Origin of the sequence: Niastella sp. OAS944, from assembly GCA_024809215.1 — a bacterium.
Taxonomy (GTDB): Bacteria; Bacteroidota; Bacteroidia; order Chitinophagales; family Chitinophagaceae; genus Niastella.
In genome coordinates this window covers 57,672-288,357 of the sequence record JANUBW010000013.1, presented here as the reverse complement: position 1 = coordinate 288,357, position 230,686 = coordinate 57,672, and the positions used below count along the sequence as shown (strand labels likewise).

The 230,686-nt window shown below is 41.9% G+C and carries 214 protein-coding genes and 12 tRNA genes (1 of these 226 running past the window's edge); 125 read left to right on the top strand and 101 right to left on the bottom strand.

The genetic code is table 11. The features are described 5' to 3' along the window. The first annotated feature begins 182 nt into the window (after window positions 1-182). Window positions 183-623, top strand: coding sequence for a hypothetical protein (locus tag GGD38_RS35295; protein WP_375297735.1), 441 nt, complete (start codon window positions 183-185; stop codon window positions 621-623). Window positions 624-760: 137 nt separating this feature from the next. Here GGD38_RS35295 and asnB read toward each other — a convergent pair whose 3' ends face one another. The 4 genes from asnB to GGD38_RS35275 form a co-directional block, all read right to left on the bottom strand. Continuing rightward, window positions 761-2,602: an asparagine synthase (glutamine-hydrolyzing) gene (asnB, locus tag GGD38_RS35290; RefSeq protein WP_375297736.1), complete on the bottom strand. Its 1,842-nt coding sequence runs from the start codon at window positions 2,600-2,602 to the stop codon at window positions 761-763. 75 nt (window positions 2,603-2,677) lie between these two features. After that, window positions 2,678-3,316 (bottom strand): DUF2911 domain-containing protein, encoded by a 639-nt coding sequence (locus GGD38_RS35285; RefSeq protein ID WP_375297737.1) that lies wholly within the window; start codon window positions 3,314-3,316, stop codon window positions 2,678-2,680. A 4-nt stretch (window positions 3,317-3,320) separates the two neighbouring features. Then, window positions 3,321-3,890, bottom strand: a complete 570-nt coding sequence (locus tag GGD38_RS35280; RefSeq protein ID WP_375297738.1) for a DUF2911 domain-containing protein — start codon at window positions 3,888-3,890, stop codon at window positions 3,321-3,323. Between the two features lie 192 nt (window positions 3,891-4,082). Further along, the gene (locus GGD38_RS35275) at window positions 4,083-4,658 is read right to left on the bottom strand and encodes an ACP phosphodiesterase (RefSeq protein ID WP_375297739.1); all 576 of its coding nucleotides are present in this window, start codon (window positions 4,656-4,658) and stop codon (window positions 4,083-4,085) included. Between the two features lie 614 nt (window positions 4,659-5,272). Between GGD38_RS35275 and GGD38_RS35270 the strand changes: the two genes are divergently transcribed. Further along, the gene (locus tag GGD38_RS35270) at window positions 5,273-5,719 is read left to right on the top strand and encodes a hypothetical protein (protein WP_375297740.1); all 447 of its coding nucleotides are present in this window, start codon (window positions 5,273-5,275) and stop codon (window positions 5,717-5,719) included. Between the two features lie 368 nt (window positions 5,720-6,087). Then, window positions 6,088-7,062 carry a deoxyhypusine synthase family protein gene (locus GGD38_RS35265; RefSeq protein WP_375297741.1) on the top strand — a complete coding sequence of 325 codons (975 nt, stop codon included), beginning with the start codon at window positions 6,088-6,090 and terminating at the stop codon, window positions 7,060-7,062. A 59-nt stretch (window positions 7,063-7,121) separates the two neighbouring features. On the opposite strand, the gene GGD38_RS35260 is transcribed toward GGD38_RS35265, so the two are convergent. The 7 genes from GGD38_RS35260 to GGD38_RS35230 all read right to left on the bottom strand — a co-directional run bounded on the left by GGD38_RS35260 (window position 7,122) and on the right by GGD38_RS35230 (window position 14,448). After that, a complete protein-coding gene (locus tag GGD38_RS35260) occupies window positions 7,122-7,532 on the bottom strand; it encodes a hypothetical protein (RefSeq protein ID WP_375297742.1) in 411 nt (136 codons plus the stop codon). Window positions 7,533-8,335: 803 nt separating this feature from the next. After that, entirely contained in the window at window positions 8,336-8,782 is a 447-nt protein-coding gene (gene rpiB, locus GGD38_RS35255; RefSeq protein ID WP_375297743.1) for a ribose 5-phosphate isomerase B, read from the bottom strand. 32 nt (window positions 8,783-8,814) lie between these two features. Next, entirely contained in the window at window positions 8,815-9,669 is an 855-nt protein-coding gene (gene tatC / locus GGD38_RS35250) for a twin-arginine translocase subunit TatC (protein WP_375297744.1), read from the bottom strand. 296 nt (window positions 9,670-9,965) lie between these two features. Then, window positions 9,966-11,243, bottom strand: a complete 1,278-nt coding sequence (locus GGD38_RS35245; protein WP_375297745.1) for a hemolysin family protein — start codon at window positions 11,241-11,243, stop codon at window positions 9,966-9,968. A gap of 153 nt (window positions 11,244-11,396) precedes the next feature. Next, window positions 11,397-11,975, bottom strand: a complete 579-nt coding sequence (gene gmk, locus GGD38_RS35240; RefSeq protein ID WP_375297746.1) for a guanylate kinase — start codon at window positions 11,973-11,975, stop codon at window positions 11,397-11,399. Window positions 11,976-12,114: 139 nt separating this feature from the next. Further along, window positions 12,115-13,416, bottom strand: a complete 1,302-nt coding sequence (murA, locus tag GGD38_RS35235; protein ID WP_375303956.1) for a UDP-N-acetylglucosamine 1-carboxyvinyltransferase — start codon at window positions 13,414-13,416, stop codon at window positions 12,115-12,117. Window positions 13,417-13,701: 285 nt separating this feature from the next. Then, window positions 13,702-14,448, bottom strand: a complete 747-nt coding sequence (locus tag GGD38_RS35230) for a DUF4290 domain-containing protein (RefSeq protein WP_375297749.1) — start codon at window positions 14,446-14,448, stop codon at window positions 13,702-13,704. Window positions 14,449-15,055: 607 nt separating this feature from the next. Here GGD38_RS35230 and gldC point away from each other — a divergent pair. The 16 genes from gldC (at window position 15,056) to yidD (ending at window position 29,028) form a co-directional block, all read left to right on the top strand. Continuing rightward, window positions 15,056-15,403: a gliding motility protein GldC gene (gldC, locus tag GGD38_RS35225; RefSeq protein WP_375297750.1), complete on the top strand. Its 348-nt coding sequence runs from the start codon at window positions 15,056-15,058 to the stop codon at window positions 15,401-15,403. 18 nt (window positions 15,404-15,421) lie between these two features. Next, entirely contained in the window at window positions 15,422-15,874 is a 453-nt protein-coding gene (locus GGD38_RS35220; RefSeq protein WP_375297751.1) for a GatB/YqeY domain-containing protein, read from the top strand. Between the two features lie 210 nt (window positions 15,875-16,084). Beyond that, a complete protein-coding gene (locus tag GGD38_RS35215) occupies window positions 16,085-16,639 on the top strand; it encodes a CvpA family protein (RefSeq protein WP_375297752.1) in 555 nt (184 codons plus the stop codon). Window positions 16,640-16,775: 136 nt separating this feature from the next. Next, window positions 16,776-17,552 carry an alpha/beta fold hydrolase gene (locus GGD38_RS35210; RefSeq protein WP_375297753.1) on the top strand — a complete coding sequence of 259 codons (777 nt, stop codon included), beginning with the start codon at window positions 16,776-16,778 and terminating at the stop codon, window positions 17,550-17,552. 157 nt (window positions 17,553-17,709) lie between these two features. Beyond that, window positions 17,710-18,369 carry a CBS domain-containing protein gene (locus tag GGD38_RS35205; protein WP_375297754.1) on the top strand — a complete coding sequence of 220 codons (660 nt, stop codon included), beginning with the start codon at window positions 17,710-17,712 and terminating at the stop codon, window positions 18,367-18,369. A 150-nt stretch (window positions 18,370-18,519) separates the two neighbouring features. Then, the gene (locus GGD38_RS35200) at window positions 18,520-19,881 is read left to right on the top strand and encodes a POTRA domain-containing protein (RefSeq protein ID WP_375297755.1); all 1,362 of its coding nucleotides are present in this window, start codon (window positions 18,520-18,522) and stop codon (window positions 19,879-19,881) included. Window positions 19,882-19,909: 28 nt separating this feature from the next. After that, the gene (locus GGD38_RS35195; protein WP_375297756.1) at window positions 19,910-20,788 is read left to right on the top strand and encodes an NAD kinase; all 879 of its coding nucleotides are present in this window, start codon (window positions 19,910-19,912) and stop codon (window positions 20,786-20,788) included. A 59-nt stretch (window positions 20,789-20,847) separates the two neighbouring features. Continuing rightward, window positions 20,848-21,705, top strand: coding sequence for a DUF6089 family protein (locus tag GGD38_RS35190; RefSeq protein WP_375297757.1), 858 nt, complete (start codon window positions 20,848-20,850; stop codon window positions 21,703-21,705). Between the two features lie 240 nt (window positions 21,706-21,945). Beyond that, window positions 21,946-22,707, top strand: a complete 762-nt coding sequence (locus tag GGD38_RS35185; RefSeq protein WP_375297758.1) for an isoprenyl transferase — start codon at window positions 21,946-21,948, stop codon at window positions 22,705-22,707. Window positions 22,708-22,812: 105 nt separating this feature from the next. Next, window positions 22,813-25,542 (top strand): outer membrane protein assembly factor, encoded by a 2,730-nt coding sequence (locus GGD38_RS35180; protein WP_375297759.1) that lies wholly within the window; start codon window positions 22,813-22,815, stop codon window positions 25,540-25,542. A gap of 125 nt (window positions 25,543-25,667) precedes the next feature. Then, window positions 25,668-26,177 (top strand): OmpH family outer membrane protein, encoded by a 510-nt coding sequence (locus GGD38_RS35175; protein WP_375297760.1) that lies wholly within the window; start codon window positions 25,668-25,670, stop codon window positions 26,175-26,177. Window positions 26,178-26,297: 120 nt separating this feature from the next. Continuing rightward, on the top strand, window positions 26,298-26,864 hold the full coding sequence (locus tag GGD38_RS35170; protein WP_375297761.1) for an OmpH family outer membrane protein: 567 nt from the start codon (window positions 26,298-26,300) through the stop codon (window positions 26,862-26,864). A gap of 279 nt (window positions 26,865-27,143) precedes the next feature. Further along, entirely contained in the window at window positions 27,144-27,992 is an 849-nt protein-coding gene (murI, locus tag GGD38_RS35165) for a glutamate racemase (protein ID WP_375303955.1), read from the top strand. Window positions 27,993-28,155: 163 nt separating this feature from the next. Then, window positions 28,156-28,311, top strand: a complete 156-nt coding sequence (gene rpmH / locus GGD38_RS35160) for a 50S ribosomal protein L34 (RefSeq protein WP_081160029.1) — start codon at window positions 28,156-28,158, stop codon at window positions 28,309-28,311. 89 nt (window positions 28,312-28,400) lie between these two features. Beyond that, complete coding sequence (locus GGD38_RS35155; RefSeq protein WP_375297764.1) at window positions 28,401-28,793, top strand: ribonuclease P protein component; 393 nt, start codon at window positions 28,401-28,403, stop codon at window positions 28,791-28,793. A gap of 4 nt (window positions 28,794-28,797) precedes the next feature. Further along, window positions 28,798-29,028 carry a membrane protein insertion efficiency factor YidD gene (gene yidD, locus GGD38_RS35150; RefSeq protein WP_375297765.1) on the top strand — a complete coding sequence of 77 codons (231 nt, stop codon included), beginning with the start codon at window positions 28,798-28,800 and terminating at the stop codon, window positions 29,026-29,028. A gap of 87 nt (window positions 29,029-29,115) precedes the next feature. On the opposite strand, the gene GGD38_RS35145 is transcribed toward yidD, so the two are convergent. Next, on the bottom strand, window positions 29,116-29,712 hold the full coding sequence (locus GGD38_RS35145; RefSeq protein ID WP_375297766.1) for a hypothetical protein: 597 nt from the start codon (window positions 29,710-29,712) through the stop codon (window positions 29,116-29,118). Window positions 29,713-29,782: 70 nt separating this feature from the next. Beyond that, window positions 29,783-30,391, bottom strand: coding sequence for a superoxide dismutase (locus GGD38_RS35140; protein ID WP_375297767.1), 609 nt, complete (start codon window positions 30,389-30,391; stop codon window positions 29,783-29,785). Window positions 30,392-30,582: 191 nt separating this feature from the next. Between GGD38_RS35140 and GGD38_RS35135 the strand changes: the two genes are divergently transcribed. Further along, window positions 30,583-31,314: a DUF1080 domain-containing protein gene (locus GGD38_RS35135; protein WP_375297768.1), complete on the top strand. Its 732-nt coding sequence runs from the start codon at window positions 30,583-30,585 to the stop codon at window positions 31,312-31,314. A 136-nt stretch (window positions 31,315-31,450) separates the two neighbouring features. Here GGD38_RS35135 and GGD38_RS35130 read toward each other — a convergent pair whose 3' ends face one another. Further along, complete coding sequence (locus tag GGD38_RS35130; RefSeq protein WP_375297769.1) at window positions 31,451-31,888, bottom strand: nucleoside deaminase; 438 nt, start codon at window positions 31,886-31,888, stop codon at window positions 31,451-31,453. Between the two features lie 171 nt (window positions 31,889-32,059). On the opposite strand from GGD38_RS35130, the gene GGD38_RS35125 reads away from it, so the two are divergent. The 4 genes from GGD38_RS35125 to GGD38_RS35110 all read left to right on the top strand — a co-directional run bounded on the left by GGD38_RS35125 (window position 32,060) and on the right by GGD38_RS35110 (window position 36,156). Then, a complete protein-coding gene (locus tag GGD38_RS35125) occupies window positions 32,060-33,397 on the top strand; it encodes a GntP family permease (protein WP_375297770.1) in 1,338 nt (445 codons plus the stop codon). 248 nt (window positions 33,398-33,645) lie between these two features. After that, on the top strand, window positions 33,646-33,963 hold the full coding sequence (locus GGD38_RS35120; RefSeq protein WP_375297771.1) for a hypothetical protein: 318 nt from the start codon (window positions 33,646-33,648) through the stop codon (window positions 33,961-33,963). A 183-nt stretch (window positions 33,964-34,146) separates the two neighbouring features. Then, window positions 34,147-35,529 carry an aldehyde dehydrogenase gene (locus tag GGD38_RS35115; protein ID WP_375297772.1) on the top strand — a complete coding sequence of 461 codons (1,383 nt, stop codon included), beginning with the start codon at window positions 34,147-34,149 and terminating at the stop codon, window positions 35,527-35,529. A 36-nt stretch (window positions 35,530-35,565) separates the two neighbouring features. Continuing rightward, complete coding sequence (locus GGD38_RS35110) at window positions 35,566-36,156, top strand: glutathione peroxidase (protein ID WP_375297773.1); 591 nt, start codon at window positions 35,566-35,568, stop codon at window positions 36,154-36,156. Between the two features lie 3 nt (window positions 36,157-36,159). Here the strand turns inward: GGD38_RS35110 and GGD38_RS35105 are convergent, their stop codons facing one another. The 3 genes from GGD38_RS35105 to dusB all read right to left on the bottom strand — a co-directional run bounded on the left by GGD38_RS35105 (window position 36,160) and on the right by dusB (window position 38,675). Beyond that, window positions 36,160-36,537, bottom strand: coding sequence for a DUF4870 domain-containing protein (locus tag GGD38_RS35105; protein WP_375297774.1), 378 nt, complete (start codon window positions 36,535-36,537; stop codon window positions 36,160-36,162). A gap of 89 nt (window positions 36,538-36,626) precedes the next feature. Beyond that, on the bottom strand, window positions 36,627-37,571 hold the full coding sequence (locus GGD38_RS35100; protein ID WP_375297775.1) for a M28 family peptidase: 945 nt from the start codon (window positions 37,569-37,571) through the stop codon (window positions 36,627-36,629). Between the two features lie 63 nt (window positions 37,572-37,634). Continuing rightward, window positions 37,635-38,675 carry a tRNA dihydrouridine synthase DusB gene (dusB, locus tag GGD38_RS35095; RefSeq protein ID WP_375297776.1) on the bottom strand — a complete coding sequence of 347 codons (1,041 nt, stop codon included), beginning with the start codon at window positions 38,673-38,675 and terminating at the stop codon, window positions 37,635-37,637. Between the two features lie 228 nt (window positions 38,676-38,903). Here dusB and GGD38_RS35090 point away from each other — a divergent pair, with 228 nt between their 5' ends. Genes GGD38_RS35090 through GGD38_RS35075 form a run of 4 tightly spaced genes read left to right on the top strand, consistent with a single transcriptional unit; the run spans window position 38,904 to window position 41,985 of the window. Next, the gene (locus GGD38_RS35090; RefSeq protein WP_375297777.1) at window positions 38,904-39,725 is read left to right on the top strand and encodes a type II CAAX prenyl endopeptidase Rce1 family protein; all 822 of its coding nucleotides are present in this window, start codon (window positions 38,904-38,906) and stop codon (window positions 39,723-39,725) included. A gap of 19 nt (window positions 39,726-39,744) precedes the next feature. Next, window positions 39,745-40,641: a phosphatidate cytidylyltransferase gene (locus GGD38_RS35085; RefSeq protein ID WP_375297778.1), complete on the top strand. Its 897-nt coding sequence runs from the start codon at window positions 39,745-39,747 to the stop codon at window positions 40,639-40,641. Next, a complete protein-coding gene (locus GGD38_RS35080; RefSeq protein ID WP_375297779.1) occupies window positions 40,638-41,273 on the top strand; it encodes a M949_RS01915 family surface polysaccharide biosynthesis protein in 636 nt (211 codons plus the stop codon). The genes GGD38_RS35085 and GGD38_RS35080 overlap by 4 nt, the downstream gene beginning before the upstream one ends. Before the next feature lie 52 nt (window positions 41,274-41,325). Beyond that, a complete protein-coding gene (locus GGD38_RS35075; protein ID WP_375297780.1) occupies window positions 41,326-41,985 on the top strand; it encodes a phosphatidylserine decarboxylase family protein in 660 nt (219 codons plus the stop codon). 57 nt (window positions 41,986-42,042) lie between these two features. Here the strand turns inward: GGD38_RS35075 and GGD38_RS35070 are convergent, their stop codons facing one another. Next, window positions 42,043-42,738, bottom strand: coding sequence for a YjjG family noncanonical pyrimidine nucleotidase (locus GGD38_RS35070; protein WP_375297781.1), 696 nt, complete (start codon window positions 42,736-42,738; stop codon window positions 42,043-42,045). 104 nt (window positions 42,739-42,842) lie between these two features. On the opposite strand from GGD38_RS35070, the gene GGD38_RS35065 reads away from it, so the two are divergent. Together GGD38_RS35065 and GGD38_RS35060 are read left to right on the top strand one after the other, a co-directional pair. Then, on the top strand, window positions 42,843-43,544 hold the full coding sequence (locus tag GGD38_RS35065) for an SDR family oxidoreductase (protein ID WP_375297782.1): 702 nt from the start codon (window positions 42,843-42,845) through the stop codon (window positions 43,542-43,544). A 187-nt stretch (window positions 43,545-43,731) separates the two neighbouring features. Next, window positions 43,732-45,477, top strand: a complete 1,746-nt coding sequence (locus GGD38_RS35060) for a BatD family protein (RefSeq protein ID WP_375297783.1) — start codon at window positions 43,732-43,734, stop codon at window positions 45,475-45,477. 66 nt (window positions 45,478-45,543) lie between these two features. On the opposite strand, the gene GGD38_RS35055 is transcribed toward GGD38_RS35060, so the two are convergent. The 5 genes from GGD38_RS35055 to GGD38_RS35035 all read right to left on the bottom strand — a co-directional run bounded on the left by GGD38_RS35055 (window position 45,544) and on the right by GGD38_RS35035 (window position 49,390). Then, on the bottom strand, window positions 45,544-46,245 hold the full coding sequence (locus GGD38_RS35055) for a response regulator transcription factor (protein WP_375303954.1): 702 nt from the start codon (window positions 46,243-46,245) through the stop codon (window positions 45,544-45,546). Continuing rightward, on the bottom strand, window positions 46,235-47,227 hold the full coding sequence (locus GGD38_RS35050) for a sensor histidine kinase (protein ID WP_375297786.1): 993 nt from the start codon (window positions 47,225-47,227) through the stop codon (window positions 46,235-46,237). The genes GGD38_RS35055 and GGD38_RS35050 overlap by 11 nt, the downstream gene beginning before the upstream one ends. An 8-nt stretch (window positions 47,228-47,235) precedes the next feature. Next, the gene (locus GGD38_RS35045; protein ID WP_375297787.1) at window positions 47,236-47,730 is read right to left on the bottom strand and encodes a gliding motility lipoprotein GldH; all 495 of its coding nucleotides are present in this window, start codon (window positions 47,728-47,730) and stop codon (window positions 47,236-47,238) included. A 94-nt stretch (window positions 47,731-47,824) separates the two neighbouring features. Continuing rightward, the gene (locus tag GGD38_RS35040) at window positions 47,825-48,700 is read right to left on the bottom strand and encodes a YicC/YloC family endoribonuclease (protein WP_375297788.1); all 876 of its coding nucleotides are present in this window, start codon (window positions 48,698-48,700) and stop codon (window positions 47,825-47,827) included. A 105-nt stretch (window positions 48,701-48,805) separates the two neighbouring features. After that, window positions 48,806-49,390, bottom strand: a complete 585-nt coding sequence (locus GGD38_RS35035) for a pseudouridine synthase (protein WP_375297789.1) — start codon at window positions 49,388-49,390, stop codon at window positions 48,806-48,808. 645 nt (window positions 49,391-50,035) lie between these two features. Between GGD38_RS35035 and GGD38_RS35030 the strand changes: the two genes are divergently transcribed. Further along, entirely contained in the window at window positions 50,036-50,983 is a 948-nt protein-coding gene (locus GGD38_RS35030) for a UDP-3-O-(3-hydroxymyristoyl)glucosamine N-acyltransferase (protein ID WP_375297790.1), read from the top strand. Window positions 50,984-51,087: 104 nt separating this feature from the next. Here GGD38_RS35030 and GGD38_RS35025 read toward each other — a convergent pair whose 3' ends face one another. From GGD38_RS35025 to GGD38_RS35000, 6 genes are all read right to left on the bottom strand, one after another. Beyond that, window positions 51,088-51,831 carry a LytR/AlgR family response regulator transcription factor gene (locus GGD38_RS35025; RefSeq protein ID WP_375297791.1) on the bottom strand — a complete coding sequence of 248 codons (744 nt, stop codon included), beginning with the start codon at window positions 51,829-51,831 and terminating at the stop codon, window positions 51,088-51,090. Then, the gene (locus GGD38_RS35020) at window positions 51,828-54,728 is read right to left on the bottom strand and encodes a two-component regulator propeller domain-containing protein (protein ID WP_375297792.1); all 2,901 of its coding nucleotides are present in this window, start codon (window positions 54,726-54,728) and stop codon (window positions 51,828-51,830) included. The genes GGD38_RS35025 and GGD38_RS35020 overlap by 4 nt, the downstream gene beginning before the upstream one ends. Window positions 54,729-54,914: 186 nt before the next feature. Then, the gene (locus GGD38_RS35015; protein ID WP_375297793.1) at window positions 54,915-56,000 is read right to left on the bottom strand and encodes a carboxypeptidase-like regulatory domain-containing protein; all 1,086 of its coding nucleotides are present in this window, start codon (window positions 55,998-56,000) and stop codon (window positions 54,915-54,917) included. 222 nt (window positions 56,001-56,222) lie between these two features. Continuing rightward, the gene (locus tag GGD38_RS35010) at window positions 56,223-57,221 is read right to left on the bottom strand and encodes an SDR family NAD(P)-dependent oxidoreductase (protein ID WP_375297794.1); all 999 of its coding nucleotides are present in this window, start codon (window positions 57,219-57,221) and stop codon (window positions 56,223-56,225) included. Window positions 57,222-57,339: 118 nt separating this feature from the next. After that, on the bottom strand, window positions 57,340-58,182 hold the full coding sequence (locus tag GGD38_RS35005) for a 3-hydroxyacyl-CoA dehydrogenase family protein (protein WP_375297795.1): 843 nt from the start codon (window positions 58,180-58,182) through the stop codon (window positions 57,340-57,342). Between the two features lie 86 nt (window positions 58,183-58,268). Next, on the bottom strand, window positions 58,269-59,300 hold the full coding sequence (locus GGD38_RS35000; protein ID WP_375297796.1) for a phenylalanine--tRNA ligase subunit alpha: 1,032 nt from the start codon (window positions 59,298-59,300) through the stop codon (window positions 58,269-58,271). 142 nt (window positions 59,301-59,442) lie between these two features. Between GGD38_RS35000 and GGD38_RS34995 the strand changes: the two genes are divergently transcribed. The 4 genes from GGD38_RS34995 (at window position 59,443) to GGD38_RS34980 (ending at window position 64,511) form a co-directional block, all read left to right on the top strand. Further along, a complete protein-coding gene (locus tag GGD38_RS34995) occupies window positions 59,443-60,582 on the top strand; it encodes an arginase family protein (protein WP_375297797.1) in 1,140 nt (379 codons plus the stop codon). Between the two features lie 82 nt (window positions 60,583-60,664). Continuing rightward, on the top strand, window positions 60,665-62,074 hold the full coding sequence (gene dacB, locus GGD38_RS34990; protein WP_375297798.1) for a D-alanyl-D-alanine carboxypeptidase/D-alanyl-D-alanine-endopeptidase: 1,410 nt from the start codon (window positions 60,665-60,667) through the stop codon (window positions 62,072-62,074). Between the two features lie 155 nt (window positions 62,075-62,229). Further along, complete coding sequence (locus GGD38_RS34985; RefSeq protein WP_375297799.1) at window positions 62,230-62,772, top strand: RNA polymerase sigma factor; 543 nt, start codon at window positions 62,230-62,232, stop codon at window positions 62,770-62,772. 2 nt (window positions 62,773-62,774) lie between these two features. Then, a complete protein-coding gene (locus GGD38_RS34980; protein WP_375303953.1) occupies window positions 62,775-64,511 on the top strand; it encodes a hypothetical protein in 1,737 nt (578 codons plus the stop codon). On the opposite strand, the gene mutL is transcribed toward GGD38_RS34980, so the two are convergent. Then, window positions 64,497-66,470, bottom strand: a complete 1,974-nt coding sequence (mutL, locus tag GGD38_RS34975; RefSeq protein ID WP_375297801.1) for a DNA mismatch repair endonuclease MutL — start codon at window positions 66,468-66,470, stop codon at window positions 64,497-64,499. The two genes, GGD38_RS34980 and mutL, sit on opposite strands and share 15 nt — an antisense overlap. Before the next feature lie 272 nt (window positions 66,471-66,742). Here mutL and GGD38_RS34970 point away from each other — a divergent pair, with 272 nt between their 5' ends. After that, a complete protein-coding gene (locus GGD38_RS34970) occupies window positions 66,743-69,679 on the top strand; it encodes a glycoside hydrolase family 3 N-terminal domain-containing protein (RefSeq protein WP_375297802.1) in 2,937 nt (978 codons plus the stop codon). Window positions 69,680-69,911: 232 nt separating this feature from the next. Continuing rightward, the gene (locus tag GGD38_RS34965; protein WP_375297803.1) at window positions 69,912-70,418 is read left to right on the top strand and encodes a DinB family protein; all 507 of its coding nucleotides are present in this window, start codon (window positions 69,912-69,914) and stop codon (window positions 70,416-70,418) included. Here GGD38_RS34965 and GGD38_RS34960 read toward each other — a convergent pair whose 3' ends face one another. Beyond that, window positions 70,419-71,276: a polysaccharide deacetylase family protein gene (locus GGD38_RS34960; RefSeq protein ID WP_375297804.1), complete on the bottom strand. Its 858-nt coding sequence runs from the start codon at window positions 71,274-71,276 to the stop codon at window positions 70,419-70,421. A 367-nt stretch (window positions 71,277-71,643) separates the two neighbouring features. Here GGD38_RS34960 and GGD38_RS34955 point away from each other — a divergent pair, with 367 nt between their 5' ends. Next, entirely contained in the window at window positions 71,644-73,500 is a 1,857-nt protein-coding gene (locus tag GGD38_RS34955; protein WP_375297805.1) for a 2-oxoacid:acceptor oxidoreductase subunit alpha, read from the top strand. Between the two features lie 88 nt (window positions 73,501-73,588). Here GGD38_RS34955 and GGD38_RS34950 read toward each other — a convergent pair whose 3' ends face one another. The 18 genes from GGD38_RS34950 to GGD38_RS34865 all read right to left on the bottom strand — a co-directional run bounded on the left by GGD38_RS34950 (window position 73,589) and on the right by GGD38_RS34865 (window position 92,049). After that, the gene (locus GGD38_RS34950) at window positions 73,589-73,954 is read right to left on the bottom strand and encodes a hypothetical protein (RefSeq protein WP_375297806.1); all 366 of its coding nucleotides are present in this window, start codon (window positions 73,952-73,954) and stop codon (window positions 73,589-73,591) included. Between the two features lie 328 nt (window positions 73,955-74,282). Continuing rightward, the gene (locus GGD38_RS34945; protein ID WP_375297807.1) at window positions 74,283-74,891 is read right to left on the bottom strand and encodes a hypothetical protein; all 609 of its coding nucleotides are present in this window, start codon (window positions 74,889-74,891) and stop codon (window positions 74,283-74,285) included. A gap of 94 nt (window positions 74,892-74,985) precedes the next feature. After that, entirely contained in the window at window positions 74,986-76,092 is a 1,107-nt protein-coding gene (locus GGD38_RS34940) for an adenylate/guanylate cyclase domain-containing protein (RefSeq protein WP_375297808.1), read from the bottom strand. Between the two features lie 3 nt (window positions 76,093-76,095). Next, the gene (locus GGD38_RS34935; RefSeq protein WP_375297809.1) at window positions 76,096-77,343 is read right to left on the bottom strand and encodes a Pycsar system effector family protein; all 1,248 of its coding nucleotides are present in this window, start codon (window positions 77,341-77,343) and stop codon (window positions 76,096-76,098) included. 9 nt (window positions 77,344-77,352) lie between these two features. After that, on the bottom strand, window positions 77,353-81,015 hold the full coding sequence (locus tag GGD38_RS34930; protein WP_375297810.1) for a BamA/TamA family outer membrane protein: 3,663 nt from the start codon (window positions 81,013-81,015) through the stop codon (window positions 77,353-77,355). Further along, the gene (locus tag GGD38_RS34925) at window positions 81,012-81,869 is read right to left on the bottom strand and encodes a hypothetical protein (protein WP_375297811.1); all 858 of its coding nucleotides are present in this window, start codon (window positions 81,867-81,869) and stop codon (window positions 81,012-81,014) included. Before GGD38_RS34925 ends, GGD38_RS34930 begins: the two co-directional genes overlap by 4 nt. Before the next feature lie 315 nt (window positions 81,870-82,184). Next, window positions 82,185-82,391 carry a hypothetical protein gene (locus tag GGD38_RS34920; RefSeq protein WP_375303952.1) on the bottom strand — a complete coding sequence of 69 codons (207 nt, stop codon included), beginning with the start codon at window positions 82,389-82,391 and terminating at the stop codon, window positions 82,185-82,187. A 157-nt stretch (window positions 82,392-82,548) separates the two neighbouring features. After that, window positions 82,549-83,202 carry an endonuclease III gene (gene nth, locus GGD38_RS34915; protein ID WP_375297813.1) on the bottom strand — a complete coding sequence of 218 codons (654 nt, stop codon included), beginning with the start codon at window positions 83,200-83,202 and terminating at the stop codon, window positions 82,549-82,551. Between the two features lie 94 nt (window positions 83,203-83,296). After that, the gene (locus GGD38_RS34910; protein WP_375297814.1) at window positions 83,297-83,533 is read right to left on the bottom strand and encodes a hypothetical protein; all 237 of its coding nucleotides are present in this window, start codon (window positions 83,531-83,533) and stop codon (window positions 83,297-83,299) included. A gap of 183 nt (window positions 83,534-83,716) precedes the next feature. Beyond that, window positions 83,717-84,013 (bottom strand): septum formation initiator family protein, encoded by a 297-nt coding sequence (locus GGD38_RS34905; protein WP_375297815.1) that lies wholly within the window; start codon window positions 84,011-84,013, stop codon window positions 83,717-83,719. 176 nt (window positions 84,014-84,189) lie between these two features. Then, on the bottom strand, window positions 84,190-85,479 hold the full coding sequence (gene eno / locus GGD38_RS34900; protein ID WP_375297816.1) for a phosphopyruvate hydratase: 1,290 nt from the start codon (window positions 85,477-85,479) through the stop codon (window positions 84,190-84,192). A gap of 90 nt (window positions 85,480-85,569) precedes the next feature. Continuing rightward, window positions 85,570-85,977 (bottom strand): DUF4259 domain-containing protein, encoded by a 408-nt coding sequence (locus tag GGD38_RS34895; protein ID WP_375297817.1) that lies wholly within the window; start codon window positions 85,975-85,977, stop codon window positions 85,570-85,572. Window positions 85,978-86,101: 124 nt separating this feature from the next. Continuing rightward, window positions 86,102-87,025 carry a gliding motility-associated ABC transporter ATP-binding subunit GldA gene (gene gldA, locus GGD38_RS34890; RefSeq protein WP_375297818.1) on the bottom strand — a complete coding sequence of 308 codons (924 nt, stop codon included), beginning with the start codon at window positions 87,023-87,025 and terminating at the stop codon, window positions 86,102-86,104. A 103-nt stretch (window positions 87,026-87,128) separates the two neighbouring features. Then, window positions 87,129-87,764, bottom strand: coding sequence for a carbonic anhydrase (locus GGD38_RS34885; RefSeq protein WP_375297819.1), 636 nt, complete (start codon window positions 87,762-87,764; stop codon window positions 87,129-87,131). A gap of 103 nt (window positions 87,765-87,867) precedes the next feature. Further along, on the bottom strand, window positions 87,868-89,487 hold the full coding sequence (locus GGD38_RS34880; protein ID WP_375297820.1) for a SulP family inorganic anion transporter: 1,620 nt from the start codon (window positions 89,485-89,487) through the stop codon (window positions 87,868-87,870). 202 nt (window positions 89,488-89,689) lie between these two features. Beyond that, entirely contained in the window at window positions 89,690-90,070 is a 381-nt protein-coding gene (locus GGD38_RS34875; protein WP_375297821.1) for a hypothetical protein, read from the bottom strand. Between the two features lie 176 nt (window positions 90,071-90,246). Continuing rightward, on the bottom strand, window positions 90,247-90,486 hold the full coding sequence (locus GGD38_RS34870; RefSeq protein ID WP_375297822.1) for a DUF6814 family protein: 240 nt from the start codon (window positions 90,484-90,486) through the stop codon (window positions 90,247-90,249). Window positions 90,487-90,507: 21 nt separating this feature from the next. Then, the gene (locus GGD38_RS34865) at window positions 90,508-92,049 is read right to left on the bottom strand and encodes an MFS transporter (protein ID WP_375297823.1); all 1,542 of its coding nucleotides are present in this window, start codon (window positions 92,047-92,049) and stop codon (window positions 90,508-90,510) included. A gap of 352 nt (window positions 92,050-92,401) precedes the next feature. Between GGD38_RS34865 and acs the strand changes: the two genes are divergently transcribed. Further along, the gene (acs, locus tag GGD38_RS34860) at window positions 92,402-94,315 is read left to right on the top strand and encodes an acetate--CoA ligase (protein ID WP_375297824.1); all 1,914 of its coding nucleotides are present in this window, start codon (window positions 92,402-92,404) and stop codon (window positions 94,313-94,315) included. 192 nt (window positions 94,316-94,507) lie between these two features. Beyond that, window positions 94,508-96,562, top strand: a complete 2,055-nt coding sequence (locus GGD38_RS34855; protein ID WP_375297825.1) for a RagB/SusD family nutrient uptake outer membrane protein — start codon at window positions 94,508-94,510, stop codon at window positions 96,560-96,562. Window positions 96,563-97,003: 441 nt separating this feature from the next. Here the strand turns inward: GGD38_RS34855 and GGD38_RS34850 are convergent, their stop codons facing one another. The 5 genes from GGD38_RS34850 to GGD38_RS34830 all read right to left on the bottom strand — a co-directional run bounded on the left by GGD38_RS34850 (window position 97,004) and on the right by GGD38_RS34830 (window position 100,623). Then, window positions 97,004-97,561: a murein L,D-transpeptidase family protein gene (locus GGD38_RS34850; protein WP_375297826.1), complete on the bottom strand. Its 558-nt coding sequence runs from the start codon at window positions 97,559-97,561 to the stop codon at window positions 97,004-97,006. Window positions 97,562-97,828: 267 nt separating this feature from the next. Beyond that, on the bottom strand, window positions 97,829-98,641 hold the full coding sequence (locus GGD38_RS34845; protein WP_375297827.1) for an outer membrane beta-barrel protein: 813 nt from the start codon (window positions 98,639-98,641) through the stop codon (window positions 97,829-97,831). A 28-nt stretch (window positions 98,642-98,669) separates the two neighbouring features. After that, window positions 98,670-99,800, bottom strand: coding sequence for a hypothetical protein (locus GGD38_RS34840; protein ID WP_375297828.1), 1,131 nt, complete (start codon window positions 99,798-99,800; stop codon window positions 98,670-98,672). Next, window positions 99,790-100,275 carry an RNA polymerase sigma factor gene (locus tag GGD38_RS34835; protein ID WP_375297829.1) on the bottom strand — a complete coding sequence of 162 codons (486 nt, stop codon included), beginning with the start codon at window positions 100,273-100,275 and terminating at the stop codon, window positions 99,790-99,792. Before GGD38_RS34835 ends, GGD38_RS34840 begins: the two co-directional genes overlap by 11 nt. Before the next feature lie 135 nt (window positions 100,276-100,410). Then, a complete protein-coding gene (locus GGD38_RS34830) occupies window positions 100,411-100,623 on the bottom strand; it encodes a hypothetical protein (protein ID WP_375297830.1) in 213 nt (70 codons plus the stop codon). Window positions 100,624-100,920: 297 nt separating this feature from the next. Here GGD38_RS34830 and kbl point away from each other — a divergent pair, with 297 nt between their 5' ends. Further along, complete coding sequence (gene kbl / locus GGD38_RS34825) at window positions 100,921-102,123, top strand: glycine C-acetyltransferase (protein ID WP_375297831.1); 1,203 nt, start codon at window positions 100,921-100,923, stop codon at window positions 102,121-102,123. A gap of 77 nt (window positions 102,124-102,200) precedes the next feature. On the opposite strand, the gene GGD38_RS34820 is transcribed toward kbl, so the two are convergent. Then, the gene (locus tag GGD38_RS34820; protein ID WP_375297832.1) at window positions 102,201-102,581 is read right to left on the bottom strand and encodes a RidA family protein; all 381 of its coding nucleotides are present in this window, start codon (window positions 102,579-102,581) and stop codon (window positions 102,201-102,203) included. 44 nt (window positions 102,582-102,625) lie between these two features. On the opposite strand from GGD38_RS34820, the gene GGD38_RS34815 reads away from it, so the two are divergent. From GGD38_RS34815 to GGD38_RS34800, 4 genes are all read left to right on the top strand, one after another. Then, window positions 102,626-103,252, top strand: a complete 627-nt coding sequence (locus GGD38_RS34815; protein WP_375297833.1) for a 3-hydroxyacyl-CoA dehydrogenase family protein — start codon at window positions 102,626-102,628, stop codon at window positions 103,250-103,252. 140 nt (window positions 103,253-103,392) lie between these two features. Continuing rightward, window positions 103,393-104,085: a tRNA (adenosine(37)-N6)-threonylcarbamoyltransferase complex dimerization subunit type 1 TsaB gene (gene tsaB, locus GGD38_RS34810; protein WP_375297834.1), complete on the top strand. Its 693-nt coding sequence runs from the start codon at window positions 103,393-103,395 to the stop codon at window positions 104,083-104,085. A 105-nt stretch (window positions 104,086-104,190) separates the two neighbouring features. Continuing rightward, complete coding sequence (locus GGD38_RS34805) at window positions 104,191-104,538, top strand: ArsR/SmtB family transcription factor (RefSeq protein ID WP_375297835.1); 348 nt, start codon at window positions 104,191-104,193, stop codon at window positions 104,536-104,538. Between the two features lie 100 nt (window positions 104,539-104,638). Continuing rightward, the gene (locus GGD38_RS34800; protein WP_375297836.1) at window positions 104,639-106,045 is read left to right on the top strand and encodes a rhodanese-like domain-containing protein; all 1,407 of its coding nucleotides are present in this window, start codon (window positions 104,639-104,641) and stop codon (window positions 106,043-106,045) included. 99 nt (window positions 106,046-106,144) lie between these two features. Here the strand turns inward: GGD38_RS34800 and GGD38_RS34795 are convergent, their stop codons facing one another. The 3 genes from GGD38_RS34795 to GGD38_RS34785 all read right to left on the bottom strand — a co-directional run bounded on the left by GGD38_RS34795 (window position 106,145) and on the right by GGD38_RS34785 (window position 109,799). After that, window positions 106,145-106,819 (bottom strand): response regulator, encoded by a 675-nt coding sequence (locus tag GGD38_RS34795; protein WP_375297837.1) that lies wholly within the window; start codon window positions 106,817-106,819, stop codon window positions 106,145-106,147. Between the two features lie 486 nt (window positions 106,820-107,305). Further along, on the bottom strand, window positions 107,306-108,190 hold the full coding sequence (locus GGD38_RS34790; RefSeq protein WP_375297838.1) for a lysophospholipid acyltransferase family protein: 885 nt from the start codon (window positions 108,188-108,190) through the stop codon (window positions 107,306-107,308). A gap of 157 nt (window positions 108,191-108,347) precedes the next feature. After that, window positions 108,348-109,799, bottom strand: a complete 1,452-nt coding sequence (locus tag GGD38_RS34785) for a phosphotransferase (RefSeq protein ID WP_375297839.1) — start codon at window positions 109,797-109,799, stop codon at window positions 108,348-108,350. A gap of 368 nt (window positions 109,800-110,167) precedes the next feature. Between GGD38_RS34785 and GGD38_RS34780 the strand changes: the two genes are divergently transcribed. After that, entirely contained in the window at window positions 110,168-110,740 is a 573-nt protein-coding gene (locus tag GGD38_RS34780) for a Crp/Fnr family transcriptional regulator (protein ID WP_375297840.1), read from the top strand. A gap of 65 nt (window positions 110,741-110,805) precedes the next feature. Then, window positions 110,806-111,216, top strand: a complete 411-nt coding sequence (locus GGD38_RS34775) for a VOC family protein (protein WP_375297841.1) — start codon at window positions 110,806-110,808, stop codon at window positions 111,214-111,216. A gap of 5 nt (window positions 111,217-111,221) precedes the next feature. On the opposite strand, the gene GGD38_RS34770 is transcribed toward GGD38_RS34775, so the two are convergent. From GGD38_RS34770 to GGD38_RS34745, 6 genes are all read right to left on the bottom strand, one after another. Further along, window positions 111,222-113,672, bottom strand: a complete 2,451-nt coding sequence (locus GGD38_RS34770; RefSeq protein ID WP_375297842.1) for a beta-propeller fold lactonase family protein — start codon at window positions 113,670-113,672, stop codon at window positions 111,222-111,224. Window positions 113,673-113,746: 74 nt separating this feature from the next. Further along, window positions 113,747-114,484, bottom strand: a complete 738-nt coding sequence (locus GGD38_RS34765; RefSeq protein WP_375297843.1) for an NDP-sugar synthase — start codon at window positions 114,482-114,484, stop codon at window positions 113,747-113,749. Further along, entirely contained in the window at window positions 114,471-115,316 is an 846-nt protein-coding gene (locus GGD38_RS34760) for a hypothetical protein (protein ID WP_375297844.1), read from the bottom strand. The genes GGD38_RS34765 and GGD38_RS34760 overlap by 14 nt, the downstream gene beginning before the upstream one ends. Before the next feature lie 19 nt (window positions 115,317-115,335). Beyond that, on the bottom strand, window positions 115,336-116,943 hold the full coding sequence (nadB, locus tag GGD38_RS34755) for an L-aspartate oxidase (protein WP_375297845.1): 1,608 nt from the start codon (window positions 116,941-116,943) through the stop codon (window positions 115,336-115,338). A 68-nt stretch (window positions 116,944-117,011) separates the two neighbouring features. Beyond that, a complete protein-coding gene (locus tag GGD38_RS34750) occupies window positions 117,012-117,794 on the bottom strand; it encodes a hypothetical protein (protein WP_375297846.1) in 783 nt (260 codons plus the stop codon). Window positions 117,795-117,818: 24 nt separating this feature from the next. Beyond that, window positions 117,819-118,784, bottom strand: a complete 966-nt coding sequence (locus tag GGD38_RS34745; protein WP_375297847.1) for an aldose 1-epimerase — start codon at window positions 118,782-118,784, stop codon at window positions 117,819-117,821. A 58-nt stretch (window positions 118,785-118,842) separates the two neighbouring features. Between GGD38_RS34745 and galK the strand changes: the two genes are divergently transcribed. Beyond that, window positions 118,843-119,988, top strand: a complete 1,146-nt coding sequence (gene galK / locus GGD38_RS34740) for a galactokinase (protein WP_375297848.1) — start codon at window positions 118,843-118,845, stop codon at window positions 119,986-119,988. A gap of 62 nt (window positions 119,989-120,050) precedes the next feature. Here the strand turns inward: galK and GGD38_RS34735 are convergent, their stop codons facing one another. From GGD38_RS34735 to GGD38_RS34645, 19 genes are all read right to left on the bottom strand, one after another. Continuing rightward, the gene (locus GGD38_RS34735; RefSeq protein WP_375297849.1) at window positions 120,051-120,551 is read right to left on the bottom strand and encodes a hypothetical protein; all 501 of its coding nucleotides are present in this window, start codon (window positions 120,549-120,551) and stop codon (window positions 120,051-120,053) included. Window positions 120,552-120,689: 138 nt separating this feature from the next. Further along, window positions 120,690-121,178 carry a DinB family protein gene (locus GGD38_RS34730; RefSeq protein ID WP_375297850.1) on the bottom strand — a complete coding sequence of 163 codons (489 nt, stop codon included), beginning with the start codon at window positions 121,176-121,178 and terminating at the stop codon, window positions 120,690-120,692. A gap of 126 nt (window positions 121,179-121,304) precedes the next feature. Next, the gene (locus GGD38_RS34725) at window positions 121,305-122,258 is read right to left on the bottom strand and encodes a helix-turn-helix transcriptional regulator (RefSeq protein ID WP_375297851.1); all 954 of its coding nucleotides are present in this window, start codon (window positions 122,256-122,258) and stop codon (window positions 121,305-121,307) included. A gap of 6 nt (window positions 122,259-122,264) precedes the next feature. Continuing rightward, a complete protein-coding gene (gene ispG / locus GGD38_RS34720; protein ID WP_375297852.1) occupies window positions 122,265-124,265 on the bottom strand; it encodes a (E)-4-hydroxy-3-methylbut-2-enyl-diphosphate synthase in 2,001 nt (666 codons plus the stop codon). Between the two features lie 367 nt (window positions 124,266-124,632). Then, a complete protein-coding gene (locus GGD38_RS34715) occupies window positions 124,633-125,262 on the bottom strand; it encodes a tetratricopeptide repeat protein (RefSeq protein ID WP_375297853.1) in 630 nt (209 codons plus the stop codon). Next, entirely contained in the window at window positions 125,259-126,260 is a 1,002-nt protein-coding gene (locus GGD38_RS34710; RefSeq protein WP_375297854.1) for a VWA domain-containing protein, read from the bottom strand. The genes GGD38_RS34715 and GGD38_RS34710 overlap by 4 nt, the downstream gene beginning before the upstream one ends. Before the next feature lie 278 nt (window positions 126,261-126,538). Further along, window positions 126,539-127,363 carry a penicillin-binding transpeptidase domain-containing protein gene (locus GGD38_RS34705; RefSeq protein WP_375297855.1) on the bottom strand — a complete coding sequence of 275 codons (825 nt, stop codon included), beginning with the start codon at window positions 127,361-127,363 and terminating at the stop codon, window positions 126,539-126,541. A 45-nt stretch (window positions 127,364-127,408) separates the two neighbouring features. Next, window positions 127,409-128,989 carry an alpha,alpha-trehalase TreF gene (gene treF, locus GGD38_RS34700; RefSeq protein WP_375297856.1) on the bottom strand — a complete coding sequence of 527 codons (1,581 nt, stop codon included), beginning with the start codon at window positions 128,987-128,989 and terminating at the stop codon, window positions 127,409-127,411. A gap of 235 nt (window positions 128,990-129,224) precedes the next feature. Beyond that, window positions 129,225-130,781, bottom strand: coding sequence for a phosphatase PAP2 family protein (locus tag GGD38_RS34695; protein WP_375297857.1), 1,557 nt, complete (start codon window positions 130,779-130,781; stop codon window positions 129,225-129,227). A 4-nt stretch (window positions 130,782-130,785) separates the two neighbouring features. Beyond that, on the bottom strand, window positions 130,786-131,742 hold the full coding sequence (locus GGD38_RS34690) for a hypothetical protein (protein ID WP_375297858.1): 957 nt from the start codon (window positions 131,740-131,742) through the stop codon (window positions 130,786-130,788). An 18-nt stretch (window positions 131,743-131,760) separates the two neighbouring features. Further along, a complete protein-coding gene (locus GGD38_RS34685) occupies window positions 131,761-132,852 on the bottom strand; it encodes a hypothetical protein (RefSeq protein WP_375297859.1) in 1,092 nt (363 codons plus the stop codon). Window positions 132,853-132,884: 32 nt separating this feature from the next. Further along, on the bottom strand, window positions 132,885-134,216 hold the full coding sequence (locus tag GGD38_RS34680) for a vanadium-dependent haloperoxidase (RefSeq protein ID WP_375297860.1): 1,332 nt from the start codon (window positions 134,214-134,216) through the stop codon (window positions 132,885-132,887). Window positions 134,217-134,291: 75 nt separating this feature from the next. Then, window positions 134,292-134,843 carry a hypothetical protein gene (locus GGD38_RS34675; RefSeq protein ID WP_375297861.1) on the bottom strand — a complete coding sequence of 184 codons (552 nt, stop codon included), beginning with the start codon at window positions 134,841-134,843 and terminating at the stop codon, window positions 134,292-134,294. Between the two features lie 653 nt (window positions 134,844-135,496). Further along, window positions 135,497-136,267: an SDR family NAD(P)-dependent oxidoreductase gene (locus GGD38_RS34670; protein ID WP_375297862.1), complete on the bottom strand. Its 771-nt coding sequence runs from the start codon at window positions 136,265-136,267 to the stop codon at window positions 135,497-135,499. A gap of 83 nt (window positions 136,268-136,350) precedes the next feature. Beyond that, entirely contained in the window at window positions 136,351-137,589 is a 1,239-nt protein-coding gene (fucP, locus tag GGD38_RS34665; RefSeq protein WP_375297863.1) for an L-fucose:H+ symporter permease, read from the bottom strand. Window positions 137,590-137,674: 85 nt separating this feature from the next. Beyond that, window positions 137,675-138,457, bottom strand: coding sequence for an SDR family oxidoreductase (locus GGD38_RS34660; protein WP_375297864.1), 783 nt, complete (start codon window positions 138,455-138,457; stop codon window positions 137,675-137,677). A gap of 5 nt (window positions 138,458-138,462) precedes the next feature. Next, window positions 138,463-139,356, bottom strand: coding sequence for an amidohydrolase family protein (locus GGD38_RS34655; RefSeq protein ID WP_375297865.1), 894 nt, complete (start codon window positions 139,354-139,356; stop codon window positions 138,463-138,465). Between the two features lie 17 nt (window positions 139,357-139,373). Continuing rightward, window positions 139,374-139,706, bottom strand: a complete 333-nt coding sequence (locus GGD38_RS34650) for an L-rhamnose mutarotase (RefSeq protein WP_375297866.1) — start codon at window positions 139,704-139,706, stop codon at window positions 139,374-139,376. A gap of 75 nt (window positions 139,707-139,781) precedes the next feature. Continuing rightward, window positions 139,782-140,639 carry a fumarylacetoacetate hydrolase family protein gene (locus GGD38_RS34645; RefSeq protein WP_375297867.1) on the bottom strand — a complete coding sequence of 286 codons (858 nt, stop codon included), beginning with the start codon at window positions 140,637-140,639 and terminating at the stop codon, window positions 139,782-139,784. 185 nt (window positions 140,640-140,824) lie between these two features. Between GGD38_RS34645 and GGD38_RS34640 the strand changes: the two genes are divergently transcribed. From GGD38_RS34640 to GGD38_RS34620, 5 genes are all read left to right on the top strand, one after another. Continuing rightward, window positions 140,825-144,685 (top strand): methylmalonyl-CoA mutase family protein, encoded by a 3,861-nt coding sequence (locus GGD38_RS34640; protein WP_375297868.1) that lies wholly within the window; start codon window positions 140,825-140,827, stop codon window positions 144,683-144,685. Between the two features lie 218 nt (window positions 144,686-144,903). Next, on the top strand, window positions 144,904-146,235 hold the full coding sequence (locus tag GGD38_RS34635; RefSeq protein WP_375297869.1) for a TolC family protein: 1,332 nt from the start codon (window positions 144,904-144,906) through the stop codon (window positions 146,233-146,235). 26 nt (window positions 146,236-146,261) lie between these two features. Next, the gene (locus GGD38_RS34630; RefSeq protein ID WP_375297870.1) at window positions 146,262-147,575 is read left to right on the top strand and encodes an efflux RND transporter periplasmic adaptor subunit; all 1,314 of its coding nucleotides are present in this window, start codon (window positions 146,262-146,264) and stop codon (window positions 147,573-147,575) included. 126 nt (window positions 147,576-147,701) lie between these two features. Further along, entirely contained in the window at window positions 147,702-148,451 is a 750-nt protein-coding gene (locus GGD38_RS34625; protein WP_375297871.1) for an ABC transporter ATP-binding protein, read from the top strand. A 10-nt stretch (window positions 148,452-148,461) separates the two neighbouring features. Beyond that, entirely contained in the window at window positions 148,462-149,688 is a 1,227-nt protein-coding gene (locus GGD38_RS34620) for an ABC transporter permease (RefSeq protein ID WP_375297872.1), read from the top strand. A gap of 10 nt (window positions 149,689-149,698) precedes the next feature. Here the strand turns inward: GGD38_RS34620 and GGD38_RS34615 are convergent, their stop codons facing one another. Further along, the gene (locus GGD38_RS34615; RefSeq protein WP_375297873.1) at window positions 149,699-150,487 is read right to left on the bottom strand and encodes a DNA-formamidopyrimidine glycosylase family protein; all 789 of its coding nucleotides are present in this window, start codon (window positions 150,485-150,487) and stop codon (window positions 149,699-149,701) included. A gap of 79 nt (window positions 150,488-150,566) precedes the next feature. Next, window positions 150,567-150,761 carry a hypothetical protein gene (locus GGD38_RS34610; protein WP_375297874.1) on the bottom strand — a complete coding sequence of 65 codons (195 nt, stop codon included), beginning with the start codon at window positions 150,759-150,761 and terminating at the stop codon, window positions 150,567-150,569. 88 nt (window positions 150,762-150,849) lie between these two features. On the opposite strand from GGD38_RS34610, the gene GGD38_RS34605 reads away from it, so the two are divergent. Beyond that, window positions 150,850-152,169, top strand: a complete 1,320-nt coding sequence (locus tag GGD38_RS34605; protein ID WP_375297875.1) for a DEAD/DEAH box helicase — start codon at window positions 150,850-150,852, stop codon at window positions 152,167-152,169. Between the two features lie 57 nt (window positions 152,170-152,226). Beyond that, the gene (locus GGD38_RS34600; protein ID WP_375297876.1) at window positions 152,227-153,339 is read left to right on the top strand and encodes an acyltransferase family protein; all 1,113 of its coding nucleotides are present in this window, start codon (window positions 152,227-152,229) and stop codon (window positions 153,337-153,339) included. Here the strand turns inward: GGD38_RS34600 and GGD38_RS34595 are convergent, their stop codons facing one another. Both GGD38_RS34595 and GGD38_RS34590 read right to left on the bottom strand, forming a co-directional pair. Then, the gene (locus GGD38_RS34595; protein WP_375297877.1) at window positions 153,340-154,557 is read right to left on the bottom strand and encodes a DUF763 domain-containing protein; all 1,218 of its coding nucleotides are present in this window, start codon (window positions 154,555-154,557) and stop codon (window positions 153,340-153,342) included. It abuts the gene before it with no gap. A 430-nt stretch (window positions 154,558-154,987) separates the two neighbouring features. After that, window positions 154,988-155,173, bottom strand: a complete 186-nt coding sequence (locus GGD38_RS34590) for a hypothetical protein (protein ID WP_375297878.1) — start codon at window positions 155,171-155,173, stop codon at window positions 154,988-154,990. A 357-nt stretch (window positions 155,174-155,530) separates the two neighbouring features. Here GGD38_RS34590 and GGD38_RS34585 point away from each other — a divergent pair, with 357 nt between their 5' ends. Both GGD38_RS34585 and GGD38_RS34580 read left to right on the top strand, forming a co-directional pair. Next, window positions 155,531-158,005: an outer membrane beta-barrel protein gene (locus GGD38_RS34585; RefSeq protein ID WP_375297879.1), complete on the top strand. Its 2,475-nt coding sequence runs from the start codon at window positions 155,531-155,533 to the stop codon at window positions 158,003-158,005. Window positions 158,006-158,110: 105 nt separating this feature from the next. Continuing rightward, a complete protein-coding gene (locus GGD38_RS34580) occupies window positions 158,111-158,941 on the top strand; it encodes an N-acetylmuramoyl-L-alanine amidase (RefSeq protein ID WP_375297880.1) in 831 nt (276 codons plus the stop codon). Here GGD38_RS34580 and GGD38_RS34575 read toward each other — a convergent pair whose 3' ends face one another. From GGD38_RS34575 to GGD38_RS34560, 4 genes are read right to left on the bottom strand one after another with little or no spacing between them, the layout of a single operon-like run. Continuing rightward, complete coding sequence (locus GGD38_RS34575) at window positions 158,942-160,489, bottom strand: sulfatase (protein WP_375297881.1); 1,548 nt, start codon at window positions 160,487-160,489, stop codon at window positions 158,942-158,944. 40 nt (window positions 160,490-160,529) lie between these two features. After that, entirely contained in the window at window positions 160,530-160,784 is a 255-nt protein-coding gene (locus tag GGD38_RS34570) for a hypothetical protein (RefSeq protein ID WP_375297882.1), read from the bottom strand. Next, on the bottom strand, window positions 160,771-161,160 hold the full coding sequence (locus tag GGD38_RS34565; protein WP_375297883.1) for a hypothetical protein: 390 nt from the start codon (window positions 161,158-161,160) through the stop codon (window positions 160,771-160,773). The genes GGD38_RS34570 and GGD38_RS34565 overlap by 14 nt, the downstream gene beginning before the upstream one ends. Window positions 161,161-161,172: 12 nt before the next feature. Then, window positions 161,173-161,754 (bottom strand): RNA polymerase sigma factor, encoded by a 582-nt coding sequence (locus GGD38_RS34560; RefSeq protein ID WP_375297884.1) that lies wholly within the window; start codon window positions 161,752-161,754, stop codon window positions 161,173-161,175. 81 nt (window positions 161,755-161,835) lie between these two features. Here GGD38_RS34560 and GGD38_RS34555 point away from each other — a divergent pair, with 81 nt between their 5' ends. Then, complete coding sequence (locus tag GGD38_RS34555; RefSeq protein WP_375297885.1) at window positions 161,836-162,768, top strand: DUF72 domain-containing protein; 933 nt, start codon at window positions 161,836-161,838, stop codon at window positions 162,766-162,768. Window positions 162,769-163,358: 590 nt separating this feature from the next. Here the strand turns inward: GGD38_RS34555 and GGD38_RS34550 are convergent. Together GGD38_RS34550 and GGD38_RS34545 are read right to left on the bottom strand one after the other, a co-directional pair. Beyond that, window positions 163,359-164,642 carry a Y-family DNA polymerase gene (locus GGD38_RS34550; RefSeq protein WP_375297886.1) on the bottom strand — a complete coding sequence of 428 codons (1,284 nt, stop codon included), beginning with the start codon at window positions 164,640-164,642 and terminating at the stop codon, window positions 163,359-163,361. Between the two features lie 368 nt (window positions 164,643-165,010). Further along, window positions 165,011-165,445: a LexA family protein gene (locus GGD38_RS34545; protein ID WP_375297887.1), complete on the bottom strand. Its 435-nt coding sequence runs from the start codon at window positions 165,443-165,445 to the stop codon at window positions 165,011-165,013. Window positions 165,446-165,518: 73 nt separating this feature from the next. On the opposite strand from GGD38_RS34545, the gene GGD38_RS34540 reads away from it, so the two are divergent. From GGD38_RS34540 to GGD38_RS34530, 3 genes are all read left to right on the top strand, one after another. Beyond that, window positions 165,519-166,133 carry a 2'-5' RNA ligase family protein gene (locus GGD38_RS34540; RefSeq protein WP_375297888.1) on the top strand — a complete coding sequence of 205 codons (615 nt, stop codon included), beginning with the start codon at window positions 165,519-165,521 and terminating at the stop codon, window positions 166,131-166,133. Window positions 166,134-166,163: 30 nt separating this feature from the next. Continuing rightward, window positions 166,164-166,775: a 2'-5' RNA ligase family protein gene (locus GGD38_RS34535; protein WP_375297889.1), complete on the top strand. Its 612-nt coding sequence runs from the start codon at window positions 166,164-166,166 to the stop codon at window positions 166,773-166,775. 116 nt (window positions 166,776-166,891) lie between these two features. Beyond that, window positions 166,892-168,001: a PA0069 family radical SAM protein gene (locus GGD38_RS34530; protein ID WP_375297890.1), complete on the top strand. Its 1,110-nt coding sequence runs from the start codon at window positions 166,892-166,894 to the stop codon at window positions 167,999-168,001. Here GGD38_RS34530 and GGD38_RS34525 read toward each other — a convergent pair. Next, window positions 167,990-168,274 (bottom strand): hypothetical protein, encoded by a 285-nt coding sequence (locus tag GGD38_RS34525; RefSeq protein WP_375297891.1) that lies wholly within the window; start codon window positions 168,272-168,274, stop codon window positions 167,990-167,992. The two genes, GGD38_RS34530 and GGD38_RS34525, sit on opposite strands and share 12 nt — an antisense overlap. Window positions 168,275-168,500: 226 nt before the next feature. Between GGD38_RS34525 and GGD38_RS34520 the strand changes: the two genes are divergently transcribed. From GGD38_RS34520 to GGD38_RS34405, 24 genes are all read left to right on the top strand, one after another. Beyond that, entirely contained in the window at window positions 168,501-169,016 is a 516-nt protein-coding gene (locus tag GGD38_RS34520) for a hypothetical protein (RefSeq protein WP_375297892.1), read from the top strand. A gap of 48 nt (window positions 169,017-169,064) precedes the next feature. Beyond that, on the top strand, window positions 169,065-169,733 hold the full coding sequence (locus tag GGD38_RS34515) for a hypothetical protein (protein ID WP_375297893.1): 669 nt from the start codon (window positions 169,065-169,067) through the stop codon (window positions 169,731-169,733). Then, window positions 169,694-170,440, top strand: a complete 747-nt coding sequence (locus GGD38_RS34510) for a sensor histidine kinase (protein WP_375297894.1) — start codon at window positions 169,694-169,696, stop codon at window positions 170,438-170,440. Before GGD38_RS34515 ends, GGD38_RS34510 begins: the two co-directional genes overlap by 40 nt. Window positions 170,441-170,458: 18 nt before the next feature. Then, window positions 170,459-171,130, top strand: coding sequence for a response regulator (locus GGD38_RS34505; RefSeq protein WP_375297895.1), 672 nt, complete (start codon window positions 170,459-170,461; stop codon window positions 171,128-171,130). A gap of 719 nt (window positions 171,131-171,849) precedes the next feature. Then, a complete protein-coding gene (locus GGD38_RS34500) occupies window positions 171,850-171,993 on the top strand; it encodes a hypothetical protein (RefSeq protein WP_375303951.1) in 144 nt (47 codons plus the stop codon). Window positions 171,994-172,077: 84 nt separating this feature from the next. Next, window positions 172,078-173,058 carry an RNA ligase (ATP) gene (locus GGD38_RS34495; RefSeq protein WP_375297897.1) on the top strand — a complete coding sequence of 327 codons (981 nt, stop codon included), beginning with the start codon at window positions 172,078-172,080 and terminating at the stop codon, window positions 173,056-173,058. A 92-nt stretch (window positions 173,059-173,150) separates the two neighbouring features. Next, window positions 173,151-173,223 (top strand) — tRNA-Pro (locus GGD38_RS34490). 11 nt (window positions 173,224-173,234) lie between these two features. Beyond that, window positions 173,235-173,306, top strand: a tRNA-Gly gene (locus GGD38_RS34485). 6 nt (window positions 173,307-173,312) lie between these two features. After that, a tRNA-Asp gene (locus GGD38_RS34480) sits at window positions 173,313-173,384 on the top strand. A gap of 7 nt (window positions 173,385-173,391) precedes the next feature. Then, a tRNA-Gln gene (locus GGD38_RS34475) sits at window positions 173,392-173,463 on the top strand. A 6-nt stretch (window positions 173,464-173,469) separates the two neighbouring features. After that, window positions 173,470-173,538 (top strand) — tRNA-His (locus GGD38_RS34470). A gap of 8 nt (window positions 173,539-173,546) precedes the next feature. Further along, window positions 173,547-173,617 (top strand) — tRNA-Arg (locus GGD38_RS34465). A 134-nt stretch (window positions 173,618-173,751) separates the two neighbouring features. Beyond that, window positions 173,752-173,826: transfer RNA gene (locus GGD38_RS34460), tRNA-Lys, on the top strand. Window positions 173,827-173,834: 8 nt separating this feature from the next. Next, window positions 173,835-173,907: transfer RNA gene (locus GGD38_RS34455), tRNA-Ile, on the top strand. Window positions 173,908-173,912: 5 nt separating this feature from the next. Beyond that, a tRNA-Arg gene (locus tag GGD38_RS34450) sits at window positions 173,913-173,986 on the top strand. A gap of 8 nt (window positions 173,987-173,994) precedes the next feature. After that, window positions 173,995-174,067, top strand: a tRNA-Ile gene (locus GGD38_RS34445). A 16-nt stretch (window positions 174,068-174,083) separates the two neighbouring features. After that, window positions 174,084-174,155 (top strand) — tRNA-Asn (locus tag GGD38_RS34440). An 8-nt stretch (window positions 174,156-174,163) separates the two neighbouring features. Further along, window positions 174,164-174,239 (top strand) — tRNA-Glu (locus GGD38_RS34435). 254 nt (window positions 174,240-174,493) lie between these two features. Continuing rightward, window positions 174,494-175,567, top strand: a complete 1,074-nt coding sequence (locus GGD38_RS34430) for an AAA family ATPase (protein WP_375297898.1) — start codon at window positions 174,494-174,496, stop codon at window positions 175,565-175,567. Window positions 175,568-175,589: 22 nt separating this feature from the next. After that, complete coding sequence (locus tag GGD38_RS34425) at window positions 175,590-176,072, top strand: ribonuclease H-like YkuK family protein (RefSeq protein WP_375297899.1); 483 nt, start codon at window positions 175,590-175,592, stop codon at window positions 176,070-176,072. Between the two features lie 155 nt (window positions 176,073-176,227). After that, on the top strand, window positions 176,228-176,974 hold the full coding sequence (locus tag GGD38_RS34420; RefSeq protein ID WP_375297900.1) for a hypothetical protein: 747 nt from the start codon (window positions 176,228-176,230) through the stop codon (window positions 176,972-176,974). Between the two features lie 602 nt (window positions 176,975-177,576). Continuing rightward, entirely contained in the window at window positions 177,577-178,677 is a 1,101-nt protein-coding gene (locus GGD38_RS34415; RefSeq protein WP_375297901.1) for a slipin family protein, read from the top strand. 121 nt (window positions 178,678-178,798) lie between these two features. Then, window positions 178,799-179,365, top strand: a complete 567-nt coding sequence (locus GGD38_RS34410) for a DinB family protein (protein ID WP_375297902.1) — start codon at window positions 178,799-178,801, stop codon at window positions 179,363-179,365. Window positions 179,366-179,379: 14 nt separating this feature from the next. After that, window positions 179,380-180,843 (top strand): RtcB family protein, encoded by a 1,464-nt coding sequence (locus GGD38_RS34405; RefSeq protein ID WP_375297903.1) that lies wholly within the window; start codon window positions 179,380-179,382, stop codon window positions 180,841-180,843. A 46-nt stretch (window positions 180,844-180,889) separates the two neighbouring features. Here GGD38_RS34405 and GGD38_RS34400 read toward each other — a convergent pair whose 3' ends face one another. After that, window positions 180,890-181,993: a metallophosphoesterase gene (locus GGD38_RS34400; protein WP_375297904.1), complete on the bottom strand. Its 1,104-nt coding sequence runs from the start codon at window positions 181,991-181,993 to the stop codon at window positions 180,890-180,892. A gap of 145 nt (window positions 181,994-182,138) precedes the next feature. On the opposite strand from GGD38_RS34400, the gene GGD38_RS34395 reads away from it, so the two are divergent. Then, complete coding sequence (locus GGD38_RS34395) at window positions 182,139-182,672, top strand: hypothetical protein (RefSeq protein ID WP_375297905.1); 534 nt, start codon at window positions 182,139-182,141, stop codon at window positions 182,670-182,672. A 12-nt stretch (window positions 182,673-182,684) separates the two neighbouring features. Here the strand turns inward: GGD38_RS34395 and GGD38_RS34390 are convergent, their stop codons facing one another. From GGD38_RS34390 to GGD38_RS34380, 3 genes are all read right to left on the bottom strand, one after another. Continuing rightward, a complete protein-coding gene (locus GGD38_RS34390) occupies window positions 182,685-183,566 on the bottom strand; it encodes a hypothetical protein (RefSeq protein WP_375297906.1) in 882 nt (293 codons plus the stop codon). After that, window positions 183,566-184,924: an MBOAT family O-acyltransferase gene (locus tag GGD38_RS34385; RefSeq protein ID WP_375297907.1), complete on the bottom strand. Its 1,359-nt coding sequence runs from the start codon at window positions 184,922-184,924 to the stop codon at window positions 183,566-183,568. Before GGD38_RS34385 ends, GGD38_RS34390 begins: the two co-directional genes overlap by 1 nt. Window positions 184,925-185,179: 255 nt before the next feature. Then, window positions 185,180-186,361, bottom strand: a complete 1,182-nt coding sequence (locus tag GGD38_RS34380; protein ID WP_375297908.1) for an acyltransferase family protein — start codon at window positions 186,359-186,361, stop codon at window positions 185,180-185,182. Between the two features lie 872 nt (window positions 186,362-187,233). Between GGD38_RS34380 and GGD38_RS34375 the strand changes: the two genes are divergently transcribed. The 38 genes from GGD38_RS34375 (at window position 187,234) to idi (ending at window position 226,117) form a co-directional block, all read left to right on the top strand. Next, window positions 187,234-187,743 carry a UpxY family transcription antiterminator gene (locus GGD38_RS34375; RefSeq protein WP_375297909.1) on the top strand — a complete coding sequence of 170 codons (510 nt, stop codon included), beginning with the start codon at window positions 187,234-187,236 and terminating at the stop codon, window positions 187,741-187,743. A gap of 24 nt (window positions 187,744-187,767) precedes the next feature. After that, a complete protein-coding gene (locus GGD38_RS34370; protein WP_375297910.1) occupies window positions 187,768-188,772 on the top strand; it encodes a Gfo/Idh/MocA family protein in 1,005 nt (334 codons plus the stop codon). A gap of 1 nt (window position 188,773) precedes the next feature. Next, entirely contained in the window at window positions 188,774-189,235 is a 462-nt protein-coding gene (locus GGD38_RS34365) for an acyltransferase (RefSeq protein WP_375297911.1), read from the top strand. A gap of 56 nt (window positions 189,236-189,291) precedes the next feature. Beyond that, entirely contained in the window at window positions 189,292-190,080 is a 789-nt protein-coding gene (locus tag GGD38_RS34360) for a polysaccharide biosynthesis/export family protein (protein ID WP_375297912.1), read from the top strand. A gap of 72 nt (window positions 190,081-190,152) precedes the next feature. Beyond that, complete coding sequence (locus GGD38_RS34355; RefSeq protein ID WP_375297913.1) at window positions 190,153-192,534, top strand: GumC family protein; 2,382 nt, start codon at window positions 190,153-190,155, stop codon at window positions 192,532-192,534. A gap of 27 nt (window positions 192,535-192,561) precedes the next feature. Next, complete coding sequence (locus tag GGD38_RS34350; RefSeq protein WP_375297914.1) at window positions 192,562-193,491, top strand: ABC transporter permease; 930 nt, start codon at window positions 192,562-192,564, stop codon at window positions 193,489-193,491. Window positions 193,492-193,503: 12 nt separating this feature from the next. After that, complete coding sequence (locus GGD38_RS34345; RefSeq protein WP_375297915.1) at window positions 193,504-194,808, top strand: polysaccharide ABC transporter ATP-binding protein; 1,305 nt, start codon at window positions 193,504-193,506, stop codon at window positions 194,806-194,808. Window positions 194,809-194,814: 6 nt separating this feature from the next. Continuing rightward, window positions 194,815-195,585: a glucose-1-phosphate cytidylyltransferase gene (rfbF, locus tag GGD38_RS34340; RefSeq protein ID WP_375297916.1), complete on the top strand. Its 771-nt coding sequence runs from the start codon at window positions 194,815-194,817 to the stop codon at window positions 195,583-195,585. A gap of 2 nt (window positions 195,586-195,587) precedes the next feature. Continuing rightward, a complete protein-coding gene (gene rfbG / locus GGD38_RS34335; RefSeq protein ID WP_375297917.1) occupies window positions 195,588-196,685 on the top strand; it encodes a CDP-glucose 4,6-dehydratase in 1,098 nt (365 codons plus the stop codon). A gap of 2 nt (window positions 196,686-196,687) precedes the next feature. After that, complete coding sequence (locus GGD38_RS34330) at window positions 196,688-197,734, top strand: NAD-dependent epimerase/dehydratase family protein (RefSeq protein ID WP_375297918.1); 1,047 nt, start codon at window positions 196,688-196,690, stop codon at window positions 197,732-197,734. Window positions 197,735-197,768: 34 nt separating this feature from the next. Continuing rightward, the gene (locus GGD38_RS34325) at window positions 197,769-199,487 is read left to right on the top strand and encodes a thiamine pyrophosphate-binding protein (protein ID WP_375297919.1); all 1,719 of its coding nucleotides are present in this window, start codon (window positions 197,769-197,771) and stop codon (window positions 199,485-199,487) included. Between the two features lie 37 nt (window positions 199,488-199,524). Next, complete coding sequence (rfbH, locus tag GGD38_RS34320) at window positions 199,525-200,832, top strand: lipopolysaccharide biosynthesis protein RfbH (protein ID WP_375297920.1); 1,308 nt, start codon at window positions 199,525-199,527, stop codon at window positions 200,830-200,832. Between the two features lie 27 nt (window positions 200,833-200,859). Beyond that, a complete protein-coding gene (locus tag GGD38_RS34315) occupies window positions 200,860-201,786 on the top strand; it encodes a glycosyltransferase family 2 protein (RefSeq protein WP_375297921.1) in 927 nt (308 codons plus the stop codon). Next, window positions 201,762-202,376, top strand: a complete 615-nt coding sequence (locus GGD38_RS34310) for an acyltransferase (RefSeq protein WP_375297922.1) — start codon at window positions 201,762-201,764, stop codon at window positions 202,374-202,376. The genes GGD38_RS34315 and GGD38_RS34310 overlap by 25 nt, the downstream gene beginning before the upstream one ends. Before the next feature lie 45 nt (window positions 202,377-202,421). Then, window positions 202,422-203,423: a hypothetical protein gene (locus GGD38_RS34305; protein WP_375297923.1), complete on the top strand. Its 1,002-nt coding sequence runs from the start codon at window positions 202,422-202,424 to the stop codon at window positions 203,421-203,423. Window positions 203,424-203,431: 8 nt separating this feature from the next. Then, complete coding sequence (locus tag GGD38_RS34300) at window positions 203,432-204,319, top strand: glycosyltransferase family 2 protein (protein ID WP_375297924.1); 888 nt, start codon at window positions 203,432-203,434, stop codon at window positions 204,317-204,319. 33 nt (window positions 204,320-204,352) lie between these two features. Beyond that, window positions 204,353-205,555, top strand: a complete 1,203-nt coding sequence (locus tag GGD38_RS34295) for a hypothetical protein (protein ID WP_375297925.1) — start codon at window positions 204,353-204,355, stop codon at window positions 205,553-205,555. A gap of 1 nt (window position 205,556) precedes the next feature. Next, window positions 205,557-206,318 carry a DUF268 domain-containing protein gene (locus tag GGD38_RS34290; protein WP_375297926.1) on the top strand — a complete coding sequence of 254 codons (762 nt, stop codon included), beginning with the start codon at window positions 205,557-205,559 and terminating at the stop codon, window positions 206,316-206,318. A 24-nt stretch (window positions 206,319-206,342) separates the two neighbouring features. Then, window positions 206,343-207,404 (top strand): NAD-dependent epimerase/dehydratase family protein, encoded by a 1,062-nt coding sequence (locus GGD38_RS34285; protein WP_375297927.1) that lies wholly within the window; start codon window positions 206,343-206,345, stop codon window positions 207,402-207,404. A 9-nt stretch (window positions 207,405-207,413) separates the two neighbouring features. Next, window positions 207,414-208,280: an alpha-1,2-fucosyltransferase gene (locus GGD38_RS34280; protein ID WP_375297928.1), complete on the top strand. Its 867-nt coding sequence runs from the start codon at window positions 207,414-207,416 to the stop codon at window positions 208,278-208,280. Window positions 208,281-208,282: 2 nt separating this feature from the next. Beyond that, complete coding sequence (locus GGD38_RS34275) at window positions 208,283-209,200, top strand: glycosyltransferase family A protein (protein ID WP_375297929.1); 918 nt, start codon at window positions 208,283-208,285, stop codon at window positions 209,198-209,200. Beyond that, window positions 209,201-210,052: a glycosyltransferase family 2 protein gene (locus tag GGD38_RS34270; protein ID WP_375297930.1), complete on the top strand. Its 852-nt coding sequence runs from the start codon at window positions 209,201-209,203 to the stop codon at window positions 210,050-210,052. A 91-nt stretch (window positions 210,053-210,143) separates the two neighbouring features. Continuing rightward, a complete protein-coding gene (locus tag GGD38_RS34265) occupies window positions 210,144-210,638 on the top strand; it encodes an acyltransferase (protein WP_375297931.1) in 495 nt (164 codons plus the stop codon). 20 nt (window positions 210,639-210,658) lie between these two features. Beyond that, a complete protein-coding gene (locus GGD38_RS34260; protein ID WP_375297932.1) occupies window positions 210,659-211,885 on the top strand; it encodes a glycosyltransferase in 1,227 nt (408 codons plus the stop codon). A gap of 11 nt (window positions 211,886-211,896) precedes the next feature. Further along, complete coding sequence (locus GGD38_RS34255) at window positions 211,897-213,531, top strand: hypothetical protein (RefSeq protein WP_375297933.1); 1,635 nt, start codon at window positions 211,897-211,899, stop codon at window positions 213,529-213,531. Between the two features lie 65 nt (window positions 213,532-213,596). Further along, window positions 213,597-214,385, top strand: coding sequence for an FkbM family methyltransferase (locus GGD38_RS34250; RefSeq protein ID WP_375297934.1), 789 nt, complete (start codon window positions 213,597-213,599; stop codon window positions 214,383-214,385). 31 nt (window positions 214,386-214,416) lie between these two features. Next, complete coding sequence (locus GGD38_RS34245; protein WP_375297935.1) at window positions 214,417-215,757, top strand: O-antigen polymerase; 1,341 nt, start codon at window positions 214,417-214,419, stop codon at window positions 215,755-215,757. A gap of 226 nt (window positions 215,758-215,983) precedes the next feature. Continuing rightward, complete coding sequence (locus GGD38_RS34240) at window positions 215,984-216,871, top strand: glycosyltransferase family 4 protein (RefSeq protein WP_375297936.1); 888 nt, start codon at window positions 215,984-215,986, stop codon at window positions 216,869-216,871. 27 nt (window positions 216,872-216,898) lie between these two features. Then, window positions 216,899-217,984, top strand: coding sequence for a glycosyltransferase family 4 protein (locus tag GGD38_RS34235; RefSeq protein WP_375297937.1), 1,086 nt, complete (start codon window positions 216,899-216,901; stop codon window positions 217,982-217,984). A gap of 59 nt (window positions 217,985-218,043) precedes the next feature. Next, window positions 218,044-219,129 carry a glycosyltransferase gene (locus GGD38_RS34230; protein WP_375297938.1) on the top strand — a complete coding sequence of 362 codons (1,086 nt, stop codon included), beginning with the start codon at window positions 218,044-218,046 and terminating at the stop codon, window positions 219,127-219,129. A 57-nt stretch (window positions 219,130-219,186) separates the two neighbouring features. After that, on the top strand, window positions 219,187-219,747 hold the full coding sequence (locus tag GGD38_RS34225) for a WcaF family extracellular polysaccharide biosynthesis acetyltransferase (RefSeq protein WP_375297939.1): 561 nt from the start codon (window positions 219,187-219,189) through the stop codon (window positions 219,745-219,747). Between the two features lies 1 nt (window position 219,748). Further along, on the top strand, window positions 219,749-220,510 hold the full coding sequence (locus GGD38_RS34220) for a glycosyltransferase family 2 protein (RefSeq protein ID WP_375297940.1): 762 nt from the start codon (window positions 219,749-219,751) through the stop codon (window positions 220,508-220,510). Further along, window positions 220,498-221,613, top strand: coding sequence for a GDP-mannose 4,6-dehydratase (gmd, locus tag GGD38_RS34215; RefSeq protein ID WP_375297941.1), 1,116 nt, complete (start codon window positions 220,498-220,500; stop codon window positions 221,611-221,613). Before GGD38_RS34220 ends, gmd begins: the two co-directional genes overlap by 13 nt. A gap of 95 nt (window positions 221,614-221,708) precedes the next feature. After that, window positions 221,709-222,647: a GDP-L-fucose synthase family protein gene (locus tag GGD38_RS34210; protein ID WP_375297942.1), complete on the top strand. Its 939-nt coding sequence runs from the start codon at window positions 221,709-221,711 to the stop codon at window positions 222,645-222,647. A 38-nt stretch (window positions 222,648-222,685) separates the two neighbouring features. Further along, window positions 222,686-223,429: a tyrosine-protein phosphatase gene (locus GGD38_RS34205; RefSeq protein ID WP_375297943.1), complete on the top strand. Its 744-nt coding sequence runs from the start codon at window positions 222,686-222,688 to the stop codon at window positions 223,427-223,429. A gap of 214 nt (window positions 223,430-223,643) precedes the next feature. Beyond that, window positions 223,644-224,522 (top strand): MerR family transcriptional regulator, encoded by an 879-nt coding sequence (locus tag GGD38_RS34200; RefSeq protein WP_375297944.1) that lies wholly within the window; start codon window positions 223,644-223,646, stop codon window positions 224,520-224,522. Window positions 224,523-224,837: 315 nt separating this feature from the next. Continuing rightward, the gene (locus GGD38_RS34195; protein WP_081199290.1) at window positions 224,838-225,338 is read left to right on the top strand and encodes an RNA polymerase sigma factor; all 501 of its coding nucleotides are present in this window, start codon (window positions 224,838-224,840) and stop codon (window positions 225,336-225,338) included. Window positions 225,339-225,559: 221 nt separating this feature from the next. Next, on the top strand, window positions 225,560-226,117 hold the full coding sequence (gene idi, locus GGD38_RS34190; protein ID WP_375297945.1) for an isopentenyl-diphosphate Delta-isomerase: 558 nt from the start codon (window positions 225,560-225,562) through the stop codon (window positions 226,115-226,117). Window positions 226,118-226,471: 354 nt separating this feature from the next. On the opposite strand, the gene GGD38_RS34185 is transcribed toward idi, so the two are convergent. Then, on the bottom strand, window positions 226,472-226,690 hold the full coding sequence (locus GGD38_RS34185) for a helix-turn-helix domain-containing protein (protein ID WP_375297946.1): 219 nt from the start codon (window positions 226,688-226,690) through the stop codon (window positions 226,472-226,474). A gap of 190 nt (window positions 226,691-226,880) precedes the next feature. On the opposite strand from GGD38_RS34185, the gene GGD38_RS34180 reads away from it, so the two are divergent. Continuing rightward, complete coding sequence (locus tag GGD38_RS34180) at window positions 226,881-227,159, top strand: hypothetical protein (protein WP_375297947.1); 279 nt, start codon at window positions 226,881-226,883, stop codon at window positions 227,157-227,159. A gap of 158 nt (window positions 227,160-227,317) precedes the next feature. Here GGD38_RS34180 and GGD38_RS34175 read toward each other — a convergent pair whose 3' ends face one another. Both GGD38_RS34175 and GGD38_RS34170 read right to left on the bottom strand, forming a co-directional pair. Further along, complete coding sequence (locus GGD38_RS34175) at window positions 227,318-229,714, bottom strand: hypothetical protein (protein ID WP_375303950.1); 2,397 nt, start codon at window positions 229,712-229,714, stop codon at window positions 227,318-227,320. Between the two features lie 9 nt (window positions 229,715-229,723). Further along, window positions 229,724-230,686 carry the 3' portion of a DUF4249 domain-containing protein gene (locus GGD38_RS34170; protein WP_375297950.1) on the bottom strand. 174 nt of this gene lie beyond the right edge of the window, so 963 of the gene's 1,137 nt are visible here — the last part of the coding sequence; the start codon falls outside the window, past its right edge — the gene reads right to left on this strand; its stop codon occupies window positions 229,724-229,726.

Genomic DNA, 230,686 nt, shown 5'->3' with positions numbered 1-230,686 from the left:
ACATTCTGCAAACCGTTACTGGCATTACCTTTTATGGAATCAATACTGATACTTATCATGGCGAAATGTGCGAAAATGTTCGTAGTTCTTGTCATGACGCCCCCGCCGGTACCAATTGTCTTGACTTCAGCTTCTATTCAATATACTTTTGGTTCATCATTCACGTATTTAAAAAGTCAGCCATGAAAAAAGTGATAGCCATCATGTTCGCAGCTCTGGTTACAGCAGGAGCTTATGCATTCGGTCCTTTCGATCCAAATGAAAAGGTGTTAAAGTCTTTCAATGAAACATTCAGCACTGCGCAGGACGTTAAATGGGAAGAATTTCCAAACTATTTTTCCGTTAGTTTTTTAAACGGGGGAGTAAGATCAAAAGTAAACTATGACAAGGAAGGTAATATGATGAGCGCCCTTCGTTATTATGCGCCTCAATTACTTCCGCTCAATATCCTGAACAAGATCACTAAAGAAAATCCCAAAAAGAAATTGTTCGGTGTTACTGAGATAACTTTCAATGGTACTATTGCCTACTATATTAAGTTAGAAGATAACACACACTGGTATACTTTGAAAGTAGATGTTGATGGCAACAGCCAGCAAACTGAGAAGTATAGGAAGGTATAAAGTTGACGAGTTAACAAGTTAACAAGGAATACAAACCTCGCGAGTCGGGTTTTATTGCCGATTGCCGATTCACGATTGCCGCTAGTGAGTTCAGTATAGTCGCGAGTCTTTTTACGATTGCCCTTTCACGTTTCACGTTAGCGCAATAACTGCCCTGCAACAAGGTAACGCCAGTCATAATTATCAGCCGCATGAGCATCTTGCGGCTGAATTTTTTTATGCAGGGCCTGCTTTTTTAACATGCCGTGTTTTACCAGTGCCCGTTTTGATTCATGAATGAATTCCTGTAGTTTTTGGTTGTTCATCCATTGTTGTTGGGGCGGTTCAAACCCAACTTTATCGGTTCGCCAGGCAAGGCCTTCGGGCAATTCGTTTTCCATACCTTTTCGTTGCAGCCATTTTGTATAACCATCCCTGATCTTATAATGGGCGGGAATGGAGAACAATAGCTTTACCAGTTCATGGTTCAGGAACGGCAATCGCACTTCTGTGCCATGCGCCATAGAATTCCTGTCGGCATAACGCAATAACTCTTCGAGCCCGTTTACAAAAGTGTTGTAGTAAAGAATATTGTTCAGTTCATCAAAGTGGGCTATGTCGTAATAAGATTTACCGTATTCATTTACAAACGAAGTATCGAGGTCGTGTACGCGAAGCTGTTGGCGGGCACGCTGGCGCCGCAGGTACCAGCTGGCATAGTTTGGAAATGCAGCAGCCAGTTTGTTCTTTAAACCCCAGGGTTCTCCAATGCCCAACTGACGGGCGCTTTGGAGCTCATGTTGCAGCATGCTTTTATTTTCTCTGAACAGTTGTTGCCAGTACCAGTGGTAATATTTATGATACCCGGCTAGTATTTCATCGGCGCCCTGGCCATCGAGCAATACGGGTACCCCTTCCTGCCGTGCTCTTTCATACACATAATACTGTGCTAATACGCTGGCCGATTGAAATGGCTCTTCCTGGTGATAACATATTTTTTCAAAGTCACGAATAACCTGATCGGCATTTGGTTGAACCGTATAATTTTCGGCAGCAAAATGGCCGGTCACTTTTTTTATCCAGGCCGACTCATCTTTTTTAAAGCCGGGAAAGATGGCTGAAAAGGTTTTATACCGGCGCGGCGCCATGGTTTGAATGCTGGCCAGTACACAGGAGCTATCGAGCCCACCGCTTAACGAAGTGCCTATGGCTACATCGCTGCGTAACCTGCGTTGTACCGATTGGTGAAACAGGTGATTGAATTGACTGGTAGCCTGCTGCGCCGTAATGGTTTCATCAACAAAATCAACATCTATGTTCCAGTATAATGAACGGGTTATATGTCGTTTGGGAAAGTGATAAAGTATAAATGAGCGGGCCGGCAGTTTACTTATGCTATTAAAAAAAGTTTCCTCGCCATTGGCCGGGTTTTGGGTATAGCCCAGTGTGAAGTAATTGAAAAACATTTTTTCGTTGAACTGTTTTTCAATTCCAATGGCCCATAAGGCTTTCATTTCGCTGGCAAATATAAATTGCTCGCCGTCGAAATAATAATAGAATGGTTTTTCGCCAAAGCGATCGCGGGCGGCAAACAGGGTTTGTTCCTGATCGTCCCAAATGGCAAAGGCGAACATACCATCGAAGTATTGAAGACAATCGGTTTTATAGCAATCATAAGCCGCCATTATTACCTCGGTATCTGATGTGCTGCTAAAAGCGTAGCCTTTTTGCTGTAGCGTTTCTTTTATTTCAAGGAAATTGTAGATCTCCCCATTGTGAATGATGGTGTACCGGTTAAGGTAGTGCATGGGTTGTGCGCCTGTGGGGCTAAGGTCAATTATGGCCAGGCGGCGGTGGCCGAAGCCGGCGGTGTGGTTTTTATTGATCCAGTGTGCTTCGCCATCGGGTCCGCGATGAGCCAGTACACCGGTCATTTTTTGTAGGTTATGAACGGATAATTGATCAGCGTTACTGGTTATAATGCCTGCTATACCACACATGATGACAAGATAAGGAAAAAAGCGAGTAGCTAGTAGTAAATGGCTATTTCCCACCAGCTACAAGCTACTTACCATTTACCATGTAATAGGCAAGCTGGCTTTCAGGCTATCCCATTCCATATTCAGTTGCATGCCTTTGTCGGCTTTTTCAAACTCCATGGTAAACAGCTCGTATGGGAAGCGTGTTTTAGCAACGGGAATGCTGAATTTATATTCATCTTTTGTAGAATCTATCTTGAGGCCCCATACATACAGATCGCTGTTGAGCACCACCGTCCAAACATCTGGTTGAGGAACGCAATAAACTACATAACGGCCTTTTTGTACTTTTTTGCCGGTGATGTTCACATCTTTAAAAAACTCAATTTCTGTGGCCTCATTGGCGCCCAGGCGCCATGCTGAACCATATTTTATAAGGTCGCCAAAAATTACACGGTTGTTCTTTTGTGGCCTGCTGTAAATAAGGCGGGCAATAAGCGGTTCAGAAACATTGCCAGCCATTTTCAGCTTGGGGTAATCAATTGGATAGTAGCACATATCCATAGGTGATTTATCAAGCCCTGGCTGTATATCTTTTTCAACAGGTTGGTTGGTAACTGTTGGATTGATAGTTACCGAATTACTGCCTGTGGAAGTATGATCGTCGCACGCTGATAAAAAAGCCAAAGTCAATACAATACAGCTAAACTTAATAAAGTGCCTGGTTTGGTACATGATCTTATTTTATAAAGGTGATCGGCAATGTGGCTTTTACATTGTCCCAGGCCATGATCATATTGGCGCCGGAATCGGTTTTATCGAAAAGCAAGGTAAAGGCCTCAATTGCGTCTTGTTGTTTTTCAAGCTTCAGTTCAGTGCGCAAAACGTCTTTTTTGTCGTCGTATTGAAACGCGCCCCAAATATCGGTTTCTCTGTTAAAGATCAGCGTCCATTTATCCTGATATGGAATGGCATACATACTGTAACGGCCTTTCTTCAACCGGGTATTATCAATTTTTGCATCTTTATACAGTTCAATTTCAGTGCATTCATTAGCACCTAATCGCCATACTTTTCCATATTCAATAAGATCGCCAAAAACACTGCGGCCATTTTTTTGGGGCCTGCTGTATAATACGCGGGCCAACAATGGATCGTTGGCTTTATTCTGGATCTTCAATATGGGGAAATTGGCCGGAAAATAGCTCATGTCCATGGGCGACTTATCCAGGGCCGGTGCTTTGAATTGTGCTTTTACGGTTGTACTTATTACGGTTATTCCCAGAAATAAAACCACCAACTGCTTCATTATCGTACTATTTAGTGTTAAGACGAGTTAATTCAGGCGATGCGTTGTAACATCTCCCGGCTTTGTAATTAATCGGCAAAAATAAAAGTTACACAGATTCCCTGCTAACTTCTTCTTCTCATTAAACGATCTGGAAATAAAAAATCCTTCGGTTAGGTTAATTTTTAAAGACATTTTAATTGCCCTTTACCCCTACATGCCTTGTAAAGTTTTGCGGGCATACTTATGCAGGGCCGGAAAGAAGTCGGCATAGTACTGTTGCAGCTTGTGGTAGTTTTCTTCGAATAACTTAAAGGCGGTTTGGCTTTCAGTTAAATAGGCCGCGCGGTGCACCACACCTTCAAAGCTTCGCTCGATGCCCGAACGGTTGCGGTAATTGTACAACCAGTCGTATTGTTTCATGTACGGGAACATGCGCCTGAATGGTTCGGGGAATACGTGCTGGTATTGATCGAGCGAGTTGTAAACTTCCTGGGAAAATGCCGATAAGGAATCGTCGGTGAACTGCTCCCAGTCGTTTGCCAAAAAATGATCGTACGAAACATCAATAAAGGCAGAACTGTATAAACGGTAATACGGTTTAAAAATATTTTTGGCTTCCCTGGTAGCGGGATGCTCATCGGTATAAGAATCGATGGCCCGGTGCAATAAAATTCCCTTACGCACATCATCAGGATACTGGTTGGCCTGTTTCCCTTTCACAAAATCGCTGAAAAGGTTGCCGGCCAGTATAGCAGGTTGATTAAAAGACAAATATGCGTGGGCCAAATAGTTCAATAGAATTTGATTTGTTGTAATGACAATATAACGTTTTACGCTGGCTTTAGGTAGAAAAAATGAAAAAAAGAATTAATAAAATTTTCATTTTAACCGCTTCTACTTTTCCATAACTATATTTTAACGATCGGTTAACCCTGTTTTATGAAATTTTTAAACAATCGGCTGTAAGGCTTAACCGGCGTGGGTTCTGCGTTATGCAATAACAATCGCGGCCGCCAATTGTTTAACGTGGCTTAACATTCAACTCCATTGATCATAATTTTCGTGATGCCAGTGTAACCTCTTTTACTTTTGTGTCATCTAATTGAAAAAGCGGCAAGGGCTGCATTCATAAATAAAAAGTATAGCCATGAATATTTTCTTTGTTTCACCTATTGTTTTGGGTTATCAATATGGGTGAATAATACCCAAACACAGTGGTAATGTAGTTTTCAAAAAAGAATTGTGTATTACCTGTAACAATTTTATCAAAGCAGCTACATATTAGTCATACCGCTTCAATCATTAATTTAAAAATAACAATCAAAAACGGGCAATGGTATCCATATAGCCAGGGTACATCAATATGCCCATATTAAATCAGAAAAGTTAAAAATAGCATCATGAAAAACAAGATCCTCATTGGCGCATTTATTTTTATAACTGGCATCAGTAGTGCCTTTGCCAATGACAACAGAGAAGAAGTGAACAGCAAGATCATCAGATCTTTTCAGAAAGAGTTCGCCGGCGCGCAAAACGCCCAATGGGTAACAACAAAAGACTTTGTGAAAGTTACCTTTACATTAAATGAACAGGTTGTATATGCGTATTATGACCAGAATGGCAGCCTGTTGGGGGTAACCCGTAATATCTTATCTGGTCAGCTACCTATTAATTTATTGACCGACTTTAAGAAGAATTACAGCAGTTACTGGATCACCGATCTGTTTGAAATGGCTGGTAATGGTGAGAATCTGTATTACCTCTCATTAGAAGACGGCGATCATAAGGTGGTGTTGAAATCGAATGGCACCAATGGCTGGGATGTATATAGAAAGGACAAAAAATAAACATATAATAAACGGTTTTTCTTATAGTTGGTTTTAGTTGGAAAGAAAGGGCTTCCCGATTCATCGGGGAGCCACTTTTTTTGTTACCGGGTGCCAGTTGCCAGGTGCCGGGGAAATGCAAAATACAAGTTACAGGTTACAAGTTTCAGGTTACAAGGGAATACAAATACAGGTTATAGTAAAAGTCATTTTGAATTTCGGCTAACCGAAGCTTTATATCGTTAATTTCGGAATTGAGCCCTGCAACCTGTACCCTGTAACCTGTAACTCTGTTCTTTTATGCAAAGTATGTACAGCAACCCTACTAGCCACTAGCCACTTCCTACTAGCCTTTTTCCCCTATCTTTGCCGCCACAAAAAAACAGATCATGAGCAAAGGACCCATTTCACAATTTATTCAACATCATTACCGGCACTTCAATGCAGCTGCCCTGGTAGATGCCGCTAAAGGGTACGAAACCCATTTACTGGAAGGTGGAAAAATGATGGTTACACTGGCAGGCGCCATGAGTACTGCCGAACTGGGTGTTTCTCTGGCCGAAATGATTCGCCAGGATAAAGTACATATCATTAGCTGCACTGGTGCTAACCTGGAAGAAGATGTTATGAACCTCGTAGCTCACGATCACTACAAACGCATTCCTAATTACCGCGATCTTACGCCACAACAGGAGTGGGAATTACTGGAGCAGGGTTTAAACCGTGTTACCGATACCTGTATACCCGAAGAAGAAGCATTCCGTAGCATTCAACATAACATAGTTAAACTGTGGAAAGACGCCGACGCCAAAGGCGAGCGCTACTTCCCGCACGAGTTCATCTATAAATTGTTATTGAGTAAGGTAATGGAAAGCAATTACCAAATTGATACCAAAGACAGCTGGATGATCGCTGCTGCCGAAAAGAACCTGCCTATTGTTGTAGGTGGTTGGGAAGACAGTACCCTGGGTAACATCTTCGCTTCTTATATTATCAAAAATGAAATGAAAGCTACCACTATGAAAAGTGGTATTGAATACATGGTTTGGCTGGCCGACTGGTACCGTCACAACAGTGGTGGTAAAGGCGTTGGCTTCTTCCAAATTGGCGGTGGTATTGCCGGTGATTTCCCAATTTGCGTGGTGCCTATGATGTACCAGGACCTTGAATGGCATGATGTGCCTTTCTGGAGCTACTTCTGCCAGGTTTCTGATTCAACCACCTCTTATGGTTCTTATTCAGGCGCTGTGCCCAATGAAAAGATCACCTGGGGTAAACTGGATATCAATACGCCCAAATACATTGTTGAAAGTGATGCCACCATTGTGGCGCCGCTCATTTTCGCGTGGGTATTGGGTTGGTAATAATAAATTATCGTTATAAAGAAAATGGCCCCTGGAACTCCGGGGGCCATTTTGTTTATTTATTTACTGGCGTCAGCGCTTTTCTCTTCTTTTCTTTCTTCAGGCTTTTTGTGGTCTTTCATGCGTTTATCATCGGGCTTACGTTTGTGATCTTCGGGTTTGCCTTTGTGATCTACGGGTTTCTCGCCTTTTTCACCTTTGGGTGGAGCAGGGCGTTCGCCTTTTTCGTCGTGTTTGTCGTCTTTTCTTTCTTTGCGGTCTTCTTTTTTATCGCCTTTTACATCTTCATTTTTCTCAAACTTGCCATCGCGTTTCTCGGGGTGCTCGGGACGTTTGCCGTCGTGTTTTTCTTTTCTCTCTTCTTTCTTTTCGGGAGTAGCGTCTTGAGCGCTGGCGGTTTGGGTAAAAGCAACAGCCAGGGTAAAAGCGGCACTCAAAAGGGTCGTCTTAATTAAACGGGAATTCTTCATAAAAAACGGATTATTTGTTTGTGGGATTATAAACGGCCGGTAAGTGATTTTCTTGTGTAACTATTTAATAGTTAGTGTGTTATGGCTTCTTTGAAAAGGGCCATTTTATCTTGTAAAAGCGGTAGTTGATCTATTGAATTAATGGGTTGATCTATTATATGGGTCTGAAATTTTTTTGTGACCAGTTAATTCAGTAAATCGGTGACTTGATGTTTCAAATGAATGATTTGATTTTTTGGACAACCGTTCAATCGGATTTAACGGCCATTTAGAGCAATTAAGCCATCATTCAATTCTTCAAATTGATCATTTTTAACTTTTGGCCGATCGTTCAATCTTTTGAATCGGCTATTTGATGCTTCAAATTGGTGATTTGATCTTTTAAAACCATAGTTCAATTGGATTTAACGACCATTTAAAGCATTAAAGCCATCACTCAATTCTTCAAATGGATGGGTTTGATCTTTTGAACGATCGTTCAATTGGATTTAACGACCATTTAAAGCATTAAAGCCATCATTCAATTCTTCAAATTGATGATTCTGATCTTTTGGCCGATCGTTCAATCTTATTGACCGATGATTTAATGTTTCAAATTGATCGATTCAATCTTTTAAGCCATCGTTCAATTGAATTAAATGACCATTTTGAGCAATTAAGCCATCATTCAATTTTTAAAATCGATGGGTTTAGTCTTTCAAACAACCATTTAATATTACAATACGAGGCCTTAAAAGCAAAAAGCCTGAAAGAAACTCTTTTGAAGTTGCTTTCAGGCTTTTTTATCGATGCTTTATTTCGTTTTAAACGCAGGCAATTTTATTAACCCTGGTCTGGTGGCGGCCGCCTTCGAACGGCGTTTCAATAAACAGCTCTACCATTTGTTTGGCCACATCCAAAGAAACAAAACGGGCAGGTATACCAATAATATTCGCATCATTATGCTGGCGGATGAGTTTGGCCACTTCGGGCTCAAAAGACAATCCGGCACGAATGCCCTGGTGTTTATTGGCTGTAATACAAACGCCATTGGCGCTTCCACAAAGTAGAATGCCAAATGCTACTTCGTCATTTTCAACTGCACTGGCAACTGGATGCGCATAATCGGGATAGTCTACCGATTTATTTTCATCAACCCCTTTATCTTCTACCTTATACCCTTTTTCGGTTAACCACTTTACAATTTCCACTTTATAATCGAACCCGGCATGATCGCTGCCGATGGCTATGGGTTTTGAAAGATCGAACATATGTGCTAACGTTATCTGTTTAAATATGATTATTAGTTCCAGTTATCATCTTCTTCCTGTTGTCTTTTATACACGCGTTTTGAAACAACAACACTTAACTCGTACAGGAATACCAGCGGCAAAAACACGATCATCTGGCTGGTCCAGTCGGGCGATGGTGTAATGATGGCTGCCACTATCAGGATCACCACATATGCGTATTTGCGATATAACGACAAAAAGCGCGGTGTTACAATGCCTATTTTGGTGAGCACGTATGAAAGTATGGGCAGTTCAAAGGCAATACCACAACCCAATACAATGTTGGTAAGGTTATCAATATAGTCGGCCAGTGATGGTTTGTATTCAAACAGTCCGGCTTTACCCAGGTTAAAATTGGCCAGAAAGTTAAAGGTGAAGGGGCCTAATACGAAATACCCGAAGGCTGCACCTAAAAAGAAGAAGATAGATACAAAGAATATGGCGTTGCGGCTATATTTCAGTTCCTTGGGCGATAAGGCGGGCTTTACGAATTTCCAGAACTCCCAAAAAACGTAGGGAAAGGCAGCAATCAAGCCACCTATAACGCCAATTTGAATGGCTACCATAAAGGGGCCGCTTACCGTAGTACCCAGTAATTTGTATCCGGGTGGAATGGGGGGCATACACAAGGCATCGCCAATATGCAGGGCATGGCTCAGGTTGCATAAACTGCGGTAAGAGACGAAGTCGTTACGTACAGGGCCCATAACTATATTGTCAAAAACCCAGTCGATATTTAAAAAAATGACCACTGCGCCCACTAAAATGGCGATCACTGAACGCATGATGTGCCATCTAAGTGCCTCCAAATGATCGACAAAGGTCATTTCGCTATCGTTACTCCTTCTTTCTAAAAAACTCGCCATAGGATCTCGTAAAGTCTTTATAATAGTAAAGCGCGGCAAATTTAAGGCTTAAAAGGCAGGGAGCAACTAAAAGGTTGTTAAGTGGATGAAAATGCAAAATCTCAAATTCCAAGCTCCAAATTCCAACAAAATTCCAAGCTCCAAATTCCAATCCAAAAAGTTACATTATGCCTTGGCGTTTATTTGACCTTGAAATTTGGAATTTGATATGTATTCTTTGGAAATTGTGATTTGAGATTTGGGATTTCCTTTTGGAACTTGCGATTTGGAATTTGGAATTTTTGAAAATTCTGCGGTTAACGCAGAATTTTCAAGCGCACCATTTCAATACGGGTGTCGCTTACGCTCATTATTTCAAATTCGTAATTACCAATAATGATACGCTCTTTTAACCGGGGAATGGTTTCGTGTTGGTGTATAATAAAACCCGACAGGGTCTCTGAATCGTTCTCGGGAAATTCGAGTTTGTATTTTTCTATAAGGTAATCGAGCTCGAGGCGGCCCGATAAAATGTATTCGTCTTCAGAGATCATTTTCTCCTCAAATTCCTCCACATCATACTCGTCTTTGATCTCGCCAAAGATCTCTTCCAGCAGGTCTTCCATGGTAACAATACCGGCGGTGCCGCCAAATTCATCAACCACCCAGGCAATGCTTTTACGCTCCTTGGTGAACTTATTAATGAGGTCGGTTGCGCTCATACTTTCGGGTATAGCCGGTATGGGCAGCAGGATCTCTTTGATATGCTCGGGTTGTTTAAACAGATCGAGCTGGTGAATATAACCAAGAATGGCGTCGATGTTACCGCCATACACGATCAGTTTGCTTAACCGGGTTGAAATAAATTTTTTACGGGCCTCCTCCACGGTGGTGTTCAGCTCAATGGCCTCAATTTCTTTACGGGGCACCAGGCACTCGCGCACCTTTATTTTAGGCAACGAAAGCGCATTCTCAAACAGTTCGGTGTTCATATCGGAACCCTCGCTGTTATACTCGCTGGTTTGCTGAAAAAAGTGATCGAGATCGCTGCGCGAAAAGGGTTCTTTACGCTTATCGATACGCATATCGAAGATCACATTCAGAATAAATATGGAAAGTTTTACAAAGGCGGCGGCTATCCAGTAAAATAACTGGTCGAAAAAGCCCAACAGGCCTACGCGGGCCGAAAAGGAAAGCAGGGAATCGCTTTTTGCCTTAAAAATGGCCCTTGGAATACATTCGCCCAAAAAAATGATGATCACCCAGGCTAACACTATTTCGGCAAGCAGGCGGAAAAACGTAATAAAAGAACGGGCCGAAAAGTCCATTGTCTTTTCCAGCTCATTCCAACACATGGAACCCAGCAAAACCACTACTGTTAGGAAAAAGCTGAATCCTACTACGTTGGTACCAATAAAGCGGGAGGGATTGTCGAACAGGTTTGATAATAAGATACCACTGCTGGCGCCCTGCTTCTTTTTCAATTCAATATTAAGCCGGTTGGCCGAGGTAAAAGCTACCTCAATGCCGGCAAAATAGGCGACCAACAAAAAGGCGATGCCAATGCATATGCCTATAATGGTAAGAAAACTCATAGTTCGACTACGAAAATATAAAAAAAGGCGGAAGTTACCAGTTTCCAGTTACCTGTTACCGGGGCTTTTGCTACGCCAGGTAACCGGAAACCGGTAACCGGCGCCTGAAACCTGGTAGCACCTGCCTTTACTTTTGGATAAATGTAACCTATATTATGAATTTAGGAATTCTGTAATTACTTCTTCGGCACGTTTACAGGCCTTATTGAGGTCGTCGTTAAGGATTATTTTATCAAAACGATGTTTGAAGGAGATCTCGTAGGAGGCTTTATTTACCCTCGTTTGAAGGCTTTCTTCGGTTTCGGTACCCCTTGAGCTTAAACGCCGTTTTAGTTCATCAACAGAAGGCGGTTCTACAAAGATCGATAGAACGGTACCGGAGTACTGGCCCTGCACGTGAATGGCCCCTTTTACATCAATATCCAACACGGGTACCTGGTTATTATCCCAAATGCGCTGTAGCTCCGATTTTAGGGTGCCGTACGATTTGCCTTCGTATACCATTTCCCATTCAACAAACTCGTTATGTTTTATCTTTTGATCAAAGTCTTCCTGAGAAAGAAAATAATAATCTTTTCCATCTACTTCATGTTTGCGGCGCGGGCGGGTAGCTGCCGATACCGAAAACGCCAGTTGCGGGAACTTTTTTAACAGGTAATGGGTAATAGATGTTTTGCCTGCACCCGATGGGGCGGTAATGATTATTATCTTGTTTTTGGGCTGAAAGGACATGTACGAGTTTGTGGTTTATGTTGGTTGCCGGTTACCAGTTACCTGTTACCGGGTGTTCAAATTTCGATCGGTCAGCAATTCATCGGGCTCTCCGAATTTTTTGGCCCGGAACCCGGGCCCCGGGAACCGGTAACTGCATTTAAACTCTCTTTATATCTGCACCAAGTGCCTGCAAACGTTTATCAATGTACTGGTAGCCCCGGTCTATTTGCTCAATGTTCTGAATAACGCTTTTACCATCGGCGCTCAATGCGGCTATCAATAACGATACCCCGGCCCTGATGTCGGGACTGCTCATTTGAATACCGCGCAGGTTCTGCCCACGGCCAAGACCAATAACAGCAGCGCGGTGAGGATCGCACAGAATGATCTGGGCGCCCATGTCAATAAGTTTATCAACAAAGAACAGGCGGCTTTCGAACATTTTTTGGTGAATAAGCACACTTCCTTTTGCCTGGGTAGCAACTACCAGTACGATGCTTAAAAGATCGGGCGTGAAACCGGGCCATGGATGATCGTAGATAGTAAGCACCCCACCATCGAGGAAGGTTTGAATTTCATATATATCCTGGGCAGGCACATGGATGTCATCACCTTTAAAATTCATTTGAATACCCAGTTGTTTAAACTTTTCGGGTATTATTCCCAGGTGCTCAATACCCGCATTTTTTATGGTGATATCGCTTTGCGTCATAGCCGCCAGCCCAATAAATGAGCCTATTTCTATCATATCGGGCAGCATGCGGTGCTCGGTTCCGCCCAATGCCTGTACGCCTTCGATATTAAGCAGGTTGCTGCCAATACCGGTTATTTTGGCGCCCATGCGGTTGAGCATTTTGCACAACTGCTGAATATAGGGTTCGCAGGCTGCGTTGTAAATGGTTGTAGTGCCTTCGGCCATTACTGCCGCCATAATAATATTGGCGGTACCGGTAACAGAAGGCTCATCGAGCATAAGGTAGGCACCTTTTAAATTAGGGGCCTGCAGTTCAAAAAAGCCGTCGCCACTGTAATTGAAAGAAGCGCCCAGTTTTTCGAAACCAATAATATGGGTATCCAGTCTGCGGCGGCCTATTTTATCGCCACCGGGTTTTGGAATATAAGCTTTTTTAAAGCGGGCAAGCATGGGGCCGGCCAGCATAACAGAGCCGCGCAGGCGACCGCTTTTTTGTTTATAGGCATCGCTGCGCAGGTAATCTACATTCACATCATCGGCCTGAAATATACAGGTATCACGTTGCGGGCGTTCGATCTTTACATTCAGTTCGCCAAGCAATTCAATAAGCAGGTTTACATCAAGAATGTCGGGAATATTGGTGATGGTTACTTTTTGGGGCGTAAGCAAAACGGCACTGATTATTTGCAATGCTTCATTCTTTGCGCCTTGTGGCACTATTTCACCTTTTAATTTTTTACCGCCGATGACTTCAAAAGAATTCATTGTTACTTTTTCCTGGTTTTTTGATATCCGATCAATGGTACGTTAAAATAAGGTGCAAATATAAAACCCCGGCAATAGGTTTTACTGCCGGGGTTTTATTTATTATTTATTATTCTGTTCTCGCGACTGTTGGCGAGCCGCCGAATTTCCGATTTCTGATTTTGCGATTGTGGGATTTTGCGATTTGTCAGTGGGCTAAACCTAAAACAAATCTCAAAATCTCTAAATCCCGAAATCTCAAAATTCTTACTTAAGATCCGGATTTCCCTCTTAGAAAGTACGCCCTTATTTATAGCGTTTCTTAAACTTCCCACCGCGATCATTGCGGTCGTTACGGTTATCGCGTCCACCGCCGTTATTACGATCATCGCGTCCGCGGCCCTGGAACTTTTGGCCGCCACCACCACGTTTATACCGGTTGTCGCCGTAGCCGCCACGGTCACGGTCGCGACTATCGCGGTCGCGGTTATCGCTTGGACGATGCTGGCGAACATATGGAGTATTGGTAAAGGTCAACTGACCGCTGGTAATATTGGTCAATTCGCCTTGAATAGCATCGTCGTGCACCGTTTCTTTATGCCAGTTATTATAAGCCAGCTTCATGTAATAAGCAATGGCGTTGGCAAAACCCTGGCGTTTTTCGGGCATATCTTCATTTAATGCCTTATTGATAACCAGCTCGAGGTTTTTACCCAGGTGCGAGAATTTGGGATAGCGTTTGGGATAGGGCAGTGGGCCTGGTCGTGATTTTAAAGTTTCCCGGGTAGGAATGGGGTAGGGTGATTCTACCGCCAGTTTAAAATCGGAGATCAGGAACAGGTGATCCCATAGTTTATGTCTGAAATCTTCAACATTCTTTAAGTGGGGGTTCAGGAATCCCATCAGCTCAATCACAGCGTAGGCATTACGTTGGCGGGTTTCCTGGTCTTCGAGTGTCAGCAAATACTCGATCATTTTCTGGATATGCCTTCCGTACTCACGCATCGCCAGGTGGTTCCTGGTCGTGTTATATTCCATTTTGTCTATGCTCATTCTATAAATATAAGGTTAACAAAAGTAACAAAGTAAGTTTATAAAAAGAAAAGGCCTTTTGCGGAGGCCTTTTCTGTAAAAGGATTGGTTTTTCCACAGGTAAATAATATATGACCGTACCGCCCAACAGTTTCGGGGTTGGGAAAGCAGGTGATTAATGGTTTAAAATATAAAATCAGGTCTTAAAAAATATGGTACATAGGTATGATAAGAGATTAAAAATGGTGCTCAACACAAACCTTTTCTAAATTTTATGGCTGCAAACAACACCTTAATGTGTGGATTTACCTTTAACAGAGGTTCGATTCGAAGGATACTGATTTGGAATTTGGGTAGGGTTCTTTTAATAAAACTGAGGAACTTTAAAGTGTAGGTCCCAAATTATCAAATAATCTTGTCTTTGCCAACGTGTTAGTACCCTATTTTTTGTACCGTATTTTATGCAAACCTTAAATTGTTAAAAAGATATATATATATGATAACATTTTTTCCCTGAAAGAGGTTTAATATACATTTACGGTGTTCTGCCAATAAACAGGCACAAAAACTATTAAAATCGGTGTACTTTTGCGGTTCCAAAATATAAAAAACTGATAATCAAAATAAAATGAGGCAATCGACTATTACAATTGATGTGACGCTTGACGAAAAAAACATTCCTGACCAAATATTGTGGAAGGCCACCGATAGCACGGCAGATGCCGGTCAAAAGGCAAGGGCCATGATGTTATCGTTTTGGGATGGGGCTGATAAATCGGCTTTGCGTATGGACCTGTGGACGAAAGAAATGATGGTAGATGAAATGGCCGATTTTTATTATCAAACCTTCATGACCATGGCCGATAGCTTTAGCCGGGCAACGCACCAGGCCGAGCTGGTTGATATGATGAAGAACTTTGCCAAGGATTTTTATGGTAAGTTTAGAGACATTCAAATGAAAGAAAATAAATTATAATACCAAAATAGCCGCGGTATGAGCTTAGAACAAAAGATCCAGGCTGAATTGAAAACAGCCATGTTAGCCAAGGACGAAAAAACGGTGCGTAGTTTGCGTGCCATAAAAGCAGCCATTATTCTGGCTAAAACTTCAGAAGGGGCGGGCGGTGAAATAAAAGAGGAGGATGAAATAAAGTTGTTGCAAAAGCTGGTTAAACAGCGAAAAGATTCGCTGGAGATCTTTACCCAGCAGAACCGCACCGATCTGGCATCGAAGGAACAGGAAGAAATTGAGGTGATCGAAAAATTCCTGCCTAAACAGATGAGTGCAGAGGAGCTGAAAGTAATTATTGCAAATATTATTGCAGAAACCGGTGCTTCATCACCTGCCGATATGGGTAAGGTAATGGGCGTGGCTACCAAACAATTAGCAGGTAAAGCTGATGGTAAAGCAATAAGTGCCCTGGTAAAGGAGTTACTGGCGAAGTAGGTTCGTTTGAAGGGGCTTGTTTCTGAAAGTGTAGCATTGGGGGCTTAAGATTTGAAGTAGGAAGTAGGATGTAAGAAGTAGGAGATATAACAATACGGAAGTAGGAAAAACAGAAAATTAGGCGCGAGGCTTTAAAATGGAGGCTCTTCGTACCTCGTACTTCTTACTTCGATTTCCTTGGAACCACCTCGTCACCCTTCAGAACTAAGTATGTTCATAGATATATTAGTTTTAATATTCCTTGTCATAGCCGTTATCAAAGGATTGCGGCGAGGCCTTATTGTTGCAGTATTCTCGTTTTTTGCGTTTATTGCAGGCATAGCGGCTGCCATGAAATTATCGGTTGTTGTAGCAGATTATTTAAAAGATAGCGTTAATATATCTGCCAGGTGGCTTCCATTCATTTCATTTGCAGTTGTTTTTATAGGCGTGGTATTGCTGGTGCGCTGGGTGGCCAGCATGCTTACAGCAACCGTGGAAATGACCATGATGGGGTGGGCCAACAAAATAGGAGGGATAATTTTATACACTATTTTGTATATGTTTACACTCAGTGTGGTGCTGTTCTTTGTGCAAAAGGTGAAGTTGATAAGCGATGAAACGGTTGCTAATTCCATAACCTGGCCAATTTTACAACCACTGGGCCCGTGGGTTATAGATGGTTTTGGCAAACTGATCCCGGTTTTCAAAAATATGTTCACTGAACTCAGTAACTTTTTTGATGGGTTGGCCACACAACAGATACCGCCCAGGGGTACGCCCTAATGCCGGTTCTGATGGGAAACCATAAAAAATCAGTAGCTTACATTAAAATTATTGGGGTGAAAACTGCAAGGATGTGTTATTTGCAGTAAAACGTTTATTTTAGCGATTAATTGACTGACTTGAACAGACATAGCTGATGAATTATACGATCAAACAAGTGGATAAATTCAAGTATATTGAAGAAGGTGAAGGCGAACCGCTGATACTCTTACACGGATTATTCGGCGCCCTCAGCAACTTTGGTGATTTGATCAATTACTTCAAGAACCACAACAAAGTAGTGGTTCCCATTCTCCCTTTGCTTGATATGGACCTGCTGCACACCTCGGTTGGAGGCCTGCAGAAATTTGTAAATAAGTTCATAGAATATAACGATTATCAAAACGTACACCTGCTCGGAAACTCATTAGGCGGTCATGTTGCTATTTTACATGTGCTGAAACAGCCCGAGCGTATAAAATCGCTTATTTTAACCGGAAGCTCCGGTTTATTTGAGAATGGTATGGGAGACACTTATCCTAAACGCGGCGATTACGATTATATAAAGAAGAAAACGGAGTTAACCTTTTACGATCCTAAAATTGCCACCAAAGAACTGGTTGACGAGGTGTATGAGATCGTAAATAACCGTTTGAAAGCCATAAAAATTATCGCGCTCGCAAAAAGCGCCATCCGAAATAATCTGGGCGAAGACATTAATCAAATCAAACAACCCACCTTATTAGTGTGGGGTAATAATGATTCTATTACTCCGCCCTTCGTTGGCCGCGAGTTTCACCGGTTGATCCCAAACAGCGAACTGCATTTTATTGATAAATGTGGTCATGCACCCATGATGGAAGTGCCTGACGAGTTCAACCGTATACTCCACAAATTTTTGACAAAATTAAATGAGCCTGCAGCGGTTGCCTAACTGCTGGCGTCATAATTGAATATAGTTGGTTAAGGTTACTGCCTAACAAAACATAAGGTAAATACCTATTAATTATTTTTATTGTTTTCGACGATAAAACAAACCAGTTACAGTTGTTTATCGTATATTACTTTTATAGTAGGTAAACTCTGATTCAGTGCTTAATAAAGAATTAATATCAGCTACGATTCCCACACTCAACCTGAGTGATACTGTTATTCAGGCACTGGACCTGATGTCGGAGTTCCATGTAATGCAATTACCTGTAGTAGCTGAAGACAAATATCTGGGTCTTGTATTCGAAGATGACCTGATGAACGCTGACGAACGAGCAACACTCCAATCTCTTGATACTCACTTTTCGAAAGTGGCCGTACACGCCAATACTCACTTTATAATGGCGGTACAAATGTTGATTGATTATAATCTTTCCCTGGTACCGGTTATTGACAAGGAAAATGAGTTTATTGGCGCCATAGCATCTATTGACCTGTTAAAAGAGCTGGGTAAAACCACAGGGGCCAGCGAACCAGGCGGGTTGATTGTGCTTGAAATGGAACAACGCAATTTCTCATTCTCTGAACTTAGCAAGCTGGTAGAAACGAACGACGCGCAGATAACGCAGTTAAATAGTTATTGGGATAATAACACCAGTTCCTTTTTTGTAGCAATAAAAATAAATAAATTCGAGATTTCCGATATTGTTGCTACATTTCAGCGGTATGAGTATAATGTGAAGTATTATTTTGGCGAAGAATCATATGAAAATGAACTGCGGAACAATTACGACCACTTGATGAACTATCTGAACATTTAGCACAACAGTTGAGGATCGGCCAGTTTTAATTTTTAAATTCTGTAAACACAAGCAACTGCTTGCCGGGGCATGTGAATGGGAAAGAAATTTTACTGTATAATAGCAAAATTGTTGTGTTGCGTGGCAATGGTATATGCACAACCTTCCCCTGTGGATTCTACTCAATCCACCAACATTGTTGCGTCTGCGAATACTAACAACGCTCCCACCCCTTTTGTTGTAGGAGAAATAATAATTGAAGGAAATAAACACACAAAACCCTACATTATTGAACGTGAGCTGCCTTTTAAACGCGGCGACTCTATCAATCTTCCCGAATTAGTTAAAGGTTTTGAGATCTCACGGCAGCAGTTGATGAATACTACCTTATTTAACGAGGTCATCATTTCCCTGAAATCGTTCCGTGGCTATATGGTAGACATTCTGATACAGGTTAAAGAAAGGTGGTATATTTTCCCCATTCCATACCTCAAACCTGTTGACCGTAACCTGAACGAATGGGCAAAACAGGGCTATAGTGTAGATCGCATCAACTATGGTTTTAAGTTTACTTATAATAATTTCACCGGCAGAAACGATAAGCTAAAACTATGGCTCATTACAGGCTATACCCAACAGCTACAGTTCCAGTACGACCAGCCGTATGCCAATAAATCACTTAAGCACGGTTATAAAATAGGTTTCACTTATTCGTTCAACCGCGAGATCAATTATGCCACCATCGACAATCAACAGGTTTTTGTTGATTCATTACAGAAAGGAATAAGACAGTGGTCGGGCCATATTGACTATACTTACCGTCCCGGTTTACGCACTACTCACCTCGTTTCACTATCATACTCCCACCTGTCGGTTGACCCACGTATAAACGAACTGAACCCGAAATACTACGGCGCTTATCGCAGCGAGGTTAGTTTTCCCGAGTTAACATACAACATCAGTTATGTAAACGTAGACTATAAACCCTTCCCGCTTACCGGCTGGCTGGCAGATGGTACCGTTTCAAAAAGAGGTTACAATCGTGAAATGAACCAATGGCAGGTGAGTGGCCGTGCAAGCAAGGGCTGGGCGCTGGGCAAAAAAACCTTTTATGGCCTGCAGGGTGTGGGCATGCTGCGCTTTCCGTTTAGCCAGCCCTATATAAATCAGCGGATGTTTGGGTATGGCGATATGTATTTGCGGGGGCTCGAAAAATATGTGATTGATGGCGCTGCCGGCTTTTTGGTACGCAATAGCTTCCGCCAGCAAATATTAAAGTTCAGTGTGCCTACCTATATAAAATCAAAATCGCACGACCGTATTCCATTCCGCATTTATGCCCGTTTATTTGGCGATGCCGGTTATTCCTATAATCAAAACTTTACCAATAATTCTCTTACAAACCGCGCTTTATACACAGGCGGTGTTGGTGTCGATATTGTGTCTTTCTACGACTTCGTGCTGCGGCTCGATTACAGCTTCAACCAATTAGGGCAAAAGGGACTATTTTTACACATCAAGAACGATTTTTAAACGACAGGTAAATTTTTAACCGCATAGTATGAAGGTAGCCATTTATAGCCGGGTTATTGATGAAGATCAGTATAACAAAGTGCAGCAGTTGCTCGATGAGCTCGACAAGGAGAATATTACACCGGTTATATACCAGCCCTTTTATGAAATGATTCAGAGCTCGGTTCGTTTTTCTGAGAAAACAACCGTTTTTTCTGATTCTAACGACCTCACAGAATCGATTGATTTTGCAATTAGCCTGGGAGGTGATGGTACCTTATTGGACACCGTTACTCTTGTGCGCGACAAAAACATACCGGTATTGGGCATCAATTTTGGAAGATTGGGTTTTTTGGCCAGCATAGGCAGTAAAGAATTGCACATTGCGGTACAATCCCTGGTCAAGCGCACAATACTAATAGACAAGCGATCGTTAATTCATTTGGATGCGAGCAAACCATTGTTCGGCGATGTACCATACGGATTAAATGAATTTGCTATTCATAAAACCGATACATCACCCATGATAAAAATTCATACGTACCTTAATGGTGAATTTTTAAATACATATTGGGCTGATGGAGTGATTGTAGCAACACCAACCGGTTCAACCGGTTATTCGTTAAGCTGTAATGGTCCCGTGGTTTTTCCAGAATCCTCCAGTTTCGTTATTACCCCCGTAGCCCCACATAATTTGAATGTTCGGCCTATTATAGTGCCCGATGATAATATAATATCCTTTGAAATAGAAGGCAGAACCGATCACTTCATATGTGCTCTTGACTCCAGGAAAGAACTCGTAGATAAAAAAGTGCAGTTGGCCGTACGCCGCGAATCCTTTACCCTAAGCCTCGTACGACTAAATGAAAACAACTTCCTGCAAACCCTGCGTAATAAATTATCATGGGGTTTGGATACCAGGAATTAACTTTTTAATACAAAGTAAAATTACCGGCAAATCCGGTTCTTAATGTTAAATTGCGAATTATGAAGAAATTGGTTGTAACAGCACTCCTGTTTAATTCCGTACTATGTGTGCAAAAGGTTACTGCCCAATATGAAAGTATTGTACAGCAAGGTGAGTTTGGCATATCGGCAGGGGCAGCACATTATTTTGGTGACCTGAATACAAGAGCAAAACTCAATAGGCCCAAGCCGGCCTTTGGTGTATTTTTTCGTAAACAATTCGGCAACTATACTGCATTGCGTATTGCCGCACATTATGCCCGCCTGGGATATTCCGACGTATACAATACCCAAAACGAATATCAACGCCGCCGCAACCTAAGCTTCAACTCAAATGTATTTGAGCTTACCCTGCAAGGCGATTTCAACTTTTATAAATTTGTTCCTTCCGATCCATATTACAACTGGACCCCATATGTTACACTGGGCGTAGGCGTTTTTAGTTACGATCCCTTTGCCTACCTGAATGGGAATAAATATTTTCTTCGGCCGTTAGGAACCGAAGGACAGGGAACAGCAGCCTATCCCGACCGGAAGCCCTACAACACCATGGCGCTGGTTGTTCCTATTGGCGTTGGGGTAAAATATGCTATCAACGACCGTATGAACCTGGGCTTTGAAGTAGTATACCGTTACACCGGTACCGATTACCTCGATGATGTTAGCAAAACCTATGTAGGTTCCGATAAATTTCCGCCGTTACCCGATGGATCTGCGTCGGCAGCCCAGCTGTTGCAAGACCGTTCCTACGAAACCGGCGACATTATAGGCATTGAGGGCCGCCAGCGCGGTTATTCAAAACAAAAAGACGCTTATGTGTTAGCAGAGGTTACTTTATCATTCAATCTTACTTCATATCGTTGTCCTTCGGCCAATTAACAATAGGCAACAGGCAATTGACAAGGGCTCGCTTTTAGCGGTTTTCCAATTAAAAGCTGGCCTCGCGATAACAGAATACAAAAGGCAAATTGAACACTCAATTTGCCTTTTGTATTTAACTCATTGAAGAACAGAGAAATAATTAAAGAAAACAACTACTGCCAAGGTTTTGTTATTGCCTATTGCTTATTGCCTATTGCCAATTGATTTCCGTACCTTTGTGCCCTTCAAAAAAAGGGTATGCAAAGCCTTCGGGATCAAATTGACCTTCAACGACTTCCTCGCCATATAGCAATTATTATGGACGGGAACGGCAGATGGGCGAAAGAAAAGGGGCAAGACCGCCTCTATGGCCATTTTCATGGCGTAGAAAGCGTGCGTAATATTGTAGAAGGTTGCGCTGAGTTGGGCGTTGAATACCTTACACTATATGCATTTTCTACCGAGAACTGGGACCGGCCTCAAATGGAGGTTACGGGCCTTATCGAGCTGCTGGTAGAAACCATTCGCAACGAAACCGAAACCCTCAATAAGAACAATATAAAACTGCATGTTATTGGTGACGTTAAAATGTTGCCCGAATATGCACAAAAAGCACTGAACGAATCGCTGCAGATAACCAGCCAGAATACAGGTTTGAACCTGGTAATGGCCTTAAGTTATAGCAGTCGATGGGAACTGGTACAGGCCGTACAGCACATTGCCGAAGATGTAAAAGCCGGGAAAATAGACCCTGCGGCCATTACCCAAAACACCCTGCAACAATACCTGGCTACCAGCAATTTCCCCGACCCCGAATTAATGATTCGGACCAGCGGCGAATACCGCATCAGTAACTTTTTATTATACCAACTAGCTTATGCAGAATTGTATTTCACCAATGTTCGTTGGCCCGATTTCCGGAAGGAGAACCTGTACGAAGCCATCCTGGATTTTCAAAGCCGTGAGAGAAGGTTTGGAAAAACGGGTGATCAAATTAAAAAGGAACATATAAACGGATAATTACGAACTGGTCATGAATTAATTATGATTCCGTCGATTAATGTCCTTTTTAACAAACCCTTTTAATAAATCCCCCTTAATTTGCTCCACTTTAAATTCCCCGGAATGCAGCGTTCGCGTACACTTAGTATTTTTTTACTGGTATTTGCATCTTTAACTGTCGGTTCACTCCGTGCTCAGGTCGTTACCGACACCGTTCCAACGTCTATTGATCCGGAATTAGAGAATATAGTTAACTCAAAAGTTCCCAAAGAATATTTTATTGGCGGAATTGTGGTTACCGGTACAAAACGGTACGATCAGCAGCTGCTTATATCAATTGCGGGTATTAATGTGGGCGATAAAGTGATGATACCGGGGGGCGATAACTTTAGCAAGGCCATTATTAATCTGTGGAACCAGCACCTTTTCTCTAACGTTCAGATATACTTTACCAAGCTCGAAGGCAATAAATTATTTATAGAGGTCCACGTTTCAGAAAGACCGGCCCTGTCGAAGTTCAATATTATTGGTGTAAAGAAGGCCGATCAGGATGAACTGAAAAATAAAGTATCACTGGTGCCCGGCCGCGTGGTAACTGAAAACACCAAACGCACAGCTGAAGAGGCCATTAAGAAATATTATACCGAAAAAGGTTTCCAAAGCGCCAGCATTCGTATTGAAGAAGTACAGGACCCCGCGCTACCCAACTCAATTGTACTGAACCTGTATGTTGAAAAAGGACATAAAGTACGTATTGATAACGTGAGCTTTTTTGGCAACGACCAGGTAACCGGGCTGAAATTGAAAAAGCAACTGAAGGGTACCAAGGAAATGACCAAAATGACCTTGTATGCCGATACTACTAAAGGTCCCTACGGTATAACCGATAAGATCTTATTTAAAGATTATTTGAGAGACGCCGGCTTTTTGTCGCTTACCAAAACCAAAGAATTCCTCGATCCATATTTTCGCTTTAAGTTATTCAGCTCAGCCAAATTCAATGAGAAGAAGTTTGAAGAAGACAGAGATAAAGTGCTTGAGTATTATAACTCACTGGGTTTCCGCGATGCCACCATTGTAGACATTCAAAAATATTATAACCAGAAAGGTAACCTGCGTATTGATATAAAAGTAGACGAAGGCCATCGCTATTATTTTGGTAATGTTACCTGGAAAGGAAATACAAAATTCCCCGATTCAGTGCTTGCCCAAATGCTGGGTATTACCAAAGGTGATATTTATAACCTGGAGATCCTGAATAAGAAACTGGGTAAACAAATGTCGCAGGAAGGTGGTGACATCAGCAGCTACTATATGGACGATGGATATCTCTTCTTCCGTATTGAGCCCGTTGAAACTGCCGTATATAATGATACGATCGATTTTGAGATCCGTATACAGGAGGGGCCCCAGGCTACCATTAAGAACGTTACTATTTCCGGTAACGAAAAAACCAAAGAGCACGTTATTCGCCGTGAGTTGCGAACGCTGCCCGGTGAAAAATTCAGCCGTCAGGACCTCATCCGTTCTCAGCGTGAAATTGCGCAGCTGAACTTCTTCAACCAGGAGAAGATCGGCATTAACCCTGTTCCCAACCCCGAAGATGGAACGGTAGATATTCATTATACCGTTGAAGAAAAATCTTCTGACCAGCTTGAGTTAAGCGCCGGTTGGGGTGGTGGTATCGGTTTAACCGGTACACTGGGTGTATCGTTCAACAACTTCTCTATTAAAAATATTCTCAACAAAAAGGCCTGGGACCCATTACCTACCGGTGACGGGCAAAAGCTGAGCATGCGCGTACAATCGAACGGCCGTGCATACCAGTCGTACAACTTCTCTTTCACCGAACCCTGGTTAGGTGGTAAGAAAAGAAATTCGCTTACGTTCAGCATGTATAAGAGCGTATTCCGTACCGGCGGTATTGATGCCAGCGGAAGATATTTCTTCAGCGATACCAACAGGCTGAAAAACTTCGGCGCCAGCATTTCATTGGGTAAACAATTGAAATGGCCCGATGACTTCTTTACCCTGGTATACTCATTGAGCTATACGCAGTACAAACTGCAGAACTATACCCTGTTCACACAGGATTTCAAAAATGGTACGTCAAACAACCTGAGCGTAAAAGTTGCGCTTAACCGTAACTCTGCAGGCCCCAACCCAATTTTCCCTGTAAGCGGCTCTAACTTTATGTTGAGCGGTCAGTTTACGCCACCGTATTCCTTATTTAAGCAGAACACTACCAATCAGGATGCATATAAATTACCTGAGTTCCATAAATGGCGGGTGAATGCCGAATGGTTCATTCCTATTGGCCGTCCGATGGGCGCCGACAGAAGCCGTCAGTTTGTACTGCGTGCTGCAGCCAAATATGGTTTTATGGGCCGTTACAACAACAAGCTCGATTACTCACCATTTGAGCGTTTTCAGGTGGGTGATGCCGGTTTGGCAAATGGTAGCTATATCTTAGGTTACGACATCATTGCGCATCGCGGTTACCCCGTGTATGAAAGCTCTGATCCTAAATACAATCCTGATCAGCAGAACGCACGTCAGTTCTTTACTATATTTAATAAGTATACAATGGAACTGCGTTATCCGTTCACTACTAACCCAAGCAGCACCATCTTTGGTATGGTGTGGTTTGAGGCTGCCAACGGCTGGTACGATTATAAATCGTATGACCCCTTCCGTTTGCGTAGAAGTGCTGGTGTGGGTATGCGTTTCTTCCTGCCAATGTTCGGTTTGCTTGGATTTGATTATGGCGTAGGCTTTGACCGGGTTACACAAGGCGGCAGATTACGTGATGCAACACGCTTTACATTTATGTTAGGTTACGAGCCTGAATAAACCAATAGGCAATGGGCGATAAGCAATGGGCAAAGAACATGTTAAAAATTGCCAATTGCATATTGCCAATTGCTAATTAAATATTACCATTGACCATTAAGGATACACTTTAAAAAATAAACACCATGAAAAAAGTATTTTTTATTGCCTGCCTGATGGTGCTAACCTTAGCCTCGCAGGCTCAACGTGTAGCTATAGTAGATACTAAATACATTTTGGATAAACTACCTGAGTATAAAGAAGCGCAAAAAAAGCTTGACCAGTTTAGTGAGCAATGGCAAAAAGAAGTAGATGGCAAGCAAAGCGCCCTCGATAAAATGTATAAAGATTTTGAGGCTGAGCAGGTAATGCTTACCCCGGAATTAAAGAAAAAACGGGAAGATGAGTTGTTTGTACGCGAGAAAGAAGTTCGCGATCTGCAGCGTAAACGCTTTGGTTTTGAAGGCGATCTGTTCAAAAAGCGGCAGGAACTTGTGAAACCCATACAGGATAAGGTATACAACGCAATTCAGAAGATGGCTGTAAACCGTATGCTGGATTTAATTTTGGATAAAAGTGAAGGAATTACTGTTATATTTGCCGACCCCAAACTGGACCGTAGCGAGGATATTTTAAAAGATCTGGGAGTTAAATAAAACATAAGACAAAAAGGGGAAACAACCAACTATAGGTTTTTTTCAACTTAAACTAAAAATAACCGTCCACCCGCAGGCAAAAGAAAACTGGCTAAGGGTGCTAAACAAAATCGAAATTAAATGAAAAAGTTTCTTTCCGTAACGTTGTTCGCCCTGGGTCTGGTAGCGGCTGGTGAAGTTAAGGCCCAATCAAAGATCGGATACATTAGCTCACAGGAATTAGTGAGCATTATGCCTGAAACCAGAAAGGCTGATTCTACTTTGCAAGACCTGCGTACTGTGCTTATTCAAAGCGCTACTGAAAAGCAAAATGCTTTTTATGCAGCCTTTGAAAAATTCAACAAAGACTCTGCTACTTATTCAGCTTCTGTGAAGTCTGTAAAGAAAAATGAGCTCACTAAAATGGGTCAGGAGTTAAGTGGTGAAGAAGAGCGCATTCAACAACAATTACAACAACGCCAACAGGAATTGCTGGCCCCTATCAATAAAAAAGCGTATGAAGCAGTACAATCAGTAGCTAAAGAAAATGGTTACGGATATGTATTCGAAAAAGAAGCGCTGCTGGTAGCTCCTCCCGGCGATGATATTCTGCCAATGGTTGCCAAAAAGCTGAATATTAAAGTGCCTGCACCCGGCGCAGCCCCCACAGCTCCCGGAGCAGCTCCTAAAACAGGCGCAAAACCATAATTAGACTAATAAGTTATCATATAGTGCCGCTTCGTTTTGGAGCGGCTTTTTTTATTTGGGGAAGGCTCGGCAATCGGCAATCGGCAATCGGCAATCGGCAATCGGCAATCGGCAATCGGCAATCGGCAATCGGCAATCGGCAATCGGCAATCGGCAATAAATTTCGGACGGCGCAAGATAGTATATCAGCCTTAACATTCGCGAACCCACTCACCACTCACCACTCACCATTGACCATTGACCATTCACCATTGACCCGGTAGGGTGTATATTTGCACCATGCAACCGATAGGAATTTTCGACTCAGGGTATGGTGGACTTACAGTAATGAAGGAGATTGTAAAAAAGCTTCCTCAGTATGACTATATGTATTTGGGCGATAATGCCCGGGCGCCGTATGGTAACCGTTCATTTGAAACAGTATACCGCTATACATTGCAATGTGTTGAATGGTTCTTTGAACAGGGTTGCCCGCTGGTGATACTGGCCTGTAATACTGCCTCGGCAAAAGCATTACGTACCATACAGCAGAACGATCTGGCAAGAATTGCGCCTGAGAACAGGGTATTGGGTGTTATACGACCTACCACCGAGATCATTGGCAACTTTACACGATCGCGCAACATAGGCATATTGGCCACCAATGGTACCGTACAATCAGGTTCTTACCTTATAGAGATTGAAAAATTTTTCCCCGATATAACGGTACATCAGGAAGCATGCCCCATGTGGGTGCCCATAGTTGAGAATAATGAGCACCAGCAACCTGGCGCCGACTATTTTGTAAAAAAACATGTAGACCATATTTTAAAAGCCGGAGCAGGCATTGATACCCTATTGCTGGCCTGTACGCATTACCCCCTGTTAAGAGATAAGATAAGGCAGTTTTTACCAGAAGGAATTACCCTGGTATCGCAGGGCGAAATAGTTGCCAACAGCCTGGCCGATTATTTGAACCGGCATAGTGAGCTGGAAAACCGCTGCAGTAAGAGCGGTGAGCGCATGTTTTATACCACCGACTCAACAGAAGACTTTGATAACCATGCAAGTATATTCTTTGGTGAGCCGGTACGCTCAAATCATATGAACCTTGATAATAGTATTCAATTAGCAGATCATATTTATTAAAACATTTTTGTTGCTCACGTTTCATACTTCAGTTTTCATTCTTTACCTTTGCGGTCCTTTCATCCGCTTATGGCGGGGCGGGCATGGTGGCTCGTCTGCAAAACTGGAACCTGATCCGCTTCTCCCGGATCATATTTCAAATTGTGTAAAAAAGAAATAAATTATGAAACGTACATTTCAACCGCACCGCCGTCGTCGTAAAACTGTTCACGGTTTCCGTAAGCGTATGCAAGATGCCAATGGTCGTAAAGTATTGGCCGCTCGTCGCAAAAAAGGACGTAAGAAACTGACTGTATCTGACGAAAGAAAATTAAAATAGTCTGTTAACCTCCCTTAACCGGGAAGGAGCAGTTTAAATACTTAATAGTCCCGTTTTGGCGGGACTATTTTTATTTTTGGCAAACCCTGATGGTGAAAAAGTTTACATTAAATAAAAATGAGCGGCTTAAGCGCCGAAAGATCATTGAGCAGTTGTTTAGTGAGGGCCGGGCTGTGAGCGCCTTTCCCATAAGGATACAATACAAGTTGGTTGATGAGTTGTTAACTGAGCCCCTGCAGGCAGGTTTTAGTGCAAGCAGCCGTAACTTTAAAAGGGCGGTTGACCGAAACCGCATAAAACGCCTTATGCGTGAAGCCTATCGCCTGCAAAAGGCGCCGCTGGAACAGGCTTTGCAAACAAAACAACGAAGGCTGGCGTTATTTTTAATTTACACAGGAAAGGAACTGCCTGAATTTGCCCTGGTAAAAGAAAAGATGGACGTGGTGTTGACGAAGCTGCTGCAAAACATAACCAATAGCTAGTGGAATGAAAATATTGCTGCGAATATTAAGTCTGCCCTTTATTGCCTTGATCAAGTTTTATCAATGGGTAATATCTCCTATACTGGGGCCTAAATGCCGGTTCACACCAACCTGTTCGCAATATTCCCTTGAAGCGTTCAAAAAGTATGGTGTATTTAAAGGGTTCTGGCTTACTGTAAAACGGTTAAGCCGTTGTCATCCCTGGGGCGGACATGGCTATGACCCACTCCCCTAATATCGAATATACCTTAAAAACGAAATGTCGAATATCGGTGTATTTCACTTCGACATTCGACATTCAATATTTGACATTCGATATTTCTTATTTCTTCATGCGCTCGATCAGTTCGTTCAGCGATTCCCTCTTTTGCTTGGCAGTAAAGAATTTATAGATCTCTGGTGCTTTACCGTCTTTATCAACAGATACTGAACCAGGAATATTGTTATAAGGATTGATCACCTGAGCATTTGAGTTAGAAGAAAGCTTTTTGATGGTTTTAGGAACGAGGAAATAGGTTTTCTTTTCGTCGCTCGCATTTTGACCATTAATAAGTTGTTGGGTACTATCAATAATATGCTCCAGTTGTTCAGTGCTGATAGAAGTAGCTCTGCCTTCACCGAAGTTTACCAAATTTCCGATAAGGGTATCGGCTTTCAGGTTCAGAACATATACACCGGCATCAGGTACTTCATAAACATGGTCGCCTTCGGGGCCTTTAACAGTAATGCCTTTATCTTTTTCAGAAAGAACGAGTTCAGCTTCGTTGTGTTGGGTTCCTGAGGTTTGGGTTACGGTTTTAGTAGCTTCATCAACCGTGATCTTACCGCTAGACATGATCTTTACTTTCTTTTGAACACCTGGAGAGCAGGCAGCGAAGCACATCACGGCAAACATTGTACTAAACAAGGTACATTTCATTGGGCTATAATTTGAAAGGTTAAAAAAAGAATCCCGGTAAAACCGGGATTAAATATAATAGGTAAGCTTCTTATTTCGCAGCTTTTGCAAAATTTTCAGCTACTTTATTCCAGTTGATAACATTCCAAATGTTCGTGAGGTATTCAGGGCGACGATTTTGGTATTTCAGGTAGTATGCGTGTTCCCAAACGTCTATACCTAAAATGGGGGTGCCTTTTACTTCAGCAACATCCATCAGGGGGTTATCCTGGTTAGGTGTAGAAGTGATTTGCAGGGTACCGTTGTTGATGATCAACCATGCCCAGCCGCTTCCGAAACGGGTAGCACCGGCAGCATTGAATTTTTCTTTGAAGCTATCAAAAGAACCAAAAACATCATTGATAGCATCGGCCAAAGCGCCTGTAGGCTGACCGCCAGCGTTGGGTGCCAACAGTTCCCAGAAGAAAGAGTGGTTCCAGTGACCACCGCCATTGTTACGAACGGCGGGGCTAATAGTGCCAGCTGCTTTTACCAGTTCTTCCAGCGATTTATTTTCATGGGGAGTACCCGCAATAGCTTTGTTCAGATTGTCAACATAAGCCTGGTGATGTTTTCCGTGATGAATCTGCATCGTCAGTGCGTCAATATGCGGTTCCAGTGCATCGTGTGCATAAGGAAGCGACGGTAGTGTAAATGCCATAACACTAAAATTTTAATTTTTGAAGATTTATGGTTGTAATCCCTTTCAAACGGTAACAAAAGTACAGGTCAATGGTTGATTAACCAATTCATTCTCTTTACGAAACGGAAAATTTTGGTGGTGGCTGTAATAATTTTTAAGTATTTTAGGTAGCTCTAGAGGTCTGCAAATCCTTACCAAATCAATCAAAAATGCTAAATATCATTAAAAGGAGAAACCTGATGCTGTTTTCTGCCACCATATTATCCACTGCTTTTCTGGGGTCTTCGCTACCCGAACAGGAAAAAACTAACGTTCTTACCACCCAGGAGCAAGAGGCTGGCTGGGTATTACTATTTAACGGTAAAAATACCGATGGCTGGCGGGGCTATAACAACAAAGCATTTGACAGCTGGACGGTAATTGACGGCCAGCTCTATTGTAAGGCCAATGATGTTAAACAGCGGGCCGATCTTATTACGGTTGATGAATACGATAATTTTGAATTGTCGATAGACTGGAAAGTAGATAAGGGCGCCAACAGCGGCATTATTTACCGTTCAAAGGAAACCAGTGGGCACAGCCACGAAACGGGTCCTGAATACCAGCTTATAGATGATGAAGGATATCCACAAAAATTAGAAGCCTGGCAAAAAAGCGGTTCAGATTATGCCATGTACCCTCCAAATGAAATAGCTGCCAAGCCAGCCGGAGAATACAATCACACCGTAATTCTGGTAAACGGAGCACATGTTGAACATTGGCTGAATGGCAAGAAAGTGGTTGAATATGAATTTTGGACGCCCGCCTGGCAGGAATTGAGGGAGAAAGGCAAATGGAAAAATGCCAAAGATTATGGCCTTGCCAAAAAAGGGCACATTGCGTTACAAGACCATGGCGGTGGCATTTGGTTTAAGAATATCAAACTGCGGAAGATTAATTAGCTAATTTGATAATTAGATAATGTGATAATTATTTCTGTGCAAATAATTTCATAAACTCCTTAATTCGAACTGAAGGCCGCGCAGGGGCATTATCACATTATCGCATTATCACATTATCACATTATCACATTCGCCATTAGCGTTTACTTCTGAAAAAGCTTTTCATCAGTTCGGCACACTCATCTTTCAAAATACCTTTTGTAACTTCTGTTTTGGGATGAAAGGGCCAATTAGGATCGGTAATATGTTTATGGCCGTTCTTCTCATCATCGGCGCCCCAAATGACCTTACCTATCTTGCTCCAGTAAAGCGCACCCGTACACATAAGACATGGTTCTACCGTAACATAAAGAGAACCTTCGGGTAGATATTTACTGCCCAGGTAATTGAATGCAGATGTAAGGGCGATGATCTCTGCATGCGCCGTGGGGTCGCTCAACCGTTCTACCTGGTTATGGCCCCGGGCAATGATGCGGTTATTCATCACAATAACCGCCCCAACAGGTACTTCCCCATCTTCATATGCTTTTTGAGCCTCTTTCAGGGCCTGTTGCATAAAGTATTCGTCGTTCATAACTCTTATTAATATTTCTTTTCTGATACCGTTCCTGCGCGTTAAGGTACATAATTGCCTTCAGATGTATAATGACGTTAGATGCCCGGGCTTTGGGAGTGTATATTTTGGCGCTTGGTAATAGGTACAGGTTTGTTATCTTAGTTCATCATCAATGCTAACGATTGACATATGACAGCTTCCTTTGCACAAGTCATGATTTTCTTAGCTTTGGGCATTGGCATTATTATTTTGCTTACTGCCGTTTTTCGTATTCATGCCTTCTTTGCCTTATTGATTGCCTGTTTTATTGTTGGGTTGGGTGTGCAAATGCCTGTAGCTACCATTATAAATGTTACTAAACAGGGCTTTGGCAACATTATGCAGTCACTGGGATTTATCATCGTATTAGGCACAACATTGGGTGTAATACTGGAACATACTGGCAGTACCCGGGTTATGGCTTCCTGGATATTAAAGCGAATAGGGGAGAAGCAGGCGCCGCTTGCTATGAGCATTACCGGCTTTATTGTTGGCCTGCCTATATTTTGCGATTCAGGATATATAGTGTTAAATGGGTTGAACAAATCATTAAGCAGGCGAACGGGTATTTCAATTGTCATTATGTCTACTTCACTTGCTACAGGATTGTATTCGGTGCATTGTTTAATTCCGCCACATCCCGGCGCTGCAGCGGCTGCCGGTACTATTGGCGTTGATTATGGCAAGTTAATTTTGTTAGGAATATTAGTAGCCATTCCAGCTATGCTTGTGGGGTATGCATGGGCACGTTATGCGGGAAAGAAATTTAAGATCAAAGACCCGGTAGCCCCGCATGTTGAAGAAATTACAAAAACGGCCCCATCAGTTCTTCTTTCTTTTCTTCCAGTGATCATACCCATTGTTTTAATAGGCGTAAAATCATTTCTTGCTATTGAAGCCGATAAAGCCATACCAGCCTGGATGCATCTTTTTATGGTCACCGGCGATCCGGTAATTGCACTGGCTATAGGTGCTATACTTGCATTATTAGCTGTACGATCATGGAAAAAAGGTGACATAGGCAAGCTGTTGCAGGAGGCTGCAGAAAAAGCTGGTGGCATATTGGTTATCATTGGCGCTGGTGGGGCTTTTGGCGCCATACTGGCTGCTACTAAAGTAGGTGAACATGTAAGCAGTGCTTTTAATTTACAAACATTGGGTATTTTTTTTCCTTTTCTATTAACTGCCGTGCTTAAAACAGCGCAGGGCTCATCAACTGTGGCTATAATAACTGCATCGTCAATTATATTACCGTTACTATCTTCGTTAGGTCTTGATAGTGAGATGGGAAGATTGCTGGCGGTATTATCGATGGGCGCTGGTTCTATGACTGTGTCGCATGCCAATGATGCTTATTTCTGGGTTATTGCAAAATTTTCTGGTCTCGAAATGCGGCCCATGTTACAGGTATACACTGTTGCAACGTTGCTGATGGGACTGGTAACGCTGTTGGTTGTTTATATACTTTCACTGTTCTATGTTTTATAAGTTAGCTTTTTTTAGAGGGGTTTAAATTTTTAAAAAATGCTAAAAAATTTGGGAAACCGAAAGGAATGAAATAACTTAGCATTCACACTCACACCTACATACAATCTACTAAACAAACATGGGCGCATCATTAAGGCAATATTAATTGCCCCTAAAGCAATATGCTTTAGTAAATGGTTATTGGTTTCAACTAAAAATAGGTTGAGGTTATAATGCTGTCAAAATATAAACCACATAAACCTTTTATTATGCGAACCTGTAATAATCACCCACTATGGTATAACCAACCATTACGCTTAACTGAAGAGCAAAGAAAAAATCCAATGTTAGTACTCTATGAATTTTTTGAGTGCTATCATCTAAACGATGTTCGTGATCTATTTTGGAAGTGGCTGGTAGAAGTATTATCAAGTCCCGGAAGTATTTCAGCTGAAGCGCTTGAACGCGGCAACAATATTTTCTTCTATGAAAAAATTGAATTGCTTATTGAGGCGTGCTTTTTAATAAGAAATCAGGCCCTTGAGCGTGCACAAAGTATTACACCGGTCATCCTGGCTACAGGGTAGCAGGGAAGCCACAATCCGTACTCAATAGTGCTGTGTAACACACAGCTAAAAATCAACATGAGTAATGAAAAGAACACATGCTTGTTGTGCGTTCTTATTTCATTGCTCATGTTTTGTGTTTTTGGGTAGCTTGAAATGTGTAACTTACCAATACAATCTTAATTCTCCGGAAATAGTATTTATATGAACCCTGAAGTAATGCAGCAAAAACTGCAACGATTGCGAGCTTTTTATGAAAGCGGCGCCACTCAAACACCGGCCTGGCGCAAACAACAGTTGCTGTTACTGAAAAATGCCATATTAAAGCATGAACAACAGTTATATGATGCATTGTATAGCGACCTGAAAAGAAGTGCTGAAGAGAGTTGGGTTACTGAACTGGGGGTAGCAATAGCCGAAATTAATGTGGCATTGCGCCATTTGCATTCGTGGATGAAACGGGAAAAGGTAAGAACCAACTTGGTAAATCTGCCATCTTCAAGTTTTATTATGCGTGAGCCATTAGGGGTTGTATTAATTATAAGCCCATGGAATTATCCCTTGCAATTATTATTTACTCCGCTAATAGGCGCTATTGCTGCCGGCAATTGTATAGTATTAAAACCTTCGGAACTGGCACCGGCTACAGCCAAATTAATGGGTGAAATAATAAAGGAAGTATTTTCAGATGAGTATATTCTCTATGTAGAAGGTGATGGCGCCCAGGCGGTGCCTGCTTTAATGAATGGATTCCGGTTCAATCATGTGTTTTATACAGGCAGTACAGCTGTTGGTAAAAGTATTTATCAAATGGCAGCCGCACAATTAGTGCCTGTTACTTTAGAGTTGGGGGGAAAAAGCCCGTGTGTGGTTGAGCGTGATGCCAATATTGAGGTGACCGCCCGCCGCATTGCGGTTACAAAGTTTTCAAATGCAGGGCAAATGTGCATAGCCCCCGATTATGTATTGGTACATACATCTAAAAAAAATGAACTTATAGCCGCTTTAAAAAAAGCCATTCATGCTTTTTATACAAATGATGCCGCTACCAGTTACAACTATGGAAAAATAATTAATGAAAGGCAGTTTAAACGGCTTACAGGTTATTTAAATCAGGGAGTTATTATACATGGCGGCCTTCATAAGGTTGAGGAATTATATATTGAACCTACCATTATTGAAAATGTGTTGCCAGATGCACCGCTGATGAAAGAAGAAATTTTTGGTCCTATTTTACCTGTAATTACTTTTAACACCCTGGAAGAAGCCAAAGCAATTATTCAAAACAATCCTGATCCTTTAGCGTTTTATATTTATACCTCCGATGCCGGCAGGGAAAGGGAATGGTTACAAACTATTCCGTTTGGTGGCGGATGTGTAAATAACTCAAGCTGGCATTTTACCAATCACCATTTACCTTTTGGCGGACGTGGTAACAGTGGAATAGGGAAGTATCATGGAAAATACAGTTTTGATTTGTTTAGCAATGCCAAGGCCGTAATGAAAACCCCCGCCTGGTTTGATCCGGCAATCAAATACCCGCCATTTAAAGGCCGGTTACGGTTATTTAAATGGATTATCAGATAAGATTGGTTAGATATTAGTAAAGTGTAATAATATTTTATGACAGGCCGACAAAGAATTTTAAAGATCGTTTATCCATTGTGGATCGCTTTTACCAGGCTATTAGGTAAAAACACAAAAATATTATCGAATGGTAAAAATACCAGGCCTGTACAATCGATATATGACCTTAGTGTTCCCCTGAACAATGGGAATGCATTACCCCTGCAAGCCTATAAAGGCAAGAAGGTATTACTTGTAAATACGGCCAGTGATTGCGGGTACACCAATCAGTATGATGATCTGCAAAAGCTGTATCAACAGTTTAACAATCAGTTGGAGATCATTGCATTTCCCGCCAATGATTTCAAGGAGCAGGAAAAAGGGAATGATAACGACATAGCCCGGTTTTGCAAAGTGAATTTTGGCGTTACATTCCCTTTGGCAAAGAAAAGCGTGGTTGTTAAATCAACTGATCAAAACAATGTTTTTAACTGGCTTACCCATAAAGCAAAGAACGGCTGGAATGAAAAGGCTCCATCGTGGAACTTTTCAAAATACCTGATCGATGAGCAAGGTACACTTACCCATTATTTTGATCCTTCTATTTCCCCTTTGAGTGATGAAGTAGTAAAGGCCGTTAAAAAATAATGGCTATTTAACAAATTTAATTGAGAATGGATACTTGTAAGGCTCACCGTTATTGGCCTTAATGCCCGCAACAACTGCAAGTACCAGTGCTACAAGGGTTATTATGCCAAGAAGGGAAAGTAATCCCAAGCCGCTGCCTAAAAACGTAAACGGACTACCCCATAAGAGTCCAATACCAAACGTAATTCCTGCAATAATTCCAAGAACAATTTGGGCAATAAAATAAAGGACCACAAAGGTTAATTGAAAGTTCAGTGCTTCCTTGCCGTGAGGATCTATTTCGGGTAATTCATTCTTCTTTATTTGCCATACAATCAGCGGCCCTATAACAATGCCAGGCCACCATAATAAACCGAGTAATGCAGATAAATGACAAAGCATTGACCAGGTGCGTACATTTTGATCGCGGGGAGTCATAATGATAATGGTTTGCGTTAAGATAAGAAAGATTGGCCAATGTTTAACCGCTTTTATTGCACAACCTCAAACCTGTCTAACTGCGAGGCAACAGCTGTTATCATGGTACAAACCTGGTAGTAAAAGCTTTTATTTACTTTATCGAAAGTATCGCCGGGCCGGTGATAGTCTGCATGGTCTTCAACCCCAAAATACAGGTATGGGATATTATTTTGATGAAAGGGAAAGTGGTCCGATTGGTTGGTCCAGTCGTGTATGCCGGGTTTTTCGCCATCGTGCCCATATAGTACATGTACCGGGGTGAAGTTACGTACACTGTCAACATACTTTTTTAAATAGGGGTAGTGGTAGATGCCTGTAGCATAAATTTCACTGCTATCGCTGCGGCTTACCATATCCATATTTACATTAACTGTAATAGCGTTTAATGGTATGGGAGAATTGGCTACAAAATATTTTGAACCTAACAACCCTTTTTCCTCGGCATCAAACGAAACAAAGAGGATGGAGTGTTTGGGTGGATTTTGTTTGAAGTAAGCGGCCATGGCCAGCAGGGCGGCTGTGCCTGAGGCATTATCATCTGTTCCGTAGTACGTTTGTCCATTGCGTATACCCAGGTGATCGTAATGGGCGGTAATGGCTATATAACTATTTTCATATTGAGAACCTTTGATAACACCAATTACATTAACACCCTGCACGGTATCATTTCCCATTGGGAAAGGCTGCAAATACGAATCGCCGGCTTTTTCAAGTTTAAGCGAATCGAAAATTTTTACAATATATTCCCGCGCCAGCCTGTTACCCGGTGTTGCGGTTTCCCTTCCTTCCATTATCCCTGATGATAAATAAGCCAGATGGGTGATAAGCGAAGTGCTATCAATATTGTTTAATATGTGTGTTTTTGCGGCCTTATTTTTTTTATTCTCCGTAGCGGGCGGGCATCCGGTAAGCAAAATAACCCCTGCGATAATTGCCAGTATTGCAATTATCGCCATGGTTATTTTTTTTGCACGGGACATGTGAATGTGCATCATATATGGAGAATTTAAAGAGCCTTTTTAACATGCGCAGGCTGGCAACTGATCATCCTGAAGGGGAATTACCTGCCTTTCCAGAACAACGTCTTTGAATTTTTCTTTTACCTCATTTAAAATTCCATCTACTTCAGCTAATGTTTTTACAGTTACCAGTTGCGTGCGATATTCTTTTACATGTGGTAATCCCTTCAGGTAATTGGAATAATGGCGGCGCATTTCGAGAATACCCAATATTTCACCTTTCCATTCAACTGATTTATGTGCATGGGTGCGGCAAACTTCAACCCGCTCATCGATGGTTGGCAGCGGAAGCATTTCGCCGGTTTGCATAAAATGTTTTATCTCTCTGAATATCCACGGGTAACCAATAGCTGCACGGCCAATCATAATACCATCTACACCAAACCTGTTCTTATATTCAAGGGCTTTTTGCGGCGTATCTATATCGCCATTTCCAAAGATTGGTATTTGAATGCGCGGATTATTTTTTACTGCTGCAATTAACGACCAGTCGGCTTCGCCCTTATACAATTGAGCGCGGGTACGGCCGTGAATGGTAAGGGCTTTAATACCTACATCCTGCAGGCGTTCGGCCACATCTTCAATGTTTTTGCTGTTGTCGTCCCAGCCAAGTCTTGTTTTAACAGTAACCGGTAAAGAAGTTGATTTTACTACAGCAGCAGTTAAGCGTACCATAGCGTCAACATCTTTTAAAACGGCAGCGCCGGCGCCTTTGCTCACCACTTTTTTTACGGGGCAGCCAAAATTGATATCGACCAGATCGGGTTGAACGGTATCTACAATTCTGGCGCTCATGGCCATAGCTTCTTCATCGCCGCCAAATATCTGAATACCAAAGGGGCGTTCAAATTCGTTAAAGTCGAGTTTTTGTTTGCTTTTGATAGCATCGCGAATGAGGCCTTCGCTGGAAATGAATTCGCTGTACATGAGATCGGCTCCGTTTTGTTTACAAACGAAACGGAAGGGCGGGTCGCTTACATCCTCCATAGGAGCCAGAAGCAGTGGGAAATCAGGGAGCAATATGTTAGCGATTTTTACCATTTTTCTTGAGTTATAGTTAAATGCGCTGTGCCCGACCTATGTACTTATAATTTGAAAGCAAATCACAACACCTTATCTTGCACCCTTACAAGGATTTGCGCGCGGCTGCAAATTTACACACTAATTCTTTGTTTATACCAGCCTATGAGAGGTCATTTACGTTTAGCATCGCCCTGGCGCCAATTAGGGGTGCTCTTTGGTTTTTTCTGCTTGACTTATGTTTTCATAATGTCCTTAACATTAATTGTTTATAGTGTAAGTGGCATCAATAGCGTTGATCTTAACAACCCTCGTGATATAGGTATTGCCAAAATTCTGCAGGCGCTTGCTTCAATTATTCTGTTCGTATTTCCTGTTTATATATTTGTCCGGTTCACTTTCACCGGTAATTATGGTTATTTTTTAGGTTTAAAAAAGGCTGAAAGATCGAATATGTATGTTTTGGGCATTGTTGGTATTTTACTTGCCATGCCTTTTGTTTTTTGGCTGGGCGATCTTAATTCACGTATTCCCCTGCCTAGTGAACTGGTAAAATTGGAAGAAACGTCATCGAAGCAAATGGCAGCTTTTCTGAAAGTGAACTCGCCACTTGATATCGTTATTAACGTGTTTATTATAGCCTTGTTACCAGCAGTTTGTGAAGAGCTTTTCTTTAGAAGCGGTTTACAAAGGATCATAATTCATATCTGCAGAATCCCCTGGGCCGGTATTGTAATGACCGCCATTATATTTTCAGCATTCCATATGCAGTTTGCCGGATTTTTACCCAGGATGTTTTTGGGCGTTGTATTGGGCGCTATGTACTGGTTTAGTGGTAGCATATACACAAGTATGATAGCGCATTTTGTAAATAATGCTGTGCAGGTGATAGCCGCTTCCTATGCCCCTAAGTATATTGATAAAAATCCCGAAACCCCGGTACTGGCTGCTATAGTAAGCGGCATTGTTGTTTGGGCCATTCTATGGTATTTTCAAAAACAATCTACAGTAACCTATTCCAAAGTGTATAATACTGATGAACTGAACACTACCAATCAGTTCATAGCCTAAAATATATTTGTTTTTGCTTATGGCGCTCAACGTAAAAACATTAAAAACCCGATCGCTTACAGCCGTGGTTTTTGTAGTGGTTATGCTTACAGGCCTGTTATGGAACCACTGGAGCTTTTTTATTTTATTCAGCATAATCCATTTCGGCTGCTGGTCCGAATATCAAAAACTGATAGGATTAATTGATCCTGATTATACTACTATTACGCCTTTTCACAAATATGGCGTGAAATTGGCAGGCTGGTGCATCATGCTTTTTTTTACCAGCGACAACATTAGTTTTTTCGGAATGCATTTGCATGAAATAGGCTGGTTTCTTGGGCTGTTGTTCTTTTTTATACTGCCTATAGTAGAGCTGTTGTTTGCAAAGGAAATAAAGCCAAAGAATATTGGTTACTCAGCGCTCGGGTTATTGTATATCTCTTTAGCCTGGGGGTTAATGATGAGCCTGCGAAGTACTTTTATTCCGCCTATAAAAGAAGATGTGTTGCTTTCTCCCGACAGCTGGGGGAAAGTGATCCCAATCGGACTTATTTGTTCCATCTGGATCAATGATACCATGGCTTACATAGTTGGCTCACTGATAGGTAAAACGCCATTTTCTAAAATTTCACCCAAAAAAACCTGGGAAGGAACAGTTGGGGGCGCAATACTTTGTGTTGCCGTGATTGCGTTATTAGGATACTTTACAGCACCCGCCAACGGGTATCATGTAATACATTGGATTGCTATTGCTGCTATTGCGGCCGTTGTGGGAACAGCTGGCGATTTGCTTGAAAGCAAGCTGAAGCGTGTTGCCAATGTGAAAGACAGTGGGCATATTATGCCCGGGCATGGTGGCTTTTTAGACCGGTTTGATTCATTACTGTTAGCTATCCCATTCGTTTGGTTATATATTCAACTGGCACTAAAATGAAATCTCAACTACTAATCATTATCCTGTTAACCACATTATTAAGTTGTACAGCGTCACCTAAAGAAACGCCGGTGCCTTTGCTTGATTTTAAGACCGACATGATCAGCAAAAAACTGTACAAAGGGCAGATAAAACAAGGCAAAAGATGGAACGATAATCGAGGTGAAAACATTGTTATACTTACCGCAACAGGTGTTTACTGGGCAAATGTGTTGGATGCAACCCGCGGCTCAAAGTTATTTGCTTACCATTTCATAAAAATGGCCGATAATACGTTTAAGGAAGTTGGAAAAATAAGCGAAGTGGTAGATGATTGCGCTTTTGATGTAAAGTGCGATTTTTTCAGCAATTCGCTCTCTGTCACCGATCTTGATAATGATGGTATTGCCGAAGTGGGTTTTGCCCTGGTTAAGGGATGCCGGCTGGAGCTGGCACCGGATGAAAAGAAACTGGTGTTTTATGAAGGCAAGGACTTTTATACAATAACAGGTACTACTACCGTAGCCAAAGGAGCGCAAACGCTGGGCGGCGAAAAAAAGGTAGAAAAGAAGTTTGAAAAGGCGCCTGAAGCCTTCCTTGAATTTGCCAATAAACAATGGAATAAATTCGGGGCTGCCAGGATCGCCAAATAAAGAAATGCTGTGATGCATACTATTTTGTAATTTTAACCCCTAAAATTTTTAAATGACCATTCATAAAGAAGGCTATAAGAGTATATTGATCAGCGCTATATTGTTTGCTGTTATTAACCTGGTATCTTTTAATCTCATTAGTGGCTACATGGCCTGGTTAACCTGGTTGATTTTTATAGCTACGCTGGTTTTGTTTTTATTCATTATTTCTTTCTTCCGAATTCCCCGCCGGCAGCTGACAGTAGGCAATGATCTAATTGTTTGTCCTGCCGATGGTAAAGTGGTTGTTATTGAAGAGGTATATGATGAGGAGTATTTTAAAGATAAAAGATTACAGGTTTCTGTGTTTATGAGCCCGGCCAACGTGCATGTGAACCGTAACCCGGTAACTGGTGAAGTGGTATATAACCATTATCATAAAGGAAAATTTCTGGTGGCCTGGCATCCTAAATCATCTACTGAAAATGAACGTCACACTGCGGTGATCCGTCATCCGAAAGGCGAGGTGCTGGTAAAACAAATTGCAGGCGCATTGGCCAAAAGAATTGTAAACTACCTGAGTGTTGGTCAGAAAGTGGAACAAACTGCCGAACTGGGTTTTATTAAATTCGGTAGCCGTGTAGATCTGTTGTTGCCGCTCGATACAAAGATCACGGTAAAGCTGAATGAAGTAGTTAAAGGTGGTGTAACCGTAATTGGTTCGTTGAAATAAAAAGTGTAGAGCAATATAGAAAGGTGAGCTGTTTTTTAAGCGGCTCACCTTTTTCTTTTAGAATATATTCTCCAGTTCTTTCAATGAGTAAACAGTATATGTTGGTTGTATAGTAGGGGCAATGTTCAGGTGGTTAACATATATCTGATCAATGCCGGCGTTAATGGCGCCCTTAATATCGGCATCGATATTATCGCCTATCATTATGCTTTCCGCAGGTAATGCTTTTGTTTTTTGAAAGGCATAATCAAAGATCTCCTTATTGGGCTTGGTATAACTACTACCCTCAGATGTGATCACTTCTTTAAAGTAGCTGTCGATACCCGCATATTTTAGCTTCATATGTTGTACCTGTTCAAAACCGTTAGTGATCAAATGCAGGCGGTATCCCTTATTGGTGAGGTAGGTTAAAATTTCAACAGTATGGGGAAATAAGGTTTTACGTGTAGGCAGCAGATCAAGAAAACGTTTTGCCATTTCATGGGCCAGCTTTTCATCCCCAATTTTAAAATCGAGCAGGGTAAGCACCATACGTTTCCAGCGCAGGTCATCTAATTTAATAAAGCCTTTTCTGAAGCGGTCCCACAATTTTTCGTTGTGTGCAAAATAGCTTTGGTGAAACATTTCAAAGCTGTGAACGCCCCTTGATTCCAGATTATAGGTATGAAATAAGTCGTTGAGTGTTTGGCGGCTATTGGTTTCAAAATCCCACAGTGTATGATCGAGGTCGAAAAAGATGTGCTGGTACTTCATTCCGCAAGTTACAAAAAACGCCTGTTACGCGGCGGTGCTCAAATGCTTTGTATACCAGTTAATAATGCTTTGCCCGCACTGGTTTTGTAATTAATTTAGCAATTATGAATGTTGTAATTACCGGCGCATCGAGAGGTTTGGGCAAGGCTATTGCCCACGTATTTGCACAGAATGGGCATAATCTTATTTTAACTTCCCGCAACGACGTGGCTTTGTACAATGCCATGCAGGAGTTTATGACCGCGTATCCCAATATATCGGTTAAAGCCAAGGCGTTTGATCTTTCAATAAAACAAGAAGCGCAGGCTTTTGGAAAATGGGTGCTTGATCTTCAGGTTTCCATTAATGTGCTGGTGAATAATGCGGGCTTGTTTGACCCTGGTAGTGTTTACAATGAACCTGATGGAAACCTGGAGCATATGATGGCGGTGAATTTGTTCAGCGCTTATCATGTTACCCGTGCGCTGATCAACCAAATGATAACACAGAAAAGTGGTCATATTTTTAACATGTGCTCCATTGCCTCGTTAAAGGCGTATTCCAATGGGGGCGCTTACAGTATAAGTAAATATGCGTTGGCTGGTTTTTCGACCAACCTGCGCGAAGAAATGAAACCCCATGGTATTAAAGTAACAGCTGTTTACCCCGGCGCAGCCTATACCGATTCGTGGGTTGGAAGTGGCGTTGACCCTAAACGTATTATGGAAGCCGAAGATATTTCCCGCATGGTTTATACTGCTGCTCAATTATCGCCCCAGGCCTGTGTTGAGGAAATTATTCTGAGACCCCAACTGGGCGATCTGTAATCAATTTGCAACAGGCCATTGCCGTTTATCGCTTTAACGCACCTTTAACGCTAACATATTTACCAGCCTAAACTGGCAAAATTTATATTTGTTACTGATGAAAGAATGCAAATAATTTAAATAGAAAAGCATCAGGAAAAATATACATATCATTTTTTTAGGGCTGTTCTTTTGCCTGTATACCGGGGTGTTAAGCGCGCAGGTAAAATTTTATACGCGGGTTAGCGAACCTTCTGTTTACACGCGGCAAACGTTCCAGGTGCAATATATTGTTGAAGGTGCCCGCAGTATCCGCCAGTTTACGATACCTCAATTTAAGGATTTTGAAGTGGTTGACGCTTTTGATTATCCATTGGACTTTGGCAATGGCGGCGGAAGCTATGCAAAAGTAGTAGTGCTGATAACTTCAAAAAAAGGGCGGTTTACCGTACCCGGCGCCACTGCTGTTCTCAATGGAAAATACATGCGTGCCAGTACGGCCAGTATTTCGGTAATGCCCGATGTGCAAGGGCTCTATAATATCGATCCTGATGATATTGATACCGAGGAAGAATCAGTATTACATCCCGGCGATGATATAACAGACAAAATAGCGAAGAATTTATTCCTGCGGGTTGAATCAAGTAAGAACACCTGTTATGTTGGTGAGCCTTTGATGGTAGTGTATAAAGCATATTCAAGATTAAATGCCGCTATGCAGGTTGCCAAAAGGCCTTCGCTGACTGGTTTTAGTGTTATGGAAATGGTAGATAACTATGGTGGAAAACCGGAAATTGAAAAGCTGAACGGGCGCCTGTATTATACCAACCTGGTAAGAAAAGTTCAGTTGTTTCCCTTACAGGAAGGAACATATACACTTGACCCCGCTGAAATAGAAAGCCTGATCCATTTTATAAAGACCGACAAGCCGGCTGGTAAAAAAGGGATGTTACCAGGACAAAGCAGTACGCCCATGTTCCCCACGGCTATCAATCATCGCACACTACTGCGTTCTCAACCATTGACCATTACGGTAAAGTCATTACCTGCAGCCAATCAGCCTGATGATTTTTCCGGTGCAGTTGGGCAGTTTAATGTGACAGTTAAAGTGCCAGCAACTCCAATACACAAGGGCGACCTGGTAAAAATACAGGTAATCATCAGCGGAAGTGGCAACCTGTCGTTGCTAACGCCGCCGCATGTAAAATGGCCAAAGGGTGTTGATACAGCAGAGCCTTCTGTAAAAGAAGACATCAATAAATATGTTTTCCCTTTAACTGGTTCAAAAACATTTGAATATTCGTTTGCGGCCCCTGATACGGGCGATTATAAAATTCCTGCCATTCATCTTTCTTATTACGACCCGGTAGATAAGAAGTATAAAAAGGCATCAAATGATTCCATCATCCTCCATGTATTACCGGGTGTTACAAAAAGTGATGCAGAAGCTGAGGCCATGAAAGCACAAAAAGCGCCTGGCATTCCTGCGCATTATTATTGGTTTGCCATTATAGTGTTGGCGATCATTGGCAGTATTGTATACCAGGTTATTTCATTGAAAAAGGGAAAAAAGAAAGAGATTGCTAAAGTACAGGCCGCTGCTCCTGTGCAGGTGAAGCCTTCGGCACAAGTAATGGCTACTCAGTTATTAACTAAGGCAAGACTGGCTATTCAATACCAACAGGCGCCCATTTTTTATCATGAAATAGAACAGGCCTTGTGGCAGGTAGTTGCCGATAACTGGAAGGTATTGCCTTCTAAAATGAACAGGCATCATATTACCCAATTGTTAGCCGAACAGCAGGTGCCTGCTTACATTATTCAAAGCTTTTCGGCCATACTCAATGAATGTGAATGGGCTTTATACACGCCGGGTCATTCTGTTAGTAATATGGAGGCAACGATAGAAAAAACTGAAGGTTTATTAAAAGAATTACTTGAGATAAAAGCTTAAGGGTTTGTTATCGATAATTACGTTCTCTTTTACTGCAGTTCCCTTCCTTACACTGTCGTCGCTCTTCTACTCGGTGTACTTATAGCCAACGCCGCGAACCGAATGAAAGTACCGGGGATTGCGACTGTCGTGTTCGAAATATTTGCGAAAGTTCAATATGAAATTGTCTATGGTACGTGTAGTTGGATAAACATTGTAGCCCCAAACCGTTTGCAGGATCTTTTCGCGCGGCACTACATCATTCTTATTTTCAAATAACAGCTTTAGCAACATTGCTTCTTTTTTACTAAGCTGAATGCGTTCTCCTTCTTTTGTTACCGCTTCCTGGGCATTAAAATCAATAGTATGGCCGCCAAACTGATAGGTATCGCCCACTGAATCCTTATCCTGCATTTTTTTATTCTTCTCAATCAGTTTCATAACCCGCAGCAATAGCTCTTCGAGGTTAAAGGGTTTGGTGAGGTAATCATCTGCCCCTTTTTTAAGTCCCAGTACCCGGTCGGAGCTTGTATTTTTTGCGCTGAGAATTAAAATGGGTACCTGGTTGTTTTGAACGCGGATGGTTTCGGTTATGCTAATGCCATCTACATCGGGCAGCATAACATCCAATATAATGAGGTCGAAGTATTCGCTTTGGATCTTTTGAAGGGCTTCGCTGCCGGTGAAGGAAGAGGTGATCTCATAGCCTTCCAGCTCAAGGTTCAATTTGAGTGCTTCGTGCAGGTTTTCTTCATCTTCAACAAGTAAAATAGATGGTTTATTGCTCATGGGCATGTTTTACGGTAAAACTTACCATAAAATTACTGCCTCTGGGTGTATTATCAGCCACCTTGATGTGCCCGTTGTGATCTTCTACAATCTTTTTACAAAGGTATAACCCTAAACCGGTGCCTTTGGCTGTACGGGTGGTTTCGTTACCTATGCGGTAGAACTTTTCAAAGATGCGTTTCTTTTCATCTTCGGGTATGCCGGGTCCCTCATCTATAACATGGAACTGAATGGTTTTTCCCTTTTGAAACAGTTTGAAGGAAATAAGGCCTTCTTTGGGGGCATATTTAATGGCGTTCTCAATAAGGTTGTTCACCAATATTTGTAACAGTAAAGGATCGCCGTTGATATCTATTTCAGGTTCTATTTCACATTGCCAGTGCCGCTCGGGGAAACGGTTCTTAAAATCGGTAATGGAGGTTTTTATCAGGTCCGAGAGGTCGAGTTCTTCTTTGGCTGTGCGGTAGCGGCCGCCTTCGAGTTGTGATGATACCAGAATATTGCTGGCCAGCGTATTCAGCCGGTTGGTTTCCTGCAGGGTTGCCTGCAACATCTTCTGCTTTTTTTCTTCAGAGAGGGAATACTTCAGTAGTGTTTCCAGATTCAGCTTGGCTATAGCGATAGGTGTTTTCAATTCATGTGTTATAGCCATCATGAAGTTTTCCTGCTGATGTTGTAAGCGTATTTGACGCCGTACAGCCTGATATACGAAAATGGATGCAATTAGAATTACTACGAGAAAAATAGCGCCTTCGCCAATGTTACGAAAGTCGTGCCGGCGTTTTTCATCGTTTATTTGAATGTATTTGGCCTGAAAAGAGGGGTCATCCATTTTCAGTTCGCTGATCTTATAGTTTGCCATCTGGTGATTTTGCCGTTGAAGGGCAATAAACCACCAAACCAGTGCTACTACTATGTAGCCCAGTAAAAGCCAATAGGTGATACTGGCAATCTGAAGCCGTTTTTTAGTAAATACATCCATTGTAAAACCTACATTACTTTTTCCAGGCGTATCCCAACGTTCATTACGTTAAGTAAAGGGTCTTCCCGCATAATATTCTCCAGTTTAAAGCGATAAGTGCCTGCGCTTAACCGTTCGGGAGAATGCGGCGGTGTAATGAGGATACGGTGTTCAAAGATGTCATCCATACCACTGCCCAGCCAGCCTTTGTTATCGGTTGCCAGTTGCAGGTTCAGCGGCTGATTTTGTACAACCCCGCCTGGTGATTCGGTATGAATGTTTAACCAGATGTTTTTATAGCGGTAGGCGTCTGTATGCCTGATAACAATGTAAATATTGAACCGGGCAGTTGTATCGGTAGGTGCTATGTTAAATGCAATCTCGGGCTTGTAGCTGCTTTTCCACACTTGTTTGGGAATGGTGGCATTCTTTTCAAAAACATCTATTGTACCACAGGAAGGTAAAGCCAGGTACGAAACAAAAAGCAGGATGAATGAAGTATAATGCAGGATACTTTTTTTCAAGCGAAATTTTTTACAAAGATAGGGATCAGGGTAAAAGAATCAAGACACAAGGCCCTGGGTTGCAAAACCGCTGATCCTTGTGTCTTGTGTAGCTTTATAATACGTTTAGAACCTGTTCTTTGGCTTTTTCCAGCTCATCCTTCATGAGTACCACACACTTCTGTATGGATGAATCGTAAGCTTTGGCGCCGGTTGTATTTATCTCGCGGCCAATTTCCTGTAATACAAACGACAGCTTCTTGCCTTTTCCTTCTTCTGGCTCGTTCAAAATGGTCTTAAAATATTCGCAATGCGTTTTTAACCTAACCTGTTCTTCGCTGAGGTCTATTTTTTCAATGTAGTATATAAGCTCCTGCTCGAGGCGGTTAGGATCGTAGTTTTCTTTACCCACATTTTCTTCCAACACCTTGGTTAACCCTTCCCTGATCTTTTGTTTGCGTAAAGGCTCAAGGGTAGCAATTATTTCCTGTTGTTTTTGAATGTTGCTTATACGTAACAACAGGTCAGCTTCCATTATTTTGCCTTCTTCGAGGCGGTGAGTGGTGAGGTTTTCCATGGCTGCTTCTATAACACTTTGAAACCTGGCCCATTCTTCGTCGGTTAAGGTTTCTCCGGTAGGTGTTATTACTTCAGGCAGCTTAATGATAGTGCTTAAGATATGTGAGGGATCGAGATTCAGTGACTTCGATAATTCAGCAATTGGTTGGTAATAGGCTTTTGCCAGATCGGTATTAATGCTTACCGGTTTGGCGGCACCGCTTTCTTTAAGGCTTATGGTACAATCAATGGTGCCTCTGCCCAGCTTTTTAGATAACAACGATCGTATATCAAATTCAAAAGGCTTTATAAAAGCCGGTATCTTCAACGATAGTTCAAATTGTTTTCCATTCAGTGATTTTATGTCAACCAGGAAGGTCTTATCTCCCACGGTTTGTTCACTTCTTCCAAAGCCGGTCATTGATTTCAACATAACGTACCTTTTTTTAGCAAGGTAATGAAATAAAGGCACAAGGCACAAGGTTCAGGGCACAAGACCTTAATTGGAGCTTGTACCTTGGGGCCTGAGGTTTGTGCCTTACCCGAATAATCGGGTATAGATGTCATTTTTATTCATTTCACGCATTTCACCAGGCAATAAACCATCTAAAGTGATGCTGCCAATTCGATGTCTGATCAAACGAAGGGTAGGGAAACCAGTTTGAGCTGTCATTTTTCGAACCTGCCGGTTCTTACCTTCTGTTAAGATCAATTTAACCCAGCTGGTAGGAATCTCTTTTCGAAATCGAACAGGTGGGTTTCGTTCAGGAACATCCGGTGTGTTGGCAAAACGCGTTGCTTTACATGGTTTGGTCCTGTATTTTGTACCGTTAATGGTTATTGAAACACCTCGTTGTAGTTCCTGAATTGCTTTTTCAGATATATCACCATCAACCTGTACCCAATATTCCCGTTCATGTGCAAAAGAAGGGTTCAACAAACGATGATTTAGTGAAGCATCATTGGTGAGAAGTAATAATCCTTCACTGTCATAATCTAACCGGCCAACAGGATACACATCAGAAGGCACATTAAAGAATGCTTTCAATGTTTGTTTTCCTTCTGAAGAAGTAAACTGTGATAGTACCTGATATGGTTTGTAGATGATAAAGTAGCGATGCATACAAAAGAAAATCTCCCGGTGAGCCGGGAGATTCATTATGTGGATGGGTTAGTAAGTACCGGGAAATAAATTTCCCTCCACAATATTAAAAATAATTTTTTCTATCTAAAAAAAATTTCTAATAAATTTTATTCACATTTTTTTTATGTAATGGGGAAAAGCGAAGCCTTAATTCATCGTTAAGTGCAATGTTGAACATGTTTTCATCTTCATTTCATCATTCAAACAGGTTTGTTATGTTTTATATCATCAGTTGAAACATGCACTGGCAGCGAGTTGTATGCAATGCTGTATGATGCATTGTAACATGTTGTGTTAATCAGTGCAAGTTAAGTGAACAATATACCTGTGCATGCATCACAGTAAGAAAATCCATTGAATGAGCTGGTAACGTTCATTTATTTTTTGGCAAAAAGTTCATTGAAAAGGTTAAATGATGCCTTTAATGGCATCTTTTGAAGACATAAGAGGTTAGTGAAGCTGTTATCATCATCACTTTTAAGTAATAACGGGTTGTTATCATAGAAAAATCACGATGCTTATCGATAAACATGGAGGTAATATATCAGAAAACATGAAACTGAACTCAATAATTACCTAATCTGTGTGATCATCGTGCGTTACTTTTGCGAAAACTCAACGGATATGAAATTTCCCGCTCCCGTTTCGATAAAATGGATTGCCAATTTGATAGGTGCTGAGCTTACTGGTAATACAGAAGGAATAGCCACCGGCATAAATGAGATACATAAAGTTGAACCTGGCGACCTCGTCTTTGTCGATCATCCCAAATATTACGACAAATGCCTGCAATCTGAAGCTACCTTCATTATCATAAATCAAAAAACTGATTGTCCTGAAGGAAAAGCATTGCTTATTGTTGATAAACCATTTGAAGCATACCAAACAATTGTAAAACACTTCCGTCCATTTCGCCCCGCCAACAAGCCAATTAGCGATACCGCAACTATAGGCGAAGGAACTTATATAGCGCCTAACGTTTATATAGGGCACGAGGTAACCATTGGCAAGAATTGTTTTATTGCGCCCAATGTTTCAATACTCGATTACTGTGTAATTGGGGATAATGTGATCATACAGGCCGGTACAGTAATCGGTTCCGATGCTTTTTATTACAATACCAAAAAGGATAGGGAAGTGTGGTACAAGAAAATGGAAAGTTGCGGCCGGGTTGTTATCGAAAACGATGTTGAAATTGGTGCCGGTTGTACCATCGATCGCGGCGTTTCGCACGATACCCGCATTGGCCGCGGTAGCAAACTCGATAATATGGTGCATATTGGTCACGATACCGTATTGGGTGCAAACTGTTTGCTGGCTGCGCAGGTAGGTATTGCAGGCGCTACAACCCTTGGTAACGGTGTTATATTATGGGGGCAGGTAGGTGTTTCAAAAACGCTCACCATTCACGATAACGTTGTTGTACTGGCGCAAAGTGGTGTGGGTGGTACACTGGAAGCCGGTAAAGTTTATTTTGGATCACCGGCTGAGGATGCTTCTATTAAAAAGAGAGAACTGGTGTGGATCAAAAGGATACCTGAGATCTGGGAACGCATTAAGTCTCTTAAATAGTAGATTTTCGAAAATAGCAATGCGAAATAAGATGTACGAGGTAAGAAGTAAGAATGGAAAATCGATCATTTCATACTTCTTACTTCCTACTTCAGCATTCAGTACTACTTGAACTTCGATAAAAACTCATCCTTCTTTCGCATAGAAACTTCAATGGTGGTGCCATCTTCCATTTCAATTGTGCCACCTCTTCCCCGGTTGTATTTTTTTATAAAGTAGTGGTTGATAATGTACGATTGATGTACCCGTGAAAAGGTTTCGAATGGTAAAATATCTTCAAATTCCTTTAATGTTCGCGACACCATTATTTTTTGCTGGTCCTGCATATAAACAAACGTATAGCTGCCTCTTGCTTCAAGCCAAACCAGTTCATTGATGTTTACAAAAACCAACCCATCGAGGGTAGGGAGCGCTACTTTTTGCAAAACAGGTTTGCTTACCGACAGATTGAACAACAATGTGTCGATCTTACTGGTAATATTTTTTGTTTTAATACGTTCGGCCGCTTTTTGCACTGCGTTTTGCAGTTCTTTTATATTAACCGGTTTTAATAAATAATCAAGGGCGGAATATTTAATGGCATTGATGGCATAATTATCGAAGGCCGTAACAAATATGATCTCGAAATTAACGGGCGAAAGGTTGTTGAGCAGTTCAAAAGCATTGCCAAATGGCATTTCAATATCAAGAAACACCAGGTCGGGCTGGGTGTTTAAAATAAGGGTCTGGCCTGTGCGTATGTTTTCAGCATCACCTACCAGCTCTATCAATGGGCAATACTTTACTAAAAGCTGTTTTAGCGTTTCTGTGTTGTTAGGCTCGTCGTCAATAATTATAGTGCGTATCATTTTTTCACAGGTTTTAAATTAATGGTATAGGGAAAACGTATAATAACTCTTGTACCGAGTGCCTGTTGATATTCATTGGACAAATCGTTTATTTCAATGGTTATGGGATCTATTAATTGACGGTTTAAAATATTTATTCTTTCGGCGGTCAGCGACATTCCTTTCGATTGGTATTCAACCCGCACCTGCGATCTATACTCTTTAGCTTTTTTTCTACCGATGCCATTATCCTGAATAATGCATATAAAACCCTCCTCCGTTTTTTGAAATTTTATATCAATGCGGCCGCCGCCGTTCTCTCTATATCGAATGCCATGGCGAATGCTATTCTCTATATATGGCTGTAAAATCATAGTTGGAATACTAACCATATCGCTATCAATTTCATCATCAACATCAACGCTATATTCAAAGGAATGGCCAAAGCGCATCATCTCCAGCTCCAGGTATCTTTTCAGGTACTTTATTTCGTTAGTAATAGATATCGTGCTCTTTTCGCTATTATCGAGCGTTTGCCTTATAAGATGGGCAAACTCTGAGAGGTACCAGTTTGTAGCTTCGAGGTCGTTTGTTATTATGAAATTTTGTATACTATTAAGGCAGTTGAATATAAAGTGCGGGTTCATTTGAGCCCGTAAGGCCATTTGTTCCAACTCATTCAGCTTTTGCTGTACCGATGCCCGTTCCTGTTCTTCTTTTCGTAGTATACTAAAGCGCCAGGCAACCAGTATCCAGGTTATAAGTATGGCTATTGCAATAATAAGCACCTGAAAAGGCAAAGTTTGCCAAAACGGGGCTTCAACCATAAAGAAGATCTTTACCGGGTTGCTGATAATGCCCTTTTTATTTACGGCTATTATTTCGAACTCATAATTGCCGGTTGGTATAGATGGATATTCCAGCATGTTTTGCCCGGTTGAATCCCATTCGTCGCTCAACCCCTTTAATCGGTAACGATAGGAGATGTTACCGCCCGATTTGAATGAGATGCCGGCATAGGAAATCTTTAAGCTGTTTTCCTTATAGTGAAACTGATAGCTTTCCTGTAAGGGTTGCGGTTTATTACCTACCGAAATATCGAGTATTCGCAAATTACATTTGGAATAATTGGTCACTTTGGCTTCGTCAAAAAAGGTAAGACCGGAAGGAGTGCCTACGTAAATGATATTGCCATCAACATATAAGGCATTGATGATGTTGGAAGGTAATCCGTCTGATGTGCTATAAGTGGTGACCGGGTATGGGGTTTGACTGATATTTATTTTATTCAACCCTTTATCGGTACCCACCCATAAGTGATTGTTATTTACAAACAGGGTTCTGCAGATATCGCTTGAAAGGCCTTTGTGGGTTGTTATGTGATCGATGACCTTGCCGCTGTTCATACAAATGATGCCCGCGCCATAGGTAGCTATCCAAAGAAGGCCGTTGGGCGAACGACAGAAATAGCTGATGCGTTGACGTAATGGCGGAAAAGAATCGCCCATAAAGCGGGTTCGTTTGTTTTTCGATACAATATACAAGCCGTTAACGGTGCCAATGTAATATTCATTATCATATTCACATACACTGGTGGTCCTATGAGGCCAGATAGTATCTTTTACTGCTAAACTTTGTGCATCTGCCAATATGGTCCTTCGGGCCATGCCAACCAGAAGCTGGCCATTCTTTAACTCATCTATTGATTTTACTGCATAGATCCAGGGATTGAATATCTTCCCGGCAGGTGTTCTTTTTATAAGCAGGCCATCTGAGCCCATTGCTAATGAGCCATCCTGTATTTTTTTTAAGCTGATCACCCTGTTTGTAGAGTTATAGTTGAGCGATTTCTCAAACTCTTTATTGCAGTTTAGGGTGTCTAATATCCTGCCGTTCCAAACATATACCCGCCCAAAGCCGGTACCGGCATAAATTTTATCATTTATTTTCTCGAGGGAGAAGATCTCGGAGGTAATGTTCTTTGCAAAATAAAAGGTTTTGAACTCCCTGGATGCCAGTTTGTATACGCCTTCGCCAAGGGTGGCAAACCAAATGTTCTTTTCTTTGTCTACCAGCGCATGGCTTATTTGTTTTCCCTTAAGGAACTGATCTTCATAACGGTCGAAAGTAGTGGTATCAACCATCCACGAACCATACCAGGTATTTGTGAATAATACTCTGTTGATGTCGGGGGTAAAATCTTCAGCAGTGATTTTTAATTTGTCTCTTATACTACGAAGGCCGGGAAAATTGTGAAGTTTTCCGCCAACGGTACTGCAGGTAACATGGGTCATGCTATTTATGGATACTATAAAACATGAATCCCCATAGTTTAACTGAAATCCCCTGCCAAGGGGACTTGGCCGGATGAAAAAATGATTTCCGTCAAATTGATTCCGGGATACTTTTGTTACGGTATCGGGGCCAATAATATGCAGTTCATTATCTGATTGGAAGCCTATGTAATGATCAGCGCTTTCGAAAATGGTGCTTATAATCGTGGAAACCTTTATTTTTTTTAGTAGTGGGTCGTTTTCCTGGTTATATATTTTCCCATTATAATAATAACAGATAGTATTCTTAAACGGAGCCATCCATATTCTTCCCTTTGAATCAGCAAAAAGTTTTAATATTTCGGTTTCCGGTAGTCCATCGGTGGTAGTAAAGTTTTTGAAATGGGCGCCATCGAACCGGCTGATGCCGGCCTCGGTAGCAAACCAAATAAACCCGTCTTTATCCTGGCACAGATCATATACTGTTGAGCCTGCCAAACCATCTTTTACATCGTAGTGAATATAGTTATACTCCTGGGCATGAGTTGTACTAACAGTTAGTAAACCGGTTACAATTAACAGTGAGCCGATAAAGCGGTTAAAGATCACAGCGGGTTTATCTGCTATGATGGCAAGGATCCCCATAAGCTAATGGTTAATTCCTGTGACCGGTGATTATTTTACCGGTTATTGGAATTACGTTCCAAGGTATAAAAAAAGGATTGAGCCGGATATTTTAAAATGCAAAGATTTTATTAATACGCGTTAGTTTATAAACAAAAAACCGGCAGAAACGTTGTCTCTGCCGGTCACATATTATGAAGATATCAACTATCGATACTCGTAATCGTATGGCAATTGTTCAGCAAGCTTTTTCCAGGCCCAATAACCGGTATTTATTACGTCGTATTGCTCGTAGAAATAGCCGTTCTTTTCTATTACAAAACCGCCATCAGCAACTTCAAGTACGGTGATCTGGAAGCGGGTAGTGGCCGGTAACTTATATTCATCGAGGAATTGTTTATCTGGTTTAACATTTCCATAGCTAACACGGTAACGGCCATTCCAGTTTACCTCTACCAGGCCACTGTCTAACAAATAGTCCTGCTCGTTATACAGGTCTTTGATAAATGTACCTTTTACGCTTTGTGAATCTTCGGCCAGCTTTTCGATAATAAATCCTTGCTGGGTTAAGCTGCTATCGTAAAACGAGCGCATAAAATGCAGGCGGGAGCCCAGGTAAGAATGCGCGCGGTTCTTTTTCCATTGCGCTTTTACTTCTTCGGTACTATCCATTTCCTGAAAAAGCGGTGAGCCTGTATATTGGGTGATATTGCTGCCGTAATCGTAACTGAAAGAATCAAGCTGGTACCTTATTTTATAACCTAATGCATAGTTCACAATAATGAGGTCTTCGCGTGCGGTGATCTTTAGCCGGTTCCTTTTTTTAGAATAGAAAAATTTTAGCGCTTCCGGGTTTTGAATAGCCACCTGGTTTGAGTAGCCGGTATTGCCAATAAAGTTCTGTGAAAAGAACTTTCCGTATTTATTCAGGCCATCGGGGTCTTCTGTGCTGGCTACTACGGCTACCTCCGACAGTGATTTGTCTTCTTTGGCCAGTTCAATAACCATGGTATCGGTTTTTGCCTGGCTATTACTAATACGCATCAGTTTCTTTTCATAACCGGTATAGGTTACCACCATATCGTAACCGCCGTTAGGTAAACGCATAAAGAACATTCCTTCGCTATTGGTAATAGTTCCCTGGGTGGTGTTTTGGCAATATGCCGATGCGTTGGATAATGGTAGTTTGGTTTCGGCATCGAGTACTTTTCCCAAAACCGTGAACGTTTTTTCCTGTGCCTTAAGTGTAGAACATAAGGTAACGGATAACAACAGGATCATTAAATTTTTCATCTTGAATATTTATTTTTCAAAAGATGGATAAGATGTATTACCGAAATAACGAAAACCGGATTGTATTAATATGAATTAATTCAATTATACAACCGGTTTGGGTCCTTTAAAACGTTTTGTTCGTCGTGAAAGTATTGGCTTGCTGGTTTTCAACCACCATTTCCCGGTTAAATTTCTTTAACATATTATCTGCCAACGCATATATAACAAGTTTTTTGCCAGTTATAGCGGCTGCAAATTGGCCAGGTATAGTTCACAATTTTTTTGAATGGCTTTTTCGAGGGGAGTAAATGAGAAACCTGGCAGCGCTTTTAGAATTTTACTATTGTCGAAGTAGGTTACGCTTTGGGCTACCCGGGCGCTTTGGCGGGTAAGTAATGGTTTTTTGCCCGACATCATCGACTTCAGTTTTTCCATACGCCAGGCAATTTTACCAATAAAGGGCGAAGCTTCTTTGTGTGGGTGCTTTTTACCAAAACCGTCGGCAATGGTATTGAATAACTGTTGAAACGACCAGTTGTCACCGTTAACAATAAACCGTTCGTGCGACTGGTTGCTTTCCATTAATAACACGGCGGCTTTTGCCACATCGGTTACTGCAACAAACCCGTTAATGCCTTTTGTGTACCAGGGAAATTCTTTGTAAACGCTTTTGAAGATAGCGCAGCTCGACATGTTCCAATCGCCATAACCCAAAACGGTGCTTGGGTTTACGATCACCATATCTAAACCCTCTGCGGCGCCACGCCATACATGCAGTTCTGCGTGGTATTTGCTAATGGCGTAGGTGGTATGCATTTTACCGGCTTGCCATTTCTTTTCCTCATTAACTGTTTCGCCGGTAACCGTGCGGCCGATGGCGGCAACCGAACTTATGTGTACAAAGCGTTTGACGTTACTCTCAAGCGCCATATTCACTATATTGGCAGTACCATCAATATTGATCTTGTAAAGAGAGCTTTTGTCGTTATCGTTAAAGGAAACTTTAGCGGCGGCATGAATTACTGCATCTACACCATCCATAGCTTCTTGCAGGGAAACTACATCCAAAACATCGCCGGGCACCCATTCAACTTTTTCATTGATGTGAGCCGGAATAAAGAAGGGGGCATTGTTACTGTGCCGGATTGCCCGTACAGCATAGCCTTTTTCCACCAGTTCTTTTATGATGTAAGCGCCTATAAAGCCCGAACCGCCTGTGACGAGTATTTTGGTGTACAAGTGCAATAATTAACAGGGCACGAAGATAACCTTTCTAACACAAAACCTGTAAGTATAAACTCATAATGCATGTACCAAAAATAATTTATGTGCCCGAACAATGGAATTACCGACTTGTTCAGTACTCATAATAACCTTTTCCGGTCTTTCGGCCCAGATGGCCATTTTCTACTTTCTCTTTTTGAATGGGAGATGGTTGCAGTCTTTCTGGTTTCCCTAATGCTTCATAAACCTGGCAGCTTACTGCATAATTAATATCGTTGCCAATGAGGTCCATCAGGCGAAAGGGACCCATTTTAAAGCCGGTTGCCTCAAGTAGTGTATCGATGGTTTGAAAATCGGTTACTCCCTGTTCTGCCAGTTTTAATGCTTCCAAATAATAAGGGCGGGCCACATGGTTTACAATAAAACCTGGCGAATCTTCACAAAGCACCGGTGTTTTATCCATTTGCCGGGCTGTTTGTACTATTGCGTCAATAGTTTGTTCATTGCTGAAAGGGGTTTTCACTACTTCAACCAGCTTCATAATTGTAGCCGGGTTAAAAAAGTGCATACCTGCCACCCGCTCGGGGTGTTTAACCTTTTTTGCAATTTCTGTAACCGATAAAGAGGAGGTGTTGGTGGCAAGAACTGTTTCGCTGTGATTTACTTCGGCCAGCTGGTTGAACAACGCCACTTTTACTTCGGGTTTTTCAACAATGGCTTCAATGATCAGATCGGCCAAACAGTCGTTAATATCTGAAACAAACTGAATGCGGCTCAGGATGTCGGCGCTGGTTTCGGCAGTGATCTTATTTTTCTGCACCAATGACTGCAAATTGCTTTGCATACCTGCTTTGGCTTTTGCAAGCATCCCGGTATTCACATCGTATAAAATAACATGAAATTGGTGCTGCGAGGCTGCCTGGGCAATGCTGCTGCCCATTGTGCCTGCACCGCAAACGCAAATAGTTTGTACCATAGTAATCAATTGGCAATTGGCAATAAGCAATAGGCAATGCTTAAAAGGAATTTTTGCAAATTGCCTATTGCTTATTGTCTATTGATTTAAGTAGCACTGGTAAATTGCCGCAGGAACCTCACGTCGTTTTCGCTGAATAAACGAATATCGTTGATGCCGTATTTGAGCAGGGCGGGTCTTTCGATACCCATACCAAACGCAAAGCCGGTGTATTTTTCGGGGTCAATACCACAATTTTCAAGCACTTTCGGGTGAACCATACCGCAACCTAAGATCTCTAACCAGCCGGTGCGTTTACAAACGGCGCAACCTTCGCCATGGCACAGCTGGCAGCTGATATCCATTTCGGCGCTGGGCTCGGTGAATGGGAAATACGAGGGGCGGAACCGCACCTTCACATCTTTGCCATACATTTCCTGCACAAAGAAGTACAGGGTTTGTTTCAGGTCGGCAAAAGAAACATTCTCATCAATATATAATCCTTCAATCTGGTGAAAGAAGCAATGGCTGCGGGCACTGATGGTTTCGTTGCGGTATACACGACCGGGACATACAATACGAATAGGCAGCTGGCCTTTTTCCATATGCCGTATTTGGGTGTTGCTGGTGTGGGTACGCAGCAACCAGTCGGGATTTTGCTGAATGTAAAACGTGTCCTGCATATCGCGGGCCGGGTGGTGCTCAGGCAGGTTCAATGCAGTAAAGTTGTGCCAGTCGTCTTCAATTTCAGGTCCTTCGGCCACAGAAAAGCCAAGTCGGTTGAAAATGCTGATAACATGGTTCAGGAACTGATTGATGGGGTGACGCGTACCCAGGGGTAATGCATCGCCGGGAAGGGTTACATCAATAGCAGCCGCAACAGTAGTGTCTGAGCCTTCCAGTTGCTGTTTCCAGGTATCGTATTTGGCTTCGGCCAGAAGCTTGAATTCGTTCAATATCAATCCGAATTCTTTCTTTTTATCGGCCGGAACATTCCTCATTTCGGTAAAAAGGTTCTTTACAATACCTTTTGTACCCAGGAACTTAATACGATAGGCTTCCAGTGAATCAGCGCCGTTGGATGGCTGGTTCTCAATTTCCTGCTTATACGCTGCAATTTGTTGTAACAGTTCGTCCATGCGGCAAAGATAAGGATAAGTTGAAAAGTTGAAAGGTTGACAAGTGAACAAGGTTAGGGGAGAAAAAATTAGTCGGCGGGCTCGAAATTGAGGGCCTTGTCAACTCGTTAACTTGTCAACTTGTTAACTATATTGCACCCGTATGTCAGACAGCTTATATATAGGGGATTTTTTGCAGCCGATAAACCGGTACATGTATTCGGAAGATGAAGGGTACAAAGATGGTCAAATTGGCAAAAGAATAGTAGTGTATGAAGATGAGGAGTTGCCCGATATTACATCTGCCGATATCATTTTGGTGGGTTGTAATGAAAACCGGGGCAGCGGACCAATGCCCGGTGGCATGTCGGGCCCCGATGCCATTCGCCGCCAGTTCTATTCGCTCTATCAATGGCATTCCGATGTTAACCTGGTTGATATGGGCAACATCATTATGGGAGCCAGCCTGAAAGATACGTATGCCGCATTGAAAACCGTTCTGGCCGAATTGACCAACGCCGGCAAAACGGTTGTGGTACTGGGCGGTTCGCACGATCTTACCCTGGCGCAATATCATTGCTATACCAGCCGAAACTATATTATTGAAGCAACCTGCGTTGATTCTTTGATCGACCTGAGCATGGAATCGCGCAACCGGTCCGAGAATTTCTTAATGGAAATGCTTACCGGCGAGCCCAATTTCATAAAACACTATAACCACATTGCGTTTCAGAGTTATTATGTGCATCCGCATATGCTTGAAACGATGGATAAATTGCGTTTTGATTGTTTTCGCGTAGGACATGTGAAGGATGCCATTGAGGAAATGGAACCGGTGATCCGCAATTCGCAAATGTTCAGTTTTGATATTGCGGCCATTGCCAATGCATTTGCGCCGGCCAATAAAATTACGCCAAACGGACTTACCGGCGAGGAAGCCTGTGTGCTGATGCAGTATGCCGGCTTAAGCCCCACTATCAATACAATTGGCATTTACGGTTATGTGCCCAGTCGCGATAAGGACGATCTTACTGCCAAACAGATCAGCCATATGTTATGGTACATGGTTGATGGCTATAACCGCAGTTTGCGCGAAGCGAAACTGGAAGAAAGAGATTCGTTCAATGAATTCCATATAGCATTTGGCGAAATTGAAGCGGTGTTTCTGCAAAGCAAAAAAACAGGCCGCTGGTGGATGCAGCTGCCCGATAAAAAATACATTGCCTGCTCATACAAAGATTATCTGCTGGCCAGCAGTAATGAAATCCCCGAAAGATGGTTCCGCGCCCAGGAGCGCGATTAATGAGAGAAATAAAACATTTAATGCGCCGTTATTTGTGGAATTAACCGCTACTGCTTGTCATATATAATCTTTAAATTTCAGCATGAGCATAACAAGCAGTTTTCGTATTAATACCCGTTTTTCATTAGTAAAAAGTATCACTGTAAAAGGTATTCGGCTTTTTGCGTTGGGCTTTTTGCTTGTTTTTGCTTCCTGTTCAACCCAACGCCAAATATCAAAGGCGGCCAATACGGCGCTTTTTCAGGATTCAACCGTACAGCATGCCCATGTGGGTATTAGTTTGTACGATCCTTCAACCAAAAAATATCTTTATAGCCATAACGCGCAAAAGTATTTTGTACCGGCTTCCAATACCAAACTCTTCAGTTGTTATGCCGCGTTAAAATACCTGGGCGACAGTTTGCCCGGCATCAAATACTGGGAAAACGACACCGCATTATACCTGGTACCTACGGGCGACCCCAGCCTGTTGCACACCGATTTTAAAAAGAACCCGGTCATTGACTTTCTGCAAAAAACAAAGAAGTCGGTTTATATAATTGATAGTAACTGGAAGGAAACGGCCCTTGGCTCGGGCTGGTCGTGGAATGATTATAATGATAATTACATGGCCGAGCGAAGTGCTTTGCCTGTATATGGTAATATGATCCATTGGGTACAGGAAATAGCCGAAGGCGTTAGTAATGAGGCGCAGGAAGACCAAACACCTTCTATTTATTCGATACCCGAAATAAATTGGAAAGTTCGTTTTAATGCAGGTATTCAGCGTAAGGCCTTTTTTGTGCAACGCAACCGCGATGAAAATGTATTTATGATCACCGAGGGCAGGGAAAAGAAAAAGGAGCAGGATGTGCCATTTGTTACCTATGGCGTTCAGTCGGCACTTGAATTACTGCCCGATACAATTGGTAAACAGATCACATATTTGGCCGAGCTTAATAAAAAGCAAAAGCAACCGGTAAAACTGTCAACTGTTTATTCGCAGCCGGTCGATTCACTTTTGCAGCCCATGATGTACCGCAGCGATAATTTTTATGCTGAACAATCGCTGTTGATGGTAAGCCAGGTAAAACTGGGCGAAATGAATGATGGGAAATTAATAGATACCCTGCTGAAAACCGATCTGCGCGATCTGCCGCAAAAACCCCGCTGGGTTGATGGCAGTGGGCTAAGCCGTTATAATTTGTTTACGCCCAACGACTTTGTAGCGCTGTTACAGAAAATGCAACAGGAATTTGGCATGAAAAGGCTACAGGCGATACTGCCTACCGGTGGCAAAGGTACTTTGAGTAATTTGTACAAACAGGATAGTAATTATATATTTGCCAAGACCGGTACCTTGTCGGGCGTTGTAGCGTTGAGCGGATATTTATACACAAAAAAGAACAAGCTGCTGATTTTTTCGGTCCTCATCAATAATCACACAGGCAGCGCAGGGACTATCCGCCGTGGTATTGAAACCTTCCTTAAGGGGATCCGGAGCCGGTATTAACAATTTTTTTAAGTTTTCTCTTTTATTCCCCAACCGTATAAGCGTTAACCCCCGTATTATTATCAGCAACTGGCAATAGGCCGTTAAACTAAAGAGAAATTCAGCATTCTAAGCACAATTAAGGTTCAGGTAAAAACACCAAATAACAGGCTTGATTGTCCACTAATGCTACTGATATAGAACTGATCACCGGTTGTATAAATAACAACCGCAAGGCCCAGGAACACTTGTATAAGAAGTTCTATGGGCCTATGGCATCCATTTGTCTGCGATACACCCGTAACCAGGAAGATGCAATCGAAGTATTGCACAATGGCTTTTTGAAGGTTTTCAAAAACATTCATACCTATGATACTTCCCGGGCAAGTTTATACACCTGGGTAAGAACCATTATCATAAATTCGGCCATTGACTTTATCAGGCAACGCAGCAAATTCCATACGCACATTGAACTGGAAAAAGTTGATGAACCAGCCATTGATGCCGATGCGGTACAACGAATGTCTTCCCAAGAAGTTTTATTACTGGTACAGAAGTTATCACCGGCTACCCAAACGGTGTTTAACCTGTACGTAGTTGAGGGATATAATCACCGGGAAATAGCTAACCTATTGGGTATTAGTGAAGGTACCAGCAAATGGCACCTGAGTGAGGCCCGCAAACAATTGCAAAAACTATTACAAACCTTGCAAGTGTAAATGTGATGAACCTTAAACATCCATACGAAAAACACTTAGCGGAGAAACTGGTGCAACTTCCGCCACCAGATGACCCCGACCAAAACTGGCAGCAGATGAAAGCGCTGCTCGATAAAAACATGCCACGTGGTGGGGGCGGCCCAAGAGGTCCTTTCCGCTGGTGGGTTGCCGGCACTATAATAGTTGCCGTATTGGTTGGAACATGGTTCGGCGGCAGATCATTACTGTCGAAAGAACATAGTAATGAAACCGTTGCCGGCACCATAAAAACCGTTAACAATAAAAACAAATCGTCCGTTGCTTCAACCGAAAATAATGTTGGGCAAGGGAATAGTGGCCATGCAAATGGTTCGCGCAAAGATCTGCGCGGTGCAACCTATGCATCAACCCCCAACTCTGCTGATAATAATGAGCTTGCTGACAATGACGGGCAGCAAACTGTTACCAATAATACTGACGGTACAACTACAACTACCCCAACAACCGGTAATAGTTCATCAACCACTTCAACGGCTGAGAAGTCTCGAAGCAGCGGTAATAATGCTGCAAATGCAAACCCAACAATTGATCACAATAAAACTTCCGTAGATAGAAACAAAATTTACTCTTCCCCTTCAAAAAATAATAAGGTAAGCACTGGTAGTAACAGACCTGCCATTGATCATTCAGCCAAAACGGGTGCACGCCCAAATAAAATTACCGGCAACCGGGCAGTGGATAATAATGTAGAGGAGAATACAAACAATGCCAATAACAAAGGCAATAAGAGCAACACTAAAAAGCCGGTTAAACAATCGGCTTCAGGTATAAACAAACCATCTTATAAGCCAACGATCACATTGCCTTCTCAACCATCTTCTGGTTCGGGGTTAAAAGAGTCGCCGGTTACTTATAATATAAATTACACAGGAACAACGGTGGTATCGCCTTCAGGAGTAATACAAAGAGAGTTTACCTATTTGTTCCCTAATAGGGCTGACAGCAAAAAAGCTACCACCCGCAAATCGAACCGCAATGCGCGATCGCATGAGGACAGAACGTTTGCCATTGGTTTGTCGTTGCCATTGGGTTTCCCTGTGGGCGATCAGCAGGCATTCGCCATTAACAGAAATGCAGGTGTAAATACCATTTCCGATTATATTCCTTCGCCGCATTTTCAATATCATTTTAATAACAAGACGTATTTGCAGGCTGGCTTACAATTTTCGGCGCCACAGTTTATAAGGCCAATGATGTTGTACCAGGATAGGAAGGTGTCGCCGGGGCCATTTGTTCACGAACAAATAACTACCTTAACAGCCCGTAAATTGTATTATTTTAATCTTCCGCTTACGGTGTATCACAGTCCGCTTAAGAACTTTTATATGGGGGCTGGCTTACAGTATTCTTCATTGGTGAGCGGTATTGCTCAGTATGAATGTATAGAACGTAGTGTGATAGGGCCAATGCAGCAGTTAACGGTGGAGAACTACTTTACCAAATTCAAAAACAATTCACTTCCACACAAATTGAATGGTAGTGAGGTTCGGTTACTGATCGACATGAGCTATTATTGGAGCCGGTTTACCGTTGGTTTGCAATACAACCAGGCCTTCAACAACTATGCAAGCTTTCAGATTACACCTAATTCACCTTATACATTCGATAAAAACAAAAGCCTTCAGTTTTACCTGCGGTACAACATTTGGGAAGATGTAAAACGAAAAAAGCCCAAAGGCGAAGTATTAACGCTTAAATAATTGCTCCAGATAGTCTTTTTTAAATTCTATATAAGTGGGATTGCCGCCGGCAGTAACATTGGGTTGCGAGCATTTGAACAGGTCGGTTGTTAATGCGCGCATTTCATCCAATGCCAGGGGCGTGCCGGGCTTTATGGCGTTTTGCCATGCCAGTGAGCGAATTAATTTTTCACGACGTGAGAACTTAAGATCGCTGCTGAAATGTTTGTATTGTTCCAGCAGGTTTTCAATGGCCAGTTTTTCATTGCCTGTCGATACATCGGCAGGGGTGCCCTGTACTACAAAGGCATTGTTGCCAAATGGTTCAATTTGATAACCCAGTTGGTTAAGGTCGGCAGTTAGCTCCTGTAATAAAACAGCATCAGAAGGCGATAGCTGTAACGTAACCGGGAACAGGCTGCGTTGGGTTGGAATGCTTTTACCGTGTGCAGCACCCACATAACGTTCGTATAAGATGCGTTCATGGGCCAGCTGTTGGTGTATGAGCATAAAGCCGCGCGATGTGGGCGCAACTATATAAGCAAAATGTAATTGAAACAGCAGGGCATTATCATCAACCAGCTGTTTGGCAAATGGGGTATAATTATGGGCAGGCATGCTTGTATCGCTGCCGCCATCCTGTTTCTTTAGTTTGTCGAGAAGCGATTCAAACTTCTCATCTTTTTGTGCATTGAACGAAAAGCCGCCGTAGGCCGGGTTGGTTGTTTCATTGGCCGATGAACCGCCTGTTGAGGTTTGGCGGGTGTTATCGCCGCTTCCCGATTGGCTATTTGGTTCATAAAAATCTTTCCAATGCCTCAGCTCGGTTTTATCTGTTGGTTGAATAAAATGGGCTGAGTTCTTATTGGTAAAATCTTTGGCCAGGCCCGATGAAAGCGCAGCGTCTTTTTTATCGTCGGTGAATGGTTTATTAAGCGCATCCAGTTTTTGGATGTTGGGATCGAGGTCAAACTCAAGCGTAGGCGTTATGCTGAACTGGGCCAGGGCATGTTTAACCGCGGCCTGCACAAATGCATAAACGATCTTTTCATCTTCAAACTTGATCTCCTGTTTGGTAGGATGCACGTTGATATCGAGCTGGGAGGGATCCAGATCAATGAACAGGGCGTACAGCGGGAAGCTGTCGGCCGGGATCAATTCTTTAAAAGCGCTATTTACTGCATGGTTTAAATAATTGCTTTTGATGAACCGGTTGTTTACAAAGAAATACTGATCGCCCCGGGTTTTTTTGGCCGTATCGGGTTTTCCTACAAACCCGTAAATATTTAGGTAATCGGTTTTTTCCTGTACGGTTACCAGCCGGGCATTGTAATGCTGGCCCAGTACCTGTACTATACGTTGTTTTAAACTTCCTTTTTCGAGATGAAAAACCTGCTGGTTACCACTGGTAAGGGAGAAAAATACATCGGGGAACGCCAGGGCTACCCGCATAAATTCATCAACGATATGCCGCATTTCGGCGGCATTGCTTTTTAAAAAGTTGCGGCGGGCCGGCACGTTAAAGAACAGGTTCTTCATGGCTATGCTGGTTCCATTGGTGGTGGCCACAGGTTCCTGCACTTTTACCATGCTGTTCTCAATTTCAATATAAGTACCTGCTTCGTCTTCGGCGCGTTTCGACTTCAGTTCAACCTGGGCAACGGCGGCAATGGAGGCCAGTGCCTCACCCCTAAAGCCCATGGTCTTTATATGAAACAGGTCATCGATGTTGCGGATCTTGGAAGTAGCATGGCGTTCAAAACACATGCGGGCATCGGTTTCGCTCATGCCTTTACCGTTATCAATTACCTGGATCAGCGTTTTACCCGCATCCTGGATAATCAATTTAATTTCGGTGGCGCCGGCATCAACGGCATTTTCCAACAGTTCCTTTACGGCGCTGGCTGGCCGCTGGATCACTTCACCTGCTGCGATCTGATTGGCAATGTTGTCGGGCAATAAATTAATGATATCTGCCAAAAGCTACTCCTGATTTTGAGTGGGCAAATGTAAGACTATTTGATTGCATATAACAGCGCTCAAAAGCCTGCAATAAAACAATCCCTTTGTACACTGAACGCTGATGGCAAAATGGGTACAACATTTGTCTTTATGTGCTGAAAATTCAAGGGTTTACGGCCTTTCGTGCGCACAAAAACGCACCCAATATTAGAAGAATTTTAATGGCTCAAACCCCTTATTAACAGTACATTTGATGCTCATTTCTGCCTTACTAAAATCACTTCATTTACATGAGGAATAAGTTAAAAACTATTGTTTCTTTTCTCCTGATCTGTTCCATTTGTAGCCAGGGTATGGCCCAGCGTTCTTCCGGTAATCCGGCCGCCGATCATTGGGTCGACAGCGTTTTTAAAACATTATCAAAAAAACAAAAGATAGCGCAGCTTATGGTGGTTCGGGTGTCGTCAATTGGCGCCGACCGCAAGGTTGTGTTTTATGATAAACAGGTTGAAGAAGCCATTCGAAAATATAATATTGGCGGGTTGTGCCTTTTTCAGGGCGGGCCCGTTCAACAGGCAACCATTCTTAACCGGTTGCAATCAGCTGCCCAAACCCCGTTGCTGGTGACCATCGATGCCGAAAATGGCGTTGGAATGCGTATGGATAGTGTGCTGGGCCTGCCCCGGCAAATGATGATGGGGGCCGTGCAGGACCGGTCACTTATATACGAATATGGCCGGGTGGTAGGTGAGCAGTGCAAACGAATAGGTATTCAGGTGAATTATGCACCCGTGGTTGATATTAATAATAATCCCAATAACCCGGTTATCAACGACCGCTCGTTTGGAGAAGATAAGTACAAGGTGGCGGAATATGGTATTGCTTACATGAAAGGCATGCAGGATGTTGGTGTTATGGGTTGCGCCAAACACTTTCCGGGGCATGGCGATGTTGATGTTGATTCGCACCTCGACCTGCCGGTGATCAATAAAACAAAAGCCCAGCTCGATTCGTTGGAGCTATATCCCTTCAATCAGATCTTTAGAGCAGGGGTTGGTAGTGTAATGGTGGCGCATTTGTCGGTCCCTTCTATTGACAATACCGCGCATACACCTACTTCCATTTCTTACAACAATGTTACTACGCTGCTGCGCAAAGAGCTTAACTATAATGGCCTCACGTTTACCGATGCGCTTGAAATGAAAGGCGTGGCCAAATATTTCCCCGATGGCGAAGCTTCGCGCGAGGCATTAATTGCCGGTAACGATATGTTGTGTTTACCTGGCGATATTCCGGGTAGTATTAAAAAGGTTCGTAAGGCTATTCGTAAAGGAAAACTGCATTGGAGCGATATCAATGAACATGTGCGCAAAGTGTTGTATGCTAAATATGAATATGGGCTGGCTAACTGGAAACCTATTGATACTACAAATATCCTGGCCGATCTGAATAGTAAAGTAGCTACAACCCGCAGGGCTATTGCAAAAAGTGCGCTTACCCTTTTACGCAACGATGACCCCGCTATTTTCCCTTTGTATAAAGGACAACGTATTGCGTATGTAGGTGTGGGCCTTACCCAGGACAATGCCTTTGCCGAACATATACGCAGGGATTACGATGCGCAGGTTTTTTATTTTGACTATAAGAAAGACAGCACCGCAGTAGCGCCTTTGTTGCAACAATTGAAAGAGCAGTATGATGTAGTGGTTATTGGCGTGCACAAGTTTGCCCGATACCCGGCCAATAATTTCGGTATCAGCAAACCGGCGTTGCAATTGATACAGGGTTTACAACAACAGCAAAAAACAATTACGTTTGTATTTGGCAACCCATACGCCATCAAAAACATGTGCGATGCACGCGTGTTGGTGGCGGCGTATGAAGATGATGATATAACACAAACAACAGCCAGCGATCTTCTGCATGGCCGTTTTTTAGCCAGCGGTAAATTACCGGTAACGGTTTGCCCTTCCTTTAAATATGGCGATGGTATTATTGTAAAAAGATTATTACCCACTGTGCCTGCCAATTTGTTGGGCTTTAATGAGGCTAAGCTAACCACTGCCATCGATTCTATAGTAACCGATGCCATTAAACAAAAAGCTATTCCCGGCGCTGTAGTGCTGGTGGCTAAAGATGGTAAGATCGCTTATGAAAAAGCGTTCGGTTATCTTACATACGATAGTATTGAACCTGTGTATCCCGAAACCATTTATGACCTGGCTTCGGTTACCAAAATAATGGCTACCACTTTATCAGTAATGAAGTTATACGATGAAGGCAAACTCGATCTTCAAAAAACACTGGGCGATTATTTGCCTTATGTGCGTAAAAGCAATAAAGCGCCATTAAAACTATGGGATATTTTATTACACCAGGCGGGTTTAAAAGCGTTCATTCCTTTTTATCGCGAAACGCTTGATCCTGCTAATGGTAATCTGCCCCGGCCCGGATTATATAATTCCTCGCCCGATTCTATGTACACGTTCCCCGTTGCGGCTAACTTGTATATAAGAAAGGACTGGGAAGACACCATGATGAACCGCATTTTAAAAAGCGACCTGGCTCCGCTTGGAAAATATATCTATAGCGATAATGATTATATTTTCCTGGGCAAAATAGTAGAGGCCATCACGCATATGCCGCTCGATCAGTATGTAAAGAAAACATTTTATGATAAGCTGAACCTGGTTGAAACAGGCTTTAACCCCGCACAGCGTTTTCCGCTCGATTATATTGCACCCACTGAACGCGAAAAAGAATTTCGTAACCAGCTTATTCATGGGTATGTACACGACCCCGGTGCAGCCATGTTTGGTGGTGTAGCCGGTCATGCCGGTTTGTTTAGCAATGCATATGAAGTAGGCGTACTGGCGCAAATGTTGTTAAATGGCGGTGTATTGAACGGTCAAAACTTTTTCAGCCGCAAAACGGTAGATTATTTTAATCAATACCACAGTGCCATCAGCCGCCGTGGATTGGGTTTTGATAAACCTGAAAAAGATAATGCCACTCGTCAGGAGCCATATCCAACCCTTTCTGCTTCGCCGCAAACATTTGGTCATACCGGTTTTACCGGCACCTGTTTTTGGGTTGATCCCAAGAAGAACCTGATATTTGTTTTCCTTTCGAACCGGGTTAATAGTCCCGATGTAAATAAGTTCCTGCGTATGAGTATACGGCCTAAAGTACATGAAGCTATTTATCAGTCGCTGAAACCGTACTAACATATTTTCGAGTTAGTTTGAATGTTATTAGAACTTAGGTTTGTGAAGTAGGAGGTAAGAAGTAGGAAGTATGAAGATGCAAAAGGCGAACTCGCAATTTATCGCGAGTTCGCCTTTTTTTATGAGCCTAAGGTATAGTTATCTTCTTACATCTTACTTCCTACTTCTTTTTTCACATACCTATTACCTCAAAAGATTAATTTTATACTTACATCCTCTTTAAAAGAAACACATGGCACAATCAAAACCCGAAGTATGGCTGCGCGGGCCATTGACCAATATACCTGCATTGGTACAACCAGTAGCCCATGCTTTATTACAGGCGCAGGAAGAAATTCATGAATTAATGAACGACTTCCCTATGGAGTTGCTTTGGCAACGGCCTGCGGATGTGGCTTCACCGGCATTTCATTTACAGCATATAGCAGGTGTGCTCAACCGGTTGTTTACCTACGCGGCTGGTCAACCGCTCACTCCACAGCAGTTAGATCACCTGAAAGCTGAAGGTGTACAGGCGGATGGTATTACCATAACATCCTTATTAGCTCACCTGGATGCACAGATAACCTCGTCGCTTGAATACCTGAAAACTATCGATGAAACCAAACTTACTGAGCCAAGAGGTGTGGGCCGCCAGCAATTGCCTTCTACTGTGCTTGGTTTACTGTTCCATGGTGCCGAACATACCATGCGCCATACCGGGCAGCTGCATGTAACCGTTCGGGTGTTAAAGCCATAACTATTTTGGTGCTTTCACGCCCGGGTACTGACTGGCCACTACCAGCTCGTATTCTTCCCGCTTTTTTAATCTTTTGATAAGCTCGTGCAATTCGCAGCTGTCGTCAGAATCGTCGTATACCTGATCGTGTGCCAGCATTACCAGGTGTTCGGGCGTTCTTGTTTTGTTGTGGGCGAACAGGCTGTCGATCTCCTGCATTATGTCTTCACACCGGTTCTTAAGTGTGAATGTTTTGTGATCGTAATGCCATTCAAGGTCCCAGCCCATAATGGTAAAACCTGCCTGTTGTAAGGAGTCGGCGGCTGCGGCGCTTTTCTTCAGGTCGGTAAATGTGAGTGTATCAACCCGCCAGATGTTTCGGCCCGGCGTTCGTACAATAGTGTTTTCGAGCTGCAGGCTATCGTGACAACGCCTGAAGTCTTTAACAACAGAATCGGGTTGTTTGTAAAAGCGCTCGTAACGATTATGCGCATGTGTGTAACTGTGGTTGCACAGTTCAATAGAGTCGCAGATCTTCAGGCTATCCCAGGTAGCATGTTGCGAAGTGCTGGCAAATACATGTTCGCCGATGATAAAGAATGTTACCGGAATTTGTTCCTGTTGTGCAATACTTAAAACTTTGCGGGTGCCTTTGTTGGGGCCGTCGTCGAAGGTGAGATAGATCTTCTTTTTTTTCTTTTTTTGGGGCGATGCCCTGACCGTTTCTTTTGGCTGGTCGGTGGGCACATTGTTGTAATGATGATTGGGTTTACCCTCACGGGTGGTTTTGGTGGTTGTTACTAATACCAATAAGAGCATAAGGGGCCGATAAAAGAAGGCGGCGGTATTATTATCGCCTTCCTCAGCATTTGTTTCCATAAATGTTGTGGGGATTTTTGTTGTATGAAATTATAATTCGGGTAGCGTATTTAAAAAGCCGGTTTGGTTAAAGAATGTATAAATCGGCGAGTGGCTAGTGGTGAGTGGTTAGTGGGGGCGGATACAATAAAAACCTAATGTTTATAGTACGGATTCTGATATAAAAGGTAGGCCTACGGCCCAGAAATGACAGAAAATCAGGGCGATGTATCATTTTTCCGCTTATCGTAAATATGGCGCAAACCTATGCCGAACGGGCATTGGCGGCAAAAGTTAATGTAAAGAAGCCTCCTGTTTGAAGCAATTAAGTCAACAATCTGTCTTAACTTATAGTAATTTTGCAAATTAACTAGAACAACAGTCAAAAATGATTCGTAAAGAACAGGTCCTGCAGGATGTAGTGATCAAATTTGCCGGTGATTCCGGAGACGGGATGCAGTTAACCGGTACTCAGTTTACTAACAATACTGCGTTGCTGGGCATTGACCTAGCCACTTTTCCTGATTTTCCGGCCGAAATACGTGCCCCCCAGGGAACCCTGCCTGGCGTGAGTGGTTATCAGTTACGATTTTCGAGCGACCGGGTATTTACTCCGGGTGATGAGTGCGATGTACTGGTAGCAATGAATGCTGCGGCATTGAAAGCAAACCTCAAAGCGTTAAAGAAAGGTGGTAAAATAATAGCCAATACAGATGGTTTCGATGCAAAGAACCTGCGTTTGGCCAATTATCCCGATGGTGTGAACCCGCTTGACGACGGCTCCCTTGAAAATTATGAGGTCATTAGAATGGATGTTACCAAAATGACCCGCGAGGCGCTGAAGGAGATCACTATGGGTACAAAGGAAAAAGACCGCGCAAAGAACATGTTTGTGCTGGGCTTTTTGTACTGGATGTATAACCGCGATATGGATAATACCATCCAGTTCCTTACCGAAAAGTTTGGCAAAAAACAGGAAATACTCGATAGTAACGTAAAAGCATTACGCGCCGGGTATAATTTTGGCGATACTACCGAAACGTTTACCACCCGCTATAAAGTAGATAAGGCAAGAATGGAGCCTGGTGAGTACCGTTCTATTATGGGTAACCAGGCAACAGCGTATGGGTTAATAGCCGCTTCTCAAAAAAGCGGATTGCAATTGTTCCTTGGTACTTATCCCATTACACCAGCCTCAGATATTTTGCACGAACTGAGCCGTTATAAAAACTTCGGAATAAAGACCTTTCAGGCCGAAGATGAAATTGCAGGTATTACCTCTGCAATAGGTGCTGCTTACGGCGGTGCTTTGGGTGTAACAACCACTTCGGGCCCTGGTATGGCATTAAAAGGCGAAGCAATGGGTTTGGCAGTGATGCTTGAAATTCCTTTGCTTATTATTGATGTACAGCGTGGCGGCCCTTCTACAGGGTTGCCCACTAAAACCGAACAAAGCGATCTGTTACAGGCTTATTATGGCCGTAATGGCGAATGTCCCATGCCTATAGTATCGGCCAGCACGCCCAGTGATTGCTTTGGTGCAGTATATGAAGCTGTGCGTATTGCCATACAACATATGACGCCGGTGATCTTCCTGAGCGATGGTTATATTGCCAATGGCGCCGAACCCTGGCGTTTCCCTAAGAGCGATGATCTGCAACCGATACCTGTAAAGTTCAAAACAGAACTGGGGCATGGTGAAGATAAATTTCAACCTTATTTGCGCGATGAGAAGCTGGCGCGTCCCTGGGCTATTCCGGGTGTGCCTGGCCTTGAGCACCGGATTGGCGGGTTAGAAAAACAAAACATTACCGGTAATGTTAGCTACGATCCTGAGAACCACCAACTGATGGTGAAAATAAGACAGGAGAAGGTTGATAAGATCGCTGATTATATACCTGAACAAACGTTAGACAGCGGCCCCGAAAAAGGAAAGATACTGGTGCTGGGCTGGGGTAGTACCTATGGCGCTATTAAAAGCGCAGTAGCCGAAATGCAGATACAGGGCTATGCAGTTAGCCATGCTCATTTGCGGTATGTACGTCCCTTCCCTAAGAACCTGGGCACTATACTAAAGAATTTTGACCAGGTGCTGATACCTGAGATCAATAACGGACAACTGATAAAGATCATCCGTGATCAATATTTTGTTGATGCAAAAGGTTATAATAAGATCATGGGTGTGCCTATTACCAAAACCGAACTGGTAATGAAATTGCAGGAAATGCTGGGTAGAGTTAATTAATATACTTAGAAGTCTCACCAAAATAAACGCGCCACATTCTAATAAGTGTGGCGCGTTGTCATTTAACCTTGTTAGGCGGTGAGCGTTATTAGTCCTTCTTCGTCTTGGTTGGCTTACCTGCTTCGTCTTTGGTCTTCATATCTTCTGTTTTCATCTTTTGTTCATCTGCATCTGCTTTAAGCTTTCTATCCGCATCACCATCCTTGATCTTTATTTCATCTTCGCTCATCTTAAACTTCTTATTTCCTTCCTTGATCTTGATCTCATCTCCATCGATCTTTACCTTTTTGTTGTCAAGCTTATATTTGCCATCTTCGGTTTTAACAATGTAATTGTTCACAACAAACCTGCCTTCGCCATAAATGGTATCGCCGGTTGCTACATTAACATACAGGTCAACCGGTTCATCGTTGCTGGCTGAATAGGTCTTCTTCTTTTTTGAATCATAATACAAATCAACTGGCTGGCCTGTTTTCAGGTCAACATATTTTGAATTGTTTGTTTGTGCATTATTATCAACTGCTGCTGGTTGTTCTGTTGCAATAGAATCGCTTTTTAAATCGTTTTCATTGTTGGCTGCTTCCTGGCACGATGCAATGATCTATACACTGCCAGTAACTGTTAATAGTTGTTTGATCTTGGTCATAATAAATTTTTAGTACTATAAGCAATTATTATGCGCTGCTAGTGGTGGGGAAAAAGTGCAACAGCCCATGGTTTAAACAAAGTGATCTTATTACGCATTGCGAAATAAGATCACTCATATATAAGACACTCAATACTTAATTCTTTGTCTTCATTCCGTCATTGTCCATTTTTTTCTTCATGTCCTTTTGCTTCATCTTTCCACTGGTTGAATCTCCTTTCATTTTTCCTTCCCAGCCTTTCATCTTCATCTTACTTTGATCCATTTTAAATTTCTTACTTCCATCTTTAAGCTTGAGATCGTCTTTATCCATTTTTACTTTACCTGCGTCGAGCCTGTACATTCCGTCATTTGCTTTTACTATGTAGTTGTTTACAATATACCTGCCTCTTCCATAAACGGTGTCGCGTGTGTTCATATCAACATAAAACTCAACCGGCTCATTGGTCATTGAAGAATATGTTCTTCTTGTTTTAGCGTCATAGTACAATTCAACGGGCTGCCCGGTACTCAGGTCAACGTACCTGGGTGAGCTGGTATCTTTCATGGCCATTTGTACTGTATCGGGTTTGCCGGTTGTATCTATGTCGTCTGTAGGTATGCTATCGGCCTTTTTGGGAACAGTATCAGTTTGTGCTAATGCTAACTTGTTTAAAGCCGAATTGCTTTTGTGATCAATATGCTGGTAACTGGTAATGAGCAAAGCAGTACCAGTAAGGGCTAAAAATAGTTTGACCTTATTCATAACAATCGTTTGATAATATTATAAGCAATTATTATGCGATGCAATTATGTCAGCCTTACAATGTAATGGGGAAAATCGTCAACGCATGCAAATGTTAGAACTTCAATGCAATCAATTCCATAGCAGATTCTTTACCTTTTAAATCAACCAACCCCAAATTGACCGCATTCCAGTTCTTTAAATTTGTTTGTGCTGCAAAGTCTTTTGAAATGATCACTTTCTCGTTCAGTTCGCTGGTGGCCGAGCGCAGGCGGGCTGCGGTATTCATTGTGTCGCCACTCATGGCAAGGTCTTTTTTTATAACTCCAATTTCGCCAATGGTTATTTCACCCGTATGTATACCTGCTCTAAATTCCGGTACAACACCATACAGTCGTTTAAAGTAGTTTTTATTTCGTTGTAATATGCGTTTGCAATCGAGCAATGCCTGCAGGCATTTTCTGTTGGCGTTAGGCTTTTTTACTATCCATGAAACCACTACCTCGTCGCCAACATACTGATATATTTGACCATCGTTCTCCAGCAAGGCCACTGAAATAAAATAAATGAAATCTCGAATAAAGCGAAAATATTTTTTATGGCCCAGGTGCTCGGCAATGGCAGTTGAATCAACCAGGTCAATAAACATAATCGTTCTTTTTTCATTCTTGGGTGTTAAGTAACGGCCTGCAAGAATGTCGAAAAAAACACCGGGTGAATATTTTTCGTTCACCTCAATGATCATGATCGTAAATAAAAAAGTGATGAGCCAGCGTACCATTTGGCTAAGGAACAGCGATGTTTGAAATTGCCTGTAATAGTTACGGCCCAGCTCGGTTGTGAGCGGTTCTTTTTCAATTAGCCAGATGTATGTAAAGTGCAGGATGTAGTTGAGCAAAAAAGCTGCGGCAACCAGTAGAATGGTTTTTACCAGCAACCCAAGCCATAAAGGCAGGTTTCGTACCAGGTGCTTTAACTGGTAGGTTAACAAATAAGCCATTACCAGGCAAATGCAAAAGATAAGGCCCGAACGTAACAGCAACACTGCCGTTGAATGCATATCGAACGGGTGTTCTGCTTCGTTAACATGATCGCGGTAAAATTTATATAAGTATACACTCGTATCAATGATCGTCCATAGCAAGGCTATTACCAGCACCTGTTTCATGCGGTATTTATTGATGGCGCCTCTTCTTACTATTACACGATCAAATGGTTTCATATATTATGAACTATAGGGTGAAACATTTGAATTGATCACCGGTTGTTGTGGGGTATGCACCATAATGGCAATCATAAATGCCAGCACCGAAATAAACAACCCTATCATAAATACGGTATAGGCCAGCCTTATGAGTTTGTATTTTCTGGCCAGCACAACACCCAGTTGATGTATGTCCATAATTAATGAACTGTACAAATAATCGGGGTCGCGCATCATGGTGGTCATGGCCCATTTGTATTCATTCACTTTTGTTTTATAAAAGTTGCCAAAGAATAACAGGTTGGTTGATTTATTCAGAATGTCTTCGCGACTGAAATTACCTGTTGATACTTTGGGCCGTGTAGCCATAATGGCAATAATGATGGTAGTTAATGAAGATGCCAGAAAAATAAATGTTGGTATTGTTAAGTGTGTATCAACCTCAATACGGCGTATCAATACGGAAAGAATAACTGAGATGATGATGGCATTCACACTTATCAATATGCTGGCTTTACCATCTGCCATGTTACTTAACTCCACATGGTTTTCGGAAGTTAACCGAAGCATGGTTTGAATACCTCGTGTTATGAACGAGTTTTTTCGTTTGCTTGTTTCGTCTTCATCGCTTGCTGGTTGAATTAGGGTGTCGCTAACATTGGCCCCTTCCAGTTTGCCAATTTTTTTTGTGAGCCGGCGAATGTTCTTTTCTTTTCCTCTCTGTAACAGGTCAATACAATATGCAGTATAGAACTGATGTTTTTTAAGTAACTCAAGGCTGTTGTTTTCCCAATCCATAACCATGGTGTTCATGTTGCGCAACACCAGTTCTTTCTTCATGGCCTTGTTGGTTTGCTTAAATTCATCGAGGCCAAAATGATAGGTATCTGCATCGCAAATGATCATTTCGGGTAACGATTGTGGTGTGGGTGGAAATTTAGTAATGCGTATCAACGCGGCTACATTGTTTATCAGTTCTTCATCGTCGGTCCTGCTTTTTAAAAATGCTTCCATTAGTTCCACGCTTTTTTGTTCGTGGCCCGAAGGGTCGGCCATCAGGTGCCCGGTATCATGAAACCAGGCGGCAATTGACAGTTCAAGCAATTCTTTTTGCGGCAGCTGATAATGCGATGCAATTTCCTGTACCCTTTCAACAACAGTTTCTGTATGCTCAAGGTTATGAAAAACCAGGTTATCGAGGTTGTTCTGTTTGAACAGCGTTTTTACATAGCTTTCGGTATCTATTAGCAGCGCATTATATGTTGACATACAGGAATATTAAAATGTTAAATTCAATTTTGTGCCCAGTGTAAAGTTCACCAGTCGTTCTTCGCTCGATAAAGCAACAGTAGCAGATACCAGCACCATATTATAGGGCACATAATAAAAACCGCCACCATAGGCATAATGCCAGCGTTTGCTACGTTCACCATTTAACCATACACGGCCTATATCGTTAAATGCCACCAGCCCAACTTGTCCGGGAAATACATACGATTTACTGTCGAATAATTTAACCCTGAATTCAAGGCTTGCATAAGCGAGACCCTGCCCTGCAAAGCGATTTTTTCTAAAGCCACGTAAGTAGTTGTTGGCACCCAATGTAAGCGCCTGAAAATATTCAAGGCTATCGCTGTAAATGCGGCCGGCGCCTACTCTTAATACCGTTACCCAGCGGGCCGGAAAGCTCATACTGGCATATACCGTCATATCTGATTCCAACTTAGTTAATTGAGAACTGGTCTTGTTCAGTGGTTGCAAATGCGTGAAAGTTGTTAACCAGTTTATTCCCCGGGTAGGGAACAGTTCATTATTGAGGTTGTTGATCAGGAAACCCGCTTTACCGCCTACGTATGATTTTACGGAATACACGTCGTTTGAATCGAGGCCTATGAGCGATGGTTTACCCAGAATGTAATCTTTGTTGTTTTCGGTTTTATTCCAGTAACGGTAATAAGATGGGCCCGCAAATACACTGAACACAGATGCTACCTTATATCTTAATAACACGTCTGCCGCTACATCTTTATACCGTGCCCGGTAATATTTTATAGTTGAATCGGTATTTACCCTGGTGTTGTTGCCAAAACCAAAGAAATTATTCAGGGCGGGGTTCATTATTTCTGCATAGATCACTGCATCTGTTTTGGGCAGCACATTTACAAACAAGCCCCGGTATTTAACCTGCATGGCTTTTTGACCGGCTGCAAAAAGAGCCGACAATCGTTGTTCTGAAGAGTAGGGTTCTTTGCGGAAGGAATACCGGCGGTACCATAACCCAAAGCCAAACATAAATCCATCATCTGCATTGTAACCGATATTTATACGGGGGAAATGGAAAATGTTATACTGGTATTGATCGGTAAAATCATATTTGTTTACATCAGTGTTGGAACTGAAACGGTTTTTTGTATTCTTTCCTTTTTCTACAAAATTCTTTTCACCGGTGAGGTCGTATATATAGTTTTTGATATTACCATTTATATGAAAGGTATCGTCGCCTTTGCCTCCGATTATGCGAAGGAAACTTTTGTTAGGCGTGTTGGCCGATATATCAAACTTATCGTTGCCGCGAAGACCGTATAAACGTATTTCTTTTGTTTTACTAATATCGAACAGGCGGTCGTACATAACAAAGCCGCTATCCTTTCCTTCATGGGCTTGTACCTGCACCCGTACATTTTTTCCTTCATTGAATACTTTAAATAATTCAGTTTTGTTGCTACCTGTAACGGTTACCTGTTTGGCCAGAAAATCATAATACTTCAATGATTTTTTTTCAAGATCGTTGCGGCGGCTAATGAGTTTATCAGCGGTTTCTTTACCATTTAGCGCATAGATCTCGGGCGGCATTGTTTTCATTGCCCGTTGAATAGCTGTATCTGTCATTTCACGTCTGAAAACAGTAGTTACCGAATCCCATTCGGTTCTGTTGATCTGGTTCAGGAATACCCGGTCAAAATCTTTTGAAACGGCCGACAGGTGGTTTATATCATGAATTTTATATCTCAACCCTTTTAAGAAGGGCAGTCGTTTGCGCGATATCCAGGCAATTAACCAGCCATCTGAGTTAAAGAAAGCCTGATCACGATCTTTTGGAATGGGATAGTATAATTTGCCTTGCCCGGTATCCTTAACACCCCATTTCCACTGGTCTATGTGGCGGTCCCAATCGGCAATAAGTATATCGAGAAGGCGGGCTTTCAATACTTCTTTTTGCAGAATACGTTTGTTATTGTCTTCAATTAAATTATTCATAACTGTTATGGAGCCTTTGGTATCGGCGCCATCCCAGGAGGCATCCTTTTGTTCAAGCATACAAACCTGATTGGCAAACATGGGCCGGTACACGCCAAAGGCCAGGTCATCGGGCACCAGGAAGAACTGTGGGGTGGCATGAGCTATATGAGCAGATGCGGCCAATGAAGCAACCGGTAAGGGCGCATATGGCTGAGCAGCAGAGATCATATCCTGTACAATTTCTGCGGCCACTGTATTACGCAGGTTTTCGGGCAATGCCTGTTCAGGATCTTTATCAATGGTACGTAATGTCCATTCCTTACCATTTTTATCTTCGAGGGTAAGCGATTTGGTTTGCTTACCGCCGCCCATGCTTTTGATCTTAAAACCGCCATGTTCTTCTTTAAGCCGAAACACTTTCAGTTTTACAGGTTCGCCCCAGATATTCCGGTAATTGTTTCCCAGTATCAGCCGTTTTAAAGCAGATGCATTTTCTTTATAATGAGCGCCGGCTGCGGCCTCATAATAATCTGTGTAGGGAGGTATTTGTAATTTAGCCGTGTCTTCATTTAATGTGGGTGGTTTTGAGAAGTCGATAATGTTTTTAGAAAATGTTTCTTTCACTGTTTCAGAGTCAATATCAACTGTATAGAATTTCGCCCGTACGGTTTTATTTTTTGATATTTCCAGTGTGGCAAAGCCTAATGAATCGCCATTTACATACAGTGAATTCTTACTCTTTTCAACCCGGCTGGTATGGCAACCGCTGCCGCTTACAATATAATAATGGCTGGTGTCTTTGAGCAGCTGCAAGCTATGATCGTGACCGGTGACATAAATGACATTGGGATGTAATCTTGTTTCGGCGCGTATTGTGTTTACCATGTTGGTGTAGGCCGGGTAGCTGATGTCCTGCGGACTGCCAAACACACTGCGGCTGATAGGATAAATTGAACCTAATACCGGCAGGGGAATGTATAAATTCTTTTTCATGTCGGTAAAAGGAAAGATATGTTGTTTTAAACCAAAGTAGCCACCATGTATGCCATTGCTCATAAAAGGGTGGTGGCAGGCAATAATTACCAGCTTGTTGAGATTTTTGCGCAGCATCTCTTTAAGCTGTAGCATAAATTCGCTTTCTGTTTTGCAGGGGCAGTCCCATTCAATGCCGGGTTTATCGTTTTGGTGTAAAAACCACTGGCTGTCAAAAACGATCATCACCGCATCGTTGCCAATGGGTACTTCTACCGGTCCCGGACAACCTTCATTTGGAATGAATTCAACGTTTTTTTCTTTCATCAGGTTTACATAGGCTTCCTGGCGCAACAACGTTTCCCAGCCATAGGACCTGCCATTGGCCCAGTCGTGGTTGCCAGGTATCATGTATATATGGGCCTGTGTATTGGCTATTACGTTCATTTGCGAATCGAGCACCGTTCTTGATAATTCATAGTTCCTGCTTCCTTCATCGGGCAGGCCAAACTGGTACAGGTTATCGCCCAGATAAACAATGATTGTTTTTTTGTCGGGGTGCATGTAGTGTTTCACGGCTGTTGACACCGGGTGTTTGCCATTGACCAATGCACCGGCGTCGCCAATTAAAATAATCCGTTTATCCACCGAGTCCGCAACCGATTCGTTCGTTTGAGCTAACAGTACATGGCCGGCAAACATTATAAAAAGGACAAGCAGGTACCTCATGGTTTCACGTTCTTGTTGTATTTAAAAAATAATAAGTTAGCAACACCCCGCCCGGCGGCCTCATTTGAAATGATCATATCACCTTGCGGCGTAAATGTAATTCCTTCGGGTTGTTTAAACAGTACCGGATCTATGGGGTAGGCTTGTTTGGGATTGCCATTTTTATCACATACTACCACCAGCTTGTTGATCGATGAAATAATATATAGTTCATCGGTTATAGGGTGTAAGGCAGCGGCTGATGGTTTGAACTTGATCTTTTTTTCGCCCACCATATTGGCAATAGCTGTTACGTTGATGGAGGCTGAGTCGTCGAACTGTTTGTTCAGCAAATTGAAGTAGATCACCGATAAGGCTTTCTTTTTATCGGTTTCACAATCCTTACACATTAATACAAGTTTAAAGATGTGATGGTTAAAGTACAGGATCTCAAACTCATTGCCCGTGGCCGGAAACTCTTTTTGCTGGCTCAGGATCTGGTTATGGTCATCGAAAGTAAAGGCGGTTATATTACCATTGCTTTGCAGCACATAAAACACCTTGTCAACCATAACCAGGTCTTCATAATCGCCCTGGTTCGAAAACTTCCATTTACGTATCGGTTTGCCTTTGGTTAGGGGTATCTTATACAAATAGCCAAACTCGTCGCCTATGGCAAATACGCTGGTATCGTGGCTATAAAAGGCGAGCCCTGAAATTTCGTCGAGCTCAACCGGCAATTTCAGTAAGAAAGGTTTATTTAAATCGTATCCATCGGGGCTTTTAAATGCAGTACGTGCGTCGGCAGACTGGGAGCAGCGACTGGTAGCAAAAGCAATGAACAGGCAAAGTAAGCTGGCATATCTGTAAAGCATAAAATACTAATGGAATACCAGCTATATGTCAAAATCTGGTGCCATGCCAATTGGCTTGTAATAATTGATGCTGCTACATTCAAATATAAGTTGGTAATGGTTTAATTTTTACTGGTAAATGGGGAAAACTGTCTACAATGATTGGAAGAAATAATACCTGATCATGTATGCGTAAGTGTTGTTTGTACTCATTGGTGCATTCAGATCGGGACAAATACGATTCTTTATAAAGAACAGCCGTGCTGATGGATTTAAATGCCTGAAAATCAATTTATTTCTAATAAAGGGACGCTAATTCAATTGAAAAGAATGTAATTATTTTTTAATTGAAAGAACTTCTGATTGAAAAAAAACTGCATTCTTTTTAATTGGAAGCGCATCTGATTGAAAAAACTGCACATTCTTTTTAATTGGATGTGCACGCAATTGAAAAAACTGTACAATCTTTTTAATTGAAAGCTTATCCAATTGAATCAACTGTTCTTTTTTTTCAATTGAAAGAACTTCTAATTGAAAAAACAATTCATATTTTTTAATTATGAGAACCTCCAATTGAACAAACAGTTCTTTTTTTTCAATTCAAAAGACTTGTAATTGAGAATTATTTCCTCTTTTTTCAATTAAACCCCGCCCTAAATTCCAACGGACGGGCAATAAAAATGACCGTGTGTTAATAATTCTACTTCTTCTTTGGCGCAACATTCTTTTGAAAATACTTACAGGCCGTTGTAATTCCGCATTTATCGCATTTGGGGTTACGGGCAATGCAAACATACCGGCCGTGTAAAATAAGCCAATGGTGAGCTATATGGATCAATTCTTTGGGAATGTGGGCAATGAGTTGTTTCTCCGTTGCCAGTGGGGTGGTGGCATTAAGGGTGAGGCCAATACGTGCCGATACGCGGAAAACGTGAGTGTCTACCGCCATATTGGGTTGCTGATCAACTACCGAGGTTATTACATTAGCCGTTTTGCGGCCAACGCCCGGAAGTTGAACAAGCTCATCAACCGTAAGAGGAACTTCGCCATTGAACTGCTCCTGCAGCATTTTGGCCATTCCAATCAGGTGTTTTGTTTTGTTGTTGGGGTACGAGATACTCCTTATTAACGGGAACAGTTCGTCAAAAGTGGCTTTTGACAAACTGTCCGCGTCCGGATATTTTTCAAATATGGCCGGCGTAGTCATGTTAACCCGTTTGTCGGTGCACTGGGCTGAAAGTATTACCGCAACCAGCAGCTGGTAGGGATTATCATACAGCAACTCAGTTTCCGCATCGGGTGCATGATGCAAAAAAAAGTCAATTACGTACTGGAATCTTTGTTTTCTTGTCATTCTTCCTCTTAGAATGACTGCGAAATTAAGGGAGTGGATTAATGTAGCCCAATGATTGTTACATTATTGCTGGCTACGGGTTCTGCCGGAAGTGTTAATTATGTAGTTGCAATGCCGATTCGCGGGCATATTGCAATACGTTCATAATAACTTCAGTTCTGGGAGATTCAACGATCTTGTCCAGGTTTCGGGCAGATGCTTTTAATACTTCTAATTTTTCGCGAAGCGTCCAGTCTTCCTCCAATGCAGCTTCAATTGCGGCATTCATTGCCGGCGAGGTTTCTTTGTACAAATAGCGTAAAAGGTCCTCCGGTGTAAAGAGAATAGTCATAGGCAAACCATTTATGTCCTTTATGTCCTTAGTTAATTCCGAAAGAGTCAATTTCGGAGTCCGTCCGTGTTATAAAACGATATTAGGTTTCTCTTATTGTGCGGAAATTGGATGGGAGAGGGCTATTTCGGTGGAAAGATAGAAAAAGGCGGTGAATGATGCAATAGTGCACCCCAAAACAACTTATTCAGGTAATATGAACAAATCTTCGTTCTCTTTTTTCATCCAGTACTTTTCCCGGGCGTATTTTTCCAGCATTTCGGGGTTCTGCTTCAGGTCTTCGAGCTCTTTTTTGGTGGTATCTATCTGCTGAAGGTAGTAATCACGGCTCTGTTCCAGCTGTTTAAGTTCGTTGCGGTGCTTGAAGTGGGTGGTTATAATGTCGCGGTCGTCAAAGAATAACAGCCATACCGAGAATACCATAATGGTGAGCAGGTATTTGTTTTTTAGCCAGGCCGGTATGTTTTTAAATAATTTCAAATTACATTCTCAATTAAATTCCAAATTCCAAATCTCAGGTTCCAAATAAGTTCCAAATCTCAAATTCCAAGTTCCAAACCCTTATTGGTATTCATTTGGATCTTGGAATTTGGGTTTTGGAATTTCTTTTAACAAGTGGCTTCCCGCCTTCAGGCGGGGGCCAATTGTTAAAAGTATTATTTACCAAATTTAATTCTTCCTTTGGGATAAATGGCATTTTCACCCAGTGCTTCTTCAATACGGAGCAATTGGTTGTACTTGGCCATACGGTCGGTACGGCTGGCAGAACCGGTTTTAATTTGTCCGCAGTTGAGGGCCACAGCCAGGTCGGCGATGGTTGTATCTTCAGTTTCACCGCTGCGATGGCTCATGATAGACGTGTAGCCATTGGTTTGCGCCAGTTGAACGGCATTGATGGTTTCTGTTACAGTACCAATTTGGTTTACTTTAATAAGGATACTGTTGGCAATACCTTTATTGATACCTTCCTGCAGGCGTTTTACGTTGGTAACATACAGGTCGTCACCTACCAGCTGGCATTTGCTGCCAATTGAGGTAGTGTGGTTTTTCCAACCTTCCCAATCATCTTCTGCCATACCGTCTTCAATTGAAACAATAGGGTATTTTTTAACCCAATCGGCCCAATAAGCCACCATTTCATCGCTGCTGATAACTTTGTTTGAGCTTTTATAGAATTTGTAAGTTTTCTTTTCTTCGTCGAACATTTCGGTGCTGGCAGCGTCCATAGCGATACCAATTTGAGTACCTGCTTTGTAACCGGCAGCTTCAATGGCAGCCAATACGGTTTCAATAGCTTCTTCATTGCTTTGAATATCAGGAGCATAGCCACCTTCGTCGCCCACGTTTGTGCTGTAGCCTTTCTTTTTCAGGATCGATTTCAGGGTGTGGAAGATCTCAACACCCCAACGCAAGCCTTCGCTAAATGAAGGAGCGCCAATGGGAACGATCATAAATTCCTGGAAATCAATTTTGTTATCAGCATGTGCACCACCGTTCAGGATGTTCATTAACGGCATTGGCAGAACGGTTGCATTTACGCCGCCCAGATAACGGTACAAAGGCAGGTTGCTTTCTTCTGCTGCAGCTTTGGCAACAGCCATAGAAACGGCCAGCGTGGCGTTGGCGCCCAGTTTGGCTTTATTTTCAGTACCGTCGATCTTTATCAGCAGATCGTCGATGTGTGCTTGTTTTACTACTTCTAAACCAATCAGCTGGTCGGCAATAATTTCGTTTACATTTTTTACTGCCTGCAAAACGCCTTTACCTACGTAGGTTTTTTTATCGCCGTCGCGCAGTTCTACTGCTTCGTGTTTACCGGTAGAAGCACCGCTTGGAACGGCTGCTCTTCCCAAAAATCCGTTGTCAGTAACTACATCTACTTCAACTGTGGGATTACCGCGACTGTCTAAGATCTGGCGGGCATGAATGTCTGCAATGTAACTCATGATTGGTATTAGTTTTTAATTATTATCCTATGTATTCCCGGGCCAAATTGGTACGATGTGCCCGGCAATCGTTTATTAATTTCTGTGTTGTTAACTGATTCTGGTAACGAGGCCGTCCAGCACTTTGTTCCACTCCTCAAATTCTTCTGTTTCTTCCCACAGGTCTTTTAGTTCCGAATTGTGCTTTATTCTGTCGATGGCCTGTTTGCTGTTTGCGATCAGGTTGCGTATTGCCAGCAGGGTTTCTTTATTTGCCGGTGTTAGCCATTCTTCGGCATCTTCAGGAAAATCTTCCGAAACTTTATCTTTGGCGGCAGCAATATATTCAATGGCTGCCAGCGCTTCTGAACACAGGTCCGAATCAAGGAAAGAATCTTCTTCCCTGCTGTTAACGGCTTCAATGGCTATTTTGATCCTGTTTGCTCCTTCTTCCTCAATTTCATATACGAGATCAAGAGCGGTGTCATTTTCAAAGTTTAAAGGTCCCCAGGCTCCCATAAAAAAGGTTTAATAAGATTAATAGGATGGCAAAAGGGCATTTGCCGAGGTGCAAAGAAACAAAGTTTGCAGTATAATCTTATCCCTTGGGCCCTATTATTTAGGGCAGAAGAAAAAACTTGTGTTATGCAGTTGTTGTGTTGGTTAAACTTCTAAACACATCCTCAAGGCTTTGTCCACCAGATTGCAGGGAAATTATATTAAGGTTATGTTGAAGGGCCAGTTCAAGCAATTGCCTTTTAGCCTCATTGGCATCGATGCAAACCAGTTCCCATTCATGGGTGCTGAGTTTGTTAACCGTTTGTACGCTGTTCAATCTTTCGAGCCAGGCCGCTTCCAGCGGTTCTTTGAACGTAACCTTTAGCAGGTTGTTATTATTTACCTGCTGACGCAGGTTGCTTAGTTTATCGTTAGCCACCAGTTTGCCCCGGTTAATGATGATCACGCGGTCGCAAATGGCCTCCACTTCCTGTAAGATGTGCGATGAAAAAAGAACGGTTTTGTTTTGTCCCAGTGATTTTATCACTTCCCTGATCTCTATGATCTGGTTGGGGTCTAAACCGGTAGTAGGTTCATCAAGAATAAGTACTTCGGGGTCGTGTATAAGTGCGGCCGCCAGTCCTACGCGTTGTTTATATCCTTTTGAAAGCTGGCCAACCTTTTTTTTGCTTTCCAGGCTCAAACCTACGGTTTGTATCACAGCTTCTATGCGGTCTTTTTTCAATTTGGCGGGCACGCTGTGTACATCTGCTATAAAATCGAGGTATTCGCGTACGTATTGGTCGTAATAAAGCGGGTTGGCTTCGGGCAGGTAGCCAATGGAAGCTTTAGCCTGAAGGGGTTGTTTTTTTACCGGTATGCCATTTACAATGGCTTCCCCCTCATCGGGTTGCAAATAACCGGTGATGATCTTCATAGTGGTGGATTTTCCGGCCCCGTTTGGGCCTAAAAAACCAACGATCTCGCCTTTATTGATGGTAAAGGATATGTTATCGATGGCCTTTTGCTCACCATATATTTTGGTAAGATTGCTTACTTCAATTGACATAATTACTACGCAAATTAGGGAATAGCATTAAAATATAAAAGCCCCAACGGTAAAGTCGGGGCCTTATAGGTCGCGTTATCTTATTAAAAAGCTTAGCACATGCTTATAAGTTGTCGTATTCGTATAGCGGATCAATATGGGTGCCGGCTTTCATTTCAAAAACGGGTTTTATGATGCCGTCTTTTAAACCGTATACCCATCCGTGTAAGTCGGGCGCATTTTTTTGTTGCCATGCACGCTGAATGATAGACGTTTTGGCCAGGTTATTTACCTGCTCGGCTACATTCAGTTCAACGAGCCTGTCTGAACGTAATTCCTCATCTTTAATACCATTCAATTCATCGCGGTGCAGGCGGTATACGTCTTTTATGTTACGTAACCACATATTCAAAACTGGTTTAAAATCGCTTTGAGTAGCTGCCGCTTTCACCCCCCCGCAGCCGTAATGGCCGCAAACGATCACATGTTTTACTTTGAGGTGGTTAACCGCATAATCGAGTACGCTCAACAAATTCACATCGGTATTCACTACCATATTGGCAATGTTACGATGCACAAATATTTCGCCTGGTTGGGTGCCTGTAATTTCATTGGCCGGTACACGGCTGTCGCTGCAACCGATCCATAAAAATTCAGGTGTTTGTATATGTGCCAGCCGGTTGAAGTATTCCGGGTCATCATTTGTTTTTTCAGATGCCCAGGCTTTATTTTCCAGTAATAACTTTTCGTATGATTCCATGTTCAGTCCTTTTGTTCTTATAAAATTAGTCAACCTTAGCTAAATGGCTTCCAAGAGGTTTATTTAAAAAAGCACAGGCCTTATTAATTAATGGTAAAGAGCTTTAAACAGCCACGGGTTCTTCTTCTTCAACTGCTACAGGTTTTGCCTGCGCTACAACACTGGGCCCGTTACCGGTAAATCCCTGTTCTTTATGAACGCTTTTTTTTAGCTCAACCGTAATACCCTTTAACGGAGCATGTTTTAAGAAGTCTTCAATTACTTCAATAATGTCCTTATCAATAAAATCGGCACGGGTAGCATCAATGAATACATAGCTATTAGCCGGAACCTGTTCCAGTTTGTTCTTGATGATAGGTTTATTGAGGAAAGATACATCCTTGCGCAAGCGGAACAAATATTTATTGGCATCGCTTACTACCAGCACAGCCGATTTAAAATTGCTGCGAATAACAAAGAACATTCCTACCACACAACCTATTAAAATACCTTTCAGCAGATCGGTTAGCAAAATGGCCACAATGGTAAGAACAAATGGTACAAACACATCCCAGCCTTTTTTGTAGAACTTGATAAACAAAGAAGGTTTGGCCAGTTTATAACCAGTATAAATAAGAATGGCTGCAAGTGCCGATAATGGAATGAGGTTAAGCAGTTTTGGTATAAAGGCTACCGAAAGCAGTAACAGCACACCATGGAAGATGGCCGACATTTTTGTTCTGGCGCCTGCGTTGATGTTTGCCGAAGTACGTACAACCACCGACGTTATAGGAAGGCCACCAATTAAGCCCGATATCATGTTACCGGCTCCCTGGGCCATCAACTCGCGGTTGGTAGGTGTAACCCGTTGATAGGGGTCGAGGTCGTCGGCAGCTTCAATATTTAATAATGTTTCCAAACTGGCCACAATGGCTATGGTAAAACCGGTAAGCCAGATCTGATAATTGAAAATGTGGCTGAAGTCGGGGAAGGTAAAGAATGAAACAAATCCGTTTACCGACGTTGCCACAGGAATGCTAACCAGGTGCGATTCTTTAATGGCAAATGCGGGTGAAGAGGTCTTGAATGTTTCATTGATGATTATACCAATAGCCACCACAATCAATGGGGCGGGCATCATTTGCAGGAATTTTGCCTTTTTGGCCACCACATTTTCCCAAACCACCATTATGGACAGCGATATAAGTCCAATAATAAGGGCGCCGGGAAGCAAATGACGCAAACCGTCGTACAAACCGCTGAAGGTATTGTCGCCATCGGCCTGTGTAAAGCTTTCGTCGCCTTCGGGGTTGGCATCATAACCTACCAGGTGGGGAAACTGTTTTAGTATTAGAATAACACCAATGGCGGCCAACATGCCTTTGATTACACTGGAAGGAATGTAGTCGCCCAGGATACCGGCTTTTAAAAAGCCCAGTATTATTTGAAAAATACCACCCAGTACAACTGCTACCAGGAAGGCTTCGTAAACATCTAATTTTAAGATGGCTGCGGCAACAATTGTGCTTAAACCGGCCGCGGGCCCGCTCACACTAAGCTGTGAGCCACTAAGGGAACCAATTACAATACCGCCAACCATACCGGCAATAATTCCTGAAAATAAAGGAGCGCCAGAGGCCAGGGCAATACCCAAACACAACGGAAGCGCCACGAGAAATACGACAACAGAAGACGGCAGATCATTTCGCAATGCGCCTGCGTATGATTTTACTTTTTTGACCATAACAAAATTTTTTATGAGAAGCACATGGCTTGCCCGGTTTTGACAATAAGGATATACCAGGTTGAATGAATACACGACCTACAACTGAATCAAATGTTAATTTGACCAGATGTATTATTCATATCAACAAGCGATCGTTTCCCGCAACGCATGCGGGCATTTAACTAAAGAACATTAACTGCAAGGGAAAATAATGATATGGTTACGCTTCCGGAGGGGGAGAAAAGCTTTCCGGATGAAAGATGCAGAGTTGTTCAGCTTCGTGAACTTTATGCTGAAAGAAAGTATTGATCCAATCGGGATTTACCGGATTGTGATATGTATGTATGTACTCTTCTGAAATAGTTATAGGCGCATCGGGCGATTTTTCGTCGGGACCGGCAGGGTTGCCATTATTGCAATCAACGCCGTTATCTTCATCGCCATCAACATCGATACAGGTAACCAGGGCCGAGCCCAGGTCTTTCGACAAATACAAAAAGTTAACACTTGTTATCCATACAAGTAAAAGCATCATGGCGCAGGCCACGATCCTTTTCGCAACGGACACAGTATAATAATCTTTTTGTATTCCTTTCTTCATCAGTTTAAATAACAGAGCAAAAATAAGCTTTCATTTGCCAGAAGACAAACGTTAAATTTTGTTAACAATTGTCAGGTTCCTTACAAATTGTACAATAATACAGTTTATAAAAAGCCCCGCTTGCATGCTAAGTCGTGCAAGCAGGGCTAAAAGTTGCGCCGGTGAAATTATCCGTGCTAAATTTCTTTTGAGCTTTCGGGCAATTGATCGTACTCGCCCTTGAAAGCATAATAACCAAAAATAACCATGCCTATTGCAATGGGAATGAATATGACAACGAAAACAGCCCATTGAATTTTAGTATCGATATGTGGCTTTCGGGCAATTTCTGCTGCTGCTGTTTTTAAAAGATAAAATATAGTAACAGGCCCCAACATCATCCAAACAATGCCAAGCCCTCTTTTTAAGCTATTCATGTGGTTCGCTTTTAATATTAATTAATCGTTAACGTCGGGGTCAATGCGGTTCGAAATATAGATAGCGCCAATAAATAAACATACTGCGCCAATGATGATCGTATACCACAAACCCGATAATTTATCGGTAACATAAATGGTGGTGAGCAGGGTAGCAATAAATGGTGTTAACCCACCAAACACCCCATTCCCAATATGATAGGGGAGCGACATAGAAGTATACCTGATGCGGGTGGGGAACATTTCTACCAGGAAGGCGGCTATTGGCCCATACACCATAGTTACATATAGTATTAACACAAATATCCAAACTATGAGTTTGCGATAAGCCCAGGTATTGAGCTTTTTGTCTTTATACTTGATAGATGTTTTGGTAACTGCAGCTCGGCTTGCGTCGGAAAATAAGGTATCTGACTTTACTTCTTTAAATACAGCGCCATCGTTATAATGTACTTCCGAAGTAACCAGGTGAATAGAGTCGGCCGGGTTTGCCGGGCTAACAATTACTTTATCTTCCAGCAATTTGCGGTGATCGGTAAGCTCTGTTTTTCCCTCGGGTGATGTTAATGTGAGGAATTGTTTGAAAATGTATTGATAGGAGCATATGGCCACCAGCATACCAATAAGCATGATCCACTTGCGGCCTATTTTATCGCTGAGGCCGCCAAACACCACAAAGAATGGTGTGGCAAACAGGATGCCCCAAATAAGTATCGTGCGCGACTGGTCGAAGTCGACCCCGCAAACGTTTTCAAGAAATGATTGCGCATAAAACTGGCCGGTATACCAAACAACACCCTGGCCCATGGTAGCGCCAAACAGGGCCAGCAATACCATTTTCAAATTGGCTTTATGGCCAAAGCTTTCTTTTAATGGGTTTTTGGCAACCTTGCCTTCGGTTTTAAGTTTTGCAAACAAAGGCGATTCGTTCATACGTAAACGAATATAGATAGACACTATAACCAATAGTATGGATACCCAAAAGGGTATGCGCCAGCCCCAGTCGTTAAAGCGTTGAATAGAAGTATTGAGATCGGGTGCCAGGAAATGGCGGGTAATTAATATTACACCCAATGAAAAGAAAAGGCCGAGGGTTGCGGTGGTTTGGATCCAGCTGGTATAATACCCGCGCCGGTTGGGCGGAGCATGTTCGGCAACATAGGTTGCGGCGCCGCCGTATTCACCACCCAGGGCCAGCCCCTGTATTAAGCGAAGCAGCAACACCAGCAGCGGGGCTGCAAAGCCAATGGTTGCATAGCCAGGCACAAGGCCAATGGCGAATGTAGAACCACCCATAAGCACAAGCGTAAGCAGAAAAGTATATTTCCTACCTATAAGGTCGCCTAATCGCCCAAATACCAGGGCGCCAAAGGGGCGCACAATAAACCCGGCGGCAAAAGTGGCCAGTGTTGATAAGAGAGCGGCAGTGGGATTTGTTTTTGGGAAAAACTGGTCGGCAATAACGGTTGCCAGACTACCGAAAATGTAAAAGTCGTACCATTCAATTAAGGTTCCTACTGATGAGGCAGCAATTACCTGCCAGATAGTTTTGGATTGCGTCATATGGGAAGCGGCGCTTTTGTTTAAGCTATAAATATAAGGCACAACAATCAATCAACAATAAGCAACAATCGATTGCGTATTAAGTGTTAAATAAAAAACGATTGTTAGTTATATCTGTAATCAATACATAGCAACTGTTACAAGATACAGGTTACAGGTTTCAAGGCCCTGAATATTTGGGGAGCTCAATCTGAATGCGGCATTCTGCATTATCAGCCTTGCAACCTGAACCTTGTAACCTGCAACCTGAATAACGCGAGGTGCAAACTGGTAACAGGAAACTGGAAACTGGTAAACTTTTTCTTCGTATTTTAACGCCCTAAATTTTTAAAGGGGATTTAAACAGATTGTTATGTCATATCCTTACCAGGTAAAATCAGCAGACCAATACAAGGCCGCGTACGAAAAGAGTGTAAACGATCCTGAAGGTTTTTGGGGAGAAGTAGCTTCTAATTTCTTATGGCGTAAAAAATGGGATAAAGTACTGGAGTGGGATTTTAAAAAGCCCACTATTAAATGGTTTGCCGGCGGCAAACTGAACATTACAGAAAACTGTCTCGACCGTCACCTCGACACTTTAGGCAATACACCCGCTATCATATGGGAGTCTAATGATCCGGAAGAACATCACCGCATACTAACCTATCGCGATCTGCACGCCAAGGTGATGCAATTTGCCAACGTACTTAAGAACAACGGCGTTAAAAAAGGCGATCGTGTTTGTATTTATATGGGCATGGTGCCCGAGCTGGCAATTGCAGTACTGGCCTGTGCGCGCATAGGCGCCATTCACTCCGTTGTTTTCGGTGGTTTTAGCGCACAAAGTATTGCCGATCGTTTACAGGATGCAAAAGCAGAATTTGTAGTTACCTGCGATGGCGCCTTCCGTGGTAATAAAGAAATTCCGCTGAAAAGTGTAATTGACGATGCCCTGGTTCAATGCCCCTTCGTAAAACGTGTTATTGTATTGACCCGCACCCGCACAGCGGTGTCAATGATCAAGGGGCGCGATGTATGGTGGGAAGATGAAATAAAAATAGTGGAAACACAAGGCAACCCCCATTGCCCTGCTGAAGAAATGGATGCGGAAGATATGTTGTTTATATTATACACCTCCGGATCAACCGGTAAACCCAAGGGCGTTGTACATACCGTTGGGGGCTATATGGTGTATACCAATTATAGTTTTGTGAACGTATTTCAGTACCAACCCGGTGATGTGCATTTTTGTACGGCCGATATTGGTTGGATCACTGGTCACAGTTATATTGTATACGGCCCGTTAAGCGCCGGTGCTACTTCACTGATGTTTGAAGGCATTCCTACCTGGCCCAATGCCGGCAGGTTTTGGGACCTGGTTGACAAATTCAAAGTGAATGTGCTGTACACTGCACCTACCGCCATCAGATCATTGATGGGTTTTGGCCTCGATCCAATAAAAGACCATAACCTCAATTCATTGAAAGTATTGGGTACCGTAGGCGAGCCTATAAATGAAGAAGCATGGCATTGGTACGATGAGCATATTGGCAAAAAGAAATGCCCCATTGTTGATACCTGGTGGCAAACAGAAACGGGTGGTATTCTTATTTCAAACCTGGCCGGTGTAACGCCCGCCAAACCAGCACATGCTACCTTGCCTTTACCAGGCGTGCAACCTATACTTGTAGATGAGAATGGCAAAGAAGTTACCGGTAACGGCGTTAGCGGTAATCTATGTATTAAGTTCCCATGGCCAGGTATGCTGCGCACGACCTATGGCGATCATGAGCGTTGCCGTGTAAACTATTTTGCTACATACGATAATTTGTATTTTACCGGTGATGGCTGTTTACGCGATGAAGATGGCAACTATCGTATAACCGGCCGGGTTGATGATGTATTGAACGTAAGTGGTCACCGCATTGGCACCGCTGAAGTGGAAAATGCCATAAATATGCATGCCGGGGTGGTAGAAAGCGCTGTTGTAGGCTACCCACACGATATTAAAGGACAGGGCATTTATGCATTTGTAATTTACCAGGGCAGCCATGGCGACGATACGCTGGCCCGTAAAGATATAACCGCAACAGTATCGCGTATCATTGGCGCCATTGCCAAACCCGATAAAATACAATTTGTAAGCGGCCTGCCAAAAACCAGAAGTGGAAAAATCATGCGCAGGATCTTACGCAAGGTGGCCGAAGGAGAAATAGATAAACTGGGTGATACAAGTACATTGTTAGACCCCGGTGTTGTAGACGAAATTGCCAAAGGAAGATTATAGCAGGCATCATGATAAAATAGTAAAAGGCGGGTCCCCTTTCAAAGGGGGCTCGCCTTTTTATATAAGCTATTGCAGATACGGATTGTATTATATACTTTTACTGCCCATCATTCCCACCACAAAGGCCAACCGGAAAAAGTTCACGCAGACACCAATCGCTTTAATCAAAAACCGATTATAATAATTCAACCTATGTTAAAAAATCAGCTCCTTGCACTATGCGCAATACTAACGCTGGTGTTGTCCTGTTCAAAAAAAGACGATGGCGGGAACGATTCGCCCACAGTGAATGAAGATGTTAAAGCCGTTCAGGAATATTTGTCGAAAACCGACAATGTAAAAACCTTTGGTAGTTCATTTCAGCAGGTAACCTTTACCGATGATGAAGTTAAAGACGGGTTCACGGTATTTGCACCTGTGAACAGTGCTATTGACAGCTATGATCCTAACGCCCGCGTAGAAGCTACTTCGTTATCGGCGGCCGAAGTAAAAGACCATGTTGTAAAAGGCATTATTAAAAAAGCCGATCTTACCAACGGTAAAAAACTTACTACCCTTACCGGCAAAGAATTAGTAGTTACCATTGATGGCGATAAAGTTTTGATCAACGGCGTAGTTATACTGGATAATGGTACCGGTGATGCAAAACATGTTGTTTTTACAATTGCCGGTGTTTTATGTAAGAAGCCAGGCAATGCAGAGATTACCGTGCTAGACGGATCATTATGGTCAACTACCGATACGTTAGGTAAAGCAACTGCCGGTGCCGATGTAGCATTGTATTTTACCCGTGCCGACTTCACCGCAAACCGCCCTGCGTTTACCGGACAAACAGATGCCAGTGGTAAGATCACTTTCAGCGGATTGCCTGCCGGTACCTATTACCTGGTTGTTAAGAAGGGAGAAAAATTAAATTACTTAAAGCCGGCCATAGTAAATGGCCAGCTGGTTGCCTTAAAACCAACAGGTATTTATCAGAATATAGATCAGGTAAACCATGGCCCGGTTCGCAATATTGATGGGTTTATAGGTGATTTTATATATCAGGATACAAATGGCGATGGGCAAACTGATGGAAACGACAGAACCGCTGCACCATTTGAAATAGTAATAGCCAGTAACAAAACGGTAAAAGTAAATTCGCTTATTGGTTATTATATTAACCGCCAGGGTGCACCATTTGCTAATAAAGCAGAAGCGGATATGTATCTTAAAGATCTTTATCGCTCTATTGGTGACGATTGGAACCAGGGATTGGTACTTGTAGATGGTGTGTTAAGCGATGATGGAGATTGCAGCATTCCGGGTTTAGACCGCTATTGTGCAATGGACCAGTTTGCCATAACGCCCACAAGCTTTCCTTTGTATTCCGTGTATGGCCAGGCGTATAAACACATAACTACATTAAACAGGATAATTCAAAATGCTCCCCTGCTCAATATGCCTGTTAATGACCTGAATCAAATGATGGGTGAGGCAAAAGGTTTACGGGGCTTTATATACTTACGGTTGGCAACTTATTTTGGCGGCTTGTTTTTGCAAAAGGGTATAGTTGACGATAACCAAATCCGTGCTTCACTAAGTGATACCTATACATTTATTAAGAACGATCTTAATTTCGCCAGGGCCGTTTTACCAATCCGCTTCACTGGTGTTGATAAAAACCGGATCAATTCAAATGCCTGTAGAATGTTATTGGCCCGCATAGCTATGGCAGAAGGTGATTATGCCGAGGCAAAACAATATACCAATGAGTTAATACAAATGGCTACTTATTCATTGGTGCCATCAGCAGATAATATTCTTATTAGTGATGAAAATTCAGAGATCATCTGGAATATAAACACAAATATTGCAGCGCAGAACGGCATCAAATATTTTAACGATGGTATTACTACCAGGAACTTTATTCCGGTAGCCCGTTATGCCGAAGTATTACTTGTAAATACGGAGGCGCGCGTAAACCTGGGTGAGGTAGATGCTACCTATAATTTAAGCCCGCTGGTAATTCGCCGGCAATTGCCTCCTTTTTCGTACACCAATGCCGAGCAGGCAAAAGAAACAATACGTTCTATTTGGAAAGCTGAGTTTTATCGCGAGGGGCACCGTTTTGAGAAGTTGGTAAAGTGGGGTAAGGCAATGGAGGTGTTGGGGCCTAAAGGGTACCACGCTTTTAATAACCTGCTGCCTATTCCGCAGGACTTCCTTAATGCAAACCCTGGTTTAACGCAGAACGCCGGCTATTAATAGCATTTGCATAAATGAAGAATGGGTGGGTCGCTCTCCAAGAGCGGCTCACCCTTTTTATTTGATGCGTTTGTTTGTTGTATATGTAGTAAAAGAAAACCCCACTGGCTGGAGATTGTGGGGTCTTCATAGAGACGGAAACATTGACCGTTTTCTAGGAGCCAATGTCCTTTATGGATTGTTTTTGTCTCACATGTTCGGATCCCGCCAAAACGGGATATATGTACATGCAATATACGGTTGAAATGCCAAAACAGGTTGGTTAACACCTGTTATTAATATCAACAATGACAACAAAATGCCACGTATAGTTGCGGCCGTTTTAAAAATATAAGGTAAACTAGTAATAGTACTATTGAATGCTAAGTAAAAACCTGAACGGAGTGTGATTAGCTGCACCCGGTTGCAGGATGTTTACGAGATCAATTTATTGCGCACTAATTATCTTTTAATGGTAACCTTGGTGCCCACTGAGATCAATTGGTCCAACTCATCGAGGTCTTCGTTTTTCAACGCAACACAACCATTGGTCCAGTTGGTAAAATCGTCAACCACCAGGTCGTCGTTTGGCCATGTACCATGAATGGCAATGCCGCTGCCTATTTTGGCGCTTTGAGGAATTAATCCTTTGGCTTTACGCTCTTTGAACTTACTCCAGCTTTCCTGCGTAGGAAAGTCGAGCAGGAACATCTTATGCCACTTCTGATGCGGCTTTCTGGAAACTATATGAAAAGTACCTTCAGGAGTGCGCCTGTCGCCCTCTGTCATTTTATCTGAAAGATCTTTGTTGCCAAATACAACCGGATAGGTGGCATACCAACCCTCTGCATCGTACACCTGCAACTCATAATCAGACTTATCTACAATGATGTACACATCACCTGCTGGTTTCGACCGCAATACGTTCTTTTTTATAACCCTTCTTTCAATGGTTTTAAAAGCCGCTAATGTGGTAACGGAAAAAATAATAAGACCAGCTAAAAGCCACTTCGATTTCATAAGTAAACCTGGTTTTAAGCGTAAAGACCAAGCAAATGATTAATGGGTTTAATAAAAAAATAAATTTTTACCGTCGTCTCAATTGTGGAATTCGAACACTCCACACAAGAAAACGCAAATATGCTGCAACTTATTTTTTTGTGAAAGTCCTTTTAACAGATTTTTTATCAACAGCAAATACAATACCGGATTGCTATTGAAAATCAGGCAAAAAATAAACCGGCATTTTTCAATGCCGGTTCAAGTCATGGCTATGTTACTTTATCCTTAATATCCGAAACGGAAACCGAAATTATAAGGTGTTTGATCGAGTCCTTTTTCGAACATGCTTTGTGATGCAAGTGAACCGTATAATTTCACCCAGCCCATATTCAGTTCTGCTATGTACGACAGTTTCCAGGGGCGCAGGTCAAAATCATCGCGGGTTTTTTGTTTGCCATCGGTGTTGGTTATAGTTTTTTGACGGCTGGCATACAGGTAACCAGCGCTGGCGCCTATACTAAAACCATAACTTTTTTTACGTTTCGGTGCAAAATTAAAGTTCAACATTACAGGCAGGGTTAGGTAATCGGCTGCCAGTTTGTTCTTTTCATAATTGCGCTTATCGTCATATTCAACTCTGGTTGGGCTTGTTGAATACTTAATGGGTTCTTTATAGCGGTAATTGTTTAGTTCTATTCCCAGGCCATACTTCAGGTTCACTACATTTTTAATGATATTCAGTTTTTGCATGAAGGCCCAAATATTTACGTTCACCGATTTGCCTGTGCGCAATTTAAAATCATCTTTATCGAGGCCGGGTGCAAAGTCGTTAACGGGGTAATTAGTATTGTCGGTGTAATTGGTAAAACCAAGGTCAACTATAAACCAGTTTGTGCTAACGGCGCTTGGTTTTTTCTTACGATTATGTATTTCTACTTCAATTTGTACCGATGTTGTGTCTCTGTTTTTATTCGATTCTTTGGTAATGATCATTCCGCCTACTCTAATGGTATCGGTCTCTGTTTTTGTGGAGTCGGTTTGGGCCATGCCGGTTATGAACATAAGTATCCCTGCCAGGAGTGTAATTCCCTGTTTCATATTTTCAGTTTTAACTTTTTTAATGGTATTAATTAAAGGCTATTTCGAGGTTGGCTATACGTACGCCTTTCTTGCCTTCTTCGGGGCTGGTTACCTTTTCAACAACCCGTGATACTTTGCGGAAGAACCCCCGCAAGGGTGTTTTCTTTATAGGAGCATTCAAAATGTATGTAGATGATTGATCAGTTTCTTCTACAGCTTTTGTTGCTACTGTGTGAGCCAGTACTGGTTCTACAACTGTGCTTTTGATAACATTGTTATTAACAGCTATTCTTTCAATAGGCACATCAATACGTTTGGGCGCAATTGCCATATCGGTTATTTCAGGATCCTGTTCCGGTATTGGTGTGCTTTCTTGTTGTACGTTTGGTGATATCTGTTTGTTACTTTCTTTTGAATTATTTTTTTTGTAACTGGCTGTTACCACAATTTCAGCAGGTTTTTTATTATCGGTAACGTTGTTGGCCGGTGCAGGTGTTTCTCGAACGGCTACTCCGTTGTCTTCAGTGTTGTTAGGCAATACAACCGGCGGTTGTGTATTACGCATTTCCTTAGCCACCTCATGTTTATTACCTGTATTGTTTACAATAACCCACGCCAGGGTGCCAATAACAAGTATGGCAATGGCTGCAGCGGAAAAACGCCACCAGGGCAATGCAATTATCCGGTTATCATCTTCCTCGGTCCGGTACAGGTATGTTTTATCGGGAAAGCTAAGCGCGTTGTCGGGTACTAATTTTATTTGTTGTATCAGTTCAAACTCGGCCTGGTATTGCGGGTGGTGATATACAAACTGCTCTACCTTTTCTTTTTCGGCATTTGTTAACTCATCATCGCCGTATAACACAAAATATTCATCACAGTTCTGTTCATTTATTTGTGTGTGCGAAGGGTCTTTGAACAACAATTCTTTTTGTTCAAACACAATATGGTCATCTGCTTTTAAAACCGATTGCTGCAGCATCACCATCTCTTCTTCGAGATCGGGATTTTGTTCAATGAACTGTTCAACCGCTTTGCGCTCCATGGCGCTCAGTTCATCATCGACATACATTACAAAATACGCCTCGTAATTATCGCGATTAATAACTACTCCGTGGCCGCCACCGGCGTGGGCAGAGAAGTCATCAGTTCTTATATGATAAAAGTTAAATGACATTTTCAGGTTTTACCAAATAGTTCTTTAATTGAATACGGGCCCGGTGAAGGTATACTTTTACCTGGCTTTCATTAAGCCCGGTAATTTGTCCTATTTCCTCATACGAATAGCCCTCATAATCTTTCAGCAATACCAGCGAACGGCTTGTTTCGTTTAACCGGCTCAGTGCTTCTTCCAGTATCTTACGGGTGTTGTACACGGGTTTGTCGTATACTTTCGTCTCTTCTTTGAACTCTTCGCGTAACGACACCCGTTTTACTTTACGCAGGTGATCTATCATTTGGTTATAAGCAACCGTAAACAGGTAACTTTTGCATTTGGCATTATCTACATCAGCCCGGTTCCGCCACATTTTCTCAAATGCACCCTGAACAACATCCCGGGCATCCTCTTCGTGACGAAGGTTTTTAAGGATGAACCGGTACACGTTGTCCGCATACTCAGTTACACATTGATTATATTCTTTTTCGGTCATAAGCAGAACCTGTCTGTTAAGCTGTTTTGTAGTGTTACGTTCAGGGGTACAAATAAGTTACAGGCAATTTCAAGAAAAATAAAAATCCCGCCATAAAGCGGGATCATTTATAATGAGATGTTGATTGTCATTAAGTTAGAATTGAGCATTAAATGCTATGGCGCGGCTAAGCGACTCCCAGATCAGGAAATCACTGCTCTGGTTCTTGCCTTCGCAACATTCTTTTTCCTGACTGCACGCCCGGCTGGCCGGTTTATTTGAAGGATGTGTTGTTGTGGCAAAAACGAATATACCAGCCAAAGCCACTACCAGTATGAGGGTTGAACGGATAAAGGTTTTCTTCCACATAATGCGTCGTTTTGTATTATAAGACGAAGTTATTGGGAATTTGTTACAGTTTATTTAATAAAAAGTTAGAATTACCACAAAGTAGTATTTGATATTTGGCAAATTGAAAAATTAAGTAATGCGTTATGAACGTGTTATGTGATAACTGTTTGAACAGGGAGCTTTGCCCGTGGGTAAAATAACATAGACGGGCGTGGAAAATAACGGGATGAAACCGTTTGCATTATTATCGCATTATCTAATTATCACATTATTACATTGACTTACATTTGTGGCATTACAAAAACTACATGCTCCATGAACGAAAAATTAGTTACACGCCTGGCCGCTGAACTGGCCGAGATAAAAACTGCCGGTTTATTCAAAACAGAGCGTATCATTGAGTCGCCACAGGGCGCAGAAATTATGGTGAATGGCAAAACGGTGCTAAACTTTTGCGCCAATAACTACCTTGGCCTTTCATCGCATCCTAAAGTTGTAGAGGCTGCTAAAAAATACGTTGACTTCAGGGGTTATGGCATGAGCAGTGTACGTTTCATTTGCGGAACACAGGATATTCATAAACAACTGGAAGAAAAGATATCTGCCTTTTTGGGTACCGAAGACACCATTTTGTATGTAGCCGCTTTTGACGCTAATGGCGGGGTATTTGAACCTTTGTATAACGAACAGGACGCCATTATCTCCGATGAGCTGAACCACGCCTCCATTATCGATGGGGTTCGCCTGTGTAAAGCCCAACGGTTCCGTTATAAGCATAATAACATGGCCGACCTGGAAGAGAAACTGAAAGAAGCACAGGCCTGCCGTAACCGTATTATTGTTACAGATGGCTCCTTTAGCATGGATGGCACCATTGCCCAATTAGATGCGATTGTTGAACTGGCTGAAAAGTATGATGCAGCCATTATGATAGATGAAAGCCACTCAAGCGGCTTTTTGGGTAAAACAGGTCGTGGTACCCATGAATACCGCGGAGTAATGGGTAAGATCGATATCATTACCGGTACGCTGGGCAAGGCCCTGGGCGGTGCATCGGGCGGTTTTACCAGCGGTCGTAAAGAGGTTATTGAAATGTTGCGTCAGCGTTCACGGCCGTACCTGTTCTCCAACACGCTGGCACCGGGCATTGTGGGCGCATCTATTGCCGTGCTCGATCTGTTGAGCGAAACCACTGAATTACGCGATAAGCTGGAATACAATACAAAATACTTTCGAAGCAAAATGACGGAAGCCGGTTTTGATATACGACCCGGCGACCATCCTATTGTGCCTATAATGCTGTACGATGCCGTTATAGCCCAAAATTTTGCCGCCCGCTTACTTGATGAAGGAATTTATGTTATCGGCTTCTTTTATCCTGTAGTGGCCAAAGGCCAGGCCCGCATTCGCGTTCAGCTAAGTGCAGCGCATGACCAGCAGCACCTCGATAAAGCCATTGCCGCGTTTACCAAAATTGGTAAGGAGCTTGGTGTGTTGGGAGAGAAGGTAGCTGGTTAATTGAAGGTTGTTTTAAAATAATAAGTCCGGGAGGAGCTTCATTTGACAGCGCTTCCCGGACTTTTTAACTTATCAACTTACTTCGCCGCTATCATACTTATCTCCACATTTACATTGCGGGGCAATCCTTTAACCGCAACTGTTTCGCGGGCAGGAAAGTTGCCGGTAAAATATCTGCCATACACTTCATTCACAGCATTGAAAAGCGACATGTCGGTAAGAAAAATAGTGGTCTTAACAACATGGCCGAAATCGTACCCGGCTTCAGTTAAAACAGCATTCAGGTTCTTCATAACCTGTTCGGTTTCGCCGGCTACGTCTTTAGCTTCAACAATGCCGGTAACAGGGTTAATGGGGACCTGGCCCGATATAAACAACAAATTGCCGGCTTGCACAGCCTGGCTATAGGGTCCAATTGGTGCTGGCGCCTGGATAGTATTGATGATGTTTTTTTGCATGGCGCAAAGGTAATTGTTTTCTTTGCGGGTAAATTAAGAAGCCCATGACTGTAGCCATTTTAGCCGATGAGTTATTAAAGCAGGAACTGCTTGCTAAAAAACTTCCCGAGGGTATTACGGTAGTTTGGGCAGATTCTATGCGGGCATTAACGATTGCAGATGCCGATGTGTATATTGATCTGTTGTTTGAGCCGGATGTTGAAAGAACACAACATTTAAAAAGACTGCAGCCCAAACCCGTGATCGTAAATGCTGTTAGTTATACAACAAAAAAGATAGGCGCCGACTTTATTCGTATAAATGCATGGCCCGGATTACTGCAACGGCCGGTGGTTGAAGTGGCCCTGCCTCCGGTTCTTAATGAAGCTATCGTGAAAGATATCTTTGATCAGTTGAAATGGAATTATGTGATAGCCCCGGATATTGCCGGTATGATCACTGCACGGGTACTGGCCACCATCATAAACGAAGCGTATTATACATTGGGCGCCCAGGTAAGTACGCGTGAGGAAATTGATATTGCCATGAAACTGGGCACCAGCTATCCTTACGGGCCGTTTGAGTGGGCCGCAAAAATAGGTTTGAAACGTATTTACGAATTGCTGGTTGAGTTAAGTAAGGTGGATGAACGTTATACGCCGGCGCCTCTGCTGAAAGCAGAGGCGAGTTGACAAGTTGATAAGTTAACGAGTTAACAGGGAGGTTGAAAAGTTGATAGAGGTGATAAAGTTGATAGTGATAGATTGATTTCACGAAAGCACCGTTAGAATCAAGAACACATAACCAAGAAAAAAGAATCTAAGAAGTAAGAATGATTATCTTAAGCATAGACACCGCCACCGACCAGGCCATTGTAAGTTTATCAAGAGAAGGAAGTGTAGTTGGTACGCTGGAAAACAACGCCCAGAAAGACCATGCAGCCTGGATTCAGATGGCTATCAACACGTTAGTACAAAAGCACGGGTACACCATGCAACAACTGCAGGCCATAGCCGTAACAGCTGGTCCGGGCTCTTATACTGGCTTGCGGGTAGGCATGGCAACTGCCAAAGGATTGTGTTTTGCTTTACAAATACCGCTCATAACAATTAATACCTTACAGGTAATGGCAAACGCGGCCATAGAACAGTACTTGTCAAAGGCTGCGGAAATGCCGTCTCCGCTGTGTTTTTGCCCAATGATAGATGCCCGCCGGATGGAAGTTTTCACTGCAGTATATGATGAGACTTTACAAGAAATTATTGCCCCTAAAGCAATGATACTTGAAGAATTATCTTTTAGGGAAGAGTTAAATGATCGTTCACTCATATGCTTTGGAAATGGCAGTTTTAAGTGGAAAACGGTAAGCAGGTATCCTAACGTTCAATTTATAGATGAAAAATTAGATATTGCTAAATCTCTTGCTAAACTAGCGTCCCACCTGTATTTAAGCCAGAATTTTGCCAACTTGGCGTACGCAGAACCCGTTTATCTAAAAGAATTTTACTCTTATATCAAAAAATGACCAAATGAAACTTTTATCGCCCTTTCATCCCTAGCATATCAATTTTCTTGTAAATTTGATTTTTAGCGTTATCCTATTAAATATCTTAAAAGCTCTGATGTGCACATGAACGTAACAACCAATTACTCCATGGTCTTAAATGCAGATGGTGGGGATGGTGAATCGGTAAAAGTTGACTTCCTGAACCTGAAAAAGGCTGCGATGATACTTCGCGCCTTGAACCACAAGCTGCGTCAACAGATCGTCAAACTAATCGATGAAAACAAGCGTCTTACCGTGACGGAAATTTATGTTCGTCTGCGGTTAGAACAATCCGTTGCATCCCAACACCTCGCAATTTTACGTAGGGCCGGCATCGTGAAAACTGACCTGGATGGTAAATTCATTTACTATTCTGTTAACAGTTCACGGGTAGCTCACATCATGAAATGCGTGGACGATCTTAACATCTGATAAGACGGAGACATCAAAAATTGTTTAAACAAGTTAACCTGTAGTCCTATGGGCTACGGGTTAACTTGTTATGGTGTACTTTTGCCTAAAATTGAACTACATGTTTATAAAGCAATTGTATACCAGCTGCTTGAGCGAAGCTGCCTATTACATTGAAAGTGATGGTGTTGCAGCTATTGTTGACCCCCTAAGGGACATTGACGGCTATGTTCAGCTTGCCAGGGAACGCAATGCTGAGATCAAATACATCTTCGAAACCCATTTTCACGCCGATTTCGTAAGTGGCCACCTTGATCTGCAAAAAGCCACCGGCGCCCCCATCGTTTACGGCCCTAATACCGAAACCAACTTCCCCATACATTTAGCTAAGGATGGCGAGCGGTTTACGCTTGGAAAAGCCTCTATTGAGGTTTTACATACGCCTGGCCATACTATCGAAAGCACCTGTTACCTGCTTCGTGATGAAACCGGTAACCCCAATGCTTTATTTACCGGCGATACCCTGTTTGTAGGTGAAGTTGGCCGCCCCGATCTTAGCAGCGGCGATTTGCCCAAAGAAGAACTGGCCTCATTACTGTACGACTCATTGAACAACAAGATAGCTACGTTGCCCGATAGCGTTGTAGTGTATCCGGCTCACGGGCCTGGCAGTAATTGTGGCAAGAACCTGGGGCCTGGCACCTCAAGCACCATAGGAGAGGAAAAAGCAAATAACTATGCGCTGCAACCTCAAACGAAAGAGGAGTTTGTAAAGGCTGTTACAGCCGATCTGCCAGCGGCTCCTTCATACTTTCCCATCAATGCAAGGATCAATAAAGAAGGCTACGATAGCCTTGAAAATATAATGGAAACAGCATTGACACCGTTGAGTGTGGTCGAATTTAAAAAGTGGATGGAAAATGAAGATACCATCATACTCGATACCCGTAAGGCCGGCGATTTTACCAAACAATTTGTGCCTGGTTCAATAAGCATTGGGCTTGAAGGCCGTTTTGCCGAATGGGCCGGTAGTCTGTTACCGTTTGATAAACCTATTATTCTGGTAACCGAAGAAGGGCAGGAAAAGGAAAGCGTGGTACGGTTAGCGCGGGTTGGGTTTTCACAAATACATGGTTACCTGGCTGGTGGGGTAGAAGGCTGGCGCCAGGCCGGTGAAGAAATTGACCTTATCATTGACGTTGAAACCGATGAATTGGCTATGGACCTTCCATATGATGATCATCTTGTAGCAGTAGACGTTCGGCGCGAAGCTGAGTTTGGCGATGGGCATGTACGCGGCGCCGTAAACATACCTTTAAACGAATTGACCGATCCTGGTTCTATGGCCAATATCGAAGAGCATCAAAACCTGTATATCTACTGCGGTAGTGGTTACCGTAGCGTTATAGCTGCTTCGTTAATGAAACGCCAGGGTATTCATAACCTGCGTAATGTATTGGGTGGCTTTAATGCTATAAGGGTGCAGGAAGGTATTGAGATCGTAAAAGATAGCAGCGTATTGAATTAGTTATAATGAACGAAATATCAAAAGCCTATAAGGAAAGAGTATTTGCTCAAACCTTATAGGCTTAATTTTTTGTACGCCTTCCTAATTAATTACTGTTAACTATGCACATTCGTACACGTTGACTATATTATTCTTAATTGCATACAGTACAAGACCTACTCTGCTTTTTACAGCCAGCTTTTCAAATAAAGCATCACGATAGCCATCAATAGTGCGTGCGCTAAGGAACATTTTTTCTGCTATTTCCTTATAAGTCATTTCAGTGCAAACCAGTTTCAAAAATTCTACTTCGCGGGGATTTAGCTGTGGAGGTCCTTTCGGTGAGTCGTTAGGTTCATCTAACTGGCCAGAGGCATGAATGAGTTTACCGGTAATAAGTTCTGAGTAATAGTATCCTTTACGCATTAATGAATCGAGCGCCCAGCGAAATTCTGTAGGTTCAATGTCTTTCAGAATGTAGCCTTTAGCGCCATTCTTCATCATACGAATGATTGAGTTTTCATTATCGAACATGGATAGTGCCAGGATCTTGATACCGGGATAATTACGTTTAAGCCATAAAGCAGTTTCATAGCCGTCCATTTCCGGCATATTGATATCGAGCAATACGATATCCGGTAACAGCCTGGGTTGTAATTGGTTGATAAAATCTTTTCCGTTATCGGCTTCAAAAAGAACAGCGTACGTTTCAAGCCCACGGATAAGATTGGCGAGTCCGTTGCGTAGCAGCGTATGGTCATCTACAATAGCCACGCTGGCATTAGTCTTTAGCATAATGGTTAAGGGTGTTTATGGTGAGGAAAAGGGTAGGGGGAACGACTCTTGTTCCTATTCGGGGGATACTGGGTTGGATTTGATTATGTGCACCGACTAATTGGGTACCGGCACTGCATTCCGGCACCTTATTCCAAAATTAAGATTTTCATTTATATCCTGCAACGTAAATAAAAACCTTTTCCAATGTCCGTTATAGTTATTGTTTACACCCTCATCAAGAAATTGATCTGGATTAAGTGTTTGACGACATTACTTGACTTGAAATTGACTCATTGTAAAACAAGAGTTGCAACAATGGGTTTGTAATTCATTAGTTTATGGAAAATAAAAAAGTCCATCATGAAAGATCATAAAAACATAACCTGTTAACGCATGTTTATAGTAGTATGTTAAGAATAAAAAGAATGACGTAAGTCATGAATGTTTAGGCAAAAGAACCCTCCCGATGTATCGGGAGGGTGTATGAGTTAAACGAAATTGAAATTATTTATCTACCCAGTGGTCACTGAATTTAGGATCGTATTTTACTTTCCAGCGGCGGTGGCTCCATAACCACATATCGGGTTGGTTTCTTATTGCCTGTTCAAGCTGGCGGGCGTAGCGTACCGTGATCTCTCCTTTTTCTAAAGACGCTGGCTCTTCTTCTGCCAGCGTAAGTACTACTTTGTAATAACCTCGTTTGGGCTTTTCAATATTGGCAAAAACTACAGGAATGTTACCTGCACGGGCACCTGTTTCGGGGCCAGGTACAAAACCGGTTGGCTTTCCAAAAAAGTTTAACCACAAACATTTTTCCGGACCCGATGGCGATTGATCGGCTACCAGGCCAATGCAATATTGCCGGTTGCGCCAGGGCAGCATAGCATTCCGCATGTTGGTAGCAGGCAATAATACGGAGCCCGATTTGGCGCGAAGTTTACGGAACAGCCTGTCCAATACCTGGTTTTTGATTGGCATATAAACACCCAAAAAAGTGTAGGGCATTACTTTACTGCCGGCCAGGTTTGCCCATTCCCAATTAAAGGTGTGGCCCAGGTGTATTTGACAGCTGCGGCCGGTTTTATATAATTCACTTAGCACTTCCCAATTGCCGCTCACCCTTTTTTGAATATAAGCATCGCTTGCCGAAACCATTTTAAGGGTCTCAATAAAGGAGTCGATGAAATTATGATAGAATTTACCGGCTATCTTTTTTCGTTCGGCCAGGCTTTTTTCGGGAAATGCAATTTCCAGGTTGTTAAGCACCACTTTGCGCCGATACCCTAACAGGCGATAGCCTATTAAATAAAGGATATCGGAAAGGATATATAATACACGAAGAGGTAGCAATGAGATCAGATACAATAAACTATAAACTATGTAATACATGGAGGGCAAAGATAATAGATTATAAACTGGCAGTTGCCAGTTGCCGGGCGCCAGGGAATACAAAATACAGTTTCAGGTTGCAGGTTTCAGGTTGCAGGGAATACAGAATACAGGTTAAATTGAGGCCCCTGTAACCTGTACCTTGTAACCCTAATTTTTACCCATTTACCCAATTCTTCGCTTCCTGCTCCACATGTTTTAGTTCAACCTTAACCTTGAACTTGTTGCGCAGGTGGCGGGCCAGCGCGTCGGCAGCATATACGCTGCGGTGCTGACCGCCGGTGCAGCCAAAACTTACACTCAGGTTATCGAAACCACGGCGAATATAATCTTCTACAGAAATGTCTACAATGTCGAACACGCTGTTCAGGAACTCGGCCATACGGGTTTGTTGTTCCAGAAAATCCTTTACGCCTTTATCGCGACCGGTTTGGGTTTTAAATTGTTCTAACCGGCCCGGGTTTAAAATACCCCGGCAGTCGAACACATAACCACCGCCGTTTCCAGATGAATCGCCGGGAATACCTTTTTTGAAAGAAAAGCTATGCACCCGTACTACCAGCGGCGTTTCGTCGTCGGCTGTTAATGGGGTAAACCGGTCAATGATCTCATCGCTCACACAAACCTGCAACACTTTATTGAATTCGGGTACTGCAATACCCAGGTTGTGGTCGTTGATGAAGCTGCGCAGATTCTTAAGCGCCTGCGGTATGCTGGTAAGGAACTGGGCTTTACGTTCAAAAAGGCCGCGGAAGCCATAGGCGCCCAACACCTGTAATAACCTTATTAGCACGTACCCGTTGTACTGGCTTTTGAACAGGTCGCGGTTAACCTGCTCGGCTTTTATTTGTTCAAATGAATCAATATAGTCATCCAGCAGGCGTTCCTTCCACTCATCGGGCAGGTTGGCCCGGGCCTGCCATATCATACTGGCCACATCGTATTGCGGGGCGCCCTGCATACCACCCTGGTAATCGATAAAATGTACCGAATCATTGGGGGTGACCAGAATATTGCGGCTTTGGAAGTCGCGGAACATGAAGTATTTATATTCAGTATGCGTGAGGTAGGTGCTCAGCGCTTCAAAATCATCGATCAGTTTTTGTTTGTCGTAGGGCTTACGTAATGCATCGAGGAAATAATATTTAAAGTACAGGAGATCGGCCATAATAGCCTGTTTGCCAAATTCCTGGTTGGTGAGGCAGCGGGTATAATCAAGCCCCTGGTGCCCTTTTATCTGCAATAGCGCCAATTGGTGCAAACTACCCCTGAACAGGCTGTATATATCTTCAGTAAAACCTTCGGCTTCGAGGCGGTTCAGTAAAGACACATCACCCATATCCTGTTGCAGGTAAATGGTTTTATCTTCACTCAATGCATAGATCTCCGGAACCGGAAGCTGCTGGTTATAAAAGTGTTGAGAAAAGTAAATAAAGGTTTCATTCTCCGGAACGTTATGGCCGTGGGTGGCAATACATGTTCCTTTTTTGGTATGGATGCGAAAATATCTTCTGTCTGACCCCGATTGAGGCAGAATCTCTATTCGATCACAGGCTGATCCGCTCCACTCTGCATAGAGCTTATTGATTCCGTCGATTATTGATTGCATAGTTGTTTATAGGTGAGTAAAAATAGTGTAATAAAGTCATGCCGGGATGCAAAAAAACGCAGTTAAATTTTCCCCAATCAGGGTAGTTTCCGATTGCTGGTTAAAGCCTCCGGCTGCCGGTGGCCTGAATTTAGGAGGGTAATTCTTTACCTTTTGTTTACCCTTTAGGTAAAGAGAAGGTAATGTTAGGGCATTGTTGGGGTTTAGCAAATACGAACAACGGGTAAACTTTAGGTAAAGAATAGGTAAGCAAAAGGTAACCGTTAGGTAAGCAAGAGTTAAGCAATGGGTAAGGTTTAGGTAAGCAAAAGGTAAACAAACTTGATCGTTATCTACTAACTTTAGCTGTTCGAAAGACAGCATACAAAATGAACGAGCTTTTACAATATATACATTCTCTAACGGCTTTCGATACCGAAAGCTGGGCGTTGCTGCAGCCTGCCTTAACACAACAAACGTTCAACAAAAATGAACTGTTGTTAAAGGAAGGACAGGTTTGCCGTTCCCTGTTCTTTATTGTTAAAGGATATTGTAAAAGTTATTACGAAGTGGATGGACTGGTAAAGAACACCGGTTTCTTTTTTGAGAACGAAATAGCTACCAACATCAGCAGCTTTGGCAGCGGACAGAAAAGTGAATTTAATATTGTTGCCTGTGAGCTACTAACTGTTATCATTATTGATAAAGAAAAGCTTTTTCAGGCAGCACAGCAGGCGCCTGAAATTGAAACCTTAGGCCGTCAATGCATTCGTTTGTTTGCCACCAAACAAGAGGAGTTTTCAAATTTATTTAAATTATATACGCCACAGGAACGCCTTGAATATATGGAAACCAGGCACCCCGCCATGTTACAAAGAGTATCACTTTCCCAACTAGCTTCGTTTTTAGGTGTGGCCCGCGAAACATTAAGCCGCATAAGAAAGCGCCGTTCGCATGTTTGATTTTTGTGACGATCGTCACAGGATGAAGCCGGCGCAGGGTTTGATTTTTGCAGAAAGAATACATTATGCAAAAGCTTCAGAAGATCAACGAAACAACCAATGTGCTTACGTGGTTCGAGATTCCTGTAACGGATATAGACAGGGCAAAAACATTCTATGAAACTATTCTTGATATTACTATGGTTAAACGGGCCGATGGTAACGATGAGTCTGTTTTCTTTCCGCACAACCCCAATGTTGTGCAGGCAACAAGTGGCCGTGTAACCGGCGTGTTGTCAAAAACAGCCAGGAACAAACCTGCCAGCCATGGAACAATGGTTTATATAAATGCGAGCCCCGACCTGCAATTGGTGGTTGATAAAGTTGAAAAAGCAGGCGGAAAAGTTATTGTGTCACGTATGGAAATACCCGCTGGTTTTATTGCCATCATCCTGGATACCGAAGGCAACAAAGTAGGCCTGCATGCCGAAAAATGATTGGCTTAATCATCCTCATCCTCTTCTTCTTCCTTATGTAGTTTTACAAAAGCCGCGCGTTTAGGACCGGGGAAGGGGATGTGATCACCTTTTAGGCCGTGCCACAGTACAATATTAAACTCCAGGTCGGGCACAGCATCTTCCTTTGTTAAGTTGAAAGTCTCTGACTGTTGCTGCCATTTGTTAACGGCAACATTTTTTTCATTTAAATCAATATTGGCGGGCAGCGCAGTAAAAGGTTTACTGTTTGGCGTATTGTTAAAGCACCGCCACATAGGTGTTGCGGCCGCATCATACTGGCTCATGGGCGCTATGCCCAATATTAGTTCTATGGTCCTCAGCATAGACGTGGTAGAGTACATGGTATGGTCAACATAATTGCGTTTAACCAAACCGCCAGCCACATAAGCAGTGCTGCGGTGCGCATCAACATGATCGGCGCCGTTCTGTGCATCATCTTCAATTATAAAAATGGCGCATTCATTCCATATAGGGCTTTTGCTTAAGTACTCCACAAACATGCCAACTGCCAGATCGTTATCGGCCACATGCGCATAGGGGGTAGGTTTGCCTTTGCGTAAACCTTCTGTATGGTCGTTACCAAAACGAACCGAATTGAATTTGGGCAACTGGTTGATGGCGAGCAAAGAATCGAAGTCTTTTTTCCATTGGTAAAAGCGGGTGGTGTCGCGGGTGCTCAAATCCCAGCCGGTATAAGTAGCACAAAAATGTCCTTTCAGTACAGGAATGTTTGGTTTTTGGTTATCGGCAAATTCGCCATAGGTGCGAAAACTTACACCTGCCCGGTTGCAGTGGTCCCAAATAAATCCTTTTTTATTATTGGCAATAGGGCGGTGGCCTTCTGCCGAATAAGTACCACCGCGGCCGCCATAACTGGTAGGCCAGGTTTTTTCGAGATAGTCGGTTGCATAGGCGCCCATCGTCCAGTTATGGCCATCGGCGCTTACTTCACCATCAACATAAAAGTTATCTAATAAAACAAACTCACGCGCAAGGGCATGCTGGTTTGGGGTATGTTTTTCACCAAATAAAACCAGCTTGCTATCGCCGTTACCTTCAGCCATATCGCCCAATACCTGATCGTACGTGCGGTTTTCTTTTATAACATAGAACACATACTTTATGGGCGATGCATCGCCCACTTTCATTGGCACGGGATTGCCAACCTCACCTTGCGATTGTAATTCTTTATCCTTATTGTAAGGTGTATTGTCATAAACCATTTTTGAGTAAAGGCTCATTTGCTTTTCAGATGGTTCATCAATAATGCTTAAGGTGCCTTTAAACAAACCGGCAATGTATTCTACAGCTGCCGGCTTTTTGTTATCGCCTTGTTGGAAGTTCACTTCTTCCCGCTTTTTAACGGGATTGGGGCCTCCGGGATTGGGCAGCGAAGAAAAGCCCTTACCATTAGCAACAAACAATTTTTTGCCAATCATTTTAACGCTGGTTGGGTACCAGCCTGTAGGTATAAAACCTTTTGATGAACTGGCTGCCGGCCTGGTTACATCAAACACGGCGAGGCAGTTGTTATCGGCATTGGCTATGTATAATGTTTTTTCGTTGGCGCTTAATGCAAGCCCGTTGGTGGTTGAGCCGTTAGGCGCATCGGCATATAAGGCCGTGTTAAAAGTTTCAATAACCTTTCGCAGCTTTACATCTATTACTGAAACTGAATTATCGTTGGCGTTGGCAACATACAGGTATTGGCCTTTTTTTGTAAGGCAAAGCTCATTGGGGTTATCGCCTACAGCAATGCTATCGGTAATGGTTTTGCTGTTGGTATTAAAAACAAGTAATTTATCGCCACCCCATAACGAAATATACAATTCTTTTTTATTGGGCGAAAGCAAACAGGTGTATGCTTCTGCTGACAGGGGTATGCGCTGTAGTGTATTTTTGGTAGTGAGATCAATTATATAAAGACTGTTGTCTTCACGGGTTACTACGTACAGTAATTTGCGGGCATCGTCAATATCCAGGCCGGCAGGTGATATTTTTGCAGGCCATTTTTTACCCAGTTTGATACTGTCTTTTAGAACCAGTTTTTTATCGGTAATGGCGTATTGTAAGATCCAGTTATCATTTCCGCCCGACGCGTACAGGTATTTTTCATCGGCAGAAAACCGCAATCCATACCAGCTTTTAGCAATTACCTCGCTGTGTAATACAGTTTCTTTTTTTGCATCGATGACTTGTAGCGACTGAACGCTTTGTCCGTTGTTGGTAACGGCCAGGTATTTTTTTGAAGGAGAAACTACTAAGTTCAGGGGCAGATCGCCCAATGGTAAGGAACGGCCGGCCGGTGATAAGAACCAGCCATTGGACAACTTTACCTTTTCTGCTGGTGCGCCGCTATATTTAGTAGGTTGGGCAAATGAAGCGTATGTACTGGTGAGTAATACGAATACCGCCTTGTAGAATTTTTTGATCATGTTCAGTAGCTATGCTAATAAAGGTACTGCATTGTACTGTTTATGATCGCATTTCATAATTTTTTAATGCAGGCTTATTTTTCAAATAATTGTTCGGCCTGCGCTACTGAATCGGGCTTGCCTACATCGATGAACTTTGAGCCGCTGTGATCGAAACCTTTTATGGTGTAATTAGCCGCCAGCTCAAGGTAAACATCAACAATGGAGAATTTTCCCTGACGGTTTATAAGCGTTAACAGCTTTTTGCTGATAACATGTATGCCACTGAATGCTTTGGGTATGTAAGTGGCGGCAGACCGGGCTATTTTTTCCTCACCGGTTTTGGTATTACGCCAGCCAACAAGCGTATTGTGCTCATCGAATAAAAAGTATCGGGAGGTTGTGCGGTTGGTAACTGCAATGGTTGATAGCGGCTGCTGCTGTTGATGAAATGTAATGAGCTTGCCCAGATCGAGATCGGTAAGAATATCAACGTTAATGACCACAATATTATCTGCCGTGAACAGCGGTTCGGCTTTCTTGAGGCCGCCGCCTGTTTCCAATACCATATCGGTTTCGTCGCTGATGGTAATGTTGCTGCCCCAGCCTTTGTTTTGCTGTATGGCCTCAACAATTTGATCGGCGAAGTGATGCACATTCACCACTACATTGCTAATACCGTACTGGTGCAGGTACTCAATATTACGACTCAGTAAGCTTTTGCCATTTACAACAGCCAGTGCTTTGGGATGTTTGTCGGTCCACGGTTTGAAGCGGGTACCTAAACCGGCGGCGAAAACCATTCCTTGCAAAGCTTCCTTAGTTTGAACCATATTGAATTTTTTTCTCCAGATCAATTAACCATTGTTCTACCGGAACTATTGTGTCTTCAAGCGTTATTCTGCCCGAACCATCTATGATCTTTTCTATAGAAAGTTCCAACTCGTTTTTTTTACCTTTTAATACCAATTGCATATTGGCTGCAGGTTTGGTTCTTATAATATTATTGGTAACAGTTATTTTCTGCAGCCATCCTAAAGTATCCAGTAAGGCAAGCTCGCCAAACTTCCAGATGTAAATGTTATGAGTTATGCGATCGATTAACGTAAAATATATTTCTTCCTCTACTTTCTGTTTAATGGGCTTTGCAACGATCCTGAAACAATAATTCTCGTTTTCTTTTTCTCTGATAATTCTTTCGTGAAAGATGCCCCATTCCCGTGCGTGATGTATTGCCTTGTCAATTTTAGTAACGTCTAAACTGTCTAAAGCTGCAATGTCTTTCAGCCCATTATTAATTTTTTCGAGCATCAATGCTTCCAGTTCATCGCCCGATGCATTTAGCAGTTCCTCTTTTGTCATCACAGCTATTCCAAATCTGTACCAATCTTCCAGTTCATAGGCCCGGGCAATTGCTTCTTCTTTGGTTTCGCCAATAGAAATATAAATATGACTATACCCCGGGCATTTAAACTCATTCTTCTGCAGAATTCTTAAAATTACCTGGGTAAATGTGAATAAGTAAAAATAAGTATTAGGTATGCTGTAAGTAAAATATATCCTGATATCCTGTAACAGGGTATCGGGCTCCGGGTATTGTTGCCTGCGCAACTCCCTTTTGGCAAGATTCGTTTTATATGTTTCCCTATTGAATTTATTTGCCATCAGCGGCAGTATAATCAATTTACAAAACAATGTTCTGCACCAGCGTACTCTTGTACGGATAGTCGGTGTTAAAATGCAATCCACGGCTTTCTTTACGGAACTGGGCACATTTTACGATGAGGTAACCCACCGTTATCATATTGCGCAGTTCGCATAGTTGAGGCGAAAGAGCGGTTGTTTGATACAGTGCTTCCGTTTCTTCCCACAACAGATCGAGGCGTTTGGCTGCACGTTCTAACCTGATGTTGGTTCTTACAATACCTACATAATCGCTCATTACCTGTTGTAGCTCTTTAAAGCTTTGGGTAATAAGGATCATTTCCTTTGGCTGTGTGGTTCCGGTTGCTTTCCAGTCGGGCATCGATTGGGCTTCAACCGACCAATCGATGGTTTTTATTTTTTCAGCAGCATCAGTAAAACAGCGATGGGCAAAAACCATTGCTTCGAGCAGGGAGTTACTGGCCAACCGGTTGGCGCCATGTAATCCTGTGCTGGCGCATTCACCGGCAGCGTATAAATGTTTTATAGAAGTACGTCCCCATTCATCGGTCTTAATGCCGCCGCAACTATAGTGCGCAGCCGGCGCTACCGGTATATAGTGTTTCGATACATCGATACCAATGGACTTACACTTTTCGTAAATGTTGGGAAAGTGCTCAATAAACTTTTCAACAGGTATATGGGTAACGTCGAGGAATACGTGTTCGGTACCATTTATTTTCATTTCACTATCTATGGCGCGGGCAACAATATCGCGTGGGGCCAGGTCTTTACGGGGGTCGTACCGTTCCATAAAAGCTTCCCCTTTCTTGTTGCGAAGAATGCCGCCATCGCCACGTACCGCCTCGGTTATCAGAAATGACTGGCCAATTACACCCGGTTCGTACAAGGCGGTTGGGTGAAACTGTATGAACTCCATGTTCTCAATACGGCCCTTTGCACGGTATACCATGGCAATGCCATCACCGGTGGCAATATTGGGGTTGGTTGTTGAGCGATATACCTGCCCGTTGCCACCGCTGGCCAATACCGTTATTTTGGAAAGGATCTTTTCAATTTTGTCGTTCTGCCGGTTTAAGACGTACACCCCATAACATTCAATATGTGGTGTTGATTTGGTTACCAGATAACCAAGGTGGTGCTGGGTAAGCAGGTCAACTACAAAACAATGTTTTACTATTTCAATATTGGGATAGCTTTTTACGGCATCAAGCAGGGCGCGTTCCATTTCCTTACCGGTAACATCTTTATGGTGCAGAATGCGGAATTCGCTGTGCCCGCCTTCTTTGCCCAATTTATAATCACCATCAGATTGTTTATCAAATTGGGCACCCCACTCAATCAGTTCCTGAATACGATCAACGCCTTCTTTCACTACAATTTCAACCACCTGTTTATTGCACAGGCCGTCGCCGGAAATAAGGGTATCTTCAATATGTTTGTCGAAGCTGTCTTTTTCAAAATCTGTTACACCAGCAATACCGCCCTGGGCGTACTTGGTATTCGTTTCATCGGCCTGGGTTTTGGTAATTACCAAAACCTTTTTATCAGGAAAACGTTGAGCCGCCTTGAGTGCAAAGGTCAATCCGGCAATACCGGAGCCGATAACAAGAAAATCAGTTTGCATAATTTATTGAGTTCCAGAACCTCAAACCTAGTTAAAAATGCTTATTAATCCAATGTTATGCCTGCGGCTTAGTACTGTATGCTGTAAGCAAACTTTTCAGGGTTTTCCAGTAACTCAAGCAGGTTGTACTTCATGGTCACTGTTTTTCCATCGGGCGATAATTTAATAAGCGGGTTATCACTCTTTTTGGCAGCGCGTGGTAATTTGATGGTGGTAGTGTACAATATTTCCATTCCCGAGCTGGTGAGTTGTTTCATTTGGGCCATTTCGGGGCGGGCCATAAACTCTTTGTATTTTTCCTGGTTTACCTTTTTTTCAATAAGGTCTTTCTTGATGGTAACATTGTAAATACCGGCAAAATCGCCCATATCGGGTCCTTTGGGTGCTGCTGCATCCTGATCGCCTTCTTTTTTACCGAATACATTTTTCAATGCTTCGCTCATACCTGTTCCGCCGCCGGCCTTGCCGCTCATTAACTGTTGCAGGCTGTTGAGGTCTTTGTAGGGGAAGCTCATATCGAGTTTGAATATCTTTTCCTTGATATTCATTTGCATTTTCATTTTGCCGTCTTTCATCAATACTTTTTGTTCGGCGGTAGCATCTTTGTTCGAATCGAGCAAGGATTTAAAAAGAACGGTGGTATCGAGCACTCTGTCGAGTCCTTCTTTTTGCAACTCTTCTTCACCGGCATAAGTTTGCATCATATCTATGAGAGCGCTCATATCCATTTTGGTAACATAGGTGCCGCTGCCATCGGCATTGATCTCGATATCTTCATTCACTTCATAGCAGCTCACAAAGAAAATGCTGATCGCTACGGTCAGGGCGTATTTAAAATACTTCTTCATCATTACAGGTGGTTTAATTACGGCAAGTTAATCGTTTTCAGCCACTCCCGCCTGGTACCAAACCGTAAAAGTTTGCGACTGTTTAGGGCTGAGCAGTACCAGGCCCATTCCGTTGTTAAAACAATCGGGTGCGGCGCTTAAGTTTTCAATGGCAATGCTTTTTCGATGTGGTGGGGTGTATAATTGTAGGTATGGGTACCGTTTATTGGTATAGATAGCAACAAATGCCTCATTTGCGGGATTATAGAGAAAAGCGGCCGGATTTTGATCAACTGGTTCAATTACGTAGCAATTGTTTAATTCCAGCATACCCAGTGGGGTTTGGTTAAACCATGAAGGATCGTGTATAAGCTTACCTGTAGGCAGCAACCGCTCATCAAATTCAACCATGGAAGTGGTGCTTACATCAATCTGGTAATCACTGATGTCATTACCACCCAATTGAAAATAAGGGTGCCAGCCATCGGCTACAGGTATTTCTACTGAATCGAGGTTCAGAATGGTGGTTTCTACCTGCAAAACGTTTTGCGGAATAAGGGAATAGCGTACTTCGCATACATAATCGAATGGATAGCCCGCATCTTCGCGGTTGTAATGATACCTGAGTGTAACACTTGCCTGGTTATCATCGGCAAATTCACTGGTTATTTTAAAAGGTTTATTGTACAATAAACCGTGAATGGCGTTGCCATCGTTTAATTTTTTGCTGATCTCAAATGCTTCATCGTCAATTTTGTATTTGCCATCGCGCAAGCGGCAAACGAAAGGCGATAACTTACTGCTTTTGTAGGAAATGCCCAGTTCCTGCTCCACCTGCTGCCGGCTCGAATAATTGTCGATAATATTGAGTGGTTCCCGGTTTACCTCCACTTCAAAGCTATGCAGCAGGGCGCCGTATTCAGGTAGAATGGTGATGATTGTATTTGTTGCATTATCTTGCAGCTTTACCAACGACAACCCGTTCTGGCTAATGCGGGAAACGCGAAAATTCATAGTGTCTATTTAGGAATTACGGAAATTTTTTAAAATTAATACATCTAACGATAGTAGCATGATCCAAAAATTACAACAGGCCTTCAGAGAACGGTATAACAAAGAAGCCACCATCATAGGCGCACCTGGAAGGGTTAATCTTATTGGTGAACACACCGACTATAACTATGGTTTTGTTTTGCCCGGAGCCGTAGATAAAAAGATCTATGTAGCCATTGCCCCAAATGGGACCAATACAGTGAATGTATTTGCCAACCAGTTCAACGAATCATATTCATTTTCTTTAGATGTTAGTGAGCCGCACAAGGGCTGGATGAACTACCTGCTGGGTGTTACTTATCATATTCAGCAGAGAGGAAAAAAGATTGAAGGGGTAGACCTTATCATCGATGGCGACATTCCAGTTGGTGCAGGCATGAGCTCATCTGCCGCTTTATGTTCTGCCTATGGTTTTGGGTTGAATGAATTGTTTCAGTTGGGGTTGAGCCGTATGGATCTAGCGTTCATTGGTCAAAAAACCGAACATACGTTTGTAGGTTTGCAATGCGGCATTATGGACCAGTTTGCCAGCCTGCACGGAAAAAAGGGTCATGTGATGAAGCTCGACTGCCGCAGCCTGGAGTATGAATATATTCCATTTGATTTTCCCAACTATAAGATCGTACTGGTAAACAGTATGGTAAGCCATACACTGGCCAGCAGCGAATACAATATTCGCCGTCAACAATGTGAAGAAGGTATTGCCATTTTGAAAAAGCATTATCCCCAAATAACATCATTACGCGATATAGAACCGGCTCAACTGCTACAACACAAAGACGAATTGCCACCAATTGTATTTGACCGTTGTTCATATGTGGTATATGAAAAGGAGCGGGTGCTTGCCAGTTGCGAAGCGTTGAAAAAGAATGATCTTACCACATTTGGTAAACTGATGTTCGCTACGCACGAAGGGTTAAGCAAAAAGTACTCGGTGAGTTGTACCGAACTTGATTTTCTGGTTGAATGTGCACAGCATATAACCGGTGTTGCCGGCGCCCGTATGATGGGTGGTGGTTTTGGCGGTTGTACCATCAATATTGTACAGGCCGATGCTGTTGATAACTTTACGCAAAAGATACAGTCGGCGTTCACTAACCTGTTTAAGAAAACGCCTGAGGTGTATGTGACGCAGATTGAAGATGGAGCTAAGATAATAGGCTAATGTGCTAATATGCTAATGTGATAATGAAACCGTGCAAGCCGCAAGCGGCCTGCACGGTTTTCTTAAATATACACTGGCACCAGCCGTTTTTTAGGCGTTATGCGGTTCTGTGCTTTTCCTGGCGATACCCCAATTTGTATTTCGGTCATGTTCTTTTCGGGTTGCGAAAAGTCGATATTTAAAAACACTTCCCGGCACTCATTGGTAACCGGTATATTGTGCTCGGCCAGCCGTTCCATGATTTGGGCATGACTGCCGGGCAATTGTTCCCACAACCCTTCATGCGGAAATGTAATGGCTTTAAAAAAGTCGAGTTCCTTTACTATGAATTTTGTTGATTGAATGGCCCTCCTGATGGGGATGGCTATCTCCAGGGTGAATACAGTATCAGGGTTTCCATCCATTCCATAATAGATCCAATGCAGCGGTCCATTGATAAAACTTTTACGGCCAGCTACTGCGTATAATTCAGCCATAACCGGACCAAACTGCTGTAATTGCGACATGGTGGTTTGATGTATACTGCTTAAAACCCTTAGCGGCGGATATGTTTTGATGTGCATATGGAAATCTTTAGGATTGTGACGATTGATCCTGGTGAGATCAGACAAAATATGAATATGTTCGTTTCAGCAATTGTTAAATGGAACGAAGCAAGAATTGAGGCATCTGAAGCAAGAAATTCTCCCTACAAACTACCACTACGGAAGCGCTACCTCGCCCCATGCTTCCCATTCTTCTTTGCTGGGGCCGTATATGCCAGGTACCTTTAAACCAGCCATACGCATCAGCACCGTCATTTGACCACGGTGATGTGTTTGGTGTATGAGCAATACCCAAAGCGAAAAGCCTTTCTTCCAGGGATCGCCATACAGGTTATTTTCTTCTTCAAGCATATCATCGTCCCAATGGCTGATGATGGCACCTATTAATTGATTGCTATATTTTTTGTAATGTGTTATCAGTTCCTGTACAGTGGTATAATTGCTGTGTTGTTCTTCAATGGGCAAACCCAGTTTACTTGGCAGTTCGGTGACTGTTTCAACAATATGGTTTGCCAGCCGGCCCAGCGTACGACCACCAGGAATGGCAACCTGTAACGATTCGTTGGTTAGGCTGTTAAAGATCTTTAATGTGGCTTCGGTTTCTTCTTTCCAACGATCGAGAAAGTCGTGAATGCTGCGTATCATTTGATCTAATTTTTAATGTGAAAGTTATAAGACCAAAGTAACAGGCAGATTGTGACAACAGTATGTCAGTAGGAAACCGTCGTTCGTCGAATTTTTTTGAACCGGGTAAGATAATGGGCGTGTTTTCTATTGCTCAACGGGCAAATAGTGCAGTCGAACCTCTTCAGAAAGGTCTTTCATAATATTCACCAGCGCCTCGGGCGATTCAATATGCACATGATGGGTATACATTAATAACCAACGGCCTATGTATTCAAGGTGGGAAGTAACATAATACATATACACCTGGTCGTCTTTCACTTCTTCGCGTACGTAGCCATAATAATACTTCTGGTTACCCAGGTAGCGGGCCATCGATTTGGTGAACCGGATACATACTTCCTGTAGTTCGGAGGTATTGATCATCGATTGCAGGTACTCCTGTAGCGAGGGATGGGCATCGGGTTCAAAGTTATTGTCGAGTATTTGCAGTTGCTGAATGCGGCTAACCCTGAAATCGCGATAGCCGTTGCGTAGTTTACACCAGCCTATAAGATGCCAGGCCTGGCCGTAATAACAAAGGCCAATAGGTTCCAGGGTGCGTTCGGTAACGGCGTCCTGCCCGCTTTGGTAGCGAATATGAATTTCTCTTTTATCGCCCAGTGCTTTTTGCAGCTCAACCAGGTAACGGCCAGCAGAATCATCGGCCGGCAGGCGACTGAGTACTGCAATGTTATCGGCCAGTTGGTCCATATGCTCTTTATCGGTAGAGCGTAGTACTGCTTTTACTTTATATAAGGCGGCGTTGAAATGTTTTTTAATAGATTCATCTGCCAAATGCTCGGCCAGTTTGGCGCCAAGCAATAATGCAGAAGCTTCTTCCTGGGTAAACATTACCGGTGGCAGTCGGTACCCTTCCATTATGCTATAACCGCTGCCTGCTTCGCCGATCACCGGCACACCACTTTCTTCCAATGCCTTAACATCGCGGTACACAGTACGTAAACTGATGTTAAAGCGATCGGCCACCTCCTGCGCAGTAACTCTTTTTTTACTTTGCAGGTGAGTTAAAATGGCGTGTAAGCGATCTATTCTATTCATAGCAGATTAAATAACTGACTTTTCTACCCAGGCATTATTTTCCTTTAACAAATTTATCAATTCTTCAACGGCAATACCACTATCAACATTACGTTTAACCACTTCTTTTCCTTTATATAAAGTGATCTTACCCGGGCCGCTACCCACATAGCCAAAATCGGCATCGGCCATTTCGCCGGGACCGTTTACAATACATCCCATAATAGCGATCTTAACGCCTTTAAGGTGATGGGTTACCGAACGGATCTTCGCTGTGGTTTCCTGCAGGTCGAACAGGGTGCGGCCGCACGAAGGGCAGGAAATATATTCCGTTTTTGAAATACGGGTACGGGTAGCCTGTAAAATAGAGAACGAGGTATTGTTGATGAACTGGTGATTGTTCTTTGTTTCGAGGTATGTACGTCCGCTTACCTTTTGGGTTTGGATCTTACCGGGTTCATTCATTAACCAAATACCATCGCCCATACCATCGAGCAGCAGGGCGCCGCTATCGGTTGAGAAATGGATCAGTTGTTCATCGATGGTGGTATCGTTACTTTCAACAGCCAGTATAACCGGACAAGTAATACCCTGATTCGTTAATTCAATAATAAAACGGCGTACCGATGGCATGGCATGTGCGTTTGTACTATACAAACACAACACCACTGTTTTATCATTTTGAATAGCTTGTAATAATTCCTGTGAAGCAGCGCCATTTGCATCAACAGCTATAAAGTTCAACACACCTGAGCGATCGGCGCTCTTGAGGTATTCAATTGACTGATACAGCGGATAATATTTTTCTTTATCCGGTGAGTTTAGCCAGGTTGCATGATCGCAAATGACTTTCAATGTGCCGGGTAAGGCAAAATCGATCAGTTTTTTACCGCTGTATAGGTAATCGGCTGCAGCATCTGCAATGGTCCATTTATCTGTTTCGGTGTTATAGGTATAGCCAATGGCCTGTAAGTCTTCATGACTAATAGAAGTTGCTTTCATAAAATCGGCAACCACTACAGGTACAGTTTTACCGCCAATGTTTGAAACGGTATAGGTGTGTCGTTTTGTATATTCAAATGGAGAATACGGAACTTTAGAAATTGAAGGAATTGGCAATTGCTTATTGTCAATTGCCAATTGCCGATTGGTATAGCGTTTTACCAGGTCGCGGCAAACAGGTATTTCAAACTCTGGGTCTTCAGTTAATGAAACCCGAATAGTATCGCCAATGCCATCTTCGAGCAGGGTGCCAATACCAATGGCCGATTTTATTCTTCCATCTTCACCATCGCCGGCTTCTGTTACGCCAAGGTGTAATGGATAACATTCGCCAAACTCATCCATCATAACATTCACCAGCAACCGGTAAGCCTGTACCATTACCTGTGGGTTGCTCGATTTCATGCTCAGTATGATATTATGATAACTTTCGTTGCGTGCAATACGTAGAAACTCCATAGCGCTTTCAACCATACCCATGGGCGTATCGCCATAGCGGCTCATAATACGATCGCTTAGCGAACCATGATTGGTGCCAATGCGCATGGCTGTTCCATATTCCTTACAGATCTTAACCAGTGGCGTGAACCTGTCGCGTATGCGGTCTATTTCTTCAGCATATTCCGCATCGGTGTAATCTATTTGTTCAAATTTCTTTTTGTCGACATAGTTGCCCGGGTTCACCCGCACTTTTTCAATAATTCGGGCTGCTATTTCTGCTGCATTGGGGGTGAAATGTATATCGGCAATAAGGGGTGTTTTGTAACCTCTTCTCTGCAGCTCATTCTTTATATTCAATAAGTTTTCTGCTTCTTTTTTACTGGGTGCAGTAATGCGCACCAGTTCGGCGCCAGCCTCAATACAACGGATGGTTTGCTCAACGGTGGCAATGGTGTCCATTGTATCGGTGGTGGTCATAGTTTGCACACGAATAGGGTTGAAGTCGCCCAGCAGCAGATCGCCAATTCGTACTTCACGGGTTGCCAGTCGTTTATATTCCGTCAATGAGTCGCAGTAAAGCTGCATTGTATTTCTTGTGATTTAAGGATTTGTGATTGCCGGTTGGTTAAACGGCAAAATGGGTACAAAAGTACGAAATCGTAAAACGGCAAACGTAAAACGGGAAAGAAATGCAGTGGGAGGGGGAGAGAATTAACGAGTAGTTAATAGTATGGCGAATTCTGTGAAAATCAAGCTAAAGGAGTCGTGAAACGTGAAACGGCCAACGTGAAAATTGTTTCTGTGTTGCATCGGAAGTAATTGCATGCTTCATAAGTGAGAAAACGGCAATGAATTTTTGAGCATCGCAAGGTCTTCATTATGCTGATCCCTCGCGAGCCTTTTCACGTTTCACGTTTGCCGTTTCACGCAGTCCGCCAGCTGGCGGACTGCTCTACCAGTCTTTTTCAGGCTGTGTTACCGAGCGGGAGCGGTTATTTTGTATTTTCCGCTGTACTTCCTGCTCTTTTTGTTCAAGCGACTTCAGGTATTGCTCAATCTTTCTTTTATCGAGCTTATTTTGCTGAGGCTGTTTTTTCTGCTGTTGTTTTTGCTGCGGTTGCTTTTGCTGTTGATTCTGGTTTTGTTTCTTCAGTTCGGTCAATGCCTTTTGCAGATTGAAGCGGGTATCCTCATCGGTAGGATCGAGCTTTATGGCATTTTTGTAGGCTTCAATACTTTCAAGCAGTTTTTTCTCGTTGGTTAAGGTTACGCCTTTGTTATAGTAGCCTTTTACTTTATAATTCTTATCGGTAGTTTTTTCAATTAGCTCATCATACGACTTTTGCGCCTCTGGTATATTACCGGAACGAAACTTTGCATTGGCTAAGTTATAGCGGGCCGTTGCGCTTTGCGGGTTCTGCTCAACTGCTTTTTGATAGGCCGGCAACGCTTTGTCGTATTGTTTTTCGTGGTAAAGCTTATTGCCTTCGCGGATAGCCGCATTCTCATCCTGTGCATTTACCATTGCGGGCAATGCAAAGAGCAAAGGCATAAGCCATAATATGTTCTTCAATTTCTTCACGCTGCTTTAAATTTCCGTTCAGGTAATAGGAATTCGGCTATCAGTAATACAAAGGCAAAAGCCAGGAACCACTGAAAATAACTTCTGTAATCCCTGAATGCATTATCGTCGAGTGTTGAGGTTTCAATAGTGTTTAACTGCTTTGTAATGGCATCCACTGCTGCATCAACCTCGTTCAGTTTTACATAAATGCCTTTGGTGGCGCCGGCCAGTTGTTGTAATTCAGTTTCATTCAACCGCGATACAACGGTTGTACCATTCTCATCTTTTTTATATTCATTGGTGGTGGGCTCCATAATAGGAGCACCTTCGGCAGAACCAATGCCTACTGAATTGATCATGACGCCATCTTCGGCCAGTTGTTTTGCCAGGGGAACAGCCTGCGGATCATGATCTTCACCATCAGTTATCAATACTATTGATTTGAATTTTCTTTCCTTGCTATTGAATGCCGAATTACTGGCGCGCAAAGCCTCTGAAATTATAGTGCCTTGTGTAGGCACGACCTCTGGACCAGCTTGTTGAATATACATACGGGCGGCGCCATGATCGGTAGTAAGTGGCATTTGCAAATAAGCCCTTCCTGCAAACAGTACCAGTCCAACACGGTCGTTTGGTAACTGGTCCATAAGTTTATACACCAGCTGGCGGGCCCTTTCAAGTCTATTGGGTTTTATGTCTTCTGCCAGCATGCTTTTACTTACGTCCATGGCTATCACCACATCTACTCCTTTACGTTGAACATCGTCCATGGCGCCCGGTTTTTGCAAATTGGCCGAAGCGACAATAACGGCTCCCAACGCCAGTGCAAAGAACATGAATTTGAGCAGAAAATTAATGGGCGAATAGTTGGCAATAAGTGCCTGTACCAGTTTGGGATCCCCGATCTTTTTGGCAGTATTTTTCTTCCAGTATAATAACTGAAAATACAATACAACTATCAGCGGGATAGTGGCCAGGGCTATGAGGTATTCGATATGTTGGAAACGGAAGTTCAATGTGATAATTTGATAATTAGCCAATGTGATAATGAAAAACAGCACATTGGCTTTCAATGAATGCAAAGATTAAACCAAATTAGAATTCGTTACAAATTAAGTACTTGTGCGCGATTTTCATAGTTAAAATCCGTGGTATTCCTCCTAAAATAAAAAGCCCGCCGTAGCGTAAGCAACGGCGGGCATGCATATTATAAAATTCGGTATGCCGGCAATTAGTCAGGCTTTACAATCAGTGCCATTAGCACATTAGCATATTATCACATTAGCTAATTGTTCTATCTCTTTCCCTCGAAGAAATTATAGCTTTTCAGAATCGATTTTAACAGTTCGATCCTAATGGTTTTAAAGTCAACATTGGGATCGGGGCTTTCAACCTGTAATGCGAAAAAGTAAGGGTGGTTGTTTTCTTCAATCCAACCAACTATCCAGCCTAATTGATTGCCTTTGTCAGTAGTGTTCCAACCGGTTTTATAACTCAGTTTATAGTTGGCGTTGTTTTCCCACAGCATCATGCCACGTACCAGGCGCTGCGCTCTTTTTTGAAAAGGCAGTTGATCGAAATACAATCTTTTTACCAGGCCTAACTGTTCGTCGGCGGTTACTTTGGCGGTATTATCGAGCCAGAAAGTATCGAGGTTGTTCTTGATCTTAAAAGTATCGTTGCGGCGGGCATAACCCAGCGTATCGAGCCAGTGTTGCATTTTTTTCTCACCAACACGGCGGGCCAGCTCCTGGTACCATGGCGGGCACGAAATACGGAATGCATCAACCATGGTCATATCGCGGTTGCACTCGGTACGTTGGCGCACTACGCTATCCCATTTAATAATGGTACTGGTATCGGGTATTACACCGGTTTCTAAACCAATAAGTGAATTTACGATCTTGAAAGTTGAAGCGGGCGTATAGGCGCTATCGCGGTACCGGGGTAGATTATAAATGGTAAAACTTCCCTGTCCGTTATCGAAAAGGCCAAAGCAGCCGGTCACTTTATATTGGTCGAAATATTTTTTCAGGCTGTTATCAACAGTAACATTATTGGGTGAGCATCCGGCGAAGGCAACTAATATTACCAGTCCGGCTGTTATCCATTTTATCATAGTGGAAATTTGCGCAAATGTAAAGCCAATGAGCAAATGTGCAAACTATTGCTTTGGCATTCCATACTTATTGATAAGTGCCAGTAAAACTCCGTTCGTCCAACCGAAACCATCCTGGCCGGGGTATTCACCACCGCCGGCTTCTGCGTTCAGGTCAACCACATTGTATTTTTCCATCAGCTTACCGGTGCGTTTATACACCTCTGTATTCAGTTTTATCCAGCGTTCGGCAATGTCACGGGCCAGTTCGCGTTGACCGCAACGATCGAGGCCCCAAATGGTCATCCATTCAAGCGGCGCCCAGCCATTGGGTGCGTCCCACTGCTGGCCGGTATTGTAGGGTGAGGCTGTTATGCCGCCGGGTTGTAAAAGTTTTGCCTTTATTTGCTCGGCCGCCTGGCGCGCCAGCAGGCTCATATAATCGAGCTTTTTGGTAAATACGCAAAAAGGGTACATACCTGCGGGGGTAACAACATCCGACGCCTTACGGGTGCGGAAATTAAAATCCGTATAATATTTCAGGGTCTTGTTCCAGCAATATTTATCAATGGCCACTCTTCTTCTGTCGGCCTTACGAGCATAGTCGGCCGATGCATTATTATCATGTGCTATGAACTTGGCTTGCGCCAGAACGGTTTCAAGAAAGTACAACAGGCTGTTCAGGTCAACCGGTATCATATCGGTGACGTTGATGGTAGCGAGGGTCTTTTTATCTTTCAACCAGCGGCTGCTGAAATCAATACCGCTTTCGGCACCGGCGCGAAGGTGGGTATACATTTCTTTTTTATCGCGGCCACTGCGTTGTGCCGTTTCCACATCTTCTTTATAGCTTTCCTGGCGGGGAAAGGGATAGTCGTCCCAATAACGGTTCAATACAAGGGTATCGTTCAGTTTAACAACCCGCCTGGCGGCTTGTCCGGTTTTTAATTTGCCGGCGCCTTCCATCCAAAACTCATATTCTTTTTCCAGTGCGGGCATATACGTTAGCAGTATAGAATCGCCTTTTATATCGGCCAGCAGATCTACCATCAGGGCAAAAAAGGGTGGTTGCGAACGGCTGAGGTAATAGCTTCTGTTACCGTTGGGAATATGGCCATAGGTCTCAATCATGTAAGCAAAGTTCTTAATCATATTCTCCATAAGCTCGCCTTCACCGCTTGCCTGCAAACCCAGCATGGTAAAATAGGAATCCCAGTAATACACTTCGCGAAAGCGGCCGCCGGGAACAATATATGGGTTGGGTAATGCCAGTAGCGTACTTCCTATAACAACCGTATCGGGTTCACGGCGTAATACCCCCCACAGGTTTTTGATGTGTTTGGTAACATCTTTTTCCTGCATTATATAATTGAACTGGGGTGGTGCGGGCGGCAATTCAAAATTGTTCTGAACAAACTGTTTCAGATCAAATTTGGCGGCGCCTTTCTGCTGCAGGTAATCGGCAACAATATTTTTGGGGTTTCTTTTGGGAACGCAATCAACAAACGTTTTTCCATCGGGGAAAACCTTGCTCATTTGTACATCGCGGAATAAATCGCCATAAATTTTGTCGGGCGTGGCCGGCGGCTGGGCAATGGCACATACAAACTGCCAGCTTACCAGCAAACACAATAACAATTTTTTCATCCTTACTTCATTTAATTATCAGGGGTTATTCCAGAATCAAATGTATAAATAAAAAACCGTCCCAATAGAAATCGGAACGGTATGATTGACTTACTATTTATGCTCAAAAATGTTAGGATCGAATTAGAACCTGCACCCAACGGTTATATACAGCGAACGGCCATCAGAAGGCCAAATGCCGGGGTCAGGGTAAAAAAATGGTCTTTAAGTGAAATATTGATTGTCGGCAATATTGTTAATTACCTGCGCCATCGTTTTGTGCGCGTTGTACGGCATAGTTGCCTACCTTTTTGCCTGTTTCCAAACCCACTTCACAATCGGCGCGATAATGTATACCGGCCAGCATTCTCGATAACGATGCTTCACGCGCCATGGCGTCATAGGCCGACGCACGTTCGGGAATTATATGCGACAGCACAGTGGCGGCTGCACCGCTAAAGGTGGAGTGACCTGAAATATAGGCCGGGAAATTAGGCACACCGGTAAGCGTTTTTATTTTAGGGTTCATTTGCGATGGGCGTGGGTTGAAATAATACATTTTAGTATCCCAGCATACAATGGCTGCATCCATCAACGCCATGTTTAACAAGGCAAGATTACGCGCCCAGCGTACTTCACTAAAATCTTTTTTAATGAAATCATCAATGGCTATGGCATCCCAATGACCCGAAGGGGTAGATGTGCCAACGCCATCGGCCCAAAAATGTACAATACGATAATGCTCGCGCGAATCGTCTTTTATAAGTTGATATATTTCTTCGGTTTCATCTTTCATTTTGGCGCTGGCAGTAAGCGGGGGTGGGCCCGGGCGTAATGAAATGGCCGTTAATGAATCGAATAAAAATGCTTTTACTTTTCCAAATAAACAAAGCATGGGTGGGCGTTTGGGCACTTCAAGACTGTACCAGGGTGTTTCGCCTTTGGCCATACAATCGGTTTCCAGCTTGGCCCAGTCTGTGGGTGTACCGCCTGCTGCGCCGGCGCGGTCGCCACGGGCGCGGGTAACAAATTTTTGTGCTACTGCTTTACCCAGCGCTTCGCCTGCTTCAATATCACTACGCACATTGGCGCCGGCAATAATACGGGCGCGTTTATGTTCTTCTGCTTTTTGCTGAACATAATCCTGATCGCCTGGGAATAACAGTTTCAACATTTCTACCGCAGCACCGGCAACAACAGCATCTTCTGAAGGGTACGAGGGCAGGTCTGATTGTGGAACTAATGTATTGAGCGTAGCATCTACTTTATAAGGGGCAGGTCTGTTATATAATTTCTTATAATAGTAAGCGGCTACCAGCGCGTCGTATTGCGCGGCGCTTACATAAGCGTATGCACGGGACGCATAGGGCGGGTTGGCAAAGGGAAATTGCGGGTAAGCCAACGGGTTATTGGCATTGGGAGCCGGGTAAGTACCATCTTCATTTTGATAAGGTGGCAGGTTATGTTTAGCTACCAGCTCACGAAGAATTTCATTCCAACGTAATACGGCGCCGGCGCTCCAGTATTTTACAATGTTCTTTTCATTATCAGTTAAGTTGGCCTGCCAGGTTTTTATTTCATTTATCTGCGCTATATAATCTGGGGTATTGGTAGCTATGGGCGCCGATATTGAGAACTCATTAGGAGATGTAAGTAAAACAGGTTTCCAGCTTCCGGCATCTATATCGGATTTAGCAGGTTGCAGTGCCGGCAGATCGTCTGTTCGGCCTTTTTCATTTTTTGAGCAGGCAAAGGGAATAATGCTTGCCGCAATGATCAAAGATGGAATGGCGATATATAGTAGCTTATTCATTAAGTTATTTTTTAGGCGATGAAGAAGCGGTTTTCTTTTTATTAAAATCAAGTATTTGGAAGATACCGCCACCAATGGTTGTGGCCTGTCCTACGTTTCGCCCCTTCACCACATAATTACCGGTAGCAATAAATGACAATCCGCCTGGCTTTTTTAACTCATACTTCACCCAGGCGCCCAGGCGTGTTGCATTCATGGTATTACTGGGGAAGGGCATGTTGTTACGGGTAATATCAAAACCGCCCTGCGTGATCATATTTTCAATAAACGCTTCTGCTATAAAATTGGGTTGCCTGTAACCGGTGCGCACATTCCAGTTTATTACATTGGGCATTTCCACCTGGTTGGTGTAATGCATTTCAGTAGTGTAGTATGCATCGCGATCAATTTTAATATTGCTTCTGAAAACGTACGTGCCCGACGCGGTTACAAAGAATTTTCCTAACTGGTAATCGCCCATCGCTCTTAATGAAAGGGTTTTGCTTCTTAACCCTATAGCTAGTGGCAGATAATCGGCCACATAATTTGTAAGCGGGGCCGAAACACCTGCAATGCCATAAATAGAAAAATCGCCTTTGCCCAGCTTACGTTCAATGGGCATCCACTTCAACCATAGCGATCCATCCTGAACACCCTTCTGACTGTGCAGGGTACCTGCCGATGTTTTAGTGGTTACATAAGGTGCACCAAACAGCACATTCAGTTTATTGGTTATACCATAATTACCCATTACCGAAAACATTTGTGTAGTAACGGTGCCCAGGTTCAGGTTTTCCCTTTTAAGGGTTCCTTCCCAATAATTTTTCCAGCTGCTGTGGCTGTACATGGGACCGATACACAAATTGTTTTTCCCCATCATAATGCCATCTAACTCCGTTTGTGTAAAAGCAGGCATTGCGACCGAAGTAAAAAATAACAATAGTAAACAGAACTTACGCCAGGCCTTCCGGTGTTTTGTCATAACAGTTAGGTTTGGTAATTAAAATTTAAATGCACAGCCAATATTATAAAGCCTGTCGGCAAAGGCCGCATCACCTTGTGCATGTACACCTGTTGCCTCTGTTTTTAATTTATCGGCAACGCTTTGTACGCGGTTGCGTTTAATAGCCATAGGAACGTAAGCATACACAGTGACTTTTTTAAACTGATAATTCAAACCAGGTTCAAATGAAACTATATACCCTGGCCGCCTAAAGCCTGTACTGCCACCAATAAGATCTTCGGCCGGTTGACATTCTTTGCGAATACCGGCAGATAGGGTGAAGCCACGCAAGGTTGCAGTGGCGCCGGCACGAACCATCCATTGGTCGGGCACACTCATAACCGTTGTACCGTATTTAATAGCATCGGTTGAAGCTGTTCCGCCACGTGTGGTTGATACGCCATTTTGCTCGCGGGGGTTAATGAGATAATATAAATTGGTATACACACCAAATACCTTTGTGAAATTGTAATATGCATTTAATTCGGTAGTGAAACCGGTTCCACCATCACCTAACTGAATTGATTGATCGACGGGGCCCAATACTTTGGTACTATCGTTTTTGACAAAGAAATCCTGGTAGCGGTAATCGCCCGTTGGTAATTTAAGACCCAGGCCTATCTGAATATTTCCTTTGGGCATTTTTGTTTGGTCGAGCAGCCATTTGTAGCCAACTATACGAATATCGCCTATGCCAAATGAGTGGGTTGAATGGCGTGCGCTTTTGCCGCCGTTATTGCCGCCATGCTCGTACATCGATGAGCGGGCATTGGAAACAACAGGCACATCGAGCGCTAATGACCAGCCTTTTTTAAAACTACGGGTAAGGGTTAAATCAAGTGTATATGAGTAATTGATAACCTCGGTACCTTCTTCAAGGCGGTGCTTTTGTTCTTCTGTGCCTACAAAATGCCTGAACGATTTGAAGTACCGGTTACTGACCGATAGCATCCATTGATTGGCATCATGTGCTGTTGCCTGGTCGCGGGTGCAAAAGCCACCGGTACTGCGAATGGCTACACAACCTTGTGATTGTACCTGATGTGTACCCATCAGGTATAAAATTGACATAATAGCAAACTTCTTCATAACAGTTAGATTTGGTGTTGCAGTCTGGTTATTTATTTACTCGCGATCTGTTCTTTTCTCATGTTTAATTTCGACATAACATAATTGCCAACTTTAATGCCTTGGTCGCGTGCTACGAATATGGAAGGGCGATAGTGTATGCCACCATAAAACCGGCTCATGCCAGCTTCGTCAGCGGCCTGCCGGGGTGTTTGAAAACTTCTGTCGGGAAAACCCCAGGGTCGTTCGGTACTATCTCTAAATGGTGTTTGTGTACCATAAATATGTTCCAATACAGTGGCCGCGGCTGTTGAAATAATAGAGTGGCCGCTGGTATATTCAGGAAACGGTGGTGTTTGCAGAAATGGTTTCCAGTTGGCATCTATGTATTTATTGATCATTGTTTCGGGCCGAATAAGATTGAAAGTGAACTTGGCATCCCAACAGGCAATAAAAGCATCCATTACCGCAAATGAAACCGTTGCATAAGAGTAAACGGTTTTACTAAAACCGGCTTTCTGGTTCTGGCAAATGATGCCGGTAATACCCATCCAGTGGCCGCCGGGCGTCATGGCCTTGGTAGCATACTGCGTATGGCCAACCACGTTTAATTTAAACCCATTACAATCCCAAAAACTGGCAATGGCCCTTTGTTCTTCGGTAAGGTTAACAACAGAGTCCTGCACTTCTTTAGCCATTTTATAAAATGAACAGGCGGCATCTTTTCCAAATACACAAGGCGGCGGTGGGGCAAACTGGTTGCAGCTATCCATGGCTATGGTGCGAATGGTTCGCCATGCTGGTTCTACCGCCTGAAAATAACCCGGTGGTGTTGGTATCCATTTACCTTCATCAATAGGTACGGTGTATTTGGCCGCTGAGCGGGTTTGTGCATAGTTGTCTTTCTTGCTCCAGCCCAGTACGGCTTTGGCAACGGCAACGCCATATGCCTCTGAGTTCTTTCTCATTTCTTCAGGCATTCCATGATCTTTGGCCAGCGCCTTCAGGGAGTTAACAATTTCATCGGTGGTGTCTTTCGAAAAAGTGAGCGTTCGGCCTACTTCCATAAAAGACAACAGTGCTGCATATTCATAATCGATGGCTTTGCCGGCAGGTGGTGCCGGCACTTCAGCAAACCCTTTCAATTGACCTTTTAGCGAAGTGTAACTACTATCGCCATGTGCCATAGTCTCATACGCTGCCAAATGTGAATAGGCATAAATACGACTGGCCACGGGCGGCGAAAAAATATCGTATGTAATTACATCGGTAAGCCTACCGGTTATTGTACTATATAAAACAGGATCATGGAGTACTTGCTGATAATCGTTTTTTCCGCATGAAGAAACGATTACCATAATAATGGCAAACAAAAATGCACGCATGATAAGTCATCAATTATTTAGTAACTGAAAATCGAATGATAACAGGCTATAACTTTCCCCTAAAACCAATAGCGATCAGCATTCGGGAGGTTGTGCGGGTGCTGAAATGAGTGGAGTAGATGGGATAACCAGAGCATATCCAGAGTACGCATGCAGCTGTGTTGCCAATGCTTCCAGCTGCCAGTTATTTTCCTGCTGCCAGTACTCGGTAATTGGGTTCTTTATAGAACCGGCAGGTGTTGAGTTATTGTTTTTGGAAGACTGTTGCAGATCGTTCACCAGTTTAAAGAACTCATTACGGGCGTTCTGCAACTTCATTCTGCTCTCATTAGGTACGCATAACAGTACCAACTCACCGTTAGCTACTTTGCGTTGTACATATTTATAGTGTATACCGTTGTATTCTATTTCGCCATCATACCGTTCAAAGCCGGAAGAAATGTTTTGGTATGGCATGTTAAGGGGAATGCGAATTTCTATAAGGCTGGCTTCATTGTATTGATGCTGATCGAGTTGTGTTTCCAATTGCGTATCAGCCCGGTGTTGCAGATAATCGGAAAGTAACCGATATCCAAACCAGTTAAACAGGAAGATGATAAGCAGCAATATAGCAGCAGCTCGTTTCATCCGTGATACAATAGCTTTGAGTTACTACAAATTAAGACAATTAGGAGTATGAAAGTGCTGTAGGCCAAAATAATTTAGCCGGGTTTTGGTTACTTCAGCAGTTAATACTTATAAATACAAGTGTTGTGTAACGGTACGTTTGTAATGTGTAAAATCTGATATTAAGTAAACGTTCATAATATTATACATTCTACCTGGTTCGTATTTGGGCTTCGCTTTTGCTACATTTTTACAGCCATTTTACTACTCTTTTGGTAGCAAACAGGTAGCAAAAAAGTAGTAAAAAGGTAGCCAGAGGGTTAATGAAGAGTAGCCCAGGGGTAGCTTTGGGGTAGTAAAAGGGTAGTGTTTAGGTAGTAAACAGGTAGTGTTTGGGTAGTAAATGGGTAGTGAAAATGCGAAAAATTGAAGGCAATGAATTGAAAGTCAGGGGATTAAAAAATGAGGGGGTAGTGAAGGGGTAGTGATGTGTTGGAATTAGTTGATATAGAGGTGGTTATGGAGGCCATTTTATTGATAGGTTGCCGAAGTAAGAAGTATGAAGTAAGATGTAAGAGGCTCTTAAATTTCGCGAACTTCATACTTCATATCTCTTACTTCTTACTTCAACATCTTATATGTATTAACCTTCTTTTTAAGGAAGGTCTTTCTTATTAGTTATTCAACTTAGTGAACCCGCCATCAATAGGATAATCGCAACCTGTAATGAACGAGGCCTCATTTGAACAGAGGTATAAAGCCAGGTAACCGATCTCTTCGGGTTTACCCATACGGCCAATAGGCTGGGTCTTCGACAGCTTTTCAAACATCTCCGCTTCTTTGCCAGGATAGTTTTTGGCCAGGAAGCCATCAACAAACGGCGTATGAACGCGGGCCGGTGAAATACAGTTACAACGGATATTATATTTGAGGTAATCCTTGGCAACCGACAATGTCATGCCCACAACAGCGCCCTTGGTCATTGAATAGGCGAAACGGTCGGGTATGCCCACCAGTGAGGCAATGGATGCCATATTTAATATAGAACCGCCATTTTGCTTCATATAAGGCAATACGGAATGTAAACAGTTATATACGCCTTTAACATTCACATTTACCAGGCGATCGAAATCGATCTCAGCAGTAGTGTCGGCCGTACCAATGTGCGCAATGCCGGCGTTGTTGATGAGAATATCAATAGCACCGCTGGCGGCAATACCATCAACGATCTGTTTTACTTCGGTTTGTTTTGATACATCGCATTTGTAGAATTTGGCCTTACCGCCGTCTATAGTTATTTCTTTTACTACATTGGTGGCGCCCTGTTCGTCCATATCTAAAATGTGAACACTGGCGCCCTGTTTTGCAAATACTACTGCGATTGCTTTTCCTATTCCACTTCCTCCACCGGTAATGATGGCCGTTTTATTATCTAATCGAAACATAATGTCGCAAGTTATATATTAACGGCCAAACCTTGGGGGAATGGCCGTTATGATTTATTTGTTTTTAATGTACGCGTTTGATGTTATGCCTTTGCAGGTCTATAGCCTTTCCAGCCAAAGAACAATATCACAATAAAACAAACCAAAGGAATAATATATCCGTTTTGAATGTTGTGGGTGATATCAGAAATTTGGGCCATTATAGGTGGTAATAAGGCTCCACCCACAATAGACATAATAATAAGGCTTGACCCAATTTTGGTATCGGCGCCCAACCCCTGAATGCCCAGCGAGAAAATGGTTGGGAACATGATAGACATAAAGAAACCAACGCCTATCAGTGCATATACAGTGATCATACCACTGCTCACAATGGCTACGGCAGATAATACAATATTGATGACTGCGTAAATTGCCAGTAGTTTATTGGGACTGATATACTTCATAAAGAATGTACCGGCAAAACGGCCAGCAACAAATGCGATACCATACCCATATCCGAGGTACTCTGAAGCCACTTTTTCATCTATATGAGCCGCTTTCATGGCTATATTAATAAAGAAGCTGGTTACACAAACCTGTGCACCTACATAAAAGAACTGGGCTACCACAGCCCATATAAGATGTTTATGACGGAAGGCATGTGCGAAGCTTGATTCTCTGCCATCTTCTGCTTCCTCTTTTATTTCAGGCAGCTTGGTGAATGCAAAGATCAATGCCACCACCAGGATGATCAATCCCAGAATTAAATACGGGCCTTTAACCGTTGCAGCTTCCCCCGCCAAATACGCATCGAGCGCCTGGGGCGTCATGGCTGCTTTTTGCGCATCGGTTAAATTGGTACCCGATAAAATGAATTTACCACCAATGATGGGCGCCAATACAACAGCCAGTCCGTTAAATGACTGCGCCAGGTTTAACCGTTGTGTTGATGATTCTTTAGGGCCCAGCAACGCAGCATATGGATTAGCAGCCGTTTCAAGGAACGTCAACCCGCTGGCGATAATGAACAACGCGCCTAAGAACAACGCGTATGCCCTGGTGTTGGCTGCAGGTATAAATAATAAACAGCCAAGTCCAAATAACAAAAGCCCCAACAGAATACCCGACTTATATCCGTATTTTCTCATGACAAACCCGGCGGGTAATGCCATTGCAAAATAGGCTATGAATACGGCTGAATCAACAAGTGATGATTGTAAAAAACTTAGAGTAAAAGCTTTTCGCAAATGTGGTATTAAGATCGGATCGAGGTTATGTACAAAACCCCAAAAGAAAAACAGGCTGGTTACCAGAATGAAAGGGAACAAAAGTCCTTTCATTTGTTCTGGTTTCAGGGAGGAACTACTGGATGACGATGGTAGGGCCATGCAATCGGGAATTTTAAAGTATAGTTTGTAAGTTATATTATGTCAGAGAACGATCGAGATGCGTGTAACCACCATCTACATAAATGATCTGTCCGGTTGTATGGCTCGAACGGTCGCTAAGCAGGAACACCGTCATATCGGCAATCTCTTCCGATGTAGTGAACCGTTTTTCCAATGGTATTTTAGAAACGATCTGTTCCAGCTTTTCTTTCGGGTTGGGCAGGCTATTGATCCAGTTCTCGTATAATGGCGTCCATACCTCGGCAGGGATAACTGTATTTACACGAATTGAATAAGGGAGCAGTTCAACCGCCCATTCGCGTGTTAATGCGTTGATAGCGCCTTTTGATGCCGCATAACCAGAAGTATTACCCTGGCCTGTATCGGCTACTTTAGAACCGATATTAATGATGGTGCCTTTACTTTCTTTCAGGTATGGCAAACCATAATGGGCCAGGTTATAAAAATGGCTCAGGTTCTTTTGTAACGATTGAAAGAATTTTTCGGGCGAACCGCTTTCCAAACCCACACCATCATTTACGCCAGCGTTATTGATGATGCCATCGATACGGCCATATTCTTTTACTGTAAAATCAATTACTTCTTTGCAAGCTGCTGCATCGGCCAGTTCTACCGCAATTTGGGTAGCCTTTCCTTTTGCTTTTATAATTTCATCTACTTTAGCCTGGTTATCGGCTGCTTTTCTACCGGCAATAACGACAATACCGCCTTCGGCAGCAATGGAACTACTTATGGCAGCACCTATTCCCTTGGCACCTCCGGTAACAATGAATACTTTATTGGTGAGATGTAAATCCATGTTAGTTATAGATTATAAAATTGAATGGCATTTATTCCAAATACTTTTTCACGGTCTTCGGGCGAATGGTTCTCCATGTATTTTTCTAACAAACTTTTCCATTTCAAATAAATACCGCTTAGTAACATAACCGGCCAGTCGCTACCGAACATCAGTCTATCGGGGCCAAACGCTTCAAACACCACATCGAGGTAAGGATAGAAATCTGAAGCGCTCCATTCGTTCCATTTGGCTTCGGTAAACAAGCCCGAAAGCTTGCAACTTACATTGGGGAATTTGGCTATTTCCTTCATGTTTGTTTTCCATTCCTCAATGTTCTTGTGCCTGATGTCGGGTTTGGCGCAATGATCAATCACCAACGGCATATCGGGGAATGCCCGTACAAAATCAATGGCCGGTGGTAACTGGTTATGAAAGATGAGAATATCGTAAGTATAGTTGTATGCCTTTAATGCAGCAACACCGCGGCGGAAGTTTTCTCTTGCCAGAAAATCGAGCGGTTCGCCCTGCACTACATGGCGATAGCCTTTAATAATGGGATACTGCGAAAAGTATTGCAGGCGTTCGGCAATATTATCTGCCTGCAGGTCAATCCAGCCTACTACACCTTTAATGATGGGGTGTGTTTTGGCCAGCTCAACCAGGAAGTGGGTTTCTGTTTCGGTTTGCGTTGCCTGTACGGCCACTACACCATCTACATTATTTCTTCTTGCAACCAGCGACAGATGTTCGGGCAGATAATCCTGTTGTAAGGTCTTCATGGAATTATCTATCCAGTCGTAGGTTTTCTTATCGTATTTCCAGAAGTGAACGTGTGAATCTATCACTGCAGTGCGGCGGTTGGCGTCGCCACCAAAGGCGTCGTCAGGGGCAGCATCGTAATATTTTTTCAGGTTCATATAGTAAGACGTTTACATTATTCAGGAAGACCAAATATCTTATCCATCATAATCCATTTTTGCCCGGGTTTGGCCCACGGTAGCGCTTGTTGAAACTTCCACATCAGGGTTTCCCATTCCTGTACTTTAGGATTGGCAGCATCGGCCTTTGCTTTTTCCTCGGGTGAATACTGATCATTGGTTTCCATGATCATGAAAAGGCGGTTGCCCGTGCGGTAGATATCAAGCACTTCAATACCCGACGATTTGATGCTTTGCACAATTTCGGGCCAAATGTGATCATGATGGTGTTCGTATTCAGCAATCAATTCCGGATCATCTTTCAGATCCAGGGCAAGACAATATCGCATACCAGAGTTATTAAGTTTTTAGTTCTAAGTTTTGCATAGCAGAGAACTTAGAACTAAAAACTGTGAACTAAGAACTTATTTATAAGCAACAGCAACTTGTTTGCTGCTTCCCAATCCATCGATACCCAGCTCAATGATATCACCAGGTTTTACATAAAAAGGTTCCGGTTTTTGGCCTAAGCCTACACCTGCCGGTGTACCGGTACTAATAATATCTCCCGGGAGCAGGGTCATAAACTGGCTCAGGTAAGATACCAGGAACGGTATTTTGAAAATGAGGTTGCTGGTATTACCATCCTGCAGGGTTTTACCATTTACGGTAAGCCACAGGCGTACATTATGAATATCGGCAAATTCATCTTTTGTGGCTAACCAGGGGCCTAATGGTGCAAAAGTATCGCAGCTTTTTCCTTTTACCCACTGACCATTGCGCTCCAACTGAAATGCACGTTCGCTATAGTCGTTGTGCAGTACATAACCTGCTATATAATCGTTGGCATCTTTTTCATCTACATAAGTAGCTTTTTTGCCTATCACTACAGCCAGTTCAACTTCCCAGTCGGTCTTTTGACTGTTCTTTGGGATCACCAGTTGATCGTTAGGACCAACAATGGCTGTAGTTGATTTAAAGAACACGATCGGTTCTGCTGGTATTGCCGCACCGGTTTCTTTAGCATGGTCAACGTAGTTTAAACCAATGCACACAATTTTTGAAGGGCGTGTAAAGGGGGCGCCCAAACGCTCACTGGGGTCTACTGCCGGGCAGGTTGACTGGTTTGTTTTTAACCATGCTGCCAAACGGGCGATGCCATCATTGGTGAAAAACTGCTCGTTGTAATCTTCGCCAAACGCGCTGGTGTCAATTCTTTTTCCATCGGGCAATTCAACACCGGGCTTTTCCTGCCCTGATTTTCCAAAACGTATAAGCTTCATTTTACCAGTATAATTTTTTGTGGTCCGAAACTATTTCATTTTCACTGCAAACCAAACGAAAAATTCCGGTATCGTTCCCGGAAGTTTAGCATTTTATTCAGTTTTACAAGCAGATGAGTAATTAATACTAACGATCATTAGTATTTTTGAACTAACTTTAGTCCGATTTTGTAATGCTTGCAATTATGAGTTATACGCCAGTTAATAAAGTTAGAATAGTTACTGCCGCTTCCCTTTTCGATGGTCACGATGCTGCTATTAATATTATGCGTCGCATTTTACAGTCGAAGGGCGCCGAGATCATACACCTGGGTCATAACCGGTCGGTAGCCGAGATCGTTGAATGTGCTATTGAAGAAGATGCTCAGGGTATTGCCATTACCAGCTACCAGGGGGGACATGTGGAATTCTTTAAATACATGAAAGACCTGCTGGACGAAAATGGGTGCGGGCATATTAAAATATTTGGTGGCGGTGGCGGCACCATTTTGCCCCAGGAGATCACCGAACTACACAATTATGGTATTACCCGAATTTATAGTCCTGATGATGGAAGACGATTGGGGTTGGAAGGGATGATTGAGGATGTGATTGAGAAATGCAGCCTCCCCCCAACCCCCTCCGGTGGAGGGGGAGATGGGCAACAGCTTGACTATTGGCAGGCACCCAAAAGATGGAACGGAAAACTTCCTTTAGGAGAAAAGAGAGATATAAGAAAAATAGCTCGCGCAATTACATTGGCAGAGAATAAAATGGAGAGGGACATTATTTATGATGGTTCATCGATTACTGTTAATCAGTTTAAAGCTGACCCATTCATTTATAAAAGGCTTAAAGAATTTGCATTAGAACATAGAAAAGATGCCACACTTGCTGAGGATATATTGTGGGATAAGCTGAAGAATAAAAAAGAAGGCTATAGATTCCGAAGACAACATATAATAGGAAACTTCATTGCTGATTTTGTTTCTTTAAAGAAGGGTTTGGTAATAGAAGTGGATGGCAACTATCATCAGTTACCTGAGATGAAAATAAGTGATGAAGAAAGAACAAACGCGCTTAATAAGTTGGGTTTTCAGGTTATTAGATTTACCAACGATGAAATTACTTATGAATTAGATAAGACGCTTGACAAGGTACATCTCACACTGGCTCAACTGCCCGACAAAGAGATTGATGAAAATAGTAGCGAGGTACCAGACCCCCCCTCCACCGGAGGAGGGCGGCGGAAGGTCAGCCGGAGGGAGATCCCAGTTCTTGGCATCACCGGCACCGGCGGCGCCGGTAAATCATCTGTTACCGATGAAATCGTTCGCCGCTATCTCAATGCATTTCCTGAAAAAACAATTGCGGTTATTTCTGTTGACCCCTCCAAGAAAAAAACGGGCGGAGCCCTGCTGGGCGACCGCATTCGTATGAACAGCATTCATTCGCCCCGCGCCTATATGCGTTCACTGGCCACGCGTGATAGCGACATAGCACTAAGCGAACATGTTCAGGAAGCCATCGACGTTTGTAAAGAAGCAGCCTTTGACCTTATTATACTTGAATCGGCCGGGGTTGGACAAAGCGACGTAAGCATTCTTGAGTATTGCGATGTTAGCCTGTATGTAATGACGCCCGAATATGGTGCGGCTTCGCAATTGGAAAAGATCAACATGCTCGACTATGCCGATGTGATTGCCATAAATAAATTCGACAAAAGCGGTGCCCTCGATGCTTTGCACGATGTGCGCAAACAATATAAACGCAACCATGGTTTATGGTCGGCCAAAGATGAAGAGCTGCCTGTAATTGGCTCCATTGCCGCCCAGTTCAACGATGCTGGTATCAATGAACTGTTCGAAAAACTGATGGTGACCATAAAAACAAAAACAGGTGTTGAGTTTGGTGAGGTGGAAGTGCATGCGCATCTTAAAGACACCACTACCAAATCGCAGATCATTCCTCCTAATCGCATTCGGTATTTATCAGAGATCTCAGACGCTAACCGAAACTATGATGTTTGGGTAAAAGAACAATGCGCGCTTGCTTCGCAATTATACCAGGTGCAGGGAACGCTTGCTGCAGTGAATACATTATCTGCTGCTGTAAAGGATGAACTGGCTACTATAAAGAGATCACTGGAAGAAAAAATACATTCCGAGTGCCGCAAACTCATTGAGCAATGGCCGACAGTTGTTGCAAAATACAAGGCCGATGTTTTTGAATACCAGGTACGTGATAAAGTATTCAAACAACCAATGAGCACCCGTTCACTCAGTGGAACAAGAATACCCAAAGTGGTATTGCCTAAATACAACGACTGGGGCGATATTTTACAATGGCAATTGCAGGAAAATATTCCGGGCGAATATCCATTTACCGCAGGTGTTTTCCCATTGAAACGTGAAGGAGAAGACCCAACAAGAATGTTTGCCGGTGAAGGTGGTCCCGAGCGTACCAATAAACGGTTTCACTATGTATCGCTCGATCAACCTGCAAGGCGCTTATCAACTGCATTTGATAGTGTTACCTTATATGGTGAAGATCCGGCACACCGCCCCGATATCTATGGTAAGGTTGGCAACAGCGGCGTAAGCATTGCTACGGTAGATGATGCCAAGAAATTATACAGCGGTTTTGATCTTTGTGATCCAAAAACGTCTGTGAGTATGACCATAAATGGACCAGCCCCCATCATACTCGCTTTCTTTATGAATGCTGCTATTGATCAGCAGTGTGAAAAGTATATTGAAGAAAATAAAGCATGGGGATTGATCGGCGGCGTTATGCGGGAGAAGTTTGAACATTTGCCAAAGCCTACTTACTTTAATCCATCTGCACCAGAACGTTTACCTGATGGTAATGATGGATTGGGTTTAAAATTATTAGGTTTTTCAGGTGAAGAAGTATTGCCTGACGAAATATATGAAAGAATAAAAGGCGAAGCGCTGGCGCAGGTACGCGGTACAGTACAGGCAGATATATTAAAAGAAGACCAGGCACAGAACACCTGCATCTTTAGTACCGAGTTTGCTTTAAAGCTGATGGGCGATGTGCAGGAATATTTTATACAACAAAAAGTTCGCAACTTTTACAGCGTAAGTATCAGCGGTTATCATATTGCCGAAGCCGGCGCCAACCCCATTACACAACTGGCATTCACCCTGGCAAATGGGTTTACTTATGTAGAATATTACCTTAGCCGCGGCATGCACATTGATGAATTTGCGCCCAACTTATCGTTCTTCTTTAGCAATGGTATGGATGCGGAATATAGCGTTATTGGCCGCGTGGCGCGTCGGATATGGGCCAAGGCCATGAAATATAAATATAAAGGCAATGACCGTAGCCAGAAGTTGAAATACCACATTCAAACCAGTGGTCGCAGTTTGCATGCCCAGGAAATAGACTTCAACGATATTCGTACTACGTTGCAGGCGTTATATGCTATATATGATAACTGTAACAGCCTGCATACAAATGCTTATGATGAAGCCATCACTACACCTACCGAAGAAAGTGTTCGCCGGGCAATGGCCATTCAATTAATTATTAACCGCGAACTGGGCAGCACCAAAACAGAGAATTTTATTCAGGGCTCGTTCTTAATAGAAGAAATGACCGACCTGGTTGAAGAAGCGGTGCTGGCCGAATTTGATCGTATAACAGAACGTGGTGGCGTGCTGGGTGCCATGGAACGTATGTATCAACGTAATAAGATCCAGGAAGAAAGTTTGTATTACGAAAGTATGAAACACAATGGTGAATTACCCATTATTGGAGTGAATACATTTTTGAATAAAAAGGGAAGTCCTACCGTGTTGCCTGGCGAAGTTATTCGTAGTACAACGGAAGAGAAAGAACAACAGATACAGAACCTGCATGCCTTTTGGAAAAGAAATGAAAACAGATCGGCCGACATGTTGAGCAGGCTTAAAAATGTTGCCATTAACAATGGGAATATTTTTGCTGAACTAATGGAAACAGTTAAGTATTGTTCGCTGGGTCAAATAACCCATGCCTTGTTTGAAGTGGGCGGACAGTACAGAAGGAATATGTAAGTTGAGGAATTAATTCCTCATTAAAAATGCCATCTCGATTAAACGGGATGGCATTTTTATTTCCCCTTTTATCATGAGGCAAGGCCGTTTATCAGCCGAATGGGGAGTCTCGGTAAATGAAATGTTAAGCTGCTGATAAACCATTTAACTATCCACCAGAAATGTTTTCTAAACACTTCAAATACCTGTGAGGCATGAACCGATATAAACTATAATGTATGTTGAAATATTTATTAATAATAGCCGGCCTTTGGTTGGGCCAATTAACTACCGCACATGCACAGGATACTGTTGCAGCTCCTATGAAATGGGATTTGCAAGCCTGTCTGGACTATGCAAAAAAGTATAATATCACTATAAAGAATTTGCGCTGGGATGCACGTACCGGTGAGCAGAATTTATTACAGTCAAGAGCGGCTAAGCTGCCTAATTTAAATGCCACCCTTACGCAGTCGGTAGTAAATAGTAATAATGCCAACCCTGTGGTAGGTGGTTTTCAAACACAAGCTAATGCATCGGGTAATTATGGAGTAACATCTAACTGGACCATTTACAATGGCGGATATCTTAACAATGATGTGAAGCAGAAGAATGTGTTGCTCGAAAGCGCCAACTTAAATGTGCAACAGGCAGAAAATGATATTACCCTGCAAATTACCCAGGCGTACCTGAATATATTATTACAAAAAGAAAATATAGTTTACCTGCAGGAGTTGGTAGGTACGTCGCAATCGCAGCTGGAACTGGGTAAGCAGCGTTTTGATGCAGGCGCTCTTTCGCGAAAGGATTATTTGCAACTGGAAGCCACGCTGGCGAATGATAAATATAATCTTACATCAGCCATCAATGCACATAGAACCAACCTCATAACGCTTAAGCAAATATTACAATTACCTTCCTCAACAAACTTTGATATTGTACAACCCGATACAATAGTAACTAACCAGGCAGTTGTTTCATTACCTGAGGCGGAAGATGCTGCAGTAAAAACAAGACCAGAGGTAAAGATTGGCGAACTGGGTGTGCAGTCTGCACAGTATGAATTGGAGAAATCGAGGGCCGGTGCATTACCAACTATAAGTCTGGGGGCAGGTTTATCGAGCGGTTATTCAGATAACCAGGACCTTAAATACTTCTCCCAAATTAATAACAACTTTTATCAGCGATTGGGTGTAACTGTAGCAGTCCCCATTTTTGCCAATAGGGTTAATAAAAGCAATATTGAACGGTCGAAAATACAAATAGAGCAGGCAAAGCTTTCTTTGCAGGGAACAAAAACAACACTCGATCAGGCAGTTGAACAGGCTTATATAAACGTGTTGAATGCACAGGCGCAGTTAACTACAGCTGAATCGCAATGGGCCATAAATCAGGAGAGTTTTAAGATCACCAATGAGCAATTACGGTTGGGTGCCTTCAATACCATTGACCTGCTTACACAAAAGAACCTGTATACACAGGCATTACAAGCCTATGTGCAGGCCAAGTACAATACCATTTTAAATAAAAAGATCTACGAGTTCTACACGGGCGTACCTGTGACCTTATAAGATGAATAATTATAAAAGAACTAACAATGAAAAAATATAAATGGATCATTTGGACAGCAGTGATCATATTAGCCGGAGTTGGTATATGGTTATGGAAATTTAAAGAAAAAGAAAAACCTGTAGTGTTGGAAACCGAACAGCCGCATTACGGCACTATTGCTACCAGTGTTACTGCAACGGGTACCGTGCAGCCGGTTGATACGGTTTCGGTAGGTACACAGGTATCGGGCACCATTAGTAAAGTGTATGTTGATTTCAACGATAAAGTGAAGAAGGGGCAGCTGATAGCCGAAATTGATAAAACCATTTTACAGGCGCAACGCGATCAAATAAGCGCTAACCTGCGCCAGGCAAGGGCCAACCTCGATTATACAAAAAGCAACTACAGCCGGCAAAAACAATTGCTCGATGTTGGGGCTATCAGCCGCGCAGAATATGAAACTGCGCTAAACCAGTTTAATTCTGCCAACGACAATGTAAGCGGCATAACGGCGCAGTTAAAAGCAGCGCAACAGAATTTATACTATGCAAATATTTACTCGCCTATTGATGGTACTGTGTTAACGCGTAATGTAAGTGTGGGACAAACCGTAGCCGCAAGTTTAAACACACCTACGTTGTTTGTGATAGCAAAAGACCTTACTAAAATGCAGGTGCAGGCCGCTGTTGATGAAGCTGATATTGGCAATGTAAAGAACGGGCAGCGGGTTACATTCACAGTTGATGCATTCCCTGATAATGTGTTTGATGGCACCGTGCAGGAGGTAAGGCTGCGCCCCAGCGTATCGTCGAATGTGGTAACCTATTCAACCATTATAGATGCGCCAAATAGCGATATGAAGTTAAAACCGGGTATGACGGCCAATATAACCGTATTCACTCAGGAGATCCAAAATGCCATGCTTGTTTCGGAAAAAGCTACCCGGTTTAAACCAGATTCAAGCCTGCTTAAAAAATATATCATTGAAGGTGGCGGTTTTAGCGATAGAAAAGGCAATGCCAATATGCGTATTGGTAGTGCTTCACCAAAAGACAGCGCTAATATAAGCAGAAAAAGCAGAAGAGATTCCGCACGGGTTGATGGTTCTAAAACAGCTACGGTATGGGTGAAGAAAGACAGTACGCTTACCCGCAGGCGTATAAAGATAGGGTTAAGCGATGATACCAATGTACAGGTATTATCGGGGTTAAATGCCGATGATGTTATAGTAACAGGATCGCATACAATAGAGAAAGGGGGTAAAGAATCTTCAGGTGCGGCAAGGAGTCCGTTTATGCCGCAAAGAAGAGGCGGAGGTAGTGGAGGAAACAGAGGCAGTGGTGGCGGAAGGCCCGGTTAATAGAAATACGAAGTAAGATGTAGGAAGTATGAAGAACCCAAAAATTGAGACTCATGATTAATAGCATTTCCTACTTCTTACATCGTTCTTCTTACTTCGGTTACCTTGAATCTAAAAACACTAAACATGTCAAACAAGATTGTTTCTATACGAGAGCTTAAAAGAGAATTCAGAATGGGGGCCGAAGTTGTACGGGCTCTAAAGGGAGTAACGTTCGATGTAGAGCCCGGTGAATTTGTAACCATTATGGGTAGCAGTGGAAGCGGTAAGACAACCATGCTGAATATATTGGGATGTTTAGATAAACCCAGTGATGGTAAATATTTGCTCGATGGAGTGGATGTAGGCAGTTTATCGCGCAATGAACTGGCCGTATTAAGAAATCATAAAATAGGATTTGTATTTCAGTCGTATAACCTGCTGGCGCGAACTTCGGCATTGGAAAATGTTGAATTGCCATTGCTATACAATTCATCTATTTCATCAAAGATGCGGCATGAACGGGCGGTTAAAGCATTGGAAGCAGTAAAGCTTGCCGAACGACTCGATCACCTGCCCAATCAGTTATCGGGCGGTCAGCAACAACGTGTGGCCATTGCCCGCGCCCTGGTGAATGAACCGGTAATGATACTGGCCGATGAGGCCACCGGTAATCTCGATACCCGTACCTCCTATGAAATAATGGCCCTGTTTCAGGAGTTGAATCAGCAACAGGGTAAAACCATTGTGTTTGTTACGCATGAGCCAGACATTGCCGCCTTCAGCAGCAGAACTATAACATTGAAAGATGGAAAAGTGGTAAAAGATAACAGGAATACGCAGGTGCGTTCTGCCCGCGAAATGTTGGCCGCATTGCCAGTAGCAGCAGACTATTAATTGAAACAACATGAAACTATTTAACTTAATACGAATAGCCTTAAAGGCGCTGCAGCGTAATAAACTGCGGGCATTTTTAACCATGTTGGGTATCATCATTGGTGTAGCAGCAGTAATTGCCATGGTGGCCATAGGGCAGGGTAGTAAACAAAGCATACAAGACCAGCTGAGCAGTATGGGCTCCAATATGATAACCATAAGGCCAAGCAGTAACCAAACCGTTGGCGGTGGCGCCCGGCTCGATGCAAGTGGTTTACAATCGCTTACCCTCGATGATGTAAAAGCCATACAAAAACAGGCAACTTTTATAACAGAAGTATCGCCTGCCGTGCAATCAAAAGGACAGGTGATCAATGGAGCATTGAACTGGCCAACGACCATACAGGGAGTTAGTCCGGAATATTTAACCATCCGCGACTGGCCGGTAAAAGATGGAATTTCATTTACGCAGGAAGATGTGAATGCTGCTGATAAAGTTTGTTTAATAGGACAAACTGTAGCGGAGAATTTATTCGGCACCGGTGAAGACCCGGTTGGTAAGATCATTCGCTTTAACAAAATACCATTTAAAATAATTGGGGTGCTTGCCGAAAAAGGAGAGAATGCGTTTGGGCAGGATCAGGATGATATTGTAATTGCGCCCTACACTACTGTACAAAAAAGGATTTTGGCCATTCCCTATATTCAAAACATTTATGCTTCTGCGATAGATGAAAACAGCAGTGCACTGGCAACCGCAGAAATAACTGATATACTGCGAACCTCGCATAAGTTAAAACCAACCGATGAAGATGATTTTATGGTGCGTACGCAGGCCGAACTTATCAATACATTCAGTTCAACCAGTCAGTTGTTGACAGTGTTACTTACTGCCATTGCCGGTATTTCACTGGTAATTGGTGGTATTGGTATCATGAACATTATGTATGTGTCGGTAACAGAGCGTACCAAAGAAATTGGGTTGCGTATGAGTATTGGGGCAAGGGGTATCGATATCCTTTTTCAGTTTTTGATAGAGGCAATACTCATAAGTATAACAGGTGGTATTATTGGCGTATTACTAGGCATTGGCGCTTCCCGACTGGTTACTTTATTTCTGCAGTGGCCAACGCTGGTGTCGGAATCGAGTATTATGTTGTCGTTTATGGTTTGCGCCATAACCGGGGTGTTCTTTGGATATTACCCGGCGCAAAAAGCGTCACGACTTGATCCAATAGAAGCATTACGATATGAATAAGCCTAATGTGTTATTTACGTGTTAAGCGTTTCTTAGGAGCTTTTCTCTTTATAGCTTTTGAAGGTTTGCTATACAATACCTGGCAATTATTGCAATAGAAAGTGCGGCGGTTGGTTTTACCCAGGTATTCTTTTATGATAGGAATATTGCAGCGTGGGCAGGTTTTTTTGGTATGCGCCAGCCAGTGTTTTTTGAGTACAAAAGCCTTTTTCCATTCAAGAAAATCGTAGCTGTAAATACAAGCTTCATTCACCATTTCGGTTAGCTTACGGGGTGGCAGGTCTTTTATAAGGTTTTTTGGATTAACACAAATGCGAAACAGTACTTCGTTCTTTATGATATTGCCCGAACCGGCAAAGATGTTCTGATCAAGCAAGGCATCACAAACGAGCTGATCGGGTTGCGCTTTCAGTTTTTTACGGGCCTTTTTGGCGTCCCAGTGCTCATTAAGCAAATCGCTGGTCCAGTCGTATACCTCATTCAACTTTTCTTCAATGAACCTAATTGAACAGGCATAAAAATACAGGTCGCCGTTGCCGAAGTGTAAATGAAGCCTGGGTTTTCTGTTCGGCCTTTGTTCGTTTATGCTATAAGAGCCAAACAATAAAAAATGAATGCGCAGGGCGAAGTTGGGAAAGCAGATCAAAAAGTGTTTGCCCCAGCTTTTGAAATCGGTTATTTTTTGATTTACCAACCGGTCTTTATCAATGGTGGTATTACCGCTTACAGATAGTATCTTTTTGCCATTAAATAATTGCACGGCTTCTTTTAAAATAACAATACTTGGCCCTTCTGGCATATGCGATGGGGGTATTTTAACAAATTATATAAATGCGGAGAAGGAGAAGTGGTAGCCGAGTACATATTTCCACATTCTGCTAGGTTGCCCTATCGCGGGTATTGCGAATAAGACCAACGCCGGCAAAGAAAAAAATAGCGCCTAATACTCCATAAAGTATGATTTGCTTTATGTTATGTGTGTTGGCGCCGCCATTTATAAAGTTGACTCCGGCGAGTATAAGTCCCACAACGCCAACCAGTGCGAGGATCATACCTAAAACTCGTTTTTCCATATAAATGCTTTTTAATAAGTATGGCAAAGGATGTGCCCCGGAAGGGGGTTTATACTTTGTTGATTTACATGGCCAAATTCCATTATATTTGCTATATATAATTTTATCTGCAGAGGACCATGCTCCGCAAACACCTAAATACCATTTCATCTTGCGCTTTACAGAATTCGGTTTCCACCCTGACTTATTAGAAGGCATTGAAGCCTCCAACTACGAAAATGCTACTCCCGTGCAGGAGAAGGTAATACCTCCCATCCTGGCCGGTAAAGATATAATTGCCTCTGCCCAAACAGGTACAGGTAAAACCGCCGCCTTTTTGCTTCCGGTAATAAACCGGTTGTTGAACCATCGTATTGAAGGACAGGTTGGCGCTCTTGTAATTGTGCCTACCCGTGAGTTGGCTATACAAATTGCCCAGCACCTGGAAGGGCTTTCTTATTTCACAAATCTTAGTTCCATTGCCGTATATGGCGGAAATGATGGAAGTAACTTTGTGGCCGAGAAAAAGGCATTACAAACAGGAACAGATATTGTGATTTGTACACCTGGCCGAATGATCGCTCACCTGAACATGGGTTACGTGCAATTTAAGCAACTGCAGTTCCTGGTTTTAGATGAGGCCGACCGTATGCTTGATATGGGTTTTACTGATGATATAAACAAGATCATCAATGCATTGCCTGCCCAAAGACAAACCTTGTTATTTTCGGCTACCATGCCCGAGAAGATAAGGCAGTTGGCAAGAAAGATCCTGAACGATCCTACCGAGATCAATATCGCCATTTCAAAACCTCCGGAAAAGATCGTACAAAAAGCGTTTGTTGTTCATGAGCCGCAAAAGCTTCCTTTGTTGAAAGATATTTTAAAGAACGTTCAATATAAAAGCGCGCTTATCTTTTGCAGCCGTAAGCAAAGTGTAAAATCGCTGACGCGGGAAATGGAACGGGCCAAGTTTAAAATTGCTGAAATACATAGTGATCTTGAACAGGCGCAACGTGAAGATGTATTGAATGGTTTTACCAGCGGGCGTATACCCATTCTGGTAGCAACAGATATTTTAAGCCGTGGTATTGATATAGATACCATTGACCTGGTTATAAATTACGATGTACCACGCGATGCGGAAGATTATGTGCATCGTATTGGAAGAACGGCCAGGGCCGAAGCCGATGGTATTGCATTTACCCTGGTTAGCCCCGTTGAGCAAAATAAATTTGCCGTTATTGAAAAGCTGATTGGCAAAGAGGTTGAAAAAGGCGCGGTGCCAGAAGAGTTTGGTCCTACACCTGAATACAAACCGCAGCTGCGTTCGAAAAACAGAGGTGGCGGCGGGGGCGGAAGAAGGCATTATCATAAAAGACCGAATAATAATAATAATAACAACAGACCACGGGGCAACAAATCGTAAAGGCTGTAAAAGGTATTGATCTCAATATTTGTAAAAACCAGGTAGTATCTTAATCCAATGTACCTTCAACAGAAAGCTAAGCTATTGTCGGCTGAGATCACGGAAGTTCCCGCCATATTTCAGCCAAAATATTTTCGAACACTAGATGGCCTGAGAGCAATATCTATTTTATTTGTACTGGTAGCCCATTTTAGCAGGAGCGAACACCAACCCGCTGTTACTTATATATTTGGGGGCGGAACATTAGGTGTTCATATATTTTTTGTTTTAAGTGGCTTCCTTATCACTGCGCTGTTATTAAAGGAAAAAATTACTACCGGTTATATTTCTTTACGCGATTTTTATATAAGGCGTTTTTTTCGAATTATACCTGTTGCGTTTTTATTTCTATTGGTCCTTTTTATAATGGACCTTTTTTTGCCGTTGAATTTGAAAGGGAAAGATTTCCTGCGGGTAGTTACGTTTACTGAAAATTTAAGCCTGACCAATAATTGGTATACACATCATTTTTGGAGCTTAAGTGTAGAAGAACAGTTTTATCTGATCTTTCCTTTCTTCATAAGGAAGAACTTAGGCCTTTACGTAAAAATGTCGGTCGTGTTGATCATTTGTTCGCCGGTAATTAGTTATATAGCTTATCATAATTCTTTTGATTCTGCCTCCCTGAAATATACTTTTACTATAGCCGACAAGTTTTTAAATGAGGGTTTATTATCCATACTGATCGGAAGCCTTACGTCCATTTTACTTTTTAAGCTAAATGCTTCGCATAGAAATAATAAAGGTGCTGTGGGCTATCTTCAGTTAAGTATCCTGTTACTTATTTGGCTATTTAATAAGCATCCATTTCTTTCGGGTATTAGTATGTTATTGTGTGCGGTATTGATAGCGTTATTTATAAGTATAAGTATGATCCATGAAGATACTTTTCTGAATAAGTTCTTAAACCTGAAATATATAAGGCTTATTGGCGTGCTTTCCTATAGTCTTTATATATGGCAGCAGTTGTTTACCGATAAACAGCCCTGGAAGGATTGGTTTATGTATGGCGATTCAATTATATTGAACACCTGCGCCTTGTTTTTAGTAGCCTATATCTCGTATTATTTCTACGAAAAGAAATTTATTAAGCTGAAGAACAGGTTTAAATCTGACAGGGTAGAAAAGTAATTAAAACAGCCTTAGCTGCACTCCCTTCGATCGTTTAGAAGGCGGCTTTTCTACACCCATAACCGTTCTGCCCCCATAGCGCCAGCTTTCGGCGCGTTCCTTTTCTATAAGTTGTTCGAAGTTGTTATTGGGAATGAAATTCACTTCAGCTTTTTGCGAAAGTTCGGTAAGTTTCTTTATAGCCTGTAACTTATCGCTCTGCCCAATCTTTGCTTTCTGAACTGCCTGTTGCAACGTATTAATGGTTTCATCATATACGCTGGTAGGCACAGGAAATGGATGGCCATCTTTACCGCCATGGGCAAATGCAAAACGGGCAGGATCTTTAAACCGGCTATTAGTGCCATGTATAACTTCGCTTACTAACGCCAGTGATTGCAGGGTGCGCGGTCCCATACCTTCCAGCATTAGCAATTCTTCAAAATCAGCAGGTTTTCTTTCATGCGTAAGCCACAGCATAGCGCCCAATCTTTTCAGGTCAACATCTTTTGCACGAACATCGTGGTGCGATGGTAAAATAAGTTGTTGCTGTATTTCGGGCAACAAATAATTAGGCGATTCTTTTGATAGCGAAACAATACCTGTGCGTGTAGATGCGGCGTCTTTATCAACCAGGTTTAAGATATTACCGGTTTGTAATCCGCAGATGGCAGTATGTGGTTCGTTTACGAAAGATTGTAATTGCTGAGAATGCCAATGATAACGCCGGGCAGTACCGGTGGCATCGTTCAATCCTTGTTGAACAACCGTCCACTCGCCTTCATTGCTAACAATGAAAGAGTGCAGGTATAATTGAAATCCATCCTGTATGGCGGTATTATCAACTTTAGCGCTGAGTTTGCTACAGTATACAAGTTGTTGTGCATTCAAACCGGTTTGTTCGCCAATGGCTAATAATTCATTGGGCACCTGGCGCGAATGTTTGCCTTTGCCGCCACAGATATAAATACCCAGTTCTTTTGAGAGTGGATTAATGGCTTTTTTCAAAGCACCTAAAACAGAAGTAGTGATACCAGATGAATGCCAGTCCATACCCATTACAGCACCCAGGCTTTGGAACCAGCAGGGATCGCTCATGCGGCGGATCCAATCGGCTTTGCCATATTCCATCAGCACCACCTCGGTAATGGCAAGACCCAACTTGGCCATCCGTTCTGCCAGCCAGGGTGGAACGGCGCCATAATGTAAAGGCAGATCTGCAGTACCGGAGCGTTTCATGTGCTAACAAAGTTAGTAATTTGTTGCTAATTATAATAATTGCAAAAGGGATGGTTGGAGGAAAATAGGTGGGTCGTGAAACGTGAGACGTGAAAGGGTCGCTCAATTTTGAAGCTTGCGATGTTTTCGGCAATCGGCAATTATCGGCAATCGGCAATAGATTTCGAACGACGCAGGTTCGTTTATTAGTTTCAAAGTTCTCGAGTCCTTGTACGTTTTACGTCTGCCGTTTCACGATTGCCGATTCATGTTCTAAAATGAAAGATCCTGCCTCTGAGCAGGATCTTCCTGGAACCCCGTTTTTACTTGTGTACTATGATTGAACTACTATTTACTTAATAATGATGCATAAGTAAGCGCAGGGGAGTGGCCAGCCCGGCCACTCATTGCTGCAATAATTTTTCATATGCTTGTGGTTCAGATAGGGGCCTTATTCGTTTTTCCGGTTTGGGTTCTTCAACAGGTCTACTATGTCATTCGCAACGCCCTGTGGCGAATGCATGTAACCAACAAGGATATTTGCTACCGGGGCCTTCAGCAATACGGAATTATGATCAGCAATTTCCTGCGCTATGTTTATGGGTTGAAGGTTGTGTCGTTCTTTAACAGTGATCAAAACTAATAAGTAGCCTCCGATGTTTTTGGGCAATGTGTGTGAACTGCGGATTTATGCATGTGAAAGTAAACATTAAGGTAGTGGAATGCGAAAAAAGCGACACGTATTGAAACCGCAGCAACCGGCAGTTCATGTAAAGATCAATTGCATACAAACAATTGTAAGTAATACTATTATCGTCGATGATCAAACATTTATTTGTGCTGCTTTGTAAATGAAATATTACAACAACAGATTATAAATTCAGCATGTTATAAGGCAACCGTTAATAGTTATAATTAACCGTTGGTGTATACAAAACAATAAGACTGTAACACACAGATACTTTTGCCGACTAAACTGCAAATAACACAATTCATGAAAAAGTTGATTTTATTAGCATTGCCTTTATTGTTATGTGCGGCTATAGCCAACGCACAACAAATAAAGGGTAATGTTAAGGATGATCAGGGTAAGGCATTATCGGGAGCAACAGTAGCACTTAAAAAAGTAAAAGATTCTGCATTGGTTAAACTGGCTGCTACCAATACCAGTGGTGAGTATTCATTTACCAGCATAACTGCAGGCAACTATTTTGTAGCTGTTTCTTATACCGGCCATGTTGCAAAGAACTCTCCTGCGTTTGAAGTAAGCGGCACCGGCGATTTTACCGCACCTGAGGTTTCGCTCGCAAAAGTTTCGGGTCAGTTAAAAGAAGTAGTAGTGGCTGCGCGTAAGCCTATGGTTGAGGTAAAAGCCGATAAAACCATTTTAAATGTAGAAGGAAGCGTAAATGCGGTAGGTCAGGATGCGCTTGACCTGTTGCGTAAATCACCCGGCGTTGTTGTTGATAAAGACGATAACTTTACATTAAGCGGCAAAAACGGTGTTCAGGTATATGTTGATGGCCGTCCTACACCGTTGAGTGGTAAAGACCTGTCAGATTATTTACGCACCCTTCAGTCTTCAAGCATTGAAGCCATTGAGATCATTACCAACCCCTCGGCAAAATATGAAGCGGCTGGGAATGCCGGTATCATTAATATCAGGTTGAAAAAGAACAAGTCATTTGGAACAAATGGTTCGGTGAATGCCGGTTTTAACCAGGGGTATACGCCTAAATACAATGGCGGTGTTTCATTGAACCATCGTAACAAACACGTTAACCTGTTTGGTAATTACAGCTATAATGATAATACCAATGAGAACAATATCAATTTGAACCGTGAAGTGACAGATACCCTGTTTGAAGGAAAAACCAAGCTTACTGTTGACAATAAGAGCCACAACTTCAAAGCTGGTATGGACTATTTCCTTAACAAGAGAAGTACAATTGGTGTAATGGCCAATGGTTCTTTTTCTAATATGGGTATGGCTAATTATAGCCACACCGATATCTCTTATTTTCCCACGAAGCAACTCGACAGAACGCTGATAGCTGATAATACCAATGACAATAAGAAGGACAATGTGAACGGGAACATCAACTACCGGTATGCCGATTCAACCGGGCATGAGTTGAACGTTGATGCTGATTATGGCGCCTATCGAAATAAAAGCAATCAATACCAGCCGAACGACTATTTTGATGCAAAAGGAAATTACCTGTATAGCAATATCTACAATATGATAGCCCCCACAGATATTGACCTGTATAGCGTGAAAGCAGATTATGAACAGAACTTCAAAAAAGGACGTTTAGGTTTGGGTGGTAAAGTGTCGTTTGTTGAAAGCAGTAATTATTTCGACCGGTATAATGTTGATCCTGCTTCGGGAAGTCAAACGCTTGACATTTTCCGTAGCAATGATTTCATTTACAAAGAGAACATAAGCGCTGGTTATGTTAACTACAACAGGCAGTTCAAAGGGTTTATGATACAGGCCGGTTTGCGGGTTGAGAATACGCATAATACCGGGCACTCAACAGGAAAAAGAGTAGATAATAATACCGGAAATATTGTTGATTACGATACAACATTTACCCGCGATTATACCAACCTGTTCCCCAGTGGCGCCATTACGTTTAATAAAAACCCAATGAGCCAGTTCAGTTTTACCTTCAGCCGGCGTATTGACAGGCCTAATTACCAGGACCTGAACCCGTTTGAATTTAAACTGGATGATTATACGTTCAGAAAAGGTAATACAGAATTAAGGCCCCAGTATACAAACAGTATCGGCATCACACATACTTATAAGTACCGGTTAAATACAACCCTGAACTATAGTCATATAAAAGACATCTTTGCCCAGCTGGTTGATGTTACAGAAAAGTCAAAAGCCTTTATGACGCAAAAGAACCTGGCTACCCAGGATATCATTAGCCTTAACATCAGCTATCCGTTCCAGTATAAATGGTACAGCATTTTCGCCAACGTAAATACTTATTATTCTCACTACAAAGCCGATTTGGGTGTTGATCGTAAAGTTAATCTTGATGTAGTTGCTGCTACTGTTTTTGCACAGCAAACCTTCCGTTTAGGCAAAGGCTGGACGGGTGAAATGAGTGGCTTTTATACTTCTCCCTCTATTTGGCAGGGAACTATTAAAAGCCGTACCATATGGAGTATAGATGGTGGTGTTTCGAAAACCGTATTAAAAGGAAACGGAACATTTAAAGCATCGGTAAGTGATATTTTCAGAACACTGAAATGGAAAGGTACCAGCGATTTTGCCGGTCAGCATACAATAGCCAGCGGTAATTTCGAAAGCCGTCAGTTGAAACTGAACTTTACTTACCGCTTTGGTAACAGCCAGGTAAAAGCGGCCCGCCAACGCAAAACTGGTTTGGAAGAAGAAACCAAACGTGCAGCCGATAGTGGTGGCGGCATGGGCGGTGGAAGTCCTAAATAAGTGTAGTCTCTATAATAAACGATCCTCTCCGGTAACGGGGAGGATTTTTTTTATGTATGGTTATCTTCCCCTACTTTGCAGACACAGTAAAAAATCCAGTTCGCTATGCGTGTATTTGCAGGTCAGTTATTGTTTGTGATAACAATTTGTGCTTTTGTATACAGTTGTGCGCATAATCCATATGCCAAAACAAATAAGAAGTATAAAAAGCAATCAAAACAATTAGCCAAAAGTTTGCGGCCGCTCCCAAATCAATTGTTGCTCGATTCGGCCATTATGCCGGTTTATGCGGTTGGCACTACCAATTTCGATCTGCGTAAGCCAAACTTTGTGATCATTCATCATACCGCTCAAAACTCCTGCGAACAAACGCTTAAAACGTTTACACTTGAGCGTACAAAAGTGAGTGCCCACTATGTTATTTGTAAAGACGGTACCATACATCATATGCTTAACGATTACCTGCGTGCCTGGCAGGCCGGTATAAGCAAGTGGGGTAATTTTACCGACATAAATTCAAGCAGTATTGGCATTGAGTTAGATAATAATGGCAGTGAGCCGTTCCCCGAAACGCAAATAACCAGCCTGGTAAAACTGCTCGATACCCTGAAAAGAAATTATTCAATTCCAACAGCCAATTTTATAGGCCATGCCGATGTGGCCCCCGGCCGTAAGAATGATCCCAGTGCTTTCTTCCCCTGGCAATCACTGGCACAACGGGGCTTTGGATTGTGGTATGATACAACTGCCGTTGTTGTGCCCGAATACTTTAATGCACCCCAGGCCCTGCGTATTATAGGTTATAATGTTAAAGATACTTTAGCGGCCATCCACTCTTTTAAAATACATTTTGTGCCACAGGATACTCTTGCAAAGCGTACATTAACCGCCGATGATAAAAAGATCCTGTTCGATCTTTCGCGACGTTACCAGTAATTAATGTAGTTCACCGGCGGGTTCATGATCATCGTATTGATCGCGCAGCTTCTTAAGTTCTTCTTTTAGCTGTGCGATCAACGACTGGTGTTTTGGCGATTTGATGAGATTCTTTTGCTCCTGGCTATCGGTTTGCAGATCGTACAGTTCCCATTCATTTACAGTATAGAAGTATATAAGCTTATATCGTTCGCCTCGTATGCCCAGGTGTGGCAGCACCGTATGGTCTTTGGAGTATTCGTAATAATGATAATACAGGTAAGGCCGGTTAAGACTTTTCTGTTTTACTGTTATTACGGGTACAAGGCTTTTGCCCTGCATTTCTGCCGGAATGGTCGTTTTAGCGATATCCAAAATAGTGGGCGCAAAATCAATATTCTGGGCCATTACATTCGTAGTGGTTTGTGGTTTTATGTGCTGCGGCCAGCGCATCAGCAATGGGGTTTGAAAGCTAACTTCATACATAAACCGCTTATCGAACCATCCGTTCTCACCCAAATAAAATCCCTGGTCGCTGGTATAAATAACAGCTGTGTTGTTTGTTAGTCCCCCTTCATCGAGGTAATTCAACAAACGGCCAACATTTTCATCAACAGAGGCCACACAAGCCAGGTAGTCCTGCATATACCATTGGTATTTCAGCTTTAAAAGGGCTTTGCCGGTTGGTTTTAATTGTTGCAGCTGTTTACCCCTTTCGGCATAGATCTCCTTCATGCGGCTTCTGTCGGGTTCAGGTATGCGGTCCATAAGTGTATTGTAACCGGCTATATCACTGGCATCGGGCTTTAGTTCGGGAATGTTTTGTAAATATGCCGGATCAACTTTTAGATCGGTGCATAATTGCATAATGTGCAAAATGCTCATGGTTTGTATACGCCAGGCGCTGCCATGGCCGGCAGTATCGTTATACAATGTAGCAGGTTCGGGAAATACTTTAGTATGAAACTGTTCAAGGTATTTCAGCGAAGGTAGAAATTGGCGGTGCGGGGCTTTATGATGTAGCAATAAAGCAAAAGGCTTACTGGTATTGCGGTTCTTTAACCAGTTAATGGCCTCGTTGGTAGTTACATCGGTTACGTAACCGTCAATAACGTTTGTATCGCCCTTCATGCCAATAAACCGAGGTGCATAATACAAGCCCTGCCCCGGAAGTATTTTCCAGTAATCGAAGCCGGTAGGGTACGAATGTAAATGCCATTTGCCAATTAACGCAGTTTCATAACCGGCCTGCTGTAACAATTTGGGCATGGTGGTGCGGCTGCTATCGAAGCGGGTAAAATTATCTTTAACTCCGTTCTTATGCGAATGCTGTCCTGTTAGCAATGTGGCCCGGGCCGGGCTGCAAATAGAATTTCCCACAAAGCAGCGGGTAAACCTGATGCCTTCATTAGCTATGCGATCGAAACCGGGCGTTTGTATAAGCGTTTTATCATATGCACTGATGGCCTGCGCATCATGATCGTCGCTCATAATGTAAATGATATTGGGACGTTGTTGGGCAAAGCCTGAAAGGGAAAGCAGGAGGTATAAAATGGGAAGAAACTTCATAAACGGAAGGTTTGATGCTTATGAAGTTACTATAAAGATCTTATTGTAGCTCTTCGCAATGGTAGCCTGCCTGTTGCAAAGTGGTTTCTACCGTACGGGCACACAGGTTTTCCGATTCAATACGCAGCACTTTATCAATATCGTCGAGGTCAACATTCCAACGGGAAATACCGTTCAGATTATTGATATGCGGTGTTACTGCAGTGATCTGCTTTTTGTCGTGGAGGTTGGTTTTAAATACAAGCACTTCCATATGTATGGGCTGTATCAATGATGCGGTTTTACTTGTTCTCACTTTGTTCGTTGGGTTCGGGGGTAGTAAAATTTCTTTCGCTGAAGCGGCTGCCCCAGCCTTTGCACCGGTTCTTCCATTCTTCTTTGAATTGTATTTTTTCTTCGGGCGTCATGTTTTCCCATTTTTCGCGCATGCGCTGCCTGAACCGGTTTTTGAATTGTTCTTTTTTATGGGCAAAACCGCCAAAACCGCTGAATAATATTTTCGACAATACCAGTATACCCATGGCCTGCCAGAATGAGATCAGCTTAACACCCAGTACATCGGGCAGTATGCCATTCCAAAGGCGCATTACTATATAGCTGAACAACATGACAAATGCTGTACAGAATACCAGTATCATTACAGCTTTGCCAAACCAAAATCTACGTTTCATTTTACACGTTGTTTAATAGTTTAATAATTCATCTTTCAATACACTAAGCCGGTTACGCAGGTGTAATACGGCATACCGTTTTCGGCTAAGCAGCGTATTTACCGTTTCACCGGTTTGTTCGGCAATCTCCTTAAATGGTACTCCTTCCAGTTCATTCAGGATAAATACCCGTCTTTGTTCTTCCGGCAATTCGCTCAGCGCATTGTTCAATTCTTCCCAAAATACCTGTCGCAGATAATCTTTTTCGGGGTTATCGCTGGCGTCGAATAAAAATTCAGACCAGTTAAGCCCGCTTTCTTCCCCTTCCTCTTCTCCAAACAGGTCTTCCAGCGCATCGGGCCGCTTTTTGCGTTGCCGGTCAATTATTTTATTACGGGCCACAGTAAACAGCCAGGCGGTCATTTGCTCAATAGGCTGCGTGTTACCAATAAACTGGTAAAAAACATCCTGCATAATATCTTCAGCATCGGCCTCATTGTTTACCCGTTTGCGAATAAACCCCATAAGGCGTTTGCTATACTCAGTGATGACCTGTGTAATATTGCGTTTCCTGTCTACCGCCATGCCTGGTGCTATCGTGAGCGTCTCCTTCATGTATTATATTCAGGTAGACGACCAGCAAATAGTAATATTTTAAAGTTGCATGAAAAAGTTGAAAAACCTTAACTTGTTCATATGAAATTTGGGAAACTGCCTGAAAGTGAATTGAATATGGTGGATTTTACCCTGCCGCCGGAACCGGCCGGGAATAAAAAAATACTGGGCGGGGTTAAAAACCCGCAGGTTAAAATACGTATTGGCTGCCCGCAATGGGGTGTGCCGGGCTGGCTGGGGAAGATATATCCGGCCAAGGCAAAAGACAAAGACTTTCTGACCAACTATGTACAGCATTATAACTGTATTGAATTGAATGCCACACATTATAAAATATACGATACCGCTGCCATTGGTAAATGGGCCGATAAAGGCGATGGCCGCGATTTCACCTTCTGCCCTAAATTGTACCAGGGCGTTACGCATCAGGGTAGTTTAATGGGTAAGGGCGGAATGATAACCGAGTTCTTAAATGGAGTATATGCATTCAAAGAACACCTGGGGCCGGTGTTTATGCAATTAAGCGATTCGTTTGGCCCGACCCGTAAAGAAGAGTTGTTTATGTTTGTAAAGTCGCTGCCCAAAGAGGTGACCTTTTTCCTGGAAGTGCGCCACCCCGACTGGTTTGCGCAGGAAAGTGTGCGTAAGGAGTTATTTAATACTTTGTATTTGCAAAGAACGGGCGCCGTTATCACAGATACAGCCGGCCGGCGCGATTGTGCGCATATGCACCTTACCATTCCTAAAGCATTTGTACGATTTGTAGCTAATAGCCTGCACCCTACTGATTATGTAAGGCTCGATGCCTGGATAGAACGAATAATAAATTGGGTAGAACAGGGTTTGCAGGAACTGTACTTCTTTGTACATATGGAAGATGAGTTATATTCCCCCGAACTCATCATTTACCTAACAGATAAGTTGAATGCTGCATTAGGATTGCAGTTATTGCAACCAAGGTTTATTGAACCGGAGGGGCAGGCGGAAGGTACACAAATAAAGTTCTTTGATTAAAAAGAAAAGCTTTTCGTTTAACAGGATGAAGGAAATGTGTGAAAACCAATTATATCGTTAAACGAAATGAACAGATCGTTTCAAAAGAAGAACATATCGTTAAACGAAATGAACAAATCATGTAACGAAAATTGTTTTCTGTTAAACGAAATGGAAGAATCGTGAAATGAAATTGACAAATCGCTAAACGAAATGGGAAAGTCGTGAAACGAAAAACGAAAATCGTGAAATAAAATGGGCGCATCGTGAAACCAAAAGTGTTTTCCGTTAAACGAAATGAACAAATCGTTTCAAAAGAAGAACATTTCGTTAAATGAAATGACCAGATCGTTTTACGAAAAATGTTTTCTGTTAAACGAAATGGACGAATCGTGAAACGAAATTGACAAATCGCTAAACGAAATGGGAAAATCGTGAAATGAAAAACGAAAATCGTTAAATGAAACGGGCGGATCGTGAAATGAAAAGTGTTTTCCGTTAAACGAATTGGACAAATCGTTAAACGAAAAATGTTTTTCGTTAAATGAAATGAACAAGTTGTTAAACGAAAAAGACATTAATTTGTTCATTTTCAATCGTTTTGTTCTGGGTCAACGCACTTCATACAATTCCTCCCACCTGGTAGTGTATCGTTTACTCCGTAATTCCTGCCGCATTTTCCAGTCGCGCGCAAGGCCCGAGGCGGCAAATTTCAACACATCATCGCGCATGCTGAAGTTAATATTATCCATCATATCCATTAATAATCGCTGATACTTCTGTGGCCCGGTGGCAAACAGATTGCCCTGTATACTTTCATCGGGTTCTAACCCGGCCAGCATAACCCCGGCTTTTTTATATGTTTTCCCCTGTTCGTATAGCCCTTCAACCAATTGTACGGCAGGTTTTATTAATTCATTGGTACTGCTGGTGGCGGCAGGCAGGGTGATATGCGAACTTACTGTAGCGCCCCGCCTAAAACTTACTTCATAATTCTGTTCCCTGGGAACAATAAAAACACTGATCACTTTAGCCGCGCTATGCTGGCGGCGTAATTTTTCGGCTGCACGGGAAGTATAGGTAGCAATAGCTTCTTTAATATCATTAATGTTGGTTACAGGTGTACCGAACATGCGGGTAGTAGCGATCATTTTTTTTGAGACCAATGGCTTTTCCATATCACGCGAAGGCAGGCCATTTAACTCCCTTACTAATCGCGTACCAACTACCCCGCCCATATTGTTATGGGCCCACTCTTCGGGCATAGTACTTAATTCCCATGCGCTGGTAATGCCCAGGTTAATGAGCTTTTTAGCGTATGCACCGCCTACACCCCAAACATTGGTTACCCTAGTTTGCTTCATGGCGGTAACCTGTTCTTCGCGAGTGGCCAATACTGTTACACATTGGGTAGCTGCTTTATTTTTCTTGGCCAGGTAATTGGCCAGTTTGGCCAATGTTTTAGTGGGCGCCACACCAATTGATACAGAAATACCGGTCCACTGTTCAACCGTTTTTCGAATGTTCATGGCTGCATCGAAAAGCGATTCATAAGGGATATCGCCAAGATCGATAAAGGCCTCATCAACAGAATATACTTCAACCTTTGACGCGTCGCCCATCAGATGACGTAAGGTTTCCATAACACGCCAGCTGAGGTCGCCGTATAAATTATAATTTGAAGAAAATACAGAGATGTTGTGTTGTAATATCAACGGCCTTGCTTCGAAGTATGGAGCGGCCATGCCTACGCCAAGCGCTTTGGCTTCATCGCTTCGGGAAACTATGCAACCATCATTATTGCTTAAGACCACTACAGGCTTTTGTTGCAGATCGGGCCGGAATAAGCGTTCGGCGGAACAATAAAAGCTGTTGCAATCAACAATTGCCTTCATAATAAATGATTTAAACAATTGCCCCGTTCAATGGGACTGAATGGTTGGGTTGTTGGGTTGGGAGTAGTCCCGGCTTGCGGGGCAAGTTGGGACTACTCTTAAATACATGGAATGGTTTAATGGAATGGTGTAATGTTATAAAATATTGAATGCTGAACACTCAATGCAGAACGTCGAAGTCAAATGCAAGTACAGCTGAAAGCCGAAAGCTGAAGGCATAAGGCTAATACAAAATACAGCTTAGCGCCGAACGCAAAATGCGAAATGCAAGTACAGCTGAAGGCCGAAAGCTGAAGGCATAAGGATAAGCGCGAGCCTCGAAAATAAACGACCCCTTTCACGTTTGCCGTTTCACGTTTCACGATGCCTTACACTGCGTGAATACTATAAGTTACTACCCCCCAAATGCCCAGCTCATCGCAGGATGCATCCACTTCAATGGGTGCATTTTTGCGTGATTCAGAAATAAGGCGCACTTTATTAAATGTTTTTTCGAGTCGCCTTATGACCATTTCGCCATTGAGCGATGCCACTACTATTTTACCGCTATCGGCTTTTATGCTTCGATCAACAATAATAGTATCGCCATCGAAGATGCCGGCGCCCATCATAGCGTCGCCGCGCATACGCATAAAGAACGTGGCTGGTTTATTTCCTATAAGTTGTTCGTTAAGATCAATGCCGCGTTCCATATAATCGTCTGCTGCCGCACCAAAGCCGGTAGCATCGGCTGTTTTAACATCCTGTTGCGAGAACTTTTTCGTTCCCCGGTACGATGTTTCGTTAAAAAATTCCCCCTCCATATAATTTAAATTTTGGTGTACTAAATTATTTAGTAAATTTATACTAAATTTATGATCAAATAAAAATTGTTTTATGAACACCGGGTTAGTAAAGAACGTTCCAATAGCATGGCCTGGCAACGGGCACCGGGAGTACAGGCTGGTTATTTATCCTGATGCTGTTGTGTATGAAAAGATTATGGCAGAGAAGCAACGATTTTTTGCGAATTATGGCGTAGAAGCTGCGGTGAATACGTTCCCAAGTATTATGGTGGCCGGCTTTTATGCAGGCGAAGGAATGGAAGAAACACTGATCCGGTGGATACATCGCATCTGCAGCCAGCTTAGCAGTTTTGATATAGCACTTAATAATTATAGCGGGTTTCCGCAACATAGTATTTATCTGCGGGTTCAGGACCCACAGCCCATAAAACAACTGGCTGCACAGTTTAAAATGCTCGATGGTCATGTGCACCCTATGAATACAAATTCATTTGAACGGGTGCCGCATATTGCCCTGGCCAATGAACTCACTGAAACTGTGTATCAACAGGCCATGCCGGTATATTCAAGAAAAACTTTTCGCGCCCGTTTTGTAGCAACAGAACTGGTATTACTTGGTCGCGATCATCCGTTTGCCACCAGTAAAACCATCAACGTTTTTCGTTTTTTACCAGCTAATCATAAATCATATAGCGAAGTAGCTTAACCATTTAACTCATCCTTAAAAATTCAAATCATGAAAATCAGTATTCAGTCTATACCAGGTTGCAGGGTCAATGAATATATGTTGGTGTTAAACCCGCATGAGGAGTTGCGTAATAAAATTACCAGGCTAAGAAATGAGTTTAGTGAAACCTATAAAAATTCAGCGGCGCTTATTAGCAAACCACATATTGCGCTGTCCCGTTTTACCCAACTTGAAATGATGGAAGAGCGGCTTATTACCCGCCTGAAAGTTATTGGCATGGGATATCAGCCATTTAAGGTTGCCTTAAAAGATTACGGAAGCTTTCCTGCGCATACCATATTCGTGAACGTAGCAACTAAGCTGCCTATACAAAATCTGGTACGCGAAATTCGGATGGCGCAGCGGCTGATGAAGCTGGATAATGAACATAAACCATATTTCATTGATGAACCATTTATTGTTATCGGTCGAAAACTGGTGCCCTGGCAATATGAAAAGGGCTGGCTCGAATTTTCGCACCGTCAATTTACCGGTTCATTTATCGCAGATAATATGTTATTGCTAAAACGCCGGCTGGGTGATAAGTCATGGATGATAGCCCAGCGTTTTGATTTTATGAATTTACCCGTTACGACAAAACAAGGGGAGTTGTTTGTATAGTCATACTTGTAGTGGTGTTGTTGTTTCAGTCATTCTTTCAAATTCGTGTTGCCACCTCCCCCCGTTTATCGGGGGGAGTGTCGTACGGGTAGTGTGAGAAAAATTATGAGGTAAAAATGAAAGAGAAAAAACAAGAAAGCTATCGTGTTACGCCAAAAAAAATGGCAGAGGGCGATAACTATCAAAGAGGCCGCGGAGCCCAGGTAAATACAAAGAACCGCTTTTTAAAAGACCAGCACGTTAGAGAACATGTAGAAGGTATTGACGACTGGTCCGAAAGCCAGCAACCTACCCAGTACATTGAGCAGGAAGCAAAAAGCCTGGTAAATAAAGTAAGCAGTCCCGATGTTGGTATGTCCTATAGCATGAACCCATATATGGGATGCGAGCATGGCTGTATATATTGTTATGCACGAAACAGCCATGAGTATTGGGGCTATAGTGCGGGGCTCGACTTTGAAAGAAAGATCATTGTGAAAATGAATGCGCCCCAGTTGTTGCGTAAGTTTTTAATGGACCCCAAGTGGCAGGGGGAATCCATCAGCCTTAGTGGTAATACCGATTGTTATCAACCAGCCGAACAAAAATACAGGTTAACCAGGTCGTTACTGGAAGTTTGCCGCGAATTTAATCAACCCGTTGGCATCATTAGTAAGAACGGTGGTATGGTGCGGGATATCGATGTACTGAAAGAAATGGCCAAAAAGAAACTGGTTTCTGTTATGGTTACCATTACATCATTAAACGAAGATCTGCGCCGTGTAATGGAACCACGAACAACAACCTCTATGCAACGGCTAAGGTTGATACAGGAGTTAAGCCAGGCAGGGGTTAGGGTAGGGGTTATGATGGGGCCAATGATCCCGGGCTTAAATGATCATGAAATGCAACGGATCATGAAAGCGGCCAAAGAGCATGGCGCTGCAACTACGGCTTATACTTTTGTGCGGCTCAATGGCTCAGTAAAGCTATTGTTCCATGACTGGCTATATAAGAATTTTCCTGACCGGGCCGATAAAGTATGGCATATGATAGAGCAAAGCCATGGCGGCCAGGTGAACGATTCAAGGTGGGGTGTGCGTATGCGGGGTGAAGGCGATATTGCCGAGATCATATCGCAGCAATATCGCAAATACGGTAAGCTTTATGGAATGAACGCTGAAGAACTTGATTTGGATACGACCATTTTTAGAAGGCCGGGTGCACAGGGACGATTATTTGATTGATGGCTGAGTAGATTGCGAACCCCCCTTTTTAATAATTATCTTCTGTAATACTTCTTTTGTACGTACAATGTCACGGCAAAGGCTTGCGATTTCCCTCGAATGTTCCAGAATATTAAGCTGGGCAAGTGATTGCTCAAGCTCCTGAATTTTGCCTCTGTAGTAATATTCCATTACTTCAACCGAATCGGCCATGATCATTTGAAAAGATCCCGGCACCAGGTCCTTTGGTGAAACCGGATTGAATTTGCTTGTGGATGAGTGTTGCTGTCTCATGGAATTAAAATTAAATGTTATAAATGTTCATTGGGCCGAAGGTTTCCTATGTGACTTGGGTACGCTCTGTTCGTTGCCTCAAAGATCACTTATATCACTTTGAACACCAAGAGATAAAGTACCAAAACTTTAAAGTAGTAGCTGTAGATAAAATAGGTAGTTCTACGGATTTTCGGGCAGGCATTAACAAATACCTTTAGCACCCCGTTTAACCAAAATTTTATTTATGGCAACTAACATGAAATCTTTGTTGATTTACCCTAAAGTAATTATTGTTTTTATTGGAGCATTGTTGATGGGCTCCTGCCAAAGTGAACCACCAGTTAAAGACCAGGTATGTATCAGTGTACCGGTTGACACCTCTGACCTTGGAAAAAAGAACCATTTTATTCCGGTGATGAGCATCGACATTTTTGAAAAGGATTTTCGTGCTACACGCGACAGTCTTACCAAAACTTATCCTGACCTGTTCATTCCAAACAGTGAGACCTTTAACAAGGCTTCTATTGTTGAGTTTTTCAAGCTTCCACAGGTTGTAGGTCTTAAGTTCTATTATGGAATTAAACCTGGTCCTGAGAAGAAAAAAGCATTACGGTTAATGATAGTAGGTGTTGATTCTGCCGGTAATAATGTGTACATAAAAGGTAAAGGAAATGCCCTTGCAGCACAGGGTGGCAGTGATGATGGAGGTTTGGAATATGGCCAGTGTAATCCTCCTTGTGATTTAACAAATGATAATTAAGATAGTGTGAGTGATTTTGTAATTCAATGACTGAGATTTTCTCAAACAATGGATTCTACCGTACGTTTTATTTTAAGTTTAAGCATTGGTTTAGCTGTAATAATCGGGATAGTAAGATTTCGAAGGATAGACTCATCTTACTATCCCTTCCTTTATAATGCAATTGCCGCATTAAGTGTAGAAATACTGAACAGGATACTGAACGTAACCGGCCATCCGCATGCGTTTACTTTTATGCTGAATGTGTTTTCGTACATTGATTTCTTTTTCTTCCTCTGGCTCTTTCATAACTGGGGGCTGTTCAATAGAAGGAAAACAACGTTTATTGCCATTGCGAGCGTATTCTTCATTATATGGTTAGTAAGCAATATAATTTTAACCGGCTTTATAAAGAATAACTCATACTTCTTCATATTGTATGCATTTGCATTGATCTTCTTTAGTGTAAATACATTCAATAAAATGGTAGTTAATGAACGCAGCAGTATTTACAGAAATCCGAAATTTTGGATTTGTTTGGGAATAATCATTTTTTATTCGTTCTTTATAGTAGTGTTTGCCACAGGTTTATCAGTTTTTTTTGAGCGTAACATGAGCCGGGTATTCAGGCGCGAGTTATGGGCCATTAGTGTGTATTCAAACTTATTGGTTAATTTGTTGTATGCAGTAGCTGTAATATGTATCCCCAGGAAAAAGAACTATACCAGTCTGTTTTGATAGTAGTAGGGGTAGTGGGCATAATTTTGCTATATTTCATTATCACCATTATTCGCTATCAGCGCCGCAGCCTGAAACTGCATAAGGAAAAAATACAGGCTGAAATTGATACATTGGAAAAAGAACGCCGGCGAATAGCTTCTGACCTCCACGATGAACTGGGCCCCCTTTTATCTGCCGTAAAACTTCAGATCAACAGCCTTAATACAACCGATCCCGATGATGAGCAGGTGATCAGCAAATCGAGCACCCATCTCGATAGCATCATCAGAAAACTACGGGAAATTTCAAATAACCTCATGCCCAATACGCTGGTTCGGAAAGGGCTTCAAAAAGCAATTAGCGAGTTTGTTGAGAATAATCGCGAAACATATGGATTAGAAATAAGGTTTATATGTGAGCAGGATGTGCACCTGAATCAGTATAAGGAAGTCAATATCTACCGCATCATACAGGAAATTCTTCATAACACTGTAAAGCACGCCCAGGCCTCCCTGCTTATTATCAAAATAATTACGGAAGGCGACCGTCTTTTGCTAATGACCGCAGATAATGGAAAAGGTTTTGATTATTTTGCGAAAGTAAGGGACAATCCAGGCCTTGGACTTCGTAACTTGCAAAGCAGGACCGAGGTGATGGGAGGTGAGCTTACCTGTCAGTCTGAGCCAGGTAAAGGCACCACATATACAATTGAAATTCCTATTTGACCAGAACCAGCTGTTTATATGAAAACATATGGCAATATAAAAGTTGCTATTGCGGACGATCATGAAATTTTTCGCGACGGACTGCGCGCAATGCTGCAAAAGCAGCCAGATATTTTAATGGTAGCCGAAGCTGCCAATGGAAAAGACCTCATTGAACAGGTAAAAGCACAAGAGCCAGACATTGTGATCAGTGATGTAAAAATGCCTGTTATGGATGGGGCTGCAGCCACCCGGCACCTAACGGAGCATTATCCGCATATAGGTATCATCGCACTTACCATGTTCGATGAAGAGGACCTTATTATCGATATGCTGGAAGCCGGCGCCCGCGGCTATCTTTTAAAAAATGCCGATAAGAACGAGATCATCGAAGCCATAAAATCGGTTTACCAGCAACAACCCTATTATTGCCGCCATACCTCTAACAAGCTGGCACAAATGGTTGCCAAAAGCAAGTTCAACCCATACAAACAGAAACTGAAACCCGAGTTCAATGAACGAGAAATTGAGATCGTAGCCGACATTTGTAATGGCCTTACCAGTAAACAAATTGCCGAAAAGATCTTTTTAAGTGTACGTACCGTTGAAGGGTTACGGTTAAAGATCATGGAAAAAATGGAAGTGAAGAACACGGCCGGCATTATTATTTATGCAATAAAAAATAACCTCTATAAGCCCGGTAACGTCTAACGTTATTGTATAAGTTTCCTACTGACTATCAATGTTATTCCTGTTAAATTAATCCTGATGCATAACCGAAGATTTCAGCTTCGGCTAATGGTAGTGAAAAATTATTTTAAAAAAACTTGTAAAATTATTTGGTGTAATTGAAAAATTATTAACACCTTTGCATAAACAAATCAACAAAACATGATTCGCAAACACACAAACATAGAGGCACAGAACGGTTGGAGTCCGATAGGTGACTTTACTGTTTGCGGGGCGTGTTACGCTGAAGAATAAGTTGAACAAACTAATTCAATATAACACAGGCCCCGCAAGGAATTGCGGGGTTTTTTATTTGTTGGCTGTTTAATAAAATAACAGCAAAATGGCGGCGCTTTGGCTAGTGTGGATGCGTGTGCTATATTCATGTGTGTGTGGTAGTTAGTATTTCTTGTAAACAACAATTAAAGAACAAAATTCATTTGATGCCGATACCGATGCAGTACATACTACGAATGGACCTCAAAAGTTCAAGACGATTTAGTCAATGGGATACGTGTGCAAATGCGGAGGGAGCGGTATGTATTAATGGCGGTAAACAAGAGAGTGATCATATTCCAATACGACCAGGTTGTATTTATACGAAACTGTGATAAACAGGAATCGAATAAAAAAGCCCGGTCGACAAAACGACCGGGCTTTTTTATTGGTGTTATTCAAAATGAAAAGAAAAAGGAGTGTAAGTGATGAAATTATTAATGAGTGTATTTGTGATCAGGTTCATTGCGGCTTTGTTCGATAATAAAACAAAGCGAAATAAGAGAAACGGGCAGAAGTATACAGATGAAGTGGAAGAAAGACATCCTGCCGCATATCAGGTACGGTAAGAAGTAACTAAAGATAAATTGGTTCTAAAAGGCGGAGATAAAGCGTCCGTCGGCTGGCGGATGCTTTTCCAAAAAAACTTAATCATGAGAAAGCTGGCAAGTATACAAAGAATAAAAAGTATTGAGCCCATTGCTAATGCCGATTCAATTGTGAAAGCAACAGTGTTGGGATGGCAACTGGTAATAAAGAAAGATGAGTTTAAGCCAGGCGACTTGTGCGTGTATGTTGAAATAGATAGCATACTACCCGATAAACCTGAGTTTGAATTTCTTCGAAACAGGAACTTCAGAATTCGTACGATCAAATTGCGCGGACAGATATCGCAGGGAATTTGTTTTCCACTGAATATTCTTCCAAACAACATACAGGTTGAAGAAGGTGTAGATGTTACTGATGTATTGAACATTGTAAAGTACGAACCTCCTGTACCGGTTAATATGCAGGGGATAATGAAAGGAGGATTTCCTTCTTTTATTCCTAAAACTGATGAAACCCGTGTTCAGGTATTACAGGATTTACTCGATACCCATAAAGGCGCTGCGTGCTACATCACTGAAAAGCTGGATGGTACTTCAGTTACCTATTTTATAAAGGATGGTGTATTTGGTGTTTGCAGTCGCAATTTGGAGCTGGAAGAAAATGAGGACAATTTGTACTGGAAAACTGCACGTCAATTCAATATAGAAGAAAAGCTTAGACGTATTGGATGCAACATTGCCATACAGGGTGAACTGGTAGGTGAAGGTATACAGGGAAACAAGTTGAAGCTGAAAGGGCAACACGTATTTGTTTTTAGTGTGTTCTTAATTGATGAGTACAGGTACGCTATGTTTCATGAATGGATGAAGATGATGGAAGAGCTGGATCTACCAACTGTACCTGTAATAAACGATAATTACCGGTTAGAAAACAATATCGATGACATTTTAAGTATGTCGGAAATATTTTCACCAATGAATGGAAGTGTAATGTCGGAAGGTATTGTCATCAGGTTAAAGGAAAGTAAAGATCTGGTTTCTTTTAAAGCTATCAGTAATGAGTTCTTATTGAAATATGGTGAATAGTTAGGAGTTGTAAAAAGTTCATTGACCATTAAGCCTTACTATAATTAAACCCTTATGAAAACATGTAGCGGCTGCCATGACCGCTACAAAATATAGGAGTATTCCGGTTGGTCGGATACCCCGTTTGGATCGGGGAGGCTGCAGGTTCGAGTCCTGTCTCCTATACTTAGAAAAAAGCAGTACAAGCGTTGATGGTTGCGCTCCAGACTTCCAATCTGGAAGACAGAGTTCGAATCTCTGGTGCTGCTCTTAATGGTTCGTTGGTGTAACGGCTAACACTCCGGATTGTCTATCCTGAACTAAGGGTTCGATTCCCTTACGAACCGCTGAAAATGTTGTGTGGTGTAACGGTTAGCATCTCAGTCTTTGACACTGATGGTATAGGTTCGAATCCTATCTCAACAACAAATGGTGGCTGTAGCTTAATGGTAAAGTGTCCCGCTGTGAACGGGAAGATCAGGGTTCGAACCCCGCAGCGCACCCGATACTGACTTATAGTTCAACGGAAGAATACTGTGCTACGAACGCAGGGATGAAAGTTCGAATCTTTCTAAGTCAGCAAAAAAAAAGTTTTTAATACGCAAGTATGCTGCGCAGTTAGGTGTGCATCTTTGTAGTGTTGAAGAATAAGAGAGAAATTAAGAGAATGATCTTTATTGCGCAGTTCTATTGCGTAGTTAAAGAGTAGTTCAGTGGCCCGTAGCTTAGTTGGATTAAAGTACCCGGCTTTTACCCGGGGGATCATGAGTTCGAGTCTCATCGGGCCAACAATAAAAGATGACTTAGCTCAATTGGTAGAGCAGTATTCTGATACGATACAGGTTGACAGTTCGAGTCTGTCAGTCATCACTAACTGGTCCGTAGCTTAACTGGATTAAGCATCCGGCTTCTACCCGGAAGACTATGAGTTCGAATCTCATCGGGCCAACAAAAAAATGACCTGTAGCTCAACGGTTGGAGCAGGTGCCTTATACGCACAAGGCTATCGGTTCGAGTCCGATCGGGTCAACAGTAAATAAAAAATTGGATGATTAGCTCAGTGGTAGAGCGTGCCCCTGTTAAGGGCAGGGTCGAAAGTTCGAATCTTTCATCATCCGCAAAAATTGGTCTGTTCGCCTAGTTGGTTAGGGCACTGGTCTTTCGAACCAGGTGGATGAGTTCGATCCTCATACAGACTACCAGGTGCTTTGACAGAGATGGTTCTATTGCATCCCGTTGAAGCCGGGATCATCGTGGTTCGATTCCGCGAGGCACCACAAAATATGGGCTTAATGTAATGGCAGCATGTCGCGTCTCCAAAACCGATAGTCTTCGTTCGAGTCGAAGAGCCCGTGCTAAAACAACAGGTTATGCGCACTCTTGTAATGAAATAGTTAGCGGATACATTCTTTGTTGAACAAAGGATCATACATCTATTAACTATTTAATAAAAAATATGGAGAATTTATTTGCACAGAAGGTGATAAATACCAACAATGTGTTTGGGCGTCGCTATCTGGATAATAAAGTATTATACCTGTACTATTTTAACGTGTTACCCAGCCTGAGCTTTATGAGCCAGGTAGACGGGGAAAAGATATTTGAAGCGCTTAAGGAGCAATTGGGTGGTAAAATAAAGCACATACACCAGTATCGTTGGTACGAACGTAAGAAAAAGAAGTTTCAGTTCGATAAAACGATCGTTGTGCTGGAAGGCAATTGCCTTATTGAGTTCGATGAACATTACTGTGAGATCCTGCACGATGGAGCTAATCCTGAATTGCTAAATGCAATTACAGATCTGGCAGGCAAATTCAGGGAACGGCAAAGACGGCAACCGCTCGAGATCAATTTAATGGTGCAGGATGGGCAGGGGCTCGATCTGAAAGCTATGGAGATAAAACGCACAAAACTTGACCTCGATCTTTTTTACGAAGATGACTTCAAGGAAGTGGATAATGTGATCAGGCAGCGGTTGAATAAAAAGAATGATAAGGGGATTGTGTTGTTGCATGGTTTACCGGGAACAGGAAAAACAACCTATCTGCGATACCTGATCGGAAAGATCAAAAAGCGGGTAATGTTTTTGTCGCCCTCAGTAGCGGGCAATCTGATGAACCCTGAGTTTATTGAGATGCTGATCGATAATCCTAACACGGTTGTGATCATTGAAGATGCAGAGAACATTATCATGGACCGCAAATACAATTCGGGTTCATCAGTATCTAACCTGCTGAATATTTCAGATGGGTTACTGGCCGATTTTCTAAACGTTCAACTCATATGCACTTTCAATAATTCGCTCACACTGGTAGATAGCGCATTGATGCGAAAGGGAAGATTGATCGCAAAATATGAGTTTGGAAAATTGAGTGTTTCAAAAGCAAAGCGGTTAAGCAGTCATTTGGGGTTGAACACAGAAATTAAACAACCAATGACAATTGCAGAGATTGCCAACCCGCATGAAAAAGAACCGCAGGCAAACAGGGTAGAAGTGATTGGTTTCAGACGCAATTTGATTGAAAACTAAATATACAGAATGGAGGTAAACCATGGAACATCAGCATTGGAGGCGGTTAGACGGTACAATTATTAAAAAACCCATTGAAGATGAAGTAAGGGCCGTACTGGTTCGTGAAAAGGAGATGGGACACACAGTAAAGGTGTGTATAGGTACCGATAGCCAGGTTAAGGGTAGAGAAACCGAATTCGCAACGGTGATCGTGTTCATTCGCAAAGGCAAAGGTGGTTTTATGTTTATACATAACGAATCTACCATGCAAAAGATGAACATAAAACAACGTATGTTAACAGAGGTTTCAAAAAGTATAGAGATCGCATACGCGCTTTGTCACGTGTTTACTATTTACAACGTTGATATGGAGGTGCATGCCGACATCAATACCAACCCCAACTTTAAAAGTAACGATGCATTGAAAGAGGCCATGGGCTACATTATGGGTATGGGTTTTGAGTTCAAGGCCAAACCTTACGCTTTTGCCAGCACAAGCTGTGCGAATAAAGTAGTTCAATAAAAATACTTATCCGGGGTGTAAAAGCCCTGGGTAAGTTTCAAAATAATTAATCCGCTAAAACATTTTACAATGAAAAAGAGTACACAGTTCATAATGAAGAAAATGACAATGGAGCAATGGCACCGCAGTTTTCGATCGAAACAAAAAAGATCATTATGGACACAAAACTCGTTCGTGAATTCGGTACTGAAATTCTTTCGTATCGACTGCGTACTGTAAGGCAAAAAAAGCGCATGCAGTATGAGGATTTTGATAAACAATTGATACGCCTGCATAAGGAAAATAGAATGTTAAGGCGCCTGCAAAGAAATCTTGGCTGGGAACCGCTTACACCACCTGTTCAGAAAGGATGGAAACGAAATTTTGTATTACGTGAAGATGTTGCAAGAAGTAAACATGCTGAGTTCTTTGATAACATTTTGAAAAAGATAAACACGCACGATTGGAGTTATAGAAAAGATTTCAGGGTTCGTAAAAGAAGGTATGGCAGAAATAAATATGGAGTTAAAACGCAGTCTTTATTAAGGCCATATTCTTATCAGTTTGAGAGAATGGGGTTTACCGAGGTTGAAAGGCAGTTTTTCTATGAACACTGGGAATACACCTGGAAGCGTGAACTTATTAAACGATATGTTTTTTGCGAACCATGGCGTTTTGTATTGCGTGTTAGGCCTAATATGATCGATAAAGTAAGAAAAAAAGATGTTGAGCTTGAGAAAAGAATGCATGAGATAGATGATTACCTGGAATGGAATAATCATCGGTGTCGCGTGGAAAAACTGGTTTACGGAAAATGTTCTTATGGGAAAGGCTTTGACGATCTTAGGTTTCCTGTTAAGAACCCTTGTAAAAACCGCCCTGTTCATCTTCTTCTGAATGATATTGAAGAAGGTTTATTATAAAATATTAACTGCATCGGAACACGATGCAATAAAAAGCTTCCCTAACGGGAAGACAGGTATATAGCCGATTGAAAACAACCGTGGTTGGTGTTTCAATGAGGCACAACAGTGCAGACGTAGTAACTATCTGTATGCTGTGTTACAATCGGAGTATGCCTGCTATAACCTGTGGGTCAGGGGTTCGACTCCCTTTCTTGTCACATGACAGGATAGCTCAGTGGTAGAGCAACAGACTTCAATAATGTGGGTTCGAGTCCCACATCCTTCACAAGAGGGATTAGCGTAATTGGCAACGCAAAGCATTCCTAATGCTTGGATTTGAGGAAGTACACCGCTTCCTAAAAAATGGTGATCGCAACATAAAGCCGGGTTATTGACCCGCGGTTCCGCAAAGGGCGGCATCGCAATCTCGTAAATGCCTTGCAGGCAATCAGGAGTTGGCGGGGTTTATATCCCTTCGATCAAAGAACAGTTTGTTGAAGATGCTGCAACAAATGTTACAATGACGAACTGGTATAGCGAGCGCCGGTAAATATTGTTTCCGCAATTACGGGATGGAAGATAATACCGGCTTTATTTTTTAACCTTTAAAAAGAGTACCAATGAAAAATATTCGTGTGAACGCTTACCAGGTTGCCCTGGTATTTAAGCGAGGTGTATACCAACGTATGTTAAAAGAAGGCAGTTACTGGTTCTGGAAAAACGAAACAGTACATGTTTATAATATACTGCAACCATTTGTGGCGCCTGTTGAATTGAACATTCTGTTGCAGGATGTGGCTTTGGCAGATGCACTGCATGTGGTAGATGTTAAAAATAATGAGATCGTATTGCAGTACGAGAACGGTTTGCTGAAGCAGGTGCTTAATGCCGGGCGTTACACATTTTGGAAAAGTGCGATCGTGTACGATTTTGTACGTGCCGATATTAGTAAAGTGGAGATCACTGAGAACATCGATCGTGCCACTTTACAAAATAAACTGATAGCGCCTTACGTACGCAGCTTTACAGTGGAAAGCCATGAAAAGGGTGTTTTGTATGTAGATGGAAAATTTGTGCAAACCCTTGATGCCGGCGTTTACAACTGCTGGAAAAATGGAATAGCAGTACTGGTGAACAAACTTGATATGCGTCAGCAACAGGCAGAGATCAATGGCCAGGAAATTTTGACCAAAGACAAAGCAGCTTTGCGTATAAACGCCTGGGCGCAGTATAAAGTGAAAGATATTGAAAAGGCTGTGTTACAAAATAAAGACTTCAGCTACCAACTGTATGTGTTATTTCAGTTGGCACTGCGTGAATATGTTGGCCGATTACCATTCGATGAACTGTTAGAGAAGAAAGAAAGTATCACTCCATACATCCTTGAATCTGTAAAAGGCAATGCCGAAGCGCTGGGTGTGGAAGTGAGTGGATTTGGGATCCGTGATATTATTCTGCCAGGCGATGTGAAGGAGATCATGAACCAGGTGTTGGTTGCCGAAAAGAAAGCACAGGCAAACATCATTATGCGTCGGGAAGAAGCTGCGAGTACCCGAAGCCTGTTGAATACCGCCAAGCTGATGGAAGATAATGCCATGTTGTGGAAGCTGAAAGAAATGGAATATGTGGAAAAGATAGCTGATAAGATCAGTAACATCAGCATAAACGGCAATGGTGTATTAATAGATCAGTTGAAACAGATACTGGTATCACAGAAGTAACAAGCTTTTTTTGATTGTAAGTTGTATAGCCTTGAAAATTAAAGCAGGCCCCCGCAACGGCGGGGACTGCTTTATTCCCATTCGGTTAAATTAAAGTAAGTAACCCGTAAAAGAATTTTTTATGATGACCGAAGTAATAAATACAATTGAAATAGAGCTCACACAAACCTTTGATGAATTGTTCAAATGGTTTGATATTGAAAGTGAGCTGTTGAATTATATGCCCGATAATAAGGGATGGAGCATTCGCAAAATATTGGAACATGTATCACTGACTAACCATTATTTGCTGATGCTTATAAGTAAAGGCACCAGAAAGGCGCTTGAAAGATCAAAGAAATATGATTTTTTGGGCAGTCTGGCCGATTATGATCTTGATTGGGAACGTTTAAAAGTGATTGGTCAGCACAGGGCATTTGAATGGAGCCGGCCTGGTCATATGGAGCCACGTGGCAGAATGCGGGTAACTGAAATACGGCATGAGCTGGAACAACAATTGAAGCAATGCCATAACCACTTACTTGCCTTGCAACACGGCGAAGGTGTACTGTATAAAACCATGATGAGTGTAAATAATCTGGGTAAAATTGACGTTTACCATTATATATACTTTCTGGTGCAGCACGCAAAAAGACATATTACCCAAATGGAGCGTGTTGAAATTGAATTTAACCTGGGTGTTAGTTGAATAAAAAACAAACAATGGCTAAGTTAAAGATTTCAGGAAAAGAGTTACGGGCTATAGGTTATCCCGAAGGACCCGTGATAAGCATAGCGATGAATGTAATGGAGAAGAATTATAAGTATGAGAAAAAGGAGGATGTGATGGATTTATTGAAAAAGATTCTGAGCGCTCCTGTAGAGTATGAGAATGATGCCGTATTAGGGTTAATAGCCCAGCAACTTATACCACAGAAAGAACAGGAGCCGGGTGAAATAATTGAATTGAATAAAACTGGTATTCATTTTAATGTATTTGGCGCGGAGTATATTGAAGAAGCGGCTATGCATCAAATGAACCAGGCGGCGCGTTTGCCAATAAGTGTTGCGGGCGCTTTAATGCCCGATGCGCATGCCGGTTATGGACTGCCTATAGGTGGCGTACTCGCAACAGAAAATGCGGTGATCCCTTACGGCGTAGGTGTTGATATCGGATGCCGTATGTGTTTGAGTGTTTTCCCTATTGATCCCAAACAACTGGTACAGCGCGAGCATTTCTTTGCACGTGAATTGAATGATGCCACTTTGTTTGGTAGCGGAAAAATATTTGATGACCCCGTTGATCATGAGGTGATGGAACGGAAGGAGTTTGATGAATTGCCGTTATTGAAAGAATTGCAAACAAGGGCCTGGAAGCAACTAGGGTCAAGCGGATCGGGTAACCACTTTGCAGAATTTGGTTTGGTTGAGGTCACCGAAAAAGATGCTATCCTTGGTATAGATGCCGGCTTGTATATTGGATTGTTAACGCATTCCGGTTCAAGAGCATTGGGCGCTAATATCGCTAACCATTACACCAGAATAGCGCGCGAGAAAAGACGTTTGCCTGGCGATGCGGCCAATTTGGCCTGGTTGGGTTTATATGAAACTGAAGGTATCGAGTACTGGATGGCAATGAACCTGGCCGGTGATTATGCATCAGCATGTCATCATGTAATTCATGCAAAACTTGCAAAAGCAATAGGCGAAAAACCATTGACAATGGTTGAGAACCATCACAATTTTGCCTGGAAGGAAATGATGATCGGTGATGATGGAAAAATGAAGGAACTGATCGTTCACCGTAAAGGTGCAACACCTGCAGGTAAAGATGTTTTGGGTATCATTCCCGGATCAATGACCGCCCCGGGCTTTATTGTAAAAGGAAAAGGAGTGGCAGCTTCCGTTTCTTCTGCATCGCATGGTGCGGGTAGAAGAATGAGCCGTACGAAAGCTTTGAATTCCATTACACATAAAGAATTGAAAGAGCAATTGCAGCGCTTTGGCGTGAAATTGCTGGGTGGTGGATTAGATGAAGCACCACACGCTTACAAGGATATTGAAACGGTGATGAAAAGCCAGTCGTCACTGGTAGATGTTGTTGGTAAGTTCATGCCCAAAATTGTAAAAATGGATGGTACTGAACCAAAGAAATGGAAAGTTAAAAACCAATTGGACGGTGAGTAAATGATCTATGTCCGAAGTACCCTCACTTCGGCATAATCATTTAAGCTTATTGTGTAACTGATATTTTTTCGAAAACATAAGAAAGCGGGCTTTGCTCCAGTATAATACGGCGCGATTGCCCGTTTTCTTCTTTCCACTTGATCAAACTTATGTTATCGCCGTCAATTTCAATACCGGTAATATCCCCATCGGCAAAGCAACAGCAGCCGCTGTTGAAATAAGAAGGGATGACCATGGTTTTATGAAATTGCTTTCCTGCATATTCAGCTTTTCTTCTCTCCAACTGTTCTTCGAGACTTTGAATATTTGCTGTATCCTGTTTTGCTTTTGCTTTCTCCAGTTGTTTGGTAAGCCGTTCAATATGGTCGAGAGAAGCAAATACCGGCTTATGCGTGTGTCCTGATATAAACAGCAGGTCTTTTTGAGTGGCGCTCCATTCATACATTATGATATTATGTTTGTCGACCAATTCAAAAGAATCGGATGTGCTGTTGATGCTTATCTCCAGAAAGCGTTGTATGGGTGTCCAAACAGCTGCTACAAACCAGGTACTGAAAGCATTGCCATCGCTTTTTTGATCGCCCTGGTGACCATGTGTGCAGAAGATTGTGTATTCGCGGTTGTTGTAGGTTGTGGTAAGTGCTAACCCTTCATATATCTTTAGTTTATCGCCAAAAACGGGTTTTAGAAAACGCAAACGTGGAAAATCGAATTTCCATTGAAGATCGTGGTTGCCAAAGATGCGGTAATAGCGGTTGTCGTGCATAAAGCGTAATTCAGCCTGAAATTCATCTTTATTCTTCTCCATTACAATATCAGGCTTGTTCTCCCAAAGTTCTTCACAATCGCCCAGATTAATAAAGTAGAATCCGTTCTTATAATAATAGTCGAGTGCGCTGAGGTAGTTTTTTTCTGCCAGTCGAAAGTCATCGGCGAGGTCGCGGGCGCCTTTATGTTCATCGGAGAATATTATGAACTTGCCGGTATTGAGATCAAAGGGAACTTTAATGCCACCGGTTTCTTTAGTTTGAATATTCTCTAATAATGCTGTTAATGAGGCAAATACCTGGTCTTTTTTGGGTGAGGATGATAAACGTTCGGCCAGCCAGGTTACGGGCCTTTTAAATAAGCGTTGCAACAATTTTTTCATAGTTAAAAATCAGGTTTTTTTCAATTGCCTGAAATTTATTACTTTAGTAAGATAGCAAATCTCTCCCGAATCCCTGCCCAACTATTTCAAACAGGCAGTCTGCTTAAAATATCCAGGATTGCCTGCGAACAAAATACATGCTTCCATGAAACAACTATCGTTTGCGCCCCCTGCAAATTTGCAACGCTGGTTTTGGGTATTACTGGCCATTAATTGCCTCTTTATTATTGCTACAAAATGGTACATGGCGCCATTGTCGACCGGTGAAATAGTTCGATTCGAACTGGCTAAAGAACTGGCAGTGGCCGAAAGAACAGTTCAGTATTGGGAAACATATGGCAAGTTGAACCATGCCATTATTGGCATTTACATCGATTTTCTTTTTATAGTTTTTTATACGTCGGGGCTGTTGGTTGCCAGTCTTTATTTTGGCCGGTTAAGCGGTCATGAAATATTGATGCGTACCGGCAAGTTTGTGGCCTATTTGTTAATAGTAGCCGGCATATGTGATGTAATTGAAAATATTGCCATGTTAAAAAGCCTGCAGGGTACGCCTACCCGCTGGTCGGTATTGCTGGCATATGACATGGCCACTACCAAATTTTCTATAGTAATTTTGTCGGCGCTGTTTATTGCCATCTGCCTGGTGTTTCGCCTGCTGCGAAAAGTAGTTATTTAAGGATTTCGCTGGTTATTTAATAAACTTTTGTAAATAGGAAATTAGTTTTTCGGTTCTGTGCGTGCGTGTATCACAGGTAATGTGATATTCGGCATCAAAAAATACCGACTGTGGATAAACGTTGTCTTTTACACTATCAACCATCAGATAATGCTGATCTAATACTGATTTCTGAATGAAGTTTAGCCTGTTACCGAATTCCTTATAAATACGTTCTTGCGTAGGAGGAAATGCGAATATTACTTTATGAGTAAGCAAAAAAGGAAAGTATTTGGGAAATACGTCGAGCTTTAATGGCGTATTGTCTATTCCATAATATCTTGGACCCGGTCCTGTTAAATTGCATTGTGAAATGACATCGCCGTTTTTATTCAGACAATTGTAAATGTAGGCAGTGTTGTGGTTTTCGAGTTGGCCTATACCCAATTGGATCTTGGATAAATAAGATTTGATTTCGTATTTAACGTTGCCTATCAATTTCCCATATTCATAATTATACCTGTATAAATTTTCCAAAGTAGCAGTGTCATAATATTCCGGGCTGGTATAAAATTTCCATTCGGGCGAAAATACGATGATATCGTCGCTGGTTAAATTTTGCATAAGAAAGGGTTGAATTTCGGTTAGCCCAAATCCCATGCTATGACCAAGATTTATCGTTTTGATGCCCAGCTTGTGCTCAATCAATTCGGCCGAAAATCCCCATCCAACGGAAGAACCTCCAAATAAGATGATCTTTCTGTTGAGTTTATTTGCCTTGAGTATTTTAAGTTTATCTACAAAAGCAGAATTGTAATTTTTTTGCTGAAAATTTCTGAGTGAAAATTTCAGCAGAAAAAAAGCTGAGAAACTAACCAGGAAGAAAAAGAATATTTTTTTTAATAACGTGCTCATTAGAATTCAAAATAAATGAAGCTAGTTGGTTTTACGTCTAAATAGCCTAAAAAGTTATTGATAATAAAAAATGCCATAACTAACGCAATTAACCAATTTACAACCCGAAAATTAGTTAGTCGTACCACTCTCTCGTTTCTTCTCAACCACCAATCTATAAGCAATAAGGGGATTATGTAAATATAAATTGACAACCCAGGCGGCCTGCGAAGATATTGACCGGGGTCTTGTATTGAGTTAACTATGATCTGTTTACAATATCCGACAGCATTACTTAAGCCATCAATGCGGAAAAATATCCAGGCAAACGTTACGAATAAAAAGGTAGTTAACATTTGCCACAATTCTTTTACGTTTGGAAGCTTTCGGTCATAAGCTACAACCTCGGTAACATTTTTTCGATTTTTATTTAACAACAACAATGGCAGAAAGCCTATGGCATGTATGCCACCCCAAATTATAAAATTCCAGCTCGCACCATGCCAAAAGCCGCTTACTAAAAAGATGATGAACGTATTTCTGACGGCGGTTAGTTTGCCATTTTTTGAGCCACCCAGTGGTATGTATAGATAGTCCCTGAACCAGGAAGAAAGAGATATATGCCATCTTCTCCAAAACTCCGCAATATCGCGTGAAAAGTAAGGGAATCTAAAATTACTTAACAGTTCAAAACCGAATAATTTTGATGTTCCTAATGCAATATCAGAATAACCGCTAAAGTCGCAATAGATCTGAAAGCTGAAGCCTATAGCGCCTACAATAAGGCTATAGGCACTGTGAGAAGGATAATTTTTAAAAATGTCATCAACTGCGATCGCTATACCGTCTGCAATTACCATTTTTTTGAACATTCCCCACAGCATTAACCGGCAACCCTCTACCATCTGGCTATAATTAAATACACGTTTAGTTTGCACCTGTGGCAGCAGGTGATTGGCCCGCTCAATGGGACCGGCTACCAATAGCGGAAAAAAGCAAACGAATACTGCATATTCAAAAAAACTGGCAACTGGCTGTCGTACCCCCCTATAAATATCAAATACATACGACATGCCGTGGAATGTATAGAAGGAAATGCCAACTGGTAATGCTACATTGAGCAATACCGGATTAACGTGTAGACCAATTAGTTCAAAGCCTTGTTGAAATTGTAAAGCAAAAAAATTATAGTATTTAAAAACGGCCAGAATTCCCAGGTTATTTATAACACCCAGCCACAGGAATAATTTTGCCTTGCTTCTGTTCTTGGATGCTACCCCAAAGCCATAAAGAAAGTCTAACAATGTAGAACCTGCTAATAAGATAAGGAACTTCCAACTCCACCAGCCGTAAAAAACATAGCTTGCAACTAATATCAACAGATTTTGTTGTTTTAAATTTCTGTTGAATACAAACCAGTATAAAAGGAAAACTATTGGCAGGAATGCCATGAAGGCAAACGAATTAAAAAGCATCTTTCTCTTTGCTAGGGTTTATTGCAAAAATATTTTGGAGGCCGAAAGTAAAGGATTTTAGTAATATTAATTATTCTAATATACACATGGAACAAAGATAGCATCCATTTTTTTAAATATCTTGTTGATATCATTGTTTTAATAGCCCTGATAACAACCTTATACTTTGATGTAAATTTTCTTTTTATCCATTAAATACACAATCACCCAGTAAAAGGCGATCATACAAATGGCATACAGTAAAGATCCATTTTTCAGATTGTCAGAGACAGGTTTGCATACATGCTGGTAAAACCAGGGCAGGGCACTTGTATATACCTTCCTGCCTTCATCGTCGATATGATCTACCCAACGGAAAAGGGCAATTATGCGGGGTAAAAATCCACTCAGGAAAAAAATGAAGAGGGCGTTCTTGCCAAATACATCGAAAAATCGGCTCCATGCGCCTTTAGCTTCTTTGAATTCAATTAAGAAAATACACAATGAAAGTACCATTATGGCCAGGCCTGTTGTATAAAGTACATAAGAGCTGGTCCATATTTTTTTGTTAATGGGGAACAACATATCCCAGGCATAGCCGGTGAAAATCAAAATACAACCGGCGATCAACAGGTGGGCAAGCATATCGAGGTTCTTGCCTTTTTGCTGAATATAAAAGCCAACAAAGTAACCAAAGATCACCTGAACAATGGCAGGCAACGTACTGGTAATACCTTCGGGATCGAAAGCCACGCCTTCGCCATGATACATATGCGATTCGCCCAGGATGGCTTTGTCGACGCCTACGCCAAAATAGCCATTCATGCTGTATGGGTCGGCGGGATGGCCCAGGAACAGGCATAACATCCAATATGTCATTAATAGTACAAAGGCAGTTACAAATGCGCCGCGTATTTTGAAGAAGTAAATGATAAGTGAAGCAAATAAATAACAGCATGCAATTCGTTGCAGTACGCCAAAAATGCGAATGCCGATTATTGAACCATTTGAGCCTGCATATTCCCATGCTTTAAAAACAAGCCGGTCGTTTTCGTCGTACCGGATAAAAGGCGACCAGTTTAAGAAAAAGCCGATCAGGAATATAAGTGCCGAGCGGGTAAATACTTTTTTAAGAAAGGCGGCAGTACCTGCCGTTTCGAGCCGGGGCATAACAAATGATAATGCGTTGCCAACTGCAAATAAAAAGAAAGGAAAAACAAGGTCGGTAGGGGTACATCCATGCCAGGGAGCATGGGCAAGCGGGGCATATAAATTCGACCAGCTACCGGGGTTGTTAACTAAGATCATTAAAGCTACTGTTGCGCCCCGGAACACATCAAGGGAATAGAAGCGTTTTTCCAAAGTGGTACATTTATATAGGAAAGATAAGGAACCCACAAACAGTAACCAAGATATTGAAAGCGAAGCTGGGCTAACAATGGAAGTTAAATTCATGCGGTTTTTTGCGAACAAATGATAGCGTGGTAAAAAAAACAATATTTATGAAATCATATGCGTTTTTGCCATGATCTTTAACGTTGCCTGAAGTATAGGGAATAGCAAGTTTTCAATATCGTGTAGGTTTTTCTGAAATCCACCATCATAGGGGTATTCACATTTCTTCTGTTTATCATCCGGTTTAATAAATAGGTAAATAATACTTTATGTTTTAAAGCATGTCTAAAGCATATTATTGAAATGATTATTTACCTTGCGCCAATCGCGGGGGAAATTGAGTATGATATTGGTTTTTTACTTTAATGTGTATATTAAATTATTGATAACAGATTGGGACTGAGGAATTGGCATTTTTGATTGAAAAATAAGGGATTAAGATTTTTTGAGGAAGTGTACACACATTAAAAAACACCTATATTTGCACCCGTTCAGTAGGCATTTGCAGGCTTTTGCCGATGGAAGTACCGAAGGGTTAAAACTTCCATGCTTTAGAAATAAAAACATGGAAAGAATTCCTGTGGAAGAACTAATTGTTACGCTAAATATATTTCATAGTGGAAGGGTATAAGGAGAACTTCATTTGAAGTAACTCACTTATGCCCTTTTATTATTGTTTAAACTGAACAAAGGCGATGATTTAACTGGCTGATAGCCATTCGGTTATGGGAGATTTCCTGTGACCGAGGAGGCGAAGCTCTGCCTGGTTTTTGAATAAGCGCTTTGTTGACCATTACTACAGATTAGAAGGCACATTTGTTTTTCCTTGCCTTGTTTTTATGGCTGCACAAACATCAAAAAAATGGTTTGCTGTTTATACCCGACCCCGCTGGGAAAAGAAGGTGCATAAGCTATTGGAAGAAAAAGGAATTGAAAGCTATTGCCCGCTTAATAAAGTTCATCGCAAATGGAGCGATCGTATTAAGATAGTAGATGAGCCGCTGTTTAAATCGTATGTTTTTGTAAAAGTGAATGAAGATGAAAAAACACAGGTGCGGATGACGCAGGGTGTGGTAAACTTTATTTACTGGTTAGGAAAACCTGCTCTCATTAAAGAGAAGGAGATTGACACCATAAAGAAATTCCTGAACGATCATCATGATGTAGAAGTAAGGGCAATTGATATTAAGGAGGGTAAAAAGGTAATGGTGCAAAGCGGGATATTGATGGGCAAGGAAGGTACTGTGAAGAAAGTAATGAATAAGAAGGTGGAAGTGGTTATTGAAAGTATTGGATTTATACTTTCAGCCTATATTGATAAAACGAAGATCATAGTGCTTGAAAAATAGTTATTGGGTTAATAGTACAGCTGTATGAAGAAACTCCGGTTTGCTATTATTGGCTGCGGACGAATAGCCCAACGACATGCAGAACATATAAGTCGCAAAGGGATACTGGCGGCGGTTTGCGACATTGAAAAAGAGAAGGCCGATCAACTTGCAAAAGAGTATGAGGCTATAGCTTATGATAGCTATGAGGAATTGCTAAAAAGCAGTACTGATGTAGACGTGATCTCAATATGTACACCCAACGGTTTGCATGCTGAGCATAGCATTAAAGGATTAAAGGCTGGCTTTCATGTTTTGTGCGAAAAGCCAATGGCACTGAAAACCAGTGATTGCAAAAAAATGATTGAGGCTGCCGAAGCCGCCGGTAAGCGTTTGTTTATTATAAAACAAAATCGCTATAACCCACCGGTGGTTGCTGTAAAGAAGGCACTTGAGGAAGGGCGGCTTGGAAAAGTTTACAGCATTCAGCTCAATTGTTTCTGGAACCGTGGACTACCCTATTATGCCAACTCGTGGAAAGGAACGAAGACGTTAGACGGAGGAACATTGTATACACAGTTCAGCCATTTTATTGACTTGTTGTATTGGATGTTAGGTGACATAACCGAAGTTCGGGCAATGATGCAGAATTACGCGCATGGAAATGCTATTGAATTTGAAGATACAGGAGTTGTACTGTTGAAATTTGCGAATGGCGCCCTGGGCGGCATTAATTACACGGTGAACAGTTACGATAAGAATATGGAAGGTTCATTGACCATTTTTGGCGAGAAGGGTACGGTGAAGATCGGCGGTCAATATTTGAACGAACTGGAATATCAGAACATACAGAACTATACAATTGGCGATTTACCTGCTGGTAATACCGCCAATCAGTATGGCTCTTATCAGGGTTCTATGAGTAATCACGACAAAGTGTATGATAATCTGATTGATGTACTGCAGAATAATGGTACAATAACCACCAGTGCATTAGATGGTTTAAAGACGGTATCGATAATTGAAAAAATTTATTCCGCTGCCATTTAATATGAATCAGCCCATCATTTTATCATCGCAAATACGGGATGTTGTTTTGGGGAAGAATGTAAAACTTGTACAACCTGTTAACCTATACGAATGCAAAATTGGTGATAACTGTTTTGTTGGCCCTTTTGTGGAAATACAAAGTAATGTAGTTGTGGGAGATCGCACCCGGGTGCAGTCACACAGTTTTATTTGTGACGGTGTTAACATTGGGAACGATTGTTTTGTTGGGCACGGTGTAATGTTTGTTAATGATTTGTTTTCAAATGGCGGGCCGGCCGGTGATAGAAATGCCTGGAAGACTACCACAATTGGAAATAATGTTTCAATAGGCTCCAATGTTACTATGTTACCGGTTACTGTATGTGACGGTGCGGTGATAGGGGCCGGGGCCGTGGTAACGAAGGATATTAAAATAAAGGGTGTCTATGCCGGTAACCCGGCGAAGTTGATTCGGCGTTTATAGATTTTATTTAGATTCGTAGAGAATAGTTATTAACCTAGTCATTAATACTTAATAATATGTTGCAATTGCCCGTATCTCGTTTTATACAGGCTTGTATTTTTATGGTAGTTGTAATGTTTATGGGTTCGTGCGCCAGTGCGAAAAAAGCCAGGGAAGAATTGAAATACCTTGACGGAAACCTGAACATCCCAGATAATTTAAAGGTGGCTGTTAAGGAGGTTATCATCCAAAAAGGCGATTTGTTAAGCATCGCAGTATATAGCGATAATTTGGAGGCTACTACAATGTTCAATCCGCAAGGGGCTAAAGCAGGGGGGGGCGTTTCGGGATATCTTGTTGATCAACAGGGCAATATTCGCTTTCCAAATTTAGGTGAATTACATGTGGAGGGTTTAACCAAGCAGCAGTTGATACAAATGATGGATGAAAAGCTCAAGACATATCTTACCAATCCATTTACTGAAGTTCGGTTCATGAATTTTCATGTGAATATTTTGGGCGAAGTGAATAAACCGGGGCCATATTCAATACCGGAGGAAAAATTAACAATACTGGAGCTGGTTGGTTTGGCCGGCGACCTCACTATATATGGCAGAAGGGATAACTTAATTGTTGTAAGGGAAAAGGAAGGTAAACGTGAATTTGGTCAAATCAATTTAAAAGATCCCAAGATTTTCCAGTCACCTTATTTTAATCTTCAGCAAAACGATGTAGTAATGGTGCAGGCGAATGAAAGAAAGCAAACCGGAAGTGATCAACAAATGTATCGGAATCTCACTATATTATCTGCCGTTGCAAGTATTATATCAATCGGTGCAATTGTTTATAACATATTCAATAATTAGACAAACCCAATCCCCCTGTCTGTACAATAAAAACAACGGCAATTACCTTTACATACTTATTAAAAAGCTGTAATGAATCAGAAAGAAAATGAAAATGTAAAAATATCGGTTAGGGATCTTATAATGCGTTATATACGCTACCTGCCGTTAATTGTCATTTCTATAAGTATTGCGTTGATATTTGCTTATGCTTATCTGCGCTATACTACTCCCTTGTACAGCGCGAGGGCAACGCTGTTAATAAAAACAGACAAGTCATCGCCTAAAATGGGTGGAGAATTTGATGAAGTATACTTTTCCGGTGGACGTGGTAATTTAAACAGTGAGGTTGAAGTTTTGATGTCGCTGAGCCTGGCAAAGCGCGTGGCTGCTTCATTAGGGTTACAGAAAAAATCTTATGTAAAAGGTAATATTAAAACTACGCTTAATTATCCTGCCGGTCCGCTTTCGCTGCAGGTAATTAATCTGGCAAGCCCATCTCAGTCGGCCACTTTTGATGTTCACATTGTAAATGATCGTGAGTTTACGCTTGGTCAGGAAGGTGAGAAGAAGTACGCTTTTGGGCAACCGTTTCAATATGCCGGCACTACATTCAGTATTAACAAAAATGATAGCCTGTTCAAAGGAACACAATATAAAGAACAAATTCTTACCTGGGAACCGCTCGAGAGTGCCGCATTTGGTGTATTGGGGGGACTGAGTGTTGCTCCAACAAAAGATCAATCTAACATTTTAGCGATAACGTATTTGAGCCCTGATCCTGTTTTAGCAAAGGATATCATAAATCAGTTGATGAATGAATACAGCAAGCTGAATGTTGAGGATAAAAATCAAACAGCATCGCGTACTATTTCCTTCATTAATGAGCGGTTAAATCTTATTACCCGTGAACTGGGGGATGTGGAAAAGGACTTGCAAAAGTATAAGCAGGAAAACAATGTGATCAATCTTTCTTCCCAATCTGAAATATTTTTGAATAACCAATCAGAGATCGATAAACAGATATCAGAGTTGGAGGTAAAACAACGGATTACCACTTTTCTGCAGGAATATATAGGCGATCAAAAAAACGAGCATGAAATAGTGCCTACCAGTTTGGGTATAGATGATAATACATTAGCAGAGTTGATTACCCAGTATAACCAGTTTCAGTTAAAGCTGGACGCGCAACTAAAAACAACCACGGCAAGCAATGTTACCGTTAAGGTATTAGAGGGGCAACTGGAAAAATTGCGTAGCGACCTCCTGGAGAACCTGAAGAATTTAAAAACTTCACAGGATTTGCAACTAAATTCCATGAAGCAAAAGAACCAGCAGTACAATTCGAAGATCAATTCAGTACCTATAAAGGAAAAGGAATTGCTTGAAATTACCCGCCAGCAGGGCATTAAGCAAAATCTGTATTTATTTTTGCTGCAAAAGCGCGAAGAAACAGCTATCTCTCTCGCTGCAACCGTATCTAATTCACAAATAGTTGATGGCGCTATCGCCAGCGGAGCGCCTGTTAAACCGAGCCCGGGCAGCATAAAATTGATGGCAATTTTCCTTGGGTTGGTAATACCTATTGGCATTATCTATGTCAAGGAATTATTAAACGATAAAGTCGGCAGCAGGCCTGATATTACCAGGATCACTGATGCGCCAATATTTGGTGAGATCGGGCATTCGCAGGATAAAGAAGTGTTGATGGTACGAAAGAATAAACGGGATGTGGTTACCGAGCAATTCAGAATGGTACGTACCAATATTCAATATATGATAAGTAATACCAGTAATCCGGTAATACTGGTAACCAGTACATTTAGTGGAGAAGGAAAATCCTTTGTGAGTATTAATACAGGCGCAGTAATGGCATTGGCGGGAAAGAAAACAGTAGTACTGGAATTTGATATACGCAAACCGAAAATTTCCAAGAGCCTTGATTTATCCCGGGCAAAGGGGATCAGTAACTTTTTGGTAAGTGATATACCTGTTTCGTCGCTGCCTCAGCAGGTGCCGGGAGTAGATAATTTATATATTGTCGCTTGCGGACCTATTCCGCCCAACCCATCGGAGATATTGCTCAATGAAAAAATGAATGAGTTATTCGCATACTTAAAGCAAACATTTGATGTGGTGATCATCGATACTGCACCGGTAGGGTTGGTAAGTGATGCCTATACGCTTGGCAAGTATGCAGATAGTACTTTGTATATTGTACGTATGGGATATACCCTGAAAAAGCAGTTACACTTTATTGAAGAACTGTACAACAAAAATAAACTTCCCAAAATAGGTTTGCTGGTAAATGATATAAAGGCTTCTTCGCATTATTATGGATACGGAAATTATGGAGGTTATGGCTATGGTTATGGCTATGGATACGGCCAGTCGAACGGTTATTATGAATCAGGCTCCAATGGCAATGGCAAAATTGGAAAGTTGTTTAAACGAATCGTGAAATCAAAAAAATAGTTCAATCTCGAGCGTAATTACATGCTAATGGAAAATGATCTGGCCTATAATACCAAACATGGTGCTCCGGCAGGAAAAGAAACGGATTCAAAGAATAATGGTAGTGCAGTAACTGAACAGTGGGATTCTGAAATAAAACCTAATACCAATTTATTTAATTTACATATCAAAGAAGTTTGGCAGTACCGTGACCTGCTGATGTTGCTGGTGCGCCGCGATTTTGTCTCTTTTTATAAGCAAACCATATTTGGACCGCTTTGGTTTTTTATTCAGCCCATTTTCACAACTGTTATTTTCACATTTGTATTTGCGCGAATGGCGGGTATTGGTACTGATGGTGTGCCTGCGCCGCTGTTTTATTTAACCGGTACCATAGCCTGGAATTATTTTGCGGAGTGTCTTACAAAAACCAGTACCGTTTTTAAAGACAATGCCAGTATTTTCGGAAAAGTATATTTCCCCCGGTTAATAATGCCGCTCAGTATTGTATTATCTAACCTGGTAAAGTTTAGCGTGCAGTTTTTATTGTTTGTTGGTATGCTTTTGTGGTTCATGATAATAAAAGGTAAGCCCGTACATCCTAATGAGTTTGTACTTTTATTTCCCATTATCATATTGTTAATGGCGTTGCAGGGCTTAGGATGGGGATTGATTATTACCGCATTAACTAATAAGTACCGCGACCTTGCTTTCTTAGTAACCTTTGGCATACAACTGGCCATGTATGCAACACCTATCATTTACCCATTGTCGACCATTACCGATCCGTTTTATAAAAAAATTCTTACACTCAACCCGCTTACCGGTCTTATTGAAACGTTTAGATATGGATTTCTCAATAAAGGCCAGTTTTATTCATTTGCTTTTGCGTATAGTGTTATAGTTTCTTTAGTCGTTTTATTACTAGGTATATTTATTTTTAATAAGGTCGAGAAAAACTTTGTGGATACTGTTTAATATTGAACATTAATGGCAATAGCGATAAAAGCAGAAAATCTTTCCAAAGCCTATCAATTAGGAGAGTTCAGTACAGGTACTTTGTCAAGGGATATTGAAAGAGCCTGGTATAAACTAAGAGGTAAGGAAGATCCGTTTTTAAAAATTGGTGAAACCAACGACAGAACCACCAAAGGTGCAAGTGATATTGTTTGGAGTTTAAAAGATGTAAATTTTGAAATACAGCAAGGTGATGCCGTAGGAATTGTGGGACGCAACGGTGCGGGAAAAAGCACACTACTGAAAGTATTAAGCAGGGTTACTTCCCCTACAACAGGATCTGTAAAATTGAAAGGCAGAATTGCGAGTTTGCTGGAAGTGGGTACTGGTTTTCATCCTGAATTAACGGGGCGTGAAAATATTTTTCTGAACGGGGCGATCCTCGGCATGCGTAAACATGAAATTAAAAGGAAGTTTGACGAGATTGTTGATTTTGCCGGAGTGGAGCGATACATCGATACGCCTGTAAAAAGGTACTCTTCGGGCATGTATGTTCGATTGGCTTTTGCTGTTGCCGCATTTTTGGAGCCGGAAATATTAGTGGTAGATGAAGTTCTGGCGGTTGGCGACGCCGAATTCCAAAAAAAGTGCCTGGGGAGAATGCAGGATGTGAGTGTAAATGACGGTAGAACGGTATTGTTCGTAAGCCATAACATGGGTGCAGTAGCTAACTTATGTAATAAGGCAATTTTTCTTAGAAATGGTACTATGCACAGCATGGGTGCAACCAGCAAGATTATCGAAGAATACATTTCTTTTGGAAAGCAGAATACAGGTGAAATATCTGAAAGTGATATAGAGTATACAAGGTCTTGTGAATCTGCGTATTTCAATACCATCCGAATTATTTCGAAAAATGAAATAACCGGGAACATTGACAGTAAGGATGAAATTAAAATTGAGCTTGATTACACAGTTACACGTGAAAATGCTCTGGTATATCCAAGCATTCATATCCTTGACAATATGGGTACATGTATTTTAGCCTCTTTTACTGGACCTTCTGCAACTACAACAGTTGATAAATACTTTGGTAAACCACTTAAAAAAGGGCGATATAAATCGACTATGGTTGTTCCCGCCAATTTTTTAAATGATAAAACTTATCGCATAAGCGCCTTTTTAGTTCCGGAGAATAGTCAGGACTTAGCGATAGCGCAGGACGTACTGATGTTTAGCGTTACCGACACTGGCGATATGCGTAAAGAATTTACCGGAGAATGGATAGGCTTGATAAGGCCGAAACTGGAATGGAATACGCAATTTTTAAATGCATAGAATTATATGAAAGTAGTAATACTCGCGGGTGGATTGGGGACCAGGATTTCTGAAGAGACTGTTCTTAAACCTAAACCTATGGTAGAAATTGGAGGAATGCCTATACTATGGCATATTATGAAAATTTACTCCGCCCACGGGTTTAATGATTTTGTTATTTGTCTTGGCTACAAAGGCTACGTAATAAAAGAATACTTCGCCAATTATTTTTTACACAAATCTGATGTAACCATTGACCTGTCGAACAATTCGGTGCATGTACATGATTCACAAGCTGAGCCCTGGAAAATTACTTTGGTGGATACGGGTGTCAATTCCATGACCGGTGGCAGAATAAAACGTATTCAGCCACATGTAAACAATGAACCATTCTTTCTTACCTATGGCGATGGCGTAAGCGATATCAATGTAAAAAGCTTGCTTGATTTTCATAAAAAGCATAAAAAATTCTGCACTGTAACTTCAGTGCAGCCTTCGGGCAGATTTGGCGCCCTGACACTTTCAGACAATAACCAGGTGCATTCCTTTTTTGAAAAACCAAAAGGCGATGGGTCCTGGATAAATGGCGGCTTCTTTGTGTGTGAGCCGGAAATTTTTAATTACATCAAAGGCGATGATACTGTGTGGGAAAAAGAACCCATGGAACAAATTGCACATGAAGGACAAATGTATGCCTATAAACATAGTGGGTTCTGGCGTCCGATGGATACCCTGAAAGATAAAAATGATTTGAGTGAAATGTGGGAAACCAATCATGCGCCTTGGAAAATCTGGTAACTATGAATAAAACGCTGTTACATCAAACTTATAATGGTAAAAAGGTTTTTTTAACCGGCCATACTGGTTTTAAAGGCGCCTGGCTTTTAAAAGTTTTGAAGTTAATTGGTGCAGAAGTTAAAGGGTATTCGCTTGAACCTGAAAACAAGTTTGATCTTTACCATCTGATAGGTGGCGATCATTTGTGTGAGTCAGTAATTGATGATGTTCGCAACAGGAAAAGGTTGAAGGAGGAAGTGCTTTCTTTTCAACCTGATTTTATATTTCATTTGGCCGCACAACCCCTCGTGAGACTATCTTATGAGATTCCATCTGAAACCTTTGAAGTAAATGCAATAGGTACGGCCAATTTGCTTGATGCTGCAAAAGACCTGGAAAAACCTTGTTCTATTGTATTAATAACAACAGATAAAGTATATCATAACAACGAGTGGCATCACCCATACCGGGAAGGAGACAGGCTGGGCGGATATGATCCCTATAGCGCCAGCAAGGCCTGTGCAGAACTGGTGATAGATTCATACCGTAACTCGTTCTTCAATCTTAACAAGTACAACCAGCATAAAAAAGGTATAGCTGTTGGCCGCGCCGGTAACGTAATAGGCGGGGGCGACTGGGCCAAAGACAGACTATTACCTGATATTGCCAGAGCCCTGGGCAACGAAAAAACCATCATCATAAGAAATCCTTCATCAGTACGGCCATGGCAACATGTGCTTGAGCCTATTATGGGATATCTCTTACTGGGATCGAAACTGGCGGAAAACCCACTGGTGTATTCTCAGGCATATAATTTTGGTCCGTACACAAACGACGCGCTGCCAGTTGAGCAAATGGTAAAGATCGCTATCCAAAGTTGGGGAGGTGGTGAATATGAAAGTTTGGCAACGGGCAGCGAATTGCATGAAGCCGGTTTGCTGAAATTAGATATAAGTAAGGCATATGCCGAATTAAAGTGGACGCCTAAGATGAATGCTTACCAGGCCGTTCAACTTACTATGGATTGGTATAAACAATATTTTGAAGACGCTGCTGCTATTATAGAAAAAACAGACGCACAGATACATTCTTTTATTTCAGTTACAGAAGCGATTATCTAGACTTGATACAAAGGGAATCAATAATAACAGCCGACCTTCAATACATAACTGATCATACAGGTCATTTGTGGCCTTTGCTTAAAGGAAAAACAGTTTTTGTAACAGGAGGTACCGGCTTCTTTGGTATATGGCTGTTAAAAAGTTTCTTATTTGCCAATGCCAGGTTACAATTGCAGGCAAAGCTGGTAATACTAACCCGCTCGGCCGACAGTTTTCTCTCAAAATTTCCCGAATTAAAAGATCAAAAAGAGCTCCAATTTATCGTTGGAGATGTCAGGAGTTTTGAGTTCCCGCCAATGGAAGTGCATTACATTATACATGCAGCTTCAGAAACAAACATAAACCTGCACATAGAAAAGCCGCTTGAAATGCTTGACATCATTGTGCAGGGCACCAGGCACGTGCTCGACTTTGCTGCTTATTGTAAAGCCAAAGCTGTTTTATTTACAAGCTCGGGTGCCGTGTACGGAAAACAACCTTCAGACATTTCTCACCTTGAAGAAACATTCAATGGTGCTCCACAAACACATGATGCAGGAGCTACTTATGCTGAAGGTAAAAGAATGGCTGAACTTCTGAGTTCGTTGTATCATAAACAATATAACCTGGATGTTAAAATAGCCAGGTGTTTTGCATTTGTAGGCCCCTATTTGCCGCTGGATGGTAGTTTTGCAATAGGCAATTTTATAAAGAATGTTATTGAGCAAAATGACATTCTTATTAAAGGAGATGGAACCCCCGTACGATCTTACTTGTATGCGGCAGACCTGTGTATATGGCTTTGGACCATTTTGTTGAAAGGAAAGATTGCCTGTCCATACAACGTAGGTTCAGATGATGCCCACTCATTGCGGGATATAGCAGCCCTGGTGGCTGAACATGGCAATAACAGCGTGCATGTTCAGCATGGTAATACTGCGTCTTTAACCGGAACAAATCGTTACGTTCCTTCAATAGAAAAGGCAAAGAATGAGTTGGGCCTGGAAGTAGGTATCACGCTTGAGAAAGCCATTCAACAAACTGTTGAATTTTACAGGTTAACTAATTAAGGCAATCAATTGCCATTATTCGATAAAAAACAATATGAAAGTCTCTGATTACATAGCCTATTTTATCGAGCGAAAAGGTATTGAATATATTTTTGAATTGTCTGGCGGAATGATCACCCATTTACTGGATTCCATTGGACAAAAAACAAAAGTTCATATCATTACCATGCACCACGAGCAGGGTGCATCATTTGCTGCAGATGCTTATGGCAGAATAACAGGATTGCCTGGTATTGCACTTGCCACCAGCGGTCCCGGCGCTACCAACCTGTTAACGGGAATTGGTAGTTGTTATTTCGACTCTATACCTGCCATTTTTATAACCGGGCAGGTTAACCGTCACGAACAAAAGGGCGATAGACCAATACGGCAACTGGGTTTTCAGGAAACCGATATTGTAGCGATGGCCAGGCCGATAACAAAAGCCGCTTATCTGGTGAAAGATGAGCATCAGATCCCTGCCATTTTAGAAGAAGCATTTAAACTTGCAACGGAAGGAAGACCCGGGCCTGTGTTGATCGATATCCCAATGGATGTGCAGCGATGCCAGATAGAAGCGCCGGAGATAACGAAGAAAGACAAAACGCCCACTGTATTAAATGCCACAGACCTTGATAAAATAACAGAAGCCATTCAGCAGGCAAAAAGACCTTTGTTGTTGGTAGGGCGCGGCGTTAGGGCAGGATTTGCGATAGAAGAGATGCGTGCGTTTATTGCAAAAACCCAAATACCGGTAGTAACCTCATTGTTGGCCGTAGATGCTATAGAATATGATCATCCTTTTCGGATTGGCTTCATTGGCAGTTATGGAAACAGGTGGGCGAATATTGCATTGGGTGAAAGTGATCTGCTTATTGTTGCCGGAAGCAGATTAGATATCAGGCAAACCGGCGCAGACGCAAAGTATTTTGAGTCAAAGACAATTTTCCATATTGATTGTGACCCTGGCGAAATTAACAATAGGATTAAAGGCTGCCATCCGGTAGTGGCTGATGTAAAAGATTTCTTTGTTTCATTCTGTAAACATTCAAGTGAAGTTAGTTTTACAAAAAAAACAGAGTGGTTCGAAAAGATCTGGGAGTTAAAAGATAAATGGCCCGATACAAAAGAGTTGTCTGTAAGTACGATCAATCCTAATAAATTTAATCACCTGCTGTCAAAAAATAGCGACAAAGCAGGTGCGTATCTGGTTGATGTGGGAAGTCATCAAATGTGGGCTGCTCAGTCAATAGAAGTTACCAAAGACCAGTTGTTCCTGACTTCGGCTGGTATGGGCGCTATGGGCTTTGCTTTGCCGGCAAGCATTGGTGCGTCATTCGCACTTGGAGTAAAGCCGGTTGTAACAATAGTGGGCGATGGTTGCATGCAAATCAACATCCAGGAGTTACAAACAATTGTTCGCAATCAACTGCCTGTAAAAATTGTGGTAATGAACAATAAGAACCTGGGAATGATCAGGCAGTTCCAGGATAGCTATTTTGAATCGAGGTACCAGTCTACTTATTGGGGTTATAGTGCGCCTGACTTTCAAAAAGTGGCCGAAGGATATGGTATAAGTGCAAAAACAGTTTCAGATGAACATGAAATAGAAGATGCTATAAAGTGGATGTGGAATGATGCAAATGCCAGTAAGCCGGTATTGTTGCAGGTGATGATTGATCCACATACTAATACCTACCCTAAAATTGCGTTTGGAAAACCCATTACAGAAATGGAACCGTTTTCGAAACCGATTGATATGGAAGGAACTTAAAGGGATATAAAAAGTTTTGATTAAGAAATAACATACAATGTCGTCAACCATTCAAAGTTCAATACTAACACAAGAGGCTCAGGAAAAGCTAAGGCAGAAATTACAACGGCAAATTATTCCTGGCGAACACTATATACCTGTAACAGGAAAGATCATTGATGAGCAAGACATTATGATGGGAGTAGAATCTGTGCTGGATGCATGGCTAACTGCCGGAAGATTTGCCACACAATTTGAAAGAGAGCTTGCCCGCTTTTTTGGGTCGCGGTTCTCCTTGCTGGTTAACTCCGGTTCATCTGCAAACCTGTTGGCTTTTTATACATTAACCTCGCCCAAACTGGGTGATCGGGCATTGAAGCCTGGCGATGAAGTTATTTCAGTAGCTGCCGGATTTCCTACAACAGTAAACCCCATCATTCAATTTGGTTGTGTTCCTGTTTTTCTTGACATAGATATTCCCACTTATAATATCAAGGCCGAAGAAATTGAATCTGCCATCACACCTAAAACGAAGGCCATTTTTATAGCGCATACTTTAGGAAATCCATTCAATTTAGATATAGTGATGGAGGTGGCCAAGAAACACAACCTGTGGGTGATTGAGGATGATTGCGATTCATTAGGCGCTACTTACAAAGGCAAAAAAACAGGCTCGTTTGGAGATCTTGCTACCGTTTCATTTTACCCTGCGCATCATATAACCATGGGTGAAGGTGGCGCGGTATTGATCAACAATGCCAAATTGAAAAAAATAGCTGAAAGCTTCAGAGATTGGGGCCGCGATTGCTGGTGTGAACCTGGTAAGGACAATACATGTGGTGAACGTTTTTGCCAGCAGGTGGGTGATATGCCATTTGGTTATGATCATAAATATACGTACTCACATATAGGCTTTAACTTAAAAGCTACCGATATGCAGGCTGCGATCGGTGTGAGCCAGTTAAAAAAAGTAGATCATTTCATCGCCCGCCGCCGTGAAAACTTTGAGATGTTACGTAATAAGTTAAAGCCCTTTGAAGAGCATTTTATTCTTCCCGAGGCAACGCCTAATTCAGACCCAAGTTGGTTTGGATTTCTTATTACTATCCGCGACGGAGCTAAAATAAACAGGAATGAACTGGTACAGCATCTGGAAGCCAATAAGATTGGCACAAGGTTGTTGTTTGGTGGCAATTTGATTAAACAAGCGGCTTATAAAAATTCCAGATATAGAATATTAAATACGCTTGACAATACCGATAAGGTAATGAACGACGCGTTTTGGCTAGGTGTATGGCCGGGATTGCAGGAAGAGCATTATGATTATATGCAGGAGCAGATAGATACTTTTTTAAAAGCAAAATAACCAGCAACGTTATCAACAGAAATTTGAATGGAGCCCTTATTAACTATAGCAATCCCAACTTACAATAGGTGTACGTTTTTAGAAAGGTCTCTTTATTATCTACTGGGCCAAATTAATGATGCCGGAGGGAAGGTCGAAATAATCATATCTGATAACTGTTCTTCCGATGCAACTACTGAAGTTGTAAATAAATACATACAACAGGGTCTTGTCATTTCGTATATTAAAAACGAAACAAATATTGGCGTAGATAAAAATATTGTACAATGTTATGAGCGTGCAAAGGGAAGATTTGTATGGATAATGGGGGACGACGATTATTTGGTTCCGGGTAGCTTACCGCAGATAATAGAGATTCTGACACAAAACCCTACTGTGGGAATTTGTTATATCCGCAGTAAGTGGATGCTTAATCCTGACGAATATACGCCTGCACCCGTATCCAAACTCAATTGGAGTGAGGATACTAACAATTCAGCGTTCCTGGGCAAAGTTCATTACTGGATTACTTTTATTACTGGTAACATTGTAAACAAAGCAGTTGTTACAGATCTGAATATTAATAGTTCAAAATTTTTAGATACAAATCTGGTTCAACTTGGCTGGACCATACCCGCCCTTTTTCATGCTGAAAAAAATATCATTATTGATAATGAGTTGTTGATCTGCCAGGGAAATAATACTGGTGGGTATAGTCTTGTAAAAGTTTTTGCACACAATTTCAATCGCATAATGAATGACTTTGTAAAACAGGGTTATAATAAGCAGTTGAAGACTATTGTAAATACCAATTTATTAGACAGTTTTTTTGTATACTATTATAACAACGTTACTGTTTTTAAAATGAACAGCGTTGTGTTTTTATATGAAATGGGAAAAAGTTTTTGGAGGTATCCTATTTTTTGGAGAAAATATGTTTTAAATAAAAAATGGGCATTAAGTCTTTTTTCATAAAGCAAATCGCAAAACTTGTATATCGGATTGTGCACCATCCGGCTTATGTGAAGCTTGAGAAAGAGGAGATCGATAAACTAAGGCGATCATTTAAGTCATTTGGCGACCCTTATTTTATAATGGAGCCTTATATGATAAAGAAGCCGCAGTATATAAGTATAGGAAGTAATTTCAGTGCTTTATTTAACCTGAGGTTAGAAGCATGGGATGAATATGAAGGTCAGAAATTCAAGCCCGAATTGATTATTGGTGATAATGTGTGTTTCAATTCTGATTGCCACATTGGATGCATCAATAAAGTCACAATAGGTAACAACGTGTTGTTAGCAAGCCGTGTTTATATTTCAGATCATTTTCATGGAGAAATCAATGAAGAGTTAAAAATGATACCACCGACGAAAAGAAAGCTATTTTCTAAAGGGCCTGTAATAATAGAAGATAATGTTTGGATTGGGGAAGGTGTATGTATTATGCCTGATGTTACCATTGGTAAAAATTCTATTATAGGCGCAAATGCCGTGGTTACAAAAAGCGTTCCTCCAAATAGCGTAATTGCCGGCATTCCGGCTAAAATTTTGAAATCATTATAAAACCCCTGCTCGCAGCATTTAAAAGCAAGCACACTAATTTTTAACGTGATATTTTTTACCATTTGTTCTAATAACTACCTGGCGCAGGCTACAGTGCTTGGTAACTCAATTGCAAAACACCATCCCGGGGCCGGCTTTGTAGTTGTGCTTGTTGATGAGCGTACCACTGCTGTTGATTATAGCACTATCCCGTTTGAGGTACTGCCTATACATGAGGTGGAACCTAAACTGCACGAGCTGATCATTAAATACGATATTGTTGAGTTAAATACCTGTATAAAGCCACGCATATTCGAATATCTGGCCAATGAACGCAAAGAACAACAAATTATTTACCTCGATCCGGATATCAAGATCTATTCACCGCTTACTACCATTCAATCGGCGCTTGAAAACGGCTCGATAGTTTTAACGCCACATATTTATACACCTATTCCGCTCGATGGTAAATCACCTGGTGAAAACACTTTTTTAAATTTTGGTATTTATAATCTTGGCTTTGTTGCGATTCGTGTTACAGAAGAGTCAAACAAATTTATAAGCTGGTGGAAGGAACGCACCTATGAGCAGGGCTATTCGTCGGTGCAATATGGGCTTTATGTAGATCAGTTATATATCAACCTTGTTCCTGTTTTTTTCAGGGATGTTTGTGTGTTAAACGACAACGGGTGTAATATGGCGCCCTGGAATTTACACGAGCGTTATTTAACCTACAGCAATAATGAAATAATTATAAACGGAACAAACACCCTGAAATTCTTTCACTTCAGCTCCTTCAGGATAGATACCGGTGAACTACCTGTACACTATTATAACAGGTTTTACATGAAAGACCGCCCTGATTTGGTTCAGTTGTATAAGGGTTATAACGACGAGTTAAAAGCCGCAGGATACCTTTTTTATTCACCTCTCAAGTGCTCTTATATATTGAAGCGTGAACAATACCTGCAACAGAAATGGAAAAAGAAGCCACTTTTAAAAAGAATGGCTATTCGCACGCTCAGAGCTTTGCCAAAAAACTTTAGAACTGCCTTAGCTAATATTTAACATCCGACATGACAGACTTTCCCAAAATATCAGTTATCACGCCTTCCTATAATCAGGGACAGTTTATAGAAGAAACCATATTGTCTGTTATCGGGCAAAATTATCCTAATCTTGAATACATCGTTATCGATGGTGGAAGTACTGATAATACCGTTTCCATCATTAAAAAATATGAATCAAAAATATCATATTGGGTAAGTGAAAAAGATGGCGGGCAGGCTGAAGCCATCAACAAAGGGTTTAAAAAAGCCACCGGTGACATTTTCTGCTGGTTGAATAGCGACGATATGTTTATGCCGGGTGCATTGTATATCATGGCCGCCAAAATGAAAGAAAACAACAGCGCTATTTATTTTGGCAACTGCATACATTTTAAATATGCAAATGATGGCGTTGAGGCAATTGGCAGCAACGTAGTAGAAGCAGCACGGCTATATTCCCTGCAGCACGTGGATTTTATTATTCAGCCCTCGTCTTTCTGGTCAAAAGCTACCTTCGAAAAAGTAGGTTACCTCACTGAGGAACTGCATTTTGGGCTTGACTGGCAATGGTTTTTGCGGGCGAAACAATGCGGCGTGCCATTTATTGCTATTCAAGAATGTTTATCAATGTACAGGGCGCATCCCAATCACAAAAGCAGCCACGGTGGAAAAAAAAGACAATCGGAATTTGTTAAAATATACGACCAATACGCTCCTGAACGTACGGATTTGTATAAACAGGTTTGTGAAGACAGTGCAACGAAAGCCAGTGGTGTAAAACACACATTGCTTAAGGTATATTTCAAGTTAACAGGTAAGCCCTATAATAATGGAGAGGTTCTAAAAACATTGAAACCTGTTAAATACAGCAAATATTCAAAGCAGGCTATTCAGGAATGTACCTTGATGTTGTAAGGATTTAATAGAAAAATGAATTTAAAAAGCGCAATGGATCGTAGTTTGCCCCGTGTTTTAGTTGTAACAGATGTTGCAGTGGAATTGATGTCGGCCGGTTCAACATTATTATACCGGCTGCTTGAAAATTATCCTAAAGAAAACTTATATATTGTTCAAACTACCCCGGTTAACCAGGCACGATCTATTAAGGAAGTTACGTATTTTGAAAATAAATCCAGGTTAGCAACACGCTTAAAAAGAACCAGGTTTTATTTTATAGGTTCTTTAATAGAGTTCAAAAACTCACTGTTTATTGGAAAAGCAGAGAAGAAGATTATCTGCAATTTCCGTCCCGAAGTTATACTCACTGTTACTTTCAGATTTTCCTGGATAAAGGCATATTTTATTTCCAGAAAATGCAGGCTACCGCTTCATTTGATCCTGCATGATGACATTTTAACAGCCGAACGCCATGGCTCGCTGGTGAACTGGTTGCTTAAAAAGGGGTTTAAAAAGACATACCGGCATGCAACATCTCGCATGTGCATTTCCCCAAATATGGAGGAATATTATGCCAGTCTGTTCGGGGTAAAGGGTGATATATTATACCCTTCACGGGGAATAAACGATATCACACGGCCAGTACCAGAAAGAATTAAACAAAAGAAACCCTCGCTGCATTTTTGTTACGCAGGTTCGTTGCATACAGCCAGTTTTGTTACCATGTTGAACCAGTTGGCAGGGGTGTTATATAAAGAGAATTGTCGGTTGACCATTTTTTCAGATGCTAATAAATCACATTTGGAAAAAATGGAATGGCTTGGTAAAGACCATGTAACAATTAACGGTTTTGTTCATCCCGAAGAGCTTAAGGAATTTTTATACCAGCAAGTTGATGTTAATATAATGCTCAATTCTTTTGAAGACAGCACTCCTTTCCGGTATAACTTTTCAAGCAAAATGGTTGACTATTCAGCTACCGGGCTGCCTGTTTTAATGTGGGGACCTGAAGAATCGGCTATCATGAAATGGGCGCTTCAACAAAAATATCCATTGGTTTTAACCACTATCAAACTGGAAGACATTGAAGAAATGGTGCGTGGTCTGAGAAATGAATATGCCCGATATAATGCGGCCATGTGGATAAAGCAAACAGGCGATACCTATTTTTCATATGAAAAGAATTTCGGTGTACTTGCAAATAATCTTTGTATGGGAAATTTGGAACGCAATAAATTATTTTTAGCACAATAATATGACAGACTTTATAAAAGGAAGCTGGAGATTATTTCAACCTGTTCGGTACTTTTTTCTCAAGCATCCATTTTCTCTTCCCGGCGCTTACATAAAATATTTAAGATCGTATGCACGGTTTAAGCGTATGGGTGGTAATGCCACCTACCGGTACCTGGCGCCTTATTTACAGCTGCCTAATCACGATACCCAATCAGGAGGCGGGCATTATTTCTTTCAGGATATATGGGCGCTTCGCCTTTTAAAAAATAATGGAGCTGATGTTCATTATGATGTAGGCAGCAGGTTCGATGGCTTTGTTGGCCAGGCTACAGCTATCTGCAAGATAGTATGTGTAGACATCCGTAAGCCCGATTTCGATTTGGAAGGCCTTCACTTTGTGCAAGGCAGCATTTTATCGTTACCATTCGAAACAGCAAGTATACATTCTATTTCATGTTTACATACGGTAGAACATATTGGCCTGGGGAGATATGGCGACGAGATTGACCCGAAGGGATTCGAAAATGCAGTGCTGGAATTAAGCAGGATACTTGCAAAAAATGGCAATTTATATTTAAGCATGCCTATAGGCAGGGAGCGTGTTGAATTTAATGCACAAAGAATACTGTCTCCTCTTACTCCTTTACGGATATTAGATAAGCTGGTGCTGCAAGAGTTCAGTGTGGTAGATGATGAAGGTAAATTTCATCGTAACGTAGATCCTAAAGATTATACAAAAGCAAATTACAGCTGCGGACTTTATTGGTTTAAAAAACAATAGTATTTAAAAGTTAACAAGTTATAAATGGCAAAGTTACTGGTAACAGGTTCTTCCGGTCTTATAGGTTCTGAAGTATGCATGCACTTCGCTAACCTTGGTTATGAAATCCATGGAGTAGATAATAATCAGCGGGCTGTGTTTTTTGGAGTCCAGGGAGATACTCGCTGGAACCAAAAAAGATTGCAAACAACCATCGGCAATTTTCATCATCACGAACTGGACATACGTAACCGCGAAGGTGTTATACAATTAATTGCCACTGTTAAACCCGATGCTGTAGTACATACTGCGGCGCAACCTAGCCACGACAGAGCTGCGGCGATTCCATTTGACGATTTTGATACCAATGCTGTGGGAACTTTAAACTTATTGGAAGCCGTTAGACGATATAGTATTCAAATTCCTTTCGTTCACATGAGTACTAATAAAGTGTATGGAGATGCTCCTAATTCCATTGCCATGAAAGAACTGGACACCCGTTGGGATTATAGTGATACAGCATATGAATTTGGTATACCGGAAACCTTTACAATAGACCAAAGTAAACACTCCCTTTTTGGCGCCTCGAAAGTAGCTGCAGATGTTATGGTGCAGGAGTATGGCCGGTATTTTGGCATGCCAACCTGTTGTTTACGTGGCGGTTGCTTAACCGGTCCCAATCATAGTGGCGTTGAATTACACGGTTTTTTAAGCTATTTAATACGTTGTAACCTGGAAGAAAGAACATACACCGTGTTCGGCTACAAAGGAAAACAGGTGCGCGATAATATACATTCCTACGATGTGGCAAGATTCATAGAAGAGTTTATAAAAGCACCTCGCTCAGGTGAAGTATATAATTTAGGTGGCGGTAAAGACAATACCTGTTCAATTCTGGAAGCTTTTGCGTTAATTGAAAAGATATCAGGTATAAAAATGAAATATAAATATGATGAAACCAATAGAATTGGCGATCATATTTGTTATTACAGCGATTTGCGTAAAATGCGTGCACATTATCCCAATTGGAATATTACAAGGGATCTCGAAACAACATTCAGAGAAATCTACAATAGCTGGATAACCCGCCAGGCCTCGTTGGTTTAATAAGTAAATATGTTTGTCTTTCAACTAATGGGCGGTGTTGGTAACCAACTGTTTCAATATGCTGCCGCCCGGGCTTTATCTTTAAAGAGGAATATTCCCTTTAAAGTTGAATTTGATGATCCGTATAAATTTGTAAAACGCTCATACAACCTCGACTTTTTCAATCTGTCAGTGGAGTTTGCAACAAAAAAGGAGTTGGCAAACTGTAAACCCAAAAAACGGTTTGAAAAACGATGGTGGCTTTTAACAGGGCGTAATCCGGAAAATAAATTAGTGAAAGAGAAAGCTGACTATGTATTTGATGCGGCTTTTTTTGATATCCCCGATGGGTCGTATGTAACCGGTTTTTGGCAGGCAGAAAATTATATTCTTTCTGTGCGCGATATACTGTTAAAAGAGTTGCAGCCCCGTTTGGGCCCTTCTGAAGCAAATGCAAAAATTTTGCAGCAGGTAGCACAGTCAAATGCCATATCGTTGCACATAAGAAGGGGAGATTATGTTACAGTTGCACACACCAATAGTGCGCATGGCACCTGTGACATGGAGTATTATAAAAAGGCCATGGCTTATATGGCCTCTAAAGTGAGTGACCCGGTTTTTTTTATATTCTCCGATGATATGGCATGGGTAAAGGCGAATTTATCGCAGAATTATCCCATGGTCTTTGTTGATATGAACGATGCAAATACCAGTTATGAGGATTTGAGAATTATGAGCAGCTGCAATCATCATATTATAGCCAATAGTTCTTTTAGCTGGTGGGGAGCGTGGTTAAACAATAGAAGCAACAAAATGGTGATTTGTCCTACAAAGTGGACGAGCAAGCACTTGTCGGCCGAAATTGATCTGATACCGAAAAGCTGGATAAAATTATAGCAATGGCTAATTTATTGCCGATCTCAATTGTGATGGCCACTGCGAATAGGAGCACTATCCTTGCAAATACACTTCGTTCAGTAGGCCAACAGATTCATCAGCCCCAGGAAATCATCATCATAGATGGTTCTATAGATGAAAAGACCTTTTTGCTTTTGAAGGAGCCTATTCATGGGCTTTCCTCTCAAGTACTTTATCAACGAGCCGTTGAATTAGGCGCTGCAAAGCAGCGAAACCAGGGGATACAAAAGGCCACATGCGATGTTATCGGCTTTATGGATGATGATATTTTACTGGAACCGGATTGTATATTGAACTTATGGAATGCTTTGCAGCATAGTAAAGACGCTGGCGGCGTGAATGCCTTGATAACTAACCAGCATTACACTACTCCCAGATTTATTACCCGCTTGTTTTATCAGGCCATGATGGGTAAACGGGCGAATGATTTTGCTGGTAAGGTTTTTGGGCCGGTGGTGAACTTATTACCTGCCGATGACCAGTCGTTGGGCGACGTAGTACCGGTAGAGTGGTTAAATACAACCTGCACTTTATATAAAAAGGATCAATTACCCGATCCTGTGTTTGACAGGCACTTTGAAGGATATTCATTAATGGAAGACCTGGTGCTGTCGTTGCGTGTTGCACAAACATCCCGTTTGTATAACGTTAGAACTGCCCGCATTTTTCACGATACCCAGCCAGGTGTACAAAAGAACAATGTGCAGGTAATGTCCGAAATGGATTTGGTGAACAGGTATTATGTAATGCGAAAAGTGATGAAGCAAAAAGGGCTGATGCCTTACCTGAAACTCATTATCCATCAATTGTATTTTGCAGTTGCCACAAGGAATATTTATAAGCCTGCATTCCTTAAAGGAAAATTTAACGGAACAAAACAAATATTGAAAAGTACATAGATGAAGGTTCATATTGGCATTACATCCAAAAATAGATTTGAGATAATACCTAAAGCAATTCAGTCTGCTTTGGATCAAACATATACCGAGAAAGTAATTACCATATTCGATGATGCCTCCAGTGATGCCACTCCTACACTCGCCCATAAATACCCGCAGGTTAACTGGATTATCTCCGATATTCCAAGAGGATATTTATATGCAAGAAATCATTTTCTTGAAATAAGCGATGCTGAGTTATTTGCCAGCCTCGACGATGACTCGTGGTTTATGGATAACGATGCCTTAAAAATCGCTATCGACCATTTCAAAAAGGATAAATCCATTGGCGCCATCGCCTTTGAGATCGTTGGCCCTGAGAATCCTGACACTCCCAAGGTGGAAATAACTCCGGTTGTAACCCATATGTATATCGGTTGCGGACATTTGCTAAATGTAGAGGCTGTGAAAAAAGTAGGCGCTTATATTCCTACACCCGGTTTATATGGTGGAGAAGAAAAGGATCTGTGTATTCGTTTGATGGATGCCGGTTACAAAATCATCCTATTAAAAGGCCTGTATGTTTGGCACGATAAAACCAGCGTGGCCCGCAATATTCCATTTCAACACCGCTCAGGTGTATGCAACGATCTTATTTTCGCCTACAGGAGAACTCCTGCCATGTTATTAATTCCATTTATAACTGTTAAGCTCTGGAAGCTTTTTAAATTTTCTTATAGCTTTAAGGAGGTTCCGTTATTAAAACCATTCTTTAAAGGGTTCGGTGATTTCTTTAAGTGCGTGCTAGCCGGCAAAACTAAACGGAAAGCGGTATCAATGAAGACTTTCAAACATTACCTGCAATTAAAATAAAATGGCATTCCCTTCTTTAGAAGCGTTTTTCGTAAAATATCCTGTGAGTTTGAAAAGCAGAATAAGATTCTTCTTTTACAAATTATTTGGAATGCAGATAGGATCAGGGAATCGTTTTGAAAAGGGACTATTCCGTAGGGCAATCCAGATCCAAATAGGTAATAATAATGCATTTACAGAAGGCTATAAATTATGGCCTGCAGATGAGTTCCATAGCAAGAAAAGAATTATAATAGGGAATGGTAATTATTTTAACAGGGGACTGATCCTCGATGCATGCGGAACTATTACGATCGGTAATAAAAACATGTTTGGCCCTGATATATTTATAACAGACTCTAATCATACATATGGCCCCGGCTTGTCTCCCACCGATACGCCTATGCAAGTTGGTTCAGTTATAATAGGCGATAATTGTTGGATCGGCGCCAAGGTGGTTATATTGAAAGATGTAATCTTGGGTGATAATTGTGTAGTAGCCGCAGGGGCTGTAGTGACCAAAAGCTTTCCGGCCGGTTCCATTATTGGAGGGGTGCCTGCAAAGCTGATAAAAAACATATTTACGATAGAAAAGGTTAAAGAGTAATCCATAATATTTAGTTCAAATTGCAGAATAAGCAAATAGTAATTTCACATTCGGGTAAGCAACATTCTTATTATGTTGCAAAGGCATTATATGACCTGGGTAATTTAAAGAGGTTTTATACAAGCAGCTATATTACCAGTATTGTTTTGCAACGATTGATTGAAAAAGCAGGACTGTCGTTCTTGTCGCGCCGGTATTTGCAAGGATTAGGTGGTAAATACGTGGGATCGGCCTGGAAGTATGAAGTACGGGAACAGGTGGTAAGAAGATTGAAAGGTAACACGCCTGCTATTACCGAGCTTGTATTTAAACGGGATGTTGCTTTTGACAATGACCTTTCGCGTAAGTTGTCAAAGCTTTCTTTTGACGCTTATTGGGGCTTCCAGGGCAGTTGCCGCAATTGTTTAGCAGTTAGTAATGAAATGGGGAAACCAAGTATTTGTGAAATGACCATTGCGCATGTTCCCTTTGCAAAGCGAATTTTGCAGGAAGAGGCTGCGTTACATCCCGAATGGGCCGATAGTATTGATTTTGCATCCTTCCCTGCTTATTTTGAAAAACGCATGGTGGAAGAACCGGTTATAGCCCAAAAAGTAATCGCCATTTCAGCTTTTCTGAAACAAACCCTGGTGCAGGAAGGCATAGATGAGTCAAAAGTAACTGTAATTCCCCTGGGTTTCGATGCAAAGAGTGTTTCCTTTTCCGAAGAAAGCGAATCTATTGCCAACCGGCCATTACGGTTATTATATGCCGGCAGAGTAACCCAGCGTAAAGGCATTAAATATGCACTGGAGGCCATGCGGGCATTTAATAAAAAGGATGTTGAGCTTCATATTATAGGCAATCTGTACGGAAGTGGTAATGCATTTAAATCATATAAGGATAAATATCAGTACAGATCAGGAATTACTCAACAGGAGCTATTCAAAACCTATCAACAATACGATGCATTATTGTTTCCAAGTATACTCGAAGGTTTTGGATTGGTTACCGTAGAGGCCATGGGTGCCGGGTTGCCTGTTATTACAACGCCCAATACTAATGCTACCGAAGTGATTCGCGACAGGAAGAACGGATTTCTGGTTCCCATTCGGGATACACAGGCCATTATTAAAGCCATAGAAGAACTGCGCGGTATGGATAATATAACGTTTCAACAAATGCGGTATGAGGCGCGGAAAACTGCGTTACAATATACGTGGGACAGTTATACAAATCGTGTATCTGATTTTATAAAAGAAATTTAATCCTATATCCTGTGTCAAAAAAGATGTTCAAGATTCATTTATTTCTTTGTTTGGTTTTTGTTCCTGGAGTTTTGTTATCGCAGGGATTGAGTCTTAATTATGGTGCTCCCTGGGGTGTTCATCAACTTAGCTACAATAATATTGAACTTGTAAATTTGAATAAACACATTGGAGCACCCGTTGCTATTGAGGCTGTAAAATTAATAAACAAGAAGGGCAAAATAACCGACCAATGGTCGTATGTGACAAAACATGATTGGAATGACGAAAAACGAGAGTTTACTTCGGTATTTAATAATATATTATTAGCCTGTAATTTTAAACAATTGGCCGATACGTTATTTATACAAATTACGCTGACAAATACTTCTGCTGATACTTTAAGTGGGGTAAGCATTTGCCCATTGACTTTAAATTTTGGTAAAAAGCCAGATAACATCCAGCCTTACAATCCCTATTATTCAAACAATATAGCCGGCCCCTCAGTAATTATTGCTTATTTAGATACTTATAATTTAATGATTGAAAATCCTGACGTTACAAAGAAAATTTATACAGGGTTGCTTGAAGAAAACAATACAAATGGTACTACTTATAGACTCTGGACCGGTAGCCATCCATTTACAGGAATGCAGGATTTTGACAGCCGTTCTGAGATAAAGCTGGCGCCAGGGAGGGTATATAGTTATTCTGTATCCTTAAAATTTTGCAAAAAGGATAAGTTGCTATCTCAGGTTGCTTCTAAAACATATAGTAATTTCAAGAAGGCCAATCCTTTTTTATTTAAATGGCCCGACCGTCGGCCAGTTGGTGCTTTATTTTTATCATCCTATAATCAAAATAAGAACGTAGCAAATCCCCGGAATTGGGTTTTTCAGGGATCATCAAATGCACCAACGAATACAGAACATATTAAAGAGTTAAAAGCGTCACTTATGTCTTATGCCGATAAAAGTATAAGTATATTAAAAGATATGGACGCTCAGGGCATGATTACGTGGGATATTGAAGGGCAGGAGTTTCCCCATCCATTATCTTATATTGGATCTCCTGAGCTTATTGGCAAGGTTGCTCCTGAAATGAATAGTATAATTGATGAGTATTTTGCCAAATTCAGAAATGCAGGTTTTAAGACAGGTATTTGTATAAGACCCGATTCCGTTGTTTTTAAAGGAGGATGGATTGATCACCTTTTTGTTAAAGATCCTGCTGCTACCCTTATCAGGAAAATAAGTTATGCGCGTAAAAGATGGGGTTGTACTTTATTTTATATTGACTCAAATGTTGAGCCGTCCGGCAATCCTTTAAATCCTGATTTCTTTAAAAAAGTAAGAGAAAAATTTCCGGATGTATTGCTTATTCCCGAGCACGAAAGAACTATGTATTTTGCGTATACAACGCCTTACGATGAAATGAGAATGGGTACAACTGAAGTAAATATGTTTACTAAATATGTTTACCCAGAGGCATTCATGGTAATAAATGTAGCGGAAGGATTAAACAATAAGAAGAAGGAAGCGGAGAATTTAGAAACACTGATCAACAGTAGCAAAAGCGGTAATATATTTTTATTTAGCGGTTGGTATAACGATCAGCCGATGAATGGACTTATAAAAAAAGCTTACAAAATTGCCCACGCAAAATAAGGTTATAGGTGCGATTGCTACTTTTTTACGCAATTGTGCAAAAAATTGAATTAAATAAATTAATAATGAACATTTTTTATTCTTTAATCGGAGAAAAAATCAGACCTGTTGAATTGGCTGTTCTAATAAAAAAAGCACTTTTCATAAAAAGGCGAACAATCAAAATACGCGAACACCTCTTCTGCATTGATCCTATCTCAAATTTTGGACTTAGTCTGCAGAAAAATAATAACTATGAACCTGAGATGACTGCAGTGCTGAAAAAAATTTTAATTGATGGTGACATTTTTATTGACCTGGGAGCCAATGAAGGTTGGTTCTCTGTTTTAGCTTCAAAAGCGGTTGGTACATCGGGAAAGGTTTTTTCCATTGAACCTCAATCACGTTTATGGCCGGTTATTTTAAAAAACTTATCCATAAATGGGAGTTTCAACTGCCAATTGCTACCCTATGCAGTAGGCGAAAAAGAAGAAGAGATAAAAATAACATTGGCCCCTACAATAAATACCGGAAGTAGTTCCCTTATAAGTACTTTTCGAAGTAAATTTTGGCCAAAACAAGTAATAAGTGTTAAAAGATTAGATGATTTATTAAGCACAATCACTCAAAGTGGCAAGAATAAAGTTAAATTAATAAAAATCGATATTGAGGGATTCGAATATTTTGCTCTTAAATCTTTAGGTAATTTGTTGCAGCAGGGGATTATTGAAAATATATTGATAGAAATACATGGTACCATGTTAAGGCAATTAAATTTATCATCTGAAAGCGTGATAGACTTATTAATTCAGAATGGTTACGAAAAGAGTTCTGCCTATAATGATGTATATTTATTCACTTTCAAAAAAATATAGTATATAGAGCAATCTATTCACGTGCTATAATATGGTTGTAAGCAACGACTTTATTTTTCCAATCCTTAGTTTATTGGGATTGACGTTTGTTATTTTTTTAGGAACCGGACTGAAAAAAAGTCAATGGAAGAATAATTTTATTTTCATATGGACATTGATAGTTTATTTGCAATATCTTCTATTTTCTCCATTGTATTTTTTCCTTTCAGATAAGAAGGTTTTGAACGGGACCTATTATTATGACTATTATGCAACCGGATTTTTCTTTAGCTGGCTCGCTATATTTTTTCTGGGTATTGGCTTTTTTCTCAAAAAATTTCCAAGAAAAAGGGCCGCTCCTAAAATCGAAAAGGTTCTTATAAATCCTACAAAAAGCATTTCAATATTATTCTATGTAACCTACGGCATCGTGCTAATGAATATGGCGCTAGGTGGTATTAATGTTCAAAATGTATTTCTGGGATCTGATATTGTTGGTATGGGAGCTGAAGGCGCCAGTTATTATTTGCAAAATTTTACCGATTCTCTTATAACAATTTTACTGCTGGCTTTTTTGTACGACTTTCCCCGAAAGCAAATTATTATATGGCTTGCCATGTCTTTTTTCCTTTTTTCGATTTTAGGTTTTCGGTATAGGATTATTTTAACTCTTTTTGGTATTCTTTTTATTTTAATCCTGCGAAGAAAAATAACAACCCGGATGGTTATTGGGGGGTTGCTACTGGCTGTCTTTTTTTTATACCTGATCATGTTTTCAACAGAAAATAGAAGGGTGTTGATTAGCAGAAATTATGATAAATTAAAATTTGACCCTACAGAATATAAAGCTGAAACAATTTTTGACCAGTCGAGGGGAGCATTGGCTGATATGTGTGTATATAAGTTGTACGATGATCCCTATAAGTCGGTTAAGTATGATTATGGGGTATCTTTGTTCGGGTATATTTTCATACGAATGATACCTAGGGCTATCCTGACCAATAAGGATGATTTTTATCCACCACCGCAACTAGCAATTACCTTAAGCGCGTATGAAGCGTGGTGGGGTAAATACACCGGAGAAGCTACATTGAGTGTGGGAGCTATGTTTATTGCACTCGGATGGCTGGGTATTGTTATTGGGCATTTTTTCTGGGGAGTATTGCTGCGTAGATACTCTTTAAAGGTTGATTTTAATAATAACCTGAGTTTAATATCATTTCTGATACTATCCCTGGTTACATTTCAGTGGATTACAAGAGGGTACCTTCCCCAGGAAGTAGACCATGCTGTATATATGTTTATTCCTATATGGGTTTTAAAGCGGTTTTTTACAAAAAAGGTGGAAGTAACTGCACCAGAAAAAGCGAATAGAAATGAAGCCTTTACTTAGTTTTTATACTAACGTGCCAACACCTTATCAACTGGACCTTTTTGAAGAATTGAAAAAATATTATTCACTTCAAATTGTATATTTTTCCGATTCAGTTTCAGACCGTTATTGGAACCTTGACTCCTTAAACAAGGAATACAAAATAACTTTCTTAAGGAACACCGGGTTATTTCGTTTTTTAAACAAACGGTTTTTATCCTTTCATTTTTCTTTTTCAATAATCAATGTGCTACGTAAGGACAAAGCGGATGTAGTTATAATAAATGGCGCTTACTGGTCGCCCAATGGTGTGATGGCCCTTATTTTAAGCAAGCTCAAAGGAAAAAAAGTTTTTTTCTGGGGCGAACCTTTACAACCTACACCCAATAAAATAAAGTTTGCACTTAAGCGTATTGGATTATTACCCGTTAGGCTGGCCACTAATGGACTATTGGCTATTGGTGTAAGAGCTGTCAATAGTTTCAAACACTATGGCTACAAGCAGCCTATTCATAATATTCCTTATAGCATTGATATAAAGAAGTTTCAAAACGGCCAATTGAACTCCGAGAAGCTGCGAACAATATATAATAATTGCCGCAGTGCTGATGAGATCGTATTCCTTACATCGGGAACGTTAAGCCATCGAAAAGGCATCGATCTTGTAATTAATGCGTTTAATAAACTTTCAACGGAGTTTAATGTACGCCTGTTGATTATAGGAGAAGGCCCACTGCGTGCCGAACTGGAAGCGCTGGCGGCTGGCAATCAAAAGATCAATTTCCTTGGTTTTATTGAGAAAGAGGATGTCCCGTATTATTTTAATATATCGGATATTTTTGTTTTCGCCAGCAGATATGATGGATGGGCGTTGGTAATTAATGAGGCCATTGCATCGCACCTGCCTATCATTAGTAGCGATAATGTTGGAGCTGCTGCTGATTTGTTGGTAAACGGAGAAAATGCCCTGATTTGTAAAAACGAAGCAACCGACGAATACTATCAGGCTATGCGAAAGCTAGTTGCCGATGAGGCTTTTCGATTAAAGCTGAAAGCAAAGAGTATTGATAATATGGACAGAGTCTCATCTGCCTACAACGCAAAACAAATTTATAGCATCTGTTCGCACGGATGAGCTGGTTAAAATAAATCAAACTAAGTAATGGCGTTATTTACAGAAATAGTATTTGTAATTTTTGACATCACAAAACCTTCCGGAACCGAGCGTGCAGTTGTGAATTTATCGAACACATTAGCCCGGCATGGTAAAAGGGTAAGCGTTATCAGTATTTATAGTAAAGAGGGGTTGCCCTATTATGCCATTGACCCTTCTATCAATATCATACATTTAAACAGGCCTGCTACCTCTTCACTCTTAAAAAGAGTTTTAGTAGATAACCCCAAGACTGTAGGGTTGATCAATAAATATACACAAGGCGAAAAAAAGATCATTGTAAGTACCAGTCATGGTATAGGATTTATGCTTTCGCGGTTAAAAGGTCGTAACCCTTTAAACAGGTATTTAGCATGGGAAAACCTGGCATATGACGCTACGCCAGGTTATTCAAACTATGTAAGAAAGTGGTTATATAAAAAACTCGACGGCGTAGTAGTGCTTACAGAAGGCGATCAAAAAAAGTATTACCAGCTTGGAATAAATAAATGCCATGTCATTCCCTACGAGGTGTCGTTTTATCCCGATCAAACATCAACTTGTTTATCTAAGGAATTATTAGCCGTTGGACGTTATACACATCAAAAAGGATTCGACATTTTAATTGATATGGTTGAGAAGCCATTAAAAAAGTTTCCCGAATGGACACTTTCGATTGTTGGTGATGGAGAAATGAAGGAACTTTTGATAAATAAAATCAAAGAAAAGAATCTTGAAAAACAGGTGCAGTTGGTCCCTTATCAAAAAAATATAATTGACTGCTACCTGCGGTCTTCCCTGTTTTTGCTATCATCGAGGTACGAGGGGCTGCCATTTGTTTTGCTTGAAGCCCGTGCCTGTGGTTTACCTGTGGTTGCATTTGATTGCCCCACTGGACCCAAAGATGTGATTAAACCAAATGATGGCATACTGGTTAACCTGTACGATGAAGATAGCTTTGCGAAAGGAATGGAGGAGTTGATGGCAGATGAAAAGAAGCGGGTTGAATTTGGGAGAAATGCCAGGAAGGACACTTTAAAGTACAACTCAGATTCCATATACGAAAAGTGGAAGACGCTATTCAATAACCTGTAACGTTATCAGGTAACATAACATTTTCAAAAAAACACAACTATACAAGCAGTTCTAATTTAATGGGCGATTTCAGAGTCATTAACATCGTAGACAACGCGCAAACAGTAAATTTTGGCATATGGAACTCAGCTATTGCTACTGCCAAACATTTGCAAAATCACCAGGTGGTGTCAGAATTGTGGTTCCCAACTGTTCCCAATTTTAATGAGATTGACGCCATTGATCCGGTTCAGCTTTCTTCTATCCATATAACGGCGGTTGAAAAATTGATTGAACAACGGCATCTTGATATTCGTAAAACTGTTTTTTTTACCCATGGCGCCTGGCAGTTCCCAACAAGATGGGGAGCTTACTTCAGGAAGAAAGGTTTTAAATGGGTCTATTCTCCACATGGTATGCTTGAGCCCTGGAGCATGAGTCAAAAAAAACTTAAAAAAACAATATACCTCAATTTGTTTGAGCGGCGCATGGGTAAACAGGCAGATGTAATACGGGCGGTATCAAAAATTGAGATGGGTAATCTTAAAAAATATTTCCCAAAAAAAAGAATTATCCATATTCCCAATGGAGTAGATGTAGTGGAAGCGCCTGCCGCTAAGAAAAATGATGTAATTAACTTTTTATTCCTGGCGCGATTGCATTTTAAAAAGGGGGTACTGCCCATGGTAGAAGCATGGACAAAATCTTCTTTAAACAATTCACCTAGTTATAATTTGTTAATTGCCGGTCCCGACCAGGGAGAGCTGGAGCGTATTCAACCTTACCTTGATCAATCTAACAATATTAAGTACCTGGGATCTGTATATGGAGAAGAAAAAAAGGCATTGTTTGAGCGATGTCATTTTTATCTGCTGCCTTCTTATAGTGAAGGCTTCCCCACCTCTGTATTGGAAGCCATGCAGTACGGATTGATTCCTATAATTTCTTCAGGAACTAATTTTCCGGAAGTTCATGAAAATGGCCTGGCGCTTAAAGCTGAACCGGATACTGCTATGCTTATAGAAGTATTTAATAAAATAAAACAGGAGCCCTATACAAATCTGTCGTCAAACGCATGTAAATGTTTTGAGTATGTGCAAGCTCATTTCTCATTGAAAAATATTGCCAAACAGCAATTGAAATTGATGCATGAGCTATTAGATTAAGCAGTTGTTGTTACTGGCAAGAAGGGGTGCAACATAAAGTGATTAATTAAAAAAACTATGACCTCTGTAGATCACTCAACATATAACAACGATTGGTATAAACGGGAAATAGGCGCAGGTAAAATAAAACAGATGTCGTGGTACATAGTGAATGCGCTTTTTTTCACTAATCCGTTAAATATAAGTTCAGGTATAAAGCGATTCTGGTTGAAATTGTTTGGGGCGAAAATTGGCAAAGGCGTAGTGTTGAAACCTGCTATAAATATTAAATATCCCTGGAAGCTGGTTATCGACGATTATTCCTGGATAGGAGAGGGTGTTTGGATTGATAACCTCGCAGATGTACGCATAGGAAAAAGCGTTTGTATTTCACAAGGCGCTATGTTGCTTACCGGCAACCATGATTATACCAAGGTTACTTTTGACTTGATGGTGAAACCTATTATATTGAAAGATGGTGTTTGGATAGGTGCAAAATCATTGGTATGCCCCGGCGTAACCTGCGAAACACATGCCGTATTGGCTGCCATGTCAGTAGCCAGCCGTAACCTTGAACAGTATTCAATTTACCAGGGAAACCCGGCAACTTTAGTAAAGCAAAGAGTGGTAAGTGAGTAACATGACTATTTCCATTATTACTGCTACTTATAATAGTGCAAACACTATTAAAGATACATTAGCAAGTGTTGCGGCTCAACAATATCCATTTGTTGAGCACATTATTATTGATGGTTCATCAAAAGATGAAACTTTAGTCATAGTAGATGACTTTAAACATGTTTCCAGGGTCATCTCGGAGAAAGATAATGGCATCTACGATGCCATGAATAAAGGGGTGCAGCTGGCAACCGGTGATATTGTTGGCATTTTAAACTCTGACGATTTTTATACAGGGCCAGCTATCCTGTCAAAAGTAGCAGAAGCTTTTGAAGATCCCCGTGTAGAAGCAGTTTACGGTGACCTGCAATATGTAAGATCAGATAATGTACAGTCAATTACCCGTACCTGGAAGGCGGGTAACTATAAGAAAAGATATTTGTATTATGGTTGGATGCCCCCACATCCGACTTTTTTTGTACGCCGGCATATTTATGAACGGTGCGGTATGTTTAATACCACCTTGCGTTCGGCAGCCGATTATGAATTAATGTTACGGGTATTGTTAAAATACGATACTTGTGTACATTATATTCCGGAAGTGTTGGTGAAAATGCGGGCCGGAGGTATGAGTAATGCCTCATTAAAAAACAGATTAAGGGCCAATAAAGAAGATGTACTGGCCTGGAAATTGAATAATTTGCAGCCTTATTTTTTTACTACGTGGCTAAAACCACTTCGAAAAATTTTACAATTTAACCCGATCAACATATGGCAAAAGTAGCATTGGTTACAGGGGTAACCGGGCAGGATGGTGCTTATTTAACCGACCTGTTACTGAAAAAAGGATACATTGTTCACGGTATTAAGCGCAGAAGCTCTTTATTCAATACTGAGCGCATCGATCATTTATACCAGGACCCACATGAGAAGGATGTGCGCTTTAAGCTACATTATGGCGACCTTACCGATTCTACTAATCTTATTCGTATTATACAGGAAACCCAGCCAGACGAAATTTACAACCTCGCGGCTATGAGCCACGTGCATGTAAGCTTTGAAACGCCGGAATATACTGCCAATGCCGACGGTATTGGTACCCTGCGTATATTGGAAGCTGTTCGTTTATTGGGTTTAACGAAAAAAACAAAAGTATACCAGGCTTCTACCTCTGAGCTGTACGGTCTGGTTCAGGAAGTGCCACAATCAGAAAAAACGCCTTTCTATCCCCGCTCACCTTATGCTGTCGCCAAATTATACGGCTACTGGATCACGGTGAATTACCGCGAGGCGTATGGTATGTATGCTGTGAATGGTATTTTGTTCAATCACGAATCACCATTGCGTGGCGAAACGTTTGTAACCAGAAAGATCACCCGCGGCGTAGCCAAAATAGCACTGGGTCTTCAGGATAAAATTTATCTCGGAAATTTGGATGCTCAACGCGACTGGGGTCATGCAAAAGATTATGTGGAAGCTATGTGGCTGATACTGCAACAGGAAAAGCCGGAAGATTACGTTATCGCTACCGGTGTTACTACCCCCGTTCGTGATTTTGTTCGTATGGCGTTTAAGGAGGTGGGTATTGAACTGGAATTCAAAGGAAAAGCTGAGCAGGAAATAGGTGTAGTAAAAAGTTGCAGCAATCCCGAGTATCAGGTTGAAATTGGTAAGGAAGTAATTGCAGTAGATAAAAGATATTACAGGCCTACAGAAGTAGAGCTGCTGATCGGTGATCCTACCAAATCGCAAACACAACTGGGATGGAAACCCAAATACGATCTGCCCGCATTGGTTAAAGACATGATGGATAATGATGTGGAGTTGTTTAAAAAAGAAAAATTATTGCAGCAATCGGGTTACTATGTGCGCAATCAATTTGAATAAGCCCAAGTTTTTCAAAGGCAGATAAAATAATAATGAAGTATGAAGTGTTGAACAAAACGCTTCATACTTTGTATTTCATATTTATAATATTCAAGGTGAATAAGACAGATAAAATATACGTAGCCGGCCACCGGGGCATGGTAGGTTCAGCCATTGTTAGGAAATTACAAAAGGAAGGATTTACAAATTTATTGTTGCGTACGTCGGCCGAGTTAGACCTGCGTAACCAACAGGCGGTACAAACATTTATGCAACAGGAAAAACCTGACTATGTTTTTGTGGCTGCTGCAAAAGTGGGTGGTATTCTGGCCAACAATACTTACCGGGCCGATTTCATTTATGAAAATATAATGATCCAGTCGAATATTATTCATAACGCCTATTTGAATAATGTTAAAAAGCTCATGTTCCTGGGCTCTTCCTGTATTTATCCTAAAATGGCGCCACAGCCATTGAAAGAGGATTATTTGCTCACCGGGGAGCTGGAAGCAACCAACGAACCTTATGCAATTGCTAAAATTGCAGGTATTAAAATGTGCGATGCCTATCGTTCCCAATACGGTTGTAATTTTATTTCGGTTATGCCTACTAACCTGTATGGCCCGAATGACAATTATAGCCTGGAAACTTCACATGTGTTACCGGCGTTAATAAGGAAATTCCATGAGGCTAAGCTTAACAATACACCGTCGGTGGTAATGTGGGGTACGGGGCAGCCCAAAAGGGAGTTTTTGCATGCCGATGACCTGGCCGAGGCCTGTTATTTTTTAATGCAAAACTTTAATGATGCCGGCTTTGTTAATATAGGCACAGGGGAAGATATTACGATAAAAGACCTTGCATTGATGGTTAAGGAGGTTGTTGGTTATACTGGCAATATTGAACATGACCTGTCGAAACCCGACGGAACGCCACGTAAACTGATGGATGTTCAAAAATTGAATAACCTGGGCTGGAAAGCTAAAATAGACCTGCGGGAAGGATTGGAAAAGGTATACCGCGAATTTTCGCAATTGTATGACGCAGGTTTGTAGGTTTGTTTCCGGTATAAAAATTTTGTTAACAATCTGGCATGTTTTCTATTTTCAATAAAAAGAAAAAACCTCGTCTCGATCTGAGCGGCCTTGTGGCCGACATGCACTCGCATTTATTGCCTGGCATAGACGACGGATCGCCTGATACAGAGACCTCACTGGAACTGATCAACGGCTTACAGGATCTGGGTTACCGGAAATTTATTACAACCCCGCATATTCTGTGGGATATGTATAAGAATGATGCTACTACTATTGGCGCCGCATACCAGGAATTGCAGCAGGCGGCCCAGCAACAAAATAATTCAAATGTTCCGGTTACTGCGGCTGCCGAATATTTCCTTGATGAACATTTTGATGAATTATTGGAAAACAACGTTCCGCTCCTTACTATCCATAAAAACTGGGTATTGGTTGAATTTTCTTTTGTAACCACGCCGATAAATTTTAAAGACAAGCTGTTCAATATGCAAATGAAGGGCTACCAGCCTGTGCTGGCACATCCCGAACGGTATTTGTATTTTATGAGCGATAGAAAATGGTACGATGAATTGAAGGATGCAGGCTGCTATTTTCAATTGAATATATTGTCGCTTGCTGGTTATTATGGAAAAGCTTCTCAACAACTTGCTCACTATCTTATCGGCAAGCAGTATGTAAATTTATTAGGTACCGATTGCCATCATTTCCGCCATCTCGAAACGCTTAGAAACGCTCATAACATTATGGAGCCGGTTATGGGCCTTCTTGACAGTGGTCAACTTCTGAATCCCACACTGTAATTTCCCTCACTGAGATTTGTATCCTTTTTCCGTCTTCAAAAAGCTCTTGTAAAGGTTTGCCAGTGAGCAACTTTGGAGCAGTTTCATAAAAGCATTATAACTGCTTGTAAATGTTTTGCTTATATTGCGAAGGAAAAGCTGGCTTAAAAGGTTGGTTTAAGCATTCTTTGAGCATGTTAAACAAAATCCCTTTACACTTTGTAGTTAATTGTATATGAATGCGTTTACTATAAAGGACCTGGAAAATCTTTCTGGTATTAAGGCCCATACAATACGTATATGGGAGCAACGCTATTCATTTTTACGTCCGCAACGCACTTCCACCAATATTCGCTATTACACCAATGAAGAATTAAAGATCGTTTTAAACATCGCTTTGCTCAATAAATACGGGTATAAAATTTCCCATATCGACAAGATGAGCTCGCAGGAAGTACGGGAAAAAATAGTCTCGCTTTCGCATATAGAAGCGCAACAGGAGCGGCTGGTGAACGACCTGTTGCAATATATGATCGATCTTGACCTGGAGCGGTTTGAAGACCTGCTTGATAATTATATTATGGCTAAAGGAATAGATAAGGTAATCAGCTTTCTTATTTTTCCTTTTCTCGATAAAATAGGCATTTTATGGCAGGCCAGCCATATTCATCCGGCTCAGGAACACGTAGTTACCAATATTATAAGGCAAAAGCTCATAGTGGGCATTGAAAGTGTGGTTTCTCACATTACGGTAAACAAAAAAGTGATCCTTTTTCTGCCCGAAGGCGAATATCATGAGTTGGGTTTATTATACACCTACTATTTACTCAAAAGCAGGGGCGTACAGGTAATATACCTGGGGGCCAATGTGCCTTTTCATGATCTTGAATTTATAACCTCCTGCAAACAACCCGATTATCTTTATACTCACCTCACCTGTATAGCCGGTAATTTTAATTTCGAAAAATTCCTCAGTAAGATCAGGCAGCATACGCCACAGGCCCAGATCATAGTTTCGGGCCAATTAGCTAATTGTAATCTCAAAAAACTCCCTTCAGGTATTCTCCTTAAACGCACCCTGGGCGAAGTGTTGGAATTTATTGCCATGATTTAGCCCTTTCATTTCCTTAATATCTCCGCATTCGGCCAAATTTTCAATTCATTAACAAATATTTCAGGCTTTAAATCGTCAATCCATATAGGGGATAAATGATTCTGTAATGTCATACTCTTCGTTGAAGGCCAACGGATTTGCCGGCAGTGTTCAGGCGTGCAAATCAATGGTGTTTCAGCTAAACGCTTTAGCATCAAGGCCTGGTAAGCGTTTCGGGTGGTTTGATATTTTATTATAGAATTATTAATTACCCGGATTTTTCCCGTAAGCAATTTATGTTTAAATTTGAAGTGAAATTACTTAAACAACTTTTTTATGTCGACGGTGGAATTTAATCAAATGCTGGTGAACAATGCGGAGTTTTTAAAGCCGTTTGCAATAACATTGACGAGAGATTCTGAGGCCGCAAAAGACTTATTTCAGGAAACGCTGTTTCGTGCACTGGCAAATAAGGATAAGTATAGCGTAGGCACTAATATCAAGGCTTGGCTGTATACTATCATGCGCAACATTTTTATTAACAATTACCGGAGAAAAGTTAAACAGAATACTATCTTCGATAGTACTCCTAATGATTTTCTTATAAATCAAACTCAAAGCGTAGTTGCTAATAATGCTGAATCAAATTTGCGGTTAAAAGATATTCAGGAGGCAATTCATAATCTGCCCCAGATATTCAGAAACCCTTTCCTGTTATATTTCGATGGTTTTAAATACCATGAAATTGCAGATATGCTCAGTGAGCCCTTAGGCACTATAAAAAGCCGCATACACTTTGCCCGTAAACTGTTAAAAACACAAATAGAAAGGCATTAATTAGTGCCCGTTTATTTGCCACAGATCGTAGTAGGATATATTGTATATATCCATGATTGTTTGCCTTGGGGATAATTTTCATTTACATTCAGTAACTGGTATTGAACTCCTTTTATTTAAAAAGGCCCTGTTTTATTGTCCTTTTTCGGTTAGGCGATTTGAAAACATGATTTTGTAATTGCAATCATGGTTACACCGTGATTATTTAGCAACTTTGTATCATGAGTAAAGTAACCGATGTTATATTGGTCAATGAACAGGATGAGCCCATTGGAGTAATGGAAAAGATGGAAGCCCATCGCAAGGCGGTGCTTCATCGCGCCTTTAGTATTTTTATTTTTAATAGTAAGGGTGAAATGCTATTACAGCAACGGGCTCAGGGCAAATACCATAGCGGTGGTTTATGGACCAATACCTGTTGCAGTCATCCGCTGCCGGGCGAGGATACATTACATGCTGCCACCCGTCGCCTGCAGGAAGAAATGGGCTTTACTACTTTACTCGAAAAGGTGTTTGATTTTGTATACCTGGCCGAATTTGAACACGGACTTACCGAACACGAATTCGATCATGTATTTGTTGGGTTGTATGAGGGCAGAATGACGCCCGACCCTACGGAAGTAAAAGACTATTGTTATAAAAGCCTTGAAGAAATAGAAGCAACTTTATTATCACATCCGCAGAAATATACGGCCTGGTTCAATATTGCATTTCCTAAAGTGCAACAATGGGCTTCGGATAACCTGATGAAGAACTTTCCTCAAAAACTTTCTTCATAATTTTCTACAACACTACAGAAAACCCTTAGCGGCCTGTAAACATATTGATCATTTTATATAATTGATGGGTAAAGCTGGCCTATACCCGCTGTTTTGAAAGCTATTTTTGATTTTTCAAAGTCCAATAGCCTTCGAAAAGGAGCCCCCGTTTTTAAAACGGTATCTTATGAACGAAGAAATAGTGCTGTTACTAAATGAAACCTCAAAAAGGTTATGTGTATCAATAACTATGAGAAGCCGATAGGACATGCTTTTTAAGGTACATTAAAATTACCTGAATCCCTTCGCCAGCTGGCGGGGGATTTTTATTTCTGGAAATGCCTGTTCTTCAATTCCCTCTCCTGTATGTGATTACTACTGCTTAAGTAGCATATAAGCCGGAATATCCAAAGCTTCAGATAGCTGTGCCAGTGTGTTAAGCGTAACATTTACCTCGCCGTTCTCCATTCTGCTTATTTCGGCATTGTCAATATTACAAATTGCGTATAAATCGCGCTGGCTCAAGCCCTTTTCATTTCTAAAATGGCGCAAATTAGCGCCAAACGTTTTCAATATCTGATGGTTAGCAGCCAATGGTGATTGTATTAGACAGTTAAGATGAAGTTTTTTTTTAATTTTTTGGCTGTGATATAGTACATCATATTAAAAAATTTATTATCTTCGTTTGAGCATTATCAGGGGATTGCACGGTAAGACTGCCGATTTTAACAGGCTGCTTACCCTTTTTAAATTGAAATTTCCTTCACCATTAACTTTATTTGTTATGCGGTCCCTTAATAACCATCCTGAGTGGCATAATCAACCTCTTCGGCTAAGTGAAGATGAATTAAAGAACCCCCGGCTTACGATTGAAAATTTTTTTGAATGCTACCATTTACAAGAGGTTAGGCAAACGCTCTGGAACTGGATGGTAGAAATTGTAAGCAGCAGCCGTAGCATTTCACAAGATGGCCAACAGCGAAATGATCATATTTACTTTTATGAAAAAATGGAATCGCTGGTAGAAGCCGTTTTCTTAATTAATCAACGATCTGATCTGTGATAGTTTCAGTGTACCTGCACAGTTAGTTCCCGTTCAAAATATTTCCAATAAAGAAGGTTACAGATGGCTTAGCTTTTAGATGTATGTTTAGGTAAGGGGGATTCCTGCACCTCTTGCATGTACCTGTCCGTACCCTATATTTAAATTGTATGGAAGTATTATTTATCGTTTACATCAAACGTAAAATAATAACTGCCTGTATAACCCGCTTCATCCATGCCTTGTAAAACCGCCACATATTTCCCCTTTATGTCGCCGGTGTAAAATTCAACATTGGCTTGTCCGCTGTTGTCTGTTTGTACATTGGGCGACCAGTATAACAGGTTCCTGAAATCGGGCAACCGGCTTAATGCCTGTTGCTCGGTTTTATATACTGGTGAGTAAAACTCTCTTTTTAATTGCAAGCCTTCGTAGTCGAGGATCACAGCTTTGCTATCCAACTTCAGGTCTTGCATATCGCCATGGTATGTAGTAAAGTTTACAATACCCTGGTACATGAATTCTCCTTTTATAAACTTATTGGTCAATACTTCCAGCTTATTTACTTTCAACGGGTCATAGTTCAACAGTATTCTGTTATCAACTTTAACGCCATCCAATAATATTAATGGGTCGCTGGGGTAGAAGTCCCTGATATCAAAATCAAATACTTTCAAATGCAATTGACCGCCCCAGCGGCGGATGGCCACTTCGGGCACATACTCCCGCAACACTTCTTCCATGGTAGTGAAGCGGGTATAATCATCGAGTTTATAAACCTTATAAGGCTTGCCATAAAAAGGAAACGTATCGATGGCGGGAACTGCAAAACGGCTCAGTTTGCCCTGCTCATAGGTATTGAGCACCTGCATGCCTATGCTTTGTTCGTTGAGCATATATTGCTGTGTTGCAGGTAATGAAAATGCAGGCAGTATTTGGTCACTGTACCTTTCTGAGAAGGGATTCAGAATATCAACCCGGTAGTTACTGTCGGGCCCCTCGGTTTGCACAATGATCTCATTCTGCCCATAGTAATCTCTTACATCAAAATAAAACCTGCCCTCTTTATTTGTTCTGGTATTATAGAACTGTAACTGTATACCAGGTATCGATAAAAAAGCATCGATAACCGATTGTGCTTGCGGATTGGTATTGTGTTTTACCTGGCCGCTTATAATATGGCCATCAAACTCCGGCGCAAACTCAAAAGCCGGGTGTTTATCGTTCAACACAAGGTCCCAGTTGAACTTTCTCCAGCCATGTACCAATAGTAAGTTTTCAGTAGCTTCTTTTATTTCATCACCGGTTGCTGAAAAGTAGTAAGCAGGTGATTCAATATTACCCGCCAGTTCTGAGGTAAGCCATAAATAACCCGGCAACGAATTAGGATCAACCGTTTGTAATGAATCGAGGCGATATACAGCTAACGACAGATCGGCGGCCACACCGTTTTGTTCATTACCGTGTTTGGTATTTACTGTAAACGCCACCCGTTTACGGTTTCCATAACGGGGTGCGTTGCTGCTGGCTGTAACCGATAATACCTGCGCCGGTCTTTTAAAATATAAGCGTTCACAAACCGGCTGTTGCTGTTCATTAAAAACAGTAATGTTTGTAATACCATCTGCCAGTTTGTTTTTGTTTATAGAAAAAGTAGCAATGCCATTAGCGGGGGTTTGTTTTTCTGCTATCTGCATTACCTGCCGGCTATGCGCAAATAAAAATACCTGTTGATTGGGTGTGGCCTTGCCTGTAACGGTGATCTTAATGACGTCAGAAGCATCTTCTTCCAACTGCATTACATACCCCTGTTCATAAGCTGCAGGTAATTGTTGTGTAATGCTGCGGCCATCGGGCAGGGTAAGCACCGCTTTATAAGTTTGGGTGCTGGCAGGTGTGAACATAAAATGTCCCATGCCGAATTTGAACGATTGAAAACTTACCAGCGTATCGTTATTATCTGATAATACGATGCCCTTGCAATCAATTCCTTTTCCAAAAGCATCGGTAACCTTAAAGGCTACTTTGATGGCTACTTCTTTTACAAGATTTCCGCCCTCAGGGAAAAAGACAACCTGGTATTGTTTGGTTGTTGTATCGGCAGCTGCCGGACTTAATGTTTTTAAAGTGTTTACAATGGTTACCGGTTTTTCGAAATAATAAGCTGCACTAAAATTCTTCATCCAGTTGGTATACGCACGCAATTTATAATTGCCCGAATTAACTGAAACCGGTAAATAGAACGAGCCATTGCCTTTTCCTTTTATGAGGGCAATTTTTGCCTGCATCACCGGTTTGTTATCGCGATCGAGTATTTCTACATAAGCTATTTTGCTTAGGTCAACCGGTTGGTAGCGGGCGCCATCAACGTTATAGATCTTGAACCACAACAACTCACCAGCCAGATAAAAATTCTTATCTGTATGCACATATAGTTTTTCCTGCTGATGGCTGTTGGTATATTGTTTAAACCGTTCGGGTATAGCCGTAGTAGCATTCTGTGCGTTAGCTAACAATATAAATAATTGCAGCGATGCCAGTATGGTTGAAATATATATGTGATTGAATGGTTTCATGGAATTTTATTATGGCCAGAAAGATGGTTTTACATTTACGCCGCGCAACGTACAGTCAACACAAACCGGTGAAACACCCAAATAGGATTTTATTCTGCCATTTTCATATTCAACAGGATTTGTAGGCATCAGGTATGAATAATATTCCGCCGAATCTGTTGGTACGGTATAAGTATAACAATCCTGGGTGTAATTCCAGAAAGGAACTTCACTTCGTTTTATCCAAAGCCTTTTTTCCTGGCGATTGGCAATGCCAATAAAACCAATAACAGGTTCGTTTGGGGTTGTTATACATTGAATGTTGCCTTTAAGCTCCGATGGCTGCCGGCCAAAAAAAGAACCGGTTTCCTCAGAGTTCTTCTTCATTTTATCGAGAAACTCGTACTCTTCTTTTGATAGTGCATATTGTTTTACCAATACGCTGTAAAGAACGCTTAGCTTCCAGGAGTGGGGGACAATATCAATTAGCGGTTTATGAATGCTGTCTGTACTTAGTTTTTTTGAAGAGCCAAGTAAAAGGCTGGTTGAAGACTGATTGGCCCAGCAGGTAAAGATGCGGGTATCGAGCCCCTGATCGGGTCTGCGATATTTAACTCCAATGATGCGCTTTTCGGAGTTCCTGTCAAAATCGAGGCTGGTATAATAGGTAGAGTTAAACTCCCAGGTTTCTTCGGTTGTCCAGCGATAGTACCAGGTATTATTTTTAGGGTCGTGGGTATTTACGTAAATCTGTACGCCGTCATTCTGTCTTATCCAGGCCACGCTGTCAATTGGTGGCGCAACCCTTGGAGTAACATAATCCGATGCATATTCTTTACCGCTCTTTGATTTAATATATAACCGGTATTGCTGGCTGGTGTTGAGGTTAAGATTGCTGATAGTATATCTTCCGCCACCATTTTCAGTAAAACTATAAATTGTATTATCGCGACCCTGTAAACGTACCTGGGCCAGGGTTTCATTGATCATTTT

Coding starts and splice junctions, on each gene's coding strand:
- GGD38_RS35295 (WP_375297735.1), top strand. CDS start 183: ATGAAAAAAGTGATAGCCATCATGTTCGCAGCTCTGGTTACAGCAGGA.
- asnB (WP_375297736.1), bottom strand. CDS start 2,602: ATGTGTGGTATAGCAGGCATTATAACCAGTAACGCTGATCAATTATCC.
- GGD38_RS35285 (WP_375297737.1), bottom strand. CDS start 3,316: ATGTACCAAACCAGGCACTTTATTAAGTTTAGCTGTATTGTATTGACT.
- GGD38_RS35280 (WP_375297738.1), bottom strand. CDS start 3,890: ATGAAGCAGTTGGTGGTTTTATTTCTGGGAATAACCGTAATAAGTACA.
- GGD38_RS35270 (WP_375297740.1), top strand. CDS start 5,273: ATGAAAAACAAGATCCTCATTGGCGCATTTATTTTTATAACTGGCATC.
- GGD38_RS35265 (WP_375297741.1), top strand. CDS start 6,088: ATGAGCAAAGGACCCATTTCACAATTTATTCAACATCATTACCGGCAC.
- GGD38_RS35260 (WP_375297742.1), bottom strand. CDS start 7,532: ATGAAGAATTCCCGTTTAATTAAGACGACCCTTTTGAGTGCCGCTTTT.
- rpiB (WP_375297743.1), bottom strand. CDS start 8,782: ATGTTCGATCTTTCAAAACCCATAGCCATCGGCAGCGATCATGCCGGG.
- tatC (WP_375297744.1), bottom strand. CDS start 9,669: ATGGCGAGTTTTTTAGAAAGAAGGAGTAACGATAGCGAAATGACCTTT.
- GGD38_RS35245 (WP_375297745.1), bottom strand. CDS start 11,243: ATGAGTTTTCTTACCATTATAGGCATATGCATTGGCATCGCCTTTTTG.
- gmk (WP_375297746.1), bottom strand. CDS start 11,975: ATGTCCTTTCAGCCCAAAAACAAGATAATAATCATTACCGCCCCATCG.
- murA (WP_375303956.1), bottom strand. CDS start 13,416: ATGAATTCTTTTGAAGTCATCGGCGGTAAAAAATTAAAAGGTGAAATA.
- GGD38_RS35230 (WP_375297749.1), bottom strand. CDS start 14,448: ATGAGCATAGACAAAATGGAATATAACACGACCAGGAACCACCTGGCG.
- gldC (WP_375297750.1), top strand. CDS start 15,056: ATGAGGCAATCGACTATTACAATTGATGTGACGCTTGACGAAAAAAAC.
- GGD38_RS35220 (WP_375297751.1), top strand. CDS start 15,422: ATGAGCTTAGAACAAAAGATCCAGGCTGAATTGAAAACAGCCATGTTA.
- GGD38_RS35215 (WP_375297752.1), top strand. CDS start 16,085: ATGTTCATAGATATATTAGTTTTAATATTCCTTGTCATAGCCGTTATC.
- GGD38_RS35210 (WP_375297753.1), top strand. CDS start 16,776: ATGAATTATACGATCAAACAAGTGGATAAATTCAAGTATATTGAAGAA.
- GGD38_RS35195 (WP_375297756.1), top strand. CDS start 19,910: ATGAAGGTAGCCATTTATAGCCGGGTTATTGATGAAGATCAGTATAAC.
- GGD38_RS35190 (WP_375297757.1), top strand. CDS start 20,848: ATGAAGAAATTGGTTGTAACAGCACTCCTGTTTAATTCCGTACTATGT.
- GGD38_RS35185 (WP_375297758.1), top strand. CDS start 21,946: ATGCAAAGCCTTCGGGATCAAATTGACCTTCAACGACTTCCTCGCCAT.
- GGD38_RS35180 (WP_375297759.1), top strand. CDS start 22,813: ATGCAGCGTTCGCGTACACTTAGTATTTTTTTACTGGTATTTGCATCT.
- GGD38_RS35175 (WP_375297760.1), top strand. CDS start 25,668: ATGAAAAAAGTATTTTTTATTGCCTGCCTGATGGTGCTAACCTTAGCC.
- GGD38_RS35170 (WP_375297761.1), top strand. CDS start 26,298: ATGAAAAAGTTTCTTTCCGTAACGTTGTTCGCCCTGGGTCTGGTAGCG.
- murI (WP_375303955.1), top strand. CDS start 27,144: ATGCAACCGATAGGAATTTTCGACTCAGGGTATGGTGGACTTACAGTA.
- rpmH (WP_081160029.1), top strand. CDS start 28,156: ATGAAACGTACATTTCAACCGCACCGCCGTCGTCGTAAAACTGTTCAC.
- GGD38_RS35155 (WP_375297764.1), top strand. CDS start 28,401: ATGGTGAAAAAGTTTACATTAAATAAAAATGAGCGGCTTAAGCGCCGA.
- yidD (WP_375297765.1), top strand. CDS start 28,798: ATGAAAATATTGCTGCGAATATTAAGTCTGCCCTTTATTGCCTTGATC.
- GGD38_RS35145 (WP_375297766.1), bottom strand. CDS start 29,712: ATGAAATGTACCTTGTTTAGTACAATGTTTGCCGTGATGTGCTTCGCT.
- GGD38_RS35140 (WP_375297767.1), bottom strand. CDS start 30,391: ATGGCATTTACACTACCGTCGCTTCCTTATGCACACGATGCACTGGAA.
- GGD38_RS35135 (WP_375297768.1), top strand. CDS start 30,583: ATGCTAAATATCATTAAAAGGAGAAACCTGATGCTGTTTTCTGCCACC.
- GGD38_RS35130 (WP_375297769.1), bottom strand. CDS start 31,888: ATGAACGACGAATACTTTATGCAACAGGCCCTGAAAGAGGCTCAAAAA.
- GGD38_RS35125 (WP_375297770.1), top strand. CDS start 32,060: ATGACAGCTTCCTTTGCACAAGTCATGATTTTCTTAGCTTTGGGCATT.
- GGD38_RS35120 (WP_375297771.1), top strand. CDS start 33,646: ATGCGAACCTGTAATAATCACCCACTATGGTATAACCAACCATTACGC.
- GGD38_RS35115 (WP_375297772.1), top strand. CDS start 34,147: ATGAACCCTGAAGTAATGCAGCAAAAACTGCAACGATTGCGAGCTTTT.
- GGD38_RS35110 (WP_375297773.1), top strand. CDS start 35,566: ATGACAGGCCGACAAAGAATTTTAAAGATCGTTTATCCATTGTGGATC.
- GGD38_RS35105 (WP_375297774.1), bottom strand. CDS start 36,537: ATGCTTTGTCATTTATCTGCATTACTCGGTTTATTATGGTGGCCTGGC.
- GGD38_RS35100 (WP_375297775.1), bottom strand. CDS start 37,571: ATGGCGATAATTGCAATACTGGCAATTATCGCAGGGGTTATTTTGCTT.
- dusB (WP_375297776.1), bottom strand. CDS start 38,675: ATGGTAAAAATCGCTAACATATTGCTCCCTGATTTCCCACTGCTTCTG.
- GGD38_RS35090 (WP_375297777.1), top strand. CDS start 38,904: ATGTCCTTAACATTAATTGTTTATAGTGTAAGTGGCATCAATAGCGTT.
- GGD38_RS35085 (WP_375297778.1), top strand. CDS start 39,745: ATGGCGCTCAACGTAAAAACATTAAAAACCCGATCGCTTACAGCCGTG.
- GGD38_RS35080 (WP_375297779.1), top strand. CDS start 40,638: ATGAAATCTCAACTACTAATCATTATCCTGTTAACCACATTATTAAGT.
- GGD38_RS35075 (WP_375297780.1), top strand. CDS start 41,326: ATGACCATTCATAAAGAAGGCTATAAGAGTATATTGATCAGCGCTATA.
- GGD38_RS35070 (WP_375297781.1), bottom strand. CDS start 42,738: ATGAAGTACCAGCACATCTTTTTCGACCTCGATCATACACTGTGGGAT.
- GGD38_RS35065 (WP_375297782.1), top strand. CDS start 42,843: ATGAATGTTGTAATTACCGGCGCATCGAGAGGTTTGGGCAAGGCTATT.
- GGD38_RS35055 (WP_375303954.1), bottom strand. CDS start 46,245: ATGAGCAATAAACCATCTATTTTACTTGTTGAAGATGAAGAAAACCTG.
- GGD38_RS35050 (WP_375297786.1), bottom strand. CDS start 47,227: ATGGATGTATTTACTAAAAAACGGCTTCAGATTGCCAGTATCACCTAT.
- GGD38_RS35040 (WP_375297788.1), bottom strand. CDS start 48,700: ATGTTGAAATCAATGACCGGCTTTGGAAGAAGTGAACAAACCGTGGGA.
- GGD38_RS35035 (WP_375297789.1), bottom strand. CDS start 49,390: ATGCATCGCTACTTTATCATCTACAAACCATATCAGGTACTATCACAG.
- GGD38_RS35030 (WP_375297790.1), top strand. CDS start 50,036: ATGAAATTTCCCGCTCCCGTTTCGATAAAATGGATTGCCAATTTGATA.
- GGD38_RS35025 (WP_375297791.1), bottom strand. CDS start 51,831: ATGATACGCACTATAATTATTGACGACGAGCCTAACAACACAGAAACG.
- GGD38_RS35020 (WP_375297792.1), bottom strand. CDS start 54,728: ATGGGGATCCTTGCCATCATAGCAGATAAACCCGCTGTGATCTTTAAC.
- GGD38_RS35015 (WP_375297793.1), bottom strand. CDS start 56,000: ATGAAAAATTTAATGATCCTGTTGTTATCCGTTACCTTATGTTCTACA.
- GGD38_RS35005 (WP_375297795.1), bottom strand. CDS start 58,182: ATGGTACAAACTATTTGCGTTTGCGGTGCAGGCACAATGGGCAGCAGC.
- GGD38_RS35000 (WP_375297796.1), bottom strand. CDS start 59,300: ATGGACGAACTGTTACAACAAATTGCAGCGTATAAGCAGGAAATTGAG.
- GGD38_RS34995 (WP_375297797.1), top strand. CDS start 59,443: ATGTCAGACAGCTTATATATAGGGGATTTTTTGCAGCCGATAAACCGG.
- dacB (WP_375297798.1), top strand. CDS start 60,665: ATGAGCATAACAAGCAGTTTTCGTATTAATACCCGTTTTTCATTAGTA.
- GGD38_RS34970 (WP_375297802.1), top strand. CDS start 66,743: ATGAGGAATAAGTTAAAAACTATTGTTTCTTTTCTCCTGATCTGTTCC.
- GGD38_RS34965 (WP_375297803.1), top strand. CDS start 69,912: ATGGCACAATCAAAACCCGAAGTATGGCTGCGCGGGCCATTGACCAAT.
- GGD38_RS34960 (WP_375297804.1), bottom strand. CDS start 71,276: ATGGAAACAAATGCTGAGGAAGGCGATAATAATACCGCCGCCTTCTTT.
- GGD38_RS34955 (WP_375297805.1), top strand. CDS start 71,644: ATGATTCGTAAAGAACAGGTCCTGCAGGATGTAGTGATCAAATTTGCC.
- GGD38_RS34945 (WP_375297807.1), bottom strand. CDS start 74,891: ATGAATAAGGTCAAACTATTTTTAGCCCTTACTGGTACTGCTTTGCTC.
- GGD38_RS34940 (WP_375297808.1), bottom strand. CDS start 76,092: ATGAAACCATTTGATCGTGTAATAGTAAGAAGAGGCGCCATCAATAAA.
- GGD38_RS34935 (WP_375297809.1), bottom strand. CDS start 77,343: ATGTCAACATATAATGCGCTGCTAATAGATACCGAAAGCTATGTAAAA.
- GGD38_RS34930 (WP_375297810.1), bottom strand. CDS start 81,015: ATGAGGTACCTGCTTGTCCTTTTTATAATGTTTGCCGGCCATGTACTG.
- GGD38_RS34925 (WP_375297811.1), bottom strand. CDS start 81,869: ATGCTTTACAGATATGCCAGCTTACTTTGCCTGTTCATTGCTTTTGCT.
- nth (WP_375297813.1), bottom strand. CDS start 83,202: ATGACAAGAAAACAAAGATTCCAGTACGTAATTGACTTTTTTTTGCAT.
- GGD38_RS34910 (WP_375297814.1), bottom strand. CDS start 83,533: ATGACTATTCTCTTTACACCGGAGGACCTTTTACGCTATTTGTACAAA.
- eno (WP_375297816.1), bottom strand. CDS start 85,479: ATGAGTTACATTGCAGACATTCATGCCCGCCAGATCTTAGACAGTCGC.
- GGD38_RS34895 (WP_375297817.1), bottom strand. CDS start 85,977: ATGGGAGCCTGGGGACCTTTAAACTTTGAAAATGACACCGCTCTTGAT.
- gldA (WP_375297818.1), bottom strand. CDS start 87,025: ATGTCAATTGAAGTAAGCAATCTTACCAAAATATATGGTGAGCAAAAG.
- GGD38_RS34885 (WP_375297819.1), bottom strand. CDS start 87,764: ATGGAATCATACGAAAAGTTATTACTGGAAAATAAAGCCTGGGCATCT.
- GGD38_RS34880 (WP_375297820.1), bottom strand. CDS start 89,487: ATGGTCAAAAAAGTAAAATCATACGCAGGCGCATTGCGAAATGATCTG.
- GGD38_RS34875 (WP_375297821.1), bottom strand. CDS start 90,070: ATGAAGAAAGGAATACAAAAAGATTATTATACTGTGTCCGTTGCGAAA.
- GGD38_RS34870 (WP_375297822.1), bottom strand. CDS start 90,486: ATGAATAGCTTAAAAAGAGGGCTTGGCATTGTTTGGATGATGTTGGGG.
- GGD38_RS34865 (WP_375297823.1), bottom strand. CDS start 92,049: ATGACGCAATCCAAAACTATCTGGCAGGTAATTGCTGCCTCATCAGTA.
- acs (WP_375297824.1), top strand. CDS start 92,402: ATGTCATATCCTTACCAGGTAAAATCAGCAGACCAATACAAGGCCGCG.
- GGD38_RS34855 (WP_375297825.1), top strand. CDS start 94,508: ATGTTAAAAAATCAGCTCCTTGCACTATGCGCAATACTAACGCTGGTG.
- GGD38_RS34850 (WP_375297826.1), bottom strand. CDS start 97,561: ATGAAATCGAAGTGGCTTTTAGCTGGTCTTATTATTTTTTCCGTTACC.
- GGD38_RS34845 (WP_375297827.1), bottom strand. CDS start 98,641: ATGAAACAGGGAATTACACTCCTGGCAGGGATACTTATGTTCATAACC.
- GGD38_RS34840 (WP_375297828.1), bottom strand. CDS start 99,800: ATGTCATTTAACTTTTATCATATAAGAACTGATGACTTCTCTGCCCAC.
- GGD38_RS34835 (WP_375297829.1), bottom strand. CDS start 100,275: ATGACCGAAAAAGAATATAATCAATGTGTAACTGAGTATGCGGACAAC.
- GGD38_RS34830 (WP_375297830.1), bottom strand. CDS start 100,623: ATGTGGAAGAAAACCTTTATCCGTTCAACCCTCATACTGGTAGTGGCT.
- kbl (WP_375297831.1), top strand. CDS start 100,921: ATGAACGAAAAATTAGTTACACGCCTGGCCGCTGAACTGGCCGAGATA.
- GGD38_RS34820 (WP_375297832.1), bottom strand. CDS start 102,581: ATGCAAAAAAACATCATCAATACTATCCAGGCGCCAGCACCAATTGGA.
- GGD38_RS34815 (WP_375297833.1), top strand. CDS start 102,626: ATGACTGTAGCCATTTTAGCCGATGAGTTATTAAAGCAGGAACTGCTT.
- tsaB (WP_375297834.1), top strand. CDS start 103,393: ATGATTATCTTAAGCATAGACACCGCCACCGACCAGGCCATTGTAAGT.
- GGD38_RS34805 (WP_375297835.1), top strand. CDS start 104,191: ATGAACGTAACAACCAATTACTCCATGGTCTTAAATGCAGATGGTGGG.
- GGD38_RS34800 (WP_375297836.1), top strand. CDS start 104,639: ATGTTTATAAAGCAATTGTATACCAGCTGCTTGAGCGAAGCTGCCTAT.
- GGD38_RS34795 (WP_375297837.1), bottom strand. CDS start 106,819: ATGCTAAAGACTAATGCCAGCGTGGCTATTGTAGATGACCATACGCTG.
- GGD38_RS34790 (WP_375297838.1), bottom strand. CDS start 108,190: ATGTATTACATAGTTTATAGTTTATTGTATCTGATCTCATTGCTACCT.
- GGD38_RS34785 (WP_375297839.1), bottom strand. CDS start 109,799: ATGCAATCAATAATCGACGGAATCAATAAGCTCTATGCAGAGTGGAGC.
- GGD38_RS34780 (WP_375297840.1), top strand. CDS start 110,168: ATGAACGAGCTTTTACAATATATACATTCTCTAACGGCTTTCGATACC.
- GGD38_RS34775 (WP_375297841.1), top strand. CDS start 110,806: ATGCAAAAGCTTCAGAAGATCAACGAAACAACCAATGTGCTTACGTGG.
- GGD38_RS34770 (WP_375297842.1), bottom strand. CDS start 113,672: ATGATCAAAAAATTCTACAAGGCGGTATTCGTATTACTCACCAGTACA.
- GGD38_RS34765 (WP_375297843.1), bottom strand. CDS start 114,484: ATGGTTCAAACTAAGGAAGCTTTGCAAGGAATGGTTTTCGCCGCCGGT.
- GGD38_RS34760 (WP_375297844.1), bottom strand. CDS start 115,316: ATGGCAAATAAATTCAATAGGGAAACATATAAAACGAATCTTGCCAAA.
- nadB (WP_375297845.1), bottom strand. CDS start 116,943: ATGCAAACTGATTTTCTTGTTATCGGCTCCGGTATTGCCGGATTGACC.
- GGD38_RS34750 (WP_375297846.1), bottom strand. CDS start 117,794: ATGATGAAGAAGTATTTTAAATACGCCCTGACCGTAGCGATCAGCATT.
- GGD38_RS34745 (WP_375297847.1), bottom strand. CDS start 118,784: ATGAATTTTCGCGTTTCCCGCATTAGCCAGAACGGGTTGTCGTTGGTA.
- galK (WP_375297848.1), top strand. CDS start 118,843: ATGATCCAAAAATTACAACAGGCCTTCAGAGAACGGTATAACAAAGAA.
- GGD38_RS34735 (WP_375297849.1), bottom strand. CDS start 120,551: ATGCACATCAAAACATATCCGCCGCTAAGGGTTTTAAGCAGTATACAT.
- GGD38_RS34730 (WP_375297850.1), bottom strand. CDS start 121,178: ATGATACGCAGCATTCACGACTTTCTCGATCGTTGGAAAGAAGAAACC.
- GGD38_RS34725 (WP_375297851.1), bottom strand. CDS start 122,258: ATGAATAGAATAGATCGCTTACACGCCATTTTAACTCACCTGCAAAGT.
- ispG (WP_375297852.1), bottom strand. CDS start 124,265: ATGCAGCTTTACTGCGACTCATTGACGGAATATAAACGACTGGCAACC.
- GGD38_RS34705 (WP_375297855.1), bottom strand. CDS start 127,363: ATGATAAAATGGATAACAGCCGGACTGGTAATATTAGTTGCCTTCGCC.
- treF (WP_375297856.1), bottom strand. CDS start 128,989: ATGAAAAAATTGTTATTGTGTTTGCTGGTAAGCTGGCAGTTTGTATGT.
- GGD38_RS34695 (WP_375297857.1), bottom strand. CDS start 130,781: ATGAATAAGCTACTATATATCGCCATTCCATCTTTGATCATTGCGGCA.
- GGD38_RS34690 (WP_375297858.1), bottom strand. CDS start 131,742: ATGACAAAACACCGGAAGGCCTGGCGTAAGTTCTGTTTACTATTGTTA.
- GGD38_RS34685 (WP_375297859.1), bottom strand. CDS start 132,852: ATGAAGAAGTTTGCTATTATGTCAATTTTATACCTGATGGGTACACAT.
- GGD38_RS34680 (WP_375297860.1), bottom strand. CDS start 134,216: ATGCGTGCATTTTTGTTTGCCATTATTATGGTAATCGTTTCTTCATGC.
- GGD38_RS34675 (WP_375297861.1), bottom strand. CDS start 134,843: ATGAAACGAGCTGCTGCTATATTGCTGCTTATCATCTTCCTGTTTAAC.
- GGD38_RS34670 (WP_375297862.1), bottom strand. CDS start 136,267: ATGTTTCGATTAGATAATAAAACGGCCATCATTACCGGTGGAGGAAGT.
- fucP (WP_375297863.1), bottom strand. CDS start 137,589: ATGAAAGGACTTTTGTTCCCTTTCATTCTGGTAACCAGCCTGTTTTTC.
- GGD38_RS34660 (WP_375297864.1), bottom strand. CDS start 138,457: ATGGATTTACATCTCACCAATAAAGTATTCATTGTTACCGGAGGTGCC.
- GGD38_RS34655 (WP_375297865.1), bottom strand. CDS start 139,356: ATGAACCTGAAAAAATATTACGATGCTGCCCCTGACGACGCCTTTGGT.
- GGD38_RS34650 (WP_375297866.1), bottom strand. CDS start 139,706: ATGCGATATTGTCTTGCCCTGGATCTGAAAGATGATCCGGAATTGATT.
- GGD38_RS34645 (WP_375297867.1), bottom strand. CDS start 140,639: ATGAAGCTTATACGTTTTGGAAAATCAGGGCAGGAAAAGCCCGGTGTT.
- GGD38_RS34640 (WP_375297868.1), top strand. CDS start 140,825: ATGAGTTATACGCCAGTTAATAAAGTTAGAATAGTTACTGCCGCTTCC.
- GGD38_RS34635 (WP_375297869.1), top strand. CDS start 144,904: ATGTTGAAATATTTATTAATAATAGCCGGCCTTTGGTTGGGCCAATTA.
- GGD38_RS34630 (WP_375297870.1), top strand. CDS start 146,262: ATGAAAAAATATAAATGGATCATTTGGACAGCAGTGATCATATTAGCC.
- GGD38_RS34625 (WP_375297871.1), top strand. CDS start 147,702: ATGTCAAACAAGATTGTTTCTATACGAGAGCTTAAAAGAGAATTCAGA.
- GGD38_RS34620 (WP_375297872.1), top strand. CDS start 148,462: ATGAAACTATTTAACTTAATACGAATAGCCTTAAAGGCGCTGCAGCGT.
- GGD38_RS34615 (WP_375297873.1), bottom strand. CDS start 150,487: ATGCCAGAAGGGCCAAGTATTGTTATTTTAAAAGAAGCCGTGCAATTA.
- GGD38_RS34610 (WP_375297874.1), bottom strand. CDS start 150,761: ATGGAAAAACGAGTTTTAGGTATGATCCTCGCACTGGTTGGCGTTGTG.
- GGD38_RS34600 (WP_375297876.1), top strand. CDS start 152,227: ATGTACCTTCAACAGAAAGCTAAGCTATTGTCGGCTGAGATCACGGAA.
- GGD38_RS34595 (WP_375297877.1), bottom strand. CDS start 154,557: ATGAAACGCTCCGGTACTGCAGATCTGCCTTTACATTATGGCGCCGTT.
- GGD38_RS34585 (WP_375297879.1), top strand. CDS start 155,531: ATGAAAAAGTTGATTTTATTAGCATTGCCTTTATTGTTATGTGCGGCT.
- GGD38_RS34580 (WP_375297880.1), top strand. CDS start 158,111: ATGCGTGTATTTGCAGGTCAGTTATTGTTTGTGATAACAATTTGTGCT.
- GGD38_RS34575 (WP_375297881.1), bottom strand. CDS start 160,489: ATGAAGTTTCTTCCCATTTTATACCTCCTGCTTTCCCTTTCAGGCTTT.
- GGD38_RS34565 (WP_375297883.1), bottom strand. CDS start 161,160: ATGAAACGTAGATTTTGGTTTGGCAAAGCTGTAATGATACTGGTATTC.
- GGD38_RS34560 (WP_375297884.1), bottom strand. CDS start 161,754: ATGAAGGAGACGCTCACGATAGCACCAGGCATGGCGGTAGACAGGAAA.
- GGD38_RS34555 (WP_375297885.1), top strand. CDS start 161,836: ATGAAATTTGGGAAACTGCCTGAAAGTGAATTGAATATGGTGGATTTT.
- GGD38_RS34550 (WP_375297886.1), bottom strand. CDS start 164,642: ATGAAGGCAATTGTTGATTGCAACAGCTTTTATTGTTCCGCCGAACGC.
- GGD38_RS34545 (WP_375297887.1), bottom strand. CDS start 165,445: ATGGAGGGGGAATTTTTTAACGAAACATCGTACCGGGGAACGAAAAAG.
- GGD38_RS34540 (WP_375297888.1), top strand. CDS start 165,519: ATGAACACCGGGTTAGTAAAGAACGTTCCAATAGCATGGCCTGGCAAC.
- GGD38_RS34535 (WP_375297889.1), top strand. CDS start 166,164: ATGAAAATCAGTATTCAGTCTATACCAGGTTGCAGGGTCAATGAATAT.
- GGD38_RS34530 (WP_375297890.1), top strand. CDS start 166,892: ATGAAAGAGAAAAAACAAGAAAGCTATCGTGTTACGCCAAAAAAAATG.
- GGD38_RS34525 (WP_375297891.1), bottom strand. CDS start 168,274: ATGAGACAGCAACACTCATCCACAAGCAAATTCAATCCGGTTTCACCA.
- GGD38_RS34520 (WP_375297892.1), top strand. CDS start 168,501: ATGGCAACTAACATGAAATCTTTGTTGATTTACCCTAAAGTAATTATT.
- GGD38_RS34515 (WP_375297893.1), top strand. CDS start 169,065: ATGGATTCTACCGTACGTTTTATTTTAAGTTTAAGCATTGGTTTAGCT.
- GGD38_RS34510 (WP_375297894.1), top strand. CDS start 169,694: ATGTATCCCCAGGAAAAAGAACTATACCAGTCTGTTTTGATAGTAGTA.
- GGD38_RS34505 (WP_375297895.1), top strand. CDS start 170,459: ATGAAAACATATGGCAATATAAAAGTTGCTATTGCGGACGATCATGAA.
- GGD38_RS34495 (WP_375297897.1), top strand. CDS start 172,078: ATGAGAAAGCTGGCAAGTATACAAAGAATAAAAAGTATTGAGCCCATT.
- GGD38_RS34430 (WP_375297898.1), top strand. CDS start 174,494: ATGGAGAATTTATTTGCACAGAAGGTGATAAATACCAACAATGTGTTT.
- GGD38_RS34425 (WP_375297899.1), top strand. CDS start 175,590: ATGGAACATCAGCATTGGAGGCGGTTAGACGGTACAATTATTAAAAAA.
- GGD38_RS34420 (WP_375297900.1), top strand. CDS start 176,228: ATGGACACAAAACTCGTTCGTGAATTCGGTACTGAAATTCTTTCGTAT.
- GGD38_RS34415 (WP_375297901.1), top strand. CDS start 177,577: ATGAAAAATATTCGTGTGAACGCTTACCAGGTTGCCCTGGTATTTAAG.
- GGD38_RS34410 (WP_375297902.1), top strand. CDS start 178,799: ATGATGACCGAAGTAATAAATACAATTGAAATAGAGCTCACACAAACC.
- GGD38_RS34405 (WP_375297903.1), top strand. CDS start 179,380: ATGGCTAAGTTAAAGATTTCAGGAAAAGAGTTACGGGCTATAGGTTAT.
- GGD38_RS34400 (WP_375297904.1), bottom strand. CDS start 181,993: ATGAAAAAATTGTTGCAACGCTTATTTAAAAGGCCCGTAACCTGGCTG.
- GGD38_RS34395 (WP_375297905.1), top strand. CDS start 182,139: ATGAAACAACTATCGTTTGCGCCCCCTGCAAATTTGCAACGCTGGTTT.
- GGD38_RS34390 (WP_375297906.1), bottom strand. CDS start 183,566: ATGAGCACGTTATTAAAAAAAATATTCTTTTTCTTCCTGGTTAGTTTC.
- GGD38_RS34375 (WP_375297909.1), top strand. CDS start 187,234: ATGGCTGCACAAACATCAAAAAAATGGTTTGCTGTTTATACCCGACCC.
- GGD38_RS34370 (WP_375297910.1), top strand. CDS start 187,768: ATGAAGAAACTCCGGTTTGCTATTATTGGCTGCGGACGAATAGCCCAA.
- GGD38_RS34365 (WP_375297911.1), top strand. CDS start 188,774: ATGAATCAGCCCATCATTTTATCATCGCAAATACGGGATGTTGTTTTG.
- GGD38_RS34360 (WP_375297912.1), top strand. CDS start 189,292: ATGTTGCAATTGCCCGTATCTCGTTTTATACAGGCTTGTATTTTTATG.
- GGD38_RS34355 (WP_375297913.1), top strand. CDS start 190,153: ATGAATCAGAAAGAAAATGAAAATGTAAAAATATCGGTTAGGGATCTT.
- GGD38_RS34350 (WP_375297914.1), top strand. CDS start 192,562: ATGGAAAATGATCTGGCCTATAATACCAAACATGGTGCTCCGGCAGGA.
- GGD38_RS34345 (WP_375297915.1), top strand. CDS start 193,504: ATGGCAATAGCGATAAAAGCAGAAAATCTTTCCAAAGCCTATCAATTA.
- rfbF (WP_375297916.1), top strand. CDS start 194,815: ATGAAAGTAGTAATACTCGCGGGTGGATTGGGGACCAGGATTTCTGAA.
- rfbG (WP_375297917.1), top strand. CDS start 195,588: ATGAATAAAACGCTGTTACATCAAACTTATAATGGTAAAAAGGTTTTT.
- GGD38_RS34325 (WP_375297919.1), top strand. CDS start 197,769: ATGAAAGTCTCTGATTACATAGCCTATTTTATCGAGCGAAAAGGTATT.
- rfbH (WP_375297920.1), top strand. CDS start 199,525: ATGTCGTCAACCATTCAAAGTTCAATACTAACACAAGAGGCTCAGGAA.
- GGD38_RS34315 (WP_375297921.1), top strand. CDS start 200,860: ATGGAGCCCTTATTAACTATAGCAATCCCAACTTACAATAGGTGTACG.
- GGD38_RS34310 (WP_375297922.1), top strand. CDS start 201,762: ATGGGCATTAAGTCTTTTTTCATAAAGCAAATCGCAAAACTTGTATAT.
- GGD38_RS34300 (WP_375297924.1), top strand. CDS start 203,432: ATGACAGACTTTCCCAAAATATCAGTTATCACGCCTTCCTATAATCAG.
- GGD38_RS34295 (WP_375297925.1), top strand. CDS start 204,353: ATGGATCGTAGTTTGCCCCGTGTTTTAGTTGTAACAGATGTTGCAGTG.
- GGD38_RS34290 (WP_375297926.1), top strand. CDS start 205,557: ATGACAGACTTTATAAAAGGAAGCTGGAGATTATTTCAACCTGTTCGG.
- GGD38_RS34285 (WP_375297927.1), top strand. CDS start 206,343: ATGGCAAAGTTACTGGTAACAGGTTCTTCCGGTCTTATAGGTTCTGAA.
- GGD38_RS34280 (WP_375297928.1), top strand. CDS start 207,414: ATGTTTGTCTTTCAACTAATGGGCGGTGTTGGTAACCAACTGTTTCAA.
- GGD38_RS34275 (WP_375297929.1), top strand. CDS start 208,283: ATGGCTAATTTATTGCCGATCTCAATTGTGATGGCCACTGCGAATAGG.
- GGD38_RS34270 (WP_375297930.1), top strand. CDS start 209,201: ATGAAGGTTCATATTGGCATTACATCCAAAAATAGATTTGAGATAATA.
- GGD38_RS34265 (WP_375297931.1), top strand. CDS start 210,144: ATGCAGATAGGATCAGGGAATCGTTTTGAAAAGGGACTATTCCGTAGG.
- GGD38_RS34250 (WP_375297934.1), top strand. CDS start 213,597: ATGAACATTTTTTATTCTTTAATCGGAGAAAAAATCAGACCTGTTGAA.
- GGD38_RS34245 (WP_375297935.1), top strand. CDS start 214,417: ATGGTTGTAAGCAACGACTTTATTTTTCCAATCCTTAGTTTATTGGGA.
- GGD38_RS34235 (WP_375297937.1), top strand. CDS start 216,899: ATGGCGTTATTTACAGAAATAGTATTTGTAATTTTTGACATCACAAAA.
- GGD38_RS34230 (WP_375297938.1), top strand. CDS start 218,044: ATGGGCGATTTCAGAGTCATTAACATCGTAGACAACGCGCAAACAGTA.
- GGD38_RS34225 (WP_375297939.1), top strand. CDS start 219,187: ATGACCTCTGTAGATCACTCAACATATAACAACGATTGGTATAAACGG.
- GGD38_RS34220 (WP_375297940.1), top strand. CDS start 219,749: ATGACTATTTCCATTATTACTGCTACTTATAATAGTGCAAACACTATT.
- gmd (WP_375297941.1), top strand. CDS start 220,498: ATGGCAAAAGTAGCATTGGTTACAGGGGTAACCGGGCAGGATGGTGCT.
- GGD38_RS34205 (WP_375297943.1), top strand. CDS start 222,686: ATGTTTTCTATTTTCAATAAAAAGAAAAAACCTCGTCTCGATCTGAGC.
- GGD38_RS34200 (WP_375297944.1), top strand. CDS start 223,644: ATGAATGCGTTTACTATAAAGGACCTGGAAAATCTTTCTGGTATTAAG.
- GGD38_RS34195 (WP_081199290.1), top strand. CDS start 224,838: ATGTCGACGGTGGAATTTAATCAAATGCTGGTGAACAATGCGGAGTTT.
- idi (WP_375297945.1), top strand. CDS start 225,560: ATGAGTAAAGTAACCGATGTTATATTGGTCAATGAACAGGATGAGCCC.
- GGD38_RS34180 (WP_375297947.1), top strand. CDS start 226,881: ATGCGGTCCCTTAATAACCATCCTGAGTGGCATAATCAACCTCTTCGG.
- GGD38_RS34175 (WP_375303950.1), bottom strand. CDS start 229,714: ATGAAACCATTCAATCACATATATATTTCAACCATACTGGCATCGCTG.